The following is a 230,686-nucleotide window of genomic DNA, read 5'->3' on the forward strand; positions in this document are numbered from 1 at the left end:
ACCCTCGAGCAGGCGCTCGCTGGCGACGAGGCGCTCGTCGACAAGTCGAAGGGCAAGCTGTTCGCCACCCTCGACACCACGATGGGCCCGATCCGCTGCGAGTTGTTCGAGGACCAGGTGCCCAAGACGGTCGCCAACTTCGTCGGCCTCGCCCGCGGCGTGCGGCCCTACTACGTCAAGAAGGACGACACCTGGAAGACGGGCAACTTCTACGACGGCACCCTGTTCCACCGCGTGATCCCCGGCTTCATGCTGCAGGGCGGTGACCCGCTCGGCACCGGCACCGGCGGCCCCGGCTTCCTCATCGTCGACGAGTTCGACAAGACGCTGCGCCACACCGGCGCCGGCATCCTGTCGATGGCCAACCGCGGCCCCAACACCGGCAGCTCGCAGTTCTTCGTCACCGTCGCGGCCACCCCGCACCTCGACAACAAGCACGCGGTGTTCGGCAAGTGCGACAGCAAGAACGCGATCGAGATCAGCAAGGTCAAGACCCGCGCCGACCGCCCGCTCGACGACGTGAAGATCAACAAGGTCACGTTCGAGCGCGCCAAGAAGTGAGCTGACCTTCCGGACATGGCCGCCGGGACCTGCGCCTTGCGACAGGTCCTTGCGGCCATGTTTTTGCCTGGGCTCGCGGGTGCAGCGAGCCGGGCCGACGTGACGGCCCGCCCTGTTCTTTTCGCCAGGTCCTCGAGTCTCGTCGCGCACGCCGGCCTGGAAGAGGCGCAACGGACATGTCCGAGGAGACATGGCTGTCAATGCCTCTTGCGACATGTCCGATGACACATGTCACGCCGGCGCCCTCGCGCGTCGAGGACTTGTTCCCCGCAAGCCCGAACGGCGAGCCGGCGGGACGCGCATCTCGGGAGCTCGCCCCGCTGCCTCGCACGCGGCGCGTGCTTGCTTCACGAACAGCGAAGCGGCCGGGACTCGCGTCCCGACGGCTCCTCGTTCAGCGGCTGCGCCCGTGCTCGCCTCGTGAACAGCGAAGCCGCCGGGACTCGCTCAGCAACTCTGCCCGTGCTCGCGTCATGAACAGCGAAGCCCGCCGGGACTCGCTCAGCAACTCTGCCCGTGCTCGCGTCATGAACAGCGAAGCCCGCCGGGACTCGCGTCTCGACGGCTCCGCGCCTCCGCGCGGCCCGTGCTTGCTCTCCTGAACGGCGAAGCCGCCGGGACTCGCGCCCCGACGGCTCCTCGTTTCAGCGCCTTGGCGCCTCAGTGCGGCCCGTGCTCGCTCTCGTGGGCGGCGCGGTCCTTGCGGCGGCGCTCGTCGAGGTACTGCGCCACCGCGCGCCAGTCGGCCGGGCCGGCGACGAGCTCGCCCGACATGAACTTGCGGAACGGCGCGTTCGGGTGGTCTTCCGGCGGCATCGAAAGGGCCGCGCGGAGCACGTCGTCGATCGTGTCGGCGAGCTTGATCTCCAGCGCCTTGAGCACGTTCTTCGGCACGTCCTGGAGGTCCTTCTCGTTGTCGCGCGGGCAGATGACCGTCTTCATGCCGCCGCGGAAGGCCGCGAGCAGCTTGTCCTTGAGCCCGCCGATCGGCAGCACCTTGCCGCGCAGGTTGATCTCGCCCGTCATCGCCACGTCCTTGCGCACGGGCACCTGCAGCAGCGCGCTGACCAGCGAGGTGACGATCGTGACGCCCGCCGAGGGGCCGTCCTTGGGCACCGCGCCCTCGGGGAAGTGGACGTGGAAGTCGATGTGCTCGTAGAAGTCGGGCTCGAGGCCGAACGACAGCGAGCGCGAACGGACGTAGGTGACCGCCGCCTGGGCCGACTCCTGCATGACCTCGCCGAGCTTGCCGGTCAGCGTCACCTTGCCCTTGCCGGCCGACACCGTGACCTCGGCGGGCAGCAGGTCGCCGCCGAAGATCGTCACCGCCAGGCCGTTCGTCATGCCGATCTGGTCGTTGGTCTCGGCGACGTTGTAGCGGAACTTCTGCGGCCCCAGGAGGCGCTGGACCATGCGTACGTCGACCTTGTACGCCTTCTTCTTCTTGCCCTCCTTGATGAACTCGCGGGCCAGCTTGCGGAGCACCGAGCCGACGGCGCGCTCGAGGTTACGGACCCCGGCTTCCTTCGTGTAGTGATGGATGAGCTCGCCGACCGCCTGGTCGGTGAACGTGACCTCGACCGTCGACAGGCCGTTGGCCTCGAGCTGCTTCGGGATGAGGTACTGGCGGCAAATCTTGCCCTTCTCCTCGTCCGTGTAGCCCGTGAGCTCGATGATCTCCATGCGGTCCTGCAGCGGCAGCGGGATCGAGTGCAGCGAGTTCGCGGTGCACAGGAACAGCACGTCGCTGAGGTCGTAGTCGAGGTCGAGGAAGTGGTCGACGAAGGCCTGGTTCTGCTCGGGGTCGAGGACCTCGAGCATCGCCGCCGACGGGTCGCCGCGGAAGTCCATCGAGATTTTGTCGATCTCGTCGAGCAGGAACACCGGGTTGGCGGAGCCGGCCTTGCGCAGGCCCTGGATGATCTTGCCCGGCATCGCGCCGATGTAGGTGCGCCGGTGGCCGCGGATCTCGGCCTCGTCGCGCACGCCGCCGAGCGACACGCGGACGAACTTGCGGTTGGTCGCTCGCGCGACGCTCTTGGCCAGCGAGGTCTTGCCGACGCCGGGCGGGCCGACGAGGCACAGGATCGGGCCCTTGAGCTTCGGCACCAGCGAGCGCACCGCGAGGTACTCGATGATGCGCTCCTTCGGCTTCTCGAGCCCGTAGTGGTCCTGGTCGAGGATCTTCTCGGCCTCGTCGACGTCGAGCTTCTCGACGGTGCGCTCGTCCCACGGCAGCGCCAGCACGGTGTCGATGTAGTTGCGCACGACCGTCGCCTCGGCGCTCATCGGGCTCATCATCTTGAGCTTGCGCAGCTCCTTCTTGAGCCGGTCGGTCGCCTCGGCCGACATCTTCTTGCGGCGCACCTTCTCCTCGAGCTCCGCGATCTCGTTCTTGAACTCGTCTTGCGAGCCGAGCTCCTTCTGGATCGCCTGCATCTGCTCGTTGAGGTAGTACTCCTTCTGGTTCTTCTCCATCTGCTTCTTGACGCGCGTCCGGATCTTCTTCTCTACCTGGAGAATCTCGATCTCGTTCTGCATCAGCTCGTAGAGCTTCTCCAGGCGCGCCCGGACCGACTCGGTCTCGAGCAGCTCTTGCTTGGCCGACAGCTTGAAGTTGACGTGCGCGGCGATCGTGTCGGCCATGCGCGACGGGTTGTCGATGCTCGCCACGCTCGCGGCCAGCTCCGGCGGCACGCGCTTGTTGAGCTTGACGTAGTTCTCGAAGGTCGCCTGCACCGAGCGCATCAGCGCCGCTAGCTCGGGCTCCTCCTCGACGGTCACGGCGCTCGGCTCGACGACGTCGACCTCGACCAGGAAGTACTTGTCGTGGTCGATGTAGCGCCCGATCTTCGCCCGGCTCTTGCCCTCGACCAGCACCTTGACGGTGCCGTCGGGCAGACGCAGCAGCTGGATGATGCTGCCGATCGTGCCGAAGGTATGGATGCCGTCAGGCCGGGGATCGTTGACCTTGGCCTTCTTCTGCGCGCAGAGCAGGATGCTCCGGTCGCTGGCCATGGCCTCTTCGAGGGCGTTGATCGACTTCTCGCGCCCGACGAAGAGCGGCACGACCTCGTGCGGGAAGACGATGAGCTCGCGGAGCGGGAGAAGCGGGATCTTGCGTGCCATGAAGGAGCCTGGCGGCAAACCTAGCATCCGGGCCAGGTGGGGTCAAACACCGCGCGTGCGCTGCCCCCCGCGGCACCGCGCGGCGCGACTTGATGACCGATGTGTGTGTCTCCAACGAGTCCGATCGGTCGGCCTCGTCCCGTGAGGGCTCGCTCACCCGCTCGGCGCGATGAACCACCGCCACAGCCGCGCGAGCGTGGCGCCGACGAGCACGCCCCAGGGCAGGCCAGGCGCGCCCGTGACGGCCAGCGCCAGCGCGACGATCTCGACGCGGACGTCGCTGTGCGACCACGCCGGCAGACTCGCGCCGAGTCGCGCCGCGAACGCGTCGGCGCTCGGCAATTCGAAGCGCGGTCGCTCGCCGCGCAACACGTCGCGCGCGTGGGCCAGCGACAGGAACGCCGCGAAGGCGCCGCAGCCGAGCAGCACCAGGCCGGCGACGCTCGAGCGACCCGCTTCGGCGACCAGCGCGTAGGTCAACGCGGCGACGTAGGCCGCGTGCCCGAACGGTCGCACCGCGGGCGCGAGCCACTGCACGTCGGCCGCGCCCCCACGCCCGCGGACCAGTCGCGCGAGCGCGGGCACGACGGCCGCGAGCTGCACCCCGATGCAGAGCAGCGCGGCCCCGAGGACGATCCCGAGCCGGCCACCGAGCAGAGCGGCAGGCCCGGCGAGGACCGCCATCACCGTCGCCGCGAGCTCGATCTGACCCAGCGGACGACCGCTGTCGGCCAGCCGACTCACGATCGCGCGCAGCCACCCCGAAGCGCCCGCGGCGCCCTCGACAGCGTCGCCGCGATCGCTCCAGATCACAGCCTCGAGCCGCGGCCGATCTTCGCGATACACGAAGCGCGCGAGATCTGCGGGCCCGCGCGCGGCCGGCCAAGGCAGCTCCTCCGCGATCGGCAGCTCGGCCGGCACGCACGCGAGGTGACCGGTGAACCACGCACTCGGACGTCCGAGCCCGTCGCCGAGCGAGTAACCCTCGTCGGCCGCGAGCGGCTGCTCGGCCAGCGCGCGCAGCAACGGCTCGGCGATCACCGCGCTCTCGAACGCCAGCAACGCCGGGGCAGCGATCGGTTCCCCTGACGACACGACCCTCGCGCCATGTACGATCGAACATGTCCCCGGGGCCAGGAGCACCTCGGCGAAGCCGGCGCGGCGGGCGGCGTCGGCGAGGCGCGACGCGGTGGTGGTGCCGAGCACCGGGCGGGCGAGGTCGACCCGCGCCTCGGCGTCGGGCATCAGCACGAGGACCGGCGCGCTCACGGCTGCATCACCGCCGCGAGGTCGGCGAGCTGCAGGCCGGCGAGGCCGGGGACCACGCGATGGGCCGCGTGCTGCCGCTGGTGCCCCGGCTGGCCCTCCGGCGGGTTGGCCGCCGCCGTCGCCAGCACGCGCATCCCGGCCGCGAGCCCGGCCGCGATCCCGGCCTCGCTGTCCTCGACCACGAGGCAGCGCTCCGGCGCCGCGCCGAGTCGCTCGGCGGCCAGCGCGTAGCCCTCCGGCGACGGCTTCCCGTGGCGCACGTCCTCGGCGCCGACGTAGAAGCGCAGCAGCTCCCCGACCTCGAGCACTGCCAGCGCCTGCACGATCTCCGGGCGTGCCGACCCGCTCACGATCGCCACCGCCATGCCCGCGGCGTGGGCCAGAGCGACCAGCTCGCGCGCGCCATCGAGGACGGGAAGCCTCAACCCGGCCGCGAACATCGCGTCCTTCGCCGCCATCGTCCCGGCGAGGACTTCGGCCAGGGTGGTTCCCAGGCGCGCTTCCAACCGCAGTTCTGCGTAGATCTCCTGCCACGCGTGGCCGATCACGAACAGTCGTTCGGACTCGCTGAGCACGAGCCCGCGGCCCGCGCAGAAGCGGACCAGCCCCTCGGTGTGGATGTGTTCGCTGCGGACGAGGGTCCCGTCGAGGTCGAGGAGCAGCGCGTGCGGCAGGCCGATCATGTCGTGACAAGTTACTCGACCTCCGGCCCTGATACACTGTCACCTCCCGATGCCCGACCCCGGCGACGAACGCTGCCTGCCTGCCCTCGCCGCGGCCTTACGGAGCCTCCTGCTCCCTGGCGCGGGCGCGGCCGAGCGGGCGCTCGCGGCCTTCGCCGAGCCGCAGGGCTTCGACTTCGCCGCCTTCCTCGAGCCCAGCGGACTCGGCTTCGCCCCGCGCGGCGTGTGGATGCGCGAGCGCGGGGCCCCGCGGGGCGACGAGCTGCGGCTGCCCCCGCGCTGGCTCGACGCCTTCGCCGAGGGTCGGGTCGTCAGCGCCCCGGCCGGCGAGGTGTCGCCGCCCGAGCTCAAGCCGCTGCGACTGTTCGGCGCCCCGGCCCTGCTGGCCGCCCCCGCGCGCGGCGACGGCCTGGTCGGCGTGCTCCTGTTCGCCGCCTTCGGCCAGCGCTTCACCTGGTCCGAAGGACATGCCCATGCGGCCAGCGCCCTGGCCGCGGCCCTCGCCGCCGCGCTCGTGCGCATCGACGAGACCGCCGCCGTCCTCGACCACCTGCCGCAGCGCATCGCCTGGAAGGACAGCCGCCTGCGCTACCGCGGGGCCAACCGCGCGTTCGCCCGCGCGGCCGGCCTGACCGGCGCCCAGCTGGCCGGCCGCAGCGACCGCGAGTTGGTCCTGCGCCCCGAGCTGTGCGACGGCGGCGAGGTCGCGCGGCGACACGAGCGCGAAGTGCTGCAGAGCGGCCGCCCGCAGCTCGCCCGCATCGAGGCGACCCAGGTCGCCGCCGGCCGCGAGCAGTGGCTCGCCGTCAGCCGGATCCCGCTGACCGGCAGCGACGGCAAGCCCTCGGGCGTGATCGTCGTCAGCGAGGACATCACCGATCGCCTGCAAGCCGCGGCGATGCTGCGCCACGCCGAGCGGACCGGCGCGGTCGCGCGGCTGGCCGCGGCCATGACCGCCGACCTCCGGACCCCGCTGGCCGAGATCGAGAACCTCGCCGACGACGAGCGGGTCCGCAGCGCCGCCCGCAACGCCGGCGACCTCGTGCGCCAGCTCGCCGCCTTCGCCCGCCGCCAGCTCGCCGACCCGGTCGACGTCGCCCCCGCCTCGCTGATCGCCCGCATGGGCAACCTGCTCGGCCGCGTCCTCGGCGACGGCCTCGCGCTCGAGCTCCCGGTCGAGGGCCTGCGCATCGCCGTCCGCGTCGACCCGCGCCAGCTCGAGCTGATGGTCGTGTCCGTCGTCCGCCATGTCCGCTCGTACATGCCCCAGGGTGCCAAGCTGGCGCTCGACGTCGCCCCGCAGACGCTGGGCATCGAGCGCTCGCTCGCGTTCGGCCTGCCTGCTGGCGAGTACGTCCGGATCCGCTTCCTCGCCTACCCGATCGACCCTGGCGGCGCCGACATGAGCGAGACCTTGCGGGCCCGCCTGGTCCTCGCCCAGACCATCGCTCGCCACGGCGGCGGCGCCCTCCGGCTCAACCGCGACGAGTCGAGCTACCGCGCCGGCTCCGACTCGCTGGCGATCGAGGTCGTGCTGCCGCGGGTGTTCAGCCTCCCGCGCGCCATCGACCCGACCCCCGCCGCCGACACCCGCGGCGTCGAGTCGGTGCTCATCCTCGACGACGACCTGCACCTGCGCGGGGCCGTGGCCGCCGTGCTGCGCCAGCTCGGCTACACCGTCCACATCGCCGAGCACCTCGACGAGGCGCTGGCCCAGCAGCGCCAGACCCGGCCGCCGCTGGCCCTGGCGCTGGTCTCGTCCGAGCTGTCGGCCGGCCCCGGCGAGGCCTCCCGCGCGCTGCAGAAGGCCCAGCCCGAGCTGCGCGTGATGGTCCTGTCGCGCCAGGCCGGCGGCGAGGGCGTGGTCGTGTCCGCCAGCTTCGAGGCCCTGGCCGCCCGCGTCCGCCAGGCCCTCGACAGCCGCCCGGGCTGACCTGTCCGCCAGGACATGCCGCTGGGAGCATGTCCGAGAGCACATGCCCGTGAGGACATGTTGCGAAGGGCATGCCCGATCCGACATGTCCGTTCGAGCCGCTCCGCCGAGCCCGCTCCCTCGGCGGCCGCCCGAGCTCCGCGCCCGGGGACTGCGCGCCCGCCACATCGGCGCCCCGGTTCGCGGTCGCGATTCGGGCGGCGTCCGGTCCGCATCGCCGGACTGCGGCCCGAACGACGCGCAGCGGGGCCTGCGCGCCCTTGTGGGCTCGATCCTGTCCCGGAGATCTCCCCGCACGCGCTGCTGGGGTGAGGCGAAAGAACGGCGTATGGAAGCGACCCACGGGCTGTTTGGCGCGCGCGACGCTGCGCGTGGTCGCGGCGACATTTGGTACACCTGGCCTCAGCAACCGGCGATGACGGCGCAGGGGCACACGAGAGTTCGCATTGCCGTGGCGTGACCACTACCTCGCAGCGATGCACGACATCCGCCGGGGCCTCGGCGAGCAGGTCGACCTGCCGGCCCTGGTCGGCTCGATCTTGTGGCACGCCGAGCAGTTCTTCGACGGCAGCGGCGCGGCCTTCTACCTCGCCCAGCCCGAGGGCCTGCGGGCGATCGCCGGCGCCAGCGCGGTGATCCTTTCGCTCGGCGAGAACATCGAGCGCGACGGCCCGGTGATGGAGGTGTGGAGCTCCGGGCAGGCCATGTTGGTCCCGCCCGATCACGAGAGCTCGATGGGCCTCGCCCTCACCCCGGTCGAGACCCACGACCGTCGGCTCGGCGTGATGGTCGTCGGCGGCCTCACCGGCCTGTCGGCCGTCGACGCCATGACGCTGGCCGAGATGACCCCGTTCGCGGGGCTCCTGGCGATCAGCGTCGTCAACGCCGGCCTCTACATCACCGCGCGCCAGGAGCTGGCCGAGCGGCGCAAGGCCGAGGCCGCGCTGCGCGAGAGCGAGGAGCGGTTCCGGACCCTGTTCGAGTACGCCCCCGACGCCATCCTCGTCGTCGACGCCGACACCGGCCTGTTCGTCGATCCCAACGCCAACGCCACCCGGCTCTACGGCCTCTCGCGCGAGGAGCTGCTGTTCGTCGGCCCCGGGATCATGAGCCCGCCGATCCAGCCCGACGGCCGCAACTCGCTCGAGGGCGCGCAGGAGCACGTGCTCGCGGCCATGGCCGGCGAGGCGCCGGTGTTCGAGTGGTACCACCGCAACGGCGCCGGCCACGACATCCCGTGCGAGGTCCGGCTGGTGCGCATGCCGGCGAGCGGCCGCAACCTCGTGCGCGCCAGCGTCACCGACATCACCGAGCGCAAGCGGGCCCAGCAGGCGCTGGCCACCGCCAAGGAGGCCGCCGAGGCCGCCAACGCCGCCAAGGGCACCTTCCTCGCCAACATGAGCCACGAGATCCGCACGCCGATGAACGCCATCATCGGCATGACCGGGCTCCTCCTCGACACCCCGTTGAGCGTCGAGCAGCGCGACTTCGTCGACACCCTGCGCTCCTCGTGCGAGTCGCTGCTGACGATCATCAACGACATCCTCGACTTCTCCAAGATCGAGGCCAACAAGCTCGAGCTCGAGAGCGAGGCCTTCAGCCTGCAGGAGTTCATCGAGGGCGTGGTCGACCTCGTCGCCGCCAGCAAGCTCGGCGACAAGCCGCTCAACATCGCCGTCTCGATCGCCGCCGACGTCCCGCGCCGCCTCGTCACCGACTCCACCCGGCTGCGCCAGATCCTCCTCAACCTCCTCAGCAACGCCGTCAAGTTCACCGCCCACGGCGACATCAGCCTCGACGTCAGCGTCCGCGGCGTGCGGCGCCCGAACGACGGCCCGCCGCGCTACGGCCTGCTGTTCGCCGTCGAGGACACCGGCATCGGCATCCGCGCCGACCGCATGGACCGCCTGTTCCAGAGCTTCAGCCAGCTCGACAGCTCGACCACGCGGCGCTTCGGCGGCACCGGCCTCGGCCTGGCGATCAGCAAGCGCCTGGCCGAGATGCTCGGCGGCACCATGTGGGCCGTCAGCGAGGTCGATCGCGGCTCGACCTTCTACTTCACCATCGACGCCGCCAGCGAGCCCTCGGCCCAGGTGATCGTCGCCGACCACGACGGCCGCTTCCGCGGCAAGCAGCTGCTGCTCGTCGACGCCAGCGGCCCGCAGCGGCGCCTGCTCGCCGGCCACGCCCACGCCTGGGGCCTGCAGACGCTCGCCTTCGCCAGCGCCGCCGAGGCGCTGGCCGGCCTGCGCGAGGTCGCGGTCGACGTCGCCGTCGTCGACACCCTGCTGCCCGACGAGCACTACAAGGAGCTGCTCGAGGCCCTGCGCGGCGCCCATGTCCCGGTGATCCTGCTCGCGCCGATGGCGAGGCGGTCTTTCAAGACAGGTCTCGAAGAACATGACGCATTGGTCAGCAAGCCGATCAAGGGCGCCTCGCTGCTGGCCGCGCTGGCCAGCGCGCTCGGCGACGCCGACGCCCAGCCGAGCCCGCGCATCGAGCTCGGCGCGTCCGAGTTCGACCCGACCCTCGCCGAGCGCCTGCCGCTGCGGATCCTCGTCGCCGAGGACAACGCCACCAACCAAAAGCTCATGCTGCTGATGCTCGAGCGGTTCGGCTACCGGGCCGACTGCGCCTTCCACGGCATCGAGGCGCTCGACGCGATCAGCCGCCACTCCTACGACATCGTCCTGATGGACGTGCAGATGCCGGAGATGGACGGCCTCGAGGCGACCCGGCTGATCCGCCGCAGCGGCGGCCCGCAGCCGCGCATCGTCGCCATGACCGCCAACGCCATGGACAGCGACCGCGAGGCCTGCCTGGCCGCCGGCATGGACGACTACGTCAGTAAGCCGATCCAGATCCGCGAGCTGCGGGCCGCGCTCGAGCGGTCGCGGCGGCCGATCGAAATCCCGCCGCCGCCGCCGCAGCTCGACCCGTCGCTGGTGGCGACGCCGACCGAGATCGAGCGCGAGGCCGCGGCCGGTTACCGCCAGCTGCGCGACCTGCTGGGGGCCGCCACGGCCGACGAGATCGCGGCCCTGTTCTTGCGCGAGGCCGACGAGCTGATGGAGCGCCTGCGCGTGGCCATCGCCGACGGCGACCACGACGGCGTGCGAGAGGCCGCGCACAGCCTCAAGGGCAGCTCGGGCGGCCTGCGGCTGATGAGCCTCCACGCCATCGCCGCCGCCCTCGAGTCCAAGAGCCGCGCCGGCGACCTCCTGCACGCCCCCGTGCTGTTCGGCGAGCTCGAGCGGCAGTACGGGGTCGTCCAGGGCCGCCTGGCCCCGCGCACCGGCTGATCGGGGCCGGGCTCACGAGCGTGCGCGCCGGAGCGCCGGCGCCCGCCTGCTATACCTCCGGCGCCCGCATGCAACGCGACCTCCGAAGCCCCAGGGCTGCCGCCCCGATCACGCCCGAGATGAAGGTCTGCGGCGTCAACGCCTGCCTGGCGCTCGCCGCCCGTCGCCCCGATGACGTCCGTCGTGTCTACGTCCACCCGTCGCGCCTGTCCGTGTTCGGCGCCGTCCTCAAGCGCTGCGCCGAGCGCCGGATCGCCTACCACGTGGTCGAGAACGACGAGCTCGAGCGCATCACCCAATCGGTGCACCACGAGGGCATCTGCTTCATCGCCCGCGAGCGCCCCGCGATCGGCCTCCAGGGCGCGCTGCAGCGGCGCGACCCGACCCGCCCGCGCTGCCTCCTCTACCTCGGCGGCGTCGGCAACCCGCACAACCTCGGCGCCATCGTCCGCGTGTGCGCCCACTTCGACGTCGACGCCGTGCTCGCTGGCGGCCTCGAGACGCACGCCTCGCCGGCCATGCTGCGCACCGCCGAGGGCGGCGCCGAGTTCGTCGACGTCGTGCCCGTCGCCGACGGCACCGGCCCGCTGGTCGTCGCGCGCCGGGCCGGCTTCCGCCTGATCGCCACCGCCGCCCGGGCCAAGCGCTCGCTCTACAGCGCCCCGCTGCCGCCGCGCTCGATCGTCATGCTCGGCGCCGAGGCCGACGGGCTCGCGCCGGCCCTCGTCAACATGGCCGACGACGTCGTCCACATCCCCGGCACCGGCGCGCTCGACAGCCTCAACGTCGCCTGCGCCGCCGCCGTCGTGCTCGGCGAGTTCTGGCGCGTCCACCGGACCCCGGTCGCGGAGTAGCCCGTGGCGCGCCACCCGGTCCTCACCGACGCGCTGCTGGACGCCGCGCTCGGGCCCGAGGCCGAACCTGACCCCAAGGCCAGGTCCCCGCGCTTCTTCCACCGCCCGCTGTACGAGCGCCTGACGCGGGCCCACCCAGCCAGCCCTTATCTGCTGTGGGCCGGCCCGATCGCCGCTTGCCTGGCCTTCGGGACAGCCGCGCACGACCCTCCGCGGCTGCTCCTGCTGCTCGCCGTCGGCTGGCTGGTGTGGACCTTCGTCGAGTACTGGCTGCACCGCGGCTTCTTCCACCTCGCCCCCACCACCCCCGCGCGGCGCGTCACCAGCTTCATCGTCCACCGCCACCACCACGTCGCCCCGAACGACCGCGACCGCCTGGTCGCCACCCCGCTCTACAGCGGCGGCCTGGCCCTGCTGCTGCTCGGCCTCTACGGCCTGATCGCCGGCCCTGACGCCCGCTGGCCGCTGCTCGCCGGCACCCTGCTCGGCTATCTCGCCTACGAGCGGGCCCACCACCTCGCGCACCACGGCCGCCCGCGCACCGCCCTCGGCCGGGCCCTGCGCCGCCGCCACCTGCGCCACCACTTCGCCGACCGCGGGCTCGACTTCGGCATCTCGAGCCCCCTGTGGGACCTGGTCTTTCGCACCTACTCCAAGAGACATGCCCCCGAGGACAGGCCCGATCGGCCATGCCCTCCATGACATGTCTCGATAGACATGTCCTTACGGACCGGACCGCAGCAGCGCCACCGCAGTCTGCTCCGGCCCGCCGGCGATCACGTCCGCCTTGCCGTCGCCGTCGAAGTCGCCGGCCGCCAGCAGCTCGGGCGCCGCGCCGCCGGCCACCGCGTGGCTCTGCACGCACGGACCCTGACCCCCGGCGACGAAGATCACCCGCACCGCGTCTGTCGACCCGGTGACCAGATCGCCGGCCCCGTCGCCGTCGACGTCGGCGACGGGTCCGAGCAGCACCGGCCCTTCGACCCGCAGCTCCGACTGCGGCAGCCCTTGCGACCACCGCGAGAGCAGGTGCTTGCCCTGCGCCTCGCGGTGCCCGAGCACGTCGATCTGCCCGTCGCCGTCGAAGTCACCGGCGACCACGCTCGTCAGCGCCACCAGCCCCGGGCCGAGCAGCTCCTCCCGCAGCGCCAGCCCCTCTCCGTCGACGAACTCGCGGACATCGACCTGCGGCCCGTTCCAGCCGGTGAGCAGCACGTCGAGCCGCGCCTGATCGCCGCCGACCGGCCCGACCGTCGCCTCGAATTTCGTCGTCCCGAGCATCACCGCCCCGAACGCCGCCCCGAAGCCGCCCACGCCGTCGCCCAGGTGCAGCGCCAGCCGCGTGTCCGGATCGTCGTCGCCGCGCGCCAGCAGGTCGGGCCGCCCGTCGCCGTCGAAATCGCCGCTCCACAGCTGCCGCGGCGCGTTGCCCAGCGAGCCCTGGACCGGCGCCGCGAACACGGCGTCCTTGCCGAACAGGAGGCTCAGCGGGCTGACCGGCGCCGCCAGCGACACCGCCAGGTCCAGCGAGCCGTCGCCGTCGAAGTCCGCGATCGCCAGCCGCTGCATGCCCGGATCCAGCTCGGTCGGGAACAGGCCACCCGGCGCGAAGCCCCCGAGCCCGTCGCCGAGCAGCACCTCGACCTGCCCTTGCTCGGGCAGCACCACCACCAGGTCGAGCGCCGCGTCACCGTCGAGGTCGGCCAGCGCCAGCGCCTCCGCCCGCCCCTGCAGCACCACCTTCGACGGCGTCAGCGGCAGCCGCTCGCACAGCGGAATCGCCTCGATCGGCGCGCACCAGCCGGGCGACCCCTGGCATTCGTCGCCGTCGTAGCAATCCTCGTCGCCGTAGCATTCGTAGCCCTGACAGCGCAGCGCCAGATCGCCGCCCGGGAGCGGCACCTCCCGGCAACAACCGACCGCGTCGTAGCACTCGCCCTCGACGCAATACTCGCAGAAACCGTCGCAATCGCCGTCGGACTGGCACTCCGGGGGCGGGCCCGACGTCCCGCTGGTCTCGCTCGTCGACGACGTCGGCGCCGTCGTCCCCGGCTCGGTCGGATCTCCCATCGACGAACCCGGCGAAGAAGTCGAAGTCTGCTCGCCCGCGGTGTCGCCCTGCGGGGGTAGAGGACCACACGCCGTCACCCACACGCCCGCAGCAATCCAGGTCAATCGCGTCTGCATGCCACCGCAGCATCGCACATTCGTCGGAGCGCGCCACGGCCCACGATCCACGGCACAGGCGTGGACCTCTGTGGCCTGCGCGACGCAGGCGCGCCTTCGCTGCTGGCCCGTCCGGCTCCAGTCTGTTTACTCTACGATGGGCCCGTGATCGGGCCACAAGGACCCAATGAAGACCACGACTCTATGGTGCTCGATCCTCGGCCTGTGCGCGTTCGCGTGCGATGTCCCTGATGGTTCCACGCCTGGTGAGGCGCAAGTCGTCGCGCTCGACGACGACGCCCGCGACCTCTGCGAGATGGAAGACGACGCCTGTGCCGACGACCTCGCGGCCGCCGAGGAGGCCGCCCTTCACGGTCGCTGCGGCGTCCATCCGAGCGCCTTCGAGGTCGCGGCCATGGAGGCCGACTTCCTGCACCGCTTCGCCGCCGGCCCCTCGCCGGAGGCCGTGGGTCCGCGGGCCGCGGTCCCGGTGTGGTTCCACGTCCTGCGCAGCAGCTCCGGCGCCGGCGACATCAGCGACGCCCAGATCAACGCCCAGCTCAACCTCCTCAACTCGACCTTCGGCCCGGCCGGCTTCTCGTTCGCGCTCGCCGGCGTCGACCGCACCAACAACAACAGCTGGTACGGCATGAGCCCCGGCTCCTCGGCCGAGAAGCAGGCCAAGACCGCCCTGCGCAAGGGCGGCAAGGAGACCCTCAACATCTATACCGGCAACATCGGTCAGGGTCTGCTCGGTTGGGCCAACTTTCCCTCCTCGTACGCCAGCGACCCCAAGGGCGACGGCGTCGTGATCCTCAACGCCAGCCTCCCCGGCGGCAACGCGGCCCCCTACAACCTCGGCATGACCGGCGTGCACGAGGTCGGCCACTGGATGGGCCTCTATCACACCTTCCAGGGCGGCTGCTCCAAGCAGGGCGACCTCGTCGACGACACCCCCGCCGAGAAGAGCTCCGCGTTCGGCTGCCCTGTCGGCCGCGACACCTGCCCCGCCGCCGGCGTCGACCCGATCCGCAACTACATGGATTACACCGACGATGCTTGCATGACCAATTTCACGGCCGGCCAGGCCACCCGCATGAAGGCCCAGATCGCCACCTACCGCTGATCCCCGGGTCCGGCGCGCGCCTCGGGGCCTGTCGCCCTCAGGCACGCGCCGACCTCGAACCGGCGGACACGCCATTCGCTGTCTCGCCTGAAAGGCCGCGTTCCTCCTGCAAGGTCACGCGGCCTTCGTTGCACCTGCACCGCGCTTGCGTATTGAAAGCCGGGCCCGACCTGTGCTCTACGTGGCGTCGTCGGAGATTGTGTAATGTCGCAACGTAGCCTCGATTTCTTCTGTGCTTGCTCTCTACTCTTGCTCGCCTGCGGCGACTCCGGCGGGGACTCCGGCGGCACCGGCGGCGTATCGGCGTCCGGCGTGACCTCGGCCGGCGGCACCGTCACCGCCACCACCACCGCCACGACTGGCAGCGAGAGCACCACCGGCAACGGCGGCAGCGACTCGACGGCCACCAGCCCGACCACCGGCGAACCGACCACCGGCACCACCGCCCCGGTCGACACCACCGGCCCGGACACCACCAGCACGACCGAGCCCGCCACCAGCGACACCACGTCGACGACCACCACCACCGGCGACGACACCACCACCTCGACGACCGTCGCTTCGACCACCGACGGCACCACCGGCGAGTGCGCCGCCGTCACCGAGACGGCGACCAACAAGAAGCAGCCGGCCGACATCCTGTTCGTCATCGACAACTCGGGCTCGATGGACATGGAGATCGCCAGCGTGCAGGCCAACATGAACCAGTTCTCGGCCAAGATCATCGCCAGCGGCATCGACGTGCACGTCATCGTCGTCTCCGACAACAGCATCTGCGTCGGCGCCCCGCTCGGCTCCGGCAACTGTCCCGCCGACAGCAAGCCGCCGACCTACACCCGCATCAATCAGGGCGTCGGCAGCAACAACGCCCTCCAGCTGGCGGTCAACACCTACCCGCAATACAAGGACAAGCTGCGGCCCGACGCCGCCACCCACGTCGTCGTCGTCACCGACGACAACTCCAACATGGACGCCAACACCTTCGACGCCCAGTTCAAGGCGCTCGAGCCCGGCATGGCCGACTACAAGATGCACGCGATCTGCGGCGCCAAGGGCCCCAGCGACTTCCTGTGGTGCATCCAGAACGCGGTGTGCTGCGCCTTCACGGCCGACGCCGGCGACGTCTACCTCGACCTCATCGCCAGCACCGGCGGCAAGTGGGGCGACCTCTGCCTGCAGAACTTCACCCCCGTGTTCGACGAGCTGTCGACCCAGGTCATCATGGGCGCCACCCTCGCCTGCGAGTGGAGCATCCCCGAGCCGATGGGCGAGCCGATCGACTTCGACAAGGTCAACGTCGAGTTCGACGACGGCACCCCCGAGACCTTCGGCAAGGTCCCGAGCCCCGCCGAGTGCGCCAACGTCAGCGACGGCTGGTACTACGACGACGAGCAGAACCCGACCAAGATCGTCGTCTGCCCGCAGACCTGCACCAAGATCCAGGGCGTCGACGACGCCAAGATCAACATCCAGTTCGGCTGCGAGACCATCATCGCCCAGTGATCCACGACCTGGCCCTTCGGCCATGTGATTTCCGCGATCGCACGCCGCCCCCGATCCCGCCGTCGAAACCGTTCACTCGCTTCCAGGCGCTGTTCGCAGCCCTGGACGGGTTCGGCCGCGACGGCGACTCACGGCGCCCGCGGCCATCGCCGCGCGGGACCAAGCCCGCGACCGCGACGACCTGGCGGACCTCTGCTTCCTCCGCCCTGCCGAACGAGCGGCGCATCACCATCATGCTCGCTCTCCGCGAGCGAATGACCGCGAGTCGGTGGTGAGCCCGACGCGGGCTCGCGACCGACCTCGCCCTCGTCCACCCGGACGGCGAGGAAGGCGCTCTCCTGGCCCGCTCGCCGACGCCGAGCACCTGCTCGACCTCCAGGGCACCCATGGCTGCGCGCCAGCCCCGACCGCCGCCTCCGCCGCGCCGCGTGTCTGGCATGCTTTCGGGCGATGTCCACCTCGCGGCTGCTGGTGCTCGTGCTCGTGCTCGCGGGGCTGCACCTCGGCGTCGACCCGCTCGCCGCCGAGATCGTCGGCACCTTCGGGGCCGTGCTCGCGGCCACTCGCTTCAGCCGCGGCGATCCTCCCCGTCGCCCGTGGCTGCTCCGCGCCGTGGCTCTCGGCCTCGTCGCCCTCGCCCACGCCCTCCAGCGCCTCGACCTCGTCGCCGGCCACCGCCTCGACTACGTCCTCCTGATCGTCGCCAACATCCTCGGCGCCTGCGCCCTGCTCGGCTTCTTGCGCGTCCTTCGTCGCAGCGGCCTCACCATCCCGCTGCGCCGCCGCGAGCGCCTCGTCGCCGTCGTGCTCGCCGGGGCCATCCTCGTCGTGGTCGGCAGGATCCTCGCCGCCCTCGCCCTCGCCTCTCTGCGCGACCTCGCCGTCGCCGTCAGCACGATCTGCGACGCCCTCGTCTTCGCCGCCGCCGCCTTGCTGCTCCGTCATGTCTCGCCGATGCGCGGCGGCCTGGTCGCGCAGCCCTACCTCCTGCTCGCCGTCGACGGCCTGTGCTTCCTCGCGCTCGACCTCGCTCACGCCCTGCAGCCCACGCCTGAGGCTGCCCTCGCCCCTCTGAGCGCCCTCGGCCACGCGGCGGGCGGCGCCGCCGGGTTCGCCCAGGCCGCCCTCGTGCGACGCGGCGCCCGGCCCTCGCGTTGACAGCGACCGCCAGGCCGCGACACGCTCTCTCCATGGCCGACGAGTCCCACGCGCTCGTGCCCACCGAGGGCTCGCGCCTGCCCGATCCCTACGAGCAGCGCTACATGGCCGGCGAGGGCACCGTGCTGTACCGCCACAAGTACAGCGCCCCGTGGCAGCTGCACCTGATCTTCGTCCTCACCATCACCGCGGTGTTCGGCGCCGCGGTGGCCGCCGGCGGCCTCGTGGGTGGCGCGATCGGCATGGCCGTCGGCGCCCCGCTGTTCGGCCTGATGTGGATCCTCTTCTCGGTCCTGCGCGTCACCGTCTCCGAGGGCCACGTCAACGTCCAGTACGGCCTGTTCGGGCCCAAGATCCCCATCTCCGGCATCGAGCAGGCCGAGCTCGTGCAGTACAACTGGCGCCGCTTCGGCGGCTGGGGCATCAAGCGCTCGCTGGCCGGCGAGTGGATCTACAACATGCCCGGCGACGGCGGCCGCGCGGTCCGCATCGTCTGGCGCGACGCTCGTGGCAAGCGCCACGTCACCCACGTCGGCAGCCCGCGCGCCGACGAATTGCTGCAACAGATCGGCCGCGCCCGCGGCGCCCTGCCCGCCGGCGCGAGCCCGGCCGCGCTCGAGCCCGGCGACCCCTGACATATCCCATCGGGCATGTCCTCCGAGACATGTTCGATGTGCCATGCGACGAGCCCGTCCTCGACGGCTCGCCCGCAGCCCCTCATCTCACCCCGCCCGCCCGCGGACGAACGCCTCCGGCCACCCGCCGTGGCCCGCGATCGCCCGGTCCACCTCCGCCATCACCCCCAGCGTCGCCCGCAGCGCCGCCGCGAAGCTACGGTAGTGCCGCACATCCTCGGCGCTCAGCGTCGAGCCGCGGCGCGCCTTCAACCACTTCTCGCACGGCGCATAGCCCCCGACCTCGAATCGCCACACCTCCGCCGGCACGCCCGCGAACCCGCGGGTCCTTCTGCGGTCGACGAAGACATGTCCCTCGGACCACGTCACCTGCTCCACCGGCCCCGGCGGACCTGTCCATTCGGCCAGCCCCTCCTCGACCTCCGCCGTCTCGAGCAGCTGCAGCCCCGCCAGCCGCGCCCCCAGGCCCACCAGCGCCTCCACCAGCGCCGGCGCGGCCGCGATCGGCACCCGCGCGAAGTCCTCGCGGATCGCCGGCCCGTAGCGCGCGCGATACGTCGGGCTGTGCACGACCGCGAGCACGTAGTGCAGCACCGCCTCCGGCCCCAGCCCTCTCCCTGCCGCTCCGGCCAGCGCCCCCGCGAACTCAGGCCGCAAGTTGCTCGAGCGCGCCCCCTCGTCGCCGCGCAGGTACAGCGGCGCCAGGAAGTCCTGCCCGCGGTTGCCCAGATAAAACGTCCCGTGGCAGATCGGGTCGCGCGTCACCCCGAAGTGAGACACCCGCGGGCCGACGATCTGGCGGTTGTACACCAGCGCCAGGTTGTCGCCCGCGAGCATGTGCCGCATCACCGCCGCGCGCGGCCGGCCGAGGAACCCACCTGACTTTTCGGACATGTACGTCCAGCGCCAGTCGAACGGCCGGTAGAGGATCCGCCGCACCCGCTCCGGCGCCGGTCCGAGCGCCCGCAGCTCGGCCTGCGCCGCCGCCAGCGACCACGCCCCGTCGGCCGCGATCGCCAGGGCCTGCCGCGCCTCCGCCTCGCTCGCGCGCGCCAGCAGCTCGACCCGCGCCTGCAGCTCCGCCGCCGTCCAGCCGATGCACACCGGATCGTTCTTGCTCTGGATCCCCGAGCTGTGGACCGCGAAGATCTCGGGCAGCGACCACCAGCCCGCATACTCGCCGAGATCATCACATGTCTCATCGGACATGTCCCAGCGGTGATACGGCGCTCGCGCCTGGTGCGGCCGCAGCAGCGCCGCCAGCCCCGCCGGCTCGGCCAGCCGCGCCAGCTTGTCGGCCCGCCGGCCCCGCAGCGAGCAGCCGTCGTGCCCCGCCCCGCCGCCGCGACACAGCCACGCGATCGCCACTCCCTGCGTGATCGCAAACACGTTCTCGTCGACCACGTCGCCGCGCACGTCGCCGTGGAGGTCGACCACGCGCCGCCACGGGAACGTCGCCTGCAGGCTCGCTCGCATCCCGCGCTTGGCGATCCCCACCAGCAAATCGCGGTTGATTACCAGCCCCACCACCGCGCGCGGCACCTGCTCGGCCAACCACTCGGCCAGGCGCAGGAACTTCCACTCGTCGCGCAGCAGATCGCTCTTGGTCTCGCCGAGCCCCGACCTCCAGCGCTGCAGCTCCGCCACCAGCCACGGCGGCGCCGACGACGACGCCGCGTAGGGCGGGTTGCCGATCACCACCGTGAACCGCCGCGTCGGCGGCTCGGCCAACGCGTCGCCCCGGATCACGCCGAACGCCTCCTGCCCGCTCGACGCGTAACCACTGCGGATCAGCGCGTCCGCCAGCCGCAGCCGCGCGACCACCAGCGGCGCCAGCATCGGCTCGAACGCGTGAAGGCGCGGCAGCAGGTGCGCGGGCACGTAGGCCCGCCAGCGCTGCAGCACGGCGGGGTCGTCCCACCCGCGCGCGCCGAGCTGGCGACACCACCGGTCTTTCATCGTCCGCTCGATCGAGCGCACGCACGCCAGCACGAAGGCTCCGGTGCCGCACGCAAAATCGAGGATCGACACGAACGGCTGCGCCCCTGCCTCGCCCGTCACCTGCGCCCACGTGTCGGTGGCCGCCAGACCGTCGGCGAGCCCCAGCCGGGTGCGCAGCGCCTCGTCGACGCCGCTCACGATCGCCGTCACCAGCGCGCGCGGCGTGTAGAACACTCCGCCTCGCCGCCGCGCGCGCGGATCGAGGGCCGCCAGCAAGGGCTCGAAGAACGCCTCCGCCGCCGCCTCACCGCCGACCGGCGCGAGCGCGTCGAGTCGCCCCGCGAGTCGCGTCAACTCGTCCGCCAGCGGCCCCGTCAATCCCGCCAGCTCGCGCTGCAACCCGGCCGCCCGCGCCAGCTCGCGCGCCAGCGTCAGGGTCGCCTCACCACCTGTCTCTTCGGACAGCACACGCGCAGTGAACAGCGCCGCCACCAGCGCCGCCGCCTGGGCCTCGACCTCGTGCTCCCCCGTCAGTCGGGCCAGCCGCGGCTGCAGCGCGCGAACCTCCGCCGCCAACATCGGCGCCAGCGCCCCGGCCCTCCCGCTGGCGCCCGCACGCCGTCCCACCCAGGCAGCCTAACCGAAGCCGCAGCCACCGACAACGCTCACCCCGCCCGCCGAGTGGACCTCGCGGACAGGTTCAAAAGGACATATCCGTCGCCGCCGGCCCGCCGCCGAAACGCCCCTCGAAGGACATGTTCCAAAGGACATGTCCTTCGAGGCCACGGCGCTCAAGCCACACGCCGCACAGCTCCGCCCACGAGCACATGCTCTTAAAAACCATCTCCGCCGCCACGGCCTCGCCGCTCACGCCGGATGGACGCGCCGGATCTCGTGGCCGTCGCGCAGGTCCGCCACCGAGTGGTACCTCGAGGACAGGTTTAACAGGACATACCGCTTGTGCGACCGCGGCGCCCCGAAGATCACCGGACAGGCCTGCCGCAGCCCGCCCGCGAAGAAACCCTCCTCGTCGCGGTCGTGGCCGTGGATCACCAGCGACACCGGCACCGCGCTGGCCGACACTCGCGCCAGCAGCCGCGCCGTCACCTCCTCGCGCTGCCCGTAGCTGCAGAGGAACGTCGCCAGCAGGTGGCGGCGATATGGATCGTTGTCGCGCGGCGACAGCCGCACCCCGTCGAGATCGTCGAACTGTTGCAGCCGGTCGTCGGGCGAGCCGTGCGACAGCAGCACCCCGCACGGCGCCGCGATCGCCAGCAGGGCCGGCTCGAACAGCGCCCGCAGGTCGGCCAGCTGGGCCGGTGAGCAGCGACCCTCGAGCGCCGCCACCTCGTCGGCGTGGAACTTCGTCGTCCGCGGTCCGCCGACGTGCCCGTGGTCGTGGTTGCCGAGCACGTAGTGGACCCGGCCCGGATAAGCGCGCTGCAGCTCGAGGATGCCCGCCACGATCTCGGCGGACATGTCCGAATAGTCATAAAGCTCGGGTCGGCGCCCGCGCGCCTCGTCGCTGGGCCCGTGGACCGTGTCGCCGAGGATCGCCCAGTGCGTCGCCGGATCGACCGTGATGCCCGAGATGAAGTGCTCGCGCAGCGCCAAGAAGTCGTCCCAGCACCCGTGGAGATCGGTGCTGATGATCAACGCGCCGCGCGACGGCAGAATCACGGTCCTACGCACCATCTTCGCCGCGCCGATGATACACGAGAACCTCTGCGCTGCGACCGCGCGGGTCCGCGCCCGGACCGCGTGCGACGAGGCGCGAGCACGTGGTCGTTCGCGAGGCCTGGACACCACGAGCGCACGCGCACTGTCGAAGTAAAGATCGCATCGCCAAATTCTCGTTCGTCTGGCCACCGCCCGCGGATCTGCGAATCGCTATGCGCTTCAGATCACCGGCGCGCCACGAGTCGATGTCCCTTCGCGCTTGCGACAGCGAGATCGGAACATACGCCAACGTGGCTCGAGCAAGCCCTCGCACATCAACGCGGTTGCGTCCTCGAATTGAAGTCGCCGCGCGTGGCAGCGATTCAAAGCACTACCCTCGTTCTCGTCATCATGCGCCGCGAAGACCGCGTGCGCGCGGCCACTTCGCTCCCGGTGTCCCCGTACCGGGTGACCTCTCACCGCGACCCCGGGAGCCGTCATGCGCGCCCGCTCCTCCCTCGCGGCGCCACGCCCACGCTGACTGCGAGCGTGCTCGATGTGCGCCCGAGAGCGCTGCGTCCCCACAGTCCGCTTGTCCGTGCCGGCCGCCCCGCGCTATCCTCGCGGCCATGCGAAACGCCGCGCGAGTGGGCCTGTGCGTCGTGCTGTTCGGCCTCGTGAGCGCCGTCGCGGCCTGCTTCAAGGCCGACTTTTTGCTCGGCGCCGTGTGCAACCGCGACAACGCCTGCGGCAGGGACCAGGGCCTGTGCTGCTCCGGGTTCCGCTGTCGGCCTGCCCCCGAGCACTGCGAGCGCGGCGAGAACGAGGACACCAGCTACGCGCTCGCCTACTCGCCCTGCGTCTCCGACGAAGACTGTCACGCCTTCGGCATGCCGCGCTGCGTCCACCGCGACGGCGCCGACCAGGGCTTCTGCGCCGACCTCTGCGAGGGCATCGCCAGCAACTGCGAGAAGCACCCGCAGTCGGACAGCCTCGTCTGCCTCGACGTCGAGGGCCAGCCGCTGTGCGCCCTCCGCTGCTGCAGCGCCGGCTGCGTCGCCGACACCGACGGCGCCACCTGCCCCGGTCAGGGCGTGTGTCCCGCGCCGTGCCCCGACGACATGGCCTGCCTCGACGACGTATGCGTGCCGGTCAAGGGATCGCCGTGAGCGCGCGGCGATCGCCGATCGGTCTGCCGGCCAAGACCTGCCCGCCCGCGGTCCGCCGACCGAGCGCTGCCCTCGCCGCCGCGCTCGCGCTCCACCTGTCCTTCGAGACACATCTGGCCCACGCCGCCGACCTGTCCCTCAGGACATCCGCCTCCACCCCGGACTTGTCCGCCGCGCCATCTCCCGCCCGCGCCGCCGACCTGTCCCTCAGGACATCCACATCCACCCACGACCTGTCCGCTGCGCCATCTCCCGCCCGCGCCGCCGACCTGTCCTTCAGGACATCCAACTCCACCACGAGCCTGTCCTTCGCGACGATTCCCGCCCCGCGACACCTCGCCCGGGCCACCCTCCCGGCCCCCGCGTCTTCCCTGCACCTGTCCCTCGAGACAGCCCCGCCCTCGCCCCGCGACCTCGCCTACGAGCAGGGCCAGGCGGCCAAGGAGGCCGCCGACGACCCCCGCGCCGCCGACGAGTTCGCCCGCGCCTACCGCCTCACGCCCCCGGGCGAGACCGGCCCGCGGCTGATGCTCCTGCGCGAGAGCGTCGACGCCCGCCTGCGCGCCCACGAGCGCGGCGCTCCTGCGCCTGAGCAGCTGTGCCCGGCCCGCGCCCTGCTGCGCGAGCACCTCGCCGGCGCCGACCCACTCACCGACGAGCGCTCCCGGCTCGCGCGCGTCGAGCAGGGCCTCGGCGCCGTCGACTGCGACGCCCCCGACCGACCTGTCCCTCAGGACATCCCCACCGATCCTCCGCGGGCCCCCGCCGAGGGCCCGCCCCCGGGCCCCGTATCACCTGCCCCACCGGACAGCTCGTCTCCCGCCGACGCCCCGCCATCGCCTGTCCCCATGGACATGTCCTCGAGGTCACCCGCGTCGACCCGCGGTCGCGGCCTGCGGATCGCCGGCGCGGCCGCGCTCGGCCTCGGCGCGGCCGCGCTCGTGCCGATGAGCGTCGGGATCGCCCTCGCCCGCGACGCCACGCGCGACGGCCGGCACTACTGCTGGGGCAGAGAATTCGCCTGCGACGGCGGCATCGACCCGCAGGTCGATGACATCCTGAAGCGCGGCTACAAGGCCGACACCCTCGTCAAGATCGCCGCCCCCGTCGCCGGCATCGCCCTGCTCACCGGCGCCGTCCTGCTCGGCGTCGGCCTGGCCATGCGCGCGCGGGCCCCCGTCGCCGTCGCCCCGCGCCTCGGCCCCGGGACCCTCGGCCTCGGGCTCCAGGGCCGCTTCTGACGGCCTCCGCGGCCGCGCGTGTTAGACTCGCGCCCCGCAGGCGACGCGTGGAGGAGGCAGGCGACAGCACGTTCCCGAACTGGCCCGAGCTGCGGCGCCTCTTCACCTACGACGAGCTCGTCGGCAAGGTGCTCCAGGGCCGCTACGAGGTCGTGCGCCGGCTCGGCGCCGGCGGCATGGGCGTGGTGTTCCTCGCCCGTCACGTCCACCTCGACAAGCTGTTCGCGCTCAAGATCATCAGCGCCCGCTACCTCGACGAGCCGGAGATCGGTCGCCGCTTCTTGCTCGAGGCCCAGGCCGCCTCGAAGATCGATCACCCCAACGTGGTCGGCATCACCGACTTCGGCCCGCCCGAGGCCGGCCCGACCTTCTTCGTCATGGAGTACCTCGAGGGCGAGGACCTCGCGCGCACGCTCGCCCGCGAGGGCCCGCTGGCCTGGCCCCGCGCGCTCCACATCGTCACCCAGATCGCCCGCGCGCTGGTGGCCGCCCACCAGCGCGGCGTCGTCCACCGCGACATCAAGCCGCAAAATTGCCTCCGCGTCGGCCGCGACGGCGACCCCGACTTCATCAAGGTCCTCGACTTCGGCCTCGCCAAGATCCTCTCGGCCACCCACAAGAGCACGTGGACCGTGGGCGGCTCCCCCGGCTACATCGCCCCCGAGATCTACCGCGGCGGCCGCACCGATCACCGCGTCGACATCTTCGCCCTCGGCGTCGTCCTCCACACCCTCCTGCTCGGCCGCCTGCCCGCGCAGTCCCCCGGCGACGTCGAGCTGCCGCCGCACGCCCCCGTCCTCCACACCGCCGACCTGCCGCCGCCGCTGCGCGCCATCATCGACCGCGCCACCGCCGAGGACCCCGAGCGCCGCTACCCCTCGGCCGACGCCCTGCTGGCCGCACTCACCGAGGCGCGCGCCACCATCTCCAGTCCCTCGGGACATGCTCTTAAAGACATGCCCGAAAGGCCACGTCCTGCTCGCCGCCGCGGCTTGCTCCTCGCCGCCTCGCTCGGCGGCGCGCTGGCGGTAGCGATCGCGGTCGCCAGCACCCGCGAGGCCTCCGGAGACGCGGCCCAGCGCGCGAGCGAGCCCGCGGGCGCACGCATGGACACCAGCGAGGCGCGAGAGGCCCCGGCGGACACCGTCGCGGGCATCCCCGAAGCCCCGGCCGGCTCAGCGAAGGATCCGGCCGTCGCGTCGAGCAGCGGTGAATCGCCCGCCGCACCTGCAACCTCCGCCCCCCTGGCTGCGGGCCCCTCCGCCGCTACACGCCCGCCCGAACCCGCGACCTCCGCCGCGACCCCGGCTGCCCTCGAGGACATGTCCGAAGCGACATTACCCGTCCCACCCGCCTCCGGGACCGACACGCCCCGCCCCGCGAAGCCGCTCGCGCCGTTCGACCCCGCCGCCGCAAAGGCCCAGCTCGAGCGCCGCGCCGCCGACGTGCGCGCCTGCAAGGCCGACTCGAGCTTTCGCACCATGACCACGACCGTCCGGCTCGCCGGCACCGTCTCCGTCTCGCCCCGGGGCAAGGCGACCGTGACCCTGCCGCCCGGCTACGACGTGAGCCCCTGCCTGGCGCGCCTGGTCGCGGGCACCCGCTTCCGCCCCAGCCTCGACGGCGGCGAGTTCGCCTTCACCTTCCTGCTGTGACGAGACCTGTCTTCAAGAACATGTCTGCGAGGACATGCCCTTTCGGCCATGCCCGCTTCGACATGCCCCGAAGCGCATGCCCTGAAGGACAGCCCGCCTCTCACCCCGGCGCCGGCCCCAGGCCCATGCGCGCCAGCTGGGCGTCGAGCCGCTCCTTCGCCACCCGCAGCCGGCTCTTGGCCGTGTTCTTCGGGATCTCGAACACCGCCGCGATCTCGGCGCTCGTCATCTCTTGCGCGTAGCGGAGCTCGAGCAAGATCTGCACGTCGAGCGGCAGCTTGCGCAGCGCCGTCGAGAGGCGCTCCAGCTTCGCGTGCGCCGACGCCACCCGGCTCGGCGACGGCGACAGGTCCTCGAGCGACGACAGGCTCGGGTCGAACTGGGCCGCGCGGGTCTTCTTGCGGTAGTGCGCGAACAGGACGAAGCGCGCCGTCCCGTAGAGATAGGCGCGGAACGTCGCCGCGATCGGCTCGCCGTGGGCCACCACCTCGCCCGGCACGACGAAGCGGTCGCGCGCGTGCGTCAGCGCCTCCCACGTCTGCTGCGCCAGGTCGTCGACCTCGAAGTCGCGCACCTTGTCGGCGAAGAAGCGGACCACGTGCGGCCCGTAGTGGCGCACCAGCCCGTCGCCGGCGCGCGCGTCTCCGGCCCGCCAGGCCGTCAACAGCGCCAGGTCCTGGTCGTTGCGGGCCATCGCCGCCGCGCGCGGGCCCCCGGCCTCGACCTGGTCTTCGGGTCTCGTGGGATCGGGCATGCGGAGCGGGTCGCGAGGATCGCACGACCCGCCCCGGCCTCCAAGGGCCTGCCGCTCAGCCGCCGGCCAGCGCCGCGCTGATCTCGCCCACCGCCGACACGCTCCCGCTCAGCGCCCCCGTGCCGCTCTGGAGCAGCGAGCCCAGGCTCTCGAGCTCGGCCACGGCGCAGACGATCCCCACGCTGGCCCGCAGGCTGAGGTCGCCGGCGAAGTCCGCCTGCACCGAGGACACCAGCCCCACCGCCGCGTCGCCCAGCCCGGCGCCCGCCTCGAGCACCAGCTTCGCGCGCGCGCTCGCGGCCAGCAGGCCGGCGTAGCGCACGCGGAAGCCCTCGACCCACGCCTTGAACTGCGCCTGCTCGAGCTCGTCGTCGAAGCCCGCCTCCCACTGCCACAGGATCTCGAGCGCCGGCGGCGTGCACTGAGCCTGCAGCTTCGCCTCGGCCTCCACGCTCGCCTCGCACTCCGCCTTGGCCTTCGGCGGCACCACCTCGCCGTCGCACGAGCCGTCGCAGCTGGCGCTCGCGTCGGCCGCGGCCTGGCAGCGCACCTCGGCGCCCGCCTCGCACCCGCCGTCCGGCGCCTCGTACTCGCACGAGCCCTGGCACTCGCCGTCGCACGCGGCCCCGGCCTTGAGCTCGCACGAGCCCGTGCACGAGCCCACGCACTCGCCCGCGCACTGACCGTCGGCTCCACGCACCGTGCAGTCGCCCTCGCACCCGCCGTTGCACGTGCCGTTGCACTGCAGGTCGCCCTCGAGCTTGCACGTGCCGCTGCACGTGCCGCTGCACTTCAGCTCCGGCGCCGTGCCCTTGCACATCACCTTGGCCGACGCGTCGCAGCTGGCCGAAGCGCTGGCGTCGACGGTGCACGTGCCCTTGCACTCGACCGACACCATCCCCGGATCGATCTCCGCGTCACACTTGGCCGACGCGTCGATCGCCACCTTCGCGTCGACGGTGCAGCGCGGCGGCGCGTACTTCACCTTGAGCCCGCCTTCGGTCGCGGCGTCGAACTTGGCCGCCAGCGCCGCCCGGATGTCCGCCGCGCTCGCGCCTGCGTCCAGATCGAGCGACACCGCGAGCGACCGCAGCTCGGCGTCGACCCCGGCCTTGACCTCGAGCGCTGCCTTGTCGAACCCGACCACCGCGGCGAAGAACGCGTCGACGCTGGCGAGGCCCGAGATCGAAGCGTTGCCCTCGGCGAGCCCCTCGACGGGGCAACCGAGGTCGCAGAAGTCGGTCCCTGGGTTTTCCACGCAGCCGACCGTCACCGCCGCAGTGAGGAAGCCGAGGCCGAGCATGGAACCATGGATCATTCGGAACATGTTCATTGTCTCCTGTCGCGAAGTTTTCGTCGTCGAGGCATGACCGACCTGACCTCGAGGACAGGCGATGGGAGGACGATCGCCCGGCCTGGATCGCAGGCGCCGGTCTTGCGCGTTGGCCCAGAGGTGTCGCTACCCGCCCGCGGGGATCGAACTTTTTTCGCGCGCCCGAAAAATCCCCCTGGCGCGGATCTGCACATCCGCCCCAGCGGGCCTCCCGGACCCCTCCCGGTCGCCATGGCGCATCCGTAGATCGCCGGCGCTCGGCCCGCGTGCCGCTCGCGTCCCTGGCCTGACCTGTCCTCACGACCAGGTGCCCAGCGCCCGCCCCCGCCGCGAGCATCGAAGTCCGGCTGCGCCCGTCCTCGTTCGCACGAGCAGCCGCGACACGTGGCATTCAGAGCCGCACGAGCCGTGATCACCGCTCTCTGTGAACGGTCGTCGCCATCCCTACACACTCACTTCGCTGTCGCACCGAGGTGACTCCCCCTCGCGGAACCCACGATGATTTGTCCTTCAAGACATGTCCGTACGAACATGTCCCATCGTCCATCGTGGCCTCGCGGCCCCAGCGGCGCCGCAGCCGCGACAGGTGGCGCTGCACGGCGGGCTCGGCGATACTCCCGGCCATGAAGGCCACCTTCCGCACCTCCCTCGGGTTCTGCGTCCTCCTGCTCGCCTGCGACTCTGCTGCCGAAGGCGGCGGCAAGGTCGAGGCCAAGGCCGACGCCAAGGCCGACATCAAGCTCGACACCAAGGCCGTCGCCGATGCGGCCGCCAAGGCGCAGGCCGACGCCGACGCCGACGCCAGGGCGGCCGCCGTCGCCGTCGCGCAGGTGACCATCCCCACGCTCAAGACCGTCGCCGAAGTCGAGGCCGCGCTCGGCACCAAGATCGTGCTGAAGCCCGCCGACCTCGACCTCAAGGGCGTCGTCGAGCTGCTCGCGAAGGGCGAGATCAAGACCGCCGCCGAGCTCGAGCTGTTCCTCAACGCCCCCGGCGCCGCCGCCCACCGCGTCGACTTCGACGCTGACGGCAAGCTCGACTACTTGCAGGTCGTCGAGGTCAGGCTCGGCGGCAACGTCGACTTCGAGCTGCGCGCCGTCCCCTCGAGCAAGCTCGACGCCTCGCTCGCGGTGCTCGTCGCCACCCTGGCGACCGTGCGCGCCGAGGCCGAGGGCGCGCTCAAGGTCGTCGCCAGCTACTCTGCCGCGGTCGAAGGCGGCGCCGAATTCAAGCTCGAGCGCGACTTCAAGGCCGACTTCAAGGCCGACGGCGTGGTCCTGGCCGACGCGGGCGCCGGCGCCTTCTTCGGCTGGGCCCTCGACGTCAAGCGCCCGGCCTACGTCAGCGCCCACGTCTCGCCGCTCGACATCCAGATCGCCGCCGACGGGGCCGCGCAGTTCGCCGGCGACGTCTCGGCCTCGCTGGCCGCCGCCCACCTCGCGGCCCTGCGCGCCGCGATCAAGGTCGAGGCCCTGGCGCTGGCCGCCGTCGACGTGCCCAAGATCGACATCACCCCGCCGAAGGTCGACGTCAAGGGCGTCGCCAAGGCCAAGGCCGGCCTCGACGTCGATCACTCGGCCAAGGCCGAGAGCTCGATCAAGGTCGGCTCGGGCGGCGGCGTCAACGTCGGCAGCGGCGGGATCAAGGTCGGCGGCAGCGCCGGCATCTCCGTGGGCGGCGGCGGCGGCGTCTCGGTCGGCGGCGGCGGCAGCGGCAAGGGCAAGGCCGGCGCCGGCATCAAGATCGGCAAGTGAAGCGCCGCGAGAGCGCTGGCCCTCGCCCCGGGCGATGCCGGCGCTCTCGCCATGCTCGAGCGCGGCGTGCGACTGGACGCGCACCGGCGAGCGCCTGCATCCCGCGCTCCACACCAGCGCCATGCCCGATGGGGCATGTCCGTCCAGACATGCCCCCTCCGACATGTCCTTCAGCACCTTCTCTTTCGGACATGCCTTTTTAAGCCATGTCCGGAGGCTACCCCATGATCCGGCGGACCAGCAGGTCGGACAGGATGCTGAGCGCGTCCAGCGTCGACTGGCCCTTGCGGCGCGACCATTCCGTGTAGCGGATCGTCACCGGCACCTCGACGAAGCGCAGGCGCAGGCGGCGGATCTCGTGCAGGATCTCCGACGCGTGGGCCATCCGGTTCTGCGTGATCCGCAGCGCCCGCGCGGCCGGGGCCGTGAACGCCCGCAGCCCGTTGTGCGTATCGGTGAGGTCGAGCCCCGCCGCCGCCCGGGTGAACGCCGTCGCCAGGCGCAGCAACATGCGCCGGCCCTGCGGCATGTCGATCGTCCCGCCGAGGAAGCGCGAGCCGAGGGCCACGTCGGCGCGGCCCTCCGCCAGCGGCGCCACCAGGGCCGCGACGTCCTCCGCGCGGTGCTGGCCGTCGCCGTCGAACGTCACCACGTAGCGGGCCCCACGGGCCAGCGCCAGCTCGATGCCGGTCTGCAGGGCCGCGCCCTGGCCGAGGTTGACCGCGTGCCGCACCACCGTCGCCCCGGTGACCTCGAGGCGCGCCGCGGTGTCGTCGCTCGAGCCGTCGTCGACCGCGATCACGTGCGGCCAGGCTCGCCGCAGCTCGGCCAGCACCTCGCCGATCACCGGCCCCTCGTTGAAACAGGGCACCACGATCGTCACGTCCGCGGGCGAGGCCGGCGCCATCGCGGCGCATTGTCGGGCCAGCGCGACCGCGAAGCAATCACGGCCGTCCACCGCTGCGCAGCGGCGACCGCAGCCGAGCCCGTTCGCCCTCCGCTGCGCGGACCGGCGCGGCCGCGAGGCCATCGCGGCCGACCCGGTTGGTTCGTCGCCACCCGACCGACGTGAACGCGAGGACATCGCGGCCGAACCGCGACCCGGTCCGCCGCGTCGGCCGGCGCGACCGCGAGGACGACCGACCTCGCATCGACGATCGCGGCGAGCACCCGCCGGCTGCGCCGAGAATTGACTTCCGCGGCGACGCGGCCGATGCTCCGCCGGCCTCCGGGCGCTCATGGCGATCCAGTTCGTGCTCATCGGCGGCAGCCTCGCCCTGCTGTTTCATTTCTTCGTGCGGGCGCGGCGGCGACCGGCGCAGAAGCTGGCGATGACCGTGGTGTTCGCCGGCATCATCTTCCTGGTGATCTTCCCCGACGTCTCGACCTGGTGCGCTCACCGGGTCGGTGTCGGTCGCGGCGTCGACCTCGTCTTCTATCTCAGCTCGCTCGTCTTGCTGTTCCTGTGCTTCAACCTTTACCTCGGGCAAAAGGCGCTCGAGGATCGGCTGACGCTGGTCGTCCGCGAGCTCGCGCTGCAGCCCCATCGCGCCCGTTCGGACGCCGCGCCTGGCGATCGCGCGGAGCCGTGAGCATGGCCCGCCGCGTCCTCGCGGGGCTCGGGCTCGCGTGCATGTACGCGGCCGTGTTCCTCGCCTTTCACCCCGCGATCGTCACCGGCGAGGCCTTCCTCGGCTGGGACGCCGTCAACGAGCACTGGGGTGACCTGCTGGTCCCGCTGCACGCCCTGCGAGCCGGCGAGCTGCCGCTGTGGCACCCGTTCGAGCGCGGCGGCTACGACTTCCTCGCCGACCCGCAGACCGGCGTGCTCTACCCGTTCAACTGGCTGGTGTGGCTCGCCGCCGCGGTGTTCGGCGAGGGTCCGTGGGTGGTCCTCCTCAAGTCCCTGCTGCACGTCGCCATCGGCGGCCTCGGCACTCACATCTTGCTCGCGCGGCTCGGCCTCTCGCCTTCTGCCAGCAGCTTCGGTGGGCTCGCCTTCGTGCTCTCGGGCCGCGTCGCCAAGGCCAAGGACTCCGCCGGTCTGTGGTCGCCGGTGTGGCTGCCGTGGCTCGTGCTCACCGGCCTCGAGCTGGTGCGTCGGCCCTCGCCGCGCACGGGCCTGGCCTTTGGGACAGCCACGGCCATGGCCTTCCTCTCCGGCTACCCGCCCAACTTCTTCCGCGACCTCGTCGGCCTCGCGCCGGTCCTGCTCGTCGCGCTCGTGCTGGTCGTGCGCCGGCTCCCGGCCGCGCGCCGGCACCTCGCCCGGGTCGCCGGCGCCGGCGGATTGGCCGTCGGCGTCGCGCTCGGCCTCGCCCTGCCCAACATCATCGCCACCCTCGCGTGGCTGCCCGAGACCGTGCGCGACCAGCTCGATTTCGGCGAGGTCGTCTACTCGACCGCGCGCCCGCTGCACCTGCTCGACGCCCTCGCCCCTGGCACCTGGCGCGACGGCGCGCCCGTGCACTACCTCGGCGCCGTCGCCCTCCTGCTCGCGGTGTTCGCCGTCCGCCGCGACGCCCTGCGGATCACCTGGGCCGCCTGCGCCCTGCTGTTCTTCCTGCTCGCGTGCGGCGACGGCTCCTTCCTCCTGCCCTTCCTCGCCCGCCACGTCCCTGGCTTCGGGCTGTGGCGGATCCCCGCCCAGTACTTCTTCGGCTTCGCCTTCTTCGTCGCCGTGCTCGCCGCCCACGGCTTCGACGACCTCGTGCGCGCCGAACCGGCCCGCCGGCGCGCGCTCGGCCGCCGCCTCGCGCTCGTGTTCGGGCTCGCCTGCCTCGGCCTGCTCGTCGCCCGCGCGTGGAGCCGCGCCCCGGCGAGCACCGGCCTCGCCGCGCTGTTCGTCGCCCTCGGCGGCGCCTGTCTCGGCGGCCTCCTGAGCGCCCGCCCGTGGCTGCGTCGCGCGGCCGCGCCCGCGGCGATCGTCGTCGCCTTGCTCGAGCTCAAGGTCCAGGCGCGCCAGATCCACGGCATCACCCAGCGCCCGCCCGACCTCGCGCGCGACGCCGTGCTCGCCCAGCTGGACGACCGCGTCGGCTGGCGCGTCGCCGACGACGACCACTACCGCTGGCGCGTCGGCGCTCGCCTCGACGTGCGCGACATCTTCGGCCGCGACAGCACCCTCGTCACCCGCCGCTGGCGAGCCTTCGCCGCGCGCGCGCGCGAGCACGCCAATCTGCTCGCCGCCGCCAACGTGCGCTGGTACGCGGGCGGGCACCGGGCCGCCGTCCAGCGCACCGCCGCCGGCCAGTCGCGCTGGACCCCGGGCCGGCCGGTCGAGCTGCTGCACGCCGCTCCGCTCGCCTACTGGACCGCGCAGGTCGAGCTCGTCGACCACGAGGACGACGCGCTCGCGCGCCTGGCCGTGCTGCCGCCCGGGCGCGCCGCCCTGCTCGAGGCCTCGCAGCTCGACCCCGCGACCACTGCCGCGATCGCCGGCTTCGACCCCACCGCCGCGCCGGTGCCCGCGATCCTCGACGGCTTCGCGCGCAACCGCCTCGGCTTCACCGTCGAGGCCCCCGCCGCCGGGGTACTGGTGGTGAACGAAGCCTGGGGACCCGGCTGGACCGCCCAGGTCGACGGCGCGGCCGCTCCGGTGCTGCGCGCCAACTACCTGTTCCGCGGCCTGCTCGTCGGCCCGGGCCGGCACGCGGTCGAGCTCGAGTACCGCCCGCCGCGCCTGCGCGCCGCGCTCGCCGTCTACGCAGCCACGGCCCTGCTGGTGCTGCTCGGCCTGGTGCTCCTGCCGCGCAGGACCAGCGCCTGAGCGCCGCTCATGGAGTCGCCGGGCATGCCCCCAAGGGCATGTTCACGAAAACATGTCCCCGAGTACATGTCCGAATCGACATGCTCTCGGGGACAGCACCATCACCGATTACGGAGGACATGCCCCGAAGGACACGTCCATGCGCCTCACGGCCCCGCCAGCGTCTCGAGCACCGTGCGGATCTCGGCCAGGTCCGGGTCGCCGGGCAGGGCCGCCTCGGCGAGCGCCAGGGCCGCGAGCGCCGGGGCGAGCGTCGCCGCGTCGGCCGCCTCGCGGTAGGCCTTGAGGCCCTCGGCGTAGGCGAACACGGCCGCGCCCTTCTTGAGCAGCGGCGACTCGGCGGCCACCGACTCCTGGATCTTCTTGATCACCTCGGACTCGCGCTCCTCGAACGTGATCGGGTCCTTCCAGCGCACGGCGACCTTGAACTCGGCGGCCTCGTCGACCAGCCCCGGCGCGCAGGTGGCGACCGTCTGGTGGAACACCATCGCGTCGTTGGGCGCCAGGTGCTGCGGCTCGACCTCCGCCGGATCGGTCGAGTACTCCTCGCCGCTGAACTTGACGATCGAGAAGCCGGGCGGCATGTCGAGGCGGACCCGCACGTCGCGGACCGCGACCGCCATGGTCTGGACGAAGCGCTCGCCGAACATCTTGTGGGCCTCGTCGACCGAGGGGATGAACAGCGACGCGCCGCGGCCGACGTCGGTGACGGTGTCCATCAGCTCGTCGTTGTACGAGTCGGGCGTGCCGACGCCGACGCCGACCAGGTAGATCCCGTCCTGGTCCTTGCTGCCGGCGCCGCCGGCGATGATCTCGATGTCGGTCACGCCCGCGTTGGCCCCGCCGTCGCTGATCAGCACCACGCGGTTGATCCGCGTCGCGTCGAACTGCGCCTGCGCCAGGTCGTAGCCGGCCGTGAGCCCGCCGTTGAGGTCGGTGCCGCCGCCGGCCTCGAGCCCGTCGCACAGGTCGAGCAGCTCGGGATCGTTGGCCTTCGTCACCTTGTGCTTGGTCAGCTTGACCGCGTTGACGGTGTCCCAGCCGACCGCCGACACGATGTCGCCCGCGCGCAGGCTGCCGGCGATCGTGCGGCACACCTCCTGCTGCAGCTCCATCGGCAAGCCGCCCATCGAGCCCGACTCGTCGAGCACCAGCGTCACGTTCATCAGCGGCCGGTCGGCGTTGCTGACCGTCTCGCTGGCGACGCCGATCTGGACCACGTAGTGATCGTCGGGGCTGTCCTCGAAGCGGGCGATCTCCGGCAGCACCGTGACCATGCCCTTGTCCGCCGCGGCGTAGTCGAACGTGTAGTAGTTGAGGAACTCCCACGTCCGGATCGGCACGTAGCTCAGCGAGCCCCACTGCGACAGCACCGCCTCGCGCACCTGCACCGGCGACGACGTCGAGTTCGAGTCGTCGGGCGACAGGTACAGCACCACCGGGGTCTGGTCGTCACACACGGGCTCGCCGGTGGTGCTGTCGTCGGTGGTGCTGCTCTCGTCGTCGTCGGGCGGCGGCGGCTCCTCCGGCGCTCCCCCGGTCGTGCCCGAATCCCCCGGCTCGCCGCCGCTGGCGCCCGTGGTGGTCGGCGACCAGTCCCCGGTCGTGCCCGGCTCGCCGGTCTCCCAGCCGCCGTCGGTGCCGCCGTCCGACTCGCCCGGGCTGGCCGAACCGGAGCCCGGGCCGGAGTCGGAGCTCGGCCCGCTGGCGCCCCCGCTGGCGCCGGAGCCGTCGTGCTGGGCGGCGCTGCTACAGGCACCCGCCAGCGCGGCGAGGAGGGGCAAGGACAGCGCCGCGAAGGTGCGCGGGCGGGACGGGCTCGTAACGTTAAGGGTCGGCATCGGTCCGGCCCTTATTGCAAGGACAGGGCAACCTGCAATTTCAACCACTTCGCAATCGCGCCCGCGAATCACCCTGACAGCGGTGTCGCGTTCGCGCCCGGCGCGTCAGCCCCGGACCACGCGGAGATGTCGCCGCAGCAGCGACGCCGCCGCGCGATGCTCCTCGGCGCGAGCCCAGTCGAGCGCGGTGCGGCCCGCGTGATCGCGGATCGAAGGATCGGCGCCGACCTCGAGCAACACCGTCGCCGTGTCCGCCTGCCCCGCCATCGCCGCGCGCATCAGCGGCGTCTGCCCGCACGCGTTCACGGCCTCGACCTGGGCCCCGGCCAGGCACAGCGCGCGCACCACCTCGGGCACCGGCTCGGTCGCCGCCAGCGCCAGCGGTGTGTCGCCGTTCACGTCGCGCAGCTCGGTCGCGGCCCCGGCCGCCAGCAGCACCCGCGCGCTCTCGCGGTGGTCCTGCCAGGCCGCCACGTGCAGCGGCGAATGAAGGTGGAAGTCGAGCGCGTCGACCGGCGCGCCCGCATCGCACAGCATCGCCACGATCAGCGCGTGCTCCTGATCGGCCGCGAGGTGCAGCGCCGTGCGCCCCTGCACATTGGCCCCGCGCACCTCGGCCCCGCGCGCCAGCAGCTCCTCGACGATCGCCGCGTGGCCGCGAAAGCTCGCCGCCAGCAGGGCCGTCGGCAGCCCGGGCCAGGCCGGGTGGCGCGCGTCGATCGCCACGCCCGCGGCCAGCAGCCGCCGCACCTCCTCCAGCTGCCCGTCGAGCGCCGCGCGGTGCAGCGCCCACTCGTCGCCGCGGCGCTCCCCGCTCGGCAGCACCTCGAGCAGGCCCGGCGCGCGCGCCACCTCGGCCAGCGCCTCGGCCATCTCACCCGCCAGCTCGCGCCCCTGCGCCGCCTCGATCTGCGCCTCGACGTGCTCCAACCACGCATCGAGCTCGTGCGGGTCGCCGACCCGGAGCAGCAGCGCGAAACCTGTCCCCACGGCCATCCGGCAGCCCTCGGCGTCGTCGCCGGCGATCCGCAGCGCCAGCGCCCGGCCGATCAGCGCCCGCACCTGCGCCGACGAACCTGACCTCAAGGCCATCTCGGCCCCGGCCGAGTGCAGCCACGCCGCGTTCTTGGTCGAGATCGTCATCGCCCGCGGCGGCGGCGTCATCAGCATCGCCACCCCTTCGGCGTCGCGGCCGAGGCGGTAGAGCGCGCGGATGTGATAATCGCGGACCCACCCGAACTCGGCCGGGTCGGTGGTCTCGGCGGCCAGGAGGTCGCGCTCGAGCGCCGCGGCCAGCGGCAGAGCGTCGGCGGGCGAGCGCTCGAGCGTGGTGGCGAGCACGAACATGCGGGTCGGGAAGTCGACGGCGGTCATGCCCGCGAGCATGAGCACGCCGCGTGCCACTCCCCGCCGCTCCCCGTGCGGGCGCTCCTGGCCCGGGAGTGCCTCGAAACGATTCAAAGCATGAATCATTTCGAGCCACACGTATCGTTTCGAGCCACCACGAACGAGCCCACCGGTACGACCGCCCACCGCCCTCGCCACCGCGAACGGAGCCTGCGACCGCCGCAACATCCCGCGGACGTCTCCGGCGACCCACCTATGACCGCCTCCCCGCGTCCGGCCCTGCGCCGCCGGTCCCGGCGATCTACACTCTCCCCGTGTCGCCCCGTTCGTCCGCGCTCCTCCTCACCGCCGCGCTCGCCTGCCGACCCGACCTGTCCAAAGAGACAGCCTCGCCGCCGGTCCGAGATCCCGCCGGCCCGCGGTCCTCCTCCGCGGCGAAATCACGGCCCGCATCCACGTCCGCGCCTGCGCCTGCTCGCGCCCCCGAACCGGGCCGGCTGGCCGGCATCACGGCCGCGCACAACCGGCACCGCGCGCAGCTCGACATCGCCGCGCTCACGTGGTCGCCCGAGCTCGCGCGCTACGCTCAAGCCTGGGCCGACAAGCTGAAGCGTCGCGGCTGCGACCTCGAGCATCGCCCGCGCTCCGGCCCCGACGCCCAGCGTCACGGCGAAAACCTGTTTTACGCCGGCGGGCAGGCTGCCACCGCCGAACAGGTCGTCGACGCGTGGGTCGCCGAGGTCGCGGGCTACGACGCCAGGACCGGCCGCTGTCGCGGCGTGTGCGGTCATTACACGCAGGTCGTATGGCGCGACAGCCAGCGCATCGGCTGCGGCGTCGCCAGCTGCGGCGAAAGCGAGGTGTGGGTCTGCAACTACGATCCGCCGGGCAACTTCCTCGGACAGAAGCCCTACTGAGCGCGACCTCCCTGCCTCTCGCACACGCGACGACAGCCGCCGCAGACCCACCTTCGCTCGCGCGTGCGTGGGATTGACGGCGCCGGCGTGCGATCGGCGGCGCCACCGCCGGGACCCTTCCGTCGCTACAATCGGCGGCAGGAGTCACGCATCCATGCTGTTCAAACGCCGTTCCCTGCGCAATCTCGTGGTCGCTGTCAGTTGCCTCTCGTCCTTTGCGATCGCGCCGACGGCCGACGCGAAGAAGGGCGGCGAGGACGCCGGCAAGCGGCTCTCCGATCGGGCCGAAATCGTCGATCTGGGCTACTGCTACGCCGAGGCCACCGACGCCATCGGCCGCGGTGATTTTGCCACCGGCAAAGAGACGTACAAAGAGTGCTTCACCGCGAACGCCAATATCGCGGCCTACTTCCCGGGCTCCGATCCCAACGGTCCGCCGGGAGTCGCGGCCATCGGCCCGGTCGCGTGGGCCAACGCCGTCAAGGGCGTGTTCGACGGCAGCGGCTACGTCTCGACGCAGCACCTGGTCAGCAACGTCCGCATCGACCTCGACGGCAACACCGGCACCGTGACCTCGTATCTGCACGCCACCCACGTCATCGATCCGGACGGCGCCATCGAAGTCGCCAACGGCACCTACTATGACACCGTCGTGCGGACCCCGCAGGGTTGGCGGATCTCGAAGCGCAAGCTCGTCTTGATCGACTTCGTCCGCCTCGAGTCGCCCGCGCCCTGAGCGCCTGCTGACACACGTTCCACGCGCTGGCGGGCTGGACAACACGTCCGGCCCGCCGTACGGTCTTCGCCGCCAAATCGGCGTTCGCGACCTTTCCGCCTCGACAGCTCCCCTGCATGGCCACCGAAACGCAACGAGCCGCGCTCGATCGCATGACGCGAGCGCTCCACCTGTCGGGCGCCGCGGTGTTCGAGTTCGAGGATCTGGCCGCCGACGACCCGCTCGCAGCCGACGCGCCGGCGTTTTACGACGAGCGGGTCGCCGCGCTGCTCGGGCACCCGGGCGACGCTCCGCCGGTGCTCGGCACCTGGCTCGCCGCGCTTCACCCCGACGAGCGCGAGCGCCTGCGGGCCGCGCGGCGCGAGCTGTTGCTGGCCGGCGGCAGCGCGTCGATCGAGTACCGCGTGGTCATCGGCGGCGCGACGCGCTGGTGGCAGGAGCAGAGCGAGGCCGCGACGACGCGACCGGGCCGCGCCTCGTTGGTCGCCGTCGTCCGCGACATCACCGACGAGCGCAGCGAGCAGGAGGACGCCCGCCGCTCCGTCGAGCTGCTGCGCCAGACCCAGGCCGCCGGGGCGGTCGGCGGCTGGGAGGTCGACCTCGTCAACAACACGCTCTACTGGACCGCCGAGACCCACCGCCTGCACGAGGTCCCGCCGGGCTTTGTCCCCGACCTCGCCACCGCCATCAATTTCTACGCCCCCGAGCACGTCCCGATCATCTCCGCGGCCGTCGAACGGTGCATGCGCGGCGAGCCCTACGACGTCGAGCTCGAGATCGTCACCTACCGCGGCCGTCGCCGCCACGTGCAGGCCGCCGGCGTCCCGTATTACGAGGACGGCCGGCTGATCCGCCTCTACGGCATCTTCCGCGACATCACCGACCTGCGCCGCCGCGAGGACGAGCTGCGGGCCCAGATCGAGATCATCGCCCAGCAGGACAGCGCGATCCGCCAGCTCTCGACGCCGATCATCCAGCTGTGGGACCACATCCTCACCCTCCCGCTGGTCGGCACCATCGACGCCGCGCGGGCGGCCCACATCATGGAGCGGCTGCTCGCCGAGGTCACGCGCACGCGGGCGCGCTTCGCCATCCTCGACCTCACCGGCGTCGAGGCCCTCGACGACGCCACCGCCGACCACCTGGTCCGCCTGGTCCGCGCCGTCGACCTGCTGGGTGCCCGCGGCGCCCTGTGCGGCCTCCAGCCCGGCGTCGCCGACTCGCTCACCGCCTCGGGCATCGAGCTCGGCGGCGTCGTCACCTACCGCAACCTCCACGAGGCGCTGCAGCGCTGCATCCACGCCCTGGGCCGCGCGCGCCCGAACGTGACGCCGCAGATGTCCTCGCGGACATGACCCATCGGACATGCCCCTTCGGGCCTGTCCTGTCGTCCATGCCCCGAAGGACATGCCCGTGGGCGCATGTCCTCCGGCGCCGCCGCCTCAGGGCAGCTTGGTGATGCGGTCGAGCGCCGGCGGCGCGACCGGCGAGTGGTCGGCGAAGTAGTCCTGCAGCGCCTGCATGTCGGTCACCCCGCCGACGCGGTCGGTCCCCGCCGGAAACACGCTGAAGCCGTCGCCGCCGTCGGCCAGGTAGTTGATGGTCGCCACCCGGTACTCCTGAGCCGGCGCCAGCACGACGCCGTTCAGCTCGATGCTGGACGGATCGATCTTCGACCCGACCGGCGCGCTCGCGCTCCAGGCGTAACTGAAGCCCTGCGACACCTGCAGCACGTTCGGCTGCACGTTGGCGCCGAACTGCTGCTCGAGCAGCGCTTCGATCTGCGCCCCCGTCAGCGTCACCACCACCAGGTTGTTGCCGAACGGCTGGACCGTGAAGCCCTCGCCGTAGCTGACGATGCCGTCGACCGGCTCGTCGCCCGACTTCGGGAACGTCAGGTCGGCCCGCACCCCGCCCGGGTTCATGAACGCGATCTTGGCCCCGCCGAGCAGCGGGTCCTCCGTCGCGTCGAGGATCATGTCGGCCACCACCGCGCCCATCGTCGAGAGCCCGGCCGAGTCGTTCGGCGCCGCCTTCAGCAGCGTGGCCGTGATCGTGCCGATCTGCTGGTTCGCCAGCGGCGCCGCCAGCTGCTTGTACATGGCCACGAACGCCTCGATCACCGGGTCCGGCGTCTCGCGGGTCACGACCACGTTCTCCGCCGTGATCGCGGTGACCTCGCCGGTCTTGCTGCTGATCTCGAGGTCGATGTCGGTCAGCATGCGGCCGAACGAGGCGGCGCTGGTCACCACCTTGTCGGCGATCACGCAGTTGTAGGCCTGGTGGGTGTGGCCGCTGACGACCAGGTCGACCGCGTCGTCGAGGCCCTCGACGATGTCGACGATCGGCCCCGAGATCCCGGGACACTCGTTGAAGTAGCCGCCCTGCAGCCCGCCCTCGTGGATCAGCACCACGATCGCATGGGCGCCCATGGCGGCCAGCTCGGGCACCACCGCGTTGATCCGCTCGACCTCGTCGGCGAAGGTGAGCCCCGCGATCCCGCCCGGCGAGACGATGCTGCCGGTCGCCGCCAGCGTGAGGCCGATGAAGCCGATCTTCACGCCCTCGACCGTGTGCACCGCGTAGCTGGGGAACAGCGTCTCGACCGGGTCGTCCTGCGTCAGCACGTTGGCGGCCAGGAACTGGAACGACGCCCCGGGGAACGGCGTGTCGTCGCCGCAGCCGTCGACCGGGTGGCAGCCGCCGTCCTGCATGCGCAGCAGCTCGGCCGCGCCGTCGTCGAACTCGTGGTTGCCGACGGCGTTGTAGTCGAGCCCGATCGTGTTCATCGCCTCGATCGTCGGCTCGTCGTGGAACAGCGCCGACACCAGCGGCGAGGCGCCGATCAGGTCGCCGGCCGAGACCACGATCGTGTTGGGGTTCTGCTCGCGCAGCGCGGCCACGTGGTGGGCCAGGTAGGCCGCGCCGCCGGCGTCGACCGAGCTGTCGTCGGGCAGCTTGACCTTGCCGCCGCTGCCGGCCGGCGGCTCGAGGTTGCCGTGGAAATCGTTGAACGCGACGATCTGCACCTTCACGAAGGTCTCCTCGCCGCCGGTCGTCTCGCCCGTCGTGTCGGTGGTGTCGACCGTCGTCTCGCTGTCCGTGGTGACGACGGTGGTGCTGCTGACGCCGTCGGTCGTGTCGGTCGTCGTCGTCGTCGTCGTGCCGTCCGTCGTCCCCGGCTCGGTGGTCTCGGCGACCGTGGTGTCCGTGCTCGTGGTGCTGGTGGTCGGATCGTCGGTCGTCGGCCCCGCCGTGCTCGTCGGCGCGGCGTCGGTCGTGCTGGTGTCGGTGTCGTCGGTGGTCGACGCCATCGTCGCCGTGTCACCGCCGTCGGTCCCGCTGCACCCGCCCATTGCGAGCGCGAGCGCCCACATGGGCGCCCGCAAGGTATGCATCCAATTCGCTGCCTGCATAATCGCTTACTCCCGAAGTCGGGCGTGCATACCACGAGCCTCCGCGGCGAATTGTCACGGCCACGACAAGCTCACGTCGCTATCGCCATTCACGGAGCGGTCCCCGAGGCCCCGTCCGGCCCGGCCCGAGCCGCACGCGCCCCCGAAACGCGCGGCTCAGCCCCCACGCCGATCTGCGAACACCAGTGGATGTCTCTTCGGCCACTCGCATGATTCGCAGCGCCGTCGCTCGGGGCTTGGTGTGTACATTGAATCAATGATGAGAGATCATCGCTCGTCCGCGCTTCGCATCATTCACGCGAGCCGGCGAGTGGCGGGCGAACCCGCGCCGTTCGACGCGCCATCGCCCGACACCGCAGCGCTCCCCCGGCCGCCGGCCCCATCTTTTCAGAGATGGGAAATGACTGTTGCCTGCGTCCTGGCGGTACTGACCCGGGGGCGCGCGCCCCTAGCTCACAGCAATCCGTTCAGTACGCGGCGCGCGCCGCCGTGCTACCAGAAGCCATGTCCGACTGGTCCCGAGACAGGCTCGTGCGCGCGCTCGACAGCCGCGATCCGGCCGAACTGCAGGCGCTCGTGACCGAGATCGAGCCGCCCGTCGTCGCCGGCCGCGCCCTGCTGTTTCACAAGAAACCGTGGCTCCGCGTCGGTCCCGAGCGCAGCAAGGAGGACGACGTGCAGTCCGTGCTGACATACCTGTTCAATCGCGACGCGAGGGTCCTCCGCAAGTTCGGCGAGAGCCCCGATTTCGTCCACAAGGAGGGCGCGCTGCGGCGATTCGTGATGGGAGTCACGATGCTTTGCCTGCAGAAGCTGTGTCGTAAACGGGCCCTCGCCTGGGAACTCCTGGAAGAGGACATGACCCCGACCGATCCCAGCGACCCTCCGGGCTCGAGCATCGAGGTGCTCGACCGCTGGATGGACGCGCGCCGGGCCGTCGGCGCGCTGTCGCCGGGCGACCAGCAACTGTTCGAGCTCGTCTATGACCAGCAACTATCGCAGGACGAGCTGTGCGAGCGGCTCGGCATCTCGGTGCAGACCTATCAACAGCGCAAATCGCGGCTCTTGCGGCGGCTCGCGCAGTTCTTGAAGCCCCAGGGAGAATCGGCATGAAGGCCCCAGCGAGCACCACGAACCCCGCGACCGCGGACGACGACGCGCTCGAGCAGGAGCTGCGCGCCCTGGGCGACATCCCCGAGCCGTGGCTGGCCGTCGGCGAGGGCCGCGTCGCGCCCGAGGCCGCGTTCCCGGGCGACCCCGCCCTGCGCGAACAGCTGGCGCCGCTCGACCCGTCGGCGCGCGCGCGCATGGCCGCGCACGCGCTCGCCACCCTCGCCGCCCCTGCCGCCGCGCCCGCGACCCCGCGGGCCGACAACGTGGTCCCGCTGGCCCCGCGGCGCGCTCGCTGGCTGGCCTGGACCGCCCCGCTCGTGGCCGCCGCTGCCGTGCTGCTGCTGGTCTTCTGGCCCGGCGGCCCGGCGCTCGACGGCACCGGCGCCGCCGAGGTGCGCGTATTCTCGGCCCTGCGCGGCGACGAGGCCGGCGGGACCGAGCTGCGCGTCGCCGGCGGCGAGCACTTCTATCTCGAGTGCCGTGGCGACGATTCGCTCGAGATCGTGGCAGTGCGGGCCACCAAAGTCGGCGCTCCAGCCGACCCGCGGCTGCTCGGCGGCAAGCCGGCGCCGCAAGCCGACCGCGGCGAAACCCTGCACGTCCTCGCCGACCTCGGCCGCGGCGCGTGGGACGTGACCTGCGGCGCGCGGCACCTGAAATCGGGGCAGTTCGTGTGGCTCGGCCCGCCCGCCCGCATCCACGTCGAATAGCCATTCGGGGCAGCGATGAATCCGGCGATCCTGGCAGCGACGCTGTGGCTCCGGATCACCGGCCCCGAACCGGCGCCGGGCCCGGCCGCGACGCTGCGCGAGGAGCGACGCGCGGCCCACCGCAGCGGTGAGCCGCGACGCGAGCTCGAGCTCGTCCAGCGCGAGCTCGCCGCGCTCGCCGCTGATTCGCAGCAGCTCGCCGCCGCTTGCGACGCCGTCCAGGCCGGGTATCGCGTGTGCAGCGAGCGGCTGCCCGAGCTCGGCTGCGCTGGCGGGTATCTCCAGCGCTACGCCGACACTGGCTGCCTGACCGATGCGCTGCAATGGCCGCGCTATCACTATATGTGGGCCCTGCACTGGCAGCGGCAGCTCGAATTCACCGAGGCCCTCGCGGCCCTGCGGCGCGTCGTCGAAGCGGCCCAGCCGCTGTTCCTCGCGCGCCTGTTTCGCAGCGATCCGCAGGGCGCCGCCGAGTTCCTCGACCTCACCCGCGACCTCGCCGCCAGCGCCGCCGTGCGCACCGAGATCGCCGCCCACCTGCGCAACCGCGTCGCGTGGCAGCGCAGCTTCGCCGCCCTGTCGCTGTTCCTCGAGGTCCTCGCGAGCGAGGGCGACGCCTACGCCGCGGCGATCCTGCGCAACCAGGTCGCGTGGGGCCTGCTGGTCCTGCGCGAGGCCGGCCTGCAGGTCGCCGACCCGGTCCCGCTGCTGACGGACGCGCTGACCACCTTCACCCGCGACGGCACGCGCGACCGCTCGCAGGCCAACAACGTGCGCATCAACCTCGCGCTCGCGGCCCTGCAGCGCGGCGCCCTGGCCGACGTCGACCGTGCGCTCGCGGGCCTCGACGACGCCGCCATGAGCCCGGAGGAGCGCATGTGGCTGGACATCGTCCGCCTGCGCGCGGCCCTGGCCCGCGGGCGCCTCGACGAGGCCGCGCAATGGCAGCAGTCGCTCGCCGACGCCGAGCCCGGCGCGTTCGTGCCGATGGGCCCATGGTTCGTCGCCTGGACCCGCGGCCTCGTCGCCGAGGCGCGCGGCGATCGTGACGCGGCGATCGCCGCCTACCAGGTCGCCGAAGCCCTGCTCGAGGCCCACGCGCACGCCCGCGACGTCGCCGCCTACGGCGCAGCCGCCGACGGCCGCTTTCGCATGTTCGCCGCCACCACCCGACGCTTGCTCGACCTGCGGATCGGCGACGGCGACGTCCGGGCCGCGCTCTGGCTGGCGCGGAACGCCCGCAATCGGGCCCTGCGCATGCACGCCCGCCAATGGTGCCAGGAGGCCGAGCGCCCGCGCGACGACGCTCCCGGCCCCGGCGCGCTGCACCTGCTGTATTTCCCGCTCGACCCGGCCGGCCCCGGCGACCTCGCCCCCTGGCTCGGCTTCGCCGTCACCGCCGCCGGCGTGCGCGCCGAGCTCCTCGACGTCGCGCCCATCGTCGGCGATGCTCACCGCCTGTCCCGGGAGACACTCTCGACATTCAGCGAGCAACTGCTGGCCCCGTTCGCGGCCGACATCGACGCCGCCGAGGTCGTGACGATCTTCCCCACCGACGCCCTGCACGACCTGCCGTTCCACGCCCTGCCGTGGGACGGCGGCATCCTCCTCGACGCCGCGCCGGTGCAGTACGGCCTCGACATCGCCGCCTGCGACGACCCCTCGCCGCGCGCCGCCGCGGCCGCGCTGGTCGTCAGCGGCGGCGACTTTGCGTTGCCCGAGGAGGGTCGCGCCGTCACGGCCGCGCTGCAGGCCGGCGGCGTGCCCGTGCGCCACCTCGCCGCCGAAGCGCCCGAACCGTTCGCGCCGCTGTTGACCGGCGGCCTCGCGCTCGCGCACCTCGCCGCCCACGGCCAGCACCCGGTCGACGAGGCGGTGTTCGCCGCCGACGTCCAGCTCGTGTTCGGCGGCGCCCGGGTGCTCACGCGCGAGGCCATCCTCGCCGCGCCGGCGGTGCCGCGGCTCGTCTACCTGTCGGCGTGCCGCTCGTCGTTCGTCGACGCCGACACTCTCGGCGGCGGCCTCAGCCTCGCCCACGCGTTCCTGCTCCGCGGCGCGCGGCAGGTGGTCGGCTCCGTGCGCGACGTCGACGCCGACGCCACCCGCACCTTCGCGCTCGAGTTCTACGCCGCCCTCGCCGCACCGGAGGGCGACGTCGCCGCGGCCTGGCGCACCGCCTACCTGTCCGCTCGCGCCAGCCTCGAGCCGAGCTTGCAGGGCGACCTGCGAATGCTGCGGCTGTTCGTGCCGTGATGAATGGAGCGAGTGGGACGCCGATCGGACGTCGCCAAACCGCGCAGTGATGACGCTCACTGCATAGTTGCGAGTCACCGTATCAGCCAGGCCCGGCGCGTGGGCAAGACCTCCATACAGGAGCTCGACATGGATTACGCGCGAATTTCGACCTCTACACTCTCGGTCCTGGCGATCACGCTGCTCGCAGCCTCTACTGCCTGCGACGAGGGGCCCGGCGTCCGCTTGCGCGACCTCTCCGACCCTCTCGGCGACCCCCCGCTCGACGAGAGCCCCGGCGGCAGTTATTGCCGCGGCTGCGTCACCGACTTCCGCGTCCTGCCCGGCGAGACCGCGGGCACGTCTCACCTCGAGCTGTGCGTCGACCTCTCGGTCAAGCGCGTCGACTCGACCTCGACGCTGCCCGGCGCCGCCGCCAGCCCCGCGTGGTTCTCCGGCATCGCCTGGTCGCTGTGGAGCCGCGCCAACGACGTCCCCGTGTGCGAGGACTGCGAATTCACGGTGATCACATCGAAGCTCGAGCAGTTCGCCACCATCCGGATCTCCGACCTGCCCGCCGCGATCGCCGACGACCTCGTGCGCATGGACATGGTGCTCGGCGCCGACCTCACCGCCTACCCGGCCAACCTGCGCGATTTCCCCAGCGTCGCCATCAGCCACCCCAGCGGCCCGTGGAGCTGCGGCAACTCCGAAGGCTCCGGCTGGCCCATCCCGCCCGATCCAGGCGGCTACGGCGACGACGACATCCTGCCGGACGACGAGATCGCGGCCGCCTCGGTCCACCTCACCTACGACTGGCCGCACGGCGGCGTGCGCTCGTGCAGCGGCGTGCTCGTGTCGCCGAGGCACGCGCTGACCGCCGCGCATTGCTTCCACCCGGACATCGCGCCCAAGCACGTGCGCGCCAGCATCGGCGTGCGTGACCCGGTGCTGCAGGCGATCGCGCCCGACCTCGAGGTCGCCGCGATCATCACCCACCCGAGCTGGGACGGCGCCAAGCCGGCCCTCCGGTACGACCTCGCGCTCGTCGAACTCGCCCAGCCCGCGCTCGCCCAGCCCGCCCCGATCGCCGCGATCGATCCGCTGCTGGGCTGCGACGATTCGGCCGAGGTCTACGGCTTCGGCGTCGGCGCCGTCACGGCCGGTCAGTTCGACTGGGGCATCCTGCGCAAGGTCCGGCTCGACGCCCAGCCCGAGCTCTGCGTCGATCCCGGGGGCGAGCTGTGCGTCGACCCGCAGACGCTGCTCTCGTTCACCCCGCCTGACGGCCTCTCCGCCGCCGATCACGGCCTGTGCCACGGCGACAGCGGCGGCCCCGTCGTCGCCGCCTGCGGCGACCAGCGCTTCGTCGTCGGCGTCACCGCGGCGCGCGTGCTCGGCACCCCGGAGGGCCAGGACACCCCCGACGAGACCCCGCTCGAGCCGCTCGGGGCCGCCTTCGCGTTCACCAAGCACAACGTGTGCGGCCGCGACGACGCCGTCGGCTTCGCCGCCACCCGCCTCGACAGCCCCGAGGTGCAGGCATGGCTGGGGAGCGTGATCGAGTGGCCGCACGGGATCGCGCTGCCGCCCCACAACGAGAAGTGACGCGCGCGCGCGACGACCTCGCGCGCGCATCCGGCCGCCCGCGCGAGCGAGCGCGGATCCGCGTGCTCCGCCACAGATCGCGCGCGAACCCGAGACTGGCGCGCATGCCCCTCGCGCTCCCGACCCCCCGCCACCTCCTTCCCCTGGCCGCGCTCGCGTCCGTGCTCGTCGCCTGCCCCAAGCCCGGCGATCCCGAGCAGGACGACGGCTCGGGCGCGCCTGACGACGGCACCACGGGCACCACGGCCCCCGGCGACAGCGCCGGCGTGGCCCCGACCACCAGCGCGGGGCCCGGCGACAGCGAGCCAACCAGCGCCGCCACGAGCGACAATTCCACCTCGGGACAGGAACCTTCGGACAGCACGACCGGGCCGCACGACAGCACCACGGAGCCCGATCTCGGCGCCTGCCCCGACGATCCCGGGGGCGTCGAGGTCGCGCTCGTGCGGACCGAGCAGGGCCTCGTCACCGACCTCGGCGCGCGCGCTTGCGGCACCGCCGAGCCGTTCGCCGGCCTGCAGGTGATCGCCGCCGGCACCGATCACCTCGAGCTCTCGCGCTGCGCGGACGCGACCTGCGGCGCCTGCGATCCCGCTGACGTCCTCGCGCTCGCGCTCGCGCGGCCTGACGACGCCGTCGGCCTGCCCGCGCACCTGAGCGCGGGTGACTGCCTGCAGCTCGAAGTCGCCTGGACCCGCGCCGGCGCCGATCCGCTGCAGTGCGAGATCGGCGGCCTCGCCGTGCTCGGCCTCCGCCGCGGCCAGCCAGAACCTGTCCCGAAGTTCATGTACCGCCACGCCGCCGCCGTCCCGCACGGCGACGACCTCGGCCCGTTCGGCCTCACCGCCGTCCCGCACGGCCCGGGCGCGATCGCCTGCGCGTGCGACGGCGACTGCTGCGACGGGCCGCCCGGCGACCGCCGCCTCCGCTTCATCGCCGCCCTGTGGAACGCCGAGATCGAGAGCGGCCCGGTCGATCCCGGCGCCACCATCCCGCTGTTCGCCTTCGGCACCCCCGAGGGCGACGACCTCTACGGCGACCTCTCCCTCGTCCGCGCCCGCGTCCCCAGCGACTGCGGCGCGGCCGGCTACGAGTGGCTGCTGAGCGTCGCCCCCGGTTGAGCCTGCGGGCCGCGCGGCCCGGGTGGTAGCATCCGCGACCGATGATCGTCACCAGCCCGGCGGACTTTCTGGCCGCCCTCCCCGAGCAGATCGAGGCCCGCGGCGCGTGGGGCAAGCCGACCATGTCGGCCGCGCTCGTCGTCAGCCCGATCGGCTTCCGGATCAGCCCCGAGCCGACCGACAACGCCTACATGCAGTCGGGCGAGATCGACCCGGAACGCGCGTTCGCCCAGCACCACGGCCTCGTCCGGGCCCTCGGCGCCTGCGGCCTCCCGGTCCTCGTCGTCCCCGGCCGCGACGGCCTCGACGACGCGGTGTTCCCCAACAACGCCTTCGCCACCATCCCCGACCGCCTGATCGTCGGCTCGATGCGTCACCCCGTCCGCCGCGCCGAGGCCGCCCGCGACGACGTGCGCGACCTCTTCACCTGGACTTTCGGACATGCCCTCACGGACCTGTCCCAGAAGCCAGGCGTGTCCGAGCTGACCGGCCCGCTGGTGATCGACCGCCGCCGCGGCATCGGCCTGTGCGGCCTCAGCCAGCGCGCCGACGAGCTCGGGTGCGCCGCCATGCACGCCGCCTTCGGCCTGCGCCTGACGTTCCGCTTCGCCCTCCAGCCGGACGAGTACCACACCAACGTCGTGCTCGCGGTGCTGGCCGGGCGGGCCTGCGTGGTCCACCCGGGCTCGTTCGCCGACCCCGAGGTCCCGGCCGCGATCGCGCGCGCCTACGAAGGCCGCACGCTCGAGCTCGACGACGCGGAGAAGCAGGCGTTCGCCGCCAACTGCATCGCCGTCGGCGAGCGCGACCTGCTGCTCAGCGCCACCGCCCACCGCGCGCTCCGCCCGGCCTCGCGCGCCGCGCTCGAGGGCTGGGATTTCCGCCTGCACCCGGTCGAGGTCGACGAGTTCGAAAAAGCCGGCGGCAGCCTGCGCTGCATGATCGCCGAGATCTTCTAAAAAGCGGGCGGCCCCGAGACCTGTCTTTCGGGACATCCATCATCCCGCCTGGTCCGCGGGACCGTCGGGTTTCTCGACCTGCCTCTCGGGACATGCCGACCGCCCTCCGTGACATGACTCTCGGGACAGGCGACAGCCTCGACATCTTCGCCCCTCCGCGACCTGCACTTTCAGACATGTGACGTCGGCGCACGCCGACCGGGCCCTGCCGGCGACATCGGTGAGCGCCGGTCCGCAGCCGCGAGCCTCGCGCGAGCGCGCCCGGCCATGCGCCCGCGGGCCGCTGCTAGACTCGCCGCGCCATGCGGACGCTCTCGATCTCCTTGCTGCTGCTGCTGCCCCTCGCCTGCACCGGCGGCGACCCCGGCGACACCGACGCCTCGTCGACCACCACCACGACGGCCACGTCCACCGCTGCGACCGAGACCTCGGACCCGACCAGCACCACGAGCACCACCGGCACCTCGGCGGAAGTCACCGACACCGACGCCCCCACGACCGCGGAGCTCACGACCTCCACCAGCACCACCGGCCCCGTCGAGCCGACCGGCACCACCGGCACGAGCGACGACAACACCACCGGCGAGCCCGTGGAGCCGCCCGCGATCCATTACGTCGGCCGCCACGACGCCAGCGATCCCGCCGCCATTCGCATGGGTTGGTCCGGCGCCGGCGCCGTGGTCCGCTTCGAAGGCACCGACCTCCACGTGAACCTCGACGACAACGGGCGGTGGTTCACCGTCGTCGTCGACGGCGAGGTCCAGCCGCCCCTGGCCACCCAGCCCGGCGCGAACACCTACCCGCTCGTCACCGGCCTCACGCCCGGCGAGCACACCGTCGAGCTCTACCGCCGCACCGAGGGCTCGTTCGGAGTCACAAAGCTGCTCGGCTTCGACATCACCGGCGAGCTGCTCGCCCCGCCGCCGGTGACGCGGCGGATCCAGGTCATCGGCGACTCGATCTCCTGCGGCTACGGCAACGAAGGCGTGTCTCCGTGCAACTTCAGCGCCGAGACCGAGAATCACTACCTCACCTACGGCGCGATCGCGGCCCGGGCCGTCGGCGCCGAGCTCCACACCATCGCCTGGTCGGGCAAGGGCATGGTCAACAACTACGGCGACGACGTGTTCGAGCCGATGCCGCAGATCTACGACCGCACGGTCGCCGGCGACAAGGACACGCTGTGGGATCACGCGCAGTGGCAGCCCGACGTCGTCGTCATCAACCTCGGCACCAACGACTTCAGCACCGACAAGGACCCGGCAGAGAACGTGTTCGTGCCCGCCTACGTCGCCTTCTTGACCCACCTGCGCGAGGTCTACCCCGACGCCTTCATCCTCCCGGTCGCCCCGCTGCTGTGGGGCAACGAGGCGACCATGGTCGCCGGCTACTTGCAGAGCGTCGTCGACCAGCGCCACCAGGCGGGCGACCTGGATGTCGCCTTCGTCGACATCAACGCCATGGCGATCGGCATCGGCTGCGACGGTCACCCGAGCGTCGCCACCCACGCGGCCATGGGTCAGAAGCTGGCCGACGCGCTCGGCGAGCAGCTCGGCTGGTGAACCGCCCGGCGGCCCGCTACGACGCCACCGAAAGGCTGCGCCCGCGGATGTCCTCGACCAGCGCCCCCGGCAATTGCTTCGTGCGCGAGAACTCGCGCATGTGGCGGATCGGCAGCTCGCCGAGCGACGCGATCGTCTGCTCGCCGATCTTCTCGACGTACTTGCGCGGGGCGAACGCGATCAGTTCGTCGCCGCCCGCGGGCGTCTGCGCCAGCACCTCGAGCAGCGCGTCGAGCGAGTTCATCTTCATGAACGGGCAGGTCGCGCAGCCGCCCGCGGTCGAGCAGCCCTCGCCGCCGGCCACGCCCGGCACCAGCGGCAGGTGCACGTCGCCGGTCGCCACCACCGCGGCGTCGGCCACCGGGAACACGATCTCGACCTCGACCGGGCGCGGCAGCGTCTGCAGCAGCGCTCGCACCTGGTGGACGATCGCCGTCACCATGCCCGCCTCGGTCCCGAGCACGAACTGCAGGCGCACCGGTGACCTGTCCCCGGGGACAGCCCCGACCCGCTTCACCTCGGCGGCGATGTAGTCGAGGATGTTCGAAGTCGACCCGACCACCCCGCGACCGTGACGCTGGGCCTCCAGCGCCAGCGCGAACATCTCGCCCGGCACCTCGAGGTGGGCCGTGACGTGGGCGTCCGCGTAGTCGTCCTGGACCCGCCGCACCACCTCGCCGCCGAACATGTGGTGGACGATGCACGAGCCCTGCTCGAAGTGATGGAACCGGGGCAGCAGCGCCCGCACGCTGGCGGCGTCGTGGCCCGGGTGGAGCGCGCGCACGGCCGCGTCGTCCATGCCCGCCAGGCTCGACAGCAGCGCCCGCAGGTTCTCGCCCATGTACGTGTCGGGCCCGAACCACACGTGGCCCTCGGGCACCTGCGCGAACGCCTGCAGCACCGTCTGGATCACGTTCGACGAGGTGCAGGTGATCGTCGGCACCAGCGATTGCGCGTACGCCTTGGTCCGCAGGCTGGTGTTGATATAGACGACGTGCAGCGAGTCGGGCGTCTGCGACGCGCGTCGCAGGTAGGCCGCGTAGGCCGGCGCCTCGGCGGCCGCCGCCAGCGAGCAGCCGATCGGCTCTTGCGACACGCGGTAGACCGGCACGTGCTCGAACCCCGCGGCGTCCATCACCGCGCGCACGTTCTCGGACATGAAGTCGACCCCGAGCACGATGATCGCCCGCGCACCCTCGCGGGCCATCTGCAGCGCCCGGTCGGCCATCACCAGCGAGTCCGAGATGTGGATGTGCGGCCAATCGCAGGCGAACAGCACGCCCTGCAATTCGGCGTCCATGTAGAAGTGGGCCACGATCCCCGCGCCGCTGGCCTCGAGCAGCTCGCGCAGCCGCCGCACGGTGGCCGGATCGGGGTCGAGGAACGCCGCCTGGGCCTCCGCAAAGGCCCCCTGGGCGGTCGCGCCGCCGGCGCTGAGCACGAGCGAAGGGAACGGCTGCATCGCCGCAAAGCCTAGTGCCCGGGCCCCCCTGTTTCAACCGCCGCACGCACGATTCGGCCACCACCTGCACCGCGAGAATTCACGCCACCTCACGCGCATCGGCCCTCGCCCGCACGCCGGGCTCGGCTAGCGTCCGGCCATGGAACGCCTCCGCGCCCCCGAGCTGGAACCCGCCCGTGCCTGGCTCGGCACCACCCGCCCGCTGCGGCTCCGCGAGCTCCGCGGCCACGTCGTCGTGCTCGATTTCTGGACGTCGTGCTGCGTGAACTGCATGCACGTGCTGCCGATCTTGCGGGACCTCGAGCGCCGCCACGCGGGCCGGCCGGTCGTCGTGATCGGCGTGCACTCGGCCAAGTTCCCCGGCGAGGCCGCGCCCGAGCGGGTCGCCGACGCGATCGCGCGCCACGACGTGCACCACCCGGTGGTCGTCGACGACGGCCTGGCGATCTGGGAGCGCTACGCGATCCGCTCGTGGCCGACCCTCGTGGTCATCCGGCCCGACGGCACCATCGCCGCGGTCGCGCCCGGCGAGCCCGATCCCGCCGCCCTCGACACCCTCGTGCGCGGGCTCCTGGCCGAGGCCGAGGCCCACGGCACCCTCGCCGCCGCGCCGCTGACGATCCCGCGCGGCGACCCGCCACCTCCGCGTCCGCTGGCCTTCCCGGGCAAGCTCGCGGTCGCCGACGACGGCCGGATCGCCGTCGCCGACTCCGGGCATCACCGCGTCCTCGTGCTCGCGCCCGACGGCGAGGTCCTCGTCACCATCGGCTCCGGCCGTCGCGGCCAGCAGGACGGCCCGTTCGCCGAAGTCCGCCTCGACGACCCGCAGGGCCTCGCCTGGGCCGAAGACGGCGCGCTGTGGATCTGCGACGCCCGGGCCCACACCGTCGCCCGCGCCGATCTCTCGGCTGGCCGTTTGCACACGGTCGCCGGGACAGGTTCCATGGGACATGTCCCGATCGCCAGCCCCGCGCCGGCCCGCGCCACCGCCCTGCGCTCGCCGTGGGACGTCGCGCTCGTCGGCGAGCGGGCGCTCGTGTGCCTGGCCGGCTCGCACCAGCTCGCCGCGCTCACCCCGTCCGCCGATGGCGGCTGGACCGTCGCCATGCTGGCCGGCGACGGCCGCGAGGCCCTTGTCGACGGGGCGCCGCGCGAGGCCTGCTTCGCCCAGCCGTCCGGCTTCGCCCGCGCCGGCGACCGGCTGTGGATCGCCGACAGCGAGACCTCGGCGATCCGCGAGCTCGACCTGTCGACCGGCGACACGCGCACCCTCGTCGGCCAGGGCCTGTTCGACTGGGGCGCCGAGGACGGCCCGTTCGCCGCCGCCAGCCTGCAGCACCCGCTCGCCGTCGCCGTCACCACGAACGGCGACCTCGTGGTGGCCGACACCTTCAACGATCGCCTGCGCCGGCTCGACCGCCGCGCCGGCCAGGTCACGACCCTGTCTCTCGGGACAGGTGATGAGTCCCTGCGCGAACCCGGCGGCCTCGCCGTGCTGGCCGACGGCGACCTGCTCGTCGCCGACACCGGCCACCACCGCCTGGTCCGCCTCGCCAGCGACGGCCGCTTCAAGGCCGAGCTCGCGGTCCGCGGCGCCCCGCCGATGCCGACCCCCGCCGACGAGCCGCCCCCCTCGCTCGCCGCCGCCCCGGCCTCGCGGTGGTTCGACCTCGTGCTCGCCCAGGCGCCGAACCTGGCCCCCGGGCGCGCGCGCGGCCAGCTGCGCCTGCTCGCCCCGGAGGGCTGGAAGTTCAACGACGGCGCCCCGCAGCGGCTCGCGCTCGAGGTCTCGCGCCGCTCCGATCTGGTGACAACCACCGACCGCATCTCGCTTCCGGGACAGGGCCGATCCGACATGTCCTTCGAGATCGACCTCGAGGTCGCCGAACTCCCGACATCGGAGGTCCGCAGCGAGCTCCTCGTGCGCGTCGACGCCGTGCTGTGCGGCGGCGACCCGGAGGTGTGCGCGCCCTCGCAGGCGTGGCTGCGGATCCCGCTGCTGCTCACGCAGGCCGGCGATTCGGCGTTCACCGTCGATCTGACCCTGGCGACGCCCGTCTGAGCGATCTCGCATCCCCCGCACGGCGCGTCGCCCGGTGCGCCGGCCGGATCGCGGTGCTATGGCTTTGCGGGATGTCCCGCCGCCTGCTGCTCCTGGCCCTCACGAGCGCCGCCTGCTTCTCCGACGATCCCCCGCAGCTCACCGCGACCGTCACGGGCGACGACAGCAGCACCACCAGCACCGGCGCGCCCGTCACCACCGAAGTCGCGCCGACGACCACGACCACCGGCGACGACACGACCTCGACTTCGGCCACCGGCACCACCGAGCCGGCCACGCCGACGACGTCGAGCACCACCGGCGAGACGGACACCACCAGCGACACCGACACCACCGGCGGCCCCGTGGTCGACCCGTGCAAGTTCGAGACCCCCGTCTGCCCCGCCGGCCCGAGCGGCACCCAGGGCAGCGGCCAGGAGCCGCTCGACCGCTGCAACTTCCCGCTCACCCGCGCGCCCGAGTGGGACAACCTCGGCCCGCTCGCCGACGCCCTCGCCGAGGCGTTGCCGACCTGGACGATGGTCGACATCCTGGCCGACCTCAACAACACCGCCCTGTCCGCGGACGCGGTCCCGGGCGACGTCGAGGCGCTCGAGCTGGCGTTCCGCTGGGACAACGAAGACTTCAACAAGTACTGGTGGATCCCGCAAGGCCTCACGGGCAGCGCCGACGCCCGCGACGACGGCCGACTCGACGGCCGCGAGGTCGCGCTGATCGGCTGGTGGTTCGACAAGGAGCTCGCCAACGTCTCGTTCGAAAAGGGCGTGCGCGTGACCCTGGTCGACGTCACCGACGCTTCCGAATTGCGCCTGCGCCACATCCTCCTCGTCGAGCCCGTGCCCGGCGATCCGGTCGACTTCAAGCCGGTCCCGGTGCGCGCCGGCGGCATCGCCTGGTACGGCGACACCCTCTACCTCGCCGACCCGACCCAGGGCCTGCGCGTGTTCGACCTGTCGCGCCTGCTCGAGGTCAACGCCAACGTCGACAAGGTCGGCTACGACCCCAAGGTCGCCGACTACTACGGCGGCCTCTACTCGTACGTCGCGGTGCAGATCGGCGCCTACAAGCACGCCTCCGCCTGCGCCCCGCGCTTCTCCACCCTCGCGCTCGACCGCAGCACCAGCCCGCCGGAGCTGGTCGTCGGCGAGTACTGCGACGGCCTCGCTACCTGCGCCAGCGCCATCGGCGGCCGCGTCTTCACCTGGCCGCTCGACCCGGTCAGCGGCCGCCTGCCGTTCGACATCACCTGGGCCAACTCGGCCGCCTACACCGGCGAGACCCAGATCCAGGGCGTCACCCGCAGCGACGGCGCGCTCTACCTGACGAGCAGCGCCCCGCCCGGCGATCCCGGCGCGCTGCACGTGGTCCCCCCCGTCGGCCCCGCCACGGTCCACGGCTGGATCGACACGCCCAGGGCCGTGATGCTCGACGGCGACCGGATCTGGGGCATGTCCGAAAAGTCAGGTGCGAGGTTCGTGTTCGCCGCCGCCCGCTCGGCCTACGAGCAATGACATGTGCCCGCGGACAGGAGCATGTCCCATCCGCCATGTTCGCATGGACATGTCCTCTCGGACATGTCACGCCAAGGTGAACCCGACCGCAATTCCACGGCCGAGTCACTCCAGAGCCTCGTGACGCGTGAGCCCGACCGCCTTCGCACGCCCACGGGATGTCTTTCGGGACATGTTCGGTCGCGACCTCGGCATTCGAGCGCGATGTCTTTCGGGACATGTTCGGTCGCGGCTTTGGCGTTCGGGCGCGACGCTCGCCGAGTCCGCGATTCGGCCGCGCGTCGCTGTCGGCGCGCGCCCCCGAAAAATTGCGACATGTGACAGCCCCGTCGCGGCTTCGCCCTCCGCGCGCCAAATTGTCGCTGAACGGCCCTCGCCTGGCCCCTAAAACCGCGAAAACCCGCTGGCACGTCTGCTGCAACCGAGGCCCCCCAGGTGTCCCCGGTGTCTCAGCGCCTCGTCCGCCCCCTCCTCGATGGCCTCAGCCTGCTCGTGTTCCTGTTCGCCGTGACGTGCGCCGTGCGCCACATGCTCGGCCCCGGATGCAGCGGCGGCGCCTGCCTCGACAGCGCGCGCGACGAGCTGCAGCACTCGGCCGCGCTGCTGCGGCAACAGGCCCACCTCGACCTCGACGGCCTGCAGGCCAGCCTGGCCCACCCCGACGCGCTCACCGACCTGCGCGTGCCTGGCCGCCGCGGCCGCCTCGAGCCGCTCGACCCCTGGCAGCGCCCCCTCGTGCTCCGCCCGCTCGACGGCGAGTGGCTGCTGGAGCTGCGCTCGCGCGGTCAGGACGGCCGCCTCGACACCGACGACGACCTCTATTTCCGCATGACCCCCGCCGGCCAGGCGGAATTCGACCCCGGGACCGCGCAGCACCTGCCCTGAAGGCCAGGTCATGGATCCGGCGGCCTCGACCGCCCGATCAGCCCGAACGCCCGGGCGCCCCGTCGCCGCGCCGCAGCGCCGCCGCGATCGCCTGCGGGTCGAGGCGAAAGATCAGGTCCGTCTCCACGTACGGGCTGATCGCGCAGCCATCTCCGCCGCGCGGGTGCGGCATCTCGAAGAACGCGCGGGCGAACCCGACCTCGCGGCCGTTGAGGTAGCTACCTGTCCCCGAGGTCAGGTGGCACGGCACCACCCATCCCTCGGGCATCACCGTGGCGAAGTAGCGCCCCGCGTGACAGGCGGCGCAGTCGTGGAAGCGCGGGGCCCGGCGCAACCTGCTCAAAAAGCCAGGTGATGCCCCGAGCGGCAGCCCGCGCGCGCGCAGGCGCTCGAGCCGGTCGGCCACCTCGGCCAGCACCGCCGGCGTCAGGGCCGGGTGCAGCCCCGCCGCGGCGTCGAAGCACTCCTCGTGGGCCGGCTGGAAATACGCCCACACCCCGAGCGACCCGGCCAGCTCCGCGATCTCCTCGATCCGCCCGACGTTCCACGGCCCCACCACCGTGATCGTCGCCACCGACATGCCGAGCCCGCGCGCCTGCTCGATCGCCGCGATCACCCGCGCGTACGAGCCCGGCCGCCGGCGCACCAGGTCGTGCACCGGCTCGGGCCCGTCGAGCGACAGCACCACCATGTCGAGGATGCCCGACATGTCCTTCAGGACATTGCCCGTGCGCCAGCCGTTGGTGTTCATCGAAGTGAAGCACCCGACCCGCTTGGCGTGGCCGATGATCCGCGGCGCGTCGCGGCGCAGCAGGACCTCGCCGCCGGAGAAGCTGGCCCGCGCCATGCCGGCCGCCCGCAGTTGATCGATGGCGCCGCAGAACTCGGCGTCGGTCATCTCGTAAGCAGCGCGCTCGGGGATCTCGCAGTACTCGCAACGAAAGTTGCAACGATGGGTGAGGATGAAGGTGACGCTGAACGGCAGCGCCCGCCCGACCACCCGCGCCGCCCCCAGCCGCACCAGGTCGCGCGCCTTGGCCAGCGCCGTCACGCCGCGCCTCCCTGCATCCGCGTCCGCGTCTGCCCCGGCCGCATAAGGTCGCGCCCCGTCACGCCGCCCCTCCCGACTGCACCGCCCCGCGTCGCAGCCGCTTACGCGCCCGCTCCAGGTCGCGCCCCGTCATGCCGCCCCTCCCGACTGCACCGCCCCGCGTCGCAGCCGCTTAGGCGCCCGCTCCGGCCGCGCCAGGTCGTGCACCGTCACGCCGCCCCTCCCGGCGCCAGCGCGTAGATCACGGCCCCCGTCGCCAGCGCCAGCGCCCGGTGCCGCCGCCGCGCCGCCGCCGGATCGACCTGTCCGATCAGCCATGCCCCGAAGACCAGGCCCGCCGCCCCGCACAGGGCCGCCCACGGGCCCAGCAGCAACGCCGCGGCCGCCGAACCCGCCAGCGCCAGCCAGCGCCCGGCCGCAGCCACGCCCGCGGGGCCCAGCCACTGCGCCGTCGTGAACACGCGCGCGCGCCGGTCCTCGGCCTCGTCGGCGCGCTCGTGGACCAGCTGGTTCTGCAGCAGCAGCGCCGTGAACACCAGCGACATGCCCCAAAAGCCAGGTGACCGCGGGGTCCCGACCAGCCCCAGCAGCGGCGCGAAGATGGCGACGTTGGCCAGCGTGCCGAGCCCCGGCAGCCGCTTGAGCCGCGGCCCGAGGCTGTACAGCGCCCCGGTCGTCAGGCTCACCGCCGCCGGCCCCAGCCCGCCGCTCTGCCCCGCGACCACCAGCGCCAGCAGCCCGCACGCCAGCGCCGGCACCACCGCCGCGCCGCCGACCTGCGCGCCGACCAGCGGGTTCTTGCCGCGCCCGTCGCTGCCGCGGTCGCCGTAGGCGTTGAGCCCGTAGGCGCTGGCCAGACACAGCGCGCCGGCGACGCAGGCCCAAAGGACAGGTCCCATCGAACATGTCCCCGAGAACATGTCCTGAAGCGGCGCCCCGGCCAGCGGCAGCGGCACGAAGTGGGCCCACTGGCGCGCCCGCAGGGCCCGCAGCCCGAGCCTCACCCCGGCCCACGCAGGCGGCCTCGCATGGCCGGCGCGGCCGTCCCGGAGGCGCTCGGAGGTGGTCACGCCCGTCGACGATACCCCGCGAGCTCCCCAGGGTCCACGCCGCGTCACCGCGTCACCCCGACCGCGGACGGCGCGGCAAGTCACGCGATCGACCTCGTCGCCGCCGCCACCCGATCCCGAGCCCCAACAGCGCCAGCGAGCCCCACGCGGGCCCGTCCTCGCCGATCCGGCAGCCCTTCTCATCCCCGGCCGGCGTCTCGCCGAACGGCGTGCCGTCCTCGTGCACCGGCGGCGTCAGGCACCCCCACAGCTCGACCTCCTCCGCCGTCACTTCCTCGATGCGCACCCGCGGCTCGCCGACCTCGTCGCGCCCGAAGCAGCGCGGCGGGCTCGCCACGGATGTCCCATCGACCAGGTCGGTCGCTCCGACGGTCACGCAGTATTCCGCCTGCGCCGCCGCGAACGGCACCAGCCATTCCCCATGATGGCGGCCGAACATCTGCGACCGCGCGCCCGCGATCGGCTGCCCCTCCGCGTCGAGGGCCTGGGCCCACACCACGCTGTTGCCGGCCCGGGCCTCCGGCAGCGCCTCGAGCCCGATCGCCAGCGCCGGCAGCAGCTCGGTCTCGGCCGCCTTGCAGATCGACATCCCGCCGCAGCTGTCCGGCTCGCGCTCGCAGCAGACATGGTCGCGGCGAGCGCCCTGCGCCTCCGCGGCCGCGAACGACGCGATCGTCGGCGTCGCCAGCGGCGCCAGCGGCTCGGCCTCGACGACCACCGGGAACGTCACCTCCTGCGTCCCCGACTCGACCGATTCGACGATCGCGGTCGCCTGGTACTGCCCCGCCACCAGCGGCTCGGCCGGCCGCGCCACCACGACCACCGTCCACAGCGGCGCGCCGAGGTACACCTCTGCCTGCAGCGGCACCAGCTCGATCGTCGTGGCGATCGCCAGCCCGTCGCGCTCCAGCGTCACGCTCGCCGACGCCGCCGCGTCCGTCAGCTCCGTGGCGAACACGCTGCCGTACAGCGCGACGACCCCGCCCGGCGCCGTGACGAGCCGCTCGGGCGGGTTCGACAGCTCCCACACCTCGAGCCCGAGGCCCGGCGAACTCGTCGAGCAGGCGTCGGCCCGGCCCGGCGCCAGCGCCATCACGAGTCCCAAGAGACATGTCCCTAAAAACCTGTCCTGAAGTCTCATCACGCCCGCCTCCGCCGCCGTCGTCCGGCGAGTAACAGCCCGATCAGCGCCGGCGCGCCGCCCGACGTCACCGCGCAGCCCGCCTCGCTGTCCTCGACCTCGACCGCGGTCACCGTCGCCTGTAGCGACCAGTCGACCCTGTCGCGCCGGAACGCCAGCGCCTCACTGAAGCGGTCGGGCGCCCCGGCCAGCTCCCCCGCCCACAACCAGCCGTCGGTCAACGCCAGCGACACGCCGAAGTAGTCCGGCGACTCGTGTCCGACCTGCCCCGCGACCTTCCACGTCCCTCCCTCGCGGTGAAGGAAGCGGACGCGCGCCGGATCGCTGTCGTCGTCGGGGTCCTGGTGGAGCGAGATCGCGATCGCCGCCCACTCACCGAACAGGGCGTGTGCGCGCCAGTAGCTGGCGTCGGTGAACGCCTCGATCGTCTGCGGCGCCGACCACCCGTCGGCCGTCCGCGAATAAAGCCGCATCAACCCCTGCGGCGGCTCGATCGCCAGCAGCGTCGCGCCGTCGAACGCGTAGGCGTCGAGCTGCCCGTACTCGGGGACCGCGTAGGGCAGCACGCCCTCGAGCTGCCACGCCGTCCCCGCGCGCACCCACGTCTCGAACCCGTCCGGCGTCGGCGCCACCAGCACGCCGCGCGCCATCTGGAACGTCTCGCCGAATTGCCGCCGCGAGCCTGGCGCCCCGGCCAGGACCTGGCGGGCGACGATACCGGCGTCTGTCTTCTGGAACATGTGGATCTCGCCCGGATCCACCGCTCCGCCGCGCATCACGTACGGCGTGCCGACGGCGACCCATCCGTCGTCGACGGCGACCCGCGAGAAGTCGTAATCCTCGGCGCCCTCCGGCGGCCTCAGCTCCGCCAGCTCGGTCCACCCGGCCGCGCTGCGGCCGAACACCCACGCCTGCTCCGCGCCGTCCGAGTCGGCCCTGGCGACCGCCAGCAGGTCGCCCGCGAGCGCGACGCGGGTCCCGAACTCGGCCCTGAACTGCGGCGCGCGCGGCGTCACCCGCTGTTCGAAGCGCCATGTCCCTTCGACCAGGTGGTAGATGTCGACCGCGCCGCCGTCGAATCGCGCGGCGTTGCTGAGCGGCGCGGCGATCGCCACCCGCTCGCCGTCGGCCGCGAGCTCGAGCCCGAAGTCGTCGCCGAGCTCCCCGGCGCGCGCGACCGCGGGCGCGACGAGCAGCGCGGCGACGACGAGACACCCCGATCGATACGAGCGCATCGTCGCCACAGTATCACGCGGGCCGCGGGCTTTCGCCGACGCGGCCGTGCCAGCGACGGCCCGTGCGAACGTCGTGCACCCGCCTCGCCGGCCCCGGCATGCCCCACCCCTGGCTCACTAGCACTCCTCGGCCGCGTCGCTCAGGCAGGTCGCGGTGTACGTCGCTCCGCGCACGCGCGGGCCGGCGCGCCGCAGCTTGAACTCGACGTTGGTGTCGCGGTTGTCGCACGGCACCGTCTGCGCGCCGCTGTCCGGATCGTGAACGGCGGTCATGTCGTCACGCGTGCTCGGCGTCAGGCCGCGCGGGTCGGTGAGCACGATGGTGCACACGGAGCTGCCCTCGGGGACCGCCCAGTCGTCCTCGCCGACCGGGAGGCACGGCGGCAGGTCGATGACCTCGTCGTCGACGCGCTGCTGGATCTTGCAGTCGGCGTCGAGCGCCTCGGTCTCGAGGTCGCGGTCGGCGACCATCGTCGTGCCGCACACCGGCCGGAACGCCTTTTCGATCCGCCGGGCGATGCCCTCGAGCGCCGGCGTGTAGTCGTCCTCGCAGATCGAGTAGAGGTTGCGCGCCTCGCCCGCGAACGCCTCCGCGACGGCCCGCTCGCGCACCGGTGGCACCGCCGTGCTGCCGCTGCCGTCGCTGCTGTTGACGCAGCCGGGGGCGATGCCGAAGTTCCGGTCCTGCTCCGAGCCGACCTCAGCCTCGGCGTACGGGATCTCGATCTCGCCGTCCTGATAGCCCGCGGGCACGCCGGCGATCAGGGAGACGAGGACTTCGCGGCTCGGATCGATCAACTGCTTGTCGGCCCGGATCTTCTCCAGCAGGTCGACGTAGCGCGAGATCGGCCGCAGCACCGCGTCGGCGTCGGCGGCCCCGGGCTCACCGTCGATGCCGAAGTTGGCGGGCTCGCAGCCGGCGTAGACCGGCCCCGGCCCGCTGCACTGGACCCCGGCGTTCCAGCAGGTCGCGCTGGTCGGCGACAGCCCGCTCGGGTCCTCCCAGAAGGTCTTGTCGGCGATGAAGATGTCCTTGAAGGCAGGTTCATACGAGCAGTCGGTCTCGTCGGTGACCAGCACCACCGACAACAACGCGTTGTCGCGCATGAACCCGTAGTGGTCCTCGCCGGGCGCCAGCGCCTTCTTCAGCGCCAGGTACATCGACTCGAGCGGCTGCTCGTGACCGCAGCCGTCGATGCCCTGCGGCCCGAAACAGGCGAACGCGTCGGCCACCTCGACCCCGGCTGGCAAGTTGCTGACGTCGTCGATCTTCTCGATCCACGGCCGCGCGCGCCGCTCGGGGTCGAGGTCGGTCGCCGTCGGCGTGATCGCCAGCGCGTCGCCGCCGAGCTTGCACACGTCGGTGCACGCGAACGCGGCGTCGACATCGCCGAACTGGAACGCCCCCTCGCCGAGCCGATCGAGGCAGCTGCGCAGCACCAGGTCGCCGCCCTCCGGCGTGGTCACGGCCGCCTCGCAGCGCGGGTTGCCGCTGTCGGTGGTGGTCACGCCGATGCGATAGTGGGCGCCCATCTCGTCGAGCCGGCGGGCGAACGCCTCGAAGTTGCGCGCCAGCCGAGCCTGCTCCTCGGCCATCGAGCCCGAGTTGTCGATGACGAACAGGATGTCGACGTCGCCGCCCTCGTCGAGCGGGATCCGGACCTCGTTGTTCTCGGTCTTGCAGAGCTCGACCCCCACCACCGGGTGCTCGAGGCAAGCAGTGAGGGCCACGGATACGAGAGGAAGCAGGGCTGCGCGCGACTTCATGGCTCCCCTCCGCTGCAAGCCGGTGGCCGCGTTGATCTTTCTCAGGAAATCGCGACGGGCGGGCCGCCCTCCGTCAACTCGATTGGCCAACTTGATTGCGAAGACAACTCTATTGACATACTGGGGCTTGGAGACCTCACTTTCTAATTCCCGCGATTCTGCGCCTAAATACAGACTATGAAACAAACGCTCGTGCGATTCGACAACTTGGATGACACCGGCATCCACCTGCAGACCGCTCGAAACCGCTCTTATATAAGATATAAGCCAACAGACGAGCCCATCGTTGCGGCCCCGCGCCCACACTCGACCTGTCCCCAAGGACATATTCATCCCGTTCACCGCGCCGGGGAGCCGCTGTCTCAGTCCCGGCTGCTCCGACTCGCCCTCGCTCGCCCGCCGCCCACTCCGACCGTCGCCACCTCGGAGCGCACCGCCCTCGCTCGCCCGTCCGCCGCCCTCGCCACTCCGGCCGTGGCCACCTCGGAGCGCACCGCCCCGCTCCCTCTTCGGCCGCCTCGCCGACCACACCCGGCCGCCGGCCGCCTCGTGCTCGACCCCGCCTGCGCTCGCCTGCGGCCTCGCCCGTCGATCTGCTACGATCGCCGCGACGTGCGGCTCGCCTACCTCTCGCACTACTTCCCGCCCGAGTCCAACGCTCCGGCCGCGCGTGTCCACGAGCTCTCGCGCGCGCTCGTGCGGGCCGGGCACGAGGTCCACGTCGTCACCGGCCAGCCCAACCACCCGCACGGCAAGATCTATCCCGGCTACCGCGCCGCCGAGTACCGACGCGAGCGCGTCGACGGCATCGAGGTCCACCGCGTGCCCACGCTCCCGGCCGCCAGCCGCGGCGTCCTGCAACGTGGCCTCGGGTACATGTCCCTTCCGACATCCCAGGTCGCCTTCGGGGCCGCGCGCCTGCCCGCCGTCGACCTCGTGCTGGCCACCTCGCCGCAGATCCTCACCGGCGTCGCCGGGCTCGCGCTGGCCCGCCTGCGCCGGGTCCCGTTCGTGCTCGAGGTGCGCGACCTGTGGCCTGACGGCATCGTCGCCGTCGGCGCGCTGAAGCCCGGCCACCCGATCGTGCGCGCCCTCGAGGTCGTCGAGCGCGGCCTCTACCGCGGCGCGGCCGGCGTCGTCTCGGTCACCGACAGCTTCGTCGATCACTTCGTCGCCCGCGGCGTCCCGCGCGAGCGCGTCGCCGTGGTCAAGAACGGCATCGACACCGCCCTGTTCGCCGCCGACGCCGCCCCGGCCCCGCTGCGGGCCCAGCTCGGGATCCCCGCCGACGCGCTGCTGCTGCTCTACTGCGGCACGGTCGGCATGGCCCAGGACGTCGGTCTGCTGGCCCGCGCCGCCGCGCTCGCCGGCCCCGCCGACGACCTCCACGTCGTCGTCGTCGGCCACGGCGTCGGCCTCCAGGCCCTGGTCGACGAGGTCGCCGCGCTCGGCGTCGGCGCTCGCTTCCACATCCTCCCGTCGGTGCCGCGGCGCGACGTCCCGGGCCTCATCGCCGCCGCCGACGTCAGCGCGGTGATCCTGCGCGACGAGCCGACCTTCGCCCGCTACCTGCCCTCGAAGATCTTCGAGGCCATGGCGATGCGCCAGCCGATCCTGCTCGGGGTCCGCGGCGAGGCCCAGCGCCTGGTCGAAGGGTCAGGTGCGGGCCTGGCCTTCACGCCCGGCGATCCGGCCGACGCGCTGGCCAAGCTGCGCACGTTCGCGGCGCTCGGTCGCGACGGTCGCGCGCGCATGGGCGAGGCCGCTCGCGCCCACGTGCTCGCGCATCACGACCGCGACCGCCAGGCCGACGACCTGGCCCGCTTCCTCGCGGGCATCGTCAGGAGCGGCGCATGACCCATCCGCATCGCCCACGCAGCAGCCTCGGGCGCTCGCTCGAGCGGGGCTCGGGCTACATCACCCGCTGGTCGGGCAGCTCGTGGGCGTTCGCGCTGGCGGTCCTGACGATCGCCCTCTGGCTGGTGACGGGTCCGCTGTTCGGCTTCTCCGACACCTGGCAGCTCGTCATCAACACCGGCACCACCGTGGTCACCTTCTTGATGGTGTTCCTGATCCAGCGGGCCCAAAACAAGGAGTCGCTGGCGGTGCAGCTCAAGCTCAACGAGATCGTGGCCGCGCTCGAGGGCGCCTCGAACCGCCTGATCGACATCGAGAACCTGTCCGAGGCCGAGCTCGGCGTCATCCATCGCCACTATCACACGCTGGCCGAGATCGCGAAGCACGAGAGCGACATCCGCCGCTCGCACTCGATCGAGGAGGCCCGCCACCGCAGCCGCGCCGGCCACAAGTCGCACCCGCGCGCCAGCCACGGGCCGCCCGAGGCCGGCGACGCCTGCGAGCCGCGGAAGCCCTGACGGGTCGCGCTCGCACCTGTCCCGAGAGACAGCCGCCAGGCCGGTCCCCGCGCGAGGCACATGTCCCGGAAGACAGCTCGCTCCGCGCCGACGCCGTGGCGCTCGCACATGTCCCGCGGGACAGCCTCACCTACCGCCCGGCCGACCCAATGAGTTCGCCCCCGGAGGCGCTCGCTCGGAGCTCCCGCGGGGGCGTGCGTCGCCGCGGCGACGGGCTCAGGCGGCCGACTTCGGCGCGTCCTGGATGTGCTTGATGATCTCGTCGCCGAACTCGCTGCACTTCTTCAGCGTCGCGCCCTCCATCATGCGATGGAAGTCGTACGTCACCGTCTTGGCCGCGATCGCGCGCTCGACCCCGAGGATGATCAGGTCGGCCGCCTCGTCCCAGCCCATGTAGCGGAACATCATCTCGCCCGAGAGGATGACCGAGCCGGGGTTGACCTTGTCCTGGCCGGCATACTTCGGCGCGGTGCCGTGGGTCGCCTCGAAGATCGCGTGGCCGCTGACGTAGTTGATGTTGCCGCCCGGCGCGATGCCGATGCCGCCGACCTGGGCCGCGAGCGCGTCGGAGATGTAGTCGCCGTTCAGGTTGAGCGTGGCGACCACCGAGTACTCGTCGGGGCGGGTCAGGATCTGCTGCAGGAACGCGTCGGCGATCGCGTCCTTGATCACCAGCTTGTGGTCGCCGCGCTGGATCACCTGCCAGGGCCCGCCGTCGAGGTCGACCGCGCCGTACTCCTTGCGGGCCAGGGCGTAGCCCCAGTCGCGGAAGCCGCCCTCGGTGAACTTCATGATGTTGCCCTTGTGGACCAGCGTGACGCTCGGCAGCTTGTACTGCAGCGCGTGGTTGATGGCCGCGCGGACGAGGCGCTCGGTGCCCTCGATCGAGACCGGCTTGATGCCGAAGCCGGCCGTGTCGGGGAAGCGGACCTTCTTGTAGAGGGCCGGGAACGCCTCCGAGAACAGCTTCTTGAACTTCTCGTTGTCCTCGGTGCCCTGCTGGAATTCGATGCCCGCGTAGATGTCCTCGGTGTTCTCGCGGAAGATGACCATGTCGGTCGCCTCGGGCCGCTTGACCGGCGACGGCACGCCGGTGAAGTAACGGACCGGGCGCAGGCAGGTGTAGAGGTCGAGGATCTGCCGCAGCGCGACGTTGAGGCTGCGGATGCCGCCGCCGACCGGCGTGGTCAGCGGGCCCTTGATGCCGACGAGGTAGTCGCGGAACAGGTCGAGGGTCTCTTGCGGCAGCCAGTTGCCGGTCTGCTTGAACGCCTTCTCGCCGGCCAGCACCTCGCGCCAGGCGATGCTGCGCTTGCCGCCGTAGGCCCGCGCCACCGCGGCATCGAACACGCGCACCGAGGCGGCCCAGATGTCGGCCCCGATGCCGTCACCCTCGATGAACGGGATGATCGGTTGGTCGGGGACCTGCAGGCCCTTGTCGTTCATTTTGATCGCTTCAGCCATCGCCCTGTCGCTTTCCGTGAGGTGTCCTGGCCAAATAGGCCGGTGGCGCGGTTCGCCGCGGACCGGGGGTATACCACGGCCCCCCGCCCGTCCTGCCCGCGCCCGCGTGCGACCGTGCTCACCCGCCGCCGGCCACCGCGGGCGCTGCGGCATCTCCGGCGGCGATCTGGCCGCTCTCACGCTCGACCCTGAACGCCTTGCCGTCGAAATGGACGGTGATTCTTTCGTAGCTCACCGGCCTGCCGAGGGTGTGGCCCTGGTGACGGACCTGCAACGAAGGCCCGCCACCCGCCGGCAGCTGGACCGCGAACAGCCCGGTGATCCCGGCGTCGGCGACGTCGCCCGCGAGCGGCGCCGTCGGATCGGCGGTGAGCGCGAGCCGCACGCCGAGGTCGTCCCACACGAGGAAGGTCCAGCTCGCGGCCCCCGCGAACAGCTGCAGGCGCCCGAGCTCGCGGGCCACGCTGGCCTCGGGGATCTTCGCGTCGGGCGCGGCGAGCAGCCGGGCCAGCAAGACCGCCGCGTGCAGGCGCGCGAACCGTCGCGGATCGTCGACCCCCGGGCGCCCCTCACCGGCCGCCACTTGTCGCAAGATCCGCAGCCCCTCGTCCACGCGACCCGCCCCCGCCGCCGCGCGCGCGAGCCGGATCGACGCCGTCGGATCGTCGGGCCGGATCGCCACCAGATCCTCGTACTGCCGGTAGGCCCGCTCGAACCACCCGTGACGCAGGAAGATGTCGCCGAGCAGCGCGCGGCTCTGCGGGTTGTCGGCGTCGAACTCGACGATCTCCGAGAAGATCCGCTGCGCCTCGTCGACCTGCGCGTGGGCGACGAACACCTCGCCGATCTGCTGCGCCAGCACCGGCGTCATCAGCCCCTGCTCGCGCAGCAGTCGGCCGCGGGCCAGCGCCTCCTCGAGCTTGCCCTGCTCGCTCAGCAGCTGGATCAGCCGCCGCTCGCCCTGCGGATCGCCGGGGCTGCGCTGCAGCGCCGCCTGCACCATCTGCAGCTTGCGCGTCGCCGCGTCGCCGCCGACCACCAGCTGCAGCTGGCGATCGAGGTCGCTCCAGTCGACCCCCGCGCCGAACATCGCCCGCTCGACCGCGCCGATGAGCCCTTGATCGACGAGCCGGCGCAACAGCCCGCGCGCCAGGTAATTGCGCGCATCGGGCTCGCCGGAGAAGTGCCCGAGCAGCAGGCCGATGTCGGCCTCGGTCGCCGCGCGCTCGTGCAGCAGCTGCAGGAACACCCGCTGATCCTTCCACCCGGTGATCTCGCAGCTGCCGGCCGCGGCCTCGTAGGCGTTGAGCGCCGAGAACATGTCCGAACGGTCAGCCAGCCGCTTCTGCCACAGGATCCGTCGGTGCCCCAGGCTGCGCGCCGCCGCGTCGGAGCACGGCAACTTGAGCCCGCGCGGCACCGGCGAGACCACCGGCGGCGGCGGCGGCGTCTTCGGCCTCGCCGTCGTCCCGTTGCCATCGATGTCGAGCAGGCCGCCGATCGGGTCCGGGCTGGGCGCGTCTTTCTTGCCACCACCCCCGCGCCCCGCCCCCTTGCTCACCGAGGCCGGGCGCCGCGCGTCGTCGGCGACTCGCATCGGCTCCGGCGGCATCTCCTTCACCGGCGACCGCTCGGCCTCTTCGGCCGGCTCCGCGTTGGCGAGCGCCCCGCCCGGGGCCATCGGCGCGGTCGAGGGCGGCGGCGGCTCCGATTTGGTCGGCATCGCCTCACTCTGCGGTTCGGCCGGCTTGCTCGCGGCCACCGCCGCCGGCGTCTCGTTGACGGTCCGCTCCTCCGATCGCGGCGCCGACTCCATGTCGCGGCCGCAGCCGAACGGCGCCGAGGCTGCCGCTGCGATCATGCCGACGACCCGGCTGGTCTTTGATTCCTGTCCCTGAAGCCATGTCGCATCGGCGATCAGCTGCAGCCCGCCGAGCTGCCGCCGGCGCCGCTGGATGCCCTGCTGGGCGTAGGCCGCCTCGCTGTCGAGCGCGAGGAACGAGGTGAACGGGGTCATGAGCCCGTACTCGAGCCCGAGCGCGAGGATCTTGCCGCGCACCGCCTCGAGCCCGCGGCTGTCGCCGAGCAATCGCTCGACGTAGGCCGCGGCCCACAGCTTGGGCACCATGCGATCGAGCGAGCCGCCGGCGTACGTCAGCGGGTACTCCTTGGTGAACGCCTCGCCGCCGAGCCGCCCGGAGATCGTGATCTTGTCGGGCAGGTCGTGGTGCGTGCGCGCCAACATCACCAGCTCCTGCCCGCGCGACAGCTTGCCGCCGGCGCTGACGAACACGTCGTCGAGGCCCTCGCCGAGGCCGAGCTCGAGGTCGGTGATGGTCGGGGTCTTGAGCGCGCCCGACAGCTCGAGCGCGCGCACCACCGCCTGCTCCGGCCCCTCGACGCGCAGCGCCTCGCCGCCGCCGACCCGCGCCAATCGCCCGAGCATCGCCGCGTCGATCTCCGAGCCGACCCCGACGGTGTAGAGCCGCGCGCGCGAGCCCGTCATCGACCGCCGCAGCCGCTCCGCCAGCGCCTCGCCGCTGCGCTCGCCCGACGTCGCCAGGCCGTCGCCGACGTAGACCACCGCCGGCTGCTCGAGCCCGTGCACGCGCGCCAGCGCCTGCTCGAAGATCGCCCCGAGGTCGGTCGCGCCGCCGGCCGCGTGGGCCGCTACCCGCTCGAGCGCCGCGCTGATCGCCTCGGGCGTCGCCTCGGCCAGCCCATCCTCGGGGTACAGCACCTTGGCCGCCACGTCGGCGCTCATCACCGCGAACTTGTCGCCCGCCGACAGGCTGCGCAGCAGCGCCTCCGCCACCGCGAGCTTGGTCTGCTGCTCCGACGGATCGCCGGCCGCCGAGGTGTCGACCACCACCACCACGTCGCCGCGCGGCGCCGGCAATTTCGCCATGTCGAGGTCGGGCGCGAACCGGACCATCACGAAGCTGGCCTGGTCGCCGCCAGCGCTGAAGCGATTGGCGCGCAGCGGCACCCGCGATCGGTCGGGCTTGCGCGTCAGCTCGAGCTCGAAGTCCGCGCGCGGCGTGTAACCCGAGCGGCGCATCGTCACCTGCCGCCCGTCGGTCGACACCCGCGCCTCGCCGAGCGTCGCCAATTCGTAGTCCAGCTCGAGCCCGCGGCGCAGCTGCACCTCGAGCGAGAACTCCTCGATGCTGGCCGCCTCGCGCCCGCGCGGGGCCGCCAGCGGGTAGCTGTAGCGGCGCTTGCCCTCGCTCTCGACCATCAGCTGCTGGTAGCGCAGCACCACCCGCCGCTCGCCCGCCGGCGGCACCGGGTAGATGCGGGCCCGCACCGTGCGCGCGTCGATCCACTCGAGCAGCGCCGGATCGTTGTCACGCCGCACCGCCGCCTCGTAGGTCGCCGCCGCCTGCTTGCGCTCGACGATCTCGCCCTCGACGAGCTGCCCGTTGGTCTCGAGCGCGAAGCTGACGAGCAGCGCGTCTTCGGGGACCGTGAACCAGTACCAGCCCTCGACCGCCGTGCCCGACGGGTTGAAGAACCGCTGATCGACCAGGGTCTCGGCGATCTCGTCCTCGAGCGCCACCCGCACCGTCTGCCGCTGGATCGACAGCGGCAGCGCCGGCGTGCCCGCGGGCGCCGAGCGGTCGACGGCGTACAGCGCCCCCGAGCCCGCGCCCGCGCGCAGGCCACCGCCCGCGCGATCGCCCATGCCGCCGGTCCAGTCGTCCCAGAACGCCACCGGCTCGACCGTCGGCGCCCCGCCCTGGACCGTCGCCCGCTCGCCCGCCTCGACCTCCGCGCGGCCGCCCGCGGCGCTGACGATCGCCAGCCCCTCGGCGACGTAGACCTGCGCCTGACCTGACTCGAAGGACAGGCTCGCCCCGCCCGCCGACAGCGACACCTCGGCGTCGCCGACGGTGTGGACCACGGCTTTTTGGCCCTCCTCGAGCGGCGGCGCCTCGACCCAGATCTGGCCCTCCTGCAGGGCCACGCCGCCGGCGATCTTGACCTTGGTGCCGTCGCGGAGGAACACCCGCGACCCGTCGCTCAGGCGGATCAGCGCGCGCGCACCGGGCCCGGTGGACAGCTCGGCCGTCTCCGGCAGCGGCGTGCGCGACAGCAGCCGCTCGCTGCCCGACGCGGTCGCCAGCAGCACCTCGCCGGCGGCCAGCTCGAGGTTGGCGCCGAGCCGCTCGGACTGCACCGGCGGCGGCTTCTTCCACGGCTTGACGATCGCCACCGCGGTCGCCGAACCGACCGCCAGCAGCAGCAGACCGAGACCGAGCCAGCGCCGATTACGAGGGGATGCGAAGAGACTCGCCACGGCTGCGCAGGATGGCACGACGCCGCTGACGCCGTCGACCGACAGGCCCGACGCGAACGTCGTTCACCCGGCGTCGATTTTCGCGCCCCGCGGCCCGCCCGGCTTTATCGCGCGTCGCGGCGGCCCTGCTCGATGACGCTGCGCAGCTTCGACACCACCAGATCGAGCGCGACCCGGTTGTCGCCGCCCTCGGGGATGATGAGGTCCGCGCGGCGCTTCGACGGCTCGACGAATTGCAGGTGCATCGGTCGCACGTGGCGGTAGTACTGCTCGCGCACGGCCTCGAAGGTGCGCCCGCGCTGCTCGATGTCGCGGCGGATCCGGCGAAAGATGCGGATGTCCGGATCGGTGTCGACGAACAGCTTGATGTCGAGCTCGTTCCGCAGCCGCTGGTCGACCAGCACCATGATGCCCTCGACGATCACCACCGGCGTCGACTCGACCCACCGCGCCTCGGGCAGCCGGCGGTGCGTCTTGAAGTCGTACGCCGGCACCGCGACGCGACCCCCGGCCTTGAGCGCGATGATGTGCTCGACCAGCAGCTCCGTCTCGAGCGACTCCGGGTGGTCGAAGTTGATGTGACAGCGCTCCTCGTAGGTGAGGTCGGCGCGGTCGCGGTAGTACGCGTCGTGCTCGATGATCACGACGCCTTCGGGCGGGAGAGAGTCGCCGATCTTGCGCGCCACGGTCGTCTTGCCCGAACCGCTGCCGCCGGCGATCCCGATGATCATCGAGCTCATGCGGCGCAACGTAGCACGCCGCGCGCCTTCGCGCTTTCCGCGCATGCGCCCTCGCGCGTGCGGGACCGCCGTGAGCTACCCTCGCGCGGCCCGTCCGCGGGCGTCGCTCCTCGCCGCAGCAAATCGACCACCACGCCCGCGCGACCGCGACATCTCGCGGCGTGGACACCCATCGCTCGTGCCCACGATCACCGGCCCGCCGCCGACCCTCCGGCGGCCTCGACCGCGCGACGCAGCGACGCATCCGCCGAGATCCCGGCGCAGTCTTCGCCGCGTCGCTGCGGGCGGACACATGACCTCCAGGATCCCTCGCCCACGCCCGCCGCGGACCCGCGGGTGACGATCCGAGCCCGCGCCGCCGCGGCGAAAATGACATGTCCGTTCCGACATGCGCCCTCGGACATGCCCCGAACGACAGGATCGACGCTCAGCCGCCGCGGCGCAGCCCGTACTTCTCCATGCGATACGACAGCACATGCCGCGGCACCCGCAGGTACGCCGCGGCCTGCGTGATGTTGCCCCGCTTCAGCGCCAGCACCCGCTCGATCACCCGCTTCTCGAGATCGACCAGCGACAGCCCGTCCTCCGGCAGCGCCGGCAGCCACTCGTCGCCGCCGCCCGCCACCGCCGGGGCCGCGGTCGTGCGCGGCGGCAGATCCTGGGTTCGCAGCACGTCGCCCGCGCACAGGATCACCGCCCGCTCGCACGCGTTCTCGAGCTCGCGCACGTTGCCAGGCCATGGCCGTGAGGACATGTCCGCGAGGACATCCTCCGGGATCTCGACGTCGCGCCCCGCCGCGAAGCGGGCCACGAAGTGACGCACCAGCTGCGGGATGTCGTCGACCCGATCGCGCAGCGGCGGCAGCTCGATCTCCACCACCCGCAGGCGGTACAGCAGATCGCCGCGGAGGTCGCCCGGATCGCGGTTGGTCGCCGCGATCACGCGCACGTCGACCGGCACCGGCACGTCGCTGCCGACCACGTCGATCACCCGCTCCTGCAGCGCGCGCAGCAGCTTGGCCTGCAGCGGCGGCGGCAGCTCGGCCACCTCGTCGAGGAACAGCGTGCCGCCGTCGGCCTGGCGGAACCGGCCGGGACGGTCGCGCAGCGCCCCGCTGAAGGCCCCGCGCACGTGGCCGAACAGCTCCGACTCGAGCAGCTCGGCCGGGATCGCGGCGCAGTTGACGGCCACGAACGGCGCCGCGCCGCGCGAGCTGCGGGCGTGAATCCGCCGCGCGATCAGCTCCTTGCCGGTGCCGCTCTCGCCGGTCACCAGCACCGGCGCGGCCGCCCGGGCCACCCGGTCGGCGAGGTCGAGCACGCGCGCCATCGCCGGCGAACGGCCGACGATCGCCCGCTCCACCCCCGCGACCTGGCGCTGCAGGCTGAGCAGCTCGGCCCGCATGCGCCCGCGCTCGAGCGCCTTGGCCACCGTGAGCAGCAGGTGCTCGCGGTGGAACGGCTTGCCGATGAAGTCGAACGCGCCCGCCTTCATCGCCGCGACCGCGAGGTCGACGTCGCCGTAGGCCGTGATGACCAGCACCGGGGTCTCGGGCGAGCGGGCACGGATCTCCCGCAGCACCTCGAGCCCGCCGACGTTCGGCATCCTGACGTCGGTGATGACCACCGCGTGCCGCTCGGGGTCGAAGCGCCGCAGCCCCTCGGCCCCGTCGCGCGCCCCGTCGACCGCGTAGCCGGCCTTGCGCAGGTTGAACAGCCCGAGCTCGCGCCCCGAGTCGTCGTCCTCGATGAAGAGCAGCTCCTCGCCGGCCATGTCGCCCGTAGCCTAGCCGACCCGGCGCGCGCCCGCCTGCCCCCCACGGCGCCGGCTCACCCGCGGCCTCGCCAGCGGCTCCTCGCGCCTGCCCCGCCGCCCCGGATATTGACTTCGCCGCCCGGCCCGGGGACACCCGAAGACACGTGCCCGCCCCGCCCCCGCCCCGCGCCGCCGACCGCCCGCCCGCCGCGCGTGCCCCTTCGGACATGCCCGATCGGACCGGTCCCGAAGGACCTGTCCTGAGCGACATGCCCGAGGAGCCATCCATGCTGTCGCCGCGCGCCTTCGTCCGCGTGTGGCTGCCGATCGCCGCCTTCACCGCCCTGCACTACGGCACCGGCATGGAGCACGACTGGGCCCACGACGTCCTGCGGCGCATGTACTACCTGCCGATCGTGCTGGCCGCCTTCGACCACGGCCTGCGTGGCGGCCTGCTCGCGGCCGCCGTGTCATCGCTGGTCTACCTGCCGCACGCCTTCTCACTGTCGCCCGGGCACCACCACGACCCCGGCGGCGGGGTCGACAAGGCGCTCGAGGTGCTCCTCTACAACCTCGTCGGCGCGACCGCGGGCCTGCTCGCCGACCGCGAGCGCAGCCGCCGGCGCGAATTACAGCGGGCCCTCGCCGACCAGCGGCGGCTCACCCGCGAGCTCGTGCGCGCCGGTCGGCTCTCGGCCCTCGGCGAGGTCGTCGCCGGCCTCGCCCACGAGATCAAGAACCCGCTGCACGCCCTCGCCGGCACCGCCGAGGTCGTCGGCCCGCTCATCCCGCCCGACGCCGAGGAGCGGCGCATGTGGGACATCCACGTCGCCGAGCTGGGCCGCCTGTCGCGCCTCGCCGAGCGCTTCCTGTCGTTCGCTCGCCCGAGCCCGAGCGAGCTGATCGCCCTCGACCTCCGCCGCGTCGCCGAGCAGGTCGCCGAGCTTTGCGTCGCCGAGGCCCGCGGCAAGCGGGTCGAGGTCGAGCTCGACCTGCCCGAAGCGCCCGTCGCCATCCGCGGCGACCGCGATCAGCTGGCCAGCCTCGGCCTCCACATCGCCGTCAACGCCCTGCGCGCGATCGCCTCGACCGGTCACCCGGGTCGCCTGCGGATCGCCGCCCGCGTCGAAGGTGACCACGCGCTGCTGGTCCTCGACAACGACGGCCCGCCGCTGACCGTCAGCGAGCGCCCGCAGCTGTTCACCCCGTTCTACAGCGGCGACGCCCAGGGCACCGGCCTCGGCCTCGCCATCGCCGCCCGCGTCGCCGATCAGCACGGCGGCAGCGTCGACGCCGAGAACGCCGGCCTCGGCGTCCGCTTCACCCTGCGCCTGCCCCGGCTCGCCGCCTGAAAGCACATGGCGCCCGGGACATGTCCCGCGCGCCATGGGGTACCTGCGATCCGCAGGGTCTGCGGCACAAAAGCACATGGCGCTCGGGACATGTCCCGAGCGCCATGTCGCTGCGCGCCTCGACTACATCTTCTTGACGTAGGCGGCGACCGCGTCGATCTCTTCCTTCGACAGCTTGTCCTTGAACGCCTTCATCTTGGTGCCGTCGACCCCGTCGGCGATCGCCTTGACCACCGCGGCCTTGCTGTGCTTGGACTGCCAGTCCTTCGCGGCCATGTCTGGGATGTTGTTCTTCTTCTGGACCTCGGCGCCCTTGCCGTCGGCCGCGTGGCAGACCTTGCACTTGCCGTCGTAGATCGCCTTGGCGTCGATCTTGGCCGAGGCGTCCTCGGTCTTCTTCGGCTCGGTCTTCTTCGGCTCGGCCTTCTTCGCCTCCGGCGCCTTCGCGTCCGACGCCTTGGCGTCGCCCTCGGGGGCCTTGGCGTCGCCCGCGGGCGGGGTCGCCTCGGCCGCCTTCGCGTCCTCGGCAGCCTTCGCGTCCGCCGCTGCCTTGGCGTCCTCGGCCGCCTTCGCGTCCGCTGCCGCCTTCGCGTCCGCCGCCGCCTTCGCGTCCGTCGCCGCCTTCGCGTCCGCTGCCGCCTTCGCGTCGTCGACCTTGGCCTCGACCTTCTTCTCCTCGGTCTTGGCGCCGCTATCGCAAGCGACCAGCGCCACCGCGGCGCACAGTCCGACGTTGCGGGTGATTCTCAGGACGGTCTTCAGGGTCATGTTCGAACTCCTTATCGGCCCGCGGAGCTGTCGCTAAGGGGCCAGGGCCGCGAATCGTACCGAAGCGTCATGAACGCGACAAGTTACCGTGTGAGGGCGCGAACGCGCCGCCCACGTCACACGCGACCTCGTCGTGCGCGTCGTTGCCCGCACCACGCCCAGACCCCTCGTGCTGCCGGGCGCGCCGCTTCACGATCGCGCGACCCAACGGCGAAGGCCGCCGCGAGCGAGCTCGGGGCGGCCTTCTGCTGCGCATCGACCGGAGGCCGACGCGCGCGGTTCACTGCACGAGGATCGTGAACTCGATGCGGCGGTTCTTGGCGCGACCGGCCGCGGTCTTGTTGGTGTCGACCGGCTCGTCCATGCCCGCGCCGCGCGACTCGATGCGCGCGGTGTCGATGCCGTGCTCGACCAGGTACTCCTTGACGGACGCGGCGCGCTTGCCCGAGAGCGTCTTGTTGTACTCCGGCGAGCCGGTGCTGTCGGTGTGACCCGAGATCTCGATGCGGATCGACGGGAACTCCTTGAGCACCGCGACCGCGCGGTCGAGGACCGGCCGCGACTTCGGCTTGATCGTCGCCTTGTCGAGGTCGAAGTAGATGCCCTTGATGGTGCCGGTGAACTTGGCGAGGGCCGTCGGGATCTCGTCGGGGCAGCCGTCCTCGTCCTGGTAGCCGTTGCGGGTCTCCGGCTGCGTCGGGCACTTGTCGTCCGGATCGAGGATGCCGTCGCCGTCGGTGTCGGGGATCGGGCAACCATCCGGCTCGACGCCCGGATCGTCGGGGCACTTGTCGACGATGTCGAGGAAGCCGTCGCCGTCGCGGTCCTTGAGCGGGCAGCCGTCGGGCGCGACGCCGGGGACATCCGGGCAGGCGTCCTGGCTGTCCATGAAGCCGTCGCCGTCGCGGTCACGCTCGGGACAGCCGTCGGGCGCGATGCCCGGCTCGAACGGACAGGAGTCGGCGTTGTCGAGGAAGCCGTCGCCGTCGCTGTCCTTCTCGGTGGCGGCCGGCTTCTTCTTGCGGTTCAGCGTCAGCGACAGGCCGAGCAGCACCTCGGGGTAGATGACCGCGCCGTTGTCGACGCGGAGGCGGGCCGCGACGACGTTGCGGACGTCGAGGCGCAGCATCGCGTAATGCGAGATGTAGTACTTGACGCCGCCGCCGTAGTGCGTCGACTCGTCGATGTCGTTGCCGAGCGCGCCGGTGGTCCCGATCGCGCCGCCGCCGACGAGCACGAACGGCGTGATGCGCCAGAACGGGATCTGGCCGATGACGTGCGCGCGGAAGTTGAAGAGGATCGCGCGCGTGTCCGCCGAGTCGGTGTTGGTGATGTGGGTCGGCATCACGCCGCCCTCGATCTCACCGCCGAGGAAGCTGAGCGGGTAGTACGCGAAGCGAGCCCCGATCTCCGGCGCGACCCTGCGGTACGGCTTCCAGAACTCCTCGCCGCCCGACTGCAGCGACTGCAGCTGGCGGACCGGGTCGAACAACTCGTGCGCCGAGCCGCCCGGCATGAAGACGCCGCCGAAGATGCCCAGCTCGAACATGTTGCGCTCGGGCCGGCAGCGCCGGATCCACTTGACGCTGGTGTCGTTCTGACACTTGTCGCCCGACTTCTTCGCCTTCTTCCCGCTCGCCCCGCCGCTCGCCTTGGAATCGGTCTTCACACCCGAGGTGTCGGCGGAGATCGAAGCACCCGCCGAGGGCCCTTCGGGCGTCGGCGCCGGGGTCGCCGCGGGCTCGGCTGCAGGCGCCGCCGCTTCGCTGGGCGCCTGAGCCGCGAGCGCGGGCGTCGCTACGAGCCCAGCGACCAGGGCAGCTCCGAGTCGGATTGAAAAGCGATTCATCTGTCGTCTCTCCTCGAGGGAAAACCGGAACACGCCGCGCGACCCGGGCGCGTGTTTGGAGTGGGGGACCGCAAGGTGGTGGGTCGAGTGCTGTACGTCGAGTCGCTCACGCGAAGGAACTGGGGGGACGGGCAACTCACCACGAGGGCTTCGCCCTCGGCTCTGCCGTTTATGGCACACCGAGCCCCCTGCTGTGAACCCACCCTGCGGGCGTCGCAACACCCAAAACAGGGCCGCCGAGTTGTCGCACACAATCGACGAGCACGCGAAAAGGCGGTGAAATCCAGGGCATCGCGACCCCGCCCCGGTCGACCCGGCTGCCGCTCGCCCGGGGCCTCCTGGGGGCTCAGGGACCCCGGTAGACACGGTTCTCCCACGCTTTGCACCGACTTCCCCGACGCGGAGCGAATGGGGACCTGCGCGGACAAACCCCGACCCGAAACTACCAACGCGAACCGCGCCAGACCTTTCGGACAGCTCAGGAAACCGCGGCAAAAGATCGCTCGAGCATCGGCACGCCAACCCACGGACGAAAGCCGTAAATTGCCCCGGCCAGCCCGCGGGACAGCGGCCCGCTCGGCCGTCCAGCCCACGGGCCATGTCTCGAAGGCCATGACCCCAAGTGCTCGCAACTCTTGCGAGCGACCGCGGCACGAGGGCCGCAAAGGACGTCGGACATGGCAAGCCAACGCTCCTCCGCAACTCCTCTCGTCGTCCACGAGCACCGCGTCACCCTGCAAAAGGCCATCGACAGCATCGTCCAGCGCTTCGGCAAGGGCGCCATCATGGCCCTGGGCGGCGACCCCGGCGACCGCCAGTCCTTCGAGGTCGTGTCGACCGGCTCCCTCAACCTCGACCGCGCCCTCGGCATCGGCGGCCTGCCGCGCGGGCGCATCGTCGAGATCTACGGGCCCGAGTCGTCCGGCAAGACGACGCTCATGCTGCACGCGATCGCCGAGGCCCAGCGGCAGAAGCTCGCCTGCGCCTTCATCGACGCCGAGCACGCCCTCGACGTCAAGTACGCCCAGCGCCTCGGCGTGCGCCTCGAGGACCTGCTGATCTCGCAGCCCGACTGCGGCGAGCAGGCGCTCGACATCGTCGACACCCTCGCGCGCACCGGCGGCATCGGCCTCATCGTCATCGACTCGGTCGCGGCCTTGATCCCACGTGCGGAGCTCGAGGGCGACATGGGCGACCAGCACCTGGGCCTGCAGGCCCGTCTCATGAGTCAGGCGATGCGAAAGATCGCGGGCATCGCCTTTACGACCAACACCCTCGTCGTCTTCATCAACCAGCTGCGCCACAAGATCGGCGTCACCTTCGGCTCGCCCGAGACGACCACCGGCGGCAACGCCCTCAAGTATTTCGCCAGCGTCCGCCTCGACATCCGCCGGATCGCCACCGTGCGCGACGGCGAGGACGCGGTCGCCAACCGCTGCCGCGTCAAGGTGGTCAAGAACAAGTGCGCCCCGCCGTTCACCGAGGCGCAGTTCGAGATCGCGTTCGGCACCGGCATCGACCGCAACGCCGAGGTCCTCGACTGGGCCCTCGGTCGCAACGTGATCACCAAGGCCGGCAGCTGGTTCTCGCTCGGCGACATCCGCGTCGGCCAGGGCCGCGCCGCGGCGCTCGAGTGGCTGCGCACGCACCCCAGCGAGCGCGACGGCCTGCTCGCCCGCGCCATGACCGATCTCGCGGTGCCGACCGCGAGCGAGCAACCCGAGGAGGAAGCCCGCGCCGCCTGACCCACCAGCCGCAGGCGACGCCGGCTCGCAGCGTTGCGACCCGCAGAAATGCGAGCGCGAGCGAACACCGCTCGCGTCGCCTTCACCACAAAAACAAGAGCGGGCGGAAGCATCGCCTCCGCCCGCTCACCTCGCCGCTCATTCACGCCGCCTGCGGCAGCTCGCGCTCGAGCAAGAACTTCCACAGCGGCTTGTTGCTCTTGCGCGCGTTGCAGGGCCGGCAGCACGGCACCAGGTTGTCCGGCTCGTTGCTCCCGCCGCGCGAGCGCGGGATCACGTGGTCCCGGGTCACGCTGCGCCGGTTCAACCGCGCGTTGCAGTACGCGCAGAAGGTCAGCACGTTCCACTCGTAGAAGCGGAACTCCCGCGTGAAGCACGGGTCGAGCCGGCCTCGAATCACGTCGGCGACGGACGCCTTGATGAACTTGCTCATGTCCCGGAACCGGCCCAGACGCCCGTCACCGTTGCGCAGCGCCTTCCGCCGAAGATGCCGCGCCAGGTAAAAATCGGGGCCCCGCTCCGGGCGGGTACACAAGGTGTCATAGTGGTTCTTGATAAGCGCTTGCATGGCTCTCCTCCCCCTCTCACCGCTCGCGTGTCACGAACGTGGACTCAATCGACGTAGGTGAGCGTGCTCCACGTCGGCACCGCCACCGCCCCGCTCGCCCGGAACTCGACCTTCGCCTCGACCTCCATGTCCTCGCCGACGAGACGAACCTGGTCGCCCGCGCGGATGCACAGCTCGCCGAGCCGATGCTCGGTCATGGCGATCCGGATGCAGTGGTCCACCGTCCGGTCGTTCAAATTGGCCTCGATCGTACGCATACACACCTCCTCGATGGACAGGGCGGGGTTCGAACCCGCGACCTCCGCGCTGCCAGCGCGGCGCTCTCCCAGCTGAGCTACGAGCCCGGAACAAACGACATGGATCTCGATGGAGAAGGTCGGACTCGAACCGACGACCTCCTGCGTGCGAAGCAGGCGCTCTCCCGACTGAGCTACGACCCCGTTTTCGACGCGTCCCCGCGTCGCTACTCACCCGCGGCGACGAACGCCCGTCAGCCGCCGGCGGTCCGCCGATCCGCGCAGCCCGACGATCGATTCGACGAATGGGCGACATGTCCGAACGGACATGTCACGACATTCGCCGAATCACCGCACAATCGCGGCGACTCGTCTTGCGATTCGGATCAAGGCGACCGCGACATCCATCGCGGTCGAGACGCCGACCGACGCCGCGGGGCCGCTCTCGGATTCTCGGATCGGACCGCCCTGCGGTCGCGGATCAGGCGAGACTCTTGAGAAAGCGCTGGAAACCTCGTCCAGACAACCCCGCGCGATCGGTCTGCCGATCGGCTGCATGGTCCGCCGGCAGCTCCACGGCCGGCATATTCGGTTCGGCGGTGAGAGTCTGGGGGATCGTGCAGAGAAGGATGTCTTGGACGGGACGCATGGCGCTTACCTCATGAATGGCCTCAACAGTACCAGCGGCGCGCGGAGCCTGTCAAGCTCGGTGCATAAAAAAAAGATCGCGACTCCCGACAATCATCATAGGTCGCGGACCCTCGCCGACCCCACCGGCCCGCCGGCTCAATCACGCCACCCCTTGGCGCGAGCGCGCGCCTCTCTCCGCTGAACCATGTCTTTTAAACGAAGAAAGAGATGGAGGCGCGACCGCGTCGCGCCTTCATCTCTCGTTCGGTCTTCAAGACCGTCAGTAGCGGCCCGGCGGATCGCTGGCGGGGAAGGACTCGTCCGACTCGAAGTCGACCCGGTCCTGGAACGACGCGCGGCGCTCCTCGTCGACCCGCTGCTCCTGCGTCAGGGCGGGCGACGTCGCTTCCTCGCCGGCTTGCTCGCTGACCTCGCCTCGTGCCACGACATGCTCGCTGCGCCACTCGAGGATCTGCTTGAGGCGCGCGAGATCGCGGCACAGCGCCCGCTGCGAGTCGCGGCCGACGAGGCGCGCGACCCATGCACCGAGGTCGCCGGCCATCGGCTCGTGATACAGCCGCACCCACACCTCGGTGCCGCCCGAGGATGTCGCATGGAACTCGACGCAGCCCTCGCAGGCCCGCACCGCGCCTTCACGCGAGCGCCAGCCGATCCGCTGCCCCTCGACGTCCTGCGTGATCTCGACTTCGACCTCGACCGGCCGGCCGAACGGCCCCTCGGCCATCCAGCTCCAGCCGCCGCGCTCGAGTCGCGACACGCGGATCATGTCGGCCATGAACTGCGGCAGGTTCTGGAGGTGACGCCAGAACGCGTACACCTCACCGACCGGCCGATCGATCGTCACCGCGGCCTCGGCCACCACGGCCCGGCCGGGATCGACGCCGGGATACGGGGCCCCGGGCCGCTCGGTGTCGATCTGCATCGCCCGGTAAAACATGCTCTGACCTGTCACGCCGCGGCGCATGAGCGAGCCTCCGGCCAGCGCGACCACCAACGAAAGCGGCCACCGGCGCGCCCGCACCAGCCCCCACGCGACCATCCAGGCCCCAGCGAGCAGCGAAGCGGCGCGCTCGCTCTGGCCGACATTCTGCGCGCAGACCGTGTCTGCGCCACGCACGCATGAGCTCGAATTCTCCATCGTGGGTCTCCGCCGAGACCATGGATGCCATCGTCCGGTCGCGCCAGCGGTCGCTGCAATTTCGTCGCGCTGCGGCACGACCACGGTCGAGCTCGCCAGACGGCCGCGACCCCGCTCGGGCCGCTGCGCCGCCGTTCGCCCCGGTGGTGCATCGCCGGCTGTCCGTTCGGTCAGGTCCAGATCGAGCCCGCAACGAGGTCGCTCTCGTCGCGCTCCGCCGACCACCGCGCATCCTTCACGGTCCTTCACCCACGCGGGGCGCTCATCTGTCTCTCGAGACATGTCCCCGTCGACCCTCACGGTCCTCGCCGCAGCGGACCTTGCGCAGGTCGCCCGCGTCCGCCTGCTCGCTGGAGCGAACGGCGCGGCCCTTCGCTTTTGCAGGGCCCGGGTCATCCGCAGGCGCGACGGGCCTCAAGTCCACCATGATCGCGGCAGCGCATCGACCTCGCGGCCGCGGCTCCTCGGCGCCACCGCGCCGGCGCGCCGGGCCACGAGCGCGAGCGCCCCGCCCACGCACAATGTGGGCGCTCCCATGGCCATCACGCTCGACCTCTCGCACGCCCCGCTCGTCCTCTCGAGCTTCGACGGCGACCTGAGCCTGGACGACGTCGAGGCGTACATCGGCCGCATGGCCGAGGTTCACGATCGCCGCGAGCCGTACGTCAGCGTCATATGGATCGGCCAGTACGCCCGCAACCGCTCGCACACCGAGCGGATTGGTCGCTGGATCAAGGACACCGAGGACACCGCGCGGCAGTTCTGCCTCGGCGCGACCATGATCAGCCAGTCGACCGGCTTTCGCTTCTTGCTGGCGACGATCTTCCTGATCCGGCCGATGCCGTGTCCCTACCTGGTCTGCGGGACATGGTCGGAGGCGATCGCCCAGGCCCGCACCCAGGCCCGCGGCGCCGGCTTCCATTTGCCCGAGCTCGCCAGCCCGTGGCCCCAAGTCGCCTGAGGTCCGGCGAGGCTGCGCGACCTCACTCCGCGCCGCCCTGCCTGCGCGGTACCATGGCGAGATGCGCCCTGCCCTCACCTTGCCTGTCTTCTTCGCCCTCGCCGCTTGCGGCGACGACACCGGCACCACCACCGGGGCGACGGCCACCGACAGCAGCAGCACGACCACCGGGCCGACGTCCTCCCCGACGGCCGCGTCCGAGGGCCTGAGCGACACCGCAGCGCCGACGACCACCAGCGGCGGCAGCGACAGCGACAGCGCCTCGACCGGCACCACCGCCGCCCCGACCACCGAGGGCACCACCACCGGCGGCGAGCTCACCTGCGACCAGTCGCCCCACTACCGCGTCGGCGCGGCGATCCGCGACATCACCGGCCCGTCCGCCGAGCTGGTGATGATGGGCTACTCGATGCCCGAGCAGAAGGCCGAGGGCATCAGCACGCGGCTGTGGGCCCGCGCCTTTGTCGTCGAGCACCCGTGCAGCGGCACCCGGATCGCCTTCGTCAGCGCCGACCTCGGCCAGGTGTTCCAGGGCGTCCACCTCGAGGTCGTCAAGCGGCTCAAGGCCAAGCTCGGCGCCGACCGCTACGACTTCGACAACATCGCCCTCTCGGCCACGCACACCCACTCGGGCCTCGGCGGCTTCTCCCACTACACCATGTTCAACCTGGCCGTCGGCGGCTACGACCCCGACAACTTCGAGGTCATCGTCGCCGGCATCGTCGACGCCATCGAGGCCGCCGACGCCGGCCTCGATCACGGCGTCGTCAAGATCGCCCAGGGCCCGCTGCAGGACGCCAATTGGAACCGCAGCCCGCAGGCCTACGCCGAGAACCCCGACCCCGAGCGGGCCGCCCACGAGGCCGAGATGATGCGCGACACCAACACGGCGATGACCGTGCTCCGGTTCGAGCGCACCGGCGAGGGCGAGCTCGACGGCCAGCCGATCGGCATGCTGACCTGGTTCTCCAGCCACGCGACCAGCGTGTCCAACCAGAACCGCCTCGTCAGCGGCGATCACAAGGGCCTCGCCTCCTACTTCATGGAGAAGCACTTCGGCGCCGACTACACCGCGCCCGACCCATTCGTCGCCGCCTTCGCCCAGAGCGACGCCGGCGACGTCTCGCCGAGCGAGGTCATCGTCGGCGAGCCGAAGAACACGGTCGTGCGCCCGTGCGACGACAGCCCCGACCCTGCCTGCGACGACCTCGGCAACGCCGTCGTCCATGGCACCTGGCAGTACGAGCGCGCGCTCGAGCTGTTCGACGCCGCGGCCGAGCACCTGCGCGGGCCGGCGGCCGGGCGGCTCGCCTTCGTCGACATGGAGGACGTCACGATCGGCCCCGAGTTCACCGGCGACGACGAGCACACCACCTGTCACGCCGCGATCGGCTTCTCGATCGCCGCCGGCGCCGAGGACGGCGTCGCCGTCGCCTTCATCGAGGAGGGCATCGTCTACGGCGACCTGCCCAAGGTCACGCTCGTGCCCGAGGACCAGGCCTGTCACGAGGAGAAGACCATCTTGCTGCCGGTCGGCCGCATGCTCCCGTATCCCTGGTCGCCGACGATCTTGCCGGCCCAGGTGCTGCGCCTCGGCAGCCTCGCCATCCTGCCCGCGCCCTTCGAGGTCACCACGATCTCCGGCCGAAGGCTGCGCCACTCCGTGCTCGACGCGCTCGCCGGCACCGGCGTCACCCGGGCCGTGGTCGCCGGGCTCTCGAACGGCTACTCGAGCTACGTCACCACCCGCGAGGAGTACGCCGTCCAGCACTACGAGGGCGCGTTCACGCAGTTCGGCCCGTGGACCCTCGCCGCCTGGCAGCAGGAGTTCTCGCAGGTCGCCGAGGCGCTGCGCGACGGCGTCCAGGCGCCACACAAGGCCGTCCCGCTCGACCTCAGCGACGACCAGATCCTCAACGTCCCCGGCGTCGTCGCCGACTCGCCGTGCGCCCTGCTCGACGCCATCCTGTGCCCGTTCGACAAGTTCGGCGACGTCGTCACCCCGCCGCCCGCCAGCGCCGGGCCGGGCGACCTGGTCAAGGTCACCTTCCGCGGCGCGCACCCTCGCAACAACCTGCGCACCGGCACCGGCTACCTCGAGGTCCAGCGCGACGACGGCGGCACCTGGACCGTCGTCGCCCACGACTGGGACCCCGAGACGCGGTTCCGCTGGCGGCGCACCGGCGGCGCGCTGAGCCCGACCTCCGAGGTCGACGTCGAGTGGAAACTCCCCGACGACGTCGTGCCCGGCACCTACCGCATCGTCTACAACGGCGACGCCAGGTCGCTGTTCGCCACCTTCACCCCGATCACGGGCACCTCGCCGACCTTCACCGTCCAGTGAGGTCGCACCTCGGGACATGTCCTCCAGGGCATGTCCCGGGCGCCATGTCCTTCACGACATGCCCTTTACGCCAGGTCGACCGGCCGGAAGCGCGCGAACGGCCGCCCCAGCTCGGCCACCTCCCCCGGCGCGATCAGCTGGCACACGCCCTCGAGCTGCTGCCACAGCTGTTGCACCACCGGGTTCTCGTGGGCGCGGCGGGCTGCGTCCTCGGAGGCCCACTCGAACACCTCGAGGATGGTGCCGTCGTTCGCGCGCATCACGATCGGCTCGCGCTCGGTGGCCAGGTCCTGGGCGCGCAGCACCGGCAGGTGGCCGCGCAGGAGCTCGAGCAGCTCCTCGGCGCGACCGGGGAGGGGGCGGTAGCAGGCGATGACGATGACTCCCATTTCACAGCCGTAGCGCGCGGCCGGGGGGCGGTCAAGGACGCGCGGGCGTACGCGACACGCTGGCCGCGTAGATGGCCGCCAGCGACAGCGCCGTGCCAGCGGCCTCGACCATCCCGAACGGCTCGGCGAACACCAGCACGCCCCACAGCGTGGCCAGCACCGGCTGCAGGAGCAGCAGCAGCGAGCCGCTCGCGGCCGGCACGTGCGGCATGCCGCGCGAGATGAGCGCCCAGCCGCCCACGTGCGCGCCGACCCCGAGCAGCAGCAACAGGCCGAAGTCGCTGGAGCTCGCCACCGCCAGCGGCTCGCCGGTCGCCAGCGCCGCCAGCACCAGCAGCGCCGCCGCCGTCGCGCTCGACACGAACAGTGCCGCCGCGACCCCGAGCGGCCGCTCGCCGCGCTGGGCTGTCCGCAAGGACAGGTAATAACCGGCGTAGAACACACCCGTCAGCAGGCCCAGCAACACGCCCTGCAGGTGGACCGGGCTGCGCTCCAGCCCCGGCAGCGCCAGCATCGCCGTGCCGATCAAGGCCAGCAGCGCGCACACCCCGAGCCGCCGCGTCAGCCGCTCGCCGAGCAGCAGCGCCGAGAACAGCGCGACCCAGAACACCTGCGTGTTGGCCAGCAGCGTCGCCAGACCGGTGCCCGAGTACAGGATGCTCTTGTGCCACACGAACAGGTCGCCGGCGAAGCACGCGCCGGCCAGAGCCGCCCACGCGGTCGCCGGGCCGCGGCGCACGGCCTGTCCGTTCGGACCTGTCCGCGAGGACAGCCACGCCAGCGGCAGCAGAGCGGCCGCCCCGAGCCCGCAGCGGTAAGCCCCGATCGCCGCCGGCCCGAGCGCGATCCACTTGACGAACAGCGCCGTCACGCTGATCACCGCCGCCCCGAGAGCGACCAACACCAGCGGCGCGCGCGGGGGAGAAAGAGGGGCCATCACCAAACGTCAGCCTCGTCGAAGCCCTGCGCGGCGGCTCCGGCGCCCGACCAGCGCGCGCCCGCATCCGCGCGGCCGACACTAGCCCGCCGGCGGGGTGGGCACAAGCCGCTGGGCACCGCCGCGAGGCTGGCGTAAGGTCGTGAGCTGCCGATGCTGGTGCTCAGCCCCGCCACCGCCCACGACCTGCCGGCGCTGCAGGAGATCGAGCGCTCGGCCACCGACCTCTATTACGCGGCCGGCTTCTCGCGCGCTGCGATCGTCGCCCGCGGCCTCGCCGACATGCGGGCCCTGATCGGTCAGACCACTCTGTTGCTGGCGCGCGACGGCGACGAAGCGATCGGCTACGTCAGCTACTACCCGCGCGGCCCATACATGCACCTCGAGGAGATCGCCGTCCGCCGCGACCGCCAGGGCCGCGGCAGCGGGCGCCTGCTGGCCGATCAGGTGCTGGCGGCCGCGCGCGCCGACCCGCAGTGCAGCCACCTGTCCCTGGTCGCGTTCTGCCGGGCCGCCTGGGCCCTCCGCCTGTACGACCGCCTCGGCTTCCGCTCGCTGGCCGCCCTGCCCGACCCCCTGCCGCACGCCGAGCTGCTGGCCGAGCTGCTGGCCGAGGCCGCCCCGGGCGAGCCGCGACAAGTCATGGTAATGCCGGTCGGGCCGTGATCCGACGCGACCTCCACCAGCACAACCGCCTCGCCTGGGACGCCGCCACTCCCGCGCACAGCAGCCACAAGCACGACCAGGCCGGGTTCCTCCGCGGCGGCGGCACCACCCTGTTCGACGACGAGGTGCACCTGGTCCTCGGTACAGGTCCCGAAGGCCATGTCCTGGAGGACATCCGCAAGTCCGGCGCGCGCCCGCTGAGCGGCCTGCGCCTGCTGCACGGCGCGTGCAATGCCGGCCAGGACACCCTGTCGCTGGCGCAGCTCGGCGCGGAGGTCACCGGCGTCGACATCAGCCCGACGGCGATCGCCGCCGCGCAGACGCTGGCCGAGGAGACCGGCATCCCGGCCCGCTTCGCCGTCGCCGACCTCTACGACTGGCTGCCGGCGCAGGAACCGGAGTTCGACGTCGTCTTCATGACCTACGGCGCGCTGCTCTGGATGTCCGACCTCGACGCGCTGTTCGCCGCGCTCGCGGGGGTCCTGAAGCCCGGCGGTCGCGTCGTCGGCCTCGAGTTCCACCCGCTGGCGATGATGTACGACCAGGGCCGCCTCACCTACCCGTACAGCGGCGGCGCGCACGTGGTCGGCGAGGCCGGCATCGGCGACTACGTCGCGGCCTCCGGGACCGCGCTGGCGCCGTCCGGCTTCCTCGAGGGCGAGGTCGACTTCAAGAACCCGCACGCCACCCACGAGTTCTCCTGGGGCGTCGCCGACATCCTCGGCGCCCAGCTGCGGGCCGGCCTCGTGCTCGAGGTCGTGCGCGAGTACACCTACGCCAACGGCTGCAAGATCTGGCCCGACATGGTCGAACAGCCAGGTCGCCGCTTCACCACCACCAGCCCGGCCGTCCCGCCGCTCATGCTCGGCTGGTCGTCGCGCCGGCCCGGCTGACACGGTCATACGATGCATGGGACAGGTTCGGCGCTCGGATGAACCTGTCCCTTCGGACATCTTATCGCCCCGCCGAAACGGCGATGCGCACCTGGCCCATGAGCCAGGTGCGCATCGACACGCCTCACCTCAGTTGAGCAGCGACTCGGGCTTGGCCGGCGTCTTCGCCTCCGGCGCGGGCGTCGTCTCCGGCGCGGGCGGGTCGAAGCGGAACGTCAGTGTGTCGTCCGCGCCGACCTCGACCGTCACGTGGCCGCCGTGCTCGAGCTGGCCGAACAGCAGCTCGTCGACCAGCTTGGCCTTGATCTCCTCGTCGAGCAGGCGGGCCATCGGCCGCGCCCCGTACAGCTTGTCGTAGCCCTTGCGCGCGACCCACGCCCGGGCCGCCTCGGCGAAGCTGAACGTGACCTTGCGGTCGGCCAGCTGCAGCTGCAGCTCGCGCAGCATCTTGTCGGCGACCTGCAGGATGACCTCCGGCGGCAGCGACTTGAACACGACGATGCGGTCGAGCCGGTTGCGGAACTCGGGGCTGAACGTGCGCTCGAGCGCCGCCTTCGGGTCGCCGACCCGCGTGCCCTCGCGCTCGGCGAAGCCGACCTGGCGGGTCGTCATGTCGGTCGCGCCGGCGTTGCTCGTCATGATGAGGATGACGTTGCGGAAGTCGGTCTTGCGGCCGTTGTTGTCGGTCAGCGTCGCGTGGTCCATCACCTGCAGCAGGATCGCGAACAGGTCGGGGTGGGCCTTCTCGATCTCGTCGAGGATCACCACGCTGTGCGGGTTCTTGCTGACCGCGTCGGTCAAGAGGCCGCCCTGATCGAAGCCGACGTACCCCGGCGGCGCGCCGATCAGGCGGCTGACGCTGTGCTTCTCCATGTACTCGCTCATGTCGAAGCGCAGCAGCGGGACCGCCAGCTGACCCGCGAGCTGCTTGGCGAGCTCGGTCTTGCCGACGCCGGTCGGCCCGGCGAACAGGAAGCTGCCGATCGGCTTGTCGACCCGGCCGAGGCCGGCGCGCGAGCGCTTGATCGCGGCGGTGACCGTGGCCACCGCCTCGTCTTGCCCGAAGACCAGGTTGCGCAGGCCCTTCTCGAGCGTCTGCAGCACCTCGCGGTCGGAGGTCGACACCGACTTCGGGGGGATCCGCGCCATGCGGGCGATGACCGCCTCGACGTCGCTGGCGCCCACCGCGACCCTCGGCGGCGACGGGGCCGGCCGCCCGGGGTTGAACGTGACTTGCAGCGACTGCGCCGGGGCAGGCGGCGGCGGCGGCGCGGCCAGGCGCACCGCGGCGCCGGTCTCGTCCATCACGTCGATCGCCGAGTCGGGCAGGTGCCGGTCGCGCAGGTACTTGTGCGCCAGGCGAGCGCACAGCTCGATCGCCTCGTCGTTGTAGCTCACCGCGTGGTGCTCCTCGTAGGCCGGCCGCAGGCCCTTGAGGATGTCGATCGTGTCGTCGACGCTCGGCTCCAGGATCTCGACCTTCTGGAACCGCCGCGCCAGCGCCGCGTCGCGCTCGAACGACTGCTTGAAGTCCTTGTACGTGGTCGCGCCGATGCAGCGCAGCTCACCCGACGCCAGCGCCGGCTTGAGCATGTTGCTGGCGTCCATCGTCCCGCCGGACGTCGCGCCGGCGCCGACGATGGTGTGGATCTCGTCGATGAAGAGGATCGCGCCCGGATCCTTCTGCAGGGCGGCGATCACCGCCTTGAGCCGCTCCTCGAACTGGCCGCGGAATTTGGTCCCGGCGAGCACGGCGCCCATGTCGAGCGCGTACAGCTTGGCGTCCAGCAGCGCCGCCGGCACCTGGCCCTCGTGGATGCGCAGCGCCAGGCCCTCGACCACCGCCGTCTTGCCGACGCCCGGCTCGCCGACCAGCACCGGGTTGTTCTTGCGCCGCCGACACAGCACCTGGACCACGCGCTGGATCTCCTGCGTGCGGCCGATCAGGAGCTCGATCTTGCCTGCCGCCGCCTTGGCGCTGAGGTCGACGCAGTACGCGCCGAGCGGATCGCCCGCCACGCGCTCGTCGTCGTCCTCTTCGCCGCCGACCGGGTTCGGCGCCGGGCGGCCCTGCGGCGCGCGCTCGCTCGATCCCTTGCCGATCCCGTGCGACAGGAACAGGGTCGCGTCGCGGCGGGTCACGCCGTGCTCGCGCAGCACGTAGGCGGCGAAGCTCTCGCTCTCGGCGAAGATCGCGATCAGCAGGTTGGCGCCGGTGACCTCAGTGCGGCCGGAGCCCTGCACGTGGAGGATCGCGCGCTGCAGCACGCGGCCGACGCCGATCGTCTGATGCACCGTGGCCTCGGCGTCGTCGGGCAGGCGCTCGACGTTCTGCTCGATGAAGCCCTCGAGCTCGCCGCGCATCTTGTCGACGTCGGCGCTGCAGGCCTGGAGCACCTTGCGCGCGCTGGCGTCGTCGAGCAGCGCGAGCAGCAGGTGCTCGAGCGTGATGTACTCGTGGCGCCGCCGCTGGGTGTCGGCGATCGCGTGGTTTATCGTCTGCTTGAGTTCATTGCTCAGCATCGGGGTCTTCCTCGGGCTCCATCGACGCCATCAAGGGGCACTCTTGTTGGCGCGCGAGCATGTGTACCTGGGCGACCTTCGTCTCGGCGATCTCGTGGGTGTAGACGCCGGCGACGCCGATGCCATGGTTGTGCACGTGCAACATGATCACCGTGGCTTCGGCTTCGGTCCTGTGAAACACGGTCTGAAGCAGGCGGACGACGAACTCCATCGGCGTGTAGTCGTCGTTGTGGAGCAGGACGCGGTACATCCGTGGGCGCTGCGTCTTGCGCTCCGTGCGACTCTTCAGCGCAACACTGCCCTTGGGGCTGGATTTCTCACGGCTGGACATGCTGCTGGCAACCTAGTGTAGCCCTCGCGCCGGGGCTTTCCACCCCGCCCGCAGGCTGACCTGTGCTAGCGTACACGAGTCACGTGCCGGATCTGACGAGCCGCACCGTCACAAGCTTGGCGAGCGTCGACGCCGCGTCATGGGACGCGCTCGCTCACGAGGGCTGCCCCTTTCTAAAGCACGGGTTCCTGCGGGCGCTCGAGCTGTCGGGCTCCGTCGGCGACGAGCCGGGTTGGCGGCCGATCTACGTGCTCGTCGAGCAACACGGCGCCGCCGGCGCAGGGTCGGCGCCGCGCCTGGTCGGTGCGGCGCCCACGTACGTCAAGCGCCACAGCTACGGCGAGTTCATCTTCGACTGGGCGTGGGCGCGGGCGGCCGTGCAAGGCGGCCTGCGCTACTACCCCAAGCTGGTGATCGCCGCGCCGATGACCCCGGCCACCGGTCCCCGCATGCTGATCGCCCCCGACTGCGCGCGCGACGAGATCGTGCCTCGCCTGGTCGCCGGCGTGCGCGACGTCGCGGAGGCCGAGCGCTGTTGGTCGATCCACTGGCTGTTCACGACGGCGCGCGAGCACGACGAGCTGGCCGCGCTCGAGTTCATGCGCCGCGCCAGCTACCAGTACCACTGGCACAACGAGGGCTACGCCGACTTCGAGGCTTTCCTCGCCACCATGACCTCGCGAAGGCGCAAGCAGCTCCGCAAGGAGCGCGCCCGGGCCCGCGAAGGCGTCGACGAGCTCGAGTGGGTCCGCGGCCCCGACCTCGGCCCCGAGGACCTGGTCGACATCGACCGCTACTACCGCAGCACCGTGCGCGCCTACGGCGGCCTCGACTACCTTCAGACAGGTTTCTTCGACCATGTCCACAAGGCCATGCCCGAGCAGATGCTGTGGGCCCGGGCCCGTCGCGGCGGCCGGACCATCGCCGGCACCCTCTACTTCGAGACCGACGCGGCGCTGTTCGGCCGCTACTGGGGCTGCGACGAGAACGTCCCGTTCCTCCACTTCGAGGCCGCCTACTACGCGGCGATCGAGCGCTGCATCGCCCGCAAGACCCCGCGCTTCGAGGCCGGAGCGCAGGGCGAGCACAAGCTGCTGCGAGGCTTCGCGCCGGCGCGCACGTACAGCAGCCACTGGTTCCGCCACCCGGGCCTGGCCTCGGCCGTCGGCCGCTTCCTCGCCGAGGAGTCGGTCGCCGCGCACGAACAGATGCGCGAGCTGGAAGAGTACCTGCCCTTCCGCAGCGAAGAGCCCGAGCCCGAGTGACCCGCGAGCACGAGTGACCACCGAGCCCGAGCCCGAGTGACCCGCGGCGCGCGCCGAACAAGTCACTCGCCGGCGCGCGCCGAACGAGTCACTCACTCCCGGCGAGCGACCCGGCGGCTCTTCAGCCCTCGCGTCCTCTCGCCGCTTACTCGTGCTCGCGCGACGCCGCGTTCGGATCGAGGTCCTCGAGAAAGCCCCGCGCGAACCGGCGGTACGTCATTCGCGTGTCGCGCCGGTGGTCGACCACGACATCGCCCTGGACCTGGATCGTCCGGATCTTGTCGCCGCGCATGCCGCTGCCGGCCTGGGCCTTGCGTTCCGCGCAGCGACCCGCGCGCTCGGCCTCGCGGCGCTCCGCCGCCAGCCGCGCGCGCAACAGCTCGAGCGCCGTCTCGCGGTTGATGCTCTGGCTGCGACCGCCGTCGACGCGCACGTGGTGACCGCTCGGCTTGTGGCGCAGGTGCACCGCCGTCGAGGTCTTGTTGCGGTGCTGTCCGCCTTTGCCGCTGCCGCGGCAGAAATCCTCCTCGAGGTCCTCCGGACGGATCTCCACCGCCATCGCCGCCGCCGGCTCGAGCACCACCACCGTCACCGTGCTCGAGTGGACGCGGCCGCGCTTCTCGGTCGGCGGCACCCGCTGCCAGCGATGACCGCCCGCCTCGTCCGCGAACCACCGCCGCGCCGCGCCGCCGGTCGCCTTGAAGCACAGGAACCCCGGGCGCGCGTCGATCACCTCGAGGTCAAAGGCGCTCCCGCACGGCCAGCTTCTGGTACACCGCGAACTGCTCGTGCACGAGCAACTTGGCGTCGTCGCCGCCCTCGGCGGCCCGGATTTCGATGATGAGCGTGGTCTTCATGGCTGCCTGTCCGGCCGCGCCGTCGCAAACGCGAAGCGCCACCCGGGCCGGCGCGGCCTCGATCCGCGAAGATCGGCTGCACCCGGATGGCGCGAAGGACAGGACGCTCAACCGCGACCGACGAGCACGCCGCCGCGCACCTGGAGGGCGCGGACGGAGCGCAGGCGGATCGCGGCGCGCATGACGGGGGGACAATACTCGCGGCCCGGCGGCCAGGCAAGCCGCCTCAGCCCGGATCGATCGGCGCGCACTTGAACTCGACCTCGATCTCGGCCTCCTTGTCGTTCTGGACCGCGACGCAAGTCTCGGGGCACAGCACCACCTTGCCGTCGTCGAGGTAGAACGAGCCCGGTCCGCACCCGTCCGCGGCCGGCACCTGCTTGAACACCTCGGCCTCCATCGCTTCCATCGGCGTGAACTTGACCACCACCGAGTCCTCGTCGAGCTCCTTGCCCTCCGGCGGCGGCGGGATGGCGAAGTCGCACGCGATGGTCGCGTCGGCGATCACCCCGCCGGCCAGCGCCTGGAACAGCGCGTCGTAGGTGTTCGTGTCGCACAGCGGGAAGCGCAGCGCCCCCGTCGCCACCGACAGGCTCTGGTGACCGATCCCGCCGTTGACCCCGCTCGGGCATTTGGTCGTCACGATCGGGTCCTCCGCCGAATACGGGTCATCCGCCGGATCGTTGAACGACAGCCCGACGATGCTGTAATAGCTGTAGTTGCGGGTCTCGGGCGTCGGCCCGAAGTGCAGCGGCGACAGCTCGCGCAGCTTCGCGTCGAACTTCTCGGCCGCGTTGGCCCCGCCGGCGATCGTGTTGTTGTCGTTGTAGTGGTCGTTGCCGTGCGAGCAGACCACGCGGTCGTCCGACACCTCGACCATGATCTTGAACGCCTCCGGGCGCAGCCACGCCTGCCAGCCCTTCGGCGCGAACTTGAAGAGGTCCTGCTGGGCCCCGTTGAACGTGTCGAGCATGCGGCACCACGAGTCGGTGCTGTCGATCTCCACGCTGTAATGATAGAACTTGCCCGGGTTGTTGATCGGCTGGCTCGGCGGATTGGTGCAGCCGCCCTTGGGGATCCCCGACAGCGGCGCCTCGATGCACACCTGCGTCGACGAGTACTTGCCGTAGCGCGAGATGAGGATGACGCGGTAATCGAGCCCGCTCGCCGCCAAGATCTCGGCGAAGTTGTCGTTGATGTTGTCCTGCACCCCTTTGATCTCGGCCGCCATGCTGCCCGAGTTGTCGATCACGACGATGATGTCGACCGGGCGCGGCACCAGCACCGGCACCGCCGACTGGGTCCCGCACGCCGACGGCATCACCTGACACTGCGCGGAGCAGCCGCTCTCCGGCCCGTTGAGCCAGCCGAAGTCGCACTCCTCGCCCGGGCCCGGCATGCCGTCGCCGCACACCTCGAGCACGCAGCCCACGCCGCAGCCGATGCCGATGCCGTTGTGATCGCCCGCGTCGCACGCCTCGCCCGGGTCGACGTTGCCGTCGCCGCAGAACGGCGCCGCCGGCTCCCCCGAGCTCGTGCTGCCCGTCTCGCCCCCGCTCGTGCTCGCGTCGCCGGTGGACGCGCTGTCCGAGCCGCTGCCCGCGGACGTCGTCCCCGTCCCGGCCGACTGCGACGATTCCATGTCCGTCGTCGTCGGCAGCGGCGGCGGCGATTGAGTGGCCTCGGTCGTCACGCCGAAGCCGCTCTCGCTCGCCGAAACCTCGGCGCGGTCGCCGTTGCACCCGGCGAGCAGCGCGACCGTCGTCCCCACTTCGAACATTCTACGCATTCGCATACGAGCGCACTCTCCCGCTGTCGCCGCGAACATCCCGTTCGTCGGCGCGGCCAGTCGCGCGGACAATCCGCGATCAGAAGGTGGGTCGAGGTCAGCCCGTGCGCCATCAAGAACCCGTCAGCATCGACGCGCGTGACGCTCTCGACGGTCGTCGACGAACCCTCGCCGTGACGCGGACGCACCGTGTTCCGCGGCCGAACGCGGCGCACGGTCGAGGCGCACGACCGACCCGCCGCTGTGACCGTGACCACCCGAGATCGAAGGCCCGGCCGGCATCAACGCGATCTTGACGACATGACCGATCGGACATGCCCGCGAAGACATTCTCGTTCACGGCGATGGCCGCGCCGAAGTCACTCGCGGCGGTCGGGCCGCCCGGGTGCGCACCGGTAACCTCGCGCCGCGCGGAGCTTCATGGCCACCCGCTGGTCCGACCTGCGGATCGCCGCATAACCACCCGGCGATGTTCGGGCCGACGATCTGGGACCTCCTCGAGCGCGACCACGAGGCCGTCAGCGCGCACCTCGCCGCGCTCCAGGCCGCCTCGGAAGACGCGGCGCGCGAGCTCTTGCCGGCCCTCGTCTGCGAGCTGACCGCCCACGCGCGGGCCAAGGAGGCCGTCCTTTACGGCCTCCTCTTGCACGACGAGCGGGCCCGGACGCGGGTCGTCGAGGGCCTCGGAGAGCTCGAGCGGATCCGTGCCGGCCTGAACGATCTCGAGCTGCTCCCGGTCGGCGACGACAAGTGGTCGTTCCGCCTCGCCGGCCTGGCCGACGTCGTCCGCGGCCACTTCCGGGTCGAGAAGGCCGAGCTGTTGACGCTCGCCCGCCAGGCTTTGAGCGAGGTCCAGGCCACCGACCTGGCCACGCGCTACCTCGCCGAGCAGGCGCGGATAAGACGCGACCTGTCCTGTCTCGTCGCGCCGCGCTGATGTTATCGTCCGCGCATGGCCAGGAGCTCCCTGTTCGCTGTCACCGTCGCCCTCCTCGGCGCCTGCACCGAAACCGGCTCCGCGCCCGCGCTCCCCGGCGCGCGCGAGACCTGCGACGACCCACCGCCGGCCACTCGCCGGCAGGACCTCGTCGACACCATCCACGACACCCCCGTCGCCGACCCGTACCGCTGGCTCGAAGTCGAAAGCGATCCGGAGGTCAAGGCGTGGATGGCCGCGCAAGACGACTACGCGCGCGAGCGGCTGCAGGCGCTGCCGCGGCGCGACGCCATCGCCACCCGCCTCGGCGAGCTGCTCGACATCGACGCCATGTCCGCGCCGTACCACCGCGGCGGCAACTACTTCTACACCCGGCGCCACAAGGGCGTGCAGAAGCCGATCTACTACCTCCGCCGCGGCGACCAGGGGCGCGAGGAGGTGTTGATCGATCCGAACAAGCTCAGCCCTGACGGCAGCGTCGCCGTCCACGGCATCTTCCCTGACTTCGGCGGCCGCCTCGTCGTCTACAAGCTCAGCCAGAACAACGCCGACGCCTCCACCCTCTACCTCCGCGACCTCGCCACCGGCCGCGACCTCGGCGACATCATCGAGGGCGCCCGCTACGCCTCGCCCGCGTGGACCCCCGACGGCAGCGGCTTTTATTACGTGTGGCTGCCGACCGACCCCGGCATCCCGCCGTCCGAGCTGCCCGGTCGCGCCGAGGTCCGTTATCACCGCGTCGGCGAACCTGCCTCGAAGGACAGCATCGTCGCCCCCGCCACCGGCGACCCCTCGCGGTTCGTCGGCGTCGGCCTGTCACGCGACGGTCGGTGGTTGTTCCTCCACCACCAGCACGGCTGGACCAGCAGCGACGTCTACGTCCGCGACCTCCACGCCGGCGAGCGAGAGTTTCGCCCGCTCGTCGTCGGCCAGCGCGCCATCTACGACGTCACCGCCTGGCGCGACCGCTTCTACGTCCACACCAACGAGGGCGCCCCGCGCTACCGCGTGTTCGAGGTCGACCCGCACCGCCCCGCGCGCGCCGACTGGAAGCTGCTCGTGCCCGAGGACGAGGCCACCCTCGAGGGCCTGCAGGTCGTCGGGGAGCGGCTCGTGCTGTCGTACTTGCGCGACGCTCACAGCGCGGTCGTCGTCCGCGGCCTCGACGGCGGCTTCGTGCGCGAGCTGCCGCTGCCCGGCCTCGGCAGCACCGGCGGCCTCGTCGGCAACCCCGATGAAGATCGGGCTTACTTCAGCTTCTCGTCCTTCACCGAGCCGAGCCAGATCTTCGAGACCTCGATCGCCACCGGTGACACCCGCCTGTGGCAGCGCATCGATCTCCCGGTCGACACCAGCCGCTTCGTCGTCGAGCAGATCCGCTACGCCTCCGAGGACGGCACCCCGATCTCCATGTTCGTGGTGCGGCGGCGCGACCTCCCGCTGTCGGCCGACGCCCCCGCCCTGCTCACCGGTTATGGCGGCTTCTCGGTCAGCATGACCCCCGCCTTCTCCGCCCGCGCCGTCGTCTGGCTCGAGCACGGCGGCGTGTTCGCCGTGCCCAACCTGCGCGGCGGCGGCGAGTACGGCGAGGACTGGCACCGCGCCGGCATGCGCGAGCACAAGCAGAACGTGTTCGACGACTTCGCCGCGGCCGCGCGCGCGCTCGTCGAACGCGGCTACACCCGTCACGAGCGCCTCGCCATCCTCGGCGGCAGCAACGGCGGCCTGCTCGTCGGCGCCACCATGACGCAGCACCCCGAGCTCGTGCGCGCCGTCGCCTGCGCGGTGCCCCTGCTCGACATGGTCAGGTACACCCAGTTCGGGGCCGGCAAGACCTGGATCCCCGAATACGGCGACCCCGAGGACCCGCGCGATTTCGCCTTCATCTATCCGTATTCGCCCTACCATCATGTGACGGTGGGAACGAAATACCCCGCGATGCTGATGCTCGCCGCCGACAGTGACGACCGCGTCGACCCCATGCACGCCCGCAAGTTCACCGCCCAGATCCAGCACGCCAGCAAGCGCCCTGCGTGGCTGCGCATCGAGTCGAACGCTGGTCACGGCGGCGCAGACCTGCTGCATCAGACCATCGCCCGCGAGGCCGACACCCTCGCGTTCTTGTTGCATCACGTCGCCCCCTGATCGCAGACGCGGGCAATCCCGCGCTCCCGCGGCCTCGCATGGACGAGCGCCGCGGCGCTGACCTATCCTGCGATCATGGTGGATTGTCGGATCGCGGGCTCGCTCGTGCTCGTCGCCGGGGCGAGCGCATGCTCCGTCCCGAACCCGCTGTTCTTGCCCGGCCACGCTGAAGACGCGACCTCGAGCGCCGATACGGGCCCGGCCACCACCGGCGACGAGGGCACCACCGGCGGCCCACCCGTCAGCACCGGCGGCGACGAAGCCACTTCGTCGCCCGGCACCACCGCCGTCGCGCCTGCGTGCGGCAACGGCATCCAGGAGCCCGGCGAGCAGTGCGACGACGGCAACCAGATCGCCGGTGACGACTGCGAGCCCAACTGTCGCCCGCTGTTCGCCCCGTGGGATCAACCGATCGAGGGCAGCGAAGACGCCGCCGCGCTCGCTCTCGGCGACCTCGACGGCGACGGCGACGACGACCTCGTCCTCGGCTTCGCTACCTGCTCGATGGGACAGGCGTGCGCCCGCGTGTGGCACCAGGGCGACGCCGGCTTCGTCGAGGTCGCGCCCATTCCGCTCCCCGGAGCCCCTGCGCGCCTCTTCATCGCCGACTGGGACGAAGACCAGGTCCCCGACCTGCTCGCCGCCCACACCGCCGGCTTCGTCAGCCTCGCCCTCCTCGGCACCCTCGATCTGCCGCTCGAGATCCCCTACGCCGGCGACCTCGCGGCCGCCATCGTCGCGCCCATCGACGGCGATGCGCGGCCCGATCTCGTCATCCCCGACGAGGCCGGGCACAAGGTCTATTACATCCTCGCCAACGGCTTCGGCTTCACCCAGCCGAACACGGTCAACTGCGACCACCCGCCGCGTCACGTCGCAGTCGCCGACGTCGACGACGACGGCGAGGCCGACCTCGTCTACTCGATCGACCTCGGCCCCGATCCCGGCTTCTCGGTCAAGCCCGGCTTCGAGGGCGCCGACCTCGGCCCCTTCGTCAGCAACGCCGGCAACGCCAGCGCGCTCGCCATCGGCGAATTCGGCGGCCCGCCGTGGCCCAACGTCGTCTTCAGCGACCCCGTCGGCAACACCCTGCAGGTGTTCAACAATCAGGGCGGCGGCCAGTTCGAGAAAGCGAGCGACACCATCGACGCCGAGCCCGGCGTGCTGCGGCTCGTGGCCGCGCGAATCACCACCGACGAATTCGACAACATCCTCGCCCTCGCCCCCGCGGCCCTCCAGATCTTCACCTACGCCGAGGGCAAGATCGTCTCCGGCCCCTCGCGCAGCTTCGCCGGCACCGCCATCGACTTCCAGGTTGGGCGCCTCGGCGGCGACGATCGCCTCGACCTCGCCGTGCTCACCACCCACGGCGCCTACGTCCTCGTCAATCAGTCCGGCGAGTGAGCGAGCCGCGAACTCGCCCTCTCTCGGTCCGGCCCACTCGCCTCGCGTCCCTGCAGCCCTCCGGTCGAGCCCGCCGCGCGCCCCTCCTTCGTCCGAGCTTCGATGCGAGCGCGCTCGCGCCCGTCGCACACATGTCCCGAAGGACAGACGGTGCGCAACCGCCTGCACCGATCGACCGCACCAGTCCGCGGTCGCGAGCGGCGGCGGGTCCGCGACGTGTGAGATTCGCCAGGGGTTCCGCCGACCCGCCCCGCTTGCGGCGGCGCGCCGCGATTTGCCACCATGCGCGCGGAACTCGGCCAGTCCTCCCATGACAGCATCCCACGGTCCCGTCGGCCCCCACACCCCCTCGGGCCGCAAGGTCCTCGTCACCGGCGCCGGCGGACAGGTCGGCCTCGACCTCCTGCAGGCGCTGCGCTCGCGCGGCGACCAGGTGTTCGCCAGCGACCTCGCGCTGCCGAGCGGCGACGCCGGTCTCGGCCTCCCGTGGTCGAGCCTCGACGTCACCCGCGCCGAGCAGGTCGACGCCCTCGTCGCCGAGCTGCGCCCCGACGTCATCTACCACCTCGCCGCGATCCTCAGCGCCACCGGCGAGCGCGACCCGCTGCGCACCTACGCCGTCAACCAGGACGGCACGCTGCACGTCCTCGAGGCCGCGCGCAAGTTCGGCGTGCGCCAGGTGATCTTCACCAGCACCATCGCCGTGTTCGGCCCCGGCCTCCCGCCGCTCGTGGGCGACGACGTCTCGCTGCGCCCGACCACCATGTACGGCGTCACCAAGGTCGCCGGCGAGTTGCTCGGCGAGTACTACAGTCGCCGCCACGGCCTCGATTTCCGCGGCGTCCGCTTCCCCGGCCTGCTGTCGGCCGTGCTGCCGGGCGGCGGCACCAGCGACTACGCCCCCCTGATGTACTACGAGTCGCTGCGCACCGGCGGCTACGAGGCCTTCTGCCGCCCCGACAGCCAGATCCCGCTGATGTACATGCCGGACGCCCTGCGCGCCCTCGTCGAGCTGTCGCTCGCTCCGCGTGAGCGGCTCGGCCGCTGCATCTACAACATCGCCGCCTTCTCGCCGACCGCCCAGGACATCGCCGACGAGGTCGCCCGCGTCGTCCCCGGCGCGCGCATCACCTTCGCGCCGGACCCCGCGCGCCAGGCCATCCTCGACTCGTGGCCGCGCGCGCTCGACGACGCCTGCGCCCGCCGCGACTGGGACTGGCGCCCGGCCTGGGACCTGGCCAGGATGAGCGACGACCTCACCCCCAAGCTCGCCGCGCTGGCCGCCCGCGCCGGCAAGTGACCCGAAGTTCGCCTGACCCGAAGGACCTGTCCGCATGTACAGCAAAGCCCGCGACCACTACGCCGCCATCCTCGCCGAGATCGACGGCGCCGGCCTGACGAAGCACGAGCGCGTGATCGCCTCGCCGCAGGGCGCCGAGATCACGGTGAACGGGCGCACGGTCCTCAACTTCTGCGCCAACAACTACCTCGGCCTCTCGAGCCACCCCGCGGTGATCGCCGCCGCCCGCGACGCCCTCGACGCCCGCGGCTACGGCATGTCCTCGGTGCGCTTCATCTGCGGCACCCAGGACCGCCACAAGGAGCTCGAGCAGCAGCTCGCCGGCTTCGTCGGCACCGAGGACGCGATCCTCTACTCGTCCTGCTTCGACGCCAACGGCGGCCTGTTCGAGACCCTGCTCGGGCCCGAGGACGCGATCATCTCCGACGCCCTCAACCACGCCTCGATCATCGACGGCATCCGCCTGTGCAAGGCCCAGCGCCACCGCTACGCCAACGACAACCTCGAGGAGCTCGAGTCGATCCTGAAGGACACCCAGTCGGCCCGCCTGCGCCTGGTCGCCACCGACGGCGTGTTCAGCATGGACGGCAACATCGCCCGCGTCGCCCAGATCTGCGACCTCGCCGAGAAGTACGACGCCATGGTCATGGTCGACGACAGCCACGCCACCGGCTTCGTCGGCCCGACCGGGCGCGGCAGCCACGAGCACGGCGGCGCGTTCGGCCGCGTCGACATCATCACCAGCACCCTCGGCAAGGCCCTCGGCGGCGCCTCGGGCGGGTTCGTCGCGGCCAGCAAAGAGGTCGTCGCCCTCCTGCGCAACCGCTCGCGGCCCTACCTGTTCAGCAACTCGCTGGCGCCCTCGATCGTCGCCGCCTCGCTGACCGTGATGGACCTGCTGACCGGCAGCTCCGAGCTGCGCGACCGCCTGGGCGCCAACACCCGCCGCTTCCGCGCCGGCATGACCGCCGCCGGCTTCGCCATCAAGCCCGGCGTCCACCCGATCGTGCCCGTCATGCTCGGCGACGCCCGCCTGGCCGGCGAGTTCGCGGCCCAGATGCTCGAAGAGGGCATCTACGTGGTCGGCTTCTCCTACCCCGTCGTGCCCAAGGACCAGGCCCGGATCCGCGTCCAGCTGTCGGCCGGGCACGAGCCCGAGCACGTCGAGCGCGCGATCGCGGCCTTCTCGGCCGTCGGCAAGCGCCTCGGCGTCCTGTCCGCTTGAACATGTCCTGAAGCACCTGTCCTCTCAAACATGTGAGGACGGGCGCCCCCGCATCGGGGCGATCTCCCGCCGGTCGCTGCAATCGTCGCAGCCGCCCGGCGGTTTCGCGCTTCCTGCGCAGTCCGTCAGCGGCTCTTCACGTTGGCGATCATCATCAGCACCAGGCAGGCGATGACGGGGATCGCATAGGGCACGACCTTGAGCCCGCCGAGCTCGAAGTTCTGCCAGCCGAGCAGGAACTCGGCGCCGGCGATCGACCCTGCCACCAGCAGCGCGCCCAGCCGCTCCGGCCAATCGGTCTCGATCTTCAGCCCGATATAGAAGGTGAGCAGCCCGACCGCGCCCGTGATCGCCGGGAAGGCCCACGCCGGCAGCCCGGCGATGGCGTCGATGCCCTGCGTCGCCAGCTGCGGGTTGCTGAGCGCCAGGTTGGCCAGGACAGCCACCAGCACCAATCCCGTGGCGAAGATCAGGTAGGTCCAGACGCGCCCCTTGTGGGTCCGGTGGCTGTGATCGTGCGCGTGCCCTGCTGCCATGTGTTCCTCCGCCGGCACTGTACCGCGTCCAGTCCGTCACACCGGACCGGCGATGAGACGCGGAACACAGTCAACCTGACCGCGCGGTCTCGGCCACCGGCCAGCGGGCCATCCCTCGCAATTCCGACGTCCCCCCTTGCCGAGTCTGCCAGTGTCGGGCAGCATGAAATCGTTCGGCTCGGATCCTTCGACGCTCTTAACTGTTCTTTTTCGTCACGGTACTCCCATGCAACGCAACGCTCTCCGCTGGCTTCATAACCTCCCGCTCCTCTCACTGCTGGCCGCGCCGCTCGTGATCCCCGGCTGTGGCCTGGCGAAGCTCGATATCGACGGCTACGAGGACGGCGACGAAAAGGGTGAAGGCGGCCAGGGCGAAGAAGAGGGCGGCCAGAACGAGGAAGAGGGCGGCCACGGTGAAGAGGGCGGCCACGTCCCCGGCGACCCCGGCACCGGCGGCTGGGAAGAAGGCGGCGAGGGCGGCGAGCAGGGCGAGACCGGCATCCCCGACCCTGGCGAAGAGGGCGGCGAGGAAGGCCAGGCCGAGTGGGGCGGCGAGGAAGAGGGCGGCGAAGGCCCCGGCCCCGGTGAAGAGGGCGGCCAGGAAGGCAACGCCGAGTGGGGCGGCGAGGAAGAGGGCGGCGAAGGCCCCGGCCCCGGCGAAGAGGGCGGCCAGGAGGGCAACGCCGAGTGGGGCGGCGAAGAGGGCGGCGAAGGCCCCGGCCCCGGTGAAGAAGGCGGCCAGGAAGGCAACGCCGAGTGGGGCGGCGAAGAAGGCGGCGGCGAAGGTCCCAACCCCGGCGAAGAAGGCGGCGAGTGGGGCGGCGAGGACGGCGGCCAGACCACCGGCAGCGGCGAGACCACCGGCAGCGGCGAGTGGGGCGGCGAGGAAGGCTTCCCCGGCGAAGAGGGCGGCGTGCCTGGCGAGGAAGGCGGCGAGTGGGGCGGCGAAGGCGGCAGCGAGGGCGACAACAAGCCGCTCAAGAAGCCCGTCGTCCTCATCGAGAAGCAGTTCAACCAGTGCCTCGATTCGGGCAGCGGCTACGACCATTGCGTCGGCCAGCTCGACCTCGCATTGAAGAAGCTCTGAGCTCCCGCGCATCCGCGTGAAACGAGGCGCCGAGGTCCGCACGACCTCGGCGTTTTTGCGTGGTTCGATCGGCCGAACTTGCGCGGCCCGTCGATGCGCCCGACACTCCGCCTCGAACGATGCAGATCACCAGCAACTTCGACGGCGGCAACATCCTCGTCCGCGACATCGCCGATCCGGGCGACGCGCACCTCGAGATCCGGCGCGACAACAGCTCCGAATTCTACCAGTGGTTCCACTTCCGCGCCTCGGGCGTGCGTGACACCCCGCTGGCCCTGCACATCGACAACGCCGGCATCAGCAGCTATCCGCCGGGCTGGAAGGACTACCAGGCGGTCGCCTCTTACGACCGCGATCAGTGGTTCCGCGTGTCCACCGAGTACGACGGCAAGCGCCTCACGATCCGCCACACTCCCGAGCACGACAGCGTCTGGTACGCCTACTTCGCGCCCTACTCGCACGAGCGTCACCTGGACCTCGTCGCCGCCTGTCAGACCTCGCCGCAGTGCCGCCACGAGCTGCTCGGCGCCACCGTCGACGGCCGCGACCTCGACCTCCTCGTCATCGGCGAGCCCGCGGCCGGCAAGCGCGTGTGCTGGATCGTCGCCCGCCAGCACCCCGGCGAGACCATGGCCGAGTGGCTGATGGAGGGTCTGCTCGAGCGCCTGCTCGACGACGAAGATCCGGTCGCCCGCCAATTGCTGGCCCGGGCCGTCTTCTACTGCGTCCCCAACATGAACCCCGACGGCTCGTTCCGCGGCAACCTGCGCACCAACGCCGCCGGCGCCAACCTCAACCGCGAGTGGCAGACCCCCACGCGCGAGCGCAGCCCCGAGGTCTTTTACGTGCGCCAGCGGATGGAACAGACCGGCGTCGATTTCTGCCTGGATGTCCACGGCGACGAGGCCCTGCCCTACAACTTCATCGCCGGCCCCGACGGCGTCGCCTCGGTCACGCCGCGGGTCCTCGACCTGCAGGCCGAGTACGAGCGCCTGCTGACGCGCGCGAGCCCCGACTTCCAGACCGAGCACGGCTACGACGCCGTGGCCCCGGGCGCCGCCAACCTGACGATGTGCACCACCTTCATCGCCGACCGCTTCGGCTGCCTGTCGATGACGCTCGAGCAGCCGTTCAAGGACACCGTCGACTCGCCCCACGCGCTGTTCGGCTGGTCGCCCGAGCGCTGCCGCAAGCTCGGCCGCGCCAACCTCGACGCGCTGTTCGGCATCCTCGACCGCCTGCGCTGAGCTCGTGCGCGCCTGCCCCTGCGGACAGGCGCGACCGAATCGCAGCGCCTGCCCTTTCGGACAGGCGCGACCGAATCGCAGCGCCTGCCCGTTCGGACAGGCGCTCGTCGCTCAGCTCTTGCCTGCCCCTTCGGACATCCGCATCACGAACGCGAACTCGATCTTGCGGCGCTGCACGCTGCTGTCGATCACCTCGACGATCAGGCGGTCGCCGACCGTCAGCGTGAAGCCCGAGCGCTGGCCGACCAGCTTGACCCCGGACGGGTCGAGCTGGAACGGCTCGCCGCGGTCGCGCTCGAGGTTGCCCGTGCGCACCAGCCCGTCGACGAACGGCCGGTCGACCTGCACGAACGCCCCGGGCGAGCCGATGCCCGACACCGTCGCCTCGAACCGGTCGCCCACGCGGTCGCGCATGTAGAGCGCCGCGAACAGCGACTTGCTGTCGCGCTCGGCGTCCGCGACCGACCGCTCGCGCTGGCTGCTGCGGACCGACTGCTCGGCCGTCTGCTCGCGCTGCGGCATCGGCGGCACCGGCTCCGGCCCCGGCAGCCCGCCGATCTTCGCCAGGTGGGCCTTGAGCACGCGGTGCACGATCAGGTCCGGGTAGCGCCGGATCGGCGACGTGAAGTGCGCGTAGGCGTCGCTGGCCAGCGCGAAGTGGCCGACGTTTTCGACGCTGTACTGCGCCTGCGCCATCGCCCGCAGCATGAACATGTGCAGCGCGGCGCGGCGCGGGTGATTCTGCGTGCGGTTCAGGAACTTCTGCGCTCCGCGCGGCGTGGTCAGCTTCTCCGGGTCGGCCGTGGCGCCGAGCGCCTCTGCCACCGTCGCCAGCTGCTCGAGCCGCACCGGGTCGGGCGCCGCGTGGATCCGGTACACCAGCGGCAGGTTGGCCCCGACCGCCACGCGTGCGACCGCCTCGTTGGCGGCCAGCATCAGCTCCTCGATCAGGTTATACGCCCGCGCCAGCTCGGCGCTGGCGCGCGTCGGCACGATGTCGCGGATGCGCTCCGGATCGTCCTGGTCGAGCAGCACCTTGATCTCGGGCACGTTGAGCTCGATCGCCCCGAGCCGCAGCCGGCGCGCGCGCAGCCGGTCGGCCGCCGCTCGCAGCGCCGCGATCCGCGAGCGGACCTCCGGCGGTTGGGTCGGCTGCGAACCTGTCTCTTCGGACAGCACGGCCGCGGCCTCCTCGTAGGTCAGGCGCTTGCGGCTGTGGATGACCGCCGCGCGCAGCACCAGCTCGTCGATCTCGCCGTCGCCCGCCAGGCGGAAGCTCGCCACCATCGCCAGGCGGTCCTGCTCCGGCACCAGCGAGCACATGTGCGACGACAGGGCCCGCGGCAGCATCGGGATCGAGCGGTTGGGCAGGTAACACGAGAAGCAGCGCCAGGCCGCCTCGCGGTCGATCGCCGTGCCCTCGCGGACGTAGTGCGACACGTCGGCCACGGCCACGTGCACGCGCACGGCCCCGTGCGCCCCCTCGCCCGCGATCGCCTCGACGCACACCGCGTCGTCGAAGTCGCGCGCGTCGACCGGATCGATCGTCATGAACTCGAGCCCGCGCAGGTCGGCCCGGTTCGTCAGGTCCTCCGGCTGCACCGTCTCGGGCACCGCCTCGGCCTCGGCCAGCACGTCGGGCGCGAACTCGGGGTCGATGTTGTACTCGAGCAGGATCTTCGCCTGCTCGGTCGCCAGCGTGTTCGGCGGCCCCAGCAATCGCTCGATCCGGACCGCCCCGCCGTCGCGCGTATCGATCGGGTAGCGCGTGATCGTGGCGACCACCACGATGTCCTCCGGGACATGTGTGCCGTCCTCGACGTCCGGTCGCAGCAGCACGCGCGGGTCGTCGCACTCGAGCACGCGGACGCGGCCGATCCGCCGCACCTGGCCCGTCAGTCGCGTGCGACCGCGGCGCACGATCCGCACGATCTCGCCCTCGAAGCCCTTCTCCGACGGCCAGCTGTAGACCTCGACCTCATCGCCGTCCAGCGCGCCGCTGAGGCGTCCGCGCGGGATGAAAACAGTTCCTTCACCATCGAGGCGTTCGGCGAACCCGAACCCTCCTGGGTTGACCACCAGCCTCGCGGCCGCGGCCCCCTTTTTCTCTTCCTTGCTCACGCGCGTGAAGATGCCGGCGCAATTCCCCCCGCGCAACCCGCGACGACGCGCGGCAAACGCACGCGCGCACGATCACGCCGGAACATCGCTTCGGGGCTAGCGGAAGGCTCGCAGGTGCCCGTCGTCGCAGCCGACCACGAGCGTCCCGTCGTCCGCGATCGCCACGGACGAGTCGATGTCGGCGCCGAGCTCGATCGTCCACAGCACCTTGCCGCGCGGCGAGACCGCGTAGAGCCGCTCGTCCTGGCTGCCGAAGAACAGGTTGCCGTTGGCGTCGACGACCGGCGTCGCGTGGATCTTGCCGCCGGTCGGCAGCACCCACTTCACGTCGCCGCCCGCGGACAGCGCGTAGAGATTGCCGTCGAACGACGTCGCGTAGACCGCCCCGCCCGCGCCGAGCGCGATCGCCGAGCGGATGTCCTTCTGCGCCACGAAGCTCCAGCGCAGGCTGCCATCGGTGCGCAGCGCGTGGACCCGGCCGTCGTCGGCGCCGACGTAAATCGCCCCGCCGTCGCCGAGCGCCGGGCCGCCGTCGACATCGGCGCGGATCGAGTATGTCCACTGCATCGCGCCGTCGGCGCTGAGGGCCGTGAACAGCCCGTCCTGGCCGCCGACGTAGATCGTACCGTCGCCCGCCACGATCGGGGCCGCGAACACGTGCTTGGCCTGGATCGACGCGTCGGCCGGGTAGTGCCAGCGGATCTGTCCCTCGGGACTGATGCGATAGACCCCGTCGGCGCCGAGCACCAGGTCGCCGTCGGGCGCGATCGTCGGCCCGCCGTCGGCGTCGCAGCGCGCGCCTTCGGGGCCTGGCACCCGCGCGCCGTCGCAGTTGCCGAGCTTCAGCGTCCACGCGATCGCCTGCTTCTCGAGGTCGATCGCGTAGAGCGTGTCGTCATCGGCGCCGACGTACGCCCGATTGCCAGCGACCGCGGCCGTGGCCCACACCATCCCGCCGAGCATCACGTCGAGCACGATCTCGCCGGCGCGCGAACCGCCGAGCGCCACGCCGACGAAGCGTCCGGCGTGCGTCCCGACCAGCGCAGCGGGCTCTCCGCCGACCTTGGCGAGCGCCGGCGAGGCGAACACCACCGCCCCGAGATCGCGGTCCCACAGCTCTTTGGGCTCGCTGGTCGGCCCTTTCGCCTTCGTCGGGCCCGCGTGGCCCGGCCCGCCGCGGGCCCAGGCGCCGCTCGCCAGCGCCGGCGCGCGCGACGTTGCAGATACAGCCGCCTCGACCGGTCTGGGGGCCACGCAGACCCCTGCCTCGCAGATCCGGTCGCCTTTGCAGTCGGTGTCTTTGGCGCAACCCGGGTCCTGGGTCGTCGGCGCCTCGGTCGGCTCGGTCCACTGACAGCCGGCGGCGCCCAGCACTCCCGCAAGCGCCAGCGCAAGCCCCGGAACATCGTTACTTCGTCTTCTGCGCGACACTCCAGGAGTCCTTTGGCCGGCGCGACCAAGTGAGCGAAAACTCTTGCCTTTGCGGCAATCTACCTTCGGCTCGGCTTTGACATCAACATTTTGGGGTGGTACCTGTATCCCGATATTCGCGGGAAAAAACGCCCCCCAGCGCGAGTTCCCGCGCAGGCCCGGGCGTCGCCCGGCGCCCCCGGGCACCCCGCTCTCTTCGCGGGCGCGCCCTCGGCGCACCACCCCCTCCCCGCCCCGTGGTCCCATCGATTCACCCTCTGAGCAGCACCCGGACGACGTTCTGTCGCATCCTGGGTCTGGCTCGGATTTCTGGCCCTCCGGGCCGCCTTTGCGCCTGAGGAGCAAGCATGTCCAGCCAGCCAGCCGCCCAGATCTCTTCCGGGACCGACGAGCCGGTCGAAGAGATCTACTACCGCAAGGGCGACATCGACTTTTGTTTCCTGCTGAACCGCCGGCACCACAACCTCCGCGTGTTCGACTACCGCGTCGGCAACTACCAGCAGAAGCGCGACTTCTTCGACCGGATCGCGCGCGCCGAGGGTCTGCGCAAGGTCTTCACGGTGGTGGAGAAGCAAGACTCGAAGAGCTGGCGCAGCGTCGGCTTCTCGCGCGAGGGTGCGATCCCCGGTTATTTCCGCACCGCCGACGCCTACATCATGAGTCGCGTCTACACCGAGGACGGTGAGCCGATTCAGGGCGGAGCGCCGAAGATGGGCGCGCCGCTGGCATTGCCGGGCAAAGAGGGCAAGGACAAGGACCTCAAGGGCGTGCCCAAGCCGCGCGGCCTGACGGTCGACTTCATCCGCGACCCCGTGCTGCTGCAAGACATCGTCCGCGGCGTCGGCCAGGACGCGCTGTACGCCCCGTTCCGCCGCGGCGTGTTCAACCCCGACCTGGCGATCCACGCCAAGACCGGCAAAAAAGAGTACTGGGTCGGCGCCGAGACCGACAGCTCGTTCGGCCACGCCAAGGTCGACATGCTGACGCCGCCGGTGAAGGACATCGAGCTGCCGGTGCTCGAGTACTGCGTGAAGGCGCTGCTCGACGAGCTCCACAAGCAGGAGACCGCCAGCGTGTTCGCGCTGTGCGCCGCCGACTGGACCCTCAGCAATCAGGTCTACAGCGAGCTCGGCTTCAAGGTCACCGCGCGGCTCACCGATCACATCACGCGCGCCGACGAATTCGTGGGCGCGCAGCTGTGGCACCGCCGCCTGGCCAACGTCGCCGCGCCCAAGCTGAGCAGCCTGCTCGGCTGATCGCCGCTCGTCCGTCTCGCGCGTGCGCAGCTGCTGCGCACGCGCGGTTCGCATTGGTTCGGCGCCCACGGGGCTGCCGCTGCGCGCGGCCCGAACACCCGCACAAGCCCGCCGCGAACCTCGCCGGCGCCACTTGACGCATCAGGCGGTGGGTTTACCTTCCCGCCCGAGCCGTCCCGGAGGCGCCTGCGCGGTCCAAAGCCCGCAGCCGCGCCGGGGTCCACGACAACCCTCCGAATCGTCTTGCCGAAGGTGCCAACGTGACCACTAGCCGCGAAGAGAAGCACGAGTTCAAGGCCGAAGTCAGCGCCCTGCTCCGCCTCGTCACCAACTCGCTGTACACCAACCGCGAGATCTTCCTCCGCGAGCTCGTCTCGAACGCCTCCGACGCGCTCGACAAGGCGCGCTTCCAGGGCCTCACCGACACCAGCCTGCGCGACCGCCAGGAGAAGCCGCAGATCAAGATCAGCGCCGATCATGTCCGCGGCGTCCTCACCATCGAGGACACCGGCGTCGGCATGACCCGCGACGAGATCGCGCTCAACCTCGGCACCATCGCCCACTCGGGCACGCTCAAGTTCCTCGAGAAGGCCCGCGCCCAGCAGGACAGCGGGCAGAAGCCCGACCTCAACCTCATCGGTCAGTTCGGCGTCGGCTTCTACAGCGCCTTCATGGTCGCCGACCGCATCGAGGTCACCAGCCTCAGCGCCGCCGAGGGCGCCGAGCCCGTGCATTGGACCAGCGCCGGCGACGGCACCTACAGCGTCGGTCCCGGCGAGCGGACCACCCGCGGCACCACCATCGAGCTGCACCTCAAGCCCGACGCCAAGGAGTTCCTCGATCGCTGGAAGATCGAGGGCATCATCAAGCGCTACAGCAACTACGTCGTCCACCCGATCCTGCTGAAGGTCGTCGACGACAAGGGCGCCACCGAGGTCGACGGCAAGCAGGTCAACGACGCCACCGCGTTCTGGATGCGGCCGGCCCGCGAGCTCGGCGACGCCGACTACAACGAGTTCTACAAGCACGTCATGGGCGGCTTCGTGCTGCCCGGCGACGAGCCGCTCGGCCACCTGCACCTCCACGCCGACGCGCCGATCCAGTTCGTCGCCCTGCTCTACGTCCCGGGCAAGCCGCCGGCCGACCTGTTCCAGGAGGACCGCAAGGCCCTGCAGCTGTTCGCCCGCCGCGTCGTCGTCATGGAGAGCTGCGACAAGCTGCTGCCCGGCTACCTGCGGTTCGTCCGCGGCGTCGTCGACAGCGAGGACCTGCCGCTCAACGTCTCGCGCGAGATGCTGCAGGAGCACAACGCCCTCACCTCGATCCGCCGCCAGCTGACCCGCAAGGTGCTCAAGCTGCTCGAAGGCATCGCCAAGGACAAGCCCGAGACCTACGAGCAGATCTGGGCCAACTACGGCGCCGTCCTCAAGGAGGGCATCCACACCGACAGCACGCACCACGACGACCTCGTCGAGCTGCTGCGCTACCGCTCCTCCGACGGCGACAAGCCGGTCTCGCTGGCGCAGTACGTCGAGGCTATGCCCGAGGGGCAGCCCGCCATCTACTACATCACCGGCGAATCGATGGCCGCGGTGGCCCGCAGCCCGCACCTCGAGGCTTGCCGCGCGCGCGGCTACCAGGTCCTCTTCATGGCCGACCCGATCGACGAATGGGTCGTGCAGGACCTGTCCGAGTACAAGGGCAAGCAGCTCGTCAGCGTCACCCAGGGCGACCTCGACATCCCCGAGGACAAGGATCACCAGCACGATCCGGGCGCCATCGCGGCCGCCGTCGACAAGTCGAAGGAGCTGCTGACCGACAAGGTCAAGGACGTGCGCGTGTCCAAGCGCCTGCGCGAGAGCGCGGCCTGCCTGGTCGACGACAGCGGCGGCCTCTCGCGCAACATGGAGCGCATCCTCAAGATGGCCCGCCAGGACGTGCCGACGCGCCAGCGGATCCTCGAGCTGAACCCCGAGCACCCGTTCGTCCAGGCCGTCGACAAGCTGGCCCGCGAGGCCCCGGGCGACGACCGCCTCGGCACCTACGTCGAGCTCCTCTACGACCAGGCCGCCCTCGCCGAGGGCCAGGTCCCCGACCCGGCCGGCCTGCTCAAGCGCTTCAACTCCGTGCTCAGCGGCTCGATCAAGATCTGACGCGCGGCCTCCCGGCCTGAAGAGCTCCGCGACGACCGTCGCGGGGCTCTTCGCGCTTTCGGACATGTCGCAAGGGACATGTCCGTAAGATCAGTTCGCCTGGCGTCGCCGTCGCAGCAGCAGCCCGAGCAGCCCGAGCAGGCTGGCAGAGCCTGCCCCTCCGGTCATGTCACTGTGGCAGCCGCAGCCCTCGCCCCCCGTCTGCCCGCCAGTCTCGCCCGCGCTGTCGCCGGTCTCGCCGCTGCTGCCGGCGCCGCCCGTCAGCGGGCCCGTGACCTCGCCGCCGCCGGTCGTCGGCGCCGTCGTCGTCACCCCGCCGCTGTCACTCGCGCTGGCGCCCGTGCCGGACGGCTCGGAGGTGCCCGTGCCGCCGTCGGTCGTCGGCTCGACCCCGTAGGCCGTCATCGTCGCGTTCGAGTCCACCACCAGCGCATTGACCCCGGCGCGGTACTGCAGACGCGCGCTGTTCTCGTACACGCCGGGCGCGCCGAGCTCCACGATCACGCTGACCGTCTTGCCCTCGCCCTCGCCGAGGTTGCCGAGCTGCCACGTCACCACCCCGTCGACGTGGCTGCCGTCGTCGGTCGCCGACACGAACGTCACTCCGGCCGGCAAGGTGTCGGTCAGCACCGCGTCGAGCGCGGGCATCACTCCCATGTTGACGAACGTGATGTCGAACGTGACCTCGGGGACATCCGAGGTCGCAGGCGCCGACTTGGTGACCGAGATCTGCGGCGACCCCTCCGCCGTCGCGCATGGCGCCTCGAACAGCGAGTTGAGGAACAGCCGCGTCCCCTGCGTGGTCGGGTTCTGCGAGATCGGCAGGTCCACGTCGTACTCGTGCCCGCCGAGGTAGCTGACCTTGCCCGCCGTCAGGCACGCCGCCGACAGCCCCGGCCCGACCTCCAACCCGGGACAGATGCCGTCGACGAAGCCGGTCATCCATACGTCGTTGATCCCGATCGACGTCCCCGCCTCGGTGATCATGACGATGTCGCTGCCCTTGTAGCTGTCGCCCTCGGGCAGGCTGTACGCCGGCTCGCTGCCGCCGACCGACTGGAACGGCCCGTCGAGCTGACCGAACGGCGTGTCGGTCTCGTAGTACTCGTACATGTCCGGTTGCTGGCCGATGAGGAACCCGTTCGGCGTCAAGAAGTGCCCGTGCGCGGCCAGGTTCTCGAACGCGTTGACCGCCTGACACTCGGCGAACAGGTGCGTCGGATGGGTCAAGAACTCGCGCATCTCCGCCACGACCTGCTGGTTCTGCTGGGCGTCCTTCACCCCCCAGTGCATCGACATGAACTGGCAGTAGACCGGATCGCCTTCAGCGTCGAACAACGCCCCGTCGCGCAGGTTGTCCTCGGTCGGCCCCGAGAGCTCGTCCGGATCCAGCATGTCGGGGCTGGTGTCAGGCCAGCCGTAGTCGCCGACAGAGTCGGGGATCCCCGCCGCCATCATGTACTTGCGCGCGATCTTCTGGTTGCCGTCGGCCATCATCGCGATCGTCGGCGCCACCACCAGCGTCGCCGCGACGTCGCTGGCGAACCCCTCGCTCGCCTCGTGGACCGCCACGTCGGGGTTGTCCTGCTGCCACGCCTCGACGATCGGCAGCGCGTCCGCGGCGTCGGCCGCGTCGATCACCCACGGCCCGCCGCGGTAGCCGTGGCCGTCGATCGTCGCCCCGCTGGCCACGTCCGTCGCCGAGGTGGTGAAGTCGGCCTCGGCGTGGCCCTTCCCGGCCTTGATCGCCCAGTGGACCGGCACGCCCTGGCGCAGCAGCTCGTACACGAGCCCATAGGCGCGCAGCATGCCGAGGTCCTGGTAATCGGTGTCCATCGGGATCACCAGCGAGCCGGCGGCGAAGTCGGCCGCGCTGGCCGGCGCCGGCGCGAGCGCGAGCGCCACGGCGACAGCAGAAACTCCTGTACGCATCATGAGGGTTTGTCTCCGCCCGTTGGACAGAATCCCCGGAGGTCGCTCCAACCCAACTTCACGACCTGTCCCTCAGGACATCTTTGGCGCTCGGTGCTCCACTGTCCCACAGCGGCGCCGCGGCTGTCTCTTTGGACAGATACACTGCCCGGTCAGCGAGCTCAGCCGAACACGTCGGCGAACCCGACGCCCGGCCCCACATCGCCGGCGGTCGCCACCCAGCGCAGCCCGCTCAGCATCAACTCTTCCTGCACCACCCCTTGCCCGCCGAGGATCGGGTTGGGCGAGAACAGCAGCACGCGGCCCTTGCCGAACTGCGACGCCGTGATCGCCGGCGTACCCAGCATCTCGCCCGGGCCTGTCCCCTTGGACGCGTTGTAAATCTCGCCCTCGAACTTCGCCAGCGACACGTACGGCGCGAGCCCCTCGACCTCGACCGGCGTGAAGATCGGCCCGTTGGCGAAGAACAGCTTGAACGGCGCGCGCCCGGGCGCCGACACGTCGAGGCCCGCGATCCCGCGCTGCCAGAAATCACCGGTCAGGTTGCGGCCGGCGACGATCCGCAGCTTGTGAAATTGATCCTCGCCCTGCAGCGCCATGTACGCCCCGGCGCACACGCCCACGTAGCCGCCGCCGCCGGCCACGAAGTCCTTCACCCGCTGCTTGCCGTCGTCGCCGAGGTTGCGCCCCTGGGCCGTGCCGCTGCCGCCCATGAAGACGACGACGTCCTCGTCGCCGAGCGACCCGCCGCGGATGTCCTGCGGGACAGTCACGCGCAGCCGAAAGCCCTCGTGTTTCTCGAGCAGCTGCTTGGCCGCCGCGAAGGCCACCGGATGGACCCCGCCGGCCTTGTAGAGCGCCACCCGCACCGGCTTCTTCCCGGCCCGCGCCCGCGCGGGCAACATCGCCCCGATCGCCGCGCCGATGGTCGCTCCGAGGATTTCGCGTCGCCGCAGCACACCCCGAGCCTGCCACATCTCCCCGCGTCGCGCCGCTTCCCGGCCTGCAGACACCCACGAGGTCGGGGGCGCGCCTAGTTGCAGATCTTCGTATCGACCAGCGCGGCCGACTCCTGCCAAACGGTGACCGCCACGCCGAGGTTCGTCGCCGCGAGGTCGCGCGCGGCCAGCCCGGACTCGTCGGTCGGAGCGACCTGCGCCTTCTTGAGCGCCGCCTGCAACGCCTCGGTCTGCCGCTTCAGCACCGCGAGCTCGGGGCTCTTGCCGCCCGCCAGCGCCGCGTTCAGCTTCTCGGCCGCCTCGGCCGCCCCCGTCAGCTCCGGATTGGCGAGCGCCGCTCGCAGCTCGCCGATCAGCGGCTTGGCCTCCTTGCACTCGCCCGGGCCGCAGCCGCCGAGCAGCGTGCCGACGACGACGACGCCCGCCAGGGAATGAACGGCCCGATTTCTCCACCCTCGCATGATCGATCGCAACATTCGAACTCCTGCTCCGCAGACCAGGTAGCCACGTTCGCATGCGCCGGACAATCACCGTGGCTGGCGAGCCGGAACCGCGAGCAATGGGCCACGCAGGCGACCTGGACGGCGATTCACGGCTCCATCGAAGGCGCCTCCGCGCCCTCGCATTCCTGCAAATGTGCCTCGCACCCATGCGAGACCTTCGCCGGTCGTCGCCGGGACAGGGACGCCGCGTACCCCACGAGCGCGACGCACACGCAGAGCGACCCGTCGATCACGCCCGACGAGCGCGGCCGTCACCGCGGCGTGCCCCGCCTCAGCGCAGGAACTTGCCTTTGAGGATCTCGTCGATCTCTTGCAGCATCCCGAGCATCTGATCGACGCGGTCCTGCAGCCCGCGCACGTCTTGCAGATTGCCCGTGGCCGCGCGCACCAGCGGAATCAGCGTGCGCTCGACGATGGCGACCTGCTGGGCCAGCAGTTCCTGCACGCCCGCCGGCGGCTCGTTGTGCACATCGACCTTCAGCGTGGCCTGATTGAGGCCCTCGAGCGCGCTGGCGATCCGCCCCACGATCGGCCGCGCCCAGTCGAGCCCGCCGGTCGTCGGCGGCGCCACGCTCGGCATCGGCAGCGTCGCCAGCTTCTTGTCCGGCTCCGGCGCCCTCGCCTGCGCCTGCGCCTGCGCCATCAGCTCGACCAGGCGCGCCTGCTGGGCCATCTGCGCCTGCTGCAGCTCCTTGCCGTTGGCCGCCTCGCGCTCGGACGCCAGCAGCAGCGAGTCCTTGACCTGTTCGACGCGCTCGGCGAGCACCGACAGCTGCCCGGCCACGCGCACGCCCGGGTCGTCGGCCGCGCCGCCGAGGCTGCGCACCCGCTGGAACTCGCGCTTGATCATCGCCCAGCGCTCGGCCCGCTCGCCCTGCAGCCGACCGCGCATCTCGGCCAGCTTGAGCAAGTTCTGCTCGGCCGCCACCGTGAGCGTCTGCGCCTCGCCGGCGTAGTGGTCGTCGACCAGGCGATCGACCTCTTCGCCGGTCATCGCCGCCGCGACCTTCTCGGCCAGCTTGTTCATGTTGCGGTAGCTGCCCTGCAGCTTGAACGCCGGCTCGGTGCGGAACTTGTCGTCCATCGCCGCCGACGCGATGTACTCCTGGTTCACGCGCAGCAGCACCTCTTGCACGCGGAACAGGTGCTTGACCACGCCGACGACCTCTTGCACCTCGGCGCCGGAGTAGCCGTACGAGAAGTCGGTCGTCGCGACCTCCTCGCCGCGCGCCATCTTGACGAACCGGTAGACATCGGCCTGCTCGCGGGTCGCCAGCGGCGCCAGCGTGCGGTTCGAGGTCAGCGTGTTCTCGATGTAGCTGAGCGAGAACGCCTCGCGGTTGCCGCCGAGGATGTCGCCGAGGTTGTAGGTGTCGGCGCGGTTGGCCAGCATGTCGGGGATCTTGAACGCCGCGCCCGACTCCGTGTACGGGTTGCCCGCCATCACCACGCAGAACTTCTTGCCGCGCAGGTCGTACGTGCGCGAGCGGCCGCGCCACACGCCCTCGATGCGGCGCTGGGCGTCGCACAGCGAGATGAACTTCTGCAGGAACTCGGGGTTGGTGTGCTGGATGTCGTCGAGGTAGAGCATCACGTTGTTGCCCATCTCGAGCGCCAGGTTGACCTTCTCGACCTCCTGCGCCGACGTCGCGTTGGGCGCCTCGGCCGGGTCGATCGACACCACGTCGTGGCCGAGCGCCGGCCCGTTGATCTTCATGAAGACCAGGCCGAGGCGGTTGGCGACGTACTCCATCAGCGTCGTCTTGCCGTAGCCGGGCGGCGAGATCAGCAGCAGCATGCCCATGCGATCGGTGCGCTTCTGATCGCCGGCCGCGCCGAGCTGCTTGGCCATGTTGGCGCCGACCAGCGGCAGGTACACCTCGCTGACCAACTTGTTGCGCACGAACGAGGTCAGCACCTTCGGCATGAACTCGTCGAGCCGCAGCCGCTTGCGCTCGCGGTCGATGAGCTGCTGACGCAGGCGACGGAACTCGCGGAAGCCCGGCACGCGCACGCGCGCGAACTCGCCGAGGCGGCCGAGGAACTCGTCGAGCCGCAGCTCGAGCGTGCGCTCGCGGATCCGCGGGTGCTGGCCCAGGAGGCCGGTGACCTGCGTGCTCTCGATCGCGCTCTGGACCTCGCGGTCGAGCTTGCGGTCGGTCAGCGCCAGCGCGGCCGCCTCGACCAGCGCCGACGCCCCCTTGGCCTGCTCCGGCAGCGCCGCCGCGAACGCCTCGAGCCACGCCTTGACCAGCTCGAAGCGCTCGCGCAGCCTGCCCTCGAGCGCGCGCAGGTCGTCGTCGAGCGCGCGCCGCTTGCCGCTGGCCTCGAGCGCGTTCAGCAGCTCCTGCCACAGCGTCTGCGCGGCCGCGCTGGTGACGAAGCGCGGCCGCTCGTCGACCAACTCCTCGACCAGATAGTTGCCCGCGGCGTGGATCTCACCTGACCCGAAGGACAGCCCGGTCTGCTGCGCCCATTCGCCGATCGCCCTGGCCAGCTCGCCGCCGAGCGCCTCGGCCGCGGCCCCGTGGCCGAACAGCGCGCGCAGCCGGCCGGCGCTCTGGGCCCGCCGATGCCACACCGCCTTGAGCTCGTTGCGGTCGAACCACGCCCAGAACAGGCAGGCCAGCGCCCGCGGCCCCGGCGACACGCGCAGCAGCCCCGCGGTCGCGTACATCGTCAGCAGCTTGTCGAGGATCAGCGCCGCGTCGCTGTCGTGCAGGCCGCGCTCATAGCCCTCGTCGTAGCGCTCGGCCGCGAACTTGCGGACCACGTCGACCAGCCCGCCCGCCTCGCGCCCGGCCGCGTGCAGCTTGTCGACCGTCAGGCCGTGCTCGCCGCGCTCGGCCGCGAACAGCACCGACGCCGCCAGGTACTCGCCGCGGTAGACCTGCTCGATCTCCGAGACCAGCTGCTGGTTCCAGAACTCCTTCGTCTTGGCGAACTCCGGGTCCTCGACCGTCTCGTAGAAGTCGGTGCCGCCGAGGTGGATCGCCATCGTCCCGTCGCGCGCCACCAGCGTCAGGTCGAGCACCTGCGTGTTGACGCTGAAGCGGAACGTGCCGAACTTGACGACCTGCGCGCCCTCCTCGAACAGCTCGAGGCGGTCTCGCAGGGCCCGCAGCGCGTCCTGGCGGGCCGCCGTGATCTTGGTCGAGATCTCGTCGGCCTTGACCGACGCGCCGAACCCCATCAATCGCTCGACCAGCTCCTTGGCCTTGAGCACCATCGCGTCGGCCGCGAAGTAGGCGTTGAGCTCGTCGGCGGTCTTGAAGGTCTGCGCCCGCCGGCCGACGCCCTCGAGGATGCGGTCGGCGGCGGCGATGAGGTTCTGCACCCGCGCCTGCCGCTCGTCGAGCAGCGTCTGCTTGCGGGCCTGGAACGCGTCGTGGACCTCCTCGCGCTTGCCCGCGATCTCGCCGAGGAACTCGTCGAACTCGGAGAATCGACCGGCCAGCTCCTCGAGCTGCACCAGCAGCTTGGCCAGCTGCTCGTCGCATTTCTCGGGCGTGTCGCACAGCGCCAGCCCCGACGACACCGTCTGGGCGAACAGCTTGAACTGGGCCGCGAACTCGGCCTTGCCCTCGGACGTGAGCAGCTGCTTGCGCACGCTCTGGAAGGTCGCGCGCACCCGGCCCAGGTGGGCGAACACCGTCGAGATGTCCTCGAGGATCTTCGTCCGCGCCACCGCGTCGCCGACTTGCAGCCCGCTGACCACCTCGGCCAGCACGTTGAGGCCGTCGCCGACGGCCGCGATGTCCTGCTCGATCGGCTGCAGCTGCGCGGCGTTGTCGACCTTCTCGAGCCTGGCCAGCACCTCGTCGAGCCGCTTGCCGACGGGGATCAGCGCCTCGCCCTTGACCAGGAACTCGACGCACGCCCGGCTGATGCGGTCGAACTCCTCGACCACCTGCTTCTCGAGCACGTCGAGCGCCGCCAGATCGATCGACCGCACCTCGCGGAGGGTGATGACGGCGCCCCGCTGGTTGCGCAGGGCCGTCAGCGCCTGCATGTACTGCTCGACGCTCTTCCAGTCGCCCGGCCGCAGCGTCTTGACCAGCGCGGCCTGCTTGGTCTGCGCGTCCTGCAGCGCCTCGCGGGCCCGCTTGCGGATCGCCACGACCTTCTCGAACTCGTCGATGATGAGCTCGCCGGTCTGGCGGATCGTCTTGACGTCGGCGGCGAGGTCACCGACATCGGCGTGGCCGAGCCAGTAGTAGTTGTCGACCAGCCGCTGCGCCTGCGCGATCAGGTCCTCGTAGGTCTCGCGCCGCGGATCGCTGTTGTCGATCAGGCGCGTGACGCTGAACGCCTCGCTGATCCCCCGCACCAGCTCGGCGTTGCCGACCTTGGCCAGGTACGAGCCGTCGGTCGGGGCCGCCGCCGCGAACTCCGCCGTCATGAACGGCGTCTGCCACACCTGCATCGGGTGCAGCTGCGCCTGCTCCTCGCTCTGGGCGCGGAACACCACCAGCTTGCCGTCGCGGAACAGGCTGTAGCCGTTGCACTGGATCGGGTTGGCCATCTCCTTGCGGATCAGGTTGTACGGGAACAGCACGTAGCGGCCCTGATCGCGGCGATAGAACACGTAGAGCACGTCTTCGCCGTTGGGCGCGTCGATCCGGCGCTCGAACTCGAAGGCCCCGGTCTCGCCGCCGAACTGCTTGGTGTCTCCCGTCGTCAGGTAATAGCCGCCGGGAAACACCACCCCGTGGCCCTCGGGCAGCTGCATGCAGCTCTGGCCGATCGCGTCGACCCGCGCGACCGACTTGAGCCGCGTGTTGTAGATGAAGAAGCGCGGCCTCTGCTCGCGGTACGGCAGGATCTGCAGCAGCACCAGCGGGCCGACGAGCGCGTACGAGAACTTGGCGTCGTCGAGCGCCTGGTTGGCGTCCTCGACCGGCTCGCGGTAGATGCCGAGGCCGTCCTTGGTGTTGTTCTCGACCTTGATCGTCAGGTCGCCGCCGACGGTCTCGACGAACACCAGGTCTTTGATCGACACGTGCGGGTGCTGGCCCGAGACCTGGTCCTCGCGCGTCGTCGGCGTCCACTCGAAGTCGTGCGAGGCCGGCTTCGGCAGCTCGCGATCGCCGCGCGTGTCGACGTAGCGGACCCCGCCGCGCGGCAGCACGTTCCAGTGCAGCACCTTGACGTCGGTCGTCGCCGCGCCGATCTGGAAGATCGCGAACAGCTTGGTGTCCGTCGCCTTCAGCCGCTGCAGCCGGGTGTCCTTGTAGTACTTGTAGATGTCCGTGAAGTCCTTGACGAACTGCTCGCCGTCGAGGAGCCCGGGCACCTTGTCGAGCGTGGCCGGATGCATGGCCTGACCCTCGGGCGCGCTGCCGTCGAAGGTCTGGATCGAGAACACGTCCTCGATCGCCACGTCCTTCTTCATGCCGAAGAAGACGTTGTAGCCGAGCAGCAGGTGGCCGCCGGTCTGCACGATGTCGGCCGGCACGCACGCGTGCTCGGTGCGCACGCGCTCGTTGGCGACCACCTGCAGCTCGCTGCCGCCGAACGCCTGCTTGCGGCGCTCGTTGAGCGCCCCGGTCTTCTCGGCCAGCGCCTTGCCCTGCACGACCAGGCGGGCGCGAATGACCTCGTAGCCGCCGCTCTCGAGCGCCTCGCCGCCGTCCTGGGGCTTGTCCTTCGCCTCTGCCATGGCGGCCCCGGCTTACTGGATCCCGAGGTCCTTGGCCTTCTCCGCCAGCGCCTGGATCTTCTTCTTCGTCGCGCCGTCGGCGTTGCGCAGCAGGTCGGCGAGGAACGCCGACAGCGTCAACTTCTGCAGGTCGTCGGCCGACACGCCGGACAGCACCTGCTTGAGGTCGTCCGGCAGGCTCTTCTTGCCGTCGAGGTAGTCGCCGAGCAGCTTCTTGAGCGTGTCGCTGTGCTCGATGGTGCCGTCGATCGACTGCGCCGTGCCGACCGCGCGCACGAACTTGTCGAAGAACTGGCCGTCGCCGCCGACGATGTTGATCTTGGCGTGCTCGAGCGCGGTCGACAGCACGCGGGCCTGAGCCTCGGCGATGGTCTTCTGGGCCGCGATCTGGGCCAGCTGGACGTCGCGGTCGCGCTCGAGCTGGAGGCGGAACTCCTCGTGCGCGCGCGGCTCGCCGGCGAAGTTCTGCATCGCCTTGCCCTTCTCGGCCAGGCCGGTCGCCTCGGCCAGCAGCTTCTCGCGGATCGCCGTCGCCTGGGCCACGCCCTGGCGCTCCTGCGCGACCGCCTGCGCCGCGCCCTGCTTCTCGACCGCCGCCGCGTCGGCCTCCTTGATCTTGACCTGGGCAAGGCCCTTCTGCTCCTCGCCGCTGGCCTCGACCGCGAAGCGCTCGCGCGCGACCGTGTTCTCGGCCATGCCGCGCTTCTCGATCGCGCCGGCCTCGGCCTCCTGCACGCGGACCTTGGCCATCCCGAGCTTCTCGGTGGCGACCGCGTCGGCCTCCTTCACGCGCACGTTGGCGAGGCCCTGCGCGGCCTCCTGGGCCTGGAGGCCCTCGGCCTCGCGGATCTTCGCCTTGGCCTGCTTGTCGGCCGACTCGAGCGCGGCCTCGGCCAGGATCAGCTGCTTCTTCGCCTCGTGCTTGGCCACTTCCTCGGAGGCCTGGGCGTTCTTCACGTCCTTGACGAGGCGCTCCTGGGCCTCGCCCTCGGCCTTGATGACGCGCGAATCCTTGACGCGGTTGGCGTCGGCCAGCGCGCGCACGTCCTTGGTCCGCTCCTCCTCCTCGGCCACGCCCTTCTCGACCGACACGCGCTCGCGGACCACGTCGGCGATCGCCTTGCGCTCGATCTCCAGCGCCTTCTCCTTCTCGATGCGGAGCAGCTCGACCGCCCGCTCGCGCGCGATCGCCTCGGTCGCGCGGGCCTTCTCGACCCGCTCCGTCTCGACCTGGACCTCGCGCTCCTTGGCCTTCTCGGCGATCAGCACCGCGCGCAGCTTGTCCTGCTCGGCCTTGCCGATCTCGGCCTCGTTGGCCTGCTGGACGACCGTCGTCTTCTTGTGCTCCTCGCTGGCGACCCGCATGGCCTCGTTCTGCTCGCGGGCCTGCGACATCGCGATCTCCTTGTGCTTCTTCGCCTCGGCGTCGGCGCGCTGCTGCTCGTAGCGGAACACCGCCTCGTCGGAGGCGAGGTTCTGCGAGCCGACGTCCATGCGCTCCTTCTGCCGCAGCTCGTTGGTGCGCACGTTCTGGGCCGCCGTGATCTCGGTGATCTTGCGGATACCCTGGGCGTCGAGGATGTTGTGCGGGTCGAGCGACGACATCGGCGTCTGCTCGAGGAAATCGATCGCGGCGTCGTCGAGGATGAAGCCGTTGAGGTCGCGGCCGATGACCTCGATCAGCTCGTCCTTGAACTGCTCGCGCTTGGTGTAGAGCTCCTCGAACATCAGCCGCTTGCCGACGGTCTTGAGCGCCTCGGAGAACTTGGCCGAGAACAGCTCGTCGAGGGTCGACTGGTCGGACGCGCGGACGCAGCCGATCGACTGCGCGACCTTCTGCACGTCCTCCGGGGTCTTGTTGACGCGGACGAAGAACGTGACCTTGATGTCGGCGCGGATGTTGTCGGCGCAGATGAGGCCCTCCTTGCCGCGACGGTCGATGTCGATCGTCTTGACCGAGATGTCCATCATCTCGGCGCGGTTGATGATCGGATAGACGACCACGCCGGAGAACGCGACCTGGGCGCCCTTGCCCCACGTATTGATGATGATCGCCTTGCCCTGGTCGACCTGGCGGAGGAATCGCGTGACCACGAACGCGATGATGAGACCCAAAAGGAGGATCGCGCCGGCGACGGCGGCGATCAGGATCAGAGTCGGATTCATGCGATTAGCGTCCCTCTCTCACGCGCGCCGCCGCGTTCACGGGCGGGCGAGGCTGTCCTTGGTCTCGAACGGCTCGACCATGTAATAGTGGGCAGCGGCGTCGTAGCTCACCAGCACCACGCGCGTGTGCCTGACCAGCGCGTTGGGGGTGGCGCAGCGGACGTCGATGATCAAGTTGGCGCCGTCCTCTTGCAGGTTGGCCTGGCCGAAGCGCTCGTCGACGCGGCCGGTGGTGACCGTCGCCAGCTTGCCGACGAGCTCCCCGCGACCGATCGGCCGGTGACGCTTGAACGCCTCGCCGAGCGCGCCGGCGATGAGGCCCGTGAGCATGCCGGCCAGCAGCACCGCGCCGAAGGCGATGCCGACGTGGACCGCGAGCGCCACGCCCCCGCCCGCCGAGGCGGCGACGCCGTGGCCCAGCATCAGCGTCGCGAATGTCGACAGCGCCCATGCGAACAGCACCAGCATGCTGATCACGACCGTCGCGGGCGCCTTGCCGAAGCCGATCGCCGCGAGCAGACTGAGCCCGCCCGCGGCGCCCTCGATCTTGCCGCCGACGGCCTCGAGCTTGCCGGTCGCGCCATCGACGGCGCCGTCGATCTTGCCGGCCATCGCGTCGAGGGCCCCGTCGACCTTGCCGCCCATCGCATCGAAGGCGCCGTCGATCTTGCCGGCCGCGCCGTCGAGCATGTCGCTGCCGATCCCGCCGAGCAGCGCGAGCAGCCAGTAACCGACCACCACCAACAGGGCGACCGTGAAGATCACGGTGGGGAAGCTGACGATCGCGGCGATGAACTCGTCCATGGGCCAGCAGCGCGGGGGTGGAAATGTTGCCACACCGCCCGCCCCTCTGCCAGGCCGCTCGACCGGTTCGGATTCGCCCGACGCGAGCGCCAGCTGTCCGTGAAGACAGGTGCTCGCGCGGATCGTCAGCGCCCGAGCTTCACGTCGTTTCGGTCGACTTCGGGCCGCGCGCGAGCGACAGCAACGAACGGGCGATCTGGAGCGCCCCACGCGCCTTCTTGCCGATCCCGGCGCCGTAGATCGCCCGCACCGCGCCCGTCACCAGCTCGAGCGTCGCCGGCCGTACGGGGTAGAGCGCCATGCCCTGCCGCACCGGGATGCGGTCAGTGACCATCGCCTTCTCGTTGCAGCAGGCGCGCAGGCCCTCGCGGCCGTTGATGCGCCCGAAGCCCGAGATCTTGAGGCCGCCGAACGGCAGCGACTGGATCATGTAGGCCAGGCCGAAATCGTTGACGGTGGTCATGCCGGCCGCGATCGCGCGGGCCAGTCGCTCGCCGCGGGCCGGATCGCGCGTGAACACCGACGAGCCGAGCCCGTACGGGCAATCGTTGGCCAGCCGGATCGCCTCGGCCTCGGAGTCGACCTTGACGATCACCATGACCGGGCCGAACTGCTCCTCACGGGTGATCCGCATGCTGTGGTCGACGTCGACCAGCACCGTCGGCGGATAGTAGTTGCCCGGCAGGTCGGTCCGCGGCTGGCCGCCGCACAGCACCCGCGCCCCCTTGGCGACCGCGTCGTCGACCAGCTCCTGCACGATCTCGAGCTGGCGCGGCATCGTCATCGCGCCGACGTCGACCTCGCCCTGCAGCGGCGGCCCCTGGCGCAGCGCCTGGGCCCGCGCCACCACCTCGCGCACGAACGCGTCGTAGATGCCGGCGAACACGTAGAGCCGCTCGGCGCCGACGCACATCTGCCCGCAGGCGTTGAACACCCCGAACGTGGCGGTGCTGACGGCCTGCTCGAGATCGGCGTCGTCGCAGATGATCATCGGGTCCTTGCCCCCGAGCTCGAGCACCACCGGCGTCAGCGTCTCCGCGGCCGCGGCCATCACCTTGCGGCCGTTCTGCGGCGAGCCGGTGAAGAAGATCTTTTCGACGCCCGAGGTCACCAGCGCGGAGCCGGTCTCGCCGTAGCCGGTGACGATCTGCACGAGGTCGGGGCTGTGGCCGCGGCGCCGCAGCACCTCGGCGAAGATCTCGACGTAGCGGAGCGACGACCAGGTCGCCAGCTCGCTGACCTTGACCACCACCGCGTTGCCGGCGAACAGGGCCGGGATCACGGGACAGAAGAAGTTGTGGAACGGGAAGTTCCACGGCGCGATCACGCCGATGACCCCGAGCGGCAGGTACTCGACGCGCGCGGCCTTGTGCGGCAGAAAGCCGGAGGTGCGTCGCTCGGCCCGGAGGTCGGCCTCGCCGTGCGCGATCGTGTAGCGGAGCTTCTCGCAGACGGGGAAGATCTCGCCCATCGCCGCATCGACCATCGTCTTCCCGGAATCGCGCACCGCCAGACGACAGATCTCCTCCTGGTGCTGAACGACGTACTTCAAGATGTCCGAAAGGACAGCCCGTCGCTCCGCCCACGACGTCGCGGCCCACGCCGCCTGGGCCGCGCGCGCCCGCTGGACCGTCGCCACCACCGCGGCCCTGTCCATCACCGCCGCCTCGCCGAAGCGCTCGCCGGTGGCCGGGTCGCTGCACGGCAGGACCGTGGGCGGCAGAGGGGGCTCGGGGGGGACAGTGCGCAGCGTGGTCGCCATGGCGCGGCACCTTAGCGGCTTTGCCGGCGCGCCGACTTGAGCCGGATCACGTCGTCTGCAAACATCGACGCGTCGTCGGTCCTCGCATGCTCCTGACCTCTGCCGCGCCGCTGATGGTCGTCGAACCCGAACTGCCCGCGCAGCGCAGGCCCGGGCCCGCCTCGACGCGTCCCGGCGCCTCACCGGGCCCGCGCCGGCTCACGCACCGCCGCGTCCCGTGGCTCGCGCGAGCGGCGATTCGGCCCACGCGCGGCCTCGGCTTCGCTCGCCGGGTGAAGCGCGCCGCGATGGATCGACGCTCGCCGCGAGTCTCCCATCACATGGTCTTCAGGACAGGTCAAACTTAACCTCAGGACATCGCCATGCTGCACGCCGTCGCCACCGCTCTGTTGCTGCTGCAACCGCCCGCGCCCGCCCCTCCGTCGCCCGCCGCCGCGCCCGCCCCTGCGCCCGCGGTCCCGTCTCCACCGAGCGCGCCCGCCCAGGCGGCTCCTCCGGCGCCCGCCCAGCCCTACGCCGACCCGACGCTCCCCGCGCAGCCCTACCCACCCGCGCAGCCCTACGCCCAGCCCACCGCGCCCGCGCAGCCCTACGCTCAGCCCACCGCACCTGCGCAGCCCTATCCGCCTGCGCAGCCCTACGCTCAGCCCACCGCGCCTGCGCAGCCTTACGCCCAGCCCTACCCGCCCGCGCAGCCGCAAGGCTACCCGCCCGCCGGCGCTCAGGGTCCTGCGAACGCGCCCGAGTCGGTCACGCACCGCCGGCTCGTGTTCGCCAACCTCTACACCCTCAACTTCAACATCCTGTCGCCGATCCCCTCCGGGGACTTCACCTTCTTCCTCGGCACCAACCTGCGCCCGCGCAAGAACCGGGCCCGCACCTTCGACTGGAACACCGCGCTCGGCTATCAGCTCACGCTCTCGGTCGGCTTCGCCGACACGCCCACCTTCGATCTGTCGCCGATCGGCTACTTCGCCTTCTTCGTCCACCGCCACCACTTCACGGCGATGGGCTACGGCGGCGAGAAGCAGCGGCTGTTCTACTCGATGGGCGGCGGCGTCATGTTCGCGCTGTCGGAGATCGGCGGCGTCGAGGGCGAGGGCCGCCTCGGCTACGTGTTCACCAGGCCGGAGCGGCGGGTCAAGGGCGTGGTCGGCGGCCAGGCGCGCCTGACCGCCGCGTTCGGGGGCATCCCGCTGCTGCAGCTGGGGCCGTTCATCGGCTTCATGGCCTTCTGACTCTTCGGACATGCCCCCGAGGACATGCGCTCAGGGGCATGTCGCAACGAACATGTCGTTCGAGACTCCTCGTGAAGCGACGCACGAGGCACGACGAACGCGAACGCCTCGGCCCGGTGAGCCGCCCGCCCCGCCGCCCTCAGCGGTGGAAGCGGACGTGAAAGTGGTCGCGGTGGCCCTTCCAGTGGCGGATGATGCCGTAGCCGCGGCCCTTGCCGCGCGGGTACTGGAACAGCTCGTCGAGCTTGGACTCCGGCACGCCCTTCTTCTTGGCGTGCTCGTAGAGGACCTTCTGCAGCCCGTAGTCGAGGAAGATCGCGCGGACTTCCTTGGTGTCGACGAACGACTTGATGAGCGCCCACGTGCGCGCGACGTCGAGGTTGTCGGCGTTGCCCGAGAGGAACCGGACCTCGCCGGCGTCGGCGCCCTTGAGCACGAGGCCGACGTCGACGTCGACGCCCTTCTGGTGCGACTTGTGGCCCTTGAGCGGACCGCCGCCGCGCGCGCTGATGTCGCCGACGTGGATCTGCGGCCCGCCCTTGATGCCCTTGAGCATGGCGTACTTCGAGATCGCGGCCTTGATCGCCTTGATCGTGGAGTTTGTCCCGAAGGCCAGGTTCGGACGCTTGATGTAATAGTGCTTGCCCGTATCGAGGGGGATGCCGATGCGCAGCACGCCGCGATCCTCGTCCTTGGTCGGCGCGAACGCGGCGATGATGCCGCGGTCGATCATGATCGTGAGCTCGTCACCCGGCCGCAGGCTCTTCGGGTCGTTGTCGAGCCGCTTGCGCAGCGAGCCCTTCTGCAGCGCGATCAGCTCGGCCACCTTCATGTGCTGCTTCTCGGCGATCCCGCTCAGCGAGTCACCGGACTTCACCGTGTAGCTGCCCTCCTCTTCGAGGTGCGGCGGCACCTCGGGGTCCGGGCAGACCAGCACGATCTGATTGACCGAGAGCTTGTCCGGGTTCTTCTGCAGCTTCGGGTTGAGCTTCTTGATGTCGCTCATCCGCACGCCGTACTGACCGGCGATGCGCCCGAGGTTGTCGCCGGCCTTGACCCTGTGCTCCCAGATCGGCGTCTTGCCGCCGCAGCGCGGGTCGCCCTTGGGCTTCTTGACCGAAGCAGACTTCGCCGGCTTCTTGCTCGACTTGGCCGAAGTCGACTTGCTCGTGGTCGGCGGCACCGGCACCGGCACCGGCACCGGCTCGGGCGCGATGACCGCTGGCGCATCCTCTTCTTCCTCCTCCTCGGGCGTGCCCGCCTCGGGCGGGTCGAGCAGGACCGGGGAGGCCGCCGCGGTGGGGACTGTCACGAGCCCGATCCACAGGGCCAGAGCGGTCAGCGCCCGCGGAAGGCGCCCGTGAGGAAGAAGTTGGCTGGTTCGCATTCAGCGCTCCTGTGCTCGAACAGGCCCGGGGGCCTGCGGCGCGGCCTTAGACCGCGGCGAGGGCGCCAGATTCATCATCCAGCGCCCTTCAGGGACAAAAGTCTCACGCGCGGCCCCCGGGCGCCACAAACTCGCGAGGTCCTCGCGGGGGCGCCCCGACGCCTGATATACCGGCACGCACGATGGAGAGCGTCGTCATCCAGGGCGTCGAATTGCGCCTCACTCCGCCCGACGAGATGCGCTGGCAGTGGGTCGGCCGGCAAGAGTTGAAGCGCCAGCTGTTGGCCGCGTGGGCCGTGTTGGACGAACAAGATCACGCGCTGTCGCCACGTTTAGTCGGCAAGCCCGGCGTTGGCAAGACGACTCTTGCGTCGGCCGCCGCGCGCGCCCTCGACGTCCCGCTCTATGTGTTCCAGGCGACCATGGACACACGGCCCGAGGATCTGCTCGTCACGCCGGTCATCACCGACGGTCAGAAGCTGCGCTACACCGCCAGCCCGCTCGTCAGCGCGATGATCAAGGGCGGCGTGTGTGTCCTCGACGAGGGCAACCGCATGAGCGAACGCAGCTGGGCCTCGCTGGCGCCGCTGCTCGATCGCCGGCGCTACGTCGAGTCGGTGGTCGCCGGCGTCAAGATCCACGCGCACCGCGACTTCCGCTTCTGCGCGACGATGAACGACGACGCCAGCACGTTCGACATCCCCGAGTACATCCAGAGCCGACTGCAGCCGCAGATCGTGATCGATTTCCCCGAGCGCGACGAGGAGCAGGCGATCCTGCAGGCCAACTTGCCGTTCGCCAGCCCGCGGATCCTCCAGTACCTCGCGGTGTTCCTCCAGCGCGCGCACGAGGACGACCAGCCGTTCACGGTGCGCGACGGCATCAACATCGCCCGCTACGCGCTCAAGCTCGGCGCCAGCGATCGCGGCGGCCTCGACGTGAAGAAGCACGTGCGCCAGGCCACCGCGATGACCCTCGGCGACGACGCGCTCGACTACCTCCCCGGCGAGGTCCCGCTCGAGCAGCCTTGACCTGAACTTTCGGCCATGTTCGACGACGCCGCCGCGACCTACCGCCCGGCCTGGCCGGACCCGCTCAGCCTCTCGCGCGACGAGCTGGCCGAGCTCGACATGATCTTGCCCGGCGTCATCGTCCTGCCGGTGCTGCACGGGCGGCTCGAGTGCGCGCAGATGGTCCGCCGCGCGATCGAGAAGTTCAGCCCGGCGGCGCTCGCCGTCGAGCTGCCGGCGGGCATCGACGCGCTGCTCGCCCGCGCGATCGCCCGTCTCCCGCTGCTCAGCGCGCTCGAGATCCCAGACGAGGCCCAGCACGGCAAGCCGCAGTACCTCGTGGTCGAGCCGGCCGACCCGCTGATCGAGGCCGTGCGCCGCGGCAGCGAGCTCGGGATCCCGGTCCATCTCGTCGACCGCGAGATCACCGACTACCCGGCCGCGCGCGACCGCCTGCCAGACGTCGCCGCGGCCGAATCGGTCGGCGCCGCCAACTGGCTGCGCGCCGCGCTGGCCGCCGCCTCGATCAGCCCGCGCGCCGCCGCCGACGAGCTGCGCGAGGACTTCATGGCCGGCTCGATCGCCGCGCTCGCGCTGCGCCAGGACCTGCCCGACGCCCCCGTGCTGGTCGTCTGCGGCCTGCACCACGCGCGCGGCCTGGTCGCGCGCCTCGGCCCGCTGCTGGCCGAGCGCGCCGCACCGCCGGCCCCGCTGCGCCGGCTCACCAGGCGCGAAGGACATGTCCTTTGGCACCTGTCCGAACAGTCCAGCGGCGAGGTGCTGAGCGAGCCGGCCTTCATCCACGCCGCCTACGAGCGCAGCCGCGGCAGCGCCCCGCCCGCCGCGCTGAGCCCCGCGAGCGCCGGCGCGGTGCTCGACCTGTTCACCAAGGCGCGCCAGGCTCCGATCCAGGACCCGTTCCGCACGCCCTCGCCGCCCGATCCGCAGGACGACCGGCCGCGCCTCACCGGGCGCACCGGCCTCTTGCTGGCGATCTGCCAGCAGGCGCGGGCGCGCTACCGCGAGCGCACCGGCGGCGATCTCCGGCCCGGCGCGATCCTCCGGCTGCTGCGCTACGCCCACGCCTACGCGCTGGAAGAGGGGGCGATCGCGCCCGACCTTTATCAGCTCGTGGTCGCCGCGCGCGGCTTCGTCGACGACACCTACGCCCAGGAGGTCTGGGAGGTCGCCACTACGTATCCGTGGCAGGCCGTGCGGCCCGACGTGCCGCCGCTCGACCTCTCGCTGCGCGACCTCCACGACCGCGTGCGCACGCTCCACTTCCACCCGAAGCTCATGCAGCGGCGGCGTCGGTTGATGAAGATCGTGCGGCCGCGAGAGAAGGAGCGGCGCAAGGGCGAGTGGGCCGAACGTTTCAAGGGCGACAGCATCTGCTCGCACCAGCCCGAGGACCTCGCGCTCGAGCACTACGGCGCGTTCCTGCGCAAGCGCACCGAGCGCGTGCTGTCCGACGCGCACACCCAGGTCGCGCCGTTCTCGACCAGCCTTTACGACGGCGTCGACGTCCGCGAGACCGTGCGGAACTGGCACCAGGGCAAGATTTACGTCCGCATCGAGCAGCTCGTGCGCGGCAAGCCCGGCGCGGTCGTGGTGATCTTCGACGACGAGCCGCTGGTGCCCGAGGACGACGAGGTCGAGCCGAAGTTCGGCTGGCACATGACCTGGCAGGGCGAGCACGAGGACGAGGGCGACATGGCGCTGTACGCCAGCGACCCGTTCGCGCAGCTCGTCGGCCCTGGCATCGGCCGCGCGCTCTACGGCGGGTTCCTCCTCAATCGTCCCCCCGGGCAGATGTTCGGGGTGTGGGAAGACCCGCACTTCGGCGACGCGCGCACCAAGTCCGAGGTGCTCTTGCGGGCCGCGCTCGACTACTCGGCCGAGCGCCTGGTCGTCTACGTCGCGGCCGCGCCGCCGCGCCCGGCCCTGCGCCAGCTCGCGCAGCGCATGGACAAGAAGATCGTCTACGTCCCGCTGGGGCAGCTGTCCCCGGTGGCGCTCAAGCGCCTGCGGGTGTTTCACGTCTTGAGCGATCGTAACGTGCGGGCGGTCGCGCACCGCTACATCCGCGACTAGGCGCACGCGAGGCGGCCGTGCCCCGCGAGCCGCGAGCGCGGACCGATTTGTTGTCACCCGGGCGTGGGTCGGTACCATGCCGCGGGTGGGGCGAGCCGGCGTGAACACAGGTCGGTCGGCCGGCGTCCCTGCGGCACGCCCCGTACCCTGAGAACCTTCCCATGCGCACTCGTTTCCTCGTCAGCACCCTCGCCCTCACCGCTCTCGTCGCAGCTCCCGCCTGTGGCGGCGACGACCCGCCCGGCTCCCTCATCGTCCCGTTCAAGATCGGCGCGAACGTCAAGTGCGACGTCCTCGGCGTCACCGACGTGACCGTCGCCCTCTACAAGTACAACGCCGCCGGCGCCGCGGGCGACCTGATCGACACCGAGGTCGTCGACTGCGAGGACGGCCAGGCCGAGTTCATGGGCCTCATCGCCGGCCGCTACAACGTCCAGGTCAGCGGCGTCGACGCCGAGGATGTCATCGTCACCGACAACTTCGACAACGACCCGGGTGACATCGCCGAGGTCACCTCCGGCGCCGAGAACACCGCCGACGTCGTGACGATGTCGCCGACCCCCGCGAAGATCCTGGTGCGCTGGCTGCTCAACGGCGGCTTCGGCATGTGCAGCGACGTGCCCATCACCAACTTCAGCGTCGCCACCTACGAGAAGAAGGGCCTGAGCGAGCTGCTCACCTACGACTTCGAGTGCGATCCCGACGAGCCGTCGATCATGGGCTACAACGCCATCATCGATCCGGGCCGCGAGATCGCCGGCGACGACCTCGACCGCGTCTACATCGACGCGCTCGACGGCAAGGGCACCAGCCTCGTCACCGCGCCGCTCGAGTTCGTCATGGAGCCGCCGGGCCACGGCCGTACCGTCAAGCTGACCGCCGTCGTCGACTGCACCGTCGACCCGTGCACCATCGACTGCGCCGCCGGCAAGGGCGCCGATCCGATGGACCCCACGCTCTGCCTGGCCGACTGACGGCCGCGCACGGCTGCCTCGGCGGCCCCCGCCTCGGGGGTCCGCCCGCGCTCGCCCCGCTCCTGCGGCGGGCCTTGAGGACATAGCTTCGAGGACATGCTCGAACGCGCATGTCCTTTCGAACATGCGCGTCCAGACATGCTCGAATGCGCATGTCCTGAAGCACGAGCGCGCGAAGCTGCGGATCCGCGAAGCGGGGCGCCCGGCAGGCGTCCTGCGCTACAGCCCGCGGGCCCACTCGGGCCGCAGCGTCACCTCGCCCGCGATCGCGCTGTCGATCGTCGCCAGGATCGCCACGCGGTCGCGCGGCAGGCGGCCGCCGATCGCCAGGTAGTTCGACGCGTGGTTGGTGCGGAACAGCGCGTCGGTCGGTCGGGCCTCGTCGACGATGGTCCGCAGCTCGCGGAGCATCTCGACCACCGACGGCAGCGCGAAGCGCCCGCGGGTCTGCAGCGTGTGCAGCGGCGTCTTCGGCACCACCGTCGTCGTCAGCGCCGACGCGAACGCCGGGTCCATCGCCGAGATCAGGCGCGCGGTCGCGGACGCGTGCTCGGCGGCGCGTTCGGTCCCCGCGATCCCGAGCAGTACGATCACGCTGAGCTCGATCCCCGCCGCGCGGGCCCGCTCCGCCGCCGCCACGTGCTCGGCGAACGTCGAGCCCTTGGCGATCCGCTTCAGCGTCGCGTCGTCGCCCGACTCGGGGCCGATGTAGAGCCGCTTCAGCCCCGCCTCGCGCAGCGCAGCCAGCTCGTCGGGCGTCTTCTTGAGGATGTTGATCGCGGTCGCGTAGCACGACACCCGCCGCAGCAGCGGGAACCCGCCGTCGGCCGCCTTGAGGATCGCCAGCCAGCGGTCCATCGGCATCCCGAGCGCGTCGCCGTCGCCGACGAACAGCTTGTCGACGCGGTTGCGAGCGATCGCGGCCGCGGTGCGCAGATCTTCGAGGCAGGCCTCGACTTCGCGCTCGCGGTAGACCTTGTCGCTGTACATGTCGCAGTAGGTGCAGCGGTTCCACGAGCACCCGACGGTCGCCTGCAGGATGTACGCATCGGCCTCCGACGGCGGGCGGTAGATCTTGCCTTCGTAGCGCATGCGGCGGTTCGTCTCTGGGGCGCACGATAGCCACACCCGTGGCGCCGGGATCCGCGCCGCCGGCACGAGCGTCCTCACGCGCACCTGTCCGCGGCCCGCGGGCGGCGCGGGCGCTTTTGCGCGCCGGACTTCGACGCCTCGGGCTCCCTGGCCGGCGGCCGTGTATGCTCTCCCGGCCCTCGCATGACGATCGCCGACACGCAAGCGCAACTCGAAGCCCTGCAGCACCGCCTTGCCGACCTCCTGCGCGAGGTCCAGACCGTCATCGTCGGCCAGGACGACGTGCTCCGGGGCATCATCACCTGCCTCCTCGCCGGCGGACACGGCCTCCTCGAAGGCGTCCCTGGCCTCGGCAAGACCTTGATGATCCGGACCCTCGCGGCCGCGGTCGACCTGTCCTTCGCCCGCATCCAGTTCACCCCGGATCTCATGCCGGCCGACATCGTCGGCACCTCGGTGCTGGTCGACCGGCCCGGCGGCGGCCGCGAGCTGGCGTTCCAGCCGGGGCCGATCTTCAACCACATCGTGCTCGCCGACGAGATCAACCGCGCCACGCCCAAGACCCAGTCGGCGCTGCTCGAGGCGATGGCCGAGAATCAGGTCACCGCGGCCGGCAAGACGCGCCCGCTGCCCGAACCATTCCTCGTGCTCGCCACCCAGAACCCGCTCGAGATGGAGGGCACCTACCCGCTGCCCGAGGCCCAGCTCGACCGCTTCCTCTTCAAGATCGACGTCCCCTTCCCCGGCGAGCGCGAGCTGCTGGCGATCCTCGACCGCACCACCGGCACCAAGACCGCCGCCGCGCGGCCGGTGCTCGACGGCCCGACCCTGCTCGAGATGCGTCGGTTCGTGCGCGCCGTCCCGGTCGTCCCCAGCGTCGCGGAGTACGTCGTGCGCGTGCTGCGGGCGACCCACCCCGACGACGCGCGGGCCACCGATCTCGTCAAGCGCTACGTCCGCTTCGGCGGCAGCCCGCGCGGCGCCCAGGCCGTCCTGCTCGCGGCCCGGATCCGCTGCGTCATGGAGGGCCGCAAGTCGCCGTCGATCGACGACGTCCGGGCCGTCGCGCCCTCGGCCCTGCGCCACCGCGTGATCCTCAACTTCGAGGGCGAGGCCGAGGGCATCGGCATCGACAAGATCCTCGCCCAGGTGCTCGCCGGCGTGCCTGCCGACGCCGACCGCGCGCGGAGCTGATCGCTTGGCCTTTTGGAAGCGCAGCGAGAGCCCGACGCCCGAGCGGCCCGCGCCCGCCGCAGCCGCCGATGATTTATTCGGCGAGGCCTTCCTCGCCAAGCTCGAGCTGTTGCAGGTGATCGCGCGCCGGCTGTTCCGCGGCAAGCAGCGCGCCGAACGCAAGACCCGCAAGGTCGGCAGCGGCCTCGAGTTCGCCGACCACCGCGAGTACAGCCCCGGCGACGACATCCGCAACCTCGACTGGGGCGTGCTCATGCGCCTCGAGCAGACCCTGGTCCGGCTTTATGAAGAGGACGAGGACCTGCCGATCCGGATCGCCGTCGACATCAGCGACTCGATGTCGACCTCGGGCGGCAGCAAGCTGCGCTACGCCCAGCAGGTCGCCGCCGCGCTGGCCTACGTCGGCCTCGCCAACCTCGACCGCGTCGGCCTGACGTGCATGAGCCGCAAGCTGCACACCACCTTGCCGGCGGTGCGCGGCAAGGGCCGGATCTTCCGCGTGTTCGATTTCCTGCGCACGGCCCCGCGCGGCGGCCCGACCGACATGCGAGCGGCGTGCGGGCGGCTCGCCGCCGAGAGCGCCCAGCCTGGCCTCACCGTCGTCCTCAGCGACTTCTACGACCTCCAGGGCGCGTTCGACGGCCTCAACCTGCTGCGCTTTCGCAAGCACGAGCCGGTGGCGATCCAGGTCATAGACCCGCGCGAGGCTCACCCCGAGCTCAGCGGCCTGCGCGGCGACGTCACCCTCGTCGACGTCGAGGGCGGCGACGCCCGCGAGGTCACGCTCAGCCCCGCGGCCCTGCGCGCCTACGGCGACGCCCACGAAAAATTCTGCCAGGCCCTCGCCGCCAGCTGCCGTAGCCGCGGGATCCCCTACTTCCGCGCCGACACCGACGTCCCGTTCGACGAGCTCGTCCTGCGCATGTTCCGGGTCGGAGGCCTGCTCCGATGACCCTGGCCGGCTGGACATGGCCCGAGATCCTCCCGGTGTTCGCCGCCGGGGCCGCCGCGATCACGGCGCTCTACCTCCTGCGCATGCGTCGGCGCCAGGTCGTGGTCCCGTTCGCCGCGCTGTGGCAGCAGGTCACCCGCGAGAGCGACACCCGCCGCCTGTGGAAGAAGCTGCGGCGGCTGCTCAGCTGGCTCTTGCAGCTCGTCCTGCTGGCGCTGCTGTGCGCCGCGCTCGGCGACCCGCGGCCCGAGAGCTGGCTGCGCGACCCGCAGACCGTGGCGATCGTCATCGACCGCTCGGCCAGCGTCGCTGGTCCGGCCGCCAGCGAGCCCGGGCTCACGCGCCTCGAAGTCCTGCTCCGCCGCGCCCGCGCCGAGATCGCCGGCCTCGGGCCCACCGATCGCGCGCTCGTCATCACTGCCGGCGCCGAGGTCGAGGTCCCGGGTCCGCTCGGCCGCGACGCCGCCCCGCTCCTGCGCGCCCTCGACGACGTCGTCCCCGGCCCCGGCGAGGCCGACCTCGGTCGCGCCCTCGCGCTCGCCCGCGCCGCCCTCACCGGTCAGGCCGGCGGGCGGATCCTCGTCCTCACCGACGGCGCCCTCGACGACGCCGCCGCCGACGCCCTCGCCGCCTGCATCTCGGGACATGTCTCTTCCGACAGCCCAGACGCCGCCGCGATCCCGTGCCAGGTCGCCCGCGCCGGCGGTCCGGCCGACAACCTCGCCCTGGTCGCCTTCGCCGCCCGCCGCTACCCCGGCGACCGCGAGCGCATCGAGGTCCTCGCCGAGGTCCACAACCTCGGCGACGCTCCGGCCAGCGCCGTGCTCGAGGTCCAGGCTGACGGCCTCGTCGTCGGTCGTCAGGCCGTGCAGCTCGGGCCCGGCGAGCGACGGCGCGAGATCTTGCGCGAGCTCGACGCCGCCCGCACCCGGCTCGTCGCCAACCTGTCCCTCGAGCCAGGTGCAGATCCACAGCTGCTCGGCCCGCCCGACGACGATCGCGCCTACGCCGTGGTCCCGCCGCTGCCGCCGTTCAAGGTCGTGCTCGTCACCGACGGCACCGACCTGTTCCTCGAGGCCGCCCTGCTCACCTTGCAGGAGCACATCCAGCTCACCGGCATCGGCCCCGCCGACGCCGCCTCGCACCCTTCGCTGGCCGAGGCCGACCTCGTCATCTTCGATCTCGGCGAGCGTCCGCTACCCGACCCGCTGCCCGCCGCCGACCTCGTCATCTTCGACCCCGCGCGGATCTCTCCTGACGCTGCCCCGATCCGCGGCGCCGGCGAGCTCGTGCGGCCCTTCCTCACCGAGCAGCACCGCGAGCACCCGCTGCTCGACGGCGTCGTCCTCAAGGACGTGAACCTCCGCCGCGGCACTCGCCTCGCCACCGAGCCGGGCGACACCGTGCTGGTGCGCAGCCTCGGCGATCCGCTGGTCGTCCTGCGTCACGAGCTCGGCGGCGACGGTCGGCGCCCGCGGGCCGTGCTCGCGCTCGGCTTCGACCCGCGTCAGACCGACCTGCCCCTTCGGACAGCCTTCCCGATCCTCGTCGCCAACATCATCGCCTACTTCGAGCAGGCCCGGCCCGGCTTCGTCGCCAGCGTGCCGGTCGGTCCCAGCCGTCCCGTCGCCGCCGCCGAGATCGGCCTCGGCGCCCAGGGCCTCGGCCAGGTCGAGGTCCGTGGCCCCGAACCGGCCGAGGTCGCCACGACCGTGCCCGTCGACGCCACCGGCGTGTTTCGCCTGCGCGCCATGCAACCCGGCATCTACCGCGTGCGCGCCGTCGACGGCGACGCCGCCGGTGCCGAGGTGCTCGTCGCCGTCAACCAGGCCAGCGTCGCCGCCTCCGACCTTCACGATCGACTCGGCGAGCTGTCGCCCGACGTCGTCGCCGGCGAGGCGAGCGCCCCGGTGCCCGTGCGCGACGAACCGCTGTGGGCCCTGCTGCTGCTCGCGGCGGCCCTGCTCATCGCGCTCGAGTGGGCGGCCTACCACCGCCGCGTCACCGTCTAGCGCCCGCTCTTCGCTGCCGCGGCGAGCCTGCGCGGCCGGCCTGGTCACGCCTCCGCGTCCGACAGCTTCTTGCCGAAATCGGTGTCGCGGGCGAAGCGGAGCTGATTGAGGAAGAACTGCTCGACCGCCGGCGCGGCGAGGTCGGTCCCTGCCAGGGCGGCCCGGGCGCCCGCCGTGTCGAACCATAGTTGCAGCGAGAGGTACGGCGTGTAGACCCGCCCGGTCGTCAGGATCCGCTTCAGGCGCCCGAACGCGAACCTGTCGATCCACGGCCGCGCGCGCACGAACAGGTCGGGCCGCACGAACACCGCCGGCTTGCAGCCGAAGAACCGGCTCGCCGCCGTGGTCAACTGCTCGAGCGTGGCCGCGCGCTCGGGGCCCGCGCACAGGTGATACGCCTGTCCCGAAGGACCTGTCCGTTTGCGCAGGTGGCAGATCGCCTGGACCACGAAGTCGGACGGCACCACGTCCATCACCGCGTCGGGCCGCCCGGGCGCCCAGCGGAACCCGCGGGCGAACACCTTGAGCGGCCAGTACAGCACCTTGAAGCTCGACGTCCGGCCGGTGCGCGAGTCGCCGACGATGATGCTCGGGCGATAGATCGTCACCCGCTGCTCTCCGGCGCGCGCGCGCACCAGCTGCTCCGACTCGAGCTTGGTCTGCTCGTAGCTGTTGTGGAACGGCTGGCCGACGTCGAGCTCGGTCTCGAGCGCGGTGCCGCGGCGATCGCCGGCCACGTACGCGGTGCCGACGTAGTCGAACGGGCACTCGGCCGCGTTGGCGAGGTCGAGCATGCGGCGCGTGCCCTCGACGTTGATCGCGCGCGCCTCCGCGAGCGGGAGCGAGAAGCTGACCGAGGCCGCCCCGTGGATCACTCCCGTCGCGCGGCCGGCCAGCCTGGCCCAGCTCGCGGCGTCGAGCCCGAGGTCGTCGCGCTCGAGGTCGGCGCGCACGATCTCGACCCGTCGCGCCGCGGCGGCCAGCGCCTCCCCGGTCAGCCGGTCGCGCAGCACCGCGGCGCCGCGGGCCCGCGCCTGCGCCTCGTCGCGCCCGCGCACCAGCAGCGCGAGGCGGGTCGTCGGCTCCGTGGCGAGCAGGTGATGGACGAGCTCGCGGCCGAGGAAACCAGTGGCGCCGGTGATGACGAGGACGGGATCCGACATCGCGCGCACGATCGCCCTCGACGCCGCGAAGGGTCAAGCGGCGCCCGCGCGCGTGGCCGCTCTGCACGCCTGCGTGGCCCCTGGGGGTGCGACGAGGCAGATCCGGCGATCCCGGCGTCGCCGCCGCCGCGCGCTCGCAGGTCCACCTCCGCCGGCCTCGAACAGCGGCCCACAGGCCCTGAAAGACCGCCCTGTTCGGGCCGGTTCGGGCATACTCGGACCGCAGGAGATCCGTGAACGACGCCGACGATCCCCTCGCGCTGAACGACGAGATCGCCGCCCTCCGCTACTACGTCGGGGAGTTCACCGAGCGCGAGGAGACCCCCGCCGCGCTCGCGGCCCTCGAGCGGGTCGAGGCGCGGCTGCACGCCGCCCTGCGCGCCCGCACCGCCATCCTCTCCGACCTCGGGCACGAGCTGCGCACCCCGCTGAACGCCATCCTCGGCTTTTCGCACCTGTTGCGCGAGGACGTGCTGCTCAGCGCCGAGCAGCGGGCCCACATCGAGGTCATCCACCGCAGCGGCGAGCAGCTGCTCACGCTGATCGACGAGCTCACCGGCGGCCACGAGGAGGGCGCCGGCCAGGCCGGCTTCGACCTGCACTATCTGCTGGATGACCTCGCGGACATGTTGTGTCTGCGGGCCGCCGGCGCCGAGGTCGCCCTGCGCATCGATCGCGCCACCGACCTGCCGCGCCGCGTCCGCACCGACCAGGTCCGCCTGCGTCATCTCTTGCTCCTGCTGCTCGGCAACGTGCTCGAGGTCCCGCGCCGCGACCTCATCGTCGTCCGCGTGCGCATCGAGCCGGGCCCCGCGCCCGCCACCGGTTTGCTCCGCTTCGACATCCGCGCCCCCGGCATCGACCTCGCCGACCTGCGGCTGCGCTCGTTCGTCCGCACCGACGCCGGTTTGCAGACCGACGAACCCGGCCGCGGCCCCGAGCTCGCGGTCGCCATCGCCAACCAGCTCGGCGGCGAGTACCACGTCGCGCCCGATCAACTCACCCTCACCTTGCCGGTCGGGCTCGGGCGCGGCGCCGACGACCCGCGGCGGCCCACGCGCAAGATCCTCGGGATCGCCGGCGGCCAGGAGGCGCCGCGGATCCTCATCGCCGAGGATCGGTGGCAGAGCCGCCAATTGCTGGTGCAGGCGCTCTCGCGGGTCGGCTTTGAAGTCCGCGAGGCCGCCGACGGGCGCGAGGCCGTGCACTTGTGCGAGACTTGGCGTCCCCACCTCGTGTGGATGGACATGCGCATGCCCGGAGTCAGCGGCATCGAGGCCACGCAGCAGATCAAGCAGAGCCCGGAGGGCGCCGACATCGTGGTCATCGCGTTGACGGCCAGCGCCTTCGAGGCCGACGAGGCGACCGCGCGCGCGGCCGGCTGCGACGACTTCCTGCGCAAGCCGCTGCAGCTGCATCAGGTGTTCGACAAGCTGAGCGAGCGGCTCGGCGTCACCTATGTCTACGACGACGCCCCGCCGCTGGCGCGCGTCGACGCCACCTCGCTGCACGGATTGCCGGCGCCGTGGTTGTCGGCGCTCGAGCAGGCCTGCCTGCAAGCCGACGTGTTCACCATCGCGCGCATGATCGACTTCGTGCGCGGGCAAGCGCCGCAGGCCGCGACTGTCCTTTCGGACATGCTCGAGCAGTACAACTACGCCGCGATTATCGACCTGACCCGGCACGCGTTACAAGCCGCCGGAGGTGGCCCATGAGCGAGAAGTCCTATCAGCCTGTGCGCGGCGACATCCTCGTCGTCGACGACACCCTCGTCAACCTGCGGATCTTGACCGAGATGCTAGCCGCGCAGGGCTACAAGGTGCGGCCGGTGACCTCGGGTCCGCAGGCGCTGCAGGCCGCAGCCGCGGCCGCGCCGGACCTCGTACTCCTCGACATCAACATGCCGGGCATGACCGGCTACGAGGTGTGCCAGCAGCTCAAGGCCCAGACCGACACGCGCGACGTGCCGGTCATCTTCATGAGCGCCCGCGACGAGGTGCTCGACAAGATCCGCGCCTTCGAGGTCGGCGGCGTCGACTACGTCACCAAGCCGTTCCACCTCGAGGAGCTGCTCGCTCGCGTCGCCACCCACGTGTCGCTGCGGGCCCTCCAGCGCCAGCTGGAGGACGCGCGGCTGCTGGCCGAGAGCGCCGCCGCGGCGCTCGCCGACGAGAAGCGGCGCAGCGACGACCTGCTCTACAGCATGCTACCGCAGAGCGTCGCCAACACCCTCCGCGAGGGCCGCAGCGTCGTCGGTGACCACTACCCGCAGGTCACCGTGCTGTTCTGCGACATCGTCGACTACACGCGGGCCGCCAGCGATCACTCGCCGCTCGAGGTGTTCGAGCTGCTCGGCCGGATCTACACCCGCTTCGACGCGCTGATCGAGCGCCACCCGGTCTACAAGATCGAGACCGTCGGCGACTGCTACGTCATCGCCGGCGGCGTGCCCGACCCCAACCCGCGCCACGCCGACGCGATCTGCGACGTCGCCCTCGACATGGTCGAGGCCATCGACGGCATGGCCCTGCCGACCGGCGCGCCGCTGCAGATCCGGATCGGCATCAACTCGGGCCCGGTGGTCGCCGGCGTGGTCGGGACCAAGATGCCGCGGTTCTGTCTGTACGGCGACACGGTCAACATCGCCAGCCGGATGGAGACCACCAGCCAGCCGATGCACATCCAGATCAGCCAGTCGACGCACGCGCTGATCGACCCGAGCCGCTACAACGTCGAGGAGCGCGGCGAGATCGCGCTCAAGGGCCGCGGCAACATGCGGACCTACTTCGTGCGCCGTCGCTGAGGTCGTTCGCGCGCGCGAGCGCGGCCGTGCGCCTCCACGCCGGCGAACCCCGCGTGGTAGGCTCGTCGGGCCGCCCGCGGGACTTCCGTTCGACTTCCGAATTCGGCCTTTGTAGCTGCACCAAGCAGTCGAGCACTCCTTCCCCGGGCGGCGCTACCTGTCCCGATGATCATGTCCGTGCAGACCCGCCACGCCGCCGCCGCGCGGGTCACCTGCGAGGACCTGGTGCTGTTCCTCAACGCCTGCTTCTGCTGCACCGGCCAGCGCGAGTTCTACAGCGACGGCCACGCGCAGACCGTCTCGATCGAGTTCCTCCACGACTACATCCGCGGCAACTACCGCCGCCTCTACGCCCGCACCCTCGCCGCCGGCGTCAACCACTTCAACCGCGCCCGCATCGTCACCGAGCTGCTCGCCAGCTCCCGCGACCTCGAGCCTGACGAGCGGCGCGACGAGGGCCGGCTGGTGGTCGCCGCCCTGCGCTCGCTGCCGGCCCCGCGGGCCTACCGGGCGCTCCTGGGCGTGCGCGCCCGCGGCGTCAACAATCGCCGCCTGCGCGCGATCGTCCGCGAGTTTTTGACAGCGCGGCCGGACCTGCAATTCGACGCCATCAAGTACCGCGGCAAGCTGCGCGACCTGATCCTCCACACCCACCTGCGGCTGCCGGGCGAGCTCGGCGGGTTCCTTTTCAAGGGCTGGAAGCAGCGCCGCTATCAGACCCCGCTGCTCGAGACCTTCCGCAAGGCCCACTTCAGCGACGAGGCGCTCTATGAGCTGCCGTTCACCGTCGCCGAGGGCATGGCCGCCCGCCGCAAGATCGATCGCGCCGTGTTCCTGCGGAAGATCGCCCCGCGCCTGACCGCCCTCGAGCGGCTGCGCCTGCAGGCCACCGCCGCGCGTGAAGGCGTGACCGGGCTGGCGATCGACCTCGCGCGCGCCGGCCTCACCCGGCTCGCGATCTACGTGCTCTCGCTCGCGCCCGCCGACCGCGAGGCCAGGCGGGTCGAGCTGCAGGCCGCCTTCGACGGCGCCGCCCGTCGTTGCCTGCGCGACGCCCCGCTCGCGCTCGGCCGCGTCGTCGCCGTCCTCGATCGCTCCTACTCGACCACCGGCTCGCCCGACAAGCCGCGGCGCTCGCTGGCGATCGCGCTCGGCGTCGACGCCCTGCTGCGCGCCGCGAGCACCGACTACCTGGCCTTTTGGACACCTGCGACGGTCGACCCGCTGCTGGCCGTCCCGCGCGGTCAGACCGACCTCACCGGCCCTCTGCTCGACGCCCTCGAGACCCGGCCCGACCTCGTCGTCGTCGTCAGCGACGGCTTCGACAACGACCCCACCGGCGGCGCGGGCGAGGTCTGCCGCGTGTTCAAGGCCCGCCTCGATCCCGCGGGCCGCACCACCATCGTCCACATCAACCCGGTGTTCGACGCCCCCGAGCTCGGTCCGCGGCGCCTCGGCGCCTCCGTCCCGACCCTCGGCTTGCGCGACGCCGAGGACCTGCCGACCGCGCTGGCCTTCGCCCGCTTCGCCGCCGGCGACCTCTCGCTCGCCGAGCTCGAGGACTACCTGGCCCGCCGCGTCGAAGTGTTCCTCGGCCGCGCCGCAGCCCCGGCCCCGGAGGCGGGCGTTTGAAGTTCGACGAGACCACCCAGGGCCTCGGCCTGCGCGGCCTGCAGGTCGCCCCCGCCCAGGCGTTCGGCGCGGTGCGGCTCGTCCCCTTGCTCAAAGAACATGTCCGAGAGGACCTGCGCCTCGGGACACATTCGTTCCGCGACCGCCGCCCCCACGCCGTCGGCCTGCGCGGTCAGGCCGACGCCCCCGATGTCGCCTACTGCTCGTACATCCCGCACGCCTACGTGCTCGACTGGACCGACGACGGCGCCGCCGTGGCCGCTCGCGGCGCCGCCCTGACCGACAAGCGGCTCGGCTTGCGCGACGTCGGCGGCGTGCGGGTGCTGCACCGCATGGTCCGCCGCGAGGAGCCGGGCGCCCTGCGGTTCCTCCCGCTGCACCTGGCGATGGAGGGCTTCCTGTCGCTGCACTTCGGCGGCCCCGACGTCGCCTGGAGCGAGTACAGCCGCCAGGCGCTGAGCCACGGCCTGTCGCCGCGGCGCGAGGGCTCGGTCCTCGGCGTCTACGTCCAGGGCCTCGAGGACGCGGTCCGCATGTTCGAGGTCCACGAGCGCCAGGTCGGCTGCCTCGTGTTCGTCGCCGACGCCCTGGCGGCGATGGTCGTGTTCCCCCACCCCGACGACTACCGCGCCCTGCACCGCAGCCTCGTCCGCGATTTCTTCGGCGAGCTCGTCTATCAATACGCGATCCTCTACGACGACGTGCCAGCCCACCGCGTCGCCGTGCGCGAGGCCGAGATCGCCGACCTCGCCGACCTGCGCGCCGCCATCACCCGCGCCCGCGCCGACTGGACCGCCTTCACCGCCGAGATGGCCGCCGGGGTCCTGCGCGAGAGCTTGCGCTGGCAGACGATCCACCGCGCCGGCCCGTTCCGCCTGCGCCGCTTCATGTCCGCGCTGCGCCCCGACGAGGACAACCACATCGGCGAGGCGATCGTGCGCGACAGCGGCGAGCTCGAGTACTGCAAGACCTTCCGCCTGTCGGCGGCCCAGGTCCGGCGCGCCTACTTGCTCGAAAAGCTGGCCCAGAACCTGTGGGATCTCGCGCGCACCGCCGAGGCGCTCGGCGTCACCGTCCCGGCCCTGCTGGTCCGCCTGCGCAACGCCGGGTTCGCCTACTTGTTCAAGGAACATGTCCTGAAGAACCTGCCCCCCGGGACGGTTTAGCCCTCCAGCGCCGCCTTGAGCTCGCGCGCCGGCTTGAACCGGACCGTCTCGGCGCGGGGGATCTCGATCGCCTCGCCTGTCTTCGGGTTGCGCCCGGGCCGCGCTTGCGTCACGTGCACCGCGAACGAACCGAAATTCGGGTGAACATAGCGCCCCTCCCGCCGCAGGCTCTCGACGACCCCGGCGAACACCGCGTCGACCACCTTGCCCGTCGCCCCCACGGACAGCTCCGGCCCGCCGCTCTCCTCGAGCTGGCGGCGGATCGTCTCGATCAATTCCTTGCGCGTCATGGCCTGAGGCTAGCAGGCCCGACCTGCGTGAAGGGCGCACCTCCGGCAGTGTGGCCGGTCGGCCACGCAGGGCCCGCCGCGCGATCTCTCGCGGCGCCGGCGGTGGAATTCGTCGTCGTTGCAGATGCATTCACCGCTGCACGCGCTGCCTCGGCGTCACCGCGAACAATGTCTGTCTGCGCATACACAACCGGTGCTCCGGTCCGGGCGGCACCCGGCGCCGGCGCATGAGGCCGCCCAATCAATGAGGCTCTAAGGTATTGTCGGCTGGATCGGAGCCTTGACGCAAAGTGGCGAAGCTTGCCTTGATTGTATCGAGCCTCACAAATGTTTCTTCGGACGGGCCCTGGTCGCCCGCCGAGGGCCCGCGGGTCCCGATCCATGCTTGTACAATCAATCTTGACCCGCCACTATACATCTGAGCATGATTGCAACCTGCTACCTCGAGCGTTAGCGTCGAAGTTGCTCTAGGGTCATTGAAGCGTGGACTTCTCAACTCCGGTGCATCCAGACCGGTCGCGTCATGGCCCTTCGGGCCGATACCCTTCATGCCCTGCGAAGCGGTCACACCCTGGGCCACCGCACCAGGCACTCCACGGACCAGCTACCCCGTCGGCCACCCATGACCAGCACTGCCAAATTCGCCCTGGGTTTCTCCCTCAGCCTGGCTCTCGGTACTGGCGTGTTGTCGCAGCCCGTCGAGCCCTCGGCCGGCTGGTTCGGCAACTGCCTCATCTGTAAGTGGGATCCCTGGGGCGGCCCGGCGTTCTGCGCCACCACCTCCGGCAAGGGTTGGTGGGGCTGCTACGCCACCGGTTACAAGTGTCTCAATGGCGGCCAGCCGTGCGGCAAGAAGGCTCCCACGCCCGCCGCCACCGGCGAAGCCGGCCCACAAACCCCCTGAGCCCCGAACGAAGCACACGGAAGCGGCTGGTTCGGAATGTCGACAAGGAAGTTGATCTGCACCCTCGCGGGTCTCGCCGCCGTCTGCGCGCTGCTGTCGTACGCGGCGAGCGAGCGCCTCGGCGGCCTCCGCGGCGGCTCCACGGCCTCGGCCGCGGCCCATCACGCCGGCCCTGGGTACGGCTCCTATCTGCAGATCGCCGGCGTCCCGGCGCGAGACTACGACGCCGCCAACGCCGGGGCTCACCGCGACGGTGACGCCTGGGTCCTCGGCGACGTCGACCTCGAGGCCGTGCGCGCCGCCGCGGCCGCGCCGCAGGACCTCGATCGCTTGGCCGAGGCCGACCCCAAGTGGATCCCGACCCAGACGTGGAAGATGCGCCACGGCGGCGCCAGCCCGTTCGCCCTCGCCAAGGAGCACTGCAGCGCCCGTCACCTCGCGCGCATGGAGGCCATGTGCAAGGCCGACATCAGCGTCGTCGTCGAGCGCCAGGGCGCCGGCGAGGGCCACGTCGTCTACGCCCGCCCTGCGCTCGGTGACGGCGCCACCGACGACTGCCGCGCCTACGCCGACTGCATCGCCCGCGACGCCTGGCTCGACCGCGCCACCCCGCTGCCGGACGGCCCGGACCCGCTCCACGCGTTCCAGGCCGGCGACATCCGCCTGCCGATGCACGGCACGCGCGACGAGTGGCAGGTCAGCCTGCACTCGGAGATCGAGCTCGTGACGGACAACCTCGCCGCGATCCGCCAGCTCGACCTGGCCGATCCGCAGATCCGTCAGAGCCTCGACCTGCAGCAGGATCTGCTCGAGCAGCTCGAGTGGATGGCCGCCCTGTGACCAGCCCGCTCCGCCGCCATCGCCCCCTCGTCGCCGGTCTGATCGCCGGGCTCCTCGTCGCCGTCGCTACCGCGTGGCTGCTCGACCCGGCCCGCTGGCTGCGCCCCGGCGTCGGTCGCGTCTACGTCATCGGCACCTGCTCGTACAGCAAGGCCGCCCTCGACATCCTGCGCGCCGACCCCGACGCCCCGTTCGTGCCGCTGGTCCTGCCCGCCGAAGTCCCCGAGTTCGAGGCCGACGCCTGCGACGAGGCCCGCGCCCGCCTGCAACGCGGCGGCGCCTTCTGGCTGGCCGTGCTCCCGCGCAGCTACGTGTGCCGGCGCCTCTCCGACCTCGCGGCCGCCCGCTTCACCGCCGAGACCACCGGCGAGGGCTACCCCGCGTGGGTCAGCGCCCAGGGCGAGTTCGTCGGCCTCGGCGTCGACCCGCGCCAGATCGCCGCGCTCGGTTTGACCCCGCCGCCGGCCGTGGTCCGCTTCTGGATCGAGGGCGGATACGAGCGCGCCCTCGTCGAGTCGCTCGGCTTCGTCGTCCCGGACGGCACCGTCCAGGGCCCCCGCCAGCCAGCGCCGATGGCCTCCCCCATCGAGTGAGCCGTCCGAGGGGACATGTTCTCCAGAACATGTCCCCGCGGTCATGTCCACCCGACCTGCGCCATCGAGCATGCCCTCTCGGTCATGTCCTCATCGACATGTCCTCTCGAACATGCCCTCTCAGACATCTGGCCCGAGCAACCTTCATCCTCCCGCCGCGCTAGCTGAACTGTGGCGGCCGACAGTCAGAGCGCCACGCGCCCGCATCGCGACCGCGCACCGCCGTGCGCCCGAGCCCGCAGCGCGACCAGCCGCCTCACCCGCGCTCGAGCGCGTCGGCGGCTTGCAGCGCCACGAAGCTCCACGCGAACAGACCCAGCCCGACCAGCACGGCGACGCGCAGCCCGGTGGCGAGCGCGTAGCAGACATGGAGCCCGGCGCAGGCGGCGAACAGGCGCCAGCGCGCGCGTGAGGGTCGTCGCGTCAGCACGCCGGCGGCCAGCGCCGCGACCGCCGAGAAGTACCCCAGCCACAGCCAGCCCGCGGCCGGGACCGCCGGCAGGGCGCCAGCCTGGAGCCCGGCGGCGATCTGCTCGATCACGCTGTGCTGTTCGCAGAGGTCGATCACCGGCAGGGCCGCGCAGGCGAGCCCGAACGGCGCCGCCGCGCGACGCACGGCCTCGCGCTGCCAGCGTTCGGTGATGTCCTCCCGCCCCTCGGGCACGACCCTCACCCTACTGCGCCGCGCCGGCGAACGCACGCGCGCGCGCAAAAACGCCCGCACCGCCGTCGATCGCCCCGGCTATGATGGTCGGGATGGCCGAGGCGCACGGACGAGACGACGACGACAAGCCGAGCCGCGCGACACGCATCCTGTCCGCGCCGGCCGAGCCGAGGGCCTCCTTCGCCGCGACCTTCAAGGCGATGTTCCGCGAGCTCCACCCGATCTACGCCGCCTTCGACAAGGACGGCCTGCTGTGCGTCGCGGCCCGCGAGGACGGCAAGATCGCCTCCTACGTCCACCTGCCGATCCTCAGCGAGCAGGGCGCCTTCGGCGTCATCGGCCGCCACGAGTGCTGCGCGCTCACCCTCCACGACGAGGAGGTCTCGCTGCGCCACGCCCTCGTGCGCGTCAGCCAGCAGGGCCTCGGCGAGGCCCGCGTGCGCCTCATCGACCTCGACTCCTCGAACACCTTCCGCACCGAGGACGGCCAGATGTGCAAGTCGGTCCTCGCCGAGGGCCCGCTGTTCGTGCACCTGCTCGACTACCAGCTGTTCCTGTTCCCGACCGGCACGCTGGCGCCGAGTCGCTGGGAGAGCAGCGCCGACGCGACCTGGCAGTCCTTCCCCGAGCGCGTCTACCTCGACCACCGGATCCCCGAGCGCGTCAATCGTGAGCAGCGGCGGCCGCAGCCCGCCGGTCGGGCCCGCCGGCACACGTACATGACGCTGCTCCCGGCCGCCCAGCACTTGCGCGCCAAGCCGGGCGCCGGCGGTCGGGTCGTCGGCACCATCCTGCTCGCCGCCGAGAACACCCAGATCGCCCATCGCGTCTCGGCCGAGGATCTCGAGCGCGGCATGCTGATCGGCCGCTACGAGCGCTGTCAGCTGGCCGGCGCCAGCCACAGCCTGTCGCGCGTCCACCTGGTCCTGCTGCTCGACGAGAACGACATCTGGGCCGTCGACACCGCCAGCCTCAACGGCACCATCGTCGACGGTCAGAAGATCAGCGCGATCGTGCTCGACCGCGAGATCGAGCTCAAGCTGCCCGCCGGCATGGGCATGCGCTGGGTCCCCGAGCACATCCCGCCGGCCTAGGCGCGAGCTCCCCGCGACGCGCGATCGACGGGAGGCCCCTCGTCAGCCGCGTGATCGCCACGACATGCGCGGCGGTCCCCGCTCCCCGGCTCGCGCCTGCATGGTCGGCGCGGCCTGGTAAGCTTGCCGCGTCCGAGGGACCCGCGTGACCGCCGAGCTCAACCTGTCCTCTTCGCCATCTGGTTTCGTCTCCGCCCGGTCGGGCGGCCTCGAATTCGACGTCGTCGTGCTCGGCTCCGGCCCCGGCGGCGAGGGGGCCGCCATGCTGGCGGCCAAGGCCGGCCGGCGCGTCGCCCTCGTCGAGCGGTACCGGGCGGTCGGCGGCGCCTGCACCCACCTCGGCACGATCCCCAGCAAGGCCCTGCGCGAGGCCGTGCGCACGCTGAAGAGCGTGCGCCAGAACCCCATGTTCGCCGACCTCGTCGCCGGCCACGTCGTCACCTTCCCCCAGCTCCTCACCGGCGCCCGGCGGATCATCGACAGCCAGGTCGAGCTGCGGCGCAGCTTCTATCACCGCAACCACGTCGAGGTCTTCACCGGCCACGCCCGCTTCGTCGACCCGCACACCGTCGAGATCGAGGAGCCCGGCGGCGCCCGCCCGCGCCTGCGCGCCGGCGGCTTCGTCATCGCCACCGGCTCGCGCCCGTATCGACCGCCGGACGTCGACTTCACGCACCCGCGGATCTTCGACAGCGACACCATCCTCGGCCTCGGCGTCCACGGCCGCGAGCGCGTCCCGCAGTCGATCACCATCTACGGCGCCGGCGTCGTCGGCTGCGAGTACGCCTCGATCTTCCGCGGCCTCGAGATGAAGGTCAATCTCGTCAACAACCGCGACAAGCTGCTCGCCTTCCTCGACGACGAGATCATCGACGCGCTCTCGTACCACCTGCGCGACCAGGGCGTGCTGATCCGCCACAACGAGACCTACGAGCGCATCGAGCCCCAGCCTGACGGCGTCGTCGTCCACCTCAAGTCGGGCAAGCGGCTGCGCTCCGACATCCTGCTGTGGGCCAACGGTCGCACCGGCAACACCCAGGACATGGGCCTCGAGGCGATCGGCATCCAGCCCAACGGCCGCGGCCAGATCGACGTCGACGACGTCTACCGCACCCGCATCCACCCGCACGTCTACGCCGTCGGCGACGTCGTCGGCCCCCCGAGCCTCGCCTCCGCCGCTTACGATCAGGGCCGCTTCGCCATGACCCACCTGATCCACGGCGAGTGCGACGCCCGGCTCGTCAAGGACATCCCGACCGGCATCTACACCGATCCCGAGATCAGCTCGGTCGGCCGCACCGAGCGCGAGCTGACCCAGGACGGCGTGCCCTACGAGGTCGGCCACGCCCTGTTCCGCAACCTCGCCCGCGCCCAGATCACCGGCATGCGCGTCGGCGTGCTCAAGCTGCTGTTCCACCGCGAGACCCTGCAGATCCTCGGCGTCCACTGCTTCGGCGATCAGGCCGCCGAGATCATCCACATCGGCCAGGCGATCATGGCCCAGAGCGGCGAGGCCAACAACCTGCGCTACTTCATCAACACCACCTTCAACTATCCGACGATGGCCGAGGCCTACCGGGTCGCCGCCCTCAACGGCTACAACCGCGTGTTCTAGGCCCGGCGCTTCGTCGGCAGAGGTCGCGCCCTACTTGCCGAGCTTGTACGCCTTCGACTTCGACTTCTTGCCGTAGATCTTCGCCTGCTCCGCGCTCTGACGGGCCGCGTCGAGGCCGGACTCGGCCTCCTTGAGCTCCTCGATCTGCTTGACCAGCTTCGGGCTCGGCGTCGCCTTGTGCTGCTTCTCGAGCGCGACCACGCCGTCCTGCAGCACCTTGCGCGCCCGGTCGTAGTCGCCGCCGTCGACCGCCACCGCCGCCGCTTGCATCTGCGCCGCGCTCTCGACCTCGGCCACGCGGACCGTCACCTCCGTGCGCTCCGAGCGGGCGATCTGCTCCGGATCGGTGCTGGTCGGGGCCGACAGCGCCAGCTTGCCCTCGACCGGCTTCCCCTGCTGGGTCTGGTCCTTGGCCCGCAGGTCGACCGTGCCCAGCGCCAGCTGTCCGCTCGCACCTGTCCCGAAGTTCACCTGCAACCGGACCACGATGTCGCGCACCTGCTGGGCCGCCAGCGAGCCGACCAGGATCGACGCGCCCTGCGGCGTCTCCTGCCAGGCGTAGCCATACACCTGGCGCACCTGGACCCCCGGCGCCATCTGCATCGTCACCTCGATCCCCGACGCCACCGTCGCCACCAGCCCGGCGAACTCGTCCGACAGCACCCGCGGGATCGCGTCGGTGCCGGGGATGAAGTGATAGCGCCCGCCGCCCTGGTCGGCGAGCCGCGTCATCAGCTCCTCGTTGTAGTCGAGCCCGACCCCCAGCGTCGACACGCTGACCCCGTGGCCGAAGCCCTCGCGCGCCCGCTGCCCGAGCACCTGCGGGTTCTGCTCGCCGACGTTGGCCTGGCCGTCGGACAGCAGCAGCATGTGGCGCAACACATCCTCTTTGCGGGTCTTCGGGTCGAAGATCTCGAACCCGCGGTACAGCGCCGGCCCCAACGCCGTGCCGCCGCGGGTGTCGAGTCCCAGCACCACCGCGCGCGCCGTCTTGAGGCCGGCCTCGTCGACCAGCATGCGGTCGGTCATCACCTCGACGTCGCTGTCGTAGGCGATGAGCGACAGCCGATCCTGCGGCTTCAGCTCCTTCAGCAGATCGAGGGTCGCCTGTTTGACCGCGAGCAACTTCTCGCCGGCCATGCTGCCCGAGCGATCGAGCACCACCGCGAGGTCGAGCGGCGGCCGCTCGCCGGTGACCTCGCCCATGCCGCGCAGCCGCAACAACAGCTGGAGGTCGAGCGTGCCGGTGCGGCGGTCGAGCACCTCGAATTGTGGCAACACCTCGAGCTGCACCGAGCCCGAGGTCGTCACCCAGCCGAGCCCGCCCGGCACCGGCGCCTCGGCCTGGATCGGCTGCTCCGCCGCTTCGCTCGCCGGCACCTCGCGCCTGGGCTCGACCAGTCCCTTGCCTGTACATCCGCCCGTGACGAACAACGCGAGCATCGTGAACACGGGGACCAGCGAGGACGGGCGCGGCGAGGGCATCGTCGCCTGCAACGCCGCCGCGGCTCGCCGGTTCTGATCGACGATCGAAGCGCGACGATCCGCGGCTTCGATCTCTCCGATCCCCACGCTTCACGCCGCGATCGCTCGTCCTCACGAACGACGCTGCGCGGCTCGAATTCGCGCCACCGCGCGACGTATGACAGGCTGTCCCTTCGGACATCTGATTCGCGAGCCCACGAACCACGCTACCCTCCGCGCGTGCCGGTCCGACTCGTCGCCCTCCTCGCCCTGCTGGTCCTCGGATGCGCTCACAGCCCGCCCCCACCCGCGGGACCGCGCGTGCTGGCCGGCAGCGCGCAGATTCAGCGGGCCGAGGCGACCGTCGAGCTGACGCTGCGCTACCAGGTGCGCGAGGGTTCGGCGCTCGAGATCTCGGGCGAGCTGCGCGGCGGCGGCAGCGGCAGCGTCGGCGCCGTCGCCGTCGAGCTCCGCCCCGAAGGCTTCGAGCTCGCCGACCCGCCGATCTGGACCGCCGAGGTCGCCGCTGGCGAGGCCGCGAGCCACACCTGGAAGCTGCGCCCGCTGGCCGAGGGCATCGCCCGCATCGAGGTCCGCCACGGCCTCGCCGGCGGCGACCTCGACGGCAGCACCACCGCCGCCTTCCGCGTCGACGCCGACGCGATCCGCCTGTGCGCCACCGCCGACTGCGCCGGCGAGGCGCCCTGAGCGGGCCCCGGCCGCGAGTTCACGAAGCGAGATCGCGCAGGGAGTTTTCCCGGGGCCGGTCTGTTATCCTGTCGGAGTCGGGGACCCCAGAGTCATGACTGAACAACGCGAGTACGCCGCCCGAACCAATCTTCACGCGTTTTATTCTCACAGTCAGCTCTTGATCGTCGCCGAGGGCGAGCTGCCGTCGACCGAGTACGAGATCGACATCGGCCACCAGGCCGGCGAGTCCATCCCGACCTTCGCCCTCACGCATCGCGCTCGCCCGACCGCCGTCGATGCGCCGCCCAAGGCCACGCCGTTCCGCTACGGCGAGATCTTCAGCATCGGTCGCCCGCCGGACGTCATCCGCGTGCGCCACAAAGAGGGCCTCGACGACGTCAACGTCGAGTTCACCCGCGACGACCTCGTCGACATCGTCCTCAGCCTCAGCGGCGGCGACGTCGAGGTCACCCTGCCCGACGCCGACGCCGACACCGGCGCATCGATCCCCCCGCCCCCGCCGTCGGGCTTCGACACGCACCCGCCCCCGCGCGAGAGCTCGGCCCCGGTCGAGTCGCGGCCGCTGACCGCCAGCGAGAAGGCCGGCATCCTCGGCGACATCGCCGTCCGCTACCGCGAGTCGATCGGCTACTCGAACAAGCTCTCGTTCGACGAGGCCTTCGCCGACGCGCTCAAGAAGCTGCCGCCGCCGTCGGTCAAGTTCCCCGACATGCTCGAGACGGTCGAGGTCGTGCAGATCGGCGCGAGCTTCGGCGGCATCGCCGGCTTCCGCCGCCTCGAGGTCCGGATCCGCGCCTACCCGGATTGACCTGCTTGCATCTGCACCCGCCGCGCGAAAAGGGGTGCTTCCCAAGCTCCGCGGCCCTGTGGTAGGAACCAGTTCGTGCCTTGTGATTCCGTGACAGGAGGGCAGGTCTAGCTCGCTGCTCTGCAGCGGGGCGGCGTTGCGCCGCCCGAGCGTCTTCCCCACCATCCATCACAAGGAAGGCTATTCCAGAACGTCGCTGATCGTCCGTAGCCCATACGGGCCGCGACGGGCTGGTTCAACCTCGCCGATCGTGGTTCCGTGCGCGGCCCGTATGGGCTACGGACGGCGAGTTCAGTGAGCCTTCCATGTCCCAGGTCTTGAGGTAGATCCTCCTTCACAAATCACGATGCACGGATGGCCGAGGCGCGACAGCTCCTCGGCCATCGCTTTTTCTGGTACTGTCCTCTTCGTGCTGCGCGTGTGCGAAGGAGGTCAGGTCTAGCTCGGTGCTCTGCACCGGGGCGGCGTTGCGCCGCCCGAGCGTTCTGCACGTCATTCGTCACAAGGAAGGCTGTTCCAGGATTCACTGATCGCCGAGGTACCGGTCGCATCGCGACGGGCTGGTCCAACCTCGCCGATCGAGGTTCCGTGCGCGATGCGACCGGTACCTCGGCGGTGAATCCAGTGAGCCTTCCATGTCCCAGGTCATGAGGTAGAAAGCTCCTCGCCGCGCACGGCACATGCGGCCCCGACGACCTCCCCGCCGCTCGCGGGAGGCCCTCGGGGCCGCGGCTTTTGGGTCGCTGCGTGCGCCCCTGCCCGCGTTCGCTTGACATCCCGGCGCATCGGTCCGATGCCAGATCCATGGGTACCGCCACCCACTCGCGGCCTCCGCGAGAACGCGCCCGACGCGCTCTACGCGTCGCTCTCGTCCTCAACCTCGCGTTCCTCGGGCTCGAGACGGTCTTCGCGTTCCTCAGCGGCTCCCTGGCCCTGCTGTCCGACGCGGCGCACATGGTCAGCGACGTCGCGGCCCTCGGGCTGGCCCTGCTCGCCGCCGAGTTCGCCCTGCGCCCGGCCGTCCAGGGCCGCACCTACGGGTTCGCCCGCGCCGAGGCCCTCGGCGCCTTCGCCAACGCCCTGTTCCTCGCGTTCGCCTGCGCCCTCATCGTCCACAGCGCGATCGGCCGCCTCAGCACCGGCGACACTCACTTCGAGCCCGAGCCCGTGCTGGTGGTCGGCACCGCCGGCCTCGTCGTCAACCTCGCCTCGGCCTGGTACCTCGCGCGCAGCGGCGGCGACAACCTCAACATCCGCGGCGCGCTCATCCACATGCTGGCCGACGCGCTCGGCTCGCTCGGGGCGATCGTCGCCGCCGTGCTCGCCTCGACCTGGGCGATCCACGCCGCCGACTCGATCCTCAGCCTGGGCATCGCCGTCCTGGTCCTCTTCAGCGCCTGGGGCGTGCTGCGCGACGCGACCCGGGCCCTCCTCGATTTCGCCCCGACCCACCTCCCGCAGGAGCGCGTCGAGGCCGAGCTGCGCGCCGTGGCCGGGCTGTCGGAGATCCACGAGCTCCACCTGTGGAGCATCGGCGGCTCGCCGGTGCTCACCGCCCACCTGGTCCCGCAGCCCGGGGTGGCCCCCGGCGACCTGCTGGCCCGCGCCGAGCACGTCCTGCGCGAGCACCTCGGCGTCGTCCACACGACCCTGCAGATCGACGACCCCGGCCCGTGCGCGCAGCGGCGCTGCCCGCTGTTCGACGAGCAGCTGGCGAAGATCCACACCCACGGTCACGCGCACGGTCACGGTCACGGCCACGCGCACTGACGGGCCTGCCGAGCGGGGCACGACACCGCGAGAGGTGCCCGACCGTCGCCTGTCCCGCAGGACACATTGAGAACATGTCCTGAGGGACAGGCCACGACTTCGCGCCGCGGTCACCGGCCTCAGAGGACGTGGGACATCATCACCTGTCCCGCAGGACAGGCTATCGTCATGTCCTCCGGGACAGGCCCGCGGCGTCGCGCCGCCACCTGTCCCGAAGGTCACGCCCTGCCTAGAACCCGATCTGCTTGCACGTGCAGCCGGCCACGTCCGGCCCGCACTGCGTCGGCGGGGCCGGGTTGTCGGCGCTGACCGACAGCGGGATGTAGCGGTCGGGCGACTGCGCGTGGCCGTCGATGCGCGTCCACACGTCTGCCGACGGCTCGAGCGCGTTGACGGCGGTCGCGTCCGCGTTGGTGATGAAGGGGACCACCAGCTTGTCGTCGGGGTAGCCGAAGCTCTTGAGGCCCTCGCTGAGGCCGTAGTGCGGGCCGATGTACTTGCAGCCGGCCTGGTCGAACTTGGCGAACACGTCGCTCGGGCAGTTGCTGCCGGTCGCCTCGCGGTAGTACTGCAGGAACGCGATCTCGCAGCCGACGCCGCCCGAGCAGCGGACCAGGTAGCGCCACCCGGTCTTCTTCGGATCGATGCAAGGATGGACGCACGGGTTCCAGCTGATCGGCAGGCCGTCGCCCGGGCGCAGCTTGTCGGCGTAGCAGACCTCGCCGCGGAAGAACGGCAGCACGAAGGTCGGGAGGTCGCCCTCGCCCATCCCCGTGCAGTCCTCGGGCGCCTCGCAGGTCGCGGGCGGCCCGGTGGTCGCCGTCGGGTCCCAGCCCGTCGTCTCGGTCGTCGGCCCGCTCGTCGAGGTCGTCGCGTCGGTCCCGCCCGAGTTGCTGTCGCTCATGCTGCCCTCGGAGCTGGTGGTCGGCGCCGCCGTGGTCGTCGGCACGTCGGCCGTCGTCGATTCGGTGCCCGTCGCGCCGGTCGCGTCGGTCTCGGTCCCCGTGATCGAGGCTGACTCCGACGCCGTGTTGAGGGCGGCGGTCACCATCTCGTAGTTGTCCTGGCAGCCGGCCGCGAACGCGAGCGCGGAGAGCCAGGCCGTACGCAGCCAAAGCTGAGACATGGGCATGCCGAGCAGTGTAGAGGCTCGCCGGGCCGCGGGCGACATCTCGGCCGCGCGGCCTGCGCCGCTGCAGGGGGGCACGTGGCCCCGCGCACGGGCATCGCGCCCGCGGCGCCCGCATCGCCGCTCGCGCCCGGCCCGCGGGTTCGGCAAGCTTCGCGCATGTTCGACCTGCGCATGTGGTTTCGAGCGCTGCAGATCATCCCGCGGCTCGGCAAAGACGAGTGGGACCGCCTCGACGTCGTAAGTCGCTGGCTCATCGCCACCCGCGCCGCCGTGTTCGTCATGACCATCGTGTCCGCCGGCATCGGCGGGATCCTGGCCGCGCGGGACGGTCAATTCTCCGGCCTCAACTTCCTCGCCTGCCTGATCGGCCTGGTGTTCGCCCACGCCACCAACAACCTCGTCAACGACCTCACCGATCACCTGCAGGGCGTCGACAAGGGCAACTACTTCCGCGCCCAGTACGGCCCGCAGCCGCTCGAGCACGGCCTCATGAGCGTGCGCGACGTGCTCCGCTACACCGCCATCACCGGCGCGATCGCCCTCGCCGCCGGCGTGTGGCTGATCGCCGCCACCGGCACCACCGCGCTCGGTCTCATGCTCGCCGGCGTCTTCTTCGTGCTGTTCTACACCTGGCCCTTGAAACACATCGGCCTCGGCGAGCCGACCGTGCTGCTGGTGTGGGGCCCCTTGATGGTCGGCGGCACGTACCTGTGCACCGCCGGGCAGTGGAGCTGGGACGCCGCGCTGATCGGCACCGCCTACGCGCTCGGGCCGACCGCGGTGCTGTTCGGCAAGCACACCGACAAGCTCCCGGCCGACCGCGCCAAGGGCATCTTCACCTTGCCGGTGCTGCTCGGCGAGCCGCTCGCGCGCCGCTGCGTCACCGTCATGCTGGCCGCGCAGCTGGTCGCCGTGCTCGCCCTCGTATGGCGCGGCGCGCTCGGCTGGCCGCTGCTGATCGTGCTCGCCGCCGTGCCGATGCTGCGCGACACCGCCGCCGTGTTCGCGCGCCCGCGGCCCGACACCTGCCCGCCCGAGTTCCCCAAGCACATCTGGCCGACCTACCTGGTCGCCTATGCCTTCCGCTACAACCGCCGCTTCGGCCTGCTGTTCCTGCTCGGCCTGCTGATCGAGCTGGCGCTGTCTTAAGTAAAAAGACGCCCGCCGAAAGCACGAAGGGCCGAAGCCATCGCGGAGGATGGCTTCAGCCCTTTGGGAAGCGCGGTGACCGGTAGCACCCGGTCGCGCGGCGGCTCACTTCGGAGCGGGCTCGGCGGGCGCGGCGGCAGCGGGCGCAGCGGGCGCCGCAGAGCCGGTCGACGGCGTGCAGATCGGCGCCTCGGTCCCGTTCTCCGTGACCTTGTTGGCGACCCCGTAGCAGCCCCACACCACCTCGAGCTCGCGGCACGAGCCCGGGTTGAGCTCGATGAACTTCGCGGCCCGCTGGCGCGCCTCGGGCGACTGGCCGATGTTGGGGCCCACCCACTGGAGCTGCAGCCGACCGAGGATCTCCTTCGTCAGGCCGACATTGATGCTCTCGCGCGCGGCCGCGTTGGTGACGCATTGGTTGTAGTCGACGATGTTCTGCAGCACGCAGACATTCCCCTCCGACAACACGTAGCCCGACTCACAACCTCCCGGGCTCTTCGTTTTGTCGCCCTTGCAGGCGACGGCGGACAGGGCGGCAGAGCTCAGGGCGAGGACGGCGAGGATACGGAGCATGGGGGGAGCCTCTTCGTTGCGGCCGATTGTATGCCACAGGGGTCCGCGCGCCGCACGAAATTCGCCGGACCGGGGAAAAATGCCACCGCGATCGCGTATAACCGCGTCCCGGGCTATCTTTGCGGCCATGAGCGAGCCTTCCGACCTGTACTTCCGTCAAGTGCCGATCGGGCCGATGGGCAACTTCATCTACTTCATCGGCAGCCGCGCCACGCGGACCTGCGTGGTCGTCGACCCGGCCTGGGACACCGACGCGCTGATCCGGCTGGCCGAGGCCGACGACATGAAGATCGTCGGGGCGCTCGTCACTCACTATCACCCGGACCATTGCGGCGGCGGGATGATGGGGTTCAACGTCCCCGGCGGCGTCGCCGAGCTCATCGGTCGCGTCGACGCCCGCATCCACGTGCACAAGCTCGAGGCCGACGGGCTCAAGCAGGTCACCGGCGTCAGCGAGGCCGACCTCGTGCGCCGCGAGGGCGGCGATCGGCTCGCGCTCGGCGACGTCGAGCTCACGTTCATTCACACACCTGGCCACACCCCGGGCAGTCAGTGCTTCTTCGTCCGCGATCGCCTGGTCGCCGGCGACACTCTGTTCGTCGACGGCTGCGGGCGCGTCGACCTCCCGGGCGGCGACGCCCAGCAGATGTACGAGAGCCTCACCGGGCCGCTGGCCGCGCTGAGCGACGACGTCGTCCTTTACCCCGGCCACAACTACGGCCCGACCCCCACCAGCCCGCTGGGTACGCAACGGAAGACCAACCGCTACTTGCGGATCCGCTCGCGCGACGACTGGCGGCGGCTGATGGGTCGCTGACGCGAGCGACGGCGCGCGATGGCCGACGCGGCGCCTCGTTGTACGATCCCCGTCCGCGGCCTCGGGTTGTCGCGTCGGCTTGGGTAGGATGGGCGCGTGAACGTACAACCTTACGGCCGACCCGGAGATCGCCGCGTCTACCCTCGGGTGGCGTGCACGCTCGTGTGCACCGTCGCCAACGTCGGCAACGGTCGCGTCCTCAACGTCTCCGACGGTGGGGCCTTCGTCGCCCTGCCCGACCAGCACGCGCACTTGCCGAGCCCGTTGCACCTGTCGGTGCCGCTGCTCGGCAGCGACCAGGTCGTCGACGTCGTAGCACGTGTCGTCCGCGTGGCCGCACTGTCGCCCCATGGCCTCGGGATCGGCCTGCAGTTCCAGGACCTCAGCGAGGGCGCGGCCGAGCAGATCCACCGGTACGTCCTCGGTCGTCTGCTCGCGGAGATCGCGGAGATCATGGAGGAGCAGCCGCGTCACATCGACCCGCGCAACGTGCAGGTCGTGAGCGGCGTCGCCTCGGTCGCCGGCACCTTGCGCGACATGATCGCCGAGGGTCCCGTGCCCGGCATGTTGTTTCAGCGCGACGTCGGCGAGCTCGTCGACCTGCAGCTGTTCCAGGTCAGCAGCGCCGCGATCCTCGTCCAGCTGCGCGACCCCGCGGCGCGCCTGCCGGCCGTCGGCGATCACGTCCACCTCACCTTGACGCGCGGCACATTCAACGCCCACGCGCACTCGCAGGTGCTCGACCGCAGCGGCGCCCGCGTCACGCTCGAGGTGCCGGCCAACCTCACCCGCTTCGAGCTGCGGCGCTCGCAGCGGCGCTCGCCCGGCCCGCAGGAGATGTTCGTCTCGATCCCGCTGCCGTATCCCCCGGGCAGGAAGCTGCGGCGCGAGGTGCTCGACATCTCCGCCACCGGCCTCGCCTTTCGCATGCGGCCCGACGAGGCGCTGCTGCTGCCCGGCACCCCGCTGCGCGAGGTCGTCGTCAGCGGCGCCAACGGCGACGGCGAGACCCGCAAGACCGGCCAGGTCATGCACGTCACCCCGGTCGAGGGCGACGCCGGCGCCATCGAGTTCCTGCGCATCGGCCTCGACTTCGGCATCGCCGACGAGGCCTTCACCAAGGGCGTGCGCCCGCGCGGCGCCGCCGAGAAGAAGTCGCTCGGCTTCGTCGAGAAGATGGGCCTCTTGATCGGCCGGCTCATCCCGCGCAAGGCTCCGCCGCCGAGCGGGCCCGGGGCCAGCGGCGTCGAGGTCGTGCGCTACCCCAACCGCCGGCGCGAGGACATCGTCGCCATCCTCAACACCACCCCGCGCGGTGACGGGCGCAAGCTGCTCGCGCCGGTGATCATCATCCCGCCCGCCCACTCGAAGCGCAAGGAGTCGACCTCGGGCCTCGCGCTCACCCTGCTCGAGAACTTCGCCCGCCGCCGCCAGGACGTGGTCGTGCTGCGCTTCGACGGCGTGCGCAACCTCGGCGAGAGCTACAAGGATCCCGACTGTCGCGAGCACGGGCGCGAGGCCATGCGCATGTCGCTGTCGCAGGCCGTCGACGACATCCAGGCCACCCTCGACTACGTCTACGACAACCCGATCTTCTCGCCGACCCAGGTCGTGCTGGTCTCGTTCAGCCTGCAGGGCGTCGTCGGTCGCCGCGCCGTGTGGAACGACCGGGGCAAGCGCATCCACTACTGGCTCGGCATCAACGGCGCGCCTGCGGCTCAGGAGGTCATCCGCAACGCCTCCGGCGGCGTCGACTACGTGTCGCAGCACGCCAGCGGCAAGCTCAGCGGCGTCGCCAACATCCTCGGCGTCACCGGCGACATCGACCACTTCTGCGCCGACCTGTTGCGCGAGGGCCTCGCCTTCATGGCCGACGCCAAGCGCGAGATCGCCGAGATCCCGGTCCCCGTGACCTGGTTGCTCGGGCGCTACGACGCGTGGATCGATCCTTCCACGATCCGGGAGTTCATGGCCGTCGACGCCCCCGGCGCGCGCGAGCTGGTCGAGCTCGACTGCGGTCACATGCCGCTGTCGAGCGTCGAGGCGCTGACCCTGTTCCACACCGCCGTGAAGCAGATCTGGCGGTTCCTGTTCCGCGAGGAGATCGACCCGATCACCCCCGACCCGCGCGAGCTGGTGCGCGCCCGCAACGCCGAGTGGCGGCGCGTGCCGAAGAGCCCGCTGCCCGACCGGCGCCGCTACTGGCACGAGTACCTGCTCGGCGACAGCAGCTCCAAGCTCGCCTACGACGTCCTCAACGCCTGCGACGAGTACAACGAGTTCATCGAGCGCGAGCTCGAGCTGCTCGACGTGCGCGCCGACCACGTCGTCTGCGACCTCGGCTGCGGCACCGGCAACCTCTCCGCCCGGCTGCTGCGGCGTCGCGGGGCGCGCGGCCGGCCGCCGTGCGCGCGCTTGAACCTCGTCGATTTCGTGCCCGGCGCGCTCGACGAGGCCGAGCGCAAGCTCCGCGCCCTGGCCGAAGAGCGCGGGCTCGCGCTGCCCGAGGTCGCGCGGCACTGCGTCAACATCGACATCAGCCCGGTGCGGACGCTCCGGCGCTTCCTCGCCGGCGAGCTCTACGGCTACGACGCGCTCCGGGGCATCATCAAGGGCCTCACGGGCTACTCGATCGACATGTGGAAGGCAGCGGAGGACTGGCGGCTGCACGACGTCTTGCGCGGGCGGGAGCTCGACAAGCAGGACCTCGCGTACCTCGCCGCCGCCTTGCCGGCCGACGAGCAGGACGTCGTCCTCGACTTCAACCGCATGACCCGCTGGCTGCGCGGCCGGCTCGGCCCGCAGGACCTGCTGCGCGACGCCCGGGCCCGGTTCGAGCGCGGCCAGGCCCCGGCGATCGACGAGCTGCAGCTCGCCCGCCTGTCCATTCGGCCAGGTGACCAGGTCGAGCGCCTGCCGTTCGCCGACGCCACCTTCGACCGCGTCGCCTGCAGCCTGGTGCTCAGCTACCTCAGCAATCCGATCGAGGTGCTGCGCGAGCTCCACCGCGTCGTCAAGCCGGGCGGGCGGATCGTCGTGTCGACGATGCAGCCCGACTTCGACATGAGCCGGATCTATCAAAACCTGCTGCACCGGCTGCAGAGCGACCCGAGCATGCCGCTGCCGCCGGGCGTCGACCGCGGGACCTTCCTGCGCGACGTGCGGGCCTTCCTCAGCAGCGCCGCCTTCCTCTCGATCCTCGCCGAGGAGGGCCAGTTCGCCTTCTTCTCGCGCGAGGAGCTGACCATGATGGTCGAGCGCGCCGGCTTCCGCCGCGTCGAGACCGTCACCGCCTTCGGCGACCCGCCGCAGGCGATCATCGCCGTGGGCCATCGATGAACTCGAGCGACCTCTCCACCGCCAGCGAGAGCGCCGCGTCGCGCGACGACGGCTTCGCCGCGCGCTTGCGGGAGGACATCGCGGCCGGCTACCGCCGCGTCACCTACCTCGGCATCGCCTTGATGCTGGGCTTCGGCGTGCTCGACATCATCAGCCTCGACGACCCGCGCCTGGTCGCCAAGTTCTTCGCCATGCGCTTGGCGCTCGCGCTGGTGATGATCGGCCTGCTCAACTTCAGCCAGCGGCCGCGGTTCCAGCGGTGGGTCGAGAGCGTGTGCGCCCTGGCGATGTACCTCATCGGCTCCTTCATGGGCCTGATGAGCGCGCTCAACCTCGGCCACCAGAGCCACTACTACGCCGGCATCACCCTCACGCTGGTCGCCGTCGGCGTATTCGTCCCGATCGGCCCGCTGCACGTCCTCGTCACCTCCAGCGCCGTCTACGTAACCTTCGTCGGCCTGCTGATCGCGCTCGACCCGGTGCCGCTCGCGCGGTGGGACTGGTCGGTGTTCGCCGCCAACAGCATCTTCCTGATCTCGACCGCCACCACCGTCACCGTCGGCGCCTACTTCAACCGCCGCCTGCGCCGGCGCCTGTTCGAGGCCGCGTTCGCCCAGCAGCAGACCAACGAGGAGCTGCGCAGCGTCTACGAGCGCATCACCCACAGCTACCAGGAAGTCTCGGAGAAGAACCGCGAGATCGAGGAGGCCTACCGGGCCAAGAGTCAGTTCCTCGACAACATGTCGCACGAGCTGCGGACCCCGCTGACCTGCATCCTCACCCCGCTCGAGGGCCTGCTCGCCGGCAACGCCCGCGGCGAGGTCCGGCAGGTGTTCGAGGACATGCACACGGCCACCCGGCAGCTCTACGACCTCATCAACGACCTGCTCGACTACTCCAAGTACGGCGCGCGCGACCAGCCGCTCGCGCGCGACCCGGTCGACGTGCGCGCGATCGTCGACGAGCAGGTCAAGGCGTTCGGCAGCACCGCGCGCCAGCGCAAGCTCGGCCTGCAGTGGGACCCGCCGCCCGAGCCGGTGGTCGTGCTGGGCAGCGCGCGCGAGCTCGGCAAGGTCGCGCGCAACCTGATCAGCAACGCCATCAAGTTCACCTCCGCGGGCGGCCGCGTCACCGTCGCCGTCGCCGTCGTCGGCGAGCGCGTGCGCCTGTCGGTCCGCGACACCGGCATCGGCATGAGCGAGGCCGTCCAGGCCAAGCTGTTCACCCCGTTCTTCCAGGGCGACGCCACCTCGACGCGCGCCTTCGAGGGCACCGGCATCGGCCTCGCGCTGGTCAAGACGATCGTCAATCGCCACGACGGCGAGGTCGTGGTCGACAGCAGCCCCGGGCGCGGCACCACCATGACCGTCGAGCTGCCGAGCCAGCCGCTCGACCCGACCGAGCTGGTCGGCATGGCCCCGGCGCAGCCGGCCCCCGGCGAGTCGATGCTCGCCATCCCTGTCCCCGAGGACATCCTCGGCACGCCGGCGATGAGCATGACCCGCATCGAGCGCCTGCCGGGGTTCGATCGCGTCGAGCTGCTCGACCCGGCCGCGCCGACCCCCGATTTGTCGTTCCCGGGCGCCGCCCCGCTGCTCGGCGAGCACCTCATGGCCGCCCAGGGCGAGCGCAGCCGGATCCTCGTCATCGACGACCACCCCGAGATCGTCCGCGTCATCGAGCGCCTGCTCGCCCCGCAACACGACGTCTACACCGCCAGCAACGGCGAGGAGGGCCTGGAGAAGGTCCGCGAGGTCCGGCCCGCGCTCGTCATCTCCGACGTCATGATGCCCAAGCTCTCGGGCTTCCAGCTGGTCGAGCAGCTGCGCAAGGACCCCGAGTTCGAGCGCCTGCCCGTGTTGCTGCTGACCGCCCGCGCCGACGGCCGCGACCGCGTGCGCGGCCTCCGGCGCGGCGCCAGCGACTACCTCGTCAAGCCGTTCTTGCCCGAGGAGCTCAAGGCGCGGGTCGGCAACCTGCTGCGGGCCCAGCACTACGAGTCGTACCTGACCCGCCTCAACGAGGAGCTGGCGACCAAGAGCAGCTCGCTCGAGGGCCGCGTCCACGGCTTCTTCATCGACACCGTGCGCACTCTGGTCGCCGCCATCGACGCCAAGGACTTCTACACCGGCGGTCACTCCGAGCGCGTCAGCCACTTCGCCGTCCGCATCGCCGAGCACATGAAGGTCGCGCGGCCGCTGCTCCGCACCATCGAGCTCGGGGCCCTGCTGCACGACGTCGGCAAGATCGGCATCCCCGACAAGGTCCTCAACAAGCCCGGCGCCCTGACCCTCGAGGAGATCGAGGTCATTCGTCAGCACACCGTGCTCGGCGGCAAGATCCTCGAGAAGTCGCCCGAGCTGGCCGAGCTGCGGCGGTTCGCGCTCCACCACCACGAGCGCTGGGACGGCACCGGCTACCCTGACCGCCTGCGCGGCGACGACATCCCGCCGAGCGTGCGCGTCGTCAGCGTCGCCGACTGCTGGGACGCGATGGTGTCCGACCGCATCTACCGCAGCGGCATGGAGCCGCGGATCGCCGCCGAAAAGGTCAGCAAACTCGGCGGCACGCAGTTCGACCCGATGGTCGTCGAGGCCATGATGGAGATCTGGCCCGAGCTCGAGCTGCCGCCCAACCTGCGCCCGCTCAAGCCGCGCACCAGCCCGGCGGAGAATCGGCAGGGCCCGCGCGTCAGCGAGTGCGGCGAGGTCTACGAGGTCCACAACTGAAGCGTCGTCGCCGCCGGGGATCGGGGACCGCATGCGTACGCGGCTGCGCAGGCTGCTGCGCGCGACCGGCCTCGTCGTGACAAACGGCTGCGGCCGGTTACAATCCCGGCCCTGTGACGACCTCGATCGATCGGATGCGAGCCGCGTGGCGCTTCTTCCTCAACGGCTGGCGTGACTGGGACCAGACCGCCTCCTTCGTGCCCAGCTCGCGGTTCCTGGTCGACGCGCTCGTCGAGGGCGCCGAGCTCGGCCGGGCTCGCAGCGTGGTCGAGCTCGGCACCGGCACCGGCACCGTCACCGAGAAATTGCTCGAGGCCATGCGCCCGGACGCCCGGCTCTTTGGCTTCGAGATCGACGGTCCGCTGCTCGAGGCCACTGCCCGGCGCTTGCCCGATCCGCGGCTCGTCGCCATCCACGGCAGCGCCGCCGACATCGGCACGCACCTCGCCGCCGCGGGTCAAGACGGCCCGGTCGACGCCATCATCTCGTGCCTCGGCATGAGCCTGCTGCCGCCCGAGCTGCGCGACGCGATCCTCGACAGCGCCGCGCGGGTGCTCGCGCCCGGCGGCGTGTTCGTGCAGTACGGCTACCTGCACGCGCACGTGCTCGTCTACAGCACCACGCGCGGCTTCTCGCAGTTCCACCTCGGCCGCACCCTCGGCCGCTACTTCGAGGAGCAGCGGCGCCAGATCGTCGTGCCCAACCTGCCGCCGGCCGAGGTGTTGGTGTGCCGCGGCTCGCTGCGGCGCGACATCTCCGCTGCCGCCTGAGGCACGGGCTCGCCCGCCCCGCGCGTCGCAGTTCTGTCGCCGTTTGTTTTAGTTCTGTCGCGGCCGGCAGGGGCTCCGCAGGGGCGAGTGCGCGAACCGTTGCGCACCTGCACAGAGCTTCAGGATCCGGCCCTGCACAGCGTCCACGAACGTTGCACGGGGGTCGGCTTCGGTGTATCGCTGCGGCGCGTGCAGAGCCTCGATCATTACTACCAGTCGACGTACGACCGCGTCGCCGAGTTTTACGACGACCTCTGGAGCCCCAACGTCAAGACGCCCAACGACCGGCTCACGCGCGACCTGCACCTCCGTCGCGGCGAGCGCCTGGTCGACCTCGCGTGTGGCAGCGGCGCCGCCACCCTGCCGATGATGCACCTCATCGCGCCCGGCGAGACCGTCGCCGTCGACCCCTCGGAGAACATGCTGGCCCTGGCCGTCCAGCGCGCCGAGCAAGAGGGCCTGCACCTCTTGCCCGTCAACTCCAAGGCCGAGGACTTCATCGCCGACGCCCCCGCGCACTCGTTCGACGTCGTGTCGATGCGGTTCGCGCTCGCCTACCTCGACTGGCCGCGCGTGCTGCCGGCGATGGGTCGCCTGGTCCGCCCCGGCGGCCGCGTCGGCATCCTGACCAGCCTCGCCACCAGCGCCCCGCAGGCGATGGCGACCTACCAGAAGTTCGCCGAGCACCTCGAGCTCGACACCGTCGCCGAGCCGCCGACGCCCCGCGAGATCGACCCCGTGCTCGAGCTGCTCGGCCGCGGCGGCCTCGTCATCGACACCTGCTGGCAGCACAACTTCCGCCTGTGGTTCAAGACCGGCGTCGACGCCACCCGCTGGCTGCTCGACACCGGCTACATCACCCACCCGGCCCTGTCGGCGCTCGAGGGCGAGATCCGCGACGCCATGATCGAGCTGTTCGGCTCGCACCTCGAAGAGGGCTTCCGCGAGGAGGAGGGCGTGCCGCTCGACTTCTTCTTCGCCGGCGTGATCGCCCGCCGCTGACCTGTCCTCGCGGGCAGGTTCACGACCTGTCCCTTCGGCCAGGCTAACCGCGACGCCCGCCCCGCCCCGCTCCGCCCCGCCCGAGCCCGCCAGCCTCTCCACCGAGGCGCGCGGGCTCGCTCGCGCGATCGCTCCGCCGCCCGCTTCGCCTCGCCCGGCGCCTCGCGGTACCATCGCGCCCATGGCCCTCTCCGCGCGCGCCCAGCAGGTCCTCGGCACCCTCGCCGTCGTCTTCGTCGGCGCGTTCCTGCTGCTCGCCGGCCTCGACCACACCGAGCTCCGCTGCGACCGCGCGCGCGGCAGCTGCACGTACACGGCCGGGCTCCTCGGCTTCGAGCGCACCAAGGAGATCCCGCTCGCCGCGATCGCCGACCACCGGTTCGACACCCGCGAGGGCCGGGCCGGCACGCGCGGCGTCACCGTGCTGATCGACGCCAGCGGCCGCGAGCAAGGGCTCGGCCTCACCGACGAGGCCTCCGCCCGCGCCGACTACGACGCCCTGCACGCCTTCTTCCAGGGCCAGCGGGACGCCGTCGCCGTCGCCGTCGGCCCCGGCTGGTGGCTGGTCGGCTTCGGCGTGCTCTGCCTCGTCTTCGGCCCCTTCGTCGTGCGCGCCAGCGGGCCCACGCGCGCCCGCGCGCCCGTCGGCGAGCAGCCCCGACGCGGCGCCGGCCCGTGGCGCCTCGTGCTCGCCGTCGGGGTCCTCGCGCTGCTCGGGCTGGCGGCCTCGACCTTCATGGCCCGGACCCAGGGCACCCTCGCCCTGACCTGCACCCAGCGCTGCGACATCGGCGGCGGCAGCTGCATGCCCGGCGCGCAGTTGCAGCTCAACCTCGCGCCCGGCGAGTACGAGGTGCGCGTCTTCAACCCCGACGATCCCGCGCAGCCGATCGTCCACCGCGTCGCCGTCGCGCGCGGCGAGGTCACCCACTTCGAGTGCGCGCGCTGACGAGCGCCCGCGCGCGCCTGCGGCCCTCGCTGCGCCGCCGCCCCCGCGGCCGTTTCTGTGGAAGCATCACCGCATGCCCGAGGACCGCGACGCGCCGACCACCGCCCTCGAACTCGTCGGACAGCACCGCGTCGAGCTGCGCCGCGACCCCGCGCTCGACACCCTCGAGCTCATCGGTCGCGACGGCAAGGTCGTCCTCGCCATCGAGGTCCGCGAGACCGGCCCGGTGCTGCGCTTCGAGGGCGCCGGCCTCACCCTCAAGACCGCGGGCGAGCTGGTGCTCGACGCCAAGAAGCTGACCCTTCGCTCCGAAGAGGCGCTGTCGCTGACGACCGGCGGTGACCTCGATCTCGTCGCCGCCGGCGACCTCCGCAGCACCGCCCGCGTGCAGACGATCACCGCCGAGCTCGGCGACGTCCGGCTCGAGGCCAACGACGACGTCCGGATCGACGGCGAGCGCGTGCTCGTCAACTGCTGAAGGCGCGCGCCGTGAAGCTCGACAACCGCTCGCCGTACCACGCCCACCTGTTCCGCGGCGGCATCGACGAGCGGCGGCTGTTCGGCTCGGTCGCCGTCCGCGTCACCTACGACATCGTCGGCGACCGCCTGCGCGTCGCGGACGACCAGGCGTGGCAGGTCTCACCTGCCCCTTGGGACAGCCCGCAGGGGCCGCTGCCCGGCGACGAGCTGTTCTACCGCGGCGGCGTCGACCTGCTCGTGTTCGGCTCGGCGCGCGCCGCCCGGCCCGTCCCGCGCATCGACGTCGACCTGCGGGTCGGCAGCGGCTTCCGCGGCCGCGTGGCCGTGTTCGGCGACCGCGTGTGGAAGCGAGGCCCGCGCGGCCTGGCCGCGAGCGCCCCGGTCCCGTTCCGCGCCATGCCGCTGACGCTCGACCGCAGCTTCGGCGGCAGCTTCGAGTGGGACGGCCTCGCCGCCGGTTTCCCCGACAACCCGGCCGGCCGCGGCTACTACCCCGACGAGCGGACCGCCGAGGGCCAGCCGCTGGCCAACATCGAGGACCCCGCGGCCCTGTGCGCGCGCTGGGACGACCGCCCCGAGCCGGTCGGCACCGGCTGCCCCGGCCAGGGCTTCGGCCCGCGGTTGCGCCGCAGCGTCGAGTTCGACCCAGACAGCGGCATGCTCGAGGTCCTGCGCCCGACCTTCTACAACGCCGCCTTCCCGCAGCTGATCGTCCCCGCCGCCCGGCCCGGCGATCGCGTCTCGATCACCGGCGTGCGCGAGGACGGCCCGCTCGTGTTCCACCTGCCCGACAACCTCCTGCGCGTGCGCCTCGCGTTCGGCGAAGAGACCGCCGAGAAGACCCCCGCGATCGACCAGATCGGCGTCGAGCCCGACCTGCTGCGCGTGTTCGTGTCCTACCGCTACCCGTTCCGCTACGTCCTGCACCCGCTGGAGAAGCGCGTCTGCGAGCTCGTCGCCCTGCGCTGAAGGACATGTTCGAAAGGACATCTCGTGCCGTTCGCCGTCCTCAAAGATTTCCACCCGATGTTCGGCTACGACCTGCACATCCCGTGGCCGCTGCCCTCGCCCGCGCCGTCGCCCGCGCCCGTCCCCTACTACTGCTTCCACCTGCTGTGCGGCTGGAAGGGCACCTATCAGCGCGCCATCAGCCACAGCACCAGCTGGGGCGCCCTGGTCCAGAAGGGCAGCGACATCGGCCCCGGCATCCCGCACATCGGCGTGCCCTCCTACCTGCTGCCGCTCGACATCCTGTTCAGCGCCTCCAAGTCGTACTGGGGCACCAGCGAGTACAAGGCCGAGGGCAAGCCCGCAGCGGTGTGCATCATCCCGTGGGCCTGCATCAACATCAACCTCAACTGCGGCACCCCCTTCCCCAAGCGGCCCGGCATCGTCATCGCCTTCAACACCCACTACGCGGGCATGACCTGGGGCGACTTCTTCCACGGCCTCCTCAGCTTCGCCATCGACTGGGCGCTGCAGTGGCTGTTCAACAAGCTGCTCGGCAAGTTCAGCGACAAGATCGCCAACCGCTTCCTCAACACCGCGCTGACCAAGAGCGCCGCCAAGGCGGCCCTGAACGGCACCGTCAAGCGCAGGGTGATCAACCAGATGGCGCGTGAGCTGGCCGCGGCCAACCGCGCCCGCGCCGACGCCTTTCTCAAGCTCTTCCCCGCCTTCATCCGCCCCAGCCGCGAGGCCGCCAACCCGATCCTCAACAACGCCGTCGGCGCCGTCGCGGGCTTCCTGTTCGGCGGCCCGCTCGGCATGGACGCCAACGGCGCGTTCGGCTGGTGGACCCCCGGCGGCAGCGCCACCAACGGCGCCCAGGACTACCTCAACAACAACGTCGTCGACGAGTTCGGCAACACCCCCGAGCGGCCCCCGCCTCCGCCTCCGCCCCCGCGCCGGCCGCCGAGCATCGGCCCGGCCCCGCCGCCCCTGTGCCGGCCCTGATCTACCTGTCCTCCGGGCCAGGTCGCTCCTCCCCCTCTCGCGCCGCCGAATCAACTGTCCCATGCGCCAGGTCGAAACCCGCCCGAGCCCCACCGTCCAGCAGGTCTCCGACATGCTCCCGTCGGGCGAGCCGATGCTCGCCGTGCTGGCCAAGCGCACCTACGACGTCGGCGCCGACGGCCGCTGCAGCCTCGCCGACGAGCAGGCCCCGCTGCTGGCCGCCCCGCTCGACGACCCCGACGTCCCCGACCTCCTGCTCGCCGACTCCGACCTCCACCCCTACAAGCCGCGCACCGACCTCGTCCTGCTCGGCCACGCCCACGGGCGCCAGCGCGTGCGCCGGCTCGAAGTGCTCGTCCGCGTCCCTGGCCACGAGCACCGGATCGCCGTCATCGGCGCGCGCACCTGTTCGATCGAGCAGGGCAAGCTCCGCTTCTCCGACCCGCTGCCGATCGACAAGGTCCCGCTGTCGCCGCTGTACGCCTACGGCGGGCGCGATCGCGGCGCAGAGGCCCGCCACGGCAACCCGCTCGCCAGCCCCGAGTGGAGCCGGGCCCTCGCCGGCGCCGATCCAGACGCCCTCTCGCCCTACCGTTACCCGCGCAACCCCGTCGGCCGCGGCTACCTGCTCGAGGTCGATCCGGGCCACGACGACGCCTTCGAGCTGCCGCAGCTCGAAGATCCCACCGACCTCCTCACGCCGACCCGGATCGTCGGCGACTGGCTCGACAACTGGCACCGCCTGCCCCTGCCGCACGCCGGCGGGTGGGTCCACTACGACTGGTACCCGCGGATCGCCTTTGCGGGCATGGTCCCGATCGTCGAGCATTTCGACGAGCCGCCGCTCGAGGTCGAGCGCGAGCTCGTCCCCGATCTGCTGGCCGACGGCACCGGCCGCACCGTCCTCGATTTCCGCTACGAGATCGCCTGCGGCGCCCCGCTCGGCCTCCAGGTGCCACATCTCCGCGGCGGCGAGCCCGTCGAGCTGCACGGCGTCCACCCGACCCGGCCCCGCTGGGGCTTCACCGTCCCGCCGGCCCCGCGCCTGCACACCGACGGCCGCGACGGCCGCCTGAACCCCGCCGAGCCCGTGCTCCACACCGTCGTGATCGAGCCCGACCTCGATCGCATCACCCTCGTGTGGCGCGGCGCGGCCCCGGCCCGCCGCCAGTATCACCCGCAGGAGCTCGAGAGCATGCCGCTGCGGGTCGACTGGCGCGAGTGACATGTTCCAATGGACATGTCCTCTGCGACATGTCTCCGGAAACATGCTCGATGTCACGAGCCCCCGCCTCTCAGGGTCGAAGGGGCATGTCCCCCATCGACCACGGGCTCAGGCTCGCCCGAGCCCGGCGAGCACGGGCAGCCGCGAGGCCACCAGCGCCACCGGGCCGCTGGCCAGCGCGCAGATGATCAGCGCCGCCCCTGCGGGCCCCGCCAGATCGATCCACGACAGCGCGAACGGCAGGTGGTCGACCGGATAGACCTCCGGGTCGAGCGGATAACGGAACACCGCCACCATCCAGCCGAACGCCAGCCCGAGGCCGACCCCGATCAGCGTGCCGAGCAGCCCGGCGAACACCCCGACCGCCTCGAACACGGCGAAGATCGTCCGCGAGTCGGCGCCGAGGCTCATCAGCGCCGCGATCTCCTCGCGCTTGCGGCGGACCAGCAGCAGCAGGCTCGCCAGCAGGGCCGTGGCCGCCACCACCTCGAGCAGGCCGAGCACCAGCGACACCGCCGCGCGGATCTGCCGCAGCCCGGCGAGCACGTCCTCGCCCTGCTGCTCCCACGTGGTCGCGCGGAAGCCGTCGCCCATCGCCGCCACCACCTCGCCGGCGAACGCCTTCGCCGAGTCCGGGTCGCGCAGCGCGAACTCCACCCCGCTGACCCGGCGCTCGGCGAAGAACAGCGCCTGCGCGGCCGACAGGTGGACCAGCGCCAGCGACGCGTCGTAGTCGCCGACCCCGGTGTCGAGCAGGTCGACCACCTCGTACTCGCCGTGGCGCGGCGGGCGGGCCATCGCCGCCGCCGTCCCGTCGAGCTCCGCCGGCACCACCAGCCGCACCGCGTCGCCGACCTTCACCTCGAGGCGCTCGGCCAGGCGCGAGCCGAGCGCGATCGCCGGGACGTGGCGGACGTCGCCCGGGCGCACCTTCATCAGGTCGCCGCCGCGCAGCATCGCCGCCGTACCCGGCAGCCCGGCCGCCAGCTCCGGCTCGACCCCCTTGATCAGCGCGATCACCGGCGCGTTGCGGTCGATCGGCCGGGTGTGTGTCTCCTGGGACATGTCCTCGGGCGCATGTCCTTTTGGACCTGGCGCCACGGACCTGTCCTCCTGGACATCCTTGTGCAGCGGCACCACCGCCGCGGTCGAGAACGCGAACGGCGAGGCCGCCAGGACCCGCGGGTCGCCGCCCCAGCGGGCCACCACCTGCGGGTACTCGTCGAAGTCGAGCCCGTACTCGGTGAGCGTCACGTGGCCGCCGACCTTGCTGAGGCGGCCGATCAGCTCGCGCTCGAAGCCCGAGGTCACCCCGAGCACCGTGATCAGCGCCGCGCAGCCGAGGCCCGTGCCGAACACCGCCACCGCCACCGCGGGCATCAGGTAGCGCGCGCACAGCAGGCCCACGGTGACCAGCGCCGCCAGCCCGGCGACCAGCGGCGGCGCGACCGCGCGGACCCCGAGCAGCGTCGTCGCCGCGCCCGCGATCGTCAGCAGCGCCGCGACGATCAGCACCGCGCGCACGCCTTTGCCGGCCCCGCGCCGCCCCTCGCGGAGGAGCATGCGGCGGGCCACCAGCGCGATCAGGGCCCAGCGGCGGCGGGAGCTGCGGGCGGCCACGGCGTCACTCGTAGCGCAGGCCCTCGACGGGGCGCAGTTTGGCCGCGCGCAGCGACGGCGGCAGCGTGGCGACGAAGCAGATCGCCAGCGTCATCGCCAGGATCCAGCCGATCTGGGCCAGGCTGAACTCGACCGGCAATTCTTCGATGAAGTAGACCTCGGGGTCGAGCGTGTAGCCGTAGAGCGACACCAGCCAGCACAGCACCAGGCCGAACAGCACCCCCGCGGCCGCCCCGGACAGCCCGATCGCCATCCCGGTGACCTGGAAGATCCGCGCCACCTGCGGCCCGGTCGCGCCCATCGACATCAGGATCGCCACGTCGTTGGTGCGGCGGACCACCATCGTCCACAGCGCCGACAGCACGTTGAACGTGGCCACCGTGATCACCAGGCTGAGGATCACCGTGATGATGTTCTTCTGCAGGCGGATGCTCTTGAACAGGTTCTCGTTCAAGTTCTGCCACTCGAGCACCTGGTACTCGCGGCCTGGCAGCGCCGCGCGGATCGTCGCGCCGACCTGGGCCGACAGGTCCGGGTTCTGCAGCCGGAGGTCGATGCCCGACACCTGGTCGCGGCCGCGGTACTTGAAGCGCTGCAGCTCCTTGATGTGCACGTACACCAGGCGGCTGTCGTACTCCTGGAAGCCGGCCTGGAAGATCCCGGCGACCCGGTAGTACTGGAATTCGGGCTCGCTCGAGGCGTCGAACGACGAGCCCGGGTCGACCACCATCACCAGCGAGTCCTCGTGCAGGCCGAGGTCGCGAGCCAGCGACGCGCCGACGAAGATCGTCGGCAGCGCGCTGGCGTCGAAGCGGGCCGCGGGTTCGCCGGTGGCCGACTCTTCGGGCCACGCGTCGTCGTCGAGGAGATCGCCGCGGATCTCGCCGGGGATACGCTTACGGACCGCGGGGACCTGGGCGTAGTGGTTCATCGCCCGCTCGTACCAGCCTGCGCCGCGCGGATCGGGCGTGACCGCGATCGCCGGCGGCAATTCCTCCGGCTCGCGATCGGGCACCGGCATCAGCTCGAAGTCGGAGCGCAGAACCGGGAGCGGGATCGCCCGCCCGCTGCCGCGTTGAAGGTGAGCCGGCAGGTCGATCACCTCCGCCGCCGTCTCGGGCTCGATCCCCTTCACCAGCACGCTCGCGAGCCGGAGATCGTCGGTGCGGCCGCCCTCCGGATCGTAGGGCGCCAGCATCATCGCGTAGTAGACGAACGGGCTCGCGCCGGTGACGCCGGGGCGCGTGCGCAGGTACGCCTCGAAGCGGCGGTACTCGGCCATGCCCGAGCTGCGGGTCACGTTGATGTGCGCGTACACGCCGAGCACGCGGCGTTCGAACTCGTGCTGAAAGCCCGTGGCGACCGACTGGACCACGATCAGCGCCGCGACCCCCAGGACCACCCCGATGATGCTGGTGGTGCCGAAGATCGACGAGTACTGCACGAGCAGCAGCAGCAGCCCGAGGAAGCTGGCGGCCGCGGTGGCGATCACCAGCGCGAGGCTGTGGTAGCCGAGGTTGAGCAGCAGCAGCGCGACGCCGGCGATCGCCCAGCACACCGCGCACAGCAGGCGAGCCCCGCGCGGCACTCGCTCGGCGCGGATGATCCGCAGCCCGAGCGATCGCTCGTAGCCGAGGGCGCCCGACAGCAGCCAGAACAGCACCAGCAGGCCCAGGGCCGCGGCGCCCGCGTAGCCGACGGCCGGCGCCCACTCCGGCAGCGCGTCGGCGAAGCCGAGCGGACCGGCGAGCGCGAGCGGCGTGGCCCACGAGAGCACGAACAGGCTCAGCAGTCCGGCGCGTCGGGGCGACGCGGGACCGGGCGTCCGCGCCCCGAACCGATCTCCCGCCCGATGAGGCCCGGAACGGGCGAGCGGAGGGCCTTGTACGTGCGGCGGCTTCAGGCCGGGCACGCTAGCAGCCGGCCTTTGCGCGGTCAACGAGCGCGGGGCCACGGGTGCGCCGCAAAGCGTGATTCGGCGGCGTGCACCTGGGCCTGCAGCGCCTGTGACGTCGACGGCGGGGCGCTCGGCATCCTTAGTTGAGTCAGCACGGGCTTGCCGCGGCGACACACACAAGTTGCCCGCGACACCTTACAATCGGGCGAATTCTTCGGCCCAGCACGGCCTGGCGCGAACCTTGACACACCTCGCTGGCGCAAGTTACGCTGCGCCGACCGCTGAATCTCGGAGCTCCCGCATGCCCAGACGGTTCCTTTCTTCGTTTGCCCTAGCGGCGTTCGGCCTGAGTTTGCTTCTCGGCTCTTCAGAGGCTTGGGCGGGACCCTACGACCTGCGGCTCAGCCAGCTTGGCACGATGGCCAATGGCGTGGTCACGGGCAACGACGGTGACTTCCGCAGCCTCGCCTCGGAGCTCGGCGTCCTCATGGCGCCCAAGCCCGTCGACCCCGCCGACTCGCTCGGTCTCTCGGGCTTCGCGGTCTCGGCCGACATCAGCCTGAACACGATCAGCAACGGCGAGAATTTCTGGAAGAACGCCACGCGCGGCGATCCGGGCAAGGTCGCGCCGACCTTGCAGCTCATGGGTCGCAAGGGTCTGTGGCCTGGCATCGAGGTCGGCGCCGGCGCGACGCACCTGTTCGGCAGCCGGCTGTGGACGATCAGCGGCTACGGCAAGGTGGCGATCCACGAAGGCTTCCACCACTTGCCGATCCCCTCGATCGCGCTGCGCGGCATGTTCTCGCGCCTGGTCGGCGCCGAGGACATGAACATGACCACGGGCGCGTTCGACATCTCGATCTCGCACGTGTTCGGGGTCGGCAAGACCGTCAACCTGACGCCGTACGCCGGCTATCAGGGCTTGATGATCTTCGCGCGCTCCGGCGTGCTCGACGCCACGCCGACCACTGACGAGTACCTCGACAAGTCGCCGGTGTTGAGCGAGTTCGTCTTCAAGGATGCGGGTATGATCTACCGGCACCGCCCGTTCGTCGGCTTCCGATTCATCTTCAGCGTCTTGCGCGTCGGCGTCGAGGCGATGATCGTCCCTGGCGGCAAGCGCGAGGGAGAGATCGAAGGCAACAAGGTCGCCGACAAATCCGGGCTGCAACAGCAGTACACTCTCTCCCTGGGTCTGGACTTCTAATGTTCGTCCTCTGTCCGTCCTGCGCCGGTCCCTTCCGCATCCCTGCCGACCAGATCGCCCCGCTGGTCCAGATCGCGTGCCCGCACTGCGAGTTCCGCATGATCCTGGACTTCGAGGCGGCCAACGAGCCGTCGCTCGCCGATCCCGGGCAGCTGTTCGCTCAGGGCTTCGAGAGCGCCGAGGCGTACTTCAGCGTCTACAGCCACGTCGGTCCGCAGTCCGACATCACCCCGCGCAAGGTCGAGGCTCCGCCGGCGCGTCCGGTCGAGGTCGAGGCTCCGGCCGCCAAGGCTCCGCCGACCTCGCCTGCTGCCACGCCGCCGGTCTCGGCGCACACGCCTGCGACCGCGCCGGTGTCCTCGCCGCCCCCGCTCGCCGCTGCCGAGCCGCCGTTCCGCGCCGGCAACAAGACGATCATCCAGGCGCCCAAGCGCCCGGCCAGCATGGACCCGCGGGCCGGCGAGGTCGCTTCGGCGCCGAGTGGTTCGTCGATGCGGGCCGGCAACAAGGGCATCGAGGCCGAGCCGGTCGCCGAGGCCAAGGTCAGCGCCGTGCAGCCCGAGCCGCGGATTCCGCCGCACACGCCGCCGGCCCAGACCGCGACCAGCAACCCGCCGGCGCCCACCGAGCCGGCCGTCGTCGCCAAGGTCGAGGACGCTGCGACGCAGTCCAACGCCAACTTGCCGACGCAGAAGCAAGAGGCGACCAGCCGGCCGTCCGAGCCGGAGAAGCCGATCGCCACCACGCCGCCGCCGACCGGCAGCTCCAACGTCGTCTACATCGCGCTGGTGGTGGTGGTGATCATCGCCGTCGTCGTGGTCATCGTCCTCAACTCCAAGGGTTGAGGACCCGCCGACGCCCTCGCGGCGTCGACGGCGAAGCCCGCTCCTTCCGGCTGGAAGGGCGGGCTTCGTGATTCGGGCTTCGTGATCTTGGCGGCCTCAGGCGCGCGGTCAGCCCGGGCGGCCGTGCTTCGGCTCGTCCTTCGGCGTGACGTCGATCTCGCCGCGGCGATCGGCCTCTTGTTGCTTGTCGTGTTCGATCGCCTTCATCTCCTTGCGGAACCCTCGCAGCATCTGACCGATGCTCGATCCCAGCGCGGGCAGCTTGGACGGGCCGAGCACGAGCAAGATGACCGCGACGATGATGACGATCTCGAGGGGACTGAGGACACCCAGGAGCATGGCCGAAAGGTAGTCCTTCGAGCCTCGCTTTGCTAGCGTGGGCGGCGATGCGAATGCGACCCGGTCCGGATCTGCGCGGAGGCCGCCAAACCGCTCATAACCCCTCCTGGGTGGGGATTGGCGGGCTTCTAACGGCCCTGTGGCTGGGCGTTGCAGGTGTGGCTCACGGCGCACCGGCCGAGGAGCGCGAACGGATCGGGCCCCTCGAGGTCGCCGGCGGCGGTCGCGACCAGGTGCGAGGAGGGCGGCCGGATGGTGCCACGATCCACGAGACGCACGCGGGGCGGGCGGTCGACGCGGACGCGGCCGCGCGTGAGGACCTCGCCAGCTTCGAGCGCGGGGTGCTGGCGAACCCGCCGCGCGCCACGATCGAGAAGACCGCGCCCGAAAAGTGGATCGCCGCGCTCGCCCTGCCCGAGCTGCCGATCCGCTACGGCGCCAAGCTCGTCGAATATTTGCGCTTCTTCAAGGACGACGCCAAGGGCCAGGCGCTGATGCGCGGCTGGCTGCGGCGCATGAACCGCTACGAGCACCTCCTGCGCCCGATCCTCAAGGAGGTCGGCGTGCCCGAGGATCTCGTGTTCGTCGCCATGGCGGAGAGCGGATTTCAGCCGCATCGGCGCTCGCGCGTGGGCGCCGCCGGCCTGTGGCAGTTCATGGAGCCGACCGGCAAGGTCTACGGGCTCGAGCAGAACTACTGGGTCGACGAGCGCCACGACATCGAGCGCTCGACCTACGCCGCCGCCGCCTACCTCAAGGACCTGCGGGTCCGCTTCGGCTCGTGGGAGATGGCGCTGGCGGCCTTCAACGGCGGCTACGGCCTGGCGATGACCGCGATCGCGCGCGCCAACAGCAACAACTTCTGGGCCCTGTGCGAGATCGAGAGCGGTCTGCCGCACGCGACCACCCTCTACGTGCCGAAGATCCTGGCCGCCGCGCTGGTCGGTCGCAACCGGGCCGCGTTCAAGCTCGGACCTGACCTTTCGGACAGCCTGCCCCCGATCCAGTTCGTCAAGGTCGACGTCCCGCCGGGCACCGCCCTCTCGACCGTGGCCAAGGCGATCGACGAGGACCCGGCGCTGATCGAGGAGCTCAACGCCCAGCTGATCCGCAAGCGGACCCCGCCCGGGCGCAGCTACCCGGTGCGGATCCCCAAGGCCAAGCTGGCCGCCTGGGACCGCGGCGGCGTGCGCGACGGCGCCGGCGCCGATCACATCCAGCACGTCGTCGCCTACGGCGAGACCGTCGTCGCCATCGCCGGGCGTTACGGCGCCACCGAGGCCCAGCTGCGCAAGCTCAACGGCCTCGAGGACAACGCCGAGCTCGAGCGCGGCGTCGTCCTGTTGGTCCCGCGCGGCTCGGCCGCCGCCGCACCTGCCTCTTCGGACAGGTTGCTCGTGCCCGCGCCCAAGGTCGCCGTGGGCCCCGACCAGCGGCTGGTGTTCTTCGCCGTCACCCGCTCGACCACTCCGCGCGGCCTGGCCGACGCCTTCGCGGTCCCGTGGGACAGCATCGTCGCCTGGAACGACCTCGACCCGCAGGCCCGGCTGCAGCCTGGCCAGGTGCTGCAGGTCGTCGTCCCGCGGGGCTTCGACGCCAGGGCCGCCAAGATCGTCGTGCTCGAGCAGAGCGCCGTCGACCTCGTGATCCGCGGCTCGCGGGAGCACCTCGAGGCCGGCCTCAAGCAGCGCGGCCTGCTGCGGCGCGGCTACAAGGCCAAGAAGGGCGACACCCTCGAGAAGATCGGCAAGCGCTTCGACCTCACCGACGGCGACCTCGCGCGCATCAACGGCATCGACCGCAGCCACACCCCCGCGAACGGCGAGCTGCTGGTCGTCTACGTCAAGTCGGGCGACACCCGCGGCACCGTCGACGCTCCCGCCCCGCGCGGCAAGGTCGGCCCCGCCCCCGATGATTTGCGGGCCGACGACGCCGCCGAGGATCTGAGCACCACCCGCTACGCCGCCACCGCCGACGACCCGAGCGCCGCCTCCGCCGTCGACAACCCGGTGCCCTCGACCGACGAGACCAACTCCTTGCCTGGCAAGCGCGGCTGGTCCAAGCGCGGCAAGCACAAGACCACCCCGCCCAAGAAGACCAGCAAGAAGAAGTCCGGATGATCCCCGACGACCTCGATCCCGCCGACGCCCTCGCGCACGTCCTGGCCGCCTGCGCCCCGCTGCCGGGCGAGCGGCGGGCCCTCCACGCCGCCCGCGGCCTCGTGCTCGCCGAGACCCTGCGCGCCCGCTGGGCCATGCCCGGGGCCGACGTCAGCACCATGGACGGCTGGGCCGTGCGCGCCGCGGACCTGTCCCCCGGGAAAGCCGATGCCGCGCCGCCCGTCGCCACCGACCTGTCCGCAGGGACAGCCGAGGTCGAGCTCGCGGTCATCGGCGAGAGCGCCGCCGGTCACCCCTCGCCGGCCGCCGTCGGCCCCGGCCAGGCCGCGCGGATCTCCACCGGCGCCGTCCTCCCGCCCGGGGCCGACGCCGTGGTCGCCCAGGAGGACGTGAAGCGCCACGGCGAGCGCCTGTGGATCGACCTCGCCCGCGCCGGACGGATCGGGCCTGGCCACTTCGTCCGCCGCGCCGGCAGCGACCTCGCGGCCGGGGTCGAGATCCTGTCCCCGGGGACAGCCCTGCGCGCCGGCGACCTCGCCCTCGCCGCCGGGGCCGGCCACGCCGACGTGCTTGTCCACCGGCCGCCGCGCGTCGCCGTCTTGTGCACCGGCGACGAGCTGGTCGACATCGGCTGTCCTCCGGGACATGGCCAGGTGGTCAGCAGCAACGGCCTCATGCTCGCCTGTCAGGCCGAGGCCGCCGGCGCCGAAGTGCGCGACCTCGGGCGCGTCGGCGACGAGCCCGAGGCGCTGCGCCGGGCCCTCGCCGACGCCGCCGCCAGCAGCGACGTCTTGCTCGTCAGCGGCGGGATCTCCGTCGGCGACCACGACCTCGTCTGGCCGGCCCTGCTCGCTCTCGGCGCCCAGCCGATCTTCCGCCGCGTCCGCCTGCGCCCCGGCCGGCCGCTGGCGTTCGCGCGCCTCGGCGACACCCTCGTGTTCGCCTTGCCCGGCAACCCCGCCAGCACCTACGTCGGCTTCGAGCTGTTCACTCGCCCGGCCCTGCGCCGCCTCGGCGGCCACCTGCAGGTCGAGCGACCGCGCCGGCGGGTCATCCTCGCCGGCCCGGCCGAGGGCGCCGGCAAGCGCACCCACTGCGTCCGCGCCCGCCTGGTCGACGGCCGCGCCGAGCCGCTGCCGAGCCAGGTCTCCGGGGCCCTCACCTCTCTGCGCGCCTGCGACCTCCTGGTCCTCGTGCCCCCGGGCCCCGCGCTGCCGGCCGGCGCCGAGGCCGAGGCGCTGGTCCTCGCCGATCCAGGATCGACGTGACGCGCCGCCGGACAGGTCCCGAAGGGCATGCTCATGGGGACATGCCCGAGAGGCCATGTCCTCCCGAGCCTGCTCCAAAGAGCATGCCCAATCAGTCATGTCCCCACGGGCAGGTCCGCCCGGCCGGCGGCGCCAGCGAGTCCGCCGCGTCTGGGCCCGCCCTCGCCTCTTTCGCTACCGCCACCCCTGCAGTTCCTCCTGCTGCGCCCCCGCGCCCCACCGCGGCCTCGAGCCTCGTCTGCACCGCCGAGCCCGACGACGATGGCGAGCGCGCCGACGTCGTCCTCGGTCGACGCCTCCCTGGCCTGTCGCGGCGGATCGCCCGGGAGCTCGCGCTGGCTGGCCGGCTCACCGTCGACGGCCAGCGGGCCCCGCCGTCGCACCGCGTTCGCGCCGGCGAGCGCCTCGAACTCGCGGCCCCTGCCGCGCCCGCGCCCCGCGTCGACGCCCCCGATCTGCTCGCGGTCACCGACGCCTTCGTCTACGTCGTCAAGCCGGCCGGCCTGCACACCCACCGGCTCCGGCCCGGCGATCCGCCCGCCCTGGCCGATCGGGTCGCCCTCGCCTTCCCCGAGTGCGCCGCCGCCGGCCTCGACCCGCGCGAGGGCGGCGCGGTCCACCGCCTCGACCGCGGCACCTCCGGCGTCGTCGCCTTCGCCCGCACCCGTGACGCCTTCTTCGCCGCCCGCGACGCTTTTGCCGCCGCCCGCGTCGGCAAGCGCTACATGGCCGTCACGACATGTCCTATGGGCCATGTCTGGCCGCCCGCCCCGGCCCCATGGATCGCGTCGCTCGGCCCCGCCCTCGTCGAGGTCGACGCCCCGCTCGGCCCCGGCTCCGGCCGCGACCGCATGGCCGTGCGCTCCACCGGCCAGCCCGCCCGCACCCGCGTCGAGCCCCACGGCCCGCCGGGCCCGCGCAGGCTTTGGTCGCTCGAGCTGCTGACCGGCCGCCGCCACCAGGCGCGCGTCCACCTCGCCTGGCTCGGCCTGCCGATCGTCGGCGACGCGCTCTACGGCGGCGAACCTGCCGACCGCCTCTACCTGCACGCCCTGCGCCTCGATCTCTCGGCCGCGATCGCCAGCGAATCGCCGATCACCGCCCCTCTGCCGCCCGAGTTCACGGCCGCGCTCGGCTGAGCCACGCTGCCCTCTATCCCTCGTGGGATTGGGTCGCTAACAGCACGTAGCCGGCGACCGTGAGCAGCACGAACCCCCCGAGCGCGAACACTGCACGCCGGACGTGGAGGTCGTCGTCCGACCGGGCTGTCTGCCAGGTAGACCAGCATCGTGTGCGCGTAGGGCACCAGGTTGGCGTGCTGCCACGACAGCACGGCGAGCGCCCCGACCCAGGCCAGGAAGCCGAGGCCGATCGGCGCCAGGAAGTTGGCGAAGCGCAGGCTCATCAAAGACTGGGCGGCGACATCGGCAGGCAGTCGACGAAGCAATCCGCCGTATCTGCCGCGAACGTGCCGAGCGGCAGCGACGCCCGCGCTGCATCGAGTGCGGGCAGATCTCGGAAGTCTGCGCCCGCCTACTCGCTTGCCCAACCGATTAGCGCCCGTGTCTGGGCCTGGGATGAATTCGATTTTGCAGGGCTCTCGATCATCTTGCTCGCTCGCCCAGGCGGGCCTCTTCTCTGCCTTCTACGCTCTTGCTCCGACACCTCGCCCCCGAGCGCTCTACTTCCTTGCTGCAACCATCTCGCACCGCGCTCGCCTACTCGCTTGCCCAGGCGGACCTCTTCTGCGCTCTTGCTGCAAGGCCTCACACGCCGAGCGCTCTACCTACTTGCTGCATCACCGTGCGCTGCCCTCGCCCCCGCCTTCGCCTCCTCGCTTGCCCCGAGGCGGACCTCTTCTACTTCTACGCTCTTGCTTCCACCCCTCGCACGCCGAGCGCTCTACTTCCTTGCTGCATCGACGCGCCGCGCTCGCTACTCGCGTGGCCAACTACGCTTCCTCTACGCTCTTGCTTTGATGTCGCACGCCGAGTGCTCGACTTCCTCGCTGCACCGACCATGCTCTCGCTACCGCCCTCGCTGCCCCAAGCTCTTCTACGAGCTTGCTTCGATGCCTCGCAAACCGAGCGCTCTACTTCCTTGCTGCACCGACGCGCCGCACTTGGCCCGCTGCGCCTCGTCTACGCTCTTGCTTCAACACCCCGCACGCCGAGCGCTCTACTCCCTCGCCCCAGGCCCTCGCAACCCGAATTCCAACCCATCCCCGCGTCACCCCGCCAGCACCGGCGCCCGATAGGGCCCATGCCTGTAGTATTTCGGCCGCGCGTCGAGCCGCACGTGCAGCCACGGCACCGCGCCCCCTGACGTGCTCAGCCACAGCCCCGCCGGACTGCGGGCCCACGCCGCCTTCAGCGCCGCCCCGACCGCCTGCCACAGCGCATCCACCTGCCGCTCCGGGCCACTCCGCAAGAACGCCGCCAGGTGGCCGTACGCCGCGTAATCCGTTCGCGCGCGTGGCACCACCAGCACCGCGTCGCCGCCGAGGTTGGCGAACGTGCACACCTCCTCTTCTTCGTCGCGCTCGAGGTGCTCCGCGAACGCCACGGGCGACGGCTCGGCGCGCGACAGCTGAGGCGCCGACACCACCACCATCTCGAACGGCGACGCCGTCGACCTCGCCGACACCGCCGGCGTCTCCCAGACGAACGCCGCGAACGGGCTCGCTGCCAGCGTCTCGGTGAGCACCGATCGCAGCGCCCGATCGGCCTGCAGACCGGCCGCCAGCGCCGCCCAGGACACCGCCGTATCGCCTGATAGCAGCCGATGACGGCGCGACTCGCCAGCCACGGGCTCGCACGTGAACCTGAACGGAGCGGTCACGCCGCGACTCTAGCACGCACCGCCAGCCTGACCGATCGGACAGGCGCTGCGCGACGACCGGACGCGCCGCGCTGCGGCATCAGAAAGTTCGGAGCGCGCCTCTGCGGCGTGTATGCTTCACGAATGCGAACCCGGCACTTCGGCGCGACCGACCCTGGTTTGCGGCGGGAGCACAACGAGGACGCCTTCCTCGCCGACGAGCAGCTCGGGCTCTTCATCGTCTGCGACGGCGTCGGCGGGCGGGCCTTCGGCGAGGTCGCGGCCCAGGAGACCGTCGAAATCATCTGGGAGTGGGTCAAGCGCGACGCCGCCACGGTCGCCGTCGCCACCGACGAGGTCCGGGTCGCGCGGCGCATGGTCGTGCACGCGCGGCCGCTGCCCGGCCCGCAGGTGTGGCTCTCGCCCGCCTCCGTCGCCCGGCTCGGCGCGCTGATCCGCGGCGCGTTGCAGAACGCCTGCTACCTGGTCCACGGCATGGCCGAGGTCGACGCCAACTACTCGGGCATGAGCACCACCGCCTCCGTCGTGCTCATCGCCGGCGAGCTGGCGATCGTCGGCCAGGTCGGCGACTCGCGCGTCTACCTCGCGCGCGGCGACGACGTCCGCCAGCTCACCGAGGATCACACCCTGCTCAACATGCAGGTCAAGCAGGGCCTCGTCAGCCCCGAGCAGGCGCGCGGGCGCAAGAGCCAGATCACCCGCGCGATCGGCCTCCACGACTTCGTCGAGGTCGACATCCTGGCCTTCCCGCTGCAGATCGGCGACCGCCTGCTGCTGTGCTCCGACGGCCTCCACGAGTACCTCGACAGCGCCGACACCTTGACCGATCTGTTCCAGCGCGACGCCCGCGACGCCGCCCCGGCCGCCATCGCCCACGCCAACACGTGCGGCGGCAAGGACAACATCACCGCCCTGTTCGTCGAGATCCTGGACAGCGCCCGCGGCCCCTGACCGCCCGCGTGAAGAGGTCGTCGACCCGCAAGCACCGCACAGCCACGGTCGAGGTCGCTCTGGAACCGACCTGTCCCTTCCGCCAGCCCCACGCCCGCGCCGAACGAGGGTCCGCGCGCGCCCGGGCCGAATCGCCTCGCTCGGCAATGTACACACCTGTCCCACAGGACACATGATCCTCGCGCGGCCGCGCGCCACCGCCGAGCCCGGCCCGTCCTCCGCCGCCGCCGTGTGCAGCCGTTTACGCGTCTTCTCAGCGCCCGCGGATGCGGCTGAAATGACCGGACTATGCGCCTCGCCGCCCCTGCCTCCGCCCTGGCCTTGCTCGGACTCGTCCTCCTGCCCGCGTGCGGCGACGACCAGCCGGCGACGACCGAGAGCACCAGCGACACCGCCGGCACCAGCGAGACGACCACCGAAGACGCGACCGCGACCGCGCCGACCACTGAAGGGCCGACCTCGACCACCGTCGCGCCGACTACCACCACCCCCGGCACGACCACCGAGGCGGTGACCAGCACCACCGACGGCACCGCGACGGACGGCACCGACACCGACACCACCACCGGTGAGCCCGTCGCGCTGTGCGAGCGGCTCGGCGGCGAGGCCGGCGTCGGCGAGCTCGTCGACGCCGCGCTGGCCGTCGTGCTGAGCGACGACAAGGTCAACGGCTACTTCCTTAACAGCGACGTCGACGGCGGCAACCTCCGCACCTGTCTGATCAAGCAGCTCGGTCAGGTCGCCGGCTGTCCCGGCGTCGAGTACGACTGCCTCGACATGAAGACCGCTCATGCCGGCATGGGCATCTCGGCCGCCGACTTCATGGACTTCGCGCTCGACTTCTCGACCGCGCTCGACACCCACCAGGCCGCCCACCCCGACCTCGGCGACGCCGACAAGACCGCCATCCTCGACGTCCTCGGCGGCCTCGCGCCCGACATCGTCGAGGACGCCAGCAACGACGCCACCGTCTACCAGCGCGTCGGTCGCAAGCCGGCGATCGAGACCCTCGTCGGCGCGCCCGGCCAGGCCGGCTCGTTCGTCGACAACGTCGCCAACGACGCCGTCATCAACGGCTTCTTCGGCGGCACCGACTTCGAGCGCCTCAACACCTGTCTCACGCGCCAGGTCGGCGGCATCGACGGGCCCACCAAGTACGGCCTCGAGGTCGACGCCCCTGACGGCGTCGATCCGGGCGTCGGCGTCGGCAACGAGTGTCAGACCATGGCCGTCAGCCACGCCGGCCTGGTCGACGCCGACGACAACGTCGGCATCGACATCAACGACTTCGGGGCCCTCGTCACCGATCTCGTCACCGCCATGGAGGCCGCCGGCGTCGCCCAGACCGACCAGGAGGCGATCCTCGCCGTGCTCGGGCCGATGTGCGAGGACATCCTCGCGCCCGAGTTCAAGAACCAGTGCCCCGGCGCCAACAAGGTCGAGACGCTCGAGGCCGTGAACCTCGCCATGCCGATCCCCGACGACGGCTACGACGGCTCGCTCGCCAGCATGGCCTGCGCGATGTTCGAAGCGCCCGACGACGGCATCAACTTCATCGCCGGGGTGGAGGTCAGCATCGCCGCCGATCACACCTACGTCGGCGACCTCATCATCAAGCTCCAGGGCCCCGACGGCACCGTCACCACCATCCTCAGCCGCCCCGGCCTCGCCGAGCCGCTCGACGGTCAGGGCGCCTGCTGCGGCGACAACTCCAACATCGTCCAGTCGTCGCCGCTGCTGTTCAAGAACGGCGGGCTCACCGACGCCGAGCTGCTCGGCGCCGGCGTGCCCGACACCAACGACGTCGTGTGCGTCGACGAGCCCCAGCCCATCACCTGCGAGTTCCACCCCAACCCCGGCGCCGGCCCCGGCATGGACCTCGACGATTTCCTCGGCCTGGCCGCGAAGGGCTCGTGGCGCGTGTGTGTGGGCGACGCCGGCGGCGGGGACACGGGCACCCTGCACGGCGTCACCCTCGTGATCGAGAAGGTCAAGTTCGACCCGACGCCCTGAGCCGCGCCACCATGCACGGCGCTGGCGAAGCCGCGCGCGACCGCTCGCCGCGAACGCCCGCGCTCGCAAAGGCACCGCCCGCGGGCTTGACGACCGCCGCGCAGCCCGCTGTCCTGGGCGAATGATCCCGCTGCGCACGCGCCTCGACCTCGCCCCGCTGTTCGTCGCGCTCGGATGGCTGGCGGCCTGCGGCCCGACCAAGGGCGAGACCGAAGCGACCGGCGAGACCACCCAGACCACCCAGACCGGCACGACCACCGGCGGCACCACGACGCCGACCACCGGCGAGCCCGTCGCGTGCACCGGCGCGCTGACGCCGTTGATGCAGGCCCACGTCGAGCCGCCGGCGCCGTCGGGCTACGTGCGCTGCGACGACGGCCTGGTCCACCGGGCCGAGAAGCTCGAGTGCCTGGTGCCCGCGGTCCCCTCGAATTGCCCGGCCGACGCCTCACCCGGCGAGTGCTTCAGCAATGACGACTGCACCGAGCTGCCCTTCGGGTCCTGTCGCGAGGCGGTCATCCTCGGCGGTCTGGCCGCCACCGAGACCGGCGGCACCGGCCCGTCGTGCGCCTGCGAGTACGGCTGCCGCACCGACACCGACTGTCCCGAGGGACAGATCTGCCGCTGCGCCGGCGACGAGCTCGGCTCGTTCGCCCGCTGCATCGCCGCCGACTGCACCGTCGATGCCGACTGCCCCGGCCAGCTGTGCGCCGTCACCTCGCGCGCATGCTCCGACGGCCTGATCCGCGCCGCCTGCACCACGCCGCAGGACGAGTGCGCCGGCCCGGCCGACTGCGGCGGCAACCTGTGCGTGCTCAAGGACAGCCGGTGGGCCTGCAACAACGTCGACTGCGGCCGCCCCTTCATCGTCGACGCCGAGCGGGTGCAGGCGCCGGCGATCGGGCGTGACGACTGGCGCGGCCTGGTCGCCGCCCCCACGGCCGCTCCGGCCCTGCGCGCCCGCCTGCGCGACCACTGGACCGCGATCGCCCTGGCCGAGCACGCGTCGATCGCCTCGTTCGCGGCGTTCGTGCTGCAGCTGCTGGCCGTGGGCGCCCCGCCGGCGCTGGTGAGCGACGCCCAGCGCGCGCTGGCCGACGAGATCGAGCACGCGCGGATCGCCTTCGCGCTGGCCAGCCTGTACGAAGGGACAGGTATCGGCCCGGGCCCGCTGGCGATCGGTCGGCCTCGCCTCGCGGGCGACGTCGACGCGGTGGTCGCCGCCGTGATCGCCGAGGCGTGCGTCGCCGAGACGCTCGCCGGGCTCGAGCTGCGCGAGGCCGCGGCCCACGCCGTGGACCCGGCCCTGGCCCGCACGCTGGCGCGGATCGCCGCCGACGAGGCGCGCCACGCCGAGCTCGGCTGGCGCTTCGTCCAGTGGGCCCTCGCCGAGGCCGGCGCCGATCGTCAGCGCGCCGAAGCCTGCTTCGCCGCGGCCGTGGCCGACGCAGAGTCTGTTCTTCAGGACATGTCCCAAAGCCCAGGCTCTCCCGAGCTCCGCGGTCACGGCGTCGTCGACCCCCCGCTGCGCGCCGCGGTGTGGCGCCGCGGACTCGCCGACCTGGTGCGGCCGACGGCCGCGAGGCTGTGCGCGGCCTGACCGGCGCCGACCGAATTGGCCCGCCCGGAACAGCCATGAAGAAGCGCATCGATCCGCGGCAGCTGCAGGCCCACGCGCAGCGCGGCAGCCCGCGGATGCCCGAGCCGGTCGCCGCCTATCGCCGCAGCTCGCGGCGGGGCGACGGCGGCGACGACCCGTTCCCGCACGGCCGTTACTGCCTCGGCTTCGAGCTCCCGCGCGCCAGCGATGCCTGCGAGATGCGGGTCCGCGACCTGTACCGCGCGCTCGTCCCCTGGCTCGCCCACGAGCTCGTCGAGCGGCCGCAGCCGTGGATCGATCTTCTCGCGCTCGTCGACGAGCTGGTGCGCCGCGAGGACGACTGGTACGCCTGGGCCGCCCCGTGGCCGCTGGCCGACCTGCGTCGCGTCGTCGACGACGTCGCCGTCCTCATGACCGAGCAGCCGGGCCCGTGGGCGCGTCACCGGCTCGGCGACATCGACGAACCGCACCTCGCTCGCAAGTTCACCGACTTGCAGCGGGACCTCGCCGCGCACGCCTCCGACGTCTCCGAAGTCCTGGTCAACGTCCACTGGTGGTAAGCAGCTCCGGTGCGCCCGGAGTGATCGGCTCGACGTGAGCCCGCGGATCGCTGCAGCGCGCGGCGCACCCGTTGGTCGGCGCCGCGAGAAGGTGCGACCATCGCCGCGAGGGAGGGCATGGCGCACAGCAGCGAACAGGGGGTCGAGGCCAGCCACGACACCCACGACGATCCGCTCGGCGACGCCCACACCCTGTCCGCGCCCCCCTCCCGCGCCTCGACCACGCCCGAGCTCCCGCGCGTCGCCAGGGACGCCTACGTCATCGGCCAGGAGGTCGCCCAGGGCGGCATCGGTCGCGTCTCGTGGGCCCGCGATCGCCGGCTCGACCGACCGGTGGCGATCAAGGAGCTGCTGGTGTGGACCGAGCGGCAAGAGCGACGCTTCGTGCGCGAGGCCCTGCTCACCGCGCGGCTGCAGCACCCCGCCATCGTGCCGATCTACGAGGCCGCGCGCTGGCCCGAGGGCGCCCCGTTCTACGCCATGAAGCTGGTCTCGGGCCGCTCGCTCGCCGACCTCGTCGCCCAGTCGAGGTCGTTCACCGAGCGGCTGTCGTTGCTGCCGCACGTCCTCACCGTCGCGCAGGCCGTCGCCTACGCGCACAGCCTGCGCATCATCCACCGCGACCTCAAGCCCGCCAACGTGCTCGTCGGCGAGTTCGGCGAGACCGTCGTGATCGACTGGGGCCTGGCCAAGGACCTCGGCGAGGACGAGCCGGTCGCCGACAGCGTCGGGCCAGGCGGCGAGGGCCTCACGATCGACGGCGCCATCATGGGCACGCCCTCGTACATGCCGCCGGAGCAGGCCGCCGGCGCCGCGGTCGACGAGCGCGCCGACGTCTATGCGCTCGGCGCCGTGCTCTACCACGTGCTCGCCGCCGTCGCGCCCTACGACGGAGCGCCGTGGGAGCGGCTGCTCGTCGAGATCGCCGGGGGCCCGCCGCGGTCGATCGAGCAGCTCGCGCCGCTGGTGCCGGACGAGCTGGCCGCGATCGTGCACAAGGCCATGGCCCGCGAGCCCGCGGACCGCTACCGCACCGCCGCCGAGATGGCCGCCGACCTCGAGCGGTTCCAGACCGGCCGGATCGTCGCCGCTCACACCTACTCCGCGCGCCAGCTGCTGGCCCGTTACTGGCGACGCCACCGCACCGCCCTGACCGTCGCCGCCGCCGCGCTCGTGCTGGTCGCCGGCGTCCTGTTCGCCGCCTTCGTCAAGACCGACCGCGCCCGCCAGTTCGCCGAGCTCAAGGAGCGCGAGGCCGTCGAAGCCTCGCGCGCCGCCGACCTCGCCCGTCACGCCGCCGAGGACGCGCGCGCCCAGGCCACCGCGCGCGCCGACGGCATCACCCTGCTGCAGGCCCAGGACGCCCTGCGCCGCGACCCCAACAAGGCGCTCGCGTGGCTCAAGACCCTCTCGCCCGAATTCGCCGACGCCGCCCGCGTGCGCCGGATCGCCGCCGACGCCCAGGCCCGCGGCATCTCTCGCGCCTTCCGCGGTCACAGCGAATTCATCAATCGCGTCAGCGTCGCCCCCGACGGCGCCACCTTCGTCACCGCCAGCGACGACAAGACCGCGCGCGTGTGGGACCTCGCCAACGGCGAAGCGCGGGTCCTCGCCGGCCACGACGACGAGATCTGGAACGCCCAGCACACGCTCGACGGCGCCACGATCGCGACTGTCTCGAAGGACAGCACGCTGCGGCTGTGGGACGCCCGCACCGGCGCCGCGCGGGCCGTCTTCGCCGTCTCGCCGACCCGCGAGCTGATGATGCGGGCCGACGGCGCGATCCTCGGCGGGCGCACGAACAGCGGCGCCGCGTGGATCTTGCGCCCGGGCGCGACCGCGGTCGAATCTCTCACGCCCGCCGCAGATCCGCCGCGCTTCTCCAACCTCTCGCTCGACGGCCGGCGCTTGATCGTCCAGCCGCACGCCGGCGACGTCTACGTGCGCGACGTCGAGGGCGAGCGGCGGCGCGACCTCCCCGGCACACGCGGCGCCACCGGCAAGTGGTTCCTCGATCGCCGCGGCGACGTCGCCATCAACCTCGCCGCCGACGCCGTCGTCCTGTGGGACCTCGCGACCATGACCCCGCGCCCGCTCGACGTCGGCACGCACTCGCGGCGGCCGGCGTTCTCGTACGCCGGCGATCGGGTCGCCTTCGCCGTCGGCGCCGACATCGTCGTGCACGCCGTTCGCACCGGCGCGCTGGTGCGGCGGCTCGTCGGCCACGAGGGCCCGATCGAGATGGTCGGCTTCGCCAGCGACGATCGCCGCCTCGTCTCCGGATCCGTCGATCGCACCGTGCGGACCTGGAACCTCGGCTCCGGCGCGAGCGAGGTCCTCGCCGGCTTCGAGGGCGTCGTCACCGACGCCGAGCTGCTCGCCGACGGCCGATCGATCCTCGCCGTCTCGACCGCCGGTGAGGTCCGCCTGTTCGAGCCGCGGCGCGCCGGCCGGATCGTCACCGATCACGACGCTCCGACGACCGGCCTCGCCCTCTCGCACGACGGCCGGGCCGCCTCGCTCGACGAGCGCGGCCGCCTGCGGATCTGCGACCTCGACGGCCGCCTGCTCGCCGAGCACGCCGTCCCGCCCGCGCCGCAGCCCCACCTCCTCACCGCCCCCGACGGGCGCCGCTTCGCCGGCCTCGCCCGCAGCTGGATCTCCGTCCCCGACGGCCGCCACCCCGACCGCGACGCCGCGCCCGCGCGGCTGCTGCTCGGCAGCTTCGACGGCGCCGCGCCGACCCGCCACGACCTGCCCGCCGCCGCGCTCGAGCTCGTGTGGCGGACCGACGGCGGCGCCGTCCTCGTCGCGCTCGCCGACGGCAGCGTGCTGCAGGTCGACATCCATGGCGCGGTCGTCGAGCGCGACCGCTTCGCCGCCCCCGCGACCAGCCTCGCCGTCTCACCTGACGGCGCCTGGCTCGCGGCTGGCAGCGAGGACGGCAGCCTGCGCCTCACCGGCCTCGCCACCGGCGAGCATCGCCCGCTCGCGCGGCACGACGAGCGCGTCACGGCCCTCGCCTTCGCGCCCGGCGGCACCTGGCTCGCCAGCGGCTGCGCCGATCACACGGCCCGGCTGTGGCGCCTGCAGGACGGCAGCTTCCGCGCCTTCGACGAGGGCGGCCACGGCGTCGAGCAGCTCGCCTTTTCGGCCGACGGCGGCGCCCTGTTCATCCTCAGCGGCGGCGAGACCCAGCTCCGTCACCTGTCCGTCGAGACAGGTGATTCTCTGCCCCCGCTGCCCGGTCACCTCGGCAAGCTGCTCGGCTTCACCGTCGCCGCCGACGGAAGGCGCCTGCTGACCCACGGCGCTGACGGGGCCGTGCGCGTCATCGATCTCGCCGACGGCGAGGGTCGCACCCTCGCCGGCCACACCCTCCCAATTACCGGCGCAGGCTTCGCCGCGGGCGGCCGCACCATCGTCACCCTCGGCCGCGAGGGCACGCTGCGCGCCTGGCCCGACGATTTGCCCGAGACCATGCCCGAGCTGCGCGCCTGGCTCGACGCCGCCACCCCCGAGCGGATCGCCGGCCGCTGACGGGCGGGCCCTCCCGTACATCCAGCGCCCGTTCCAGGGCCATCTCACCGGAGCGGCAGCGCTCGCCGCCGATCCTTCCCCACTCATCGGCGACGTGATCGCCACGCTCATCGGCAGCTTCGATGCCGTCCCGATCCCCGACATCGACGACAATCACCGAGGCCCATGTTCGCACCCCGCCCGCTCGTCGTCGCCGCCCTCGCCCTGGTCACCTGCGCCGATCGTCCGCTCGGCGCCACCGAGACCGGCACCTCGGATGCCACCACCACCACCACCACCTCGGGCACCACGATCGAGCCGACCACCGCCGTCCCGCCGCTTCCGTCCACGACCACCAGCGACGACTCCGCCGGCACCACCCTCGATCCGAACATCAAGCTCGACCTGCTCGAGCCCAGGCCCGGCCTCATTGGCTGCAGCCTCGACGCTCCGGCCGGCACAGCGCTCGAAGGCGCCACCGATCTGGGTCCTTTCATGGCCCAGCGCGCCTATTTCGGGTGGAGCCACTTCGACAACCACCGCTACGAGCCGCAGCTCTTGTTCGTCTCGCCCGGGGCCGACCCCGCGGTCGAAGTCCTGCATAGCCATGGCAACACCGGCGCCATCCTCTACGGCAACGTCAGCACCGACCCCTTCGACGGGGGCGGCTGGGTCGGCGAGTGGTCGGGACAGCTCGACGTCTTCGACCAGGGCCAGCTGAGCGCGGCCATGGGACCGCAGACCGTCATCATCGACGCGCTCGCCGGCAACTGGGACGAGTTCGATCCCGCCGACCCGCCGCGGCTCGTGGGCAGCATCCAGGGTCCCATCAGCGGCCCCTTCGACGCCGTGTTCTGCGACGAGCTCAACGTGCAGATCACCACCGATTAATCGATCGGGATCGCAGCGCCGGTCCGCGTCCTGACATGACCTGTCCCTCGGGACATGCGCTCCCGCCCTTCGGACGATCGGCTCGCGCTCTGCTACCCTCCCCTCCCTTGGCGACCGCCGACGATCCCCCGGCCTCCGCCCGCGCCTGGCTCGCGTGCCTCGGCCTCCTCGCCCTTGCGATCGCCGCCTCGTTCTATTTTTACGGCCTCGGCACCGGCGGCGGCTTTTATCACCGCATCGCCCTCGCCCCGCTCGCGCCCGCCGAGCACGCCCCTTACTACCGCGAGTCGCTGCTGCACGTCGGCCTCGCCCATCTGCTCGGCCTCACCGGCAGCGTCGAATGGTTTCGCCTGTTCGTCCTCTGCGGCTTCTGGCTCGGCCTCGCCCGCCTCCTCGCCGTCGCCGCGCGCCGCCTCGCTCTCGCCGACCTCGTCCTCGTCCTCGCCGTCGCCGTCGCTCATCCCACCGCGATGATCGCCCACGCCTGGACCTGCCATCCCGACGCCTTCACCTACCTCCTCGCCCTCCTCCTGCTGTTCGCGCGCAGCCCCGCCGCCGCCTTCGTGCTCGGCTTCCTCGGCGCCTGGAACCACCTGCCGATGTGGCTCCTCCTCTGCGCCGACGCCATCGTCCTGTGGTTCACCTTCGCCGAGCCGCGCGCGCGTCCGCGGGCCCTCGCGCTCGCGCTCGGTTGCATCCTCGGCGCCGTCACCATCAAGCTCGCTCTCCACCTCGCCGGCGTCACCCTCGCCGAGGACCGCTTCGCCGCCGCCGCTCGTCATCCGCTGCCGGTCCTCGTCGGCTACTGGACCGACGCCGGCTGGCCCATCGTCTACACCCTGCATTTCGCCCACCTCGTGTGGCTGCCCGCGCTGCTGCTCGCCCTGCGCCGCCTCGCCCCGTGGGCCGCTCTCGGCTTGCTCGTCACCCAGGCGCTCGCTCTCGGCGCCACCTTCTTCACCGAGGACACCACGCGGGTGTTCGCCTGCCTCGCCGGCCCGCCGCTGCTCTACGCCCTCGTGCGCGCGCTCGAGCTCCGCCCCCTGCCTCGCGCATCGTTCCTGCGCCCGCTCGTGCTCGCCGGCGTCCTCGTCACCCTCGTCGCGCCCAAGTTCTTCGCCTGGAAGGGTCGCCTCCACGACCTCGAGCCAGCCCGCGCCCACCTGCGCAGCTTGCTCGCGTCGAAGCCCTGACATTCGTCGCCTGCGCCGAACCTCGGCTGCAATTCATGAGCGCCGTCGCCTCCACGACCTCTGCTCCGCCGCGCTCGTCGTGAACGCCAGCCGTAGCGACTCGTGCGCGCCGTGATCACGCCGCCGCGCTCGTCGTGATCGCCGGCGCCAGCCATAGCGACCCGTCCGCGCCCCGCGATCGCGCCGCCCTACTCGTCGGCTGCGGCTTCCCGGACCCAACCCCTTCTTCGCGACCGCGCGCCGACGACCTCTAACAATTTTTTTCACGCCCCCGGGAAGATGCCGCCTGCCCGGCGTTGACCCGGCGAACCAGGACGCCGCCCCGCCGACCGCCGTGTCGCCAGCCGGCCGACCCTTGCGCGCTCGCACAGCAGCGCCGCGTACGACCTCGACCCGCGCCTGTGCGCGGCGTTCGGCGGCCGCCGGGGAACGTGTCCCTTTCACCATGTCCCATACAACATGTCCAAAAGACCACGAGCTATCGTCATGAACCAGCGCATCCTCATCCCCGCCGCCGTCCTCCTCGCCTTCCCCCTCGCCTGTGACGACCCCGACGACCTCCAGGCCGACGAGGCCCTCGAGATCGACAGCGGCGACGACGAGCCCGGCGTCGGCGCCACCGACGGCTTCGACCTCACCACCGCCCTCGAGCCGCAGACCATCGTCGGCGGCGGTCCGGCCAGCGAGGGCGAGTATCCCTTCATGGTCTCGGTCCAGACCTCCGGCGGCAGTCATTTCTGCGGCGGCAGCCTGGTCGCCCCGCAATGGGTCCTCACCGCCGCCCACTGCGTCAACGGCACCAGCCCCGCCAGCATCCGCACCGTCATCGGCCGCACCGACCTCGCCTCCGCCTCCGGCGAGATCCGCAACGTCGTCCAGATCGTCGTCCACCCGCGCTACAACACCGAGGCCGGCGACCTCGACAACGACCTCGCGCTGCTGGTCCTGTCGTCGCCTTCGACGCGCACCCCGATCGAGCTGGCCGCCCCGCACTCCGGCAGCGACCGCGCCTCGTGGATGCCGAACGTCCTGGCCACCGTGATCGGCTGGGGCGCGCTGTGGGAGGGCGGGCCCGGCACCAATCACCTGCAGGAGGTCCAGGTACCCGTGCTGACCGACACCTACGCCGCCCAGCCCAGCGTCTACGGCGGCCGCTACAACCCCGCGGTCCACGTCGCCGCCGCGCCGACCCTCGGCGGCCAGGACTCCTGTCAGGGCGACAGCGGCGGCCCGCTCCTGGCCTGGACCGCCACCGGCCTGCAGCAGTTCGGCGTCGTCAGCTGGGGCGATGGTTGCGCCCGCCGCGACAAGCCCGGCATCTACACCAAGATCTCCAGCCAGCGCCTGCACCGGTGGTTGCGCTCCGTCATCCACGAGACGCCCGCCGTCGGCGACTTCAACGGCGACGGCCGCGACGACATCCTCACCTTCACCCACGGCGACTCGGTCGGCGGCCCGCTCGACGTCTACGTCGCCCTCTCCAACGGCAGCAGCTTCGGCGCCGGCCAGCTATGGCACGACTGGTGGGCCCACCGCGGCCACGTCGGCGCCGTCGGCGACTTCAACGGCGACGGCCGCGACGACATCTGGGCCTTCAGCGACAGCCAGGTGTGGGTCGGTCTGTCGCGCGGCTACGACTTCAACGGCACCGTCTACACCAGCAGCGCCGGCACCACCGACCCTGACGACATCGGCCGCGTCGCCGACGTCAACGGCGACGGCCGCGACGACGCCGTCCTGTTCGCCGCCGACGGCACCGGCGACGTCCACGTCATGCTGTCGACCGGCTCGGGCTTCGGCGCCAGGACCAAATGGCACGAGTACTTCGCCCCCGAGGGCGAGACGCCGATGCTCGCCGACTTCAACGGCGACGGCCGGGCCGACCTCGTCACCTTCACCCAGAGCATGAACGGCGCCCAGGCCGTCGTCGCCCTCTCCAACGGCTCGAGCTTCGGCGCCGCCGCGGTGTGGAACAGCTGGTTCGCCCCCGCCGGCGAGGTGCCCGCGGTCGGCTACTTCAACACCGACGCCCGCGCCGACATCGCCGTCTTCGACCGCAACTACGGCGCCTACGTCGGCCTCTCCAACGGCGCGAACAACTTCGCCTCGGCCCTGTGGACCTCGTCCTTCGGCGACTGGAACGACACCCTCACCACCGGCGACGTCAACGGCGACGGCCGCGACGACCTCATCGCCTTCACGCAGGACCAGAACGCCGACGTGTGGGTCGCCCTCTCCAACGGCGCCGGCTTCGGCGCCTCGTACATCGCCCACAACTACTTCGCGCCGTAAATCACGAAGGCCTCGCACCGCATGAGGCCAGCAACGAGGGCCCGCGTCGCGCGACGCGGGCCCGCGCGCGTGAGCGCCGTCGTGCCGCACTGCATCACCACGACGAGCCGCCCCGCATCACCGCGACGCGGGTAATTCGTGCTCACGCCACCTCACCCTGACGACCCCGTCGCACCGCCTCAACGTGGCGATCCGCGTCGCCCCGACGCCAGCCCCGCGACCTCACGCGGCCCCGCGCAGCTTGCGAGGACCCGGCTCGCGGACAGCTGTCAACGACCTGTCCCATCGACCACAATCTCACCCACAGGCGCCCCATTTGCCGCCATCTCCGCCTCCCGCGAGCGCGGCCCTGCGCCCGTCGCAAGGGCGCGTGACGCCCTCGCGCGCGCACGGACGACTGCCCCCTGCGACCTGGACGCATGGCGGCGAGCCCGCGAGGCGGTCCTCGGCTACAAGCGAAGCATGCCGCTTACGCATCGCCTGACCCTCCTGTCCCCCCTGTGCTTGCTCCTGGCAGCGTGCACCGATCCAGGCACCACCACCACCGACGGCAGCGCCACCGCCGAGACCACCACCTCGACCTCGACCAGCGCGCCCACCACTGACGCCGCGCCGACGACCTCGACCGGCAGCGACACCACCGACACTGCCGGTACTGGCGACACCACCGGCGTCGACACAACCGGCGTCGACACCACCGACGGCGACACCACCACTGCCGGTGGCGAATGCCCGCCGGTGACGCAGCTGCTCGGGCCCGCCGGCGGCGAGCTCACCCTGTGCGGCGCCACCTTGCGCGTGCCCGCCGACGCCGTCGCCGAGGAAGTCCTGTTCGGCATCGAGGTCATCGACCCGCCCGCCGACCCGCCGTTCGAGCAGGAGTTCGCCTCGCCGGTGTTTCGCTTCACCCCGGACGATGTCGTGTTCGCTCAGCCCGTCGAGCTGATCTTGCCGCGCCCCGTCACCGACAGCCGGATCTCCCTCGGCCGCCACGTCCCCGAGGACGACGCGTTCTGGATCGTCGAGGCCTGCGACGTCACCGACACCACGATCGGTCAGAGCTACTACCAGCTCGCCACCTACGCCGCGCTGCGCGGCACCTACGACTATCCCGACAGCACCTCCGACCTCGGCGAGGGCACCATCGAGCTCGAGATCCTCGGCGTCCCCGCGAGCTTCCCGATCGACGCCAGCAGCTTCGGCATCTATGCCGACGCCGCCGACGGCAGCCGCACCGTCACCCTCAAGTCGGTGCGCGAGGTCGACGGCGGCTTCGAGTCGCTGCGCATCGATTTCGCGGTCGACAGCACCGGCGACGTCGCCAACCTGGTCGCCGTCGAGTGGCTGTCCACCGTCGACGCCGGCGGCTACACGTACATCGCCGACCTCATCGGCTCGGACGGCGTCATCACCCTCAGCGACGCCACCGGCGATCACTACGCCGGGGAGCTCAGCGCCGTCGCCCACGGCGGCAACCCGCCGCACGACGAGCCGCTGCAAGCGACCTTCGACGTGACCGTCGAGAAGTTCACCTTCCCGCCCGAGCTCAGCTGCATGGGCGGCGGCGGCTGACGCGACCCGCCATCCTCCGGTGATGCGGCGCCCGAGGAAGGAGCCGCATGGACGGCCTGGACTCCCGCGCGCCGCTCTCGAGCGGCGCGCACAGCAACGCGCGCTTTGATACGATGCAGCCGTGATGAAGTCCGACGCTGCGCCGCTCCTCTGGCTCTCGCCCGTGAGTCCGGCCGCGTGCGAGGCGTGCGACGGGCCTCTGGGGGATGTCTACTTCGACCACGACGGGTTGCGCTGCGGTCGCTGTCACGCCGAGGCCCGGCGTGAGGCGACCGGGGCGACGCGGCTGCTCGCGGCGGCGCTGTACGGGTGCGTGGCGGCGACCGCCGCGATCGCCATCTGGGCCGCGATCGCCTATGCCACGCAGCGCGAGTTCTTCGTCCTCACGGCGTTCATCGGCGCGGGCGTCGGCGTCGCGGTGCAGAAGGGAGGCAGCGATCGAGGCGGCAAGTATTATCAATGCCTCGCGGCCAGCCTCACCTACGTGGCGATCGCCGCCGCGCCGCTGGTGTTCTCGCTGCTCGTGGGCCGGTCCTCGCAGCTCGCCGGTGTCGATGTCGTGGTGCTGGCGCTGACCCTGCCCTTCGAGCAGCTCCGCGTCGATCCGGGCCACGGCGCCCTGACGCTGGTGGCCCTCGTCGGCGGCGTGTGGTTCGCGTAGTCGATCAACGAGCCGCGCGACGGCCTGTTCGGGCCCTACGCGCTCACCCCCGGCGGTCGCAGCCGGGCCGGTCACTACACCTGCCCCGGGTGCCGTGGCGGGCTCGCGCCGCGCCTGCTCGCGTGCCCGGGCTGCGGGACCCTGCGTCACGCGGAGGCCGTGCGCGAGCATGCCGGACGCGCCGCTCGAGCCGAGGCCGAGGACGACCGGGCGGCGGCGATCGAGGCGTGGCAGGACGTGCTGCGGCTGCTGCCCCTGCCGAGCCGCGCCGAACAGCACGCGCGGCGGGAATTGGCGCGCCTGGAGGGCCGCACGGGCCCGTTCGCGCGGCCGGAGCGTGTCGGCGAGCGCGCGAGCCATGCCTACGAATGATCTGCCGGCGTAAAGAACTCGACGCGAGGAACCCCGATGATTCGGGGCGCCTCGCGCCGTATCGTGACAGTCGGCGATTCATCGCACCGCATCACCGACTGCGCCGGGCGCAGCGTGCATGACCCCAACGAATGTCACCACCACGATTCGCGCCGCGGCTCGCCGCGATCAGGGCCGGAACACGGTCACGTACGGGTCCCAGCTGAGGTCCTCGACCTTGGTGCCGTTCTTGTAGATCGCCACCGTGAAGTTGTAGGCGATCTTCGGGCCCAGGGTCTCGTCGCGGCTGGTGAGCTGGGTCAGGCACTGGACGAACGGGCGGTCGATGCCCTCGACGCCGATCGCCGCCTGGGCGTCGGAGGTAAGGTTGCCCGGCGGCTTGTAGAACGGGGCGTCGCCGCCGCCGTTGCTCGTGCCCCACTCGACCAGGTAGTTGCCGGCGTTGTCCCACAGGTGAAACTGCTCGATGATCACGTGATAGACGCCAGAGTCGTTCGGGTCGGTGGTCTGCAGCGGCGTGGCGCGCCAGCGCAGCTCGGTGCTCACCGGCACCTTGACGCCCAGCTCGTACGAGCCTTCGCCTTCGCCGGGGTTGCCGTCGAGGATCGAGGGATCGCAGAACATCTGGATCCGGTTGGAGGCGCTGCGGTCGCAATTGATGATGATGAGGATGTCCTGGGCCATGGCTCGTCTGCTCTCTTGATCGGCTGGTTTGCGGGATGGACCGGGCCGGTCCGGGCTTCGTCGGAGCGACGACCCGGCCGGCGCGGTACTCGTGGGGTAGAGAGCCGCGACCCCCCGATCCCGATCCAAAAAGATTCGAGGTTTTTTCGGGCCCCGGCGACGCGCCGGTTCGCGTGCAGCGAGGCGGTCACCAGGAGCCTCACGCGCGGCGCTCAGCGCGGCGGCGCAGGGCTGCGAGGCGCGAAATTCGGCGGCGGCGGCGACGGATCGAGGTAGTGTTCCGCGCGCATGCGAGGCCGAAACCCAGCCGATATGGAGAGCGGTTCACGCGCGGCCGGCAGCGGGCGTGGGCGCGGATTCATGGCAGCGGCGTGCGCTTGCCTCATCGGCTGCCCGGCGACGCCCGAGGCTCCCGCTCCGGCGCCCGCTCCGACGCCGACCGTCGCCGTCGAACCCGCGCCCGCTCCCACGCCCGACGCCGTCGAGCCCGCGCCCGCGATCGTCAGCGTGAGCGTGTGGCAGCACGCGCAGGGCGCCCGCGCCGTGTTCGAGCTGCCCGCCCCCGCGCGCCAGGTGCAGCTGCGGCGCTCGGACGCCGTCCGCCGTGACACCTGGCGCAGCGTCACGCCCGGCGTCGAGTTGGTCGACGGGCTCGTGACCAGCGCCGAGCCGCTCACCCGCTTCGAGCTGACGCTCGCGCCCGACCCCGTCGAGATCGATCGCATCTATCCGTCGCTGCACCGCGTCGGCCGCGGCGTGGCGCTCTACGGGCCGGCCCTGCTCGTCGAGGGCGTCGAGACGCACGTGGTGCTGCGCCCGGACGCGGGCAGCGTGGCGATCCCCGAGCACGCGGCCGAGGCGGGCTACGCCTACCTCGGGCCGGCCGAAGAGGTGACCCAGGCCGACGGGCTGCGCATCGTCGCCGGCGACGACATCACGCCGGCGCTCCTGGCGACGATCCGCCGCGAGGCCGAGGTCTCGCTCCGATATTATCGTGACCAGCTGGAGCGGCCCGGGCGCGAGCCGACGATCCTCGTCGCCACCAGCCCGGGGCCGTTCGAGTACCGCGGCGACGCCAGCCAGTCGGCGGTCATCTCGCTGCGCTTCATGGCCGCGCACATGCACGAGGCCGACGTGACGGCGCCCCAGTTCGTGGCCAAGTTCGTGCGCCACGAGGCGTTTCACCTGTGGAACGCGCCCACCACCGAGGGCGTGCCGGACTGGCTGCACGAGGGCGGGGCCGAGTACGCCGCGATCGTGTCGGCCGTGGCCAACGGCGCGCTGACCCAGGAGGAGGGCGTCGCCCAGCTGTCGCGCAACCTCGGCCGCTGCAGCGAGGCCCTCGGCGAGCGCTCGCTGGTGACGGCGGAGCTCTCGGGCTGGCAGATCTACGCGTGCGGCGTGACGCTGCAGTGGGTGGCCGACGTCGAGGCGCGCGGCGGTTCGCAGGGCCGGCGCGACACCTTTGCGATCTGGCGCGACCTGTTGCGCGCCGGTGATGCCGGCGGCTACACGCTCGCCGACCTGCGCGCGGCGACCGGCCCGACGACGGCGCTGCTGCTCGACGCCGCGGGCCCGCGACGCTGGCCCGACCTCGCGCGCGCCGTCGCCGGACACGGCGCCAAGATCAGCGACGGCGCCGACGCGGTGCTCGAGGCGCCCGCGCTCGCGCCCTCACGCTGATCGACCCCGGCGACAGCGCTCGCACGCGAGGCCCCCGCGCTTCCATCATCCTCGATGATTCATGCCCGCCCTCGCACTCACAGCAGGTTTTCACGCGACTTGGGGCGTGCTGACGCCACAGGGGGTGAACCTGATGAGCGGCGGCCCGCCGAGAATGTCGAAGTCGACGTGCTAGCCCGCGTTGAAGCGGCGGAGCAGGGCCGTGAAGGCCTGCAGGTCCTCTTCGGACCAGCCCCGCAGGCGAGCCGAGAAGGCGGCGCCGCGGAGGTCGAGTGCGGCGAGCACCTGCGCTTCGCCCGTCGGGCTGAGTGAGAGGAGCACGGCACGGCGGTCGGACGGGTCGGGGCGACTCTCGACGAGTCCGAGGCGCTTCATCCAGCCCATCAGGTGACTGGTCGAGCTCCGATCCATCCCCACCGCCTCGGCCACGGCGCTCGGCTTCGCGGGCCCGTAGGCGTACAGCCAGCGGGCGATGTGAAAGGCGGCAGGCTGCAACTCCGGGTGGAATGCGGCGGCCGAGCGCTCGGTGAGCGCCCGTGACGCACTCAAGAGCGCATTCAGCTCGACGCCGAGCTCGAGCTCCAGCGCGCTGCGGGGAGAGGGGTCGGGGTCGGGTAATTTAGTTGACATATACCCATCACTCCGAAGACGGTTGAGTTATCCCCATTATACCGGAGGCTCACCCATGCTCCCAGCTCCTCTGATCGTCCTCACCGGCGCCACGAACGGTCTTGGCCGCGTCGCCGCGGGCGAACTCGCGCGTCGCGGCGCGCGTCTCGCCATCATCGCCCGCGACCGGGAGAAGGCCGAGCGCACCCGAGCCGAGCTGCGCGCGGCCGTGACCGGTGCCTCCGTCGACCTCTTCTTCGCCGACCTGACCCGGCTGGCGGAGGTCCGTCGCGCCGGGGAGGAGATCGCCGCGCAGTACGGTCGCGTCGACGTGCTCATCAACAACGCCGGCGTTCACGCCTTCGAGCAGCGCGTGACGCCTGACGGCTTGCCCGAGATGATCGCCGTCAACTACCTGGCGCCGTGGCTGCTCACGCGGATCCTCGTGCCCGCGCTCACCGCCGCAGGTCGGGCGCGTGTCGTGACCGTCGCCTCCGAGGCCTCGCGCCGGCACGGCACGCTCTCGCTGCCGGAGGACCTCACCGACACCCGGCCGTTCACCGCCCGCGGCTCCTCTGCGATCTACGGGAAGAGCAAGCTGCTCAACATCATGTTCTCCCTCGAGCTCGCGCGGCGCCTCGAGGGGACCGGGGTGGAGGCGGTGTGCCTCGACCCGGGGTTCAATGTCACGGGGCTCGGCCGCGACCTGTGGTTCGCGGCGCCGCTCGAGCGGGTCCTGCAGTGGCTGCGAATCGGCGAGCCCGCCCGCGGCGCAGGGCTCATCGTCGAGCTCGCGATCGGCTCGAGCATCGCCAAGCGCGATGGTCGCTACATCACCGTGAAGGGGCCGCGAGCGATCACGCCGGCGCCCCCCGGGGGCGAACCGGCGCTCCAGCGCCGCCTGTGGGACGAGACCGAGGCGCTGCTCGTGTGGCTCAGCGCCCTGTGACGAGGTGAAGGTCCGCCCATGCTCACTCCCCTTGAGATCGTCGTCATCGTCGCGGTCATCGTGTTGGTGTTCGGCCCGTCCCGGTTACCGCGCTGGGTTCGAGCATCGGCCAGATGCTGCGAGGGTTCCGCAAAGAGATGAAGGCGATCGGGGGCCGTGCGGTGATGCAGCCGATCGTTACTTGTGCCTCAAACACTGAGCTTTGGGGCCGGCGCTTGAAGTTTGCGATGATTCCATGCAGTACTCCGATCTCTGATCGGGTCTCCGAAATCAGGCGGCTGTCCGGCGAAGTGCTTTCCGGTTGAGGGGTTCGGTTACACCTCGCTCGTAGGCTTTCCGAGCGACACGCGGCGGAAGAAGTTGGTGGCGAGCCGCCGCTGAATGTCCTCCTCCTTCAGAGTCTCCTGCCAGAAGGCCGGGGCGCGAGTTCGAGGACGCGGCGCGGGGCCACGACGGGAGCAGGCATAGGAGGTCGCGGATGTAGGCACAGCGCTCGATCCGGTGGAGCTGGCAGCCCTCGCACGCGCTCGAGGCCCCCGCGCTTCCATCATCCTCGATGATTCGTGCCCGTCCTCGCGCGCGCCCTCGCCGGGCACGGCGCCAGGATCAGCGACGGCGCCGACGCGGTGCTCGAGGCGCCCGCGCTCGCGCCCGCACGATGATTCGCCGGGCCCTCGCATGAGGCGCAGCGCCTCGCAGGGGCCAGGGCCCCGCGATCACGGCTCGTCGCTGGCCCCGCCGAGTTCGCGCCCGCAGCGGGCCGCCCAGTCCTCGAGCCGCGTCAGCGTGCTCTCGAGCACCTCGCGCGAGCGGGCCAGGCGGTCCATCGCGGCCTGCAGCGCGTCGCGGGCGCGCTGCAGGCGGCTGCGCACCGTGGCCGGCGGCACCCCCAGCACCTCCGCGATCCGATCGGTCCGCATGTCCTCCCAGTAGTGCAGCTCGAGCACCACCTGGTAGTTGACGGGGATCGCCCGCAGGCCCTCGAGCAAGAGCCGCTGCTCCTGCGTGCGGGCGATGACCGAGACGGCCCCCGGATCGAGCTGCTCGACCGAGACCGCGTCGAGGTCGGCCTCGGGCGCCTCACGCGGGCGCCGGCGCAGGTGGCGACAGAACACGTGGTACGCGATGCGCAGCAGGTACCCGCGGAACCGGCTGGCGTCGGTCACCCGCTCGCGGCTCTCGACGCTGGCGACGAACGTCTCCTGCATCAGATCGGCGATGTGTTCGGCGCGGACCTTGTTGCGGAAGTATCGCTTGAGCAGGCGATAGTGGCGGGCGAACAGCAGCTCGCCTGCCGCGGCGTCGCCGGCCCGCCACGCCTCCAGCAGATCGGCGTCGCTGGGCTCGTCGGGGGGTGATGGAGGCGAGGTCATGCGCGCACGGCTGGCGAGGGTGATGCGGCCCGTATCACACCGAGCTCGGCGGGCACGAGCTCAGTGGCTTGAATTTCGGCGTCTTCGTCGGGGTCTCGAGCGGCGGCACCACCCGCGATTCGCTGGTCGGCGGATCGACGTAGGTGATCGTCACCGTGTACTCGACCTGGGGATCGTTGACGCTGAACTCGACCCAATTGGTGCCATACGAGGGCCCGCTGGGGCTCACGCTCACGCCGCTGATCGAGCCGCTCCCGGCGGCGTTGGCCGCCGAGTCGAAGGTGACCCGGATCGTCGAATGCGTGGCGTCGACCACCACGATGTAGACGAAGTCGGACCCGACCTCGAGCGTGGCGACGTTGAGCCGGGTGCTGGCGGTGATGCATTGATGCATGAAGGATGCTCCTGGTGCGTGGTTGAGGATCGATGGGAGTTCGCGCGAGCCTCACCCGCCGGCCAGGCGGCGCTCGTCGGTGGTGGCGTGCACGCTGTCGAACAGCACGGCCAGCATCGCCTCGCCGCCGGCGACCGCCCGGGCGTCCTCGCGGGCGCGACCCATGGCCGCCGCCCCGTCGGCGCTGGCCGGATCGCGGCGCACCGCCAGCAGCCCCGAGAGCAGCGCGAAGGTCACGCGATCGAGCTCGCCGACCGGCGCGTGATCGAACTCGGCCAGGCGCGCGGCCGCTCGCGCGTGCTCGCCGGCGATCAGATCGACCGCCGTCAGCCCCAGGCGCGCGTCGGTGCTGTCCTCGCAGCCGACCCCGCCCGCGGCCTCGATCGCGGCGCGCCCCGCCTCGAGCTCCACGCGCGCCTCGGCCAGCTCGCCGGTCGCCAGCAGCGCCCAGCCGAGCGCCACCCGGAACGACGCCGTGTACACGTCGCGCGCTCCGTGGGCCGCCGCGTGGCCCGCCACCGCCCGGCGCAACGCCGCCACCGCCGCCTGCGACCGGCCGAGGAAGTAGTTGCCCGTCCCGAGCAGCGCCGCCACCTCCGCGTGCTCGATGCGGTCCGGCCCCAGCACCGCGGCGAACACCGCCTCCGCGGCCTCCGCGTGCTTCACCGCGCGCTCGAACCGGCCGGCGTCGAGCTCGAGCTGGGCCAGCACGAAGCCCGCCCGCCCGGCCTCGAGCGTCATCGCCTCGTCGGTCCCCTGCCAGATGTCGACCGCCCGCCGCAACAGCACGCTCGCCTGCGCCTCGTGGTCGGCCCCGGCGCGGGCCGAGGCGCGCAGCACCTGGGCCAGGTTGTAGGCCGCGCGGGCGACCTCGGGGTGGCGCGGGCCGTACACCCGCCCCCGCTGGTCCAGCGCGCGCTCGAACTCCACCCGCGCCGCCTCCGGCTCGCCGCGCTCCAGCAGCGCCGTGCCGAGGCTCGAGGCCGCGTGCGACGCGTAGAGCAGATCGTCCTGCTCGACCAGCGCGGCCGCGGCGACGCGCAGCCGATCGACCGCCGGCTCGAGCTCGTCGGCCAGCAGCGCCAGGTTGCCGCGCACGAACCCCAGGCGCGCCTCGGTCGCCGGATCGAGCCCGATCCGGGCGCTCGCCGCCTCGGCCCGCCGCAGATAACGCCGCCCCGCCGCCAGGTCAGGCGTCTCGGTCACCGCCGACATCGCCAGCAAGCGCCAGCTGTCGGCGACCACCCGATCGTGGCCCGCCGCCTCGCCCGCGTCCGCCGCCTGCTCGAGCCGCTCGAAGCCCTCCGCCCCGCGACCGCGCACCAGCGCCACCCGCCCCAGCGTCAGCGCCACCTCGGCCGTCAGCGGCGCGTGCCCCAGCGCCTCGGCCTCCGTCGCCAGCGGCAGCGCCTTCGTCCACGCCGCCTCGGTCCGCCCGGTGAACAGCTCCGCCTCGGCGATCGCCAGCTGCCGGCGCACCTGCTGCACCGCGTCCGCCTGGGCCGGCGGCGGCTCGGGCGGGCCGCCTTGCCGGGCCTCGCGCGCGCACGCCTGCGGGTCCTCGAGCCGCTGCACCGCCGCCGGCGCCGCTCGCAGCACCTCCGGCTCGCCGCCCAGCAGCGCCGCCACCACCGCCCCGGCGCCGTCGCGGTGGCGCTCGAGGCAGCGCCCGAGCCGATCGAGCACCACCGGATCGCCGCCCGCTCGCGCCTCGCACAGCGCCTCGCGGGCCGTCAGCCAGCGCCCGCGCCAGCGGTCGAGGCCCGCCACCACCGACGCCTCGCTGTCGGCCAGCCAGCCCCGCCCGGCGCCCGTCGCCGCCGCCGCGAACCGCTCGCCCAGCCGCGCCCGGCTCTCGGCCGCCCACGTGTCGTCGAGCTCGCGCGCCACCGCCACGCACGCCTCGACCTCCGGCGCCGCGCTCCACCACGCCGCCGCGACCCCGCCGAGCAGCCCCGTCCCGAGCGCCACCGCGCCGGCCAGCGCCACCCTTCGCCGCCGCCGCCCGCGGGCCAGCCCGGCCTCGATCGCCGCCAGCAGCGCGTCGACGTCGGCCCAGCGCCGGCCCGGATCGGCCTCCAGCCCGCGCCGCACGATCGGCCACAGCCAACCCGCCAGGGCGTCGCGCGGCGGCTCGGCCGGGGTCCAGTCGACGCGCCCGCGCAGCACCTCGGCCAGCGTGCGCCGCGGGAACGGCCGCCGCCCCCACAGCCCCTCGTAGATCGACACGCACAGCGCGAACTGATCGGCGCGCGCGTCGGCCTGGCCGCGAAATTGTTCGGGTGGCATGTACGCCGGCGTGCCCGCGACCTCGCTCGAGCGGTCCTGCGTCGGCAACCCGCCCGGCCACGCGCCGCTCTCGTCCGTCGGCCCCGGTGCGCTGGGCCCCCCCTCGCCGGACTCGAGCGCCGCCAACCCGAAATCGACCACCGCCACCCGCCCGTCGACCCCGCGCAGCACGTTGTCCGGCTTGAAGTCGCGGTGGATGATGCCCGCCCGGTGGGCCGCCGCCAGCCCGCGCCCGGCCGCCAGATACGCCGCCAGCACCTCGGCCTGCGGCGGCCCCGGCTCGCTGCCCAGCCACTCGCGCAGGCTGCCGCCCTCGATCCGCTCCATCGCCAGGTACGTGCGCCCGTCGTGCTCGCCGACCTCGTACACGTGCACCACGTGGGGATGGGCCAGCCGCGCCAGCGCCCGCGCCTCGACCCGCAGCCGCGCCGTCGATCGCGGATCGGCGAGGTGGGCGTGGACCAGCTTGATGGCGATCGGCCGCTCGAGCGCGTCGTCGAAGGCGAGGTGGACCTCGCCCATCGCCCCGGCGCCGAGGCGATGCATCAGCCGGTAGCGGCCGATCCGGGTCGCCTCGCCGCGCGCGAACAGCCGCGTCCGCAGCTCGCTGAACAGCCGCTCGTCGTCGACGCCGCTGAACACCTGCCCGTCGGTGCGCGCGTCGGACCGCTGCCCCTCGCGCGAGCGCAGCGTCTGCGCGTCGCCCCTCGATCCGAGGGACCCGAACGACGACGCATCGTCTCGCGCGCGCTGCAGCCTCGCCTCGCCCATCCCGCCCTGGTCTCTCTCTAGTCCCCCGCCGACGCGAGCGTCAAGCCGTGGCGACCTCGCGCGCGCGCGCCCTGGGCCGCCGCGCGCCCCTGGGCCGCCCTGCACGCGTCGCTGCGCGAGTGAGGAGCCTCGCCCCCTGCGCCCCTCCGAGCCGCCCCCCACGGTCGTCGCAATTCCGCCCCGCCGAGCTCTGCTTCACGCGACTCGGCGGGGCCGCGCAGGTTCGGTTTCGAACAGCGCATTTCCCCGGCGAAAACCGCAGGCGCAGCCACGATCCCGCCGATCTCCCGCCGCCTGCCGGCGCGAGCCGAGAGCGCTTCAGCGCGGAGGAACCCGCCGTCGCGTCCGGGCGCTGAGCCGATGGCCCTGCGCGGGCTCGCCTCGCGTGAGCCCGCATGCCCCTTCGGTCATGCCTTCAAGAACATGACCGTGAGAACATGTCCCCGAGAACATTACTACAAGAACATGTCCTCACGGACATGTCTTCACATACAGCCGGTCGCCGAAGTCGTGCGCCCACTCGGCCGGCGTCAGGTCGCGACCTGCCCGCGCGCAGGCCTCGGCCAGGCGGCCTGCCAGCGTCGCCGGGAACACCCGCGCCAGCCCGTCGGCGCCCGCCGTCACCACCAGCGCCCCGTCGCTCGAGAACCCTCCCGACCACAGCCTGCGATCGTGCTCGCCGGGCCCTGCCGCTGGCGTATGCGGCAGTCGCAGCGCCACCAGCCCCTCCGGGCGGCGCGACCACAGGCGCGCCGAGCCATCGGCCGACGCCGTCAGGATCGCCGCGCCGTCGGGGCTGTACGCCGCGATCCACACCGCGTCCGTGTGCCCGCGCAGCGTCACCGGCTCCCCGCCGTCGAGCGGCCACTCGCAGGCCGTCCCGTCCGTCGAGGCCGTCAGCGCCGCCAGCCCGTCGGGCCGCAGCTGGACCTGACCTATCGACCCCGCGTGGCCGCGCAGCACGATCGGCGCCGCCTCGGGCCGGGCCAGCGACCACACCCGCGCCACCGCGTCGTCGCCCGCGCTGGCCAGCAGCTCGCCGTCGACCGCCAGCGCCCGCACCGGGCCCGCGTGGCCTTGCAGGCTGGCCTTGCGGACCGTCGCCCCGGCCAGCGGCGTCACCCGCACCGGCCCGTCGTCGCCGGCGCTGGCGACGGCTGTCCCATCGGACATGAACTGAAGCACCCGCACCGCCCCCGCGTGGGCGGCCACCTCGTCGAGGCTGGGCGGCCCGACCGGCGGGAAGCGGACCACGTGGACCCGGCCGTCCTCGCCGGCGACCGCCGCCAGCTCGCCCGCGGGGCTCCAGCGGGCGTCGAGGAGCGCCGCCCCGCGCGGCGCCGTGAGGCTGGCCAAAAGGACAGGTTCGGCCCCGCTCAGCGACCACAGGCGCAGCCGCCCGTCGCTGCCCACCGTCAGCAGCCGCGCGCCGTCGGGGCTGGCCGCCAGCGCCGTCGAGGCCCCCTCGCGGTGGCCGCCCAGCCGCGTCGAAGCCCGGCCGTCGCGCGGCCACACCCGCGCCGCGCCGTCGAGCCCGGCGGTCACCACCGTGCGCCCGTCGGCCAGGAACGCGGCCTGCTCGATCGCCGCCGCGTGCCCGCGCAACAGCCACGGATCGTCCGCGATCCGCCAGCGGCGCGCGCTGCCGTCGACCGACGCCGTCAGCACCCGGGCGCCGTCGCGCGAGAAGCTGGCCGCCACCACGCTGCCGGCGTGGCCGCGCAGGCGCAGCGGCGGGCCGCGCACGCCCGGCTGCCACAGCCACGCCTCGCCGCCCGCGGGGGTCCCGAGCAGCAGATCGCCCGCCGGCCCGACCTGGACCCCCAGCAGCGCCTCCTCGTGGCCCTGCAGCTCGATCCGCGCGCTGCTGCCGTCGCGCTGCCACACCCGCGCGCTGCCGTCCCGCGACACCGTCACCACCTGCTGCCCGCCGGGCCGGTACGCCGCCGCGTAGACCTCGTCGGTGTGCCCCACCAGCCGCTGCGGCGGCCCGCCGTCGACCGGCACCAGCGCCGCCGTGTGATCGGCGCGCGCGACCACGATCTCCTGCCCGTCCCCGCGCCACGTCGCCGCCAGCAGCCCCGTCGCCCCGCGAGCGGCCGGCGGCGGCAGCTTGAGCGCGCGCGCCGGACCGGCCGCCGCGGGCCACAGCCGCGCCGTCCCGTCGCCGCTCAGCGTCAGCAGCGTCGCCCCGTCGGGGCTCCACAGCGCCCGCCGCAGCGGGTCGCTCGCCTCGCCCAGCGGCTGCGGCGGCTGCCCCGGGCGCAGCACGTGCACCCGCGGCCCGTCGCGCACGACCAGCGCCTCACCTGTCCCCCAGGCCAGGTCGCGCGGATCGGTCGTCGGCAGCTCCCAGCACGTCGGCGCCCCCAGCCCGCCGACCGGCGTCAGCGCGTGCACGCACGGCCGATCGCCGGCGCGCGCGATCGCCAGCGCCGCCCCGCCCGGCGCGAACGCCAGGGCCCGCGCGCTGCCTGTCCCCAAGGCCACGTCGAGCGGGGCCCGCGGCGCCGCCGTCGACCACAGCGCCACCGCCCCCTCGCGCTCCCCGGTGGCCAGCCAGCGCCCGTCGTCGCTCTCGGCCAGAGCGTCGACCACCCCCCCGCCCGGGCGGGCGAACCGGTCGCTGCGCGGCCCGTCGAGCGCGTCGAGCAGCGCCTGCTCCACCTCGAGCGGCGGCGCCTCCCCGCGCGCCTGCGCCGTCGCCACCGCCGCCACCGCCAGCAGCTGCCGCAGCGCCGGATCGGCGCCCGCCTGTTGACCCGCCGCCGCCGCCAGCCGCCGCGCCTCCCCGGCCGCCTGCGTGCGCGCGTCCTCGGCCGCGATCGCGGCCGCCCGCACCTCCTCCGCCGCCGCGTCGGCCGCGTGGCGCTCCGCGAGCTGCTGCCAGGTCACCAGCGCCCCGCCGAACAGCGCCGCCAGGGTCACCAGCCACAGCCCCAGCCGCCGGCGCAGCCGGCTCGGGTCGCGGCCGAGCGCCTCCAGCAGCGCGTCCATGCTCGGCCAGCGCGCGGCCGGATCGGCCTGCAGCCCGCGCTCGACCGCCCGCTGCAGCCAGCCCGGCACCTCGCGTGCGCCGCGGACGATCGCCCCGGCCACGATCGCCGCCTGCACCTCCTCGCGCCGCTCGCCCGCGAACGGCCGCACCCCGTGCAGCGCCTCCTGCAGCGCCGCGCAGAACCCGAACACGTCGCTGCGCGCGTCGCCCTCGCCGCCCGCGTGCTGCTCCGGCGCCACCGCCGTCGGCGCCGCGACCGCGTCGCCCGGCCGATCGGTCTTGATCGACATGCCCATACGGACATGTTCTTTGGGACCTTCCCCTTCGGGCATGCTCTGCGGGACAGACGCAGCGCGGACCCGGGCCAGCCCGAAGTCGACCACCCGCGCCCGGCCGTCGTCGCCGACCAGCACGCTCTCGGGCTTGAACTCGCCGTGGGTCTGCCCGCTCGCGTGGGCGGCCGCCAGCCCGCTCCCGGCCTGCACGTACATCGCCAGCACCTCGCGCCAGCCCCGCGGCTCGCGCTCCTGCCAGGCCCGCAGCGTCTCGCCCTGGACGAACTCCATCGCCACGTAGACGTGCCCGCGGGCCTCGCCGACCTCGTAGACCTGGACCACGTGCGGGTGCGCCACCCGGGCCTGCGCCTGCGCCTCGCGCTTGCAGCGGGCCGCCGCCGCCGGGTCGTGGTGGCCGGCGTGAATCAGCTTGAGCGCGATCCGGCGGTCGAGCTGCTCATCGTAGGCCGCGAACACCACCCCCATCGAGCCGGCCCCGAGCCGACGCAGCACCGCGAACCGGCCGACCCGCTCCGACTCGCTCGGCGGCCCCAGCAACTTGGCCTTGAGGTCCGCCCGCGCCAGCGCGTGCGCCAGCCGCTCCGGATCGATCCGGGGCGGCGTGGTGCTGACGAACCGCAGGTCGTCGGACATCCGGCCGCGAGTCTACCCCGCGACGGCGCCGCCCGGCGCGCGCGTCCCCGCGCGCGCGCGCGCGCAGGGCCTCGATGCGCCGCTCGAACGCCTCGCGCAAGTTTGGCGGATCGGCCGCGTCGCCGGAGCGAAGCGCAGCCGGCCGTCCTGGTCCAAGAACCAGGTGGCCAAGGGAAGCTCGCTACGCCGACCCGCGCGCCATACCCGTCGTCCATCACCACCTCGTAGCCGATCCCGCGACCTCGCGCGCGCGGTGCCGCCGCGACCTCGCGCGCGTTGTGCCGTCGAAATGTGGCTCTCACGACCGCGACGTCGGGCGAGTCGGCGCGCGCAGCCGCGAACTCGGCGAAAGGCCGGCAGCTCGAGCAGGCAGCCCTCGCAGGCGCAGAAGAAGGCGCTCGACCAGAAACAGGCCGCCGTCCGCGAGGCGATGTACCAGACCTTCCCGCCGCTCCAGACCGCCGACAGCGTCACGGACAGCGGCCTCGTGCAGAACCAGTTTGTGGGCGATCCTCGTCACCCAGGACTGGACCCCTGTGTTCCTGCCGCGCTTCCAGGGTGAGTGGGTCGGCATCGAGCGGGACAAGGGCTTCGCGTTCGCGCCGGGCAAGAAGACCAAGTGGAGCGACGAATTCGGCGGCGACCAGGCGGGCGGAACGTGCTATTCTGATTCGGAATGCTCGAGCATCGAGGACTCATTCTATCCGCAACCGCTCGAAACCCATATCGCCGGACCCTTCGCCTATGTCAGCGACATCCAAGCGGTAGCGTTCTATCCTATGTCGGAGGACCTTCTGACTCACACCCATGTGCTGAGCCAATTGAATCCAAGTCCAGCGTTCCAGCCTTTTCAATTCCATACTCCAGCGATAGAGTTCACGCTCGAGGTGCCCTAGGTGGATAGTGTGCGCCCTCAAGCGGAGATGTGGCATGCTTAGGTGCTCGAACAGGCCCACTTCGCTAAGAAAGAATTCGGGCGAATGCCTAAACGTGTCGGCGTTCCATTCAGGAACGGAAATGCCGTATGTCCTCGTCGCTTTCAGGAGCGCCTTCGGTTGTAGCCCAAGCATCAATGATGCCTCTGTCATCCCGCCTGCACTCGCCAGCGCAACCTTTATAGCTTGCTCCATTACGGCTTTGACGATGTCATCACTCTCATCGAAGAAAACGGGATCGCATCGAACAGGTAGAAAAAACGCCGCCGCCCTATGTGACTTTCGCGTCGTGATGTCTAGAACGTCAAAACCACCCAACCGCCCGAACTTGCGATTCGCGTAATTCGCAGCCAAGTTTATAGCTTGCTCAGTGTCCAGTGAGACAACAATCACCACGCTGCCTGAAAGTATGAACTCGACGACAATCTCAGATCCCTCACAGCGGCGGGCCAAATCAGCCACTATTGAGGTAAGAGCATCTTGATCAAATGCGCCAAGTCTGCCTCTTAGTTTTATGATGATCTGCGTCTTGTGTCCGAAAGAGCTTGTTTCGGCATTTCTTCCAATGCGGTACCCAAACAGGGAGGCGAGGCGTTCAACCTCCGCAATTCTCCGTGGAAAACGGCCTCGTAGCCGCAAGAAGAAAACTTCATCAAGCAAACGACGCCGCTTCAATGATTGAATACCAGCGGTTACGACATCTGTCGGAGTAGCTCCGACTGGGATTCCGGCATACACGCTGTCACCTTCAGGCCCCAAGACCAAGAATGAGATCAGCTCAGGCACGCTGAACGCACTCAAGAGAAAAGAGTAGAGTTCCTCATCAGGAGAGTCAGCTCTAAGTTCAACGGTATGGGTCTGCAGGTCCATGGAGGGATGCCGCCAAATTTTCAACCCGCTGTCAAGTAAGTAAAATTCCTGATGTCCAGATAAGACCAGGAATGCAGTTCTGCCATGGCGAAAGATTTGCGCCGGTCGTCGGTGTAAGCTTGACGGGCGAACGATGGAAGGCCCTATTATAGGGTATGAGCATGAAGAGCCCCTACGAGGCGCCCAAGGAGAACGAATTTCGCCCAGTTTTGATGAGCATTCTGCGAGCGGCGCTCAGTCAAACAATCCCAGGCTTAGGTGCCCACGGAGAGATGCCTCGAAGGCAATCAATTGACGATAGACTGAGTCGTTTGGCAAAAATTCTGCAGGACCTAGAGGACGCGGCAGCGGCCACGAGGGAATTACGCGATGAGGCCGAACAAACAAAAGAGGAAGCCGAAAAACTGAAAGCTCAGGTTCTTGAGTTGCAGATTGACAAACAGGCTGCTGAAAAACTCGCCAACGTTGAAGTTGAGCCATTCCTGCGTATCCTGGACAAATCAAGAGATCAAGGATTACGCCGTGCTCGGCTTGAAGGTCTTGCTCTGGGGTTCCTTTCTGGGTTCGCTTCTAGCATAGCGGTCTGGTACATCACGAGTTGAGAGTACAACCTCAACTCGGACGCGCCGCATGCGTCGACGAGCCTCCCCCCGCCTAGGGAGCTGCCGAGCGCAGCAACCCGGGCTTGTCGGGGGAGAACTTCGCACCAGCGTCTCGCCGTCGACCTCACCGCGGACCCGCACCAGCGCATCGCTAGCTCGACCTCGATCACCCTCCATCGCCAGCGCGGCCGCGACTTGCTCCGTCACGTCGACGAGGCCAGCGACCGGCGCCCCAGTCCTCGTCGATGCCGTTGCATCTGTCTGCCGCCGCAGTTTCGCCGCGTACTCCTTGCACGTCAGGCCGCTCCGGGCCCATCCCTCGACCCGCTCCCGCCACGCGGAGCCCGTCTCGACGACCTTCACCCTTCGCCTCGCTCCCGGATCCGCTTCACGATGACTCCGCCGTCGCAAATCCGAAAGCCCAGCCGGATCCCGCCGGCCACGGGGTGCTCCTCCCACACCATGTTGGGGGGCAGCAGCAACGAGAAGCTTCCTCGAGGCGGTGTTCTGGGCTGCACCACGACCGCACCGCGAAGTACTGCTCCTGGCTGAACCAAATGTATCCGTCCGACGTAGTGCCTCCGCCGAGGCTCTACAAGGGCTCGCGGAGGAGCGATGACCTCGAAGCAGAACGACGACTCGGACACGCGGCGTGTAGACGAATCGGATCCGATGCCAGGGGGCACATCTAACCGAGGGGACCAGGCCTTACCCCCACGGACCACCACGATACTGGCCATTCCGCCCTCGCCAGCGTCCATCTCCATCCTTTGAATTCATTGTCGCCAGTGCGATCCCCCCCAATAACAGGAGACCCAAGCTGTCGCTCAGTCGCTTCATGGAAGTCACACCGGAATAGCCCCGGGGCCGCTGGAGTTGAGCGCGCGCTGGCGCTGCCTGCCCCGCCTGGGGACGTGGCTGTCCCGCCGGGGGATGTGCTGGCGCCGTCCGTTCCGCGTGCGTTCGCGCTGGCGCTGCCTGTCCCGCCTGCGGCCGCGCTTGCGCTGCTTCAGGACGCGGCTGTGCGGCCTCGGAAACCTTACGGCGATTAAACTCTTCTTCCCCCGCGCTGGCGAGGATCTGCAGGCAATGACCAATCGATGGACGCCTAGCGGGGTTCACGTGCACCATTGCGAGCAACATGTCCTTCACCTGCTGGGGAAGGCCCGCACGGGTTGCGAGTGCTGACGGACTGAGCTCTCCGGTTAGCAGTTCGATCCCGGTCATGCCGAGAGAGTTCCGGGGCAATGTAGTTCGGGGTGCCCGCGGGGCTTCGAGTCATCGGTCCAGAACTCGCCACGGGCACCCGTGCAAGGCCGAAATCGCCGAGTTTGATGATTATTCTCCCATCTTCTGGAGCACGAGTCGCTAGGAGGTTGTCTGGTTTAATGTCCCGATGAAATCCTTCAAGCTGATGTATTGACGAGGCGGTGCAAATGCACGTAGAGGTCGAGGTCGCCGCGGAATCACTGGACCACCATTAACGCCGGGCAAGGTCGGCCGGCGGGCTCGAGCCGGCGAATGCGCATTGGAGGTCGGCCGGCGCCTCCCGAGCAACGACGTGAGAAAACCTCGAGGACGCCGATCTGCGACGAGCACCCACAGTCCGAGCGGGTCATGCGGCGCGCGTCCGTGCAGCGACCGCGCGTCGCTTCGTCGCGCTGAACGACGCGGCCGCGCACGTGGGATTCGCGCATTGGCCGACGCGAGCGCGCCAACGCGCGCAGGCCCGCGTGGGCGGGGGGTAACGGTGTTCGTTGCGGTTCTCGCGGGGGGCGCATACCATGCCGCGCGGGGGTTCACGATGTTGGAAGCCGGCGAGGACACCGTGGATCTCCATGGGCAAGTCGAACGATTGAAGCGGCGCGTCGCCCAGCTCGAGCGCAACGACGCCATTCACCAAAAGACGATCGAGGCGAGCCCGGACGTCACCTTCCGCTTCGATCCCGAAGCGCTCTGCAACTACGTCTCGCCAGCGATCGCCGATGTCCTCGGTTACACCCCCGAGGAGCACGTCGGCAGCTCCGGCTTTGCGATCATCCACCCCGACGAGCAGCACCTCGCGCAGCAGCTCCGCGAGCGCCTGCTGCCCGCGATGCCCGGCACGGGCAGCGACCGCTTCGGGCCGGTCCTGAGCCGGCTCCGGCACAAGGGCGGGCATTTCGTGTGGGTCGAGACCATGGTCGTGATCATCCGCGACCCCGACACTGGTGTGGTCCAGGAGTTCGTGCTGACCGCCCGCGACGTCAACGCGCGGGTCGAGGCCGAGGCCGCCCTGCGCGTGAGCGAGGAGCGGTCCACGGCGATGCTCGACAATCTGCAGGTCGGCGTCGTGGTCCAGGGCGCCCGCAGCGAGATGCTGCGGTACAACGAGATCGCGCTCGACATGCTCGGCTTGACGGCGGAGCAGATCGAGGGTCGTGATTCGTTTGACTCGCGCTGGGCAGTGATCCACGAGGATGGCTCGCCGATGCCCGGAGACCAACACCCGGTCGTCGTCGCCATCACCACCGGCAAGCCCGTGCGCGAGGTGGTCATGGGCGTGTATCGCCCCGCCTCCGACTCGCGCGTGTGGCTGCTCGTGTCCGCGACCCCCCAGTTCGACAAGTCCGGCCGCGCGTTCCAGACCGTCTGCACGTTCACGAACATCACCGCGCAAAAGCAGGCCGAGGTGCTGATCCGCGAGCAGAAGGAGCTGCTCGAGCGGATGAGCTCGCCCACCATCCCGATCGCCGCCGGCGTGGTCGTCCTGCCGCTGATCGGTCAGTTCGACGCGGGGCGGGCCGAACGCGTCCTCGACGGAGTACTGTCCGGAGTCGCGCTGCACACGGCCCGCGTCGTGATCCTCGACATCACCGGTGTCTCGACGGCCGACGCCGCCTTCGCCAGTTCGCTGTTGCAGATCAGTCGGGCCGTCCGCCTCCTCGGCGCGGAGGTCGTGGTCACCGGTATGACCCCGTCGATCGCGCAGATCCTGGTCGGCCTCGGCATCGACTTCCGCGGCCTCGTCACCCGCGGCACCCTGCAGGACGGCGTCGCCTTCGCCCTCGGGCGCTGAGACGTCGCCCTGCGGGCCGCCGCGGAGCGGCGCGGCCAGGCACCGCGCCGCGAGCGACCGTCGCTGTCAATAATGGCAGTGCTCGGAGTCCTCGATCGCGTCGACGAGCGCCTGCGGGTTGGAGAACTGCAGCACGTGCACCGCGTCGGGCCCGTAGACCGGCACGAAGCAGCGCGACTTCGAGTCGCCGGTCAGGTGCTCGTACAGGGTCTCGCTCTCCGCGAGCTGGACGTAGATGTCCTCCTCGTAGGCGATCGCGCGCAGGCGCGTGCCCTTCTCGAACAGCTCGGCCTCGGCGGACGGACGCGAGGTGAACGGCCCGGTCCCGTTGAGCTGGTGGATCGCTCGCAGCGGCTCGCCGAGCGCGTTGAATCCGCCCGCCTCGATCTCTGCAGGGGTGAGCGCGCCGGGCACGACGTCGTTGTCGCGATTGGTAAAGTAAAAGGCGGGCCACAGCGATACCGGGATCTCGAACAGCTCGCCATACGCCGGCTCTGTCACCGCGAACGCCTGCAGCAACCCCGACAGGTCCCCGCTGTCGCCGAGCGCCCACGGGACCTCCGCGGGCAGGTCCGACGCGACCAGGATCGCTTCGCGGATCCCGAACCGCTTGCGCAAGCTGCTGCCCTCGTCGACGAGCCGCTGCTGCAGCATCATCACCAGCGTGCCGCCCATGCTGTGGCCGAGGATCGTGCGCGGACGGATCTTGCGATCGTCGAGGCGCTCCAGCACCTCCTCGATCGCGGTGACGTAGTCGAACAGGTCGAGGTCGCCGAACAGCGCGCCCTGCGGGACGCCGCTGTTGCCGCGCACGGGCATGTCGGTCACCAGCACGCACGCGTCCTCGCCGAGCGCGTCGGCGTACGGGCGCCACGAGGCGGCCGCGAACACGCCGCCGTGAACCGCGAAATGACAGTCCTTCGACTTGCTCGGCTTGTCGAGGGTGCCGTAGAGGTTGACGAAGAGATCGACGGTGACGCCCGGCCGCAGCTGGATGTCCTCGAGCAAGAACCCGGGCGTCCCGTCAGCGCCGACGTCGAAATCGATGCCGGAGCCGCCGCCCTTGCGCGCCTCGATGTCGGAATCGGGGGAGATATCCGCGCAACCCGCCACCAGAGCCACGAGGGCGGCGAGCACACAACGTTCCGCAGGGTCCACGATGTTCATTACATCGGTTATGCCAGCCGCGACCGTTCGTGGGAAGCCGTCGCGAGTGTCTCACACTGTATGTATTTCGTGCCGGAGAGCGAATGTCTCCACGTGGCGGGTCTGCGCTGAGGGTCGCCTCGATGCGAGCGCAATCGCGGTCGTCTGCGACAGGTCGCAATGTCGTCACTCTCACCACGTTCAAGCGGCGGTCCAGAGGCCACAGTCGCTGCTTGCTCACGAGAATCATCAAGAGAGGGTCACGCCGTCCCCGGGCTGCGCCCGAGTCGAACGAGGGCGTCCCGCTCCTTCAACGAACTGTCATCCATCGAGTACGGGCGGCGTCCCGGGTCCTCGCATGCGCGCCCGGGATCGCCCGTCGCGGGGCGGTCGTGGGCTCGGCGTCGCCCCCGCTGCCGCTACCTGTCCCCGCGGACATATGTGCATTGTCGTGGGCCAGAACGGCCGCGACGTGCATGCGACCCGTCGCTCGTCACCCCGTCCGCTTCTTCTCGGCCGCGCGCATGCCCTCGACGCGCCACGCGAACTCGAGCTCGAGATCGGCCCCGGCGCCGCCCGACTCGTACGCGATGCGGCCCTCACGATCGAGGAACCATGTCGTCGGGAAGCTATTCAACCCGGCGCGCTCGCAGTACCCGTCGCTCATCGCCACTCCGAAGCGCTGCGGGTGCGCGGCCAGCCACGTGCGCACCTCCTCGGCCGAATCGATCGCGTGCACGCTCAGCACCACCACGTCGCGCGCCCGCGCCTGCGCGTCGACGAACGCCTGCCAGCGCGGCAGCTCCTCCACGCACGGCCCGCAGGTCGTGAACCAAAAATGCAGCACCACCAGCTTGTCGCGCACCGACGCGCTGCTGACGACCTCGCCGTCGAGCCGGGTGAAGCGGAACTCCGGCGCCGGCTTCGGCGCCGCGGCGATCGCCGCGAACACCTGCTGCCGCCGCGCCTCTCGCACCTGCGCCAGCAGCTTGGCCGCGTGCCCGTCGAAGCCGCCCAGTTCGCCGTGCGCTCGCTGCCACGCCGCCGTCAGCCCGCGCCAGCACGCGTCCTCGCCCGGCTCGCCCTCGCTCTCGTCGCTGCAGGCCATCAGCAAACGATCGGCCGCCGCTGCGTCGCCGCGCAGCCGCGCGACCTCGGCCTGCGCCAGCGTGTGATCGTCGCCCTGGCGGCCGCGCCGGGTCGCCTCCGCCAGCGCTGCCTCGCCATCGGCCAGTCGCCGCTCGCCCAGGCGCACCCGCGCCAGCAGGTCGTAGAGCGCGCCCTCGAGCCAGCCCTTCAGCCCGTCGAAGCTGTGGCCCCTGGCGTTGGCCGCCGCGAGCTCGCCGGCGACCGCCGCCAGCCCCTCGCGCACCAGCGCCTCCGCGCGCGCCGGCTCGGCCCCGCGATCGGCCAGCGCTCGCGCGGCAGCGCCGAAGAACTCGAGCTGCTGCCGGTGCACGCGCGGCCGCGTCGCCTCGATCGCCGCCACCACCTGCGTCGCCGTCGCGGCCGGGTCGGCGACCGTCGCCGCGAACTGCCGCAGCGCCGCCGCCTCGCGCAGCAGCGGATCGTGATGACGCGGCCGGGCCAGGAACGCCGCGTCGGCGGCCCGCTGCGCCGCTGCCTCGGCCGCCGTCAGCCGCGCGTGCGCATAAGGACCGCCCCCGAGCGCCTCGTCGCGGGCCGCCTGCACCGCTTCGGCCGCCGGCGAGTCGGCGAACTCCGCGACCACGCGGGCCTCGAGCGGCTCTGCCAGCGCGTCCTCGCCGATCGAACGGTACGCCTCGGCCGCCGCCCGCAGCAGCCCCGGTCGCGGGTCCGCGGCCGCCAGCGTCGCCGAGATGTCCTCGAGCACAGCTCGCTTGTTGGCCGCCGTATCACCGGGCTGCATCGAGAGCAGCTCCCACCGCTGCTGCCGCAGCCGCAACGACCCCGGCGCGCGCTCCAGGCCGCGGTCGACCCACGCCAGCGCCTCGGTCAGCCGCCACGCCCGCGCCAGCCCCTCGCCGACCAGCGCCGCCGTCGTCACGAATTCGGGGTCACCCGGCCGGACCGCGTGGGCGTCGGCCAGCGCCTGCGGCACCAGCGTCGGATCTCCGCGCGCCCCCCCGAGCCGCGCCACCGCCCGCGCCCACGCCGGCGCCTGCGGGTACGCGGCCACCAGCGCCGTCAGCTCGTCGCTGCGGCCCCACTTCGCCAGCGCCGCCGCGCGCAGCCGCAGCGCGTCGGGGTGGCCCGCCAGCGCCTCGACCAGCGCCGCCGTGTCCGCGAGTCGATCGGCCCGGGCCGGCGCCGACTCCTCGTACCACACCGCCGCGCGCGCCCACTGGCCCCACGCATCATCTGGCCTTTCGGACACCCACCGATCGGCCAGCGCCGCCGCCTCGAGGTTGCGCCCCGTCCGCGCCACGCAGGCGAGCCACCACGCCCGCAGCCTGCCGCTGGCAGGGTGATGCTGCAGCTGCGCCTCGCCCTCGGCCGCGCAGCGCTCCCCCTCGTCCGCGGCCAGCAGCGCCCGCAGCCGGTCGGCCGCGCCCTCGGCCGGATCGTCGACCTGGGCCTCGCGCTCGCGCGCCGGCATCGGAGCCCGCGACGAGCAGCCGACGAGGCCCAGCGCCAATGCCAGAGACATGACCCTTCGAACAGGTGTTCTTCGCCGCATCATCCGTCACTCCTCGCCCTGACACCTCGCGTGCCCCATGGTCTCGTCGCCCGCGAGCGAGCGCTGGCGCCGAGGACATGTCCCTTCGGACAGGTGATCGCCGCGGCGTCACCCGCCCCTCCCGGGCATGGCGTCGGCCGAGCAACCGCGACGATGGCAGGCCGCTGCATTCCGCCGCTTCACACCGACCCAATGGGAGCCACGCCTCGAGCTCCCTCCCGTCACGCGCGACCACCCCGGCACTCTACCTCAGTTCGCCGCCGACCACCGCTCGCTCGAGATGTCGAGCCGTCTTGCCGTGCGTGGTCGGTCAGGAGGTCGAGACGCCGTTGCTCCGCGAGCCCGCCGTCGATCGGCACAGACACGCCGGAGCGGGCGCCCGGCGGGCGATCGCCGTACCGCCGCATGGAAGTCGCGGGCCCACCTCCGCGGCGTGCGAGCTCGCTGCCCGCGGCCGCGCGCCGCCTCGGCGTCTGCAGCTTCGTGGCGACGCTGCTGCCATGGCTCGGCGCGATCGTCGACCACGAGGGCCTGCTGGTCCTTTTCGCGGCGATCGCGACGATGCTGTGGCTGGTCGCCGGCATGATGACCTCGAGCGCCTTGGGGCCGCCTCGACGCGCCGCCCGATCCCGCCGAGGTCTGCGAGATCGGGCACGCCAAGCTCTGGCTGGTCGCCACCGCGCTCTCGCTCGGGCTGCTGTTCGCGCTCTCCTGGGATTCCCTCGTCATCGGCCTTCTGCCCGGCGGTCGGTGACCGTCGCTCGTGCGGCCGCGGGCTCCGAGCTCCCGGTCGACACGCAATTCTGGGGACCGCGCATTCGTCCCTGCATCTCGAATCCGTCGACCCTTCGGCGAGCGCCAGGCTCCGCGGAGTCGAGCCGGCCGCGATCACCCGCGTACGCAGCTCCTCCGAGCACGCCGATCGCGGCGGCATGACCTGTCTTTCGAGACATGTCAAGATCCGCCTCCGGTCCATCGGCAAACACCACGCGCGTGCTCGACATCACCAGCCGCTCCGGCTCCCCGGCGCGTGCCTCGCCTCGCCGGCGATCGGACCGCGCGCCCCGGCCTCGCGCCTCACTTATCAAACCTGACCTTTCGAACATGTGACCTGCGCCGCGATCGCGGCGCGCCCTCCGTCCGCCGCCCGCGCCGGCCGGCGGGCGGGGCGCGGCCGGCTGCTGCTCGCTCGCCACGCGCGGCCAGCCTTGAAAAGGCTCCGATCGGTTCTATTCCCCTGCGAAAGGAAGGATGGCCAGCGACCGTCGCGACATCGGAGAGCTGCTCGTCGCGTCGGGCGGCGATCCCGACGACCTCCTCGAGTGCCTCGAGCACAGCGCCGTGGCGATCCACCTCGTCGACCCTTCCGGCGCGATCGTGTGGGTCAACGCCGCCCTGGGCGCCGCCCTCGGCCGCGACCGCGGCGACTGCCTCGGCCGTCACGCGGCCGAGCTGCACCTCGACCCACATGTCTTTGCGGACATCTGGGCGCGCCTCGTCGCCGGCGAGTCGGTGCCCCCGCGGCCCGTCCGCCTGCGCGGCGCCTCCGGCACGTGCGACGTCCTGCTCTCCGCCAGCGCCGCCCGCGACCGCGACGGCGGCCTCCTCGGCGCCCGCTTCTGCGCCCGCACCCCGCTCGTCGCCTCCGATCCCGGCGCCGCTGCGATCGTCGCTGGCGCCCCGCTGGGCATCGTGCGCGCCCGCCTCGACGGCACCGTGCTGGCCGTCAACCCGGCCTTCTGCGCCCTGCTCGGCCGCACCGCCGACGAGCTCGTCGGCGACGACCTGTTCGCCCTCACCCACCCTGACGATCGCCAGCTCGATCAGGACAAATTCGCCCAGCTGTGCGCCGGCCAACTCCGCAGCTACGCCCTCACCCGGCGGCTCCTCCGCGGCGACGGCTCGCCGGTGTGGACGCGGCTGCACGCCGCCGTCGTGCGCGACCCCGCCGGCGCGCCCGCGTTCTACTTCGGCCTCGTCGAGGACACCGACGCCGAGCGGCGCGCCGAGGACGAACGCCGCCGGCGCGAGCGGCAGTACGAGCTGCTCACCCGCCTGTCGCCGGTCGGCATCTTCCTCGGCGAGGCCGCCAGCGAGTGCGTGTTCGTCAACGAGGAGTGGGTGCGGATCACCGGGCGCACCTTGCCCGAGGTCCGCGGCGGCGGCTGGCGGCGCGCGCTCCACCCCGACGACGCCCTGCGGGTGACCACCGGCTGCCGCCGCGCCCTCGCCGAAGGCGGCTCCTTCACCGGCGAGTGGCGCATGCTGCGGCCCGACGGCGCCACGGTGTGGGTGCTCGGCCGCTTCGCCGACGTGGCCGACAGCGCCGGCCGCAGGCTCTACGTCGGCACGATCACCGACATCACCGCCCGCGTCCGCGCCGAGCTCGATCGGGCCCGCCTCGCCGTCATCGTCGAGCACGCCGCCGACGCCCTGTTCTTGCTCGGCCCCGACGGCACCGTGGCGATCTGGAACCCCGGCGCCGAGAAGCTGCTCGGCCACCCCGGCGCCGAGATCCGCGGGCGCTTCCTCGGCGACCTCGTGCCCGGCCACGGGCGCGAGATCGAGGCCGCCCTGCGCCGCGTGCTCACCGGTGACGTCGTGCGCGAGCTCGACGCCCAGGTCCGGCGCGACGACGGCGCTCTGTTCGCCGTCACCGTCACGGCCTGCCCCGTGCACGACCCCGGCGGCGAGGTCTCCGCGATCTCGGTCATCCTCCACGACGTCACCCCGCTCAAGCGCGTCGAGCAGGCGCTGCGGACCAGCGAGGCCCGGTTCCGCGGGCTCATCGAGGCCAGCGCCCAGATCGTGTGGTCGTCCGAGCCCGACGGCTCGATCGTCGAGGACTCGCCGTCGTGGCGCGCCTTCACCGGTCAGACCGTCGCCGAGATGCGCGGCTTCGGCTGGCTCGACGCCATCGCCCCTGACGAGCGTGAGCGCGTCCGCGACGGCTGGCAGCAGATCCGCAGCGGGCGCGTGACCGGCAGCATCGAGTACCGCCTGCGCCGCGCCGACGGCCGCTATGCCGTCGCCGAGATCCGCGCCGTGCCGATGTTCGGGCCCGACGGCCAGATCCGCGAGTGGGTCGGCGTGTGCGTCGACGTCACCGACAAGCGGCGCGTCGAGGCCCAGCGCGAGGCGCTGGTCGCCGACCTGCGCCGCAGCATGCACTACCAGGAGATGTTCATGGCCGTGCTCGGCCACGACCTGCGCAGCCCGCTGTCGGCGATCCTGATGGCGACCAGCCTCGGCCTGCGGCGCAGCCCCGACGATCGCACCCGCCGCGTCCTGCATCAGATCGCCGGCAGCGGCCAGCGCATGCTGCGGATGATCGAGCAGCTGCTCGACGTCACCCGGATCCGCGCCGCCGGCGGCCTCGAGGTGCGGCTGGCGCGGACCGACCTCGCCGCGATCTGCCGCATCATCATCGACGAGCACCAGCAGGCCAACCCGGCCGCGCGCATCGTCCTCGACGTGCGCGGCGAGACCCGCGGCACCTGGGACGTCGACCGCCTGTCGCAGCTCGCCTCCAACCTGATCGGCAACGCCATCCAGCACGCCGAGGGCGCCCCCGTGGCGACCGCCCAGGTCGACGGGCGCGACCCCGCGGTCGTCCGCTTCGTCGTCCACAACCGCGGCGCCATCGCCCCCGAGCTGCTCAGCACGATCTTCGACCCGTTCCACCGCGCCGCCCAGGGCTCGGCCAAGACCGCCGGCCTCGGCCTCGGCCTCTACATCAGCGAGCAGATCGCCGTGGCTCATGGCGGCTCCGTCGTGGTCGAGTCGACCCGCGCCGGCGGCACCTATTTCCGCGTCGAGCTGCCGCGTCACCCCAAACCGGCCACGCTGTCGCCCCCGGGTATCCGCGAGAACCACGGCGCGCCGCTGGTGCGCGGGAACGGGGTCGGATGAGCGGCGGGCCCTCCGATCCGCCCGGCGCCGGCGGATCCTCGCTGCGTTTGATCGTCGGCCTCGCCCGCGCGATCGCCCAGACGCGCGACGATCCCGCGGCGGTCGCCGAGGTCGCCACGCGCGCCCTCGTCCACGAATTCGCCGACGGCAGCGCCGTCACCCTCGGGGCCGACCTCGACATCCGCGCCTACGCGCACCGCGATCCCGGCGCCGAGGAGCTGCTGCGCGACAACTTCGGCGGCATGCCGCTGGGGCTGCTGCCGGCCGGGCGGGTGATCGCCAGCGGTCGCCCGATCTTCCACCCCCAGATGCCGGCCGAATTCGCCGCCGACCTGTCGCCCGAGCTGCGCGCCTTCGTCCGGCGCTATGAGGTCGCCAGCGTCATCATCGTCCCGATCCGGGCCGAGGACGCCGTCGTCGGCGCGCTGTCGCTGTGGCGCGAGCATGGGCGCCCGCCGTTCGACGACGACGACCTCGACACCGCCCACGTGTGCGCCGAGCACGTCGGCCTCGCGCTCGAGCACGCCCTCGTGTTCCGCGCCCTGCGGGACCGCGAGGCCCGCTTCGAGCTGGCCGTGCGGGCCACCCAGGAGGTCCTGTGGGACTGGGACGTCACCACCCACGAGGTCCTGTGGGGCGACGCCATGGACGAGACGCTGGCCTGGCCGCGCGACCAGGTGCGGTCGACCTTCGGCTGGTGGGCCGACCACATCCACCCCGACGATCGCGCGCGCGTGCTGGCCGAGATCGAGGTCATCATCCGCGACAACGCGGACCGCGAGCGCTGGCAGCTCGAGTACCGGTTCTGCCGCGGCGACGGCGGCTGGGCCGACATCATCGATCGCGGGTTCGTCCAGCGCGACGATCACGGTCGCCTGCGGCGGCTGGTCGGCGCCATGCAGGACGTGAGCGATCGGGTCGCGGTCACCCGGCGGCTGGCCCGGCGCGAGGCCAGCTATCGGGCCTTCATCGCCGCCTGCGACGAGGCCATCTGGTGCCTCGAGGGCGACGAGCCGGTCGCCACCGAATTGCCCGCCGACGCCCAGATCGACCTGTGGTACGCCCGCTGGCAGATCCGCGAGTGCAACGACGCCATGGCCCGCCTGCACGGCTACGAGCGGGCCGACGAGCTGCGCGGCGCCGACATGGGCCTGGTGTTCCCGCGCGACGACCCGCGCCTGTGCGAGCTCCACCGCGCCTTCATCGCCCGCGGCCACCGCCTCGTCGACTTCGAGCTCGTCGAGCCCGATCGCGGCGGCGGCGAGCGGCGCTCCCTCTGCTCGCTGCTCGGCACCGTCGACGACGGCCGCCTGCACCGCGTCTGGGGCACCCGGCGCGACGTCACCGCCCTGCTCCGCCAGGCCACCGGGCTGACCCGCGACCGGCCCGCACGCGCGCAGACCGACCCGCGCGCCGAGGACCTGCCCGGGCTCCTGCGCGCCGGCCAGCTCGGCACCTGGAGCCTCGATCCCGGCACCGACGTCCCCGTGCTGTCGCGCGAGCTCGCCGACATCCTCGGCCGACCGCCCGAAGGCGACGCCGACCCGTGGGCGGCCGTCCACCCCGAGGACCGCGCCCGCGTGCGGGCCGAGCTGCACGCCGCCGCCGCGGCCCGGGGCGACTACGCGATCGAGTTCCGCTTCGTCCGCGCCGACACCGGCGCGCTCGGGTGGATGGAGGTCCGCGGCCGCGCCTCGCACGACGCGTCTGGTCGCGCCACCGCGATCCATGGGATAGGTATCGACATCACCCGCCGCAAGCAGGTCGAGCTCGACCTGCGGGACAGCGAGCAACTGTTCGCGCGGGCCTTCGGCAAGAACCCCAACCCGATGACCGTCAACGCGATCCCCGGCGGCGAGTACCTCGAGGTCAACGAGGCCGCCATCCGCGCCCACGGGTTCTCGCGCGAGGAGATGCTCGGCAAGTCCCCGCGCCAGCTCGGCGTGCTCGTCGACGCCGACGACATCGACCGCTTCGACCGCCTGCTCGGCCAGCGCCACCCCGTCCGCGACCTCGAGATGCGGCTGCGCAGCAAGGCCGGCCGGGCCTTCAGCGTGCTCATGTCGGCCGAGCGCATCGAGTACCGCCAGCGCCCCTGCGTCCTCACCGTCGCCGTCGACGTCAGCGCCCGCAAGCGGGCCGAGTGGGCCCTGCTCGAGAGCGAGGAGCGCTTCCGCCAGATCGCCGCCACCATCGACGAGGCGTTCTGGTTGATGGAGTTCTCGCCGTACTGGCGCTTCGTCTACGTCAGCCCCGGCTGGGAGCACGCCTGGCGCCGCGCCCCCGAGGACCTCTACGGCGACCCTACCCTGTGGACCCGCGCGATCCACCCCGACGACCGCGTCGCCGCCGAGAGCTCGCAGCGCGACCTCGTCACTGGCGCGGTCGACTTCCGCGACCTCGAGTACCGCGTCGTCCGCCCCGACGGCGCCGTGCGGTGGATCCGCGACCGCGGCACCCTCATCCGCGACGCCAGCGGGCGCCCGTGGCGGGCCGCCGGCATCGCCGAGGACATCACCGAGCGCAAGCTGGCCGAGCGCGAGCGCGAGCGGCTGGTGTCCGACCTGCAGGTCGCGATCGCCGTGCGCGACGATTTCCTCTCGGTCGCCTCGCACGAGCTGCGGACCCCGCTCACCGCGCTCGGCTTCCACCTCGAGCATTTGGTGCGGCTGGTCGCGCGCGGCGAACACGACCCCGAGGTGCTCGGCCGCAAGGTCGACGGCGCGATCCGGCAGATCGGGCGGGTCACCGCGCTGGTCGACAGCCTGATCCACGTCAGCCGCATGAGCCTCGGCCGGCTCTCGCTCGACCTCACCGAGTTCGACCTCGTCGACCTCGTGCGCGACCTCGTGGCCCGCATCGGCCCCGACGCCCAGCGGGCCCGCTGCGACGTCCGCGTCGACGTGCCCGCCGAGCTGCCCGGCGCCTGGGACCGCAAGCAGCTCGACCAGGCGCTGCACAACCTCCTCGCCAACGCCCTCAAGTACGGCGCCGGCCGCCCGGTCGACGTGCGCGTGCACGACTGCGGGCGCGTCGTCGTGATCGAGGTCCAGGACCGCGGGATCGGCATCGCCGACGAGGACCGCCCGCGGATCTTCGACCGCTTCGAGCGCGCCGTCTCGTCGGCTCACTACGGCGGCTTCGGCCTCGGCCTCTACATCGCCCGGCGGATCGTCGAGGCCCACGGCGGCGCCCTCGAGGTCACCAGCACCCCTGGCCAGGGCTCGACCTTCCGCCTGCAGCTCCCGCGGCAGGCCGCGCAACCATGAACGAGGACAAGGAGGGATTGATGAACCGCGCACCGATCATCCTCATCGTCGAAGACGACCGCGACATCCGCGACGTGCTCGCCGAGATCCTCGCCGAGGAGGGCTACCAGGTCCTGGTCGCCGAGGACGGGGCCGACGGGCTGCGCCGGCTCGCCGAGGGCCCGCTGCCCGACCTCATCCTCCTCGACCTCATGATGCCGCGCATGGACGGCTACCAGTTCCGCGAGGAGCAGCGGAAGAACCCGGCCTGGAGCGGCATCCCGCTGGTCCTGCTGACCGCCGGCGTCGAGACCTCCGACAAGATCACCGCTCTCGGCGCGCTCGACATCGTGCGCAAGCCGGTGAAGATCGACTTCTTGCTCGACCTCATCGGCGCCGCCGTCCGTCGCGCCGCGTGAGCGCGGCCGTCACCCGCGCGGCGCGACCGGCCTGCGATCGGTCGCCAGCCAGCCGGCGCTGACCGCCAGGATCACCGCCCCGATCCACGCCAGCGGATCGACCTCCTCGTGGAACAGCCAGATCCCGGCCAGCATCGCCAGCAACACCTGGACATAGCCCAGCGCCGTCGCTCGTCCGGCCCGCACCAAATGAAGGCCGCGGGTCATGCTCTGCTGATGAAGAAACGTGCACGCCCCGATCGCCAGGAGGATGGTCCACTCCAGCGGATCGGGCGGGACCCACGCGTGCCACGCCCACGGCGCCGCCAGGATCGACGCCACCAGCGCGTTGTAAAACACCACCCGCACCGGGTGCTCGGTCGACCGCAGCTCGCGGATCATGACGTACACCCCGGCCGAGATGACCGCCCCGATCACCGCCACCGTCAGCGCGAACGGATCGGCGGACGTCTCCCCCGCGCCGAACAGCGCCCGCGGCTGGGTCACCAGCACCACCCCGACGAAGCAGCCGACGATGAAGCCGGTCTCGCGGCGCTCCAGCGCCTCGCCGAGGACCACCGTCGCCAGCAGCAGCGTGAACACCGGGTGGGTGTAATGAATGACGATCGCGTCGGCGATCGGCAGGTGCATCAGCGCATAGAAGTAACAGACCAGGGCGATGAACCCGAGCAGCCCGCGCAGCGCCAGCATCGTGCGCCGCGTGCCCCATACGGGGATGTCACCACGCGCGAGCGTCCCCCGGGCGAAAGCGACCGCCACGACGCTGCGCACCAGAATCACCTCCGGGAGCGGAATGCGCGCCCCGACGAGCTTCGCGAGCACGCTGAGTCCGCTGAACAGAATCGCGGCCGTGACGAGCAGGGTCACGCCTCGCTGCGTGCCCGCCGCCTCCGCATCCTGCGGGTTCTCGACGACACCCACGCGACCGAAACTGTACCATGACGACACGACGTTCGCATGAGCTTCGCAGTCCACCGCGCCTCCGAGGGCACCGCGATCGGCGGTGACGTCGCGGGCGTCGCCGCCGGCCCGGAGCGCGCGGCTTGAGTCGATCGAGCCTCGCCATCGACCCCGCGAATCGGCACCTCATCGAGCTGTTGTCGGGCATCTCCTCGGGCCTCGCCTCGGTCAACGACCTCGGCAGCTTCGCGCAGGAGATCGGGCGCGCGCTCGATCAGCTGTGCGACGCCGAGTACATCGCGCTGTACCTGTGGGACTTCGATGCGCGGCGGCTGCGGACCTTCGCCGGCCGCGGGTTCTCGCCGGCCGAGGTCGCCGAGGCCGAGCGCACCGCGTGGGACCGCCACCCCGGCAGCGTCTTCCGCGAGCCGCGGCTGCTGCACGTGCCCGACGTCTTGCTCGACCAGGACCAGCAGACCCAGAACAGCGCCCGCAGCTTCGTCGTGCGCGCGCGCCTGTTCATGCCGGTGATGTGCCGCGACGAGGTGCTCGGCGTGATCGGCCTCGCCTCCGGCACGCCCAACCGCTTCACCGACGGCGACATCGCCGTGCTCGGCTTCATCAGCAAGCTCACCGGCGTCGTCTACCGCCAGCTGCTCGATCGCACCCAGCGGCAGCGCGCCGAGAGCTCGCTCGCCACCACCGCGCGGCGCCTCCAGCTCGTCGTCGACGCGCTCCCGATCGCCCTCCTCAGCCTCGATCCTGGCTCGCGCCGGATCTCCCTCGCCGAGGGCGCCGGCCTGCGTCAGCTCGGCCTCGACCCCGCAGCTTGCCTCGGCGCCGTCGCCGACCACGCCCTCGCCGGCTTCCCCGGCCTCCGCGACGCCGTCCAGCGGGCCGCCGTCGGCGACGCCATGGCCGAGCAGCTCGCCATGGGCGAGCGCGTCATCTCGTTCCAGTCGGCCCCTCACCGCGGCGGCGAGCTGACCGTCCTGCTGTTCGACATCACCGACCTGCGGCGCGCCCTCGACGA

General features: G+C 71.7%; 167 protein-coding genes and 2 tRNA genes (2 of these 169 only partly in view). 101 read left to right on the forward strand and 68 right to left on the reverse strand.

All coding sequences use genetic code 11. The annotated features are described in order from the left end of the window. Window positions 1-561 carry the 3' portion of a peptidylprolyl isomerase gene (locus POL25_RS40685; RefSeq protein ID WP_272091814.1) on the forward strand. It extends 309 nt beyond the left edge of the window, so the window shows 561 of its 870 coding nt (coding positions 310-870); its start codon lies off the left edge, out of view; its stop codon occupies window positions 559-561. A 660-nt stretch (window positions 562-1,221) separates the two neighbouring features. Here POL25_RS40685 and lon read toward each other — a convergent pair. From lon to POL25_RS40700, 3 genes are all read right to left on the reverse strand, one after another. After that, a complete protein-coding gene (gene lon, locus POL25_RS40690) occupies window positions 1,222-3,690 on the reverse strand; it encodes an endopeptidase La (protein WP_272091815.1) in 2,469 nt (822 codons plus the stop codon). Between the two features lie 153 nt (window positions 3,691-3,843). Then, the gene (locus POL25_RS40695; protein WP_272091816.1) at window positions 3,844-4,959 is read right to left on the reverse strand and encodes a hypothetical protein; all 1,116 of its coding nucleotides are present in this window, start codon (window positions 4,957-4,959) and stop codon (window positions 3,844-3,846) included. Then, window positions 4,956-5,642, reverse strand: coding sequence for an HAD family hydrolase (locus tag POL25_RS40700; RefSeq protein WP_272091817.1), 687 nt, complete (start codon window positions 5,640-5,642; stop codon window positions 4,956-4,958). The genes POL25_RS40695 and POL25_RS40700 overlap by 4 nt, the downstream gene beginning before the upstream one ends. A gap of 49 nt (window positions 5,643-5,691) precedes the next feature. On the opposite strand from POL25_RS40700, the gene POL25_RS40705 reads away from it, so the two are divergent. The 4 genes from POL25_RS40705 (at window position 5,692) to POL25_RS40720 (ending at window position 12,433) form a co-directional block, all read left to right on the forward strand. Continuing rightward, window positions 5,692-7,575: a PAS domain-containing hybrid sensor histidine kinase/response regulator family protein gene (locus POL25_RS40705; RefSeq protein WP_272091818.1), complete on the forward strand. Its 1,884-nt coding sequence runs from the start codon at window positions 5,692-5,694 to the stop codon at window positions 7,573-7,575. A 476-nt stretch (window positions 7,576-8,051) separates the two neighbouring features. Further along, entirely contained in the window at window positions 8,052-10,877 is a 2,826-nt protein-coding gene (locus tag POL25_RS40710) for a PAS domain-containing hybrid sensor histidine kinase/response regulator (protein ID WP_272091819.1), read from the forward strand. Between the two features lie 68 nt (window positions 10,878-10,945). After that, a complete protein-coding gene (locus tag POL25_RS40715; protein ID WP_272091820.1) occupies window positions 10,946-11,731 on the forward strand; it encodes a TrmH family RNA methyltransferase in 786 nt (261 codons plus the stop codon). A 3-nt stretch (window positions 11,732-11,734) separates the two neighbouring features. Beyond that, entirely contained in the window at window positions 11,735-12,433 is a 699-nt protein-coding gene (locus POL25_RS40720) for a sterol desaturase family protein (RefSeq protein WP_272091821.1), read from the forward strand. Window positions 12,434-12,454: 21 nt separating this feature from the next. On the opposite strand, the gene POL25_RS40725 is transcribed toward POL25_RS40720, so the two are convergent. Then, on the reverse strand, window positions 12,455-13,918 hold the full coding sequence (locus tag POL25_RS40725; protein ID WP_272091822.1) for an FG-GAP repeat domain-containing protein: 1,464 nt from the start codon (window positions 13,916-13,918) through the stop codon (window positions 12,455-12,457). Window positions 13,919-14,084: 166 nt separating this feature from the next. On the opposite strand from POL25_RS40725, the gene POL25_RS40730 reads away from it, so the two are divergent. From POL25_RS40730 to POL25_RS40745, 4 genes are all read left to right on the forward strand, one after another. Further along, complete coding sequence (locus POL25_RS40730) at window positions 14,085-15,023, forward strand: zinc metalloprotease (protein ID WP_272091823.1); 939 nt, start codon at window positions 14,085-14,087, stop codon at window positions 15,021-15,023. Window positions 15,024-15,227: 204 nt separating this feature from the next. After that, window positions 15,228-16,526 carry a vWA domain-containing protein gene (locus tag POL25_RS40735; protein ID WP_272091824.1) on the forward strand — a complete coding sequence of 433 codons (1,299 nt, stop codon included), beginning with the start codon at window positions 15,228-15,230 and terminating at the stop codon, window positions 16,524-16,526. Window positions 16,527-16,976: 450 nt separating this feature from the next. Then, window positions 16,977-17,684, forward strand: a complete 708-nt coding sequence (locus tag POL25_RS40740) for a hypothetical protein (protein WP_272091825.1) — start codon at window positions 16,977-16,979, stop codon at window positions 17,682-17,684. A gap of 32 nt (window positions 17,685-17,716) precedes the next feature. Then, window positions 17,717-18,319: a hypothetical protein gene (locus POL25_RS40745; RefSeq protein ID WP_272091826.1), complete on the forward strand. Its 603-nt coding sequence runs from the start codon at window positions 17,717-17,719 to the stop codon at window positions 18,317-18,319. A gap of 87 nt (window positions 18,320-18,406) precedes the next feature. Here POL25_RS40745 and POL25_RS44770 read toward each other — a convergent pair whose 3' ends face one another. Together POL25_RS44770 and POL25_RS40755 are read right to left on the reverse strand one after the other, a co-directional pair. Continuing rightward, complete coding sequence (locus tag POL25_RS44770; RefSeq protein WP_272091827.1) at window positions 18,407-20,887, reverse strand: type ISP restriction/modification enzyme; 2,481 nt, start codon at window positions 20,885-20,887, stop codon at window positions 18,407-18,409. A gap of 240 nt (window positions 20,888-21,127) precedes the next feature. Further along, window positions 21,128-21,940: a metallophosphoesterase gene (locus tag POL25_RS40755; RefSeq protein WP_272091828.1), complete on the reverse strand. Its 813-nt coding sequence runs from the start codon at window positions 21,938-21,940 to the stop codon at window positions 21,128-21,130. 608 nt (window positions 21,941-22,548) lie between these two features. On the opposite strand from POL25_RS40755, the gene POL25_RS40760 reads away from it, so the two are divergent. From POL25_RS40760 to POL25_RS40770, 3 genes are read left to right on the forward strand one after another with little or no spacing between them, the layout of a single operon-like run. After that, a complete protein-coding gene (locus tag POL25_RS40760) occupies window positions 22,549-23,088 on the forward strand; it encodes a hypothetical protein (protein ID WP_272091829.1) in 540 nt (179 codons plus the stop codon). Continuing rightward, window positions 23,085-24,329 (forward strand): hypothetical protein, encoded by a 1,245-nt coding sequence (locus tag POL25_RS40765; protein WP_272091830.1) that lies wholly within the window; start codon window positions 23,085-23,087, stop codon window positions 24,327-24,329. Before POL25_RS40760 ends, POL25_RS40765 begins: the two co-directional genes overlap by 4 nt. Before the next feature lie 47 nt (window positions 24,330-24,376). After that, window positions 24,377-25,984: a serine/threonine-protein kinase gene (locus POL25_RS40770; RefSeq protein WP_272091831.1), complete on the forward strand. Its 1,608-nt coding sequence runs from the start codon at window positions 24,377-24,379 to the stop codon at window positions 25,982-25,984. A 100-nt stretch (window positions 25,985-26,084) separates the two neighbouring features. On the opposite strand, the gene POL25_RS40775 is transcribed toward POL25_RS40770, so the two are convergent. After that, a complete protein-coding gene (locus POL25_RS40775) occupies window positions 26,085-26,738 on the reverse strand; it encodes an RNA polymerase sigma factor (protein ID WP_272091832.1) in 654 nt (217 codons plus the stop codon). A gap of 55 nt (window positions 26,739-26,793) precedes the next feature. Then, window positions 26,794-28,056, reverse strand: a complete 1,263-nt coding sequence (locus POL25_RS40780; RefSeq protein WP_272091833.1) for a hypothetical protein — start codon at window positions 28,054-28,056, stop codon at window positions 26,794-26,796. Between the two features lie 638 nt (window positions 28,057-28,694). On the opposite strand from POL25_RS40780, the gene POL25_RS40785 reads away from it, so the two are divergent. After that, a complete protein-coding gene (locus POL25_RS40785; RefSeq protein WP_272091834.1) occupies window positions 28,695-29,825 on the forward strand; it encodes a hypothetical protein in 1,131 nt (376 codons plus the stop codon). A gap of 217 nt (window positions 29,826-30,042) precedes the next feature. On the opposite strand, the gene POL25_RS40790 is transcribed toward POL25_RS40785, so the two are convergent. Further along, a complete protein-coding gene (locus tag POL25_RS40790; protein ID WP_272091835.1) occupies window positions 30,043-30,732 on the reverse strand; it encodes a glycosyltransferase family 2 protein in 690 nt (229 codons plus the stop codon). A 331-nt stretch (window positions 30,733-31,063) separates the two neighbouring features. On the opposite strand from POL25_RS40790, the gene POL25_RS40795 reads away from it, so the two are divergent. After that, window positions 31,064-31,417 carry a DUF2304 domain-containing protein gene (locus tag POL25_RS40795; RefSeq protein WP_272091836.1) on the forward strand — a complete coding sequence of 118 codons (354 nt, stop codon included), beginning with the start codon at window positions 31,064-31,066 and terminating at the stop codon, window positions 31,415-31,417. A gap of 2 nt (window positions 31,418-31,419) precedes the next feature. Beyond that, window positions 31,420-33,594 (forward strand): glycosyltransferase family protein, encoded by a 2,175-nt coding sequence (locus tag POL25_RS40800; protein ID WP_272091837.1) that lies wholly within the window; start codon window positions 31,420-31,422, stop codon window positions 33,592-33,594. A gap of 146 nt (window positions 33,595-33,740) precedes the next feature. On the opposite strand, the gene POL25_RS40805 is transcribed toward POL25_RS40800, so the two are convergent. Continuing rightward, complete coding sequence (locus POL25_RS40805) at window positions 33,741-35,435, reverse strand: vWA domain-containing protein (RefSeq protein WP_272091838.1); 1,695 nt, start codon at window positions 35,433-35,435, stop codon at window positions 33,741-33,743. 105 nt (window positions 35,436-35,540) lie between these two features. Next, the gene (locus POL25_RS40810; protein ID WP_272091839.1) at window positions 35,541-36,809 is read right to left on the reverse strand and encodes an ankyrin repeat domain-containing protein; all 1,269 of its coding nucleotides are present in this window, start codon (window positions 36,807-36,809) and stop codon (window positions 35,541-35,543) included. A gap of 287 nt (window positions 36,810-37,096) precedes the next feature. On the opposite strand from POL25_RS40810, the gene POL25_RS40815 reads away from it, so the two are divergent. From POL25_RS40815 to POL25_RS40825, 3 genes are all read left to right on the forward strand, one after another. Further along, entirely contained in the window at window positions 37,097-37,699 is a 603-nt protein-coding gene (locus POL25_RS40815) for a CAP domain-containing protein (protein ID WP_272091840.1), read from the forward strand. A 187-nt stretch (window positions 37,700-37,886) separates the two neighbouring features. Next, window positions 37,887-38,435 (forward strand): nuclear transport factor 2 family protein, encoded by a 549-nt coding sequence (locus tag POL25_RS40820; protein WP_272091841.1) that lies wholly within the window; start codon window positions 37,887-37,889, stop codon window positions 38,433-38,435. A 116-nt stretch (window positions 38,436-38,551) separates the two neighbouring features. Further along, window positions 38,552-39,790, forward strand: a complete 1,239-nt coding sequence (locus tag POL25_RS40825) for a PAS domain-containing protein (RefSeq protein ID WP_272091842.1) — start codon at window positions 38,552-38,554, stop codon at window positions 39,788-39,790. 87 nt (window positions 39,791-39,877) lie between these two features. Here the strand turns inward: POL25_RS40825 and POL25_RS40830 are convergent, their stop codons facing one another. Next, window positions 39,878-41,812: a bifunctional metallophosphatase/5'-nucleotidase gene (locus tag POL25_RS40830; RefSeq protein WP_272091843.1), complete on the reverse strand. Its 1,935-nt coding sequence runs from the start codon at window positions 41,810-41,812 to the stop codon at window positions 39,878-39,880. Window positions 41,813-42,382: 570 nt separating this feature from the next. Here POL25_RS40830 and POL25_RS44775 point away from each other — a divergent pair. The 7 genes from POL25_RS44775 to POL25_RS40865 all read left to right on the forward strand — a co-directional run bounded on the left by POL25_RS44775 (window position 42,383) and on the right by POL25_RS40865 (window position 51,156). Continuing rightward, the gene (locus POL25_RS44775; protein ID WP_272091844.1) at window positions 42,383-42,964 is read left to right on the forward strand and encodes an RNA polymerase sigma factor; all 582 of its coding nucleotides are present in this window, start codon (window positions 42,383-42,385) and stop codon (window positions 42,962-42,964) included. Then, entirely contained in the window at window positions 42,961-43,674 is a 714-nt protein-coding gene (locus tag POL25_RS40840) for a hypothetical protein (RefSeq protein WP_272091845.1), read from the forward strand. Before POL25_RS44775 ends, POL25_RS40840 begins: the two co-directional genes overlap by 4 nt. Before the next feature lie 15 nt (window positions 43,675-43,689). Further along, the gene (locus POL25_RS40845) at window positions 43,690-45,927 is read left to right on the forward strand and encodes a CHAT domain-containing protein (RefSeq protein WP_272091846.1); all 2,238 of its coding nucleotides are present in this window, start codon (window positions 43,690-43,692) and stop codon (window positions 45,925-45,927) included. A gap of 129 nt (window positions 45,928-46,056) precedes the next feature. Then, the gene (locus POL25_RS40850; protein WP_272091847.1) at window positions 46,057-47,514 is read left to right on the forward strand and encodes a S1 family peptidase; all 1,458 of its coding nucleotides are present in this window, start codon (window positions 46,057-46,059) and stop codon (window positions 47,512-47,514) included. 104 nt (window positions 47,515-47,618) lie between these two features. Continuing rightward, window positions 47,619-48,635, forward strand: a complete 1,017-nt coding sequence (locus POL25_RS40855) for a hypothetical protein (RefSeq protein WP_272091848.1) — start codon at window positions 47,619-47,621, stop codon at window positions 48,633-48,635. A gap of 41 nt (window positions 48,636-48,676) precedes the next feature. Then, window positions 48,677-49,594, forward strand: a complete 918-nt coding sequence (locus POL25_RS40860) for an arginine deiminase-related protein (RefSeq protein ID WP_272091849.1) — start codon at window positions 48,677-48,679, stop codon at window positions 49,592-49,594. A 302-nt stretch (window positions 49,595-49,896) separates the two neighbouring features. Continuing rightward, entirely contained in the window at window positions 49,897-51,156 is a 1,260-nt protein-coding gene (locus POL25_RS40865) for an SGNH/GDSL hydrolase family protein (RefSeq protein ID WP_272091850.1), read from the forward strand. A gap of 16 nt (window positions 51,157-51,172) precedes the next feature. On the opposite strand, the gene nadA is transcribed toward POL25_RS40865, so the two are convergent. Continuing rightward, a complete protein-coding gene (nadA, locus tag POL25_RS40870) occupies window positions 51,173-52,618 on the reverse strand; it encodes a quinolinate synthase NadA (protein ID WP_272091851.1) in 1,446 nt (481 codons plus the stop codon). 139 nt (window positions 52,619-52,757) lie between these two features. On the opposite strand from nadA, the gene POL25_RS40875 reads away from it, so the two are divergent. From POL25_RS40875 to POL25_RS40885, 3 genes are all read left to right on the forward strand, one after another. After that, complete coding sequence (locus POL25_RS40875) at window positions 52,758-54,680, forward strand: thioredoxin-like domain-containing protein (protein ID WP_272091852.1); 1,923 nt, start codon at window positions 52,758-52,760, stop codon at window positions 54,678-54,680. Window positions 54,681-54,751: 71 nt separating this feature from the next. Beyond that, a complete protein-coding gene (locus POL25_RS40880; RefSeq protein ID WP_272091853.1) occupies window positions 54,752-56,191 on the forward strand; it encodes a hypothetical protein in 1,440 nt (479 codons plus the stop codon). Between the two features lie 444 nt (window positions 56,192-56,635). Then, window positions 56,636-57,076, forward strand: a complete 441-nt coding sequence (locus POL25_RS40885; RefSeq protein ID WP_272091854.1) for a hypothetical protein — start codon at window positions 56,636-56,638, stop codon at window positions 57,074-57,076. Between the two features lie 37 nt (window positions 57,077-57,113). Here the strand turns inward: POL25_RS40885 and POL25_RS40890 are convergent, their stop codons facing one another. The 5 genes from POL25_RS40890 to POL25_RS40910 all read right to left on the reverse strand — a co-directional run bounded on the left by POL25_RS40890 (window position 57,114) and on the right by POL25_RS40910 (window position 63,304). Then, a complete protein-coding gene (locus tag POL25_RS40890; RefSeq protein WP_272091855.1) occupies window positions 57,114-58,127 on the reverse strand; it encodes a radical SAM protein in 1,014 nt (337 codons plus the stop codon). 209 nt (window positions 58,128-58,336) lie between these two features. After that, window positions 58,337-59,197: a UbiA family prenyltransferase gene (locus POL25_RS40895; RefSeq protein ID WP_272091856.1), complete on the reverse strand. Its 861-nt coding sequence runs from the start codon at window positions 59,195-59,197 to the stop codon at window positions 58,337-58,339. Between the two features lie 52 nt (window positions 59,198-59,249). Beyond that, window positions 59,250-60,293 (reverse strand): MYXO-CTERM sorting domain-containing protein, encoded by a 1,044-nt coding sequence (locus POL25_RS40900; RefSeq protein ID WP_272092314.1) that lies wholly within the window; start codon window positions 60,291-60,293, stop codon window positions 59,250-59,252. Between the two features lie 44 nt (window positions 60,294-60,337). Continuing rightward, on the reverse strand, window positions 60,338-61,573 hold the full coding sequence (locus tag POL25_RS40905; protein ID WP_272091857.1) for a hypothetical protein: 1,236 nt from the start codon (window positions 61,571-61,573) through the stop codon (window positions 60,338-60,340). Between the two features lie 117 nt (window positions 61,574-61,690). Beyond that, entirely contained in the window at window positions 61,691-63,304 is a 1,614-nt protein-coding gene (locus POL25_RS40910) for a vWA domain-containing protein (RefSeq protein WP_272091858.1), read from the reverse strand. Window positions 63,305-63,889: 585 nt separating this feature from the next. On the opposite strand from POL25_RS40910, the gene POL25_RS40915 reads away from it, so the two are divergent. After that, complete coding sequence (locus POL25_RS40915; protein WP_272091859.1) at window positions 63,890-65,197, forward strand: glycosyltransferase family 4 protein; 1,308 nt, start codon at window positions 63,890-63,892, stop codon at window positions 65,195-65,197. Beyond that, complete coding sequence (locus POL25_RS40920; protein ID WP_272091860.1) at window positions 65,194-65,715, forward strand: low affinity iron permease family protein; 522 nt, start codon at window positions 65,194-65,196, stop codon at window positions 65,713-65,715. The genes POL25_RS40915 and POL25_RS40920 overlap by 4 nt, the downstream gene beginning before the upstream one ends. A gap of 216 nt (window positions 65,716-65,931) precedes the next feature. On the opposite strand, the gene icd is transcribed toward POL25_RS40920, so the two are convergent. The 4 genes from icd to POL25_RS40940 form a co-directional block, all read right to left on the reverse strand. Next, window positions 65,932-67,161: an NADP-dependent isocitrate dehydrogenase gene (icd, locus tag POL25_RS40925; RefSeq protein ID WP_373372147.1), complete on the reverse strand. Its 1,230-nt coding sequence runs from the start codon at window positions 67,159-67,161 to the stop codon at window positions 65,932-65,934. Window positions 67,162-67,297: 136 nt separating this feature from the next. Further along, complete coding sequence (locus POL25_RS40930) at window positions 67,298-71,482, reverse strand: VIT domain-containing protein (protein ID WP_272091862.1); 4,185 nt, start codon at window positions 71,480-71,482, stop codon at window positions 67,298-67,300. 104 nt (window positions 71,483-71,586) lie between these two features. Continuing rightward, window positions 71,587-72,222 carry a uridine kinase gene (gene udk, locus POL25_RS40935; RefSeq protein ID WP_272091863.1) on the reverse strand — a complete coding sequence of 212 codons (636 nt, stop codon included), beginning with the start codon at window positions 72,220-72,222 and terminating at the stop codon, window positions 71,587-71,589. Between the two features lie 427 nt (window positions 72,223-72,649). Continuing rightward, window positions 72,650-73,996: a sigma-54-dependent transcriptional regulator gene (locus tag POL25_RS40940; protein WP_272091864.1), complete on the reverse strand. Its 1,347-nt coding sequence runs from the start codon at window positions 73,994-73,996 to the stop codon at window positions 72,650-72,652. Between the two features lie 209 nt (window positions 73,997-74,205). On the opposite strand from POL25_RS40940, the gene POL25_RS40945 reads away from it, so the two are divergent. Beyond that, window positions 74,206-75,330 (forward strand): sensor histidine kinase, encoded by a 1,125-nt coding sequence (locus POL25_RS40945; RefSeq protein WP_272091865.1) that lies wholly within the window; start codon window positions 74,206-74,208, stop codon window positions 75,328-75,330. 123 nt (window positions 75,331-75,453) lie between these two features. On the opposite strand, the gene POL25_RS40950 is transcribed toward POL25_RS40945, so the two are convergent. Both POL25_RS40950 and POL25_RS44780 read right to left on the reverse strand, forming a co-directional pair. Further along, window positions 75,454-76,098, reverse strand: coding sequence for a c-type cytochrome (locus POL25_RS40950; protein WP_272091866.1), 645 nt, complete (start codon window positions 76,096-76,098; stop codon window positions 75,454-75,456). A 280-nt stretch (window positions 76,099-76,378) separates the two neighbouring features. Beyond that, the gene (locus tag POL25_RS44780) at window positions 76,379-77,767 is read right to left on the reverse strand and encodes an OmpA family protein (RefSeq protein ID WP_272091867.1); all 1,389 of its coding nucleotides are present in this window, start codon (window positions 77,765-77,767) and stop codon (window positions 76,379-76,381) included. 857 nt (window positions 77,768-78,624) lie between these two features. Here POL25_RS44780 and recA point away from each other — a divergent pair. Then, entirely contained in the window at window positions 78,625-79,692 is a 1,068-nt protein-coding gene (gene recA, locus POL25_RS40960) for a recombinase RecA (protein WP_272091868.1), read from the forward strand. Between the two features lie 142 nt (window positions 79,693-79,834). On the opposite strand, the gene POL25_RS40965 is transcribed toward recA, so the two are convergent. From POL25_RS40965 to POL25_RS40985, 5 genes are all read right to left on the reverse strand, one after another. After that, window positions 79,835-80,260, reverse strand: a complete 426-nt coding sequence (locus POL25_RS40965; RefSeq protein WP_272091869.1) for an HNH endonuclease — start codon at window positions 80,258-80,260, stop codon at window positions 79,835-79,837. Window positions 80,261-80,304: 44 nt separating this feature from the next. Further along, window positions 80,305-80,517 carry a hypothetical protein gene (locus tag POL25_RS40970; RefSeq protein ID WP_272091870.1) on the reverse strand — a complete coding sequence of 71 codons (213 nt, stop codon included), beginning with the start codon at window positions 80,515-80,517 and terminating at the stop codon, window positions 80,305-80,307. A gap of 14 nt (window positions 80,518-80,531) precedes the next feature. Continuing rightward, a tRNA-Ala gene (locus POL25_RS40975) sits at window positions 80,532-80,598 on the reverse strand. 29 nt (window positions 80,599-80,627) lie between these two features. Continuing rightward, window positions 80,628-80,700 (reverse strand) — tRNA-Ala (locus POL25_RS40980). Between the two features lie 706 nt (window positions 80,701-81,406). After that, window positions 81,407-82,264, reverse strand: a complete 858-nt coding sequence (locus POL25_RS40985) for a YgaP-like transmembrane domain (protein WP_272091871.1) — start codon at window positions 82,262-82,264, stop codon at window positions 81,407-81,409. A gap of 556 nt (window positions 82,265-82,820) precedes the next feature. Between POL25_RS40985 and POL25_RS40990 the strand changes: the two genes are divergently transcribed. Continuing rightward, window positions 82,821-83,246, forward strand: a complete 426-nt coding sequence (locus POL25_RS40990) for a hypothetical protein (RefSeq protein WP_272091872.1) — start codon at window positions 82,821-82,823, stop codon at window positions 83,244-83,246. A 61-nt stretch (window positions 83,247-83,307) separates the two neighbouring features. Further along, window positions 83,308-85,590 carry a neutral/alkaline ceramidase gene (locus POL25_RS40995; RefSeq protein WP_272091873.1) on the forward strand — a complete coding sequence of 761 codons (2,283 nt, stop codon included), beginning with the start codon at window positions 83,308-83,310 and terminating at the stop codon, window positions 85,588-85,590. 65 nt (window positions 85,591-85,655) lie between these two features. On the opposite strand, the gene POL25_RS41000 is transcribed toward POL25_RS40995, so the two are convergent. Further along, window positions 85,656-85,979: a putative quinol monooxygenase gene (locus POL25_RS41000; RefSeq protein WP_272091874.1), complete on the reverse strand. Its 324-nt coding sequence runs from the start codon at window positions 85,977-85,979 to the stop codon at window positions 85,656-85,658. Between the two features lie 31 nt (window positions 85,980-86,010). Beyond that, window positions 86,011-86,916: a DMT family transporter gene (locus tag POL25_RS41005; RefSeq protein WP_272091875.1), complete on the reverse strand. Its 906-nt coding sequence runs from the start codon at window positions 86,914-86,916 to the stop codon at window positions 86,011-86,013. A gap of 153 nt (window positions 86,917-87,069) precedes the next feature. On the opposite strand from POL25_RS41005, the gene POL25_RS41010 reads away from it, so the two are divergent. Beyond that, window positions 87,070-87,582 carry a GNAT family N-acetyltransferase gene (locus POL25_RS41010; RefSeq protein WP_272091876.1) on the forward strand — a complete coding sequence of 171 codons (513 nt, stop codon included), beginning with the start codon at window positions 87,070-87,072 and terminating at the stop codon, window positions 87,580-87,582. Continuing rightward, complete coding sequence (locus POL25_RS41015; RefSeq protein ID WP_373372150.1) at window positions 87,582-88,475, forward strand: class I SAM-dependent methyltransferase; 894 nt, start codon at window positions 87,582-87,584, stop codon at window positions 88,473-88,475. The genes POL25_RS41010 and POL25_RS41015 overlap by 1 nt, the downstream gene beginning before the upstream one ends. A 129-nt stretch (window positions 88,476-88,604) precedes the next feature. Here POL25_RS41015 and clpA read toward each other — a convergent pair whose 3' ends face one another. Both clpA and clpS read right to left on the reverse strand, forming a co-directional pair. Continuing rightward, complete coding sequence (gene clpA, locus POL25_RS41020; RefSeq protein ID WP_272091878.1) at window positions 88,605-90,998, reverse strand: ATP-dependent Clp protease ATP-binding subunit ClpA; 2,394 nt, start codon at window positions 90,996-90,998, stop codon at window positions 88,605-88,607. Further along, window positions 90,985-91,329, reverse strand: a complete 345-nt coding sequence (gene clpS, locus POL25_RS41025; RefSeq protein WP_272091879.1) for an ATP-dependent Clp protease adapter ClpS — start codon at window positions 91,327-91,329, stop codon at window positions 90,985-90,987. Before clpS ends, clpA begins: the two co-directional genes overlap by 14 nt. Before the next feature lie 116 nt (window positions 91,330-91,445). Here clpS and POL25_RS41030 point away from each other — a divergent pair, with 116 nt between their 5' ends. Continuing rightward, the gene (locus tag POL25_RS41030) at window positions 91,446-92,594 is read left to right on the forward strand and encodes a GNAT family N-acetyltransferase (protein ID WP_272091880.1); all 1,149 of its coding nucleotides are present in this window, start codon (window positions 91,446-91,448) and stop codon (window positions 92,592-92,594) included. Between the two features lie 145 nt (window positions 92,595-92,739). On the opposite strand, the gene POL25_RS41035 is transcribed toward POL25_RS41030, so the two are convergent. Both POL25_RS41035 and POL25_RS41040 read right to left on the reverse strand, forming a co-directional pair. Next, the gene (locus tag POL25_RS41035; RefSeq protein ID WP_272091881.1) at window positions 92,740-93,327 is read right to left on the reverse strand and encodes a peptide chain release factor-like protein; all 588 of its coding nucleotides are present in this window, start codon (window positions 93,325-93,327) and stop codon (window positions 92,740-92,742) included. Between the two features lie 350 nt (window positions 93,328-93,677). Then, window positions 93,678-95,222 (reverse strand): hypothetical protein, encoded by a 1,545-nt coding sequence (locus POL25_RS41040; protein WP_272091882.1) that lies wholly within the window; start codon window positions 95,220-95,222, stop codon window positions 93,678-93,680. Window positions 95,223-95,709: 487 nt separating this feature from the next. On the opposite strand from POL25_RS41040, the gene POL25_RS41045 reads away from it, so the two are divergent. The 5 genes from POL25_RS41045 (at window position 95,710) to kbl (ending at window position 102,251) form a co-directional block, all read left to right on the forward strand. After that, the gene (locus POL25_RS41045; protein ID WP_272091883.1) at window positions 95,710-96,177 is read left to right on the forward strand and encodes a hemerythrin domain-containing protein; all 468 of its coding nucleotides are present in this window, start codon (window positions 95,710-95,712) and stop codon (window positions 96,175-96,177) included. A gap of 15 nt (window positions 96,178-96,192) precedes the next feature. After that, on the forward strand, window positions 96,193-98,322 hold the full coding sequence (locus tag POL25_RS41050; protein ID WP_272091884.1) for a prolyl oligopeptidase family serine peptidase: 2,130 nt from the start codon (window positions 96,193-96,195) through the stop codon (window positions 98,320-98,322). A gap of 75 nt (window positions 98,323-98,397) precedes the next feature. Continuing rightward, window positions 98,398-99,726: an FG-GAP-like repeat-containing protein gene (locus POL25_RS41055; RefSeq protein ID WP_272091885.1), complete on the forward strand. Its 1,329-nt coding sequence runs from the start codon at window positions 98,398-98,400 to the stop codon at window positions 99,724-99,726. 310 nt (window positions 99,727-100,036) lie between these two features. Further along, on the forward strand, window positions 100,037-101,026 hold the full coding sequence (locus POL25_RS41060; protein ID WP_272091886.1) for an NAD-dependent epimerase/dehydratase family protein: 990 nt from the start codon (window positions 100,037-100,039) through the stop codon (window positions 101,024-101,026). Between the two features lie 34 nt (window positions 101,027-101,060). Then, on the forward strand, window positions 101,061-102,251 hold the full coding sequence (gene kbl, locus POL25_RS41065) for a glycine C-acetyltransferase (RefSeq protein WP_272091887.1): 1,191 nt from the start codon (window positions 101,061-101,063) through the stop codon (window positions 102,249-102,251). Between the two features lie 125 nt (window positions 102,252-102,376). Here kbl and POL25_RS41070 read toward each other — a convergent pair whose 3' ends face one another. Beyond that, on the reverse strand, window positions 102,377-102,787 hold the full coding sequence (locus POL25_RS41070; RefSeq protein WP_272091888.1) for a hypothetical protein: 411 nt from the start codon (window positions 102,785-102,787) through the stop codon (window positions 102,377-102,379). Window positions 102,788-103,013: 226 nt separating this feature from the next. Between POL25_RS41070 and POL25_RS41075 the strand changes: the two genes are divergently transcribed. Together POL25_RS41075 and POL25_RS41080 are read left to right on the forward strand one after the other, a co-directional pair. Further along, on the forward strand, window positions 103,014-103,874 hold the full coding sequence (locus POL25_RS41075) for a hypothetical protein (RefSeq protein ID WP_272091889.1): 861 nt from the start codon (window positions 103,014-103,016) through the stop codon (window positions 103,872-103,874). A gap of 119 nt (window positions 103,875-103,993) precedes the next feature. Beyond that, window positions 103,994-105,121 carry a M14 family metallopeptidase gene (locus POL25_RS41080; protein WP_272091890.1) on the forward strand — a complete coding sequence of 376 codons (1,128 nt, stop codon included), beginning with the start codon at window positions 103,994-103,996 and terminating at the stop codon, window positions 105,119-105,121. A 111-nt stretch (window positions 105,122-105,232) separates the two neighbouring features. Here the strand turns inward: POL25_RS41080 and POL25_RS41085 are convergent, their stop codons facing one another. Then, window positions 105,233-107,242 carry a ribonuclease R family protein gene (locus tag POL25_RS41085; protein WP_272091891.1) on the reverse strand — a complete coding sequence of 670 codons (2,010 nt, stop codon included), beginning with the start codon at window positions 107,240-107,242 and terminating at the stop codon, window positions 105,233-105,235. 96 nt (window positions 107,243-107,338) lie between these two features. Beyond that, window positions 107,339-108,616 carry an outer membrane protein assembly factor BamB family protein gene (locus tag POL25_RS41090; protein ID WP_272091892.1) on the reverse strand — a complete coding sequence of 426 codons (1,278 nt, stop codon included), beginning with the start codon at window positions 108,614-108,616 and terminating at the stop codon, window positions 107,339-107,341. 404 nt (window positions 108,617-109,020) lie between these two features. On the opposite strand from POL25_RS41090, the gene POL25_RS41095 reads away from it, so the two are divergent. Both POL25_RS41095 and htpG read left to right on the forward strand, forming a co-directional pair. Continuing rightward, complete coding sequence (locus POL25_RS41095) at window positions 109,021-109,929, forward strand: hypothetical protein (protein WP_272091893.1); 909 nt, start codon at window positions 109,021-109,023, stop codon at window positions 109,927-109,929. 260 nt (window positions 109,930-110,189) lie between these two features. Continuing rightward, window positions 110,190-112,082 carry a molecular chaperone HtpG gene (gene htpG / locus POL25_RS41100; RefSeq protein ID WP_272091894.1) on the forward strand — a complete coding sequence of 631 codons (1,893 nt, stop codon included), beginning with the start codon at window positions 110,190-110,192 and terminating at the stop codon, window positions 112,080-112,082. A 90-nt stretch (window positions 112,083-112,172) separates the two neighbouring features. On the opposite strand, the gene POL25_RS44785 is transcribed toward htpG, so the two are convergent. From POL25_RS44785 to POL25_RS41135, 7 genes are all read right to left on the reverse strand, one after another. Further along, window positions 112,173-113,987, reverse strand: coding sequence for a DUF11 domain-containing protein (locus POL25_RS44785; protein WP_272091895.1), 1,815 nt, complete (start codon window positions 113,985-113,987; stop codon window positions 112,173-112,175). Window positions 113,988-114,175: 188 nt separating this feature from the next. Next, window positions 114,176-114,973, reverse strand: coding sequence for a BPL-N domain-containing protein (locus tag POL25_RS41110; RefSeq protein WP_272091896.1), 798 nt, complete (start codon window positions 114,971-114,973; stop codon window positions 114,176-114,178). Between the two features lie 74 nt (window positions 114,974-115,047). After that, window positions 115,048-115,434, reverse strand: a complete 387-nt coding sequence (locus POL25_RS41115) for a hypothetical protein (protein ID WP_272091897.1) — start codon at window positions 115,432-115,434, stop codon at window positions 115,048-115,050. A gap of 313 nt (window positions 115,435-115,747) precedes the next feature. Beyond that, complete coding sequence (locus POL25_RS41120) at window positions 115,748-121,138, reverse strand: DNA repair ATPase (protein ID WP_272091898.1); 5,391 nt, start codon at window positions 121,136-121,138, stop codon at window positions 115,748-115,750. A 12-nt stretch (window positions 121,139-121,150) separates the two neighbouring features. Then, window positions 121,151-123,304 carry a flotillin family protein gene (locus POL25_RS41125; RefSeq protein ID WP_272091899.1) on the reverse strand — a complete coding sequence of 718 codons (2,154 nt, stop codon included), beginning with the start codon at window positions 123,302-123,304 and terminating at the stop codon, window positions 121,151-121,153. A gap of 36 nt (window positions 123,305-123,340) precedes the next feature. Then, window positions 123,341-124,108: a phage tail tape measure protein gene (locus POL25_RS41130; RefSeq protein ID WP_272091900.1), complete on the reverse strand. Its 768-nt coding sequence runs from the start codon at window positions 124,106-124,108 to the stop codon at window positions 123,341-123,343. A gap of 139 nt (window positions 124,109-124,247) precedes the next feature. Next, window positions 124,248-125,870, reverse strand: coding sequence for an aldehyde dehydrogenase family protein (locus POL25_RS41135; protein ID WP_272091901.1), 1,623 nt, complete (start codon window positions 125,868-125,870; stop codon window positions 124,248-124,250). Between the two features lie 362 nt (window positions 125,871-126,232). Here POL25_RS41135 and POL25_RS41140 point away from each other — a divergent pair, with 362 nt between their 5' ends. Beyond that, the gene (locus POL25_RS41140) at window positions 126,233-127,108 is read left to right on the forward strand and encodes a hypothetical protein (protein ID WP_272091902.1); all 876 of its coding nucleotides are present in this window, start codon (window positions 126,233-126,235) and stop codon (window positions 127,106-127,108) included. 139 nt (window positions 127,109-127,247) lie between these two features. Here the strand turns inward: POL25_RS41140 and POL25_RS41145 are convergent, their stop codons facing one another. Next, a complete protein-coding gene (locus POL25_RS41145) occupies window positions 127,248-128,420 on the reverse strand; it encodes a penicillin-insensitive murein endopeptidase (protein ID WP_272091903.1) in 1,173 nt (390 codons plus the stop codon). 257 nt (window positions 128,421-128,677) lie between these two features. Here POL25_RS41145 and POL25_RS41150 point away from each other — a divergent pair, with 257 nt between their 5' ends. The 3 genes from POL25_RS41150 (at window position 128,678) to POL25_RS41160 (ending at window position 132,573) form a co-directional block, all read left to right on the forward strand. Continuing rightward, window positions 128,678-129,526 carry an AAA family ATPase gene (locus POL25_RS41150; RefSeq protein WP_272091904.1) on the forward strand — a complete coding sequence of 283 codons (849 nt, stop codon included), beginning with the start codon at window positions 128,678-128,680 and terminating at the stop codon, window positions 129,524-129,526. A gap of 15 nt (window positions 129,527-129,541) precedes the next feature. Continuing rightward, window positions 129,542-131,599 (forward strand): TraB/GumN family protein, encoded by a 2,058-nt coding sequence (locus POL25_RS41155; protein WP_272091905.1) that lies wholly within the window; start codon window positions 129,542-129,544, stop codon window positions 131,597-131,599. A 161-nt stretch (window positions 131,600-131,760) separates the two neighbouring features. Next, on the forward strand, window positions 131,761-132,573 hold the full coding sequence (locus POL25_RS41160; RefSeq protein ID WP_272091906.1) for a hypothetical protein: 813 nt from the start codon (window positions 131,761-131,763) through the stop codon (window positions 132,571-132,573). A 219-nt stretch (window positions 132,574-132,792) separates the two neighbouring features. Here POL25_RS41160 and POL25_RS41165 read toward each other — a convergent pair whose 3' ends face one another. Beyond that, complete coding sequence (locus tag POL25_RS41165) at window positions 132,793-133,665, reverse strand: radical SAM protein (protein ID WP_272091907.1); 873 nt, start codon at window positions 133,663-133,665, stop codon at window positions 132,793-132,795. A gap of 183 nt (window positions 133,666-133,848) precedes the next feature. On the opposite strand from POL25_RS41165, the gene POL25_RS41170 reads away from it, so the two are divergent. Genes POL25_RS41170 through POL25_RS41180 form a run of 3 tightly spaced genes read left to right on the forward strand, consistent with a single transcriptional unit; the run spans window position 133,849 to window position 137,823 of the window. After that, window positions 133,849-134,859 carry an AAA family ATPase gene (locus POL25_RS41170; protein ID WP_272091908.1) on the forward strand — a complete coding sequence of 337 codons (1,011 nt, stop codon included), beginning with the start codon at window positions 133,849-133,851 and terminating at the stop codon, window positions 134,857-134,859. Window positions 134,860-134,863: 4 nt separating this feature from the next. After that, window positions 134,864-135,811 (forward strand): DUF58 domain-containing protein, encoded by a 948-nt coding sequence (locus POL25_RS41175; protein WP_272091909.1) that lies wholly within the window; start codon window positions 134,864-134,866, stop codon window positions 135,809-135,811. Further along, window positions 135,808-137,823 carry a vWA domain-containing protein gene (locus tag POL25_RS41180; RefSeq protein ID WP_272091910.1) on the forward strand — a complete coding sequence of 672 codons (2,016 nt, stop codon included), beginning with the start codon at window positions 135,808-135,810 and terminating at the stop codon, window positions 137,821-137,823. Before POL25_RS41175 ends, POL25_RS41180 begins: the two co-directional genes overlap by 4 nt. Window positions 137,824-137,867: 44 nt before the next feature. Here the strand turns inward: POL25_RS41180 and POL25_RS41185 are convergent, their stop codons facing one another. Further along, window positions 137,868-138,986 (reverse strand): SDR family oxidoreductase, encoded by a 1,119-nt coding sequence (locus POL25_RS41185; protein WP_272091911.1) that lies wholly within the window; start codon window positions 138,984-138,986, stop codon window positions 137,868-137,870. Between the two features lie 233 nt (window positions 138,987-139,219). Here POL25_RS41185 and POL25_RS41190 point away from each other — a divergent pair, with 233 nt between their 5' ends. The 4 genes from POL25_RS41190 (at window position 139,220) to POL25_RS41205 (ending at window position 144,587) form a co-directional block, all read left to right on the forward strand. Next, window positions 139,220-140,701: a response regulator gene (locus POL25_RS41190; protein ID WP_272091912.1), complete on the forward strand. Its 1,482-nt coding sequence runs from the start codon at window positions 139,220-139,222 to the stop codon at window positions 140,699-140,701. After that, window positions 140,698-141,789, forward strand: coding sequence for an adenylate/guanylate cyclase domain-containing protein (locus tag POL25_RS41195; protein WP_272091913.1), 1,092 nt, complete (start codon window positions 140,698-140,700; stop codon window positions 141,787-141,789). Before POL25_RS41190 ends, POL25_RS41195 begins: the two co-directional genes overlap by 4 nt. A 171-nt stretch (window positions 141,790-141,960) precedes the next feature. After that, window positions 141,961-143,421 carry a hypothetical protein gene (locus tag POL25_RS41200; RefSeq protein ID WP_272091914.1) on the forward strand — a complete coding sequence of 487 codons (1,461 nt, stop codon included), beginning with the start codon at window positions 141,961-141,963 and terminating at the stop codon, window positions 143,419-143,421. Further along, the gene (locus POL25_RS41205) at window positions 143,418-144,587 is read left to right on the forward strand and encodes an ARPP-2 domain-containing protein (protein WP_272091915.1); all 1,170 of its coding nucleotides are present in this window, start codon (window positions 143,418-143,420) and stop codon (window positions 144,585-144,587) included. Before POL25_RS41200 ends, POL25_RS41205 begins: the two co-directional genes overlap by 4 nt. On the opposite strand, the gene POL25_RS41210 is transcribed toward POL25_RS41205, so the two are convergent. After that, window positions 144,584-144,877 carry an HU family DNA-binding protein gene (locus POL25_RS41210; protein WP_272091916.1) on the reverse strand — a complete coding sequence of 98 codons (294 nt, stop codon included), beginning with the start codon at window positions 144,875-144,877 and terminating at the stop codon, window positions 144,584-144,586. The two genes, POL25_RS41205 and POL25_RS41210, sit on opposite strands and share 4 nt — an antisense overlap. Window positions 144,878-145,559: 682 nt before the next feature. Between POL25_RS41210 and POL25_RS41215 the strand changes: the two genes are divergently transcribed. Genes POL25_RS41215 through POL25_RS41225 form a run of 3 tightly spaced genes read left to right on the forward strand, consistent with a single transcriptional unit; the run spans window position 145,560 to window position 147,214 of the window. Continuing rightward, window positions 145,560-145,781 (forward strand): hypothetical protein, encoded by a 222-nt coding sequence (locus POL25_RS41215; RefSeq protein ID WP_272091917.1) that lies wholly within the window; start codon window positions 145,560-145,562, stop codon window positions 145,779-145,781. 36 nt (window positions 145,782-145,817) lie between these two features. After that, the gene (locus POL25_RS41220; protein WP_272091918.1) at window positions 145,818-146,621 is read left to right on the forward strand and encodes a hypothetical protein; all 804 of its coding nucleotides are present in this window, start codon (window positions 145,818-145,820) and stop codon (window positions 146,619-146,621) included. Next, window positions 146,618-147,214, forward strand: coding sequence for a hypothetical protein (locus POL25_RS41225; RefSeq protein WP_272091919.1), 597 nt, complete (start codon window positions 146,618-146,620; stop codon window positions 147,212-147,214). The genes POL25_RS41220 and POL25_RS41225 overlap by 4 nt, the downstream gene beginning before the upstream one ends. Before the next feature lie 256 nt (window positions 147,215-147,470). Here the strand turns inward: POL25_RS41225 and POL25_RS41230 are convergent, their stop codons facing one another. Beyond that, window positions 147,471-147,878: a hypothetical protein gene (locus tag POL25_RS41230; RefSeq protein ID WP_272091920.1), complete on the reverse strand. Its 408-nt coding sequence runs from the start codon at window positions 147,876-147,878 to the stop codon at window positions 147,471-147,473. 92 nt (window positions 147,879-147,970) lie between these two features. On the opposite strand from POL25_RS41230, the gene POL25_RS41235 reads away from it, so the two are divergent. Next, window positions 147,971-148,972: an FHA domain-containing protein gene (locus POL25_RS41235; RefSeq protein ID WP_272091921.1), complete on the forward strand. Its 1,002-nt coding sequence runs from the start codon at window positions 147,971-147,973 to the stop codon at window positions 148,970-148,972. A 163-nt stretch (window positions 148,973-149,135) separates the two neighbouring features. Further along, window positions 149,136-150,587, forward strand: a complete 1,452-nt coding sequence (sthA, locus tag POL25_RS41240; RefSeq protein ID WP_276594868.1) for a Si-specific NAD(P)(+) transhydrogenase — start codon at window positions 149,136-149,138, stop codon at window positions 150,585-150,587. Between the two features lie 30 nt (window positions 150,588-150,617). Here the strand turns inward: sthA and POL25_RS41245 are convergent, their stop codons facing one another. After that, window positions 150,618-152,030: a vWA domain-containing protein gene (locus POL25_RS41245; RefSeq protein ID WP_272091923.1), complete on the reverse strand. Its 1,413-nt coding sequence runs from the start codon at window positions 152,028-152,030 to the stop codon at window positions 150,618-150,620. A gap of 261 nt (window positions 152,031-152,291) precedes the next feature. On the opposite strand from POL25_RS41245, the gene POL25_RS41250 reads away from it, so the two are divergent. The 3 genes from POL25_RS41250 (at window position 152,292) to POL25_RS41260 (ending at window position 155,340) form a co-directional block, all read left to right on the forward strand. Beyond that, window positions 152,292-152,759: a hypothetical protein gene (locus POL25_RS41250; protein ID WP_272091924.1), complete on the forward strand. Its 468-nt coding sequence runs from the start codon at window positions 152,292-152,294 to the stop codon at window positions 152,757-152,759. Between the two features lie 94 nt (window positions 152,760-152,853). Next, the gene (locus POL25_RS41255; protein WP_272091925.1) at window positions 152,854-153,570 is read left to right on the forward strand and encodes a hypothetical protein; all 717 of its coding nucleotides are present in this window, start codon (window positions 152,854-152,856) and stop codon (window positions 153,568-153,570) included. An 804-nt stretch (window positions 153,571-154,374) separates the two neighbouring features. Continuing rightward, window positions 154,375-155,340 (forward strand): cation diffusion facilitator family transporter, encoded by a 966-nt coding sequence (locus POL25_RS41260; protein WP_272091926.1) that lies wholly within the window; start codon window positions 154,375-154,377, stop codon window positions 155,338-155,340. A 229-nt stretch (window positions 155,341-155,569) separates the two neighbouring features. On the opposite strand, the gene POL25_RS41265 is transcribed toward POL25_RS41260, so the two are convergent. After that, window positions 155,570-156,466, reverse strand: a complete 897-nt coding sequence (locus tag POL25_RS41265; RefSeq protein ID WP_272091927.1) for a hypothetical protein — start codon at window positions 156,464-156,466, stop codon at window positions 155,570-155,572. Between the two features lie 162 nt (window positions 156,467-156,628). Here POL25_RS41265 and POL25_RS41270 point away from each other — a divergent pair, with 162 nt between their 5' ends. Continuing rightward, a complete protein-coding gene (locus tag POL25_RS41270; protein ID WP_272091928.1) occupies window positions 156,629-157,621 on the forward strand; it encodes a prenyltransferase in 993 nt (330 codons plus the stop codon). Between the two features lie 105 nt (window positions 157,622-157,726). Here the strand turns inward: POL25_RS41270 and POL25_RS41275 are convergent, their stop codons facing one another. Beyond that, window positions 157,727-158,194, reverse strand: coding sequence for a hypothetical protein (locus POL25_RS41275; RefSeq protein ID WP_272091929.1), 468 nt, complete (start codon window positions 158,192-158,194; stop codon window positions 157,727-157,729). A gap of 127 nt (window positions 158,195-158,321) precedes the next feature. Here POL25_RS41275 and POL25_RS41280 point away from each other — a divergent pair, with 127 nt between their 5' ends. The 10 genes from POL25_RS41280 to POL25_RS41325 all read left to right on the forward strand — a co-directional run bounded on the left by POL25_RS41280 (window position 158,322) and on the right by POL25_RS41325 (window position 171,461). Beyond that, window positions 158,322-159,011, forward strand: coding sequence for an MBL fold metallo-hydrolase (locus tag POL25_RS41280; protein ID WP_272091930.1), 690 nt, complete (start codon window positions 158,322-158,324; stop codon window positions 159,009-159,011). Between the two features lie 96 nt (window positions 159,012-159,107). Then, window positions 159,108-162,350, forward strand: coding sequence for a PilZ domain-containing protein (locus POL25_RS44790; protein ID WP_272091931.1), 3,243 nt, complete (start codon window positions 159,108-159,110; stop codon window positions 162,348-162,350). After that, window positions 162,347-165,079, forward strand: coding sequence for an HD domain-containing phosphohydrolase (locus tag POL25_RS41290; protein WP_272091932.1), 2,733 nt, complete (start codon window positions 162,347-162,349; stop codon window positions 165,077-165,079). The genes POL25_RS44790 and POL25_RS41290 overlap by 4 nt, the downstream gene beginning before the upstream one ends. 113 nt (window positions 165,080-165,192) lie before the next feature. Then, the gene (locus tag POL25_RS41295; protein WP_272091933.1) at window positions 165,193-165,849 is read left to right on the forward strand and encodes a class I SAM-dependent methyltransferase; all 657 of its coding nucleotides are present in this window, start codon (window positions 165,193-165,195) and stop codon (window positions 165,847-165,849) included. A gap of 189 nt (window positions 165,850-166,038) precedes the next feature. Continuing rightward, window positions 166,039-166,851 (forward strand): methyltransferase domain-containing protein, encoded by an 813-nt coding sequence (locus POL25_RS41300; RefSeq protein ID WP_272091934.1) that lies wholly within the window; start codon window positions 166,039-166,041, stop codon window positions 166,849-166,851. 181 nt (window positions 166,852-167,032) lie between these two features. Continuing rightward, window positions 167,033-167,800 carry a hypothetical protein gene (locus POL25_RS41305; RefSeq protein WP_272091935.1) on the forward strand — a complete coding sequence of 256 codons (768 nt, stop codon included), beginning with the start codon at window positions 167,033-167,035 and terminating at the stop codon, window positions 167,798-167,800. A gap of 73 nt (window positions 167,801-167,873) precedes the next feature. Next, the gene (locus POL25_RS41310; RefSeq protein WP_272091936.1) at window positions 167,874-168,278 is read left to right on the forward strand and encodes a hypothetical protein; all 405 of its coding nucleotides are present in this window, start codon (window positions 167,874-167,876) and stop codon (window positions 168,276-168,278) included. 11 nt (window positions 168,279-168,289) lie between these two features. Further along, complete coding sequence (locus POL25_RS41315) at window positions 168,290-169,249, forward strand: DUF2169 family type VI secretion system accessory protein (protein ID WP_272091937.1); 960 nt, start codon at window positions 168,290-168,292, stop codon at window positions 169,247-169,249. Window positions 169,250-169,273: 24 nt separating this feature from the next. Further along, window positions 169,274-170,236, forward strand: a complete 963-nt coding sequence (locus POL25_RS41320; protein WP_272091938.1) for a hypothetical protein — start codon at window positions 169,274-169,276, stop codon at window positions 170,234-170,236. 61 nt (window positions 170,237-170,297) lie between these two features. Beyond that, window positions 170,298-171,461: a DUF2169 family type VI secretion system accessory protein gene (locus tag POL25_RS41325; protein ID WP_272091939.1), complete on the forward strand. Its 1,164-nt coding sequence runs from the start codon at window positions 170,298-170,300 to the stop codon at window positions 171,459-171,461. Window positions 171,462-171,569: 108 nt separating this feature from the next. Here POL25_RS41325 and POL25_RS41330 read toward each other — a convergent pair whose 3' ends face one another. Together POL25_RS41330 and POL25_RS41335 are read right to left on the reverse strand one after the other, a co-directional pair. After that, window positions 171,570-173,081, reverse strand: coding sequence for an ABC transporter permease (locus POL25_RS41330; protein ID WP_272091940.1), 1,512 nt, complete (start codon window positions 173,079-173,081; stop codon window positions 171,570-171,572). 4 nt (window positions 173,082-173,085) lie between these two features. Beyond that, complete coding sequence (locus tag POL25_RS41335; protein ID WP_272091941.1) at window positions 173,086-174,858, reverse strand: ABC transporter permease; 1,773 nt, start codon at window positions 174,856-174,858, stop codon at window positions 173,086-173,088. 421 nt (window positions 174,859-175,279) lie between these two features. Between POL25_RS41335 and POL25_RS41340 the strand changes: the two genes are divergently transcribed. Together POL25_RS41340 and POL25_RS41345 are read left to right on the forward strand one after the other, a co-directional pair. After that, window positions 175,280-176,185: a hypothetical protein gene (locus POL25_RS41340; RefSeq protein ID WP_272091942.1), complete on the forward strand. Its 906-nt coding sequence runs from the start codon at window positions 175,280-175,282 to the stop codon at window positions 176,183-176,185. Beyond that, on the forward strand, window positions 176,185-177,030 hold the full coding sequence (locus POL25_RS41345; RefSeq protein ID WP_272091943.1) for a hypothetical protein: 846 nt from the start codon (window positions 176,185-176,187) through the stop codon (window positions 177,028-177,030). Before POL25_RS41340 ends, POL25_RS41345 begins: the two co-directional genes overlap by 1 nt. 108 nt (window positions 177,031-177,138) lie before the next feature. Here the strand turns inward: POL25_RS41345 and POL25_RS41350 are convergent, their stop codons facing one another. Next, on the reverse strand, window positions 177,139-177,369 hold the full coding sequence (locus POL25_RS41350; RefSeq protein ID WP_267702410.1) for a Sec-independent protein translocase subunit TatA/TatB: 231 nt from the start codon (window positions 177,367-177,369) through the stop codon (window positions 177,139-177,141). 158 nt (window positions 177,370-177,527) lie between these two features. Between POL25_RS41350 and POL25_RS41355 the strand changes: the two genes are divergently transcribed. From POL25_RS41355 to POL25_RS41365, 3 genes are all read left to right on the forward strand, one after another. Continuing rightward, window positions 177,528-179,489, forward strand: a complete 1,962-nt coding sequence (locus tag POL25_RS41355; RefSeq protein WP_272091944.1) for a LysM peptidoglycan-binding domain-containing protein — start codon at window positions 177,528-177,530, stop codon at window positions 179,487-179,489. Continuing rightward, the gene (locus POL25_RS41360) at window positions 179,486-180,757 is read left to right on the forward strand and encodes a molybdopterin molybdotransferase MoeA (RefSeq protein WP_272091945.1); all 1,272 of its coding nucleotides are present in this window, start codon (window positions 179,486-179,488) and stop codon (window positions 180,755-180,757) included. The genes POL25_RS41355 and POL25_RS41360 overlap by 4 nt, the downstream gene beginning before the upstream one ends. Window positions 180,758-180,840: 83 nt before the next feature. Continuing rightward, a complete protein-coding gene (locus POL25_RS41365; RefSeq protein ID WP_272091946.1) occupies window positions 180,841-181,896 on the forward strand; it encodes an RluA family pseudouridine synthase in 1,056 nt (351 codons plus the stop codon). A gap of 1,090 nt (window positions 181,897-182,986) precedes the next feature. Here the strand turns inward: POL25_RS41365 and POL25_RS41370 are convergent. Beyond that, complete coding sequence (locus POL25_RS41370) at window positions 182,987-183,598, reverse strand: DUF6940 family protein (RefSeq protein WP_272091947.1); 612 nt, start codon at window positions 183,596-183,598, stop codon at window positions 182,987-182,989. A gap of 123 nt (window positions 183,599-183,721) precedes the next feature. Here POL25_RS41370 and POL25_RS41375 point away from each other — a divergent pair, with 123 nt between their 5' ends. The 11 genes from POL25_RS41375 (at window position 183,722) to POL25_RS41425 (ending at window position 199,222) form a co-directional block, all read left to right on the forward strand. Next, the gene (locus POL25_RS41375) at window positions 183,722-184,549 is read left to right on the forward strand and encodes a PP2C family protein-serine/threonine phosphatase (RefSeq protein ID WP_272091948.1); all 828 of its coding nucleotides are present in this window, start codon (window positions 183,722-183,724) and stop codon (window positions 184,547-184,549) included. A gap of 288 nt (window positions 184,550-184,837) precedes the next feature. Then, window positions 184,838-186,562 carry a hypothetical protein gene (locus POL25_RS41380; RefSeq protein WP_272091949.1) on the forward strand — a complete coding sequence of 575 codons (1,725 nt, stop codon included), beginning with the start codon at window positions 184,838-184,840 and terminating at the stop codon, window positions 186,560-186,562. A gap of 121 nt (window positions 186,563-186,683) precedes the next feature. Continuing rightward, entirely contained in the window at window positions 186,684-188,162 is a 1,479-nt protein-coding gene (locus POL25_RS41385) for a ferritin-like domain-containing protein (protein ID WP_272091950.1), read from the forward strand. Between the two features lie 35 nt (window positions 188,163-188,197). Further along, on the forward strand, window positions 188,198-188,722 hold the full coding sequence (locus tag POL25_RS41390; RefSeq protein ID WP_272091951.1) for a hypothetical protein: 525 nt from the start codon (window positions 188,198-188,200) through the stop codon (window positions 188,720-188,722). A 117-nt stretch (window positions 188,723-188,839) separates the two neighbouring features. Next, the gene (locus tag POL25_RS41395; RefSeq protein ID WP_272091952.1) at window positions 188,840-192,262 is read left to right on the forward strand and encodes a WD40 repeat domain-containing serine/threonine protein kinase; all 3,423 of its coding nucleotides are present in this window, start codon (window positions 188,840-188,842) and stop codon (window positions 192,260-192,262) included. Between the two features lie 165 nt (window positions 192,263-192,427). Continuing rightward, the gene (locus POL25_RS41400; RefSeq protein WP_272091953.1) at window positions 192,428-193,132 is read left to right on the forward strand and encodes a hypothetical protein; all 705 of its coding nucleotides are present in this window, start codon (window positions 192,428-192,430) and stop codon (window positions 193,130-193,132) included. A 107-nt stretch (window positions 193,133-193,239) separates the two neighbouring features. Next, a complete protein-coding gene (locus tag POL25_RS41405; RefSeq protein ID WP_272091954.1) occupies window positions 193,240-194,325 on the forward strand; it encodes a hypothetical protein in 1,086 nt (361 codons plus the stop codon). 486 nt (window positions 194,326-194,811) lie between these two features. Beyond that, window positions 194,812-196,617 carry a trypsin-like serine protease gene (locus tag POL25_RS41410; RefSeq protein ID WP_272091955.1) on the forward strand — a complete coding sequence of 602 codons (1,806 nt, stop codon included), beginning with the start codon at window positions 194,812-194,814 and terminating at the stop codon, window positions 196,615-196,617. A gap of 462 nt (window positions 196,618-197,079) precedes the next feature. Further along, the gene (locus tag POL25_RS41415) at window positions 197,080-198,189 is read left to right on the forward strand and encodes a hypothetical protein (protein ID WP_272091956.1); all 1,110 of its coding nucleotides are present in this window, start codon (window positions 197,080-197,082) and stop codon (window positions 198,187-198,189) included. A gap of 124 nt (window positions 198,190-198,313) precedes the next feature. After that, on the forward strand, window positions 198,314-198,850 hold the full coding sequence (locus POL25_RS41420; RefSeq protein ID WP_272091957.1) for a C1 domain-containing protein: 537 nt from the start codon (window positions 198,314-198,316) through the stop codon (window positions 198,848-198,850). Window positions 198,851-199,009: 159 nt separating this feature from the next. Then, the gene (locus tag POL25_RS41425; RefSeq protein WP_272091958.1) at window positions 199,010-199,222 is read left to right on the forward strand and encodes a hypothetical protein; all 213 of its coding nucleotides are present in this window, start codon (window positions 199,010-199,012) and stop codon (window positions 199,220-199,222) included. Between the two features lie 168 nt (window positions 199,223-199,390). On the opposite strand, the gene POL25_RS41430 is transcribed toward POL25_RS41425, so the two are convergent. Continuing rightward, on the reverse strand, window positions 199,391-199,906 hold the full coding sequence (locus tag POL25_RS41430) for a hypothetical protein (protein ID WP_272091959.1): 516 nt from the start codon (window positions 199,904-199,906) through the stop codon (window positions 199,391-199,393). Between the two features lie 360 nt (window positions 199,907-200,266). On the opposite strand from POL25_RS41430, the gene POL25_RS41435 reads away from it, so the two are divergent. After that, entirely contained in the window at window positions 200,267-201,589 is a 1,323-nt protein-coding gene (locus tag POL25_RS41435) for a hypothetical protein (protein ID WP_272091960.1), read from the forward strand. A 171-nt stretch (window positions 201,590-201,760) separates the two neighbouring features. On the opposite strand, the gene POL25_RS41440 is transcribed toward POL25_RS41435, so the two are convergent. Continuing rightward, window positions 201,761-202,219 (reverse strand): MarR family winged helix-turn-helix transcriptional regulator, encoded by a 459-nt coding sequence (locus POL25_RS41440; RefSeq protein ID WP_272091961.1) that lies wholly within the window; start codon window positions 202,217-202,219, stop codon window positions 201,761-201,763. A 55-nt stretch (window positions 202,220-202,274) separates the two neighbouring features. Here POL25_RS41440 and POL25_RS41445 point away from each other — a divergent pair, with 55 nt between their 5' ends. Beyond that, the gene (locus POL25_RS41445) at window positions 202,275-203,147 is read left to right on the forward strand and encodes an SDR family NAD(P)-dependent oxidoreductase (RefSeq protein WP_272091962.1); all 873 of its coding nucleotides are present in this window, start codon (window positions 202,275-202,277) and stop codon (window positions 203,145-203,147) included. Between the two features lie 18 nt (window positions 203,148-203,165). Continuing rightward, window positions 203,166-203,288, forward strand: coding sequence for a twin-arginine translocase TatA/TatE family subunit (locus POL25_RS45135; protein WP_373372148.1), 123 nt, complete (start codon window positions 203,166-203,168; stop codon window positions 203,286-203,288). Window positions 203,289-203,863: 575 nt separating this feature from the next. On the opposite strand, the gene POL25_RS41450 is transcribed toward POL25_RS45135, so the two are convergent. From POL25_RS41450 to POL25_RS41470, 5 genes are all read right to left on the reverse strand, one after another. Further along, window positions 203,864-204,520 carry an RNA polymerase sigma factor gene (locus POL25_RS41450; RefSeq protein WP_272091963.1) on the reverse strand — a complete coding sequence of 219 codons (657 nt, stop codon included), beginning with the start codon at window positions 204,518-204,520 and terminating at the stop codon, window positions 203,864-203,866. Window positions 204,521-204,554: 34 nt separating this feature from the next. Beyond that, window positions 204,555-204,914, reverse strand: coding sequence for a hypothetical protein (locus POL25_RS41455; protein WP_272091964.1), 360 nt, complete (start codon window positions 204,912-204,914; stop codon window positions 204,555-204,557). Between the two features lie 51 nt (window positions 204,915-204,965). Continuing rightward, window positions 204,966-207,974 (reverse strand): serine/threonine-protein kinase, encoded by a 3,009-nt coding sequence (locus POL25_RS41460; RefSeq protein WP_272091965.1) that lies wholly within the window; start codon window positions 207,972-207,974, stop codon window positions 204,966-204,968. A 471-nt stretch (window positions 207,975-208,445) separates the two neighbouring features. Beyond that, window positions 208,446-211,901, reverse strand: coding sequence for a WD40 repeat domain-containing serine/threonine-protein kinase (locus POL25_RS41465; protein ID WP_272091966.1), 3,456 nt, complete (start codon window positions 211,899-211,901; stop codon window positions 208,446-208,448). 695 nt (window positions 211,902-212,596) lie between these two features. Further along, the gene (locus tag POL25_RS41470; protein WP_272091967.1) at window positions 212,597-213,706 is read right to left on the reverse strand and encodes a hypothetical protein; all 1,110 of its coding nucleotides are present in this window, start codon (window positions 213,704-213,706) and stop codon (window positions 212,597-212,599) included. A 161-nt stretch (window positions 213,707-213,867) separates the two neighbouring features. Between POL25_RS41470 and POL25_RS41475 the strand changes: the two genes are divergently transcribed. Continuing rightward, on the forward strand, window positions 213,868-214,308 hold the full coding sequence (locus tag POL25_RS41475) for a hypothetical protein (RefSeq protein WP_272091968.1): 441 nt from the start codon (window positions 213,868-213,870) through the stop codon (window positions 214,306-214,308). Window positions 214,309-215,416: 1,108 nt separating this feature from the next. Here the strand turns inward: POL25_RS41475 and POL25_RS45140 are convergent. Next, window positions 215,417-215,746, reverse strand: a complete 330-nt coding sequence (locus tag POL25_RS45140; protein WP_373372151.1) for a protein kinase domain-containing protein — start codon at window positions 215,744-215,746, stop codon at window positions 215,417-215,419. 366 nt (window positions 215,747-216,112) lie between these two features. Between POL25_RS45140 and POL25_RS41480 the strand changes: the two genes are divergently transcribed. Continuing rightward, complete coding sequence (locus POL25_RS41480; protein WP_272091969.1) at window positions 216,113-217,366, forward strand: PAS domain S-box protein; 1,254 nt, start codon at window positions 216,113-216,115, stop codon at window positions 217,364-217,366. A 66-nt stretch (window positions 217,367-217,432) separates the two neighbouring features. Here POL25_RS41480 and POL25_RS41485 read toward each other — a convergent pair whose 3' ends face one another. Together POL25_RS41485 and POL25_RS41490 are read right to left on the reverse strand one after the other, a co-directional pair. Further along, entirely contained in the window at window positions 217,433-218,524 is a 1,092-nt protein-coding gene (locus POL25_RS41485; RefSeq protein WP_272091970.1) for an alpha/beta fold hydrolase, read from the reverse strand. Window positions 218,525-219,005: 481 nt separating this feature from the next. After that, window positions 219,006-221,144, reverse strand: coding sequence for a TlpA disulfide reductase family protein (locus POL25_RS41490; RefSeq protein ID WP_272091971.1), 2,139 nt, complete (start codon window positions 221,142-221,144; stop codon window positions 219,006-219,008). A 1,281-nt stretch (window positions 221,145-222,425) separates the two neighbouring features. Here POL25_RS41490 and POL25_RS41495 point away from each other — a divergent pair. From POL25_RS41495 to POL25_RS41505, 3 genes are read left to right on the forward strand one after another with little or no spacing between them, the layout of a single operon-like run. Continuing rightward, window positions 222,426-225,086, forward strand: coding sequence for a sensor histidine kinase (locus tag POL25_RS41495; protein WP_272091972.1), 2,661 nt, complete (start codon window positions 222,426-222,428; stop codon window positions 225,084-225,086). Then, window positions 225,083-228,355 (forward strand): PAS domain-containing protein, encoded by a 3,273-nt coding sequence (locus POL25_RS41500; protein ID WP_272091973.1) that lies wholly within the window; start codon window positions 225,083-225,085, stop codon window positions 228,353-228,355. Before POL25_RS41495 ends, POL25_RS41500 begins: the two co-directional genes overlap by 4 nt. Before the next feature lie 20 nt (window positions 228,356-228,375). After that, window positions 228,376-228,753, forward strand: a complete 378-nt coding sequence (locus tag POL25_RS41505) for a response regulator transcription factor (RefSeq protein WP_272091974.1) — start codon at window positions 228,376-228,378, stop codon at window positions 228,751-228,753. Window positions 228,754-228,762: 9 nt separating this feature from the next. On the opposite strand, the gene POL25_RS41510 is transcribed toward POL25_RS41505, so the two are convergent. Further along, window positions 228,763-229,674, reverse strand: coding sequence for a DMT family transporter (locus POL25_RS41510; RefSeq protein ID WP_272091975.1), 912 nt, complete (start codon window positions 229,672-229,674; stop codon window positions 228,763-228,765). 122 nt (window positions 229,675-229,796) lie between these two features. On the opposite strand from POL25_RS41510, the gene POL25_RS41515 reads away from it, so the two are divergent. Next, window positions 229,797-230,686, forward strand: the 5' portion of a protein-coding gene (locus POL25_RS41515; RefSeq protein WP_272091976.1) for a GAF domain-containing sensor histidine kinase. The gene runs 757 nt beyond the window's last position; the window shows 890 of its 1,647 coding nt (coding positions 1-890); it begins with the start codon at window positions 229,797-229,799; its stop codon lies off the right edge, out of view.

It is taken from the genome of Nannocystis bainbridge (genome assembly GCF_028368995.1).
In the GTDB taxonomy this organism is placed as follows: Bacteria; Myxococcota_A; Polyangia; order Nannocystales; family Nannocystaceae; genus Nannocystis; species Nannocystis bainbridge.

What these genes read in the sequence shown, in the direction of transcription:
- POL25_RS41500 (WP_272091973.1), top strand. Translation starts at nt 225,083, where the DNA reads ATGAGCGGCGGGCCCTCCGATCCGCCCGGCGCCGGCGGATCCTCGCTG.
- POL25_RS40740 (WP_272091825.1), top strand. Translation starts at nt 16,977, where the DNA reads ATGTCCACCTCGCGGCTGCTGGTGCTCGTGCTCGTGCTCGCGGGGCTG.
- POL25_RS41345 (WP_272091943.1), top strand. Translation starts at nt 176,185, where the DNA reads ATGTTCGTCCTCTGTCCGTCCTGCGCCGGTCCCTTCCGCATCCCTGCC.
- POL25_RS41075 (WP_272091889.1), top strand. Translation starts at nt 103,014, where the DNA reads ATGCAACGCAACGCTCTCCGCTGGCTTCATAACCTCCCGCTCCTCTCA.
- POL25_RS40950 (WP_272091866.1), bottom strand. Translation starts at nt 76,098, where the DNA reads ATGACCCTGAAGACCGTCCTGAGAATCACCCGCAACGTCGGACTGTGC.
- POL25_RS40990 (WP_272091872.1), top strand. Translation starts at nt 82,821, where the DNA reads ATGGCCATCACGCTCGACCTCTCGCACGCCCCGCTCGTCCTCTCGAGC.
- POL25_RS40730 (WP_272091823.1), top strand. Translation starts at nt 14,085, where the DNA reads ATGAAGACCACGACTCTATGGTGCTCGATCCTCGGCCTGTGCGCGTTC.
- POL25_RS41275 (WP_272091929.1), bottom strand. Translation starts at nt 158,194, where the DNA reads ATGCTCCGTATCCTCGCCGTCCTCGCCCTGAGCTCTGCCGCCCTGTCC.
- POL25_RS40875 (WP_272091852.1), top strand. Translation starts at nt 52,758, where the DNA reads ATGGAACGCCTCCGCGCCCCCGAGCTGGAACCCGCCCGTGCCTGGCTC.
- clpS (WP_272091879.1), bottom strand. Translation starts at nt 91,329, where the DNA reads ATGTCCAGCCGTGAGAAATCCAGCCCCAAGGGCAGTGTTGCGCTGAAG.
- POL25_RS41010 (WP_272091876.1), top strand. Translation starts at nt 87,070, where the DNA reads ATGCTGGTGCTCAGCCCCGCCACCGCCCACGACCTGCCGGCGCTGCAG.
- POL25_RS40810 (WP_272091839.1), bottom strand. Translation starts at nt 36,809, where the DNA reads ATGACCGCCGTCGACTTCCCGACCCGCATGTTCGTGCTCGCCACCACG.
- POL25_RS41060 (WP_272091886.1), top strand. Translation starts at nt 100,037, where the DNA reads ATGACAGCATCCCACGGTCCCGTCGGCCCCCACACCCCCTCGGGCCGC.
- POL25_RS41495 (WP_272091972.1), top strand. Translation starts at nt 222,426, where the DNA reads ATGGCCAGCGACCGTCGCGACATCGGAGAGCTGCTCGTCGCGTCGGGC.
- POL25_RS41420 (WP_272091957.1), top strand. Translation starts at nt 198,314, where the DNA reads ATGAAGTCCGACGCTGCGCCGCTCCTCTGGCTCTCGCCCGTGAGTCCG.
- POL25_RS40715 (WP_272091820.1), top strand. Translation starts at nt 10,946, where the DNA reads ATGCAACGCGACCTCCGAAGCCCCAGGGCTGCCGCCCCGATCACGCCC.
- POL25_RS41130 (WP_272091900.1), bottom strand. Translation starts at nt 124,108, where the DNA reads ATGGACGAGTTCATCGCCGCGATCGTCAGCTTCCCCACCGTGATCTTC.
- POL25_RS40800 (WP_272091837.1), top strand. Translation starts at nt 31,420, where the DNA reads ATGGCCCGCCGCGTCCTCGCGGGGCTCGGGCTCGCGTGCATGTACGCG.
- POL25_RS40745 (WP_272091826.1), top strand. Translation starts at nt 17,717, where the DNA reads ATGGCCGACGAGTCCCACGCGCTCGTGCCCACCGAGGGCTCGCGCCTG.
- POL25_RS41465 (WP_272091966.1), bottom strand. Translation starts at nt 211,901, where the DNA reads ATGTCCGACGACCTGCGGTTCGTCAGCACCACGCCGCCCCGGATCGAT.
- udk (WP_272091863.1), bottom strand. Translation starts at nt 72,222, where the DNA reads ATGAGCTCGATGATCATCGGGATCGCCGGCGGCAGCGGTTCGGGCAAG.
- POL25_RS40945 (WP_272091865.1), top strand. Translation starts at nt 74,206, where the DNA reads ATGCCCGATCGGACCGGTCCCGAAGGACCTGTCCTGAGCGACATGCCC.
- POL25_RS40880 (WP_272091853.1), top strand. Translation starts at nt 54,752, where the DNA reads ATGTCCCGCCGCCTGCTGCTCCTGGCCCTCACGAGCGCCGCCTGCTTC.
- POL25_RS41470 (WP_272091967.1), bottom strand. Translation starts at nt 213,706, where the DNA reads ATGGACCTGCAGACCCATACCGTTGAACTTAGAGCTGACTCTCCTGAT.
- POL25_RS41430 (WP_272091959.1), bottom strand. Translation starts at nt 199,906, where the DNA reads ATGGCCCAGGACATCCTCATCATCATCAATTGCGACCGCAGCGCCTCC.
- POL25_RS45135 (WP_373372148.1), top strand. Translation starts at nt 203,166, where the DNA reads ATGCTCACTCCCCTTGAGATCGTCGTCATCGTCGCGGTCATCGTGTTG.
- POL25_RS40905 (WP_272091857.1), bottom strand. Translation starts at nt 61,573, where the DNA reads ATGCGCTCGTATCGATCGGGGTGTCTCGTCGTCGCCGCGCTGCTCGTC.
- POL25_RS40920 (WP_272091860.1), top strand. Translation starts at nt 65,194, where the DNA reads ATGACCCATCCGCATCGCCCACGCAGCAGCCTCGGGCGCTCGCTCGAG.
- POL25_RS41050 (WP_272091884.1), top strand. Translation starts at nt 96,193, where the DNA reads ATGGCCAGGAGCTCCCTGTTCGCTGTCACCGTCGCCCTCCTCGGCGCC.
- POL25_RS41220 (WP_272091918.1), top strand. Translation starts at nt 145,818, where the DNA reads ATGTCGACAAGGAAGTTGATCTGCACCCTCGCGGGTCTCGCCGCCGTC.
- POL25_RS40725 (WP_272091822.1), bottom strand. Translation starts at nt 13,918, where the DNA reads ATGCAGACGCGATTGACCTGGATTGCTGCGGGCGTGTGGGTGACGGCG.
- POL25_RS40855 (WP_272091848.1), top strand. Translation starts at nt 47,619, where the DNA reads ATGCCCCTCGCGCTCCCGACCCCCCGCCACCTCCTTCCCCTGGCCGCG.
- POL25_RS40840 (WP_272091845.1), top strand. Translation starts at nt 42,961, where the DNA reads ATGAAGGCCCCAGCGAGCACCACGAACCCCGCGACCGCGGACGACGAC.
- POL25_RS41440 (WP_272091961.1), bottom strand. Translation starts at nt 202,219, where the DNA reads ATGTCAACTAAATTACCCGACCCCGACCCCTCTCCCCGCAGCGCGCTG.
- POL25_RS40710 (WP_272091819.1), top strand. Translation starts at nt 8,052, where the DNA reads ATGCACGACATCCGCCGGGGCCTCGGCGAGCAGGTCGACCTGCCGGCC.
- POL25_RS41140 (WP_272091902.1), top strand. Translation starts at nt 126,233, where the DNA reads ATGCTGCACGCCGTCGCCACCGCTCTGTTGCTGCTGCAACCGCCCGCG.
- POL25_RS41150 (WP_272091904.1), top strand. Translation starts at nt 128,678, where the DNA reads ATGGAGAGCGTCGTCATCCAGGGCGTCGAATTGCGCCTCACTCCGCCC.
- icd (WP_373372147.1), bottom strand. Translation starts at nt 67,161, where the DNA reads ATGAACGACAAGGGCCTGCAGGTCCCCGACCAACCGATCATCCCGTTC.
- POL25_RS41410 (WP_272091955.1), top strand. Translation starts at nt 194,812, where the DNA reads ATGAACCAGCGCATCCTCATCCCCGCCGCCGTCCTCCTCGCCTTCCCC.
- POL25_RS41310 (WP_272091936.1), top strand. Translation starts at nt 167,874, where the DNA reads ATGCCCGAGGACCGCGACGCGCCGACCACCGCCCTCGAACTCGTCGGA.
- POL25_RS40705 (WP_272091818.1), top strand. Translation starts at nt 5,692, where the DNA reads ATGCCCGACCCCGGCGACGAACGCTGCCTGCCTGCCCTCGCCGCGGCC.
- POL25_RS40785 (WP_272091834.1), top strand. Translation starts at nt 28,695, where the DNA reads ATGAAGGCCACCTTCCGCACCTCCCTCGGGTTCTGCGTCCTCCTGCTC.
- POL25_RS40970 (WP_272091870.1), bottom strand. Translation starts at nt 80,517, where the DNA reads ATGCGTACGATCGAGGCCAATTTGAACGACCGGACGGTGGACCACTGC.
- POL25_RS40865 (WP_272091850.1), top strand. Translation starts at nt 49,897, where the DNA reads ATGCGGACGCTCTCGATCTCCTTGCTGCTGCTGCTGCCCCTCGCCTGC.
- POL25_RS40830 (WP_272091843.1), bottom strand. Translation starts at nt 41,812, where the DNA reads ATGTGGGCGCTCGCGCTCGCAATGGGCGGGTGCAGCGGGACCGACGGC.
- POL25_RS41375 (WP_272091948.1), top strand. Translation starts at nt 183,722, where the DNA reads ATGCGAACCCGGCACTTCGGCGCGACCGACCCTGGTTTGCGGCGGGAG.
- POL25_RS41200 (WP_272091914.1), top strand. Translation starts at nt 141,961, where the DNA reads ATGTCCGTGCAGACCCGCCACGCCGCCGCCGCGCGGGTCACCTGCGAG.
- POL25_RS41125 (WP_272091899.1), bottom strand. Translation starts at nt 123,304, where the DNA reads ATGAATCCGACTCTGATCCTGATCGCCGCCGTCGCCGGCGCGATCCTC.
- POL25_RS41290 (WP_272091932.1), top strand. Translation starts at nt 162,347, where the DNA reads ATGAACTCGAGCGACCTCTCCACCGCCAGCGAGAGCGCCGCGTCGCGC.
- POL25_RS41460 (WP_272091965.1), bottom strand. Translation starts at nt 207,974, where the DNA reads ATGGGCGAGGCGAGGCTGCAGCGCGCGCGAGACGATGCGTCGTCGTTC.
- POL25_RS41180 (WP_272091910.1), top strand. Translation starts at nt 135,808, where the DNA reads ATGACCCTGGCCGGCTGGACATGGCCCGAGATCCTCCCGGTGTTCGCC.
- POL25_RS40735 (WP_272091824.1), top strand. Translation starts at nt 15,228, where the DNA reads ATGTCGCAACGTAGCCTCGATTTCTTCTGTGCTTGCTCTCTACTCTTG.
- POL25_RS41270 (WP_272091928.1), top strand. Translation starts at nt 156,629, where the DNA reads ATGTTCGACCTGCGCATGTGGTTTCGAGCGCTGCAGATCATCCCGCGG.
- POL25_RS41305 (WP_272091935.1), top strand. Translation starts at nt 167,033, where the DNA reads ATGGCCCTCTCCGCGCGCGCCCAGCAGGTCCTCGGCACCCTCGCCGTC.
- POL25_RS40795 (WP_272091836.1), top strand. Translation starts at nt 31,064, where the DNA reads ATGGCGATCCAGTTCGTGCTCATCGGCGGCAGCCTCGCCCTGCTGTTT.
- POL25_RS41005 (WP_272091875.1), bottom strand. Translation starts at nt 86,916, where the DNA reads ATGGCCCCTCTTTCTCCCCCGCGCGCGCCGCTGGTGTTGGTCGCTCTC.
- POL25_RS41045 (WP_272091883.1), top strand. Translation starts at nt 95,710, where the DNA reads ATGTTCGGGCCGACGATCTGGGACCTCCTCGAGCGCGACCACGAGGCC.
- POL25_RS41000 (WP_272091874.1), bottom strand. Translation starts at nt 85,979, where the DNA reads ATGGGAGTCATCGTCATCGCCTGCTACCGCCCCCTCCCCGGTCGCGCC.
- POL25_RS41095 (WP_272091893.1), top strand. Translation starts at nt 109,021, where the DNA reads ATGTCCAGCCAGCCAGCCGCCCAGATCTCTTCCGGGACCGACGAGCCG.
- POL25_RS41055 (WP_272091885.1), top strand. Translation starts at nt 98,398, where the DNA reads ATGGTGGATTGTCGGATCGCGGGCTCGCTCGTGCTCGTCGCCGGGGCG.
- POL25_RS40940 (WP_272091864.1), bottom strand. Translation starts at nt 73,996, where the DNA reads ATGGCCGGCGAGGAGCTGCTCTTCATCGAGGACGACGACTCGGGGCGC.
- POL25_RS41390 (WP_272091951.1), top strand. Translation starts at nt 188,198, where the DNA reads ATGAAGAAGCGCATCGATCCGCGGCAGCTGCAGGCCCACGCGCAGCGC.
- POL25_RS41195 (WP_272091913.1), top strand. Translation starts at nt 140,698, where the DNA reads ATGAGCGAGAAGTCCTATCAGCCTGTGCGCGGCGACATCCTCGTCGTC.
- POL25_RS41210 (WP_272091916.1), bottom strand. Translation starts at nt 144,877, where the DNA reads ATGACGCGCAAGGAATTGATCGAGACGATCCGCCGCCAGCTCGAGGAG.
- POL25_RS41260 (WP_272091926.1), top strand. Translation starts at nt 154,375, where the DNA reads ATGGGTACCGCCACCCACTCGCGGCCTCCGCGAGAACGCGCCCGACGC.
- POL25_RS41255 (WP_272091925.1), top strand. Translation starts at nt 152,854, where the DNA reads ATGACTGAACAACGCGAGTACGCCGCCCGAACCAATCTTCACGCGTTT.
- POL25_RS41415 (WP_272091956.1), top strand. Translation starts at nt 197,080, where the DNA reads ATGCCGCTTACGCATCGCCTGACCCTCCTGTCCCCCCTGTGCTTGCTC.
- POL25_RS41360 (WP_272091945.1), top strand. Translation starts at nt 179,486, where the DNA reads ATGATCCCCGACGACCTCGATCCCGCCGACGCCCTCGCGCACGTCCTG.
- POL25_RS41380 (WP_272091949.1), top strand. Translation starts at nt 184,838, where the DNA reads ATGCGCCTCGCCGCCCCTGCCTCCGCCCTGGCCTTGCTCGGACTCGTC.
- POL25_RS40775 (WP_272091832.1), bottom strand. Translation starts at nt 26,738, where the DNA reads ATGCCCGATCCCACGAGACCCGAAGACCAGGTCGAGGCCGGGGGCCCG.
- POL25_RS41160 (WP_272091906.1), top strand. Translation starts at nt 131,761, where the DNA reads ATGCGCACTCGTTTCCTCGTCAGCACCCTCGCCCTCACCGCTCTCGTC.
- POL25_RS40860 (WP_272091849.1), top strand. Translation starts at nt 48,677, where the DNA reads ATGATCGTCACCAGCCCGGCGGACTTTCTGGCCGCCCTCCCCGAGCAG.
- POL25_RS41165 (WP_272091907.1), bottom strand. Translation starts at nt 133,665, where the DNA reads ATGCGCTACGAAGGCAAGATCTACCGCCCGCCGTCGGAGGCCGATGCG.
- POL25_RS41185 (WP_272091911.1), bottom strand. Translation starts at nt 138,986, where the DNA reads ATGTCGGATCCCGTCCTCGTCATCACCGGCGCCACTGGTTTCCTCGGC.
- POL25_RS41280 (WP_272091930.1), top strand. Translation starts at nt 158,322, where the DNA reads ATGAGCGAGCCTTCCGACCTGTACTTCCGTCAAGTGCCGATCGGGCCG.
- POL25_RS41455 (WP_272091964.1), bottom strand. Translation starts at nt 204,914, where the DNA reads ATGCATCAATGCATCACCGCCAGCACCCGGCTCAACGTCGCCACGCTC.
- POL25_RS41235 (WP_272091921.1), top strand. Translation starts at nt 147,971, where the DNA reads ATGGCCGAGGCGCACGGACGAGACGACGACGACAAGCCGAGCCGCGCG.
- POL25_RS41480 (WP_272091969.1), top strand. Translation starts at nt 216,113, where the DNA reads ATGTTGGAAGCCGGCGAGGACACCGTGGATCTCCATGGGCAAGTCGAA.
- POL25_RS41395 (WP_272091952.1), top strand. Translation starts at nt 188,840, where the DNA reads ATGGCGCACAGCAGCGAACAGGGGGTCGAGGCCAGCCACGACACCCAC.
- POL25_RS40965 (WP_272091869.1), bottom strand. Translation starts at nt 80,260, where the DNA reads ATGCAAGCGCTTATCAAGAACCACTATGACACCTTGTGTACCCGCCCG.
- POL25_RS41115 (WP_272091897.1), bottom strand. Translation starts at nt 115,434, where the DNA reads ATGCGAGGGTGGAGAAATCGGGCCGTTCATTCCCTGGCGGGCGTCGTC.
- POL25_RS41155 (WP_272091905.1), top strand. Translation starts at nt 129,542, where the DNA reads ATGTTCGACGACGCCGCCGCGACCTACCGCCCGGCCTGGCCGGACCCG.
- POL25_RS41080 (WP_272091890.1), top strand. Translation starts at nt 103,994, where the DNA reads ATGCAGATCACCAGCAACTTCGACGGCGGCAACATCCTCGTCCGCGAC.
- POL25_RS41475 (WP_272091968.1), top strand. Translation starts at nt 213,868, where the DNA reads ATGAAGAGCCCCTACGAGGCGCCCAAGGAGAACGAATTTCGCCCAGTT.
- POL25_RS41450 (WP_272091963.1), bottom strand. Translation starts at nt 204,520, where the DNA reads ATGACCTCGCCTCCATCACCCCCCGACGAGCCCAGCGACGCCGATCTG.
- recA (WP_272091868.1), top strand. Translation starts at nt 78,625, where the DNA reads ATGGCAAGCCAACGCTCCTCCGCAACTCCTCTCGTCGTCCACGAGCAC.
- nadA (WP_272091851.1), bottom strand. Translation starts at nt 52,618, where the DNA reads ATGCAGCCGTTCCCTTCGCTCGTGCTCAGCGCCGGCGGCGCGACCGCC.
- POL25_RS41245 (WP_272091923.1), bottom strand. Translation starts at nt 152,030, where the DNA reads ATGCTCGCGTTGTTCGTCACGGGCGGATGTACAGGCAAGGGACTGGTC.
- POL25_RS41490 (WP_272091971.1), bottom strand. Translation starts at nt 221,144, where the DNA reads ATGTCTCTGGCATTGGCGCTGGGCCTCGTCGGCTGCTCGTCGCGGGCT.
- POL25_RS41505 (WP_272091974.1), top strand. Translation starts at nt 228,376, where the DNA reads ATGAACCGCGCACCGATCATCCTCATCGTCGAAGACGACCGCGACATC.
- POL25_RS41120 (WP_272091898.1), bottom strand. Translation starts at nt 121,138, where the DNA reads ATGGCAGAGGCGAAGGACAAGCCCCAGGACGGCGGCGAGGCGCTCGAG.
- POL25_RS41350 (WP_267702410.1), bottom strand. Translation starts at nt 177,369, where the DNA reads ATGCTCCTGGGTGTCCTCAGTCCCCTCGAGATCGTCATCATCGTCGCG.
- POL25_RS41385 (WP_272091950.1), top strand. Translation starts at nt 186,684, where the DNA reads ATGATCCCGCTGCGCACGCGCCTCGACCTCGCCCCGCTGTTCGTCGCG.
- POL25_RS41445 (WP_272091962.1), top strand. Translation starts at nt 202,275, where the DNA reads ATGCTCCCAGCTCCTCTGATCGTCCTCACCGGCGCCACGAACGGTCTT.
- POL25_RS41365 (WP_272091946.1), top strand. Translation starts at nt 180,841, where the DNA reads ATGCCCAATCAGTCATGTCCCCACGGGCAGGTCCGCCCGGCCGGCGGC.
- POL25_RS40805 (WP_272091838.1), bottom strand. Translation starts at nt 35,435, where the DNA reads ATGCCGACCCTTAACGTTACGAGCCCGTCCCGCCCGCGCACCTTCGCG.
- lon (WP_272091815.1), bottom strand. Translation starts at nt 3,690, where the DNA reads ATGGCACGCAAGATCCCGCTTCTCCCGCTCCGCGAGCTCATCGTCTTC.
- kbl (WP_272091887.1), top strand. Translation starts at nt 101,061, where the DNA reads ATGTACAGCAAAGCCCGCGACCACTACGCCGCCATCCTCGCCGAGATC.
- POL25_RS41325 (WP_272091939.1), top strand. Translation starts at nt 170,298, where the DNA reads ATGCGCCAGGTCGAAACCCGCCCGAGCCCCACCGTCCAGCAGGTCTCC.
- clpA (WP_272091878.1), bottom strand. Translation starts at nt 90,998, where the DNA reads ATGCTGAGCAATGAACTCAAGCAGACGATAAACCACGCGATCGCCGAC.
- POL25_RS41340 (WP_272091942.1), top strand. Translation starts at nt 175,280, where the DNA reads ATGCCCAGACGGTTCCTTTCTTCGTTTGCCCTAGCGGCGTTCGGCCTG.
- POL25_RS40760 (WP_272091829.1), top strand. Translation starts at nt 22,549, where the DNA reads ATGCGAAACGCCGCGCGAGTGGGCCTGTGCGTCGTGCTGTTCGGCCTC.
- POL25_RS41265 (WP_272091927.1), bottom strand. Translation starts at nt 156,466, where the DNA reads ATGTCTCAGCTTTGGCTGCGTACGGCCTGGCTCTCCGCGCTCGCGTTC.
- POL25_RS41135 (WP_272091901.1), bottom strand. Translation starts at nt 125,870, where the DNA reads ATGGCGACCACGCTGCGCACTGTCCCCCCCGAGCCCCCTCTGCCGCCC.
- POL25_RS41070 (WP_272091888.1), bottom strand. Translation starts at nt 102,787, where the DNA reads ATGGCAGCAGGGCACGCGCACGATCACAGCCACCGGACCCACAAGGGG.
- POL25_RS41435 (WP_272091960.1), top strand. Translation starts at nt 200,267, where the DNA reads ATGGCAGCGGCGTGCGCTTGCCTCATCGGCTGCCCGGCGACGCCCGAG.
- POL25_RS40825 (WP_272091842.1), top strand. Translation starts at nt 38,552, where the DNA reads ATGGCCACCGAAACGCAACGAGCCGCGCTCGATCGCATGACGCGAGCG.
- POL25_RS40845 (WP_272091846.1), top strand. Translation starts at nt 43,690, where the DNA reads ATGAATCCGGCGATCCTGGCAGCGACGCTGTGGCTCCGGATCACCGGC.
- POL25_RS41170 (WP_272091908.1), top strand. Translation starts at nt 133,849, where the DNA reads ATGACGATCGCCGACACGCAAGCGCAACTCGAAGCCCTGCAGCACCGC.
- POL25_RS40995 (WP_272091873.1), top strand. Translation starts at nt 83,308, where the DNA reads ATGCGCCCTGCCCTCACCTTGCCTGTCTTCTTCGCCCTCGCCGCTTGC.
- POL25_RS40700 (WP_272091817.1), bottom strand. Translation starts at nt 5,642, where the DNA reads ATGATCGGCCTGCCGCACGCGCTGCTCCTCGACCTCGACGGGACCCTC.
- POL25_RS40850 (WP_272091847.1), top strand. Translation starts at nt 46,057, where the DNA reads ATGGATTACGCGCGAATTTCGACCTCTACACTCTCGGTCCTGGCGATC.
- POL25_RS40790 (WP_272091835.1), bottom strand. Translation starts at nt 30,732, where the DNA reads ATGGCGCCGGCCTCGCCCGCGGACGTGACGATCGTGGTGCCCTGTTTC.
- POL25_RS41400 (WP_272091953.1), top strand. Translation starts at nt 192,428, where the DNA reads ATGTTCGCACCCCGCCCGCTCGTCGTCGCCGCCCTCGCCCTGGTCACC.
- POL25_RS40780 (WP_272091833.1), bottom strand. Translation starts at nt 28,056, where the DNA reads ATGATCCATGGTTCCATGCTCGGCCTCGGCTTCCTCACTGCGGCGGTG.